This is a genomic window from Pseudomonas sp. B21-023, from assembly GCF_024749165.1.
Lineage (GTDB): Bacteria > Pseudomonadota > Gammaproteobacteria > Pseudomonadales > Pseudomonadaceae > Aquipseudomonas.
Window position 1 is genome coordinate 5,038,456 of record NZ_CP087190.1, and the last position, 230,686, is coordinate 5,269,141.

At 64.3% G+C, this 230,686-nt stretch carries 189 protein-coding genes, 2 tRNA genes, 3 rRNA genes and 2 pseudogenes (2 of these 196 running past the window's edge); 83 read left to right on the forward strand and 113 right to left on the reverse strand.

The genetic code is table 11. The annotated features are described in order from the left end of the window. The 3 genes in view from mksB to mksF are tightly spaced (each overlapping or abutting the next) and all read left to right on the forward strand, a layout consistent with a single transcriptional unit that may run on beyond the window. On the forward strand, positions 1–1,191 hold the 3' portion of the coding sequence (mksB, locus tag LOY42_RS22755) for an Mks condensin complex protein MksB (protein WP_046857179.1). The gene continues 96 nt to the left of window position 1, outside the view; only the last 1,191 of its 1,287 coding nucleotides appear in the window; the start codon falls outside the window, past its left edge; it ends in the stop codon at positions 1,189–1,191. Then, a complete protein-coding gene (mksE, locus tag LOY42_RS22760) occupies positions 1,181–1,888 on the forward strand; it encodes an Mks condensin complex protein MksE (RefSeq protein ID WP_046857180.1) in 708 nt (235 codons plus the stop codon). The genes mksB and mksE overlap by 11 nt, the downstream gene beginning before the upstream one ends. Beyond that, complete coding sequence (gene mksF, locus LOY42_RS22765; protein ID WP_258599405.1) at positions 1,885–4,716, forward strand: Mks condensin complex protein MksF; 2,832 nt, start codon at positions 1,885–1,887, stop codon at positions 4,714–4,716. The genes mksE and mksF overlap by 4 nt, the downstream gene beginning before the upstream one ends. 86 nt (positions 4,717–4,802) lie before the next feature. Here the strand turns inward: mksF and LOY42_RS22770 are convergent, their stop codons facing one another. The 5 genes from LOY42_RS22770 to rplU all read right to left on the reverse strand — a co-directional run bounded on the left by LOY42_RS22770 (position 4,803) and on the right by rplU (position 8,500). Then, positions 4,803–5,267: a CreA family protein gene (locus tag LOY42_RS22770; RefSeq protein ID WP_139668539.1), complete on the reverse strand. Its 465-nt coding sequence runs from the start codon at positions 5,265–5,267 to the stop codon at positions 4,803–4,805. Between the two features lie 5 nt (positions 5,268–5,272). Next, on the reverse strand, positions 5,273–6,391 hold the full coding sequence (proB, locus tag LOY42_RS22775) for a glutamate 5-kinase (protein ID WP_139668537.1): 1,119 nt from the start codon (positions 6,389–6,391) through the stop codon (positions 5,273–5,275). 87 nt (positions 6,392–6,478) lie between these two features. Continuing rightward, entirely contained in the window at positions 6,479–7,702 is a 1,224-nt protein-coding gene (gene cgtA / locus LOY42_RS22780; protein ID WP_023631407.1) for an Obg family GTPase CgtA, read from the reverse strand. Positions 7,703–7,890: 188 nt separating this feature from the next. Next, positions 7,891–8,148 carry a 50S ribosomal protein L27 gene (rpmA, locus tag LOY42_RS22785; RefSeq protein WP_003247464.1) on the reverse strand — a complete coding sequence of 86 codons (258 nt, stop codon included), beginning with the start codon at positions 8,146–8,148 and terminating at the stop codon, positions 7,891–7,893. A 37-nt stretch (positions 8,149–8,185) separates the two neighbouring features. Then, a complete protein-coding gene (gene rplU / locus LOY42_RS22790; RefSeq protein WP_003247466.1) occupies positions 8,186–8,500 on the reverse strand; it encodes a 50S ribosomal protein L21 in 315 nt (104 codons plus the stop codon). Positions 8,501–8,744: 244 nt separating this feature from the next. On the opposite strand from rplU, the gene LOY42_RS22795 reads away from it, so the two are divergent. From LOY42_RS22795 to LOY42_RS22805, 3 genes are all read left to right on the forward strand, one after another. Further along, on the forward strand, positions 8,745–9,713 hold the full coding sequence (locus tag LOY42_RS22795) for a polyprenyl synthetase family protein (RefSeq protein WP_102683861.1): 969 nt from the start codon (positions 8,745–8,747) through the stop codon (positions 9,711–9,713). A 153-nt stretch (positions 9,714–9,866) separates the two neighbouring features. Further along, complete coding sequence (locus LOY42_RS22800) at positions 9,867–10,208, forward strand: zinc ribbon domain-containing protein YjdM (protein WP_046857186.1); 342 nt, start codon at positions 9,867–9,869, stop codon at positions 10,206–10,208. A 151-nt stretch (positions 10,209–10,359) separates the two neighbouring features. Next, positions 10,360–10,605 (forward strand): hypothetical protein, encoded by a 246-nt coding sequence (locus LOY42_RS22805; protein WP_038707330.1) that lies wholly within the window; start codon positions 10,360–10,362, stop codon positions 10,603–10,605. Positions 10,606–10,732: 127 nt separating this feature from the next. On the opposite strand, the gene LOY42_RS22810 is transcribed toward LOY42_RS22805, so the two are convergent. From LOY42_RS22810 to LOY42_RS22830, 5 genes are all read right to left on the reverse strand, one after another. Then, positions 10,733–11,350: an FKBP-type peptidyl-prolyl cis-trans isomerase gene (locus tag LOY42_RS22810; RefSeq protein ID WP_139668536.1), complete on the reverse strand. Its 618-nt coding sequence runs from the start codon at positions 11,348–11,350 to the stop codon at positions 10,733–10,735. Between the two features lie 85 nt (positions 11,351–11,435). Continuing rightward, positions 11,436–11,741, reverse strand: a complete 306-nt coding sequence (locus LOY42_RS22815; RefSeq protein WP_046857188.1) for a DUF6482 family protein — start codon at positions 11,739–11,741, stop codon at positions 11,436–11,438. A gap of 127 nt (positions 11,742–11,868) precedes the next feature. Then, complete coding sequence (locus LOY42_RS22820) at positions 11,869–12,357, reverse strand: TIGR00645 family protein (RefSeq protein ID WP_023631146.1); 489 nt, start codon at positions 12,355–12,357, stop codon at positions 11,869–11,871. A 180-nt stretch (positions 12,358–12,537) separates the two neighbouring features. Next, positions 12,538–12,876, reverse strand: coding sequence for a hypothetical protein (locus LOY42_RS22825; RefSeq protein WP_023631147.1), 339 nt, complete (start codon positions 12,874–12,876; stop codon positions 12,538–12,540). Between the two features lie 163 nt (positions 12,877–13,039). Beyond that, positions 13,040–15,478: a Lon protease family protein gene (locus LOY42_RS22830; RefSeq protein ID WP_102683864.1), complete on the reverse strand. Its 2,439-nt coding sequence runs from the start codon at positions 15,476–15,478 to the stop codon at positions 13,040–13,042. A gap of 254 nt (positions 15,479–15,732) precedes the next feature. On the opposite strand from LOY42_RS22830, the gene LOY42_RS22835 reads away from it, so the two are divergent. The 4 genes from LOY42_RS22835 (at position 15,733) to LOY42_RS22850 (ending at position 19,184) form a co-directional block, all read left to right on the forward strand. Next, complete coding sequence (locus LOY42_RS22835; protein ID WP_023630569.1) at positions 15,733–16,221, forward strand: DUF3015 domain-containing protein; 489 nt, start codon at positions 15,733–15,735, stop codon at positions 16,219–16,221. A 77-nt stretch (positions 16,222–16,298) separates the two neighbouring features. Continuing rightward, positions 16,299–18,152, forward strand: a complete 1,854-nt coding sequence (locus tag LOY42_RS22840) for a DUF4105 domain-containing protein (RefSeq protein WP_139668534.1) — start codon at positions 16,299–16,301, stop codon at positions 18,150–18,152. A gap of 115 nt (positions 18,153–18,267) precedes the next feature. Continuing rightward, positions 18,268–18,621 carry a hypothetical protein gene (locus tag LOY42_RS22845; protein ID WP_102683867.1) on the forward strand — a complete coding sequence of 118 codons (354 nt, stop codon included), beginning with the start codon at positions 18,268–18,270 and terminating at the stop codon, positions 18,619–18,621. Between the two features lie 68 nt (positions 18,622–18,689). Next, positions 18,690–19,184 (forward strand): GreA/GreB family elongation factor, encoded by a 495-nt coding sequence (locus LOY42_RS22850; protein ID WP_198755549.1) that lies wholly within the window; start codon positions 18,690–18,692, stop codon positions 19,182–19,184. Positions 19,185–19,240: 56 nt separating this feature from the next. Here the strand turns inward: LOY42_RS22850 and gdhA are convergent, their stop codons facing one another. The 3 genes from gdhA to LOY42_RS22865 all read right to left on the reverse strand — a co-directional run bounded on the left by gdhA (position 19,241) and on the right by LOY42_RS22865 (position 23,135). Continuing rightward, positions 19,241–20,581: an NADP-specific glutamate dehydrogenase gene (gene gdhA / locus LOY42_RS22855; protein ID WP_139668531.1), complete on the reverse strand. Its 1,341-nt coding sequence runs from the start codon at positions 20,579–20,581 to the stop codon at positions 19,241–19,243. 290 nt (positions 20,582–20,871) lie between these two features. Then, on the reverse strand, positions 20,872–22,539 hold the full coding sequence (ettA, locus tag LOY42_RS22860) for an energy-dependent translational throttle protein EttA (protein WP_038707327.1): 1,668 nt from the start codon (positions 22,537–22,539) through the stop codon (positions 20,872–20,874). Positions 22,540–22,742: 203 nt separating this feature from the next. Then, positions 22,743–23,135, reverse strand: a complete 393-nt coding sequence (locus LOY42_RS22865; RefSeq protein ID WP_139668529.1) for a hypothetical protein — start codon at positions 23,133–23,135, stop codon at positions 22,743–22,745. Between the two features lie 251 nt (positions 23,136–23,386). Between LOY42_RS22865 and LOY42_RS22870 the strand changes: the two genes are divergently transcribed. Next, positions 23,387–27,217, forward strand: a complete 3,831-nt coding sequence (locus LOY42_RS22870) for a GGDEF and EAL domain-containing protein (protein WP_198755632.1) — start codon at positions 23,387–23,389, stop codon at positions 27,215–27,217. 201 nt (positions 27,218–27,418) lie between these two features. Then, positions 27,419–28,672 (forward strand): serine hydroxymethyltransferase, encoded by a 1,254-nt coding sequence (glyA, locus tag LOY42_RS22875; RefSeq protein ID WP_094010328.1) that lies wholly within the window; start codon positions 27,419–27,421, stop codon positions 28,670–28,672. Between the two features lie 60 nt (positions 28,673–28,732). On the opposite strand, the gene LOY42_RS22880 is transcribed toward glyA, so the two are convergent. The 3 genes and pseudogenes from LOY42_RS22880 to LOY42_RS22890 form a co-directional block, all read right to left on the reverse strand. Continuing rightward, positions 28,733–29,032, reverse strand: a complete 300-nt coding sequence (locus tag LOY42_RS22880) for a helix-turn-helix transcriptional regulator (RefSeq protein WP_094010329.1) — start codon at positions 29,030–29,032, stop codon at positions 28,733–28,735. Next, positions 29,029–29,364 carry a type II toxin-antitoxin system RelE/ParE family toxin gene (locus LOY42_RS22885; RefSeq protein ID WP_371918150.1) on the reverse strand — a complete coding sequence of 112 codons (336 nt, stop codon included), beginning with the start codon at positions 29,362–29,364 and terminating at the stop codon, positions 29,029–29,031. Before LOY42_RS22885 ends, LOY42_RS22880 begins: the two co-directional genes overlap by 4 nt. 231 nt (positions 29,365–29,595) lie before the next feature. Then, a pseudogene (locus LOY42_RS22890) lies at positions 29,596–29,790 on the reverse strand (GTP-binding protein); the annotation flags it as partial. 225 nt (positions 29,791–30,015) lie between these two features. On the opposite strand from LOY42_RS22890, the gene LOY42_RS22895 reads away from it, so the two are divergent. Continuing rightward, on the forward strand, positions 30,016–31,251 hold the full coding sequence (locus tag LOY42_RS22895) for an MFS transporter (RefSeq protein WP_258599411.1): 1,236 nt from the start codon (positions 30,016–30,018) through the stop codon (positions 31,249–31,251). Between the two features lie 120 nt (positions 31,252–31,371). Here LOY42_RS22895 and yjiA read toward each other — a convergent pair whose 3' ends face one another. The 3 genes from yjiA to LOY42_RS22910 all read right to left on the reverse strand — a co-directional run bounded on the left by yjiA (position 31,372) and on the right by LOY42_RS22910 (position 34,699). After that, the gene (yjiA, locus tag LOY42_RS22900; protein ID WP_258599413.1) at positions 31,372–32,343 is read right to left on the reverse strand and encodes a GTPase; all 972 of its coding nucleotides are present in this window, start codon (positions 32,341–32,343) and stop codon (positions 31,372–31,374) included. Between the two features lie 78 nt (positions 32,344–32,421). Continuing rightward, complete coding sequence (locus tag LOY42_RS22905) at positions 32,422–32,619, reverse strand: YbdD/YjiX family protein (RefSeq protein ID WP_008094130.1); 198 nt, start codon at positions 32,617–32,619, stop codon at positions 32,422–32,424. A gap of 13 nt (positions 32,620–32,632) precedes the next feature. Then, on the reverse strand, positions 32,633–34,699 hold the full coding sequence (locus LOY42_RS22910) for a carbon starvation CstA family protein (protein WP_139668524.1): 2,067 nt from the start codon (positions 34,697–34,699) through the stop codon (positions 32,633–32,635). Positions 34,700–34,863: 164 nt separating this feature from the next. Between LOY42_RS22910 and LOY42_RS22915 the strand changes: the two genes are divergently transcribed. Then, a complete protein-coding gene (locus tag LOY42_RS22915; RefSeq protein ID WP_139668522.1) occupies positions 34,864–35,232 on the forward strand; it encodes a PilZ domain-containing protein in 369 nt (122 codons plus the stop codon). A gap of 261 nt (positions 35,233–35,493) precedes the next feature. Then, positions 35,494–37,011 (forward strand): nucleobase:cation symporter-2 family protein, encoded by a 1,518-nt coding sequence (locus LOY42_RS22920; RefSeq protein ID WP_139668520.1) that lies wholly within the window; start codon positions 35,494–35,496, stop codon positions 37,009–37,011. Positions 37,012–37,110: 99 nt separating this feature from the next. Here LOY42_RS22920 and LOY42_RS22925 read toward each other — a convergent pair whose 3' ends face one another. The 8 genes from LOY42_RS22925 to radA all read right to left on the reverse strand — a co-directional run bounded on the left by LOY42_RS22925 (position 37,111) and on the right by radA (position 48,285). Next, positions 37,111–38,448 (reverse strand): TolC family outer membrane protein, encoded by a 1,338-nt coding sequence (locus tag LOY42_RS22925; RefSeq protein ID WP_258599418.1) that lies wholly within the window; start codon positions 38,446–38,448, stop codon positions 37,111–37,113. Between the two features lie 5 nt (positions 38,449–38,453). After that, a complete protein-coding gene (locus tag LOY42_RS22930; RefSeq protein ID WP_198755627.1) occupies positions 38,454–39,785 on the reverse strand; it encodes an HlyD family type I secretion periplasmic adaptor subunit in 1,332 nt (443 codons plus the stop codon). Between the two features lie 4 nt (positions 39,786–39,789). Further along, positions 39,790–41,550, reverse strand: coding sequence for a type I secretion system permease/ATPase (locus tag LOY42_RS22935; protein ID WP_258599421.1), 1,761 nt, complete (start codon positions 41,548–41,550; stop codon positions 39,790–39,792). 169 nt (positions 41,551–41,719) lie between these two features. After that, the gene (locus LOY42_RS22940; RefSeq protein WP_102684544.1) at positions 41,720–42,337 is read right to left on the reverse strand and encodes a heme acquisition protein HasA; all 618 of its coding nucleotides are present in this window, start codon (positions 42,335–42,337) and stop codon (positions 41,720–41,722) included. Positions 42,338–42,418: 81 nt separating this feature from the next. After that, positions 42,419–45,088 carry a TonB-dependent receptor gene (locus LOY42_RS22945; protein WP_139668835.1) on the reverse strand — a complete coding sequence of 890 codons (2,670 nt, stop codon included), beginning with the start codon at positions 45,086–45,088 and terminating at the stop codon, positions 42,419–42,421. A 195-nt stretch (positions 45,089–45,283) separates the two neighbouring features. Further along, positions 45,284–46,273 carry a FecR domain-containing protein gene (locus tag LOY42_RS22950; protein ID WP_139668511.1) on the reverse strand — a complete coding sequence of 330 codons (990 nt, stop codon included), beginning with the start codon at positions 46,271–46,273 and terminating at the stop codon, positions 45,284–45,286. Positions 46,274–46,341: 68 nt separating this feature from the next. After that, complete coding sequence (locus tag LOY42_RS22955; protein WP_139668509.1) at positions 46,342–46,845, reverse strand: RNA polymerase sigma factor; 504 nt, start codon at positions 46,843–46,845, stop codon at positions 46,342–46,344. Between the two features lie 72 nt (positions 46,846–46,917). Next, on the reverse strand, positions 46,918–48,285 hold the full coding sequence (radA, locus tag LOY42_RS22960; protein ID WP_046857208.1) for a DNA repair protein RadA: 1,368 nt from the start codon (positions 48,283–48,285) through the stop codon (positions 46,918–46,920). Between the two features lie 178 nt (positions 48,286–48,463). On the opposite strand from radA, the gene mscL reads away from it, so the two are divergent. Continuing rightward, positions 48,464–48,877 (forward strand): large-conductance mechanosensitive channel protein MscL, encoded by a 414-nt coding sequence (gene mscL / locus LOY42_RS22965; protein WP_046857209.1) that lies wholly within the window; start codon positions 48,464–48,466, stop codon positions 48,875–48,877. A 68-nt stretch (positions 48,878–48,945) separates the two neighbouring features. Here mscL and LOY42_RS22970 read toward each other — a convergent pair whose 3' ends face one another. Further along, positions 48,946–49,722 (reverse strand): ferredoxin--NADP reductase, encoded by a 777-nt coding sequence (locus LOY42_RS22970; protein WP_102684548.1) that lies wholly within the window; start codon positions 49,720–49,722, stop codon positions 48,946–48,948. 215 nt (positions 49,723–49,937) lie between these two features. Here LOY42_RS22970 and LOY42_RS22975 point away from each other — a divergent pair, with 215 nt between their 5' ends. Continuing rightward, positions 49,938–50,642 (forward strand): autoinducer binding domain-containing protein, encoded by a 705-nt coding sequence (locus tag LOY42_RS22975; protein ID WP_139668507.1) that lies wholly within the window; start codon positions 49,938–49,940, stop codon positions 50,640–50,642. Positions 50,643–50,739: 97 nt separating this feature from the next. Beyond that, positions 50,740–51,864, forward strand: coding sequence for a methyltransferase (locus LOY42_RS22980; protein ID WP_139668506.1), 1,125 nt, complete (start codon positions 50,740–50,742; stop codon positions 51,862–51,864). Between the two features lie 63 nt (positions 51,865–51,927). Here LOY42_RS22980 and LOY42_RS22985 read toward each other — a convergent pair whose 3' ends face one another. From LOY42_RS22985 to LOY42_RS22995, 3 genes are read right to left on the reverse strand one after another with little or no spacing between them, the layout of a single operon-like run. Next, positions 51,928–52,068 carry a DUF2474 domain-containing protein gene (locus tag LOY42_RS22985; RefSeq protein WP_102684551.1) on the reverse strand — a complete coding sequence of 47 codons (141 nt, stop codon included), beginning with the start codon at positions 52,066–52,068 and terminating at the stop codon, positions 51,928–51,930. A 12-nt stretch (positions 52,069–52,080) separates the two neighbouring features. After that, entirely contained in the window at positions 52,081–53,088 is a 1,008-nt protein-coding gene (gene cydB, locus LOY42_RS22990) for a cytochrome d ubiquinol oxidase subunit II (RefSeq protein WP_258599426.1), read from the reverse strand. Position 53,089: 1 nt separating this feature from the next. Further along, a complete protein-coding gene (locus LOY42_RS22995) occupies positions 53,090–54,526 on the reverse strand; it encodes a cytochrome ubiquinol oxidase subunit I (RefSeq protein WP_139668502.1) in 1,437 nt (478 codons plus the stop codon). Positions 54,527–54,867: 341 nt separating this feature from the next. On the opposite strand from LOY42_RS22995, the gene LOY42_RS23000 reads away from it, so the two are divergent. From LOY42_RS23000 to LOY42_RS23020, 5 genes are all read left to right on the forward strand, one after another. Next, positions 54,868–56,088, forward strand: a complete 1,221-nt coding sequence (locus tag LOY42_RS23000) for an MFS transporter (protein WP_046857215.1) — start codon at positions 54,868–54,870, stop codon at positions 56,086–56,088. A 341-nt stretch (positions 56,089–56,429) separates the two neighbouring features. Continuing rightward, positions 56,430–57,725, forward strand: coding sequence for an NCS2 family permease (locus LOY42_RS23005; protein WP_258599429.1), 1,296 nt, complete (start codon positions 56,430–56,432; stop codon positions 57,723–57,725). Further along, positions 57,722–58,807 carry a tRNA (uridine(54)-C5)-methyltransferase TrmA gene (gene trmA / locus LOY42_RS23010; protein WP_258599431.1) on the forward strand — a complete coding sequence of 362 codons (1,086 nt, stop codon included), beginning with the start codon at positions 57,722–57,724 and terminating at the stop codon, positions 58,805–58,807. The genes LOY42_RS23005 and trmA overlap by 4 nt, the downstream gene beginning before the upstream one ends. A gap of 58 nt (positions 58,808–58,865) precedes the next feature. After that, complete coding sequence (locus LOY42_RS23015; RefSeq protein ID WP_139668498.1) at positions 58,866–59,771, forward strand: LysR family transcriptional regulator; 906 nt, start codon at positions 58,866–58,868, stop codon at positions 59,769–59,771. A 103-nt stretch (positions 59,772–59,874) separates the two neighbouring features. Further along, the gene (locus LOY42_RS23020) at positions 59,875–60,312 is read left to right on the forward strand and encodes a cupin domain-containing protein (protein WP_139668496.1); all 438 of its coding nucleotides are present in this window, start codon (positions 59,875–59,877) and stop codon (positions 60,310–60,312) included. Positions 60,313–60,327: 15 nt separating this feature from the next. Here LOY42_RS23020 and pbpC read toward each other — a convergent pair whose 3' ends face one another. Beyond that, a complete protein-coding gene (gene pbpC / locus LOY42_RS23025) occupies positions 60,328–62,676 on the reverse strand; it encodes a peptidoglycan glycosyltransferase PbpC (RefSeq protein WP_258599434.1) in 2,349 nt (782 codons plus the stop codon). 68 nt (positions 62,677–62,744) lie between these two features. On the opposite strand from pbpC, the gene LOY42_RS23030 reads away from it, so the two are divergent. Then, positions 62,745–63,038, forward strand: coding sequence for a hypothetical protein (locus LOY42_RS23030; protein WP_023631497.1), 294 nt, complete (start codon positions 62,745–62,747; stop codon positions 63,036–63,038). 92 nt (positions 63,039–63,130) lie between these two features. Here LOY42_RS23030 and LOY42_RS23035 read toward each other — a convergent pair whose 3' ends face one another. Beyond that, entirely contained in the window at positions 63,131–68,035 is a 4,905-nt protein-coding gene (locus LOY42_RS23035) for an alpha-2-macroglobulin (protein ID WP_258599437.1), read from the reverse strand. A gap of 264 nt (positions 68,036–68,299) precedes the next feature. Between LOY42_RS23035 and LOY42_RS23040 the strand changes: the two genes are divergently transcribed. From LOY42_RS23040 to LOY42_RS23075, 8 genes are all read left to right on the forward strand, one after another. Next, positions 68,300–69,637, forward strand: coding sequence for an MATE family efflux transporter (locus tag LOY42_RS23040; protein ID WP_139668490.1), 1,338 nt, complete (start codon positions 68,300–68,302; stop codon positions 69,635–69,637). A 124-nt stretch (positions 69,638–69,761) separates the two neighbouring features. Continuing rightward, positions 69,762–70,367, forward strand: a complete 606-nt coding sequence (locus LOY42_RS23045; RefSeq protein ID WP_139668488.1) for a CDP-alcohol phosphatidyltransferase family protein — start codon at positions 69,762–69,764, stop codon at positions 70,365–70,367. A gap of 30 nt (positions 70,368–70,397) precedes the next feature. Further along, positions 70,398–72,152 carry a bifunctional alpha/beta hydrolase/class I SAM-dependent methyltransferase gene (locus LOY42_RS23050; RefSeq protein ID WP_139668486.1) on the forward strand — a complete coding sequence of 585 codons (1,755 nt, stop codon included), beginning with the start codon at positions 70,398–70,400 and terminating at the stop codon, positions 72,150–72,152. Continuing rightward, positions 72,152–73,501, forward strand: a complete 1,350-nt coding sequence (locus LOY42_RS23055; protein ID WP_258599440.1) for a phosphatase PAP2/dual specificity phosphatase family protein — start codon at positions 72,152–72,154, stop codon at positions 73,499–73,501. The genes LOY42_RS23050 and LOY42_RS23055 overlap by 1 nt, the downstream gene beginning before the upstream one ends. Next, on the forward strand, positions 73,498–73,917 hold the full coding sequence (locus LOY42_RS23060; protein WP_198755506.1) for a hypothetical protein: 420 nt from the start codon (positions 73,498–73,500) through the stop codon (positions 73,915–73,917). Before LOY42_RS23055 ends, LOY42_RS23060 begins: the two co-directional genes overlap by 4 nt. A 7-nt stretch (positions 73,918–73,924) precedes the next feature. Continuing rightward, positions 73,925–74,545: a 1-acyl-sn-glycerol-3-phosphate acyltransferase gene (locus tag LOY42_RS23065; protein WP_139668481.1), complete on the forward strand. Its 621-nt coding sequence runs from the start codon at positions 73,925–73,927 to the stop codon at positions 74,543–74,545. A gap of 1 nt (position 74,546) precedes the next feature. Then, the gene (locus LOY42_RS23070; protein ID WP_139668479.1) at positions 74,547–75,479 is read left to right on the forward strand and encodes a phosphatidate cytidylyltransferase; all 933 of its coding nucleotides are present in this window, start codon (positions 74,547–74,549) and stop codon (positions 75,477–75,479) included. A 130-nt stretch (positions 75,480–75,609) separates the two neighbouring features. After that, on the forward strand, positions 75,610–75,954 hold the full coding sequence (locus LOY42_RS23075; protein WP_023631693.1) for a cupin domain-containing protein: 345 nt from the start codon (positions 75,610–75,612) through the stop codon (positions 75,952–75,954). Positions 75,955–76,165: 211 nt separating this feature from the next. Here the strand turns inward: LOY42_RS23075 and mmsB are convergent, their stop codons facing one another. Next, positions 76,166–77,056 (reverse strand): 3-hydroxyisobutyrate dehydrogenase, encoded by an 891-nt coding sequence (gene mmsB / locus LOY42_RS23080; protein WP_028691313.1) that lies wholly within the window; start codon positions 77,054–77,056, stop codon positions 76,166–76,168. 10 nt (positions 77,057–77,066) lie between these two features. Further along, on the reverse strand, positions 77,067–78,593 hold the full coding sequence (locus LOY42_RS23085; RefSeq protein WP_139668478.1) for a CoA-acylating methylmalonate-semialdehyde dehydrogenase: 1,527 nt from the start codon (positions 78,591–78,593) through the stop codon (positions 77,067–77,069). Between the two features lie 133 nt (positions 78,594–78,726). Between LOY42_RS23085 and LOY42_RS23090 the strand changes: the two genes are divergently transcribed. Then, positions 78,727–79,677, forward strand: coding sequence for a LysR family transcriptional regulator (locus LOY42_RS23090; RefSeq protein ID WP_102684573.1), 951 nt, complete (start codon positions 78,727–78,729; stop codon positions 79,675–79,677). Between the two features lie 40 nt (positions 79,678–79,717). Here LOY42_RS23090 and LOY42_RS23095 read toward each other — a convergent pair whose 3' ends face one another. From LOY42_RS23095 to LOY42_RS23150, 12 genes are all read right to left on the reverse strand, one after another. After that, positions 79,718–80,218 carry an OmpA family protein gene (locus tag LOY42_RS23095; RefSeq protein WP_256659234.1) on the reverse strand — a complete coding sequence of 167 codons (501 nt, stop codon included), beginning with the start codon at positions 80,216–80,218 and terminating at the stop codon, positions 79,718–79,720. Positions 80,219–80,221: 3 nt separating this feature from the next. Beyond that, positions 80,222–81,493 (reverse strand): diguanylate cyclase domain-containing protein, encoded by a 1,272-nt coding sequence (locus tag LOY42_RS23100; RefSeq protein ID WP_139668476.1) that lies wholly within the window; start codon positions 81,491–81,493, stop codon positions 80,222–80,224. Continuing rightward, entirely contained in the window at positions 81,490–82,065 is a 576-nt protein-coding gene (locus tag LOY42_RS23105) for a YfiR family protein (RefSeq protein WP_139668474.1), read from the reverse strand. The genes LOY42_RS23100 and LOY42_RS23105 overlap by 4 nt, the downstream gene beginning before the upstream one ends. Positions 82,066–82,134: 69 nt before the next feature. Continuing rightward, positions 82,135–84,210 (reverse strand): exodeoxyribonuclease V subunit alpha, encoded by a 2,076-nt coding sequence (recD, locus tag LOY42_RS23110; RefSeq protein WP_139668473.1) that lies wholly within the window; start codon positions 84,208–84,210, stop codon positions 82,135–82,137. Then, positions 84,207–87,878, reverse strand: coding sequence for an exodeoxyribonuclease V subunit beta (gene recB, locus LOY42_RS23115; RefSeq protein ID WP_258599447.1), 3,672 nt, complete (start codon positions 87,876–87,878; stop codon positions 84,207–84,209). Before recB ends, recD begins: the two co-directional genes overlap by 4 nt. Beyond that, positions 87,875–91,357 carry an exodeoxyribonuclease V subunit gamma gene (recC, locus tag LOY42_RS23120; protein WP_258599449.1) on the reverse strand — a complete coding sequence of 1,161 codons (3,483 nt, stop codon included), beginning with the start codon at positions 91,355–91,357 and terminating at the stop codon, positions 87,875–87,877. Before recC ends, recB begins: the two co-directional genes overlap by 4 nt. 154 nt (positions 91,358–91,511) lie before the next feature. Then, positions 91,512–91,627: ribosomal RNA gene (gene rrf, locus LOY42_RS23125) — 5S ribosomal RNA — on the reverse strand. Positions 91,628–91,761: 134 nt separating this feature from the next. Beyond that, positions 91,762–94,655 (reverse strand): 23S ribosomal RNA (locus LOY42_RS23130). A 245-nt stretch (positions 94,656–94,900) separates the two neighbouring features. Then, positions 94,901–94,976: transfer RNA gene (locus LOY42_RS23135), tRNA-Ala, on the reverse strand. A 24-nt stretch (positions 94,977–95,000) separates the two neighbouring features. Then, positions 95,001–95,077 (reverse strand) — tRNA-Ile (locus LOY42_RS23140). Between the two features lie 86 nt (positions 95,078–95,163). Next, positions 95,164–96,700, reverse strand: a 16S ribosomal RNA gene (locus tag LOY42_RS23145). The 16S, 23S and 5S rRNA genes sit together here with 2 tRNA genes alongside, the layout of an rRNA operon. Positions 96,701–97,188: 488 nt before the next feature. Beyond that, positions 97,189–98,745, reverse strand: coding sequence for an MFS transporter (locus LOY42_RS23150; protein ID WP_258599451.1), 1,557 nt, complete (start codon positions 98,743–98,745; stop codon positions 97,189–97,191). A gap of 151 nt (positions 98,746–98,896) precedes the next feature. Between LOY42_RS23150 and LOY42_RS23155 the strand changes: the two genes are divergently transcribed. Further along, positions 98,897–99,769 (forward strand): LysR family transcriptional regulator, encoded by an 873-nt coding sequence (locus LOY42_RS23155; RefSeq protein WP_139668375.1) that lies wholly within the window; start codon positions 98,897–98,899, stop codon positions 99,767–99,769. Between the two features lie 87 nt (positions 99,770–99,856). Next, a complete protein-coding gene (gene cysC, locus LOY42_RS23160) occupies positions 99,857–100,432 on the forward strand; it encodes an adenylyl-sulfate kinase (protein WP_139668373.1) in 576 nt (191 codons plus the stop codon). Positions 100,433–100,463: 31 nt separating this feature from the next. Here cysC and LOY42_RS23165 read toward each other — a convergent pair whose 3' ends face one another. The 12 genes from LOY42_RS23165 to LOY42_RS23220 form a co-directional block, all read right to left on the reverse strand. Further along, the gene (locus tag LOY42_RS23165; RefSeq protein ID WP_102684138.1) at positions 100,464–101,960 is read right to left on the reverse strand and encodes a TolC family protein; all 1,497 of its coding nucleotides are present in this window, start codon (positions 101,958–101,960) and stop codon (positions 100,464–100,466) included. A 63-nt stretch (positions 101,961–102,023) separates the two neighbouring features. Continuing rightward, positions 102,024–109,418: an Ig-like domain-containing protein gene (locus LOY42_RS23170; RefSeq protein WP_258599455.1), complete on the reverse strand. Its 7,395-nt coding sequence runs from the start codon at positions 109,416–109,418 to the stop codon at positions 102,024–102,026. Positions 109,419–109,556: 138 nt separating this feature from the next. Beyond that, positions 109,557–110,147, reverse strand: coding sequence for a phage tail protein (locus LOY42_RS23175; RefSeq protein ID WP_102684140.1), 591 nt, complete (start codon positions 110,145–110,147; stop codon positions 109,557–109,559). A 75-nt stretch (positions 110,148–110,222) separates the two neighbouring features. After that, the gene (locus LOY42_RS23180) at positions 110,223–110,783 is read right to left on the reverse strand and encodes a GNAT family N-acetyltransferase (RefSeq protein WP_139668369.1); all 561 of its coding nucleotides are present in this window, start codon (positions 110,781–110,783) and stop codon (positions 110,223–110,225) included. A 175-nt stretch (positions 110,784–110,958) separates the two neighbouring features. Continuing rightward, entirely contained in the window at positions 110,959–111,936 is a 978-nt protein-coding gene (locus LOY42_RS23185) for a sulfotransferase family protein (RefSeq protein ID WP_258599458.1), read from the reverse strand. Then, a complete protein-coding gene (locus LOY42_RS23190; protein ID WP_139668365.1) occupies positions 111,924–112,724 on the reverse strand; it encodes an aspartyl/asparaginyl beta-hydroxylase domain-containing protein in 801 nt (266 codons plus the stop codon). Before LOY42_RS23190 ends, LOY42_RS23185 begins: the two co-directional genes overlap by 13 nt. An 87-nt stretch (positions 112,725–112,811) precedes the next feature. Continuing rightward, positions 112,812–114,908: an HlyD family efflux transporter periplasmic adaptor subunit gene (locus LOY42_RS23195; RefSeq protein ID WP_258599460.1), complete on the reverse strand. Its 2,097-nt coding sequence runs from the start codon at positions 114,906–114,908 to the stop codon at positions 112,812–112,814. Beyond that, entirely contained in the window at positions 114,905–116,224 is a 1,320-nt protein-coding gene (locus LOY42_RS23200; protein ID WP_139668362.1) for an efflux RND transporter periplasmic adaptor subunit, read from the reverse strand. The genes LOY42_RS23195 and LOY42_RS23200 overlap by 4 nt, the downstream gene beginning before the upstream one ends. After that, positions 116,221–116,997: an efflux RND transporter periplasmic adaptor subunit gene (locus tag LOY42_RS23205; RefSeq protein WP_046857240.1), complete on the reverse strand. Its 777-nt coding sequence runs from the start codon at positions 116,995–116,997 to the stop codon at positions 116,221–116,223. Before LOY42_RS23205 ends, LOY42_RS23200 begins: the two co-directional genes overlap by 4 nt. A gap of 173 nt (positions 116,998–117,170) precedes the next feature. After that, a complete protein-coding gene (gabP, locus tag LOY42_RS23210; RefSeq protein WP_258599463.1) occupies positions 117,171–118,565 on the reverse strand; it encodes a GABA permease in 1,395 nt (464 codons plus the stop codon). 355 nt (positions 118,566–118,920) lie between these two features. Continuing rightward, positions 118,921–119,937 carry a magnesium transporter CorA family protein gene (locus LOY42_RS23215; protein ID WP_139668358.1) on the reverse strand — a complete coding sequence of 339 codons (1,017 nt, stop codon included), beginning with the start codon at positions 119,935–119,937 and terminating at the stop codon, positions 118,921–118,923. 12 nt (positions 119,938–119,949) lie between these two features. After that, positions 119,950–121,536, reverse strand: a complete 1,587-nt coding sequence (locus LOY42_RS23220) for a RimK family protein (RefSeq protein WP_258599465.1) — start codon at positions 121,534–121,536, stop codon at positions 119,950–119,952. Between the two features lie 92 nt (positions 121,537–121,628). Between LOY42_RS23220 and LOY42_RS23225 the strand changes: the two genes are divergently transcribed. The 4 genes from LOY42_RS23225 (at position 121,629) to LOY42_RS23240 (ending at position 125,761) form a co-directional block, all read left to right on the forward strand. After that, complete coding sequence (locus LOY42_RS23225; RefSeq protein ID WP_139668356.1) at positions 121,629–122,741, forward strand: peptidase C39 family protein; 1,113 nt, start codon at positions 121,629–121,631, stop codon at positions 122,739–122,741. 126 nt (positions 122,742–122,867) lie between these two features. Further along, positions 122,868–123,860, forward strand: coding sequence for an RHS repeat-associated core domain-containing protein (locus LOY42_RS23230; RefSeq protein ID WP_139668354.1), 993 nt, complete (start codon positions 122,868–122,870; stop codon positions 123,858–123,860). 100 nt (positions 123,861–123,960) lie between these two features. Continuing rightward, positions 123,961–124,728 carry an RHS repeat-associated core domain-containing protein gene (locus LOY42_RS23235; RefSeq protein ID WP_139668352.1) on the forward strand — a complete coding sequence of 256 codons (768 nt, stop codon included), beginning with the start codon at positions 123,961–123,963 and terminating at the stop codon, positions 124,726–124,728. Positions 124,729–124,867: 139 nt separating this feature from the next. Then, complete coding sequence (locus LOY42_RS23240) at positions 124,868–125,761, forward strand: GNAT family N-acetyltransferase (RefSeq protein WP_258599466.1); 894 nt, start codon at positions 124,868–124,870, stop codon at positions 125,759–125,761. A gap of 55 nt (positions 125,762–125,816) precedes the next feature. Here the strand turns inward: LOY42_RS23240 and LOY42_RS23245 are convergent, their stop codons facing one another. From LOY42_RS23245 to LOY42_RS23260, 4 genes are all read right to left on the reverse strand, one after another. Further along, positions 125,817–126,827: an NAD(P)-dependent alcohol dehydrogenase gene (locus LOY42_RS23245; RefSeq protein WP_139668347.1), complete on the reverse strand. Its 1,011-nt coding sequence runs from the start codon at positions 126,825–126,827 to the stop codon at positions 125,817–125,819. A 122-nt stretch (positions 126,828–126,949) separates the two neighbouring features. Then, positions 126,950–127,540 (reverse strand): HAD family hydrolase, encoded by a 591-nt coding sequence (locus LOY42_RS23250; protein ID WP_258599468.1) that lies wholly within the window; start codon positions 127,538–127,540, stop codon positions 126,950–126,952. Further along, positions 127,537–128,406, reverse strand: coding sequence for an acyl-CoA thioesterase II (gene tesB / locus LOY42_RS23255; RefSeq protein ID WP_110703148.1), 870 nt, complete (start codon positions 128,404–128,406; stop codon positions 127,537–127,539). The genes LOY42_RS23250 and tesB overlap by 4 nt, the downstream gene beginning before the upstream one ends. A gap of 91 nt (positions 128,407–128,497) precedes the next feature. Next, complete coding sequence (locus LOY42_RS23260) at positions 128,498–129,067, reverse strand: GNAT family N-acetyltransferase (protein ID WP_139668342.1); 570 nt, start codon at positions 129,065–129,067, stop codon at positions 128,498–128,500. Positions 129,068–129,234: 167 nt separating this feature from the next. On the opposite strand from LOY42_RS23260, the gene LOY42_RS23265 reads away from it, so the two are divergent. The 3 genes from LOY42_RS23265 to LOY42_RS23275 all read left to right on the forward strand — a co-directional run bounded on the left by LOY42_RS23265 (position 129,235) and on the right by LOY42_RS23275 (position 132,331). After that, the gene (locus LOY42_RS23265; RefSeq protein WP_139668340.1) at positions 129,235–129,921 is read left to right on the forward strand and encodes a histidine phosphatase family protein; all 687 of its coding nucleotides are present in this window, start codon (positions 129,235–129,237) and stop codon (positions 129,919–129,921) included. Between the two features lie 105 nt (positions 129,922–130,026). Continuing rightward, positions 130,027–130,941, forward strand: coding sequence for a histone deacetylase (locus LOY42_RS23270; protein WP_139668338.1), 915 nt, complete (start codon positions 130,027–130,029; stop codon positions 130,939–130,941). Positions 130,942–131,089: 148 nt separating this feature from the next. Then, positions 131,090–132,331: a TIGR03862 family flavoprotein gene (locus LOY42_RS23275; RefSeq protein WP_258599469.1), complete on the forward strand. Its 1,242-nt coding sequence runs from the start codon at positions 131,090–131,092 to the stop codon at positions 132,329–132,331. Between the two features lie 34 nt (positions 132,332–132,365). Here LOY42_RS23275 and LOY42_RS23280 read toward each other — a convergent pair whose 3' ends face one another. Beyond that, positions 132,366–133,697 (reverse strand): DEAD/DEAH box helicase, encoded by a 1,332-nt coding sequence (locus LOY42_RS23280; RefSeq protein WP_102684159.1) that lies wholly within the window; start codon positions 133,695–133,697, stop codon positions 132,366–132,368. 54 nt (positions 133,698–133,751) lie between these two features. Next, a complete protein-coding gene (gene yedA, locus LOY42_RS23285) occupies positions 133,752–134,672 on the reverse strand; it encodes a drug/metabolite exporter YedA (RefSeq protein ID WP_102684160.1) in 921 nt (306 codons plus the stop codon). A gap of 152 nt (positions 134,673–134,824) precedes the next feature. Here yedA and LOY42_RS23290 point away from each other — a divergent pair, with 152 nt between their 5' ends. Next, positions 134,825–135,283 carry an Lrp/AsnC family transcriptional regulator gene (locus LOY42_RS23290; protein ID WP_023631363.1) on the forward strand — a complete coding sequence of 153 codons (459 nt, stop codon included), beginning with the start codon at positions 134,825–134,827 and terminating at the stop codon, positions 135,281–135,283. 8 nt (positions 135,284–135,291) lie between these two features. Here LOY42_RS23290 and LOY42_RS23295 read toward each other — a convergent pair whose 3' ends face one another. Further along, positions 135,292–135,771 carry an NYN domain-containing protein gene (locus LOY42_RS23295; RefSeq protein ID WP_139668332.1) on the reverse strand — a complete coding sequence of 160 codons (480 nt, stop codon included), beginning with the start codon at positions 135,769–135,771 and terminating at the stop codon, positions 135,292–135,294. 108 nt (positions 135,772–135,879) lie between these two features. Further along, positions 135,880–136,614: a DUF2076 domain-containing protein gene (locus tag LOY42_RS23300; protein WP_258599472.1), complete on the reverse strand. Its 735-nt coding sequence runs from the start codon at positions 136,612–136,614 to the stop codon at positions 135,880–135,882. 157 nt (positions 136,615–136,771) lie between these two features. Here LOY42_RS23300 and LOY42_RS23305 point away from each other — a divergent pair, with 157 nt between their 5' ends. Then, positions 136,772–137,434, forward strand: a complete 663-nt coding sequence (locus tag LOY42_RS23305) for a YciC family protein (protein WP_110703165.1) — start codon at positions 136,772–136,774, stop codon at positions 137,432–137,434. 10 nt (positions 137,435–137,444) lie between these two features. Here the strand turns inward: LOY42_RS23305 and hrpB are convergent, their stop codons facing one another. Beyond that, positions 137,445–139,973: an ATP-dependent helicase HrpB gene (gene hrpB / locus LOY42_RS23310; protein ID WP_139668328.1), complete on the reverse strand. Its 2,529-nt coding sequence runs from the start codon at positions 139,971–139,973 to the stop codon at positions 137,445–137,447. Between the two features lie 119 nt (positions 139,974–140,092). Here hrpB and LOY42_RS23315 point away from each other — a divergent pair, with 119 nt between their 5' ends. After that, complete coding sequence (locus LOY42_RS23315) at positions 140,093–140,512, forward strand: polyribonucleotide nucleotidyltransferase (RefSeq protein ID WP_102684164.1); 420 nt, start codon at positions 140,093–140,095, stop codon at positions 140,510–140,512. 25 nt (positions 140,513–140,537) lie between these two features. Further along, on the forward strand, positions 140,538–141,407 hold the full coding sequence (locus tag LOY42_RS23320; RefSeq protein WP_139668326.1) for a cation diffusion facilitator family transporter: 870 nt from the start codon (positions 140,538–140,540) through the stop codon (positions 141,405–141,407). A gap of 21 nt (positions 141,408–141,428) precedes the next feature. On the opposite strand, the gene LOY42_RS23325 is transcribed toward LOY42_RS23320, so the two are convergent. After that, a complete protein-coding gene (locus tag LOY42_RS23325) occupies positions 141,429–142,262 on the reverse strand; it encodes a DUF6515 family protein (protein ID WP_139668324.1) in 834 nt (277 codons plus the stop codon). 85 nt (positions 142,263–142,347) lie between these two features. Continuing rightward, positions 142,348–142,932, reverse strand: coding sequence for a TetR/AcrR family transcriptional regulator (locus LOY42_RS23330; RefSeq protein WP_139668322.1), 585 nt, complete (start codon positions 142,930–142,932; stop codon positions 142,348–142,350). 133 nt (positions 142,933–143,065) lie between these two features. Between LOY42_RS23330 and LOY42_RS23335 the strand changes: the two genes are divergently transcribed. The 3 genes from LOY42_RS23335 to LOY42_RS23345 all read left to right on the forward strand — a co-directional run bounded on the left by LOY42_RS23335 (position 143,066) and on the right by LOY42_RS23345 (position 145,317). Further along, positions 143,066–144,271, forward strand: a complete 1,206-nt coding sequence (locus tag LOY42_RS23335) for an MFS transporter (RefSeq protein ID WP_139668320.1) — start codon at positions 143,066–143,068, stop codon at positions 144,269–144,271. A gap of 312 nt (positions 144,272–144,583) precedes the next feature. After that, on the forward strand, positions 144,584–145,060 hold the full coding sequence (locus LOY42_RS23340) for an Lrp/AsnC family transcriptional regulator (RefSeq protein WP_011535815.1): 477 nt from the start codon (positions 144,584–144,586) through the stop codon (positions 145,058–145,060). 53 nt (positions 145,061–145,113) lie between these two features. Beyond that, complete coding sequence (locus LOY42_RS23345; RefSeq protein ID WP_023631482.1) at positions 145,114–145,317, forward strand: DUF2788 domain-containing protein; 204 nt, start codon at positions 145,114–145,116, stop codon at positions 145,315–145,317. 23 nt (positions 145,318–145,340) lie between these two features. Here the strand turns inward: LOY42_RS23345 and LOY42_RS23350 are convergent, their stop codons facing one another. The 4 genes from LOY42_RS23350 to ycaC all read right to left on the reverse strand — a co-directional run bounded on the left by LOY42_RS23350 (position 145,341) and on the right by ycaC (position 150,109). Then, positions 145,341–145,970 carry a pseudouridine synthase gene (locus tag LOY42_RS23350; protein ID WP_139668318.1) on the reverse strand — a complete coding sequence of 210 codons (630 nt, stop codon included), beginning with the start codon at positions 145,968–145,970 and terminating at the stop codon, positions 145,341–145,343. Between the two features lie 6 nt (positions 145,971–145,976). Beyond that, entirely contained in the window at positions 145,977–147,440 is a 1,464-nt protein-coding gene (gene amn, locus LOY42_RS23355) for an AMP nucleosidase (protein ID WP_023632409.1), read from the reverse strand. Between the two features lie 77 nt (positions 147,441–147,517). Next, complete coding sequence (locus tag LOY42_RS23360) at positions 147,518–149,170, reverse strand: acyl-CoA dehydrogenase family protein (protein WP_258599475.1); 1,653 nt, start codon at positions 149,168–149,170, stop codon at positions 147,518–147,520. 309 nt (positions 149,171–149,479) lie between these two features. Further along, complete coding sequence (gene ycaC / locus LOY42_RS23365) at positions 149,480–150,109, reverse strand: isochorismate family cysteine hydrolase YcaC (RefSeq protein ID WP_111533157.1); 630 nt, start codon at positions 150,107–150,109, stop codon at positions 149,480–149,482. Between the two features lie 290 nt (positions 150,110–150,399). Between ycaC and LOY42_RS23370 the strand changes: the two genes are divergently transcribed. Continuing rightward, complete coding sequence (locus LOY42_RS23370) at positions 150,400–151,806, forward strand: PAAR domain-containing protein (protein ID WP_258599477.1); 1,407 nt, start codon at positions 150,400–150,402, stop codon at positions 151,804–151,806. A 462-nt stretch (positions 151,807–152,268) separates the two neighbouring features. Here LOY42_RS23370 and LOY42_RS23375 read toward each other — a convergent pair whose 3' ends face one another. After that, positions 152,269–154,260, reverse strand: a complete 1,992-nt coding sequence (locus LOY42_RS23375) for a hybrid sensor histidine kinase/response regulator (RefSeq protein ID WP_139668312.1) — start codon at positions 154,258–154,260, stop codon at positions 152,269–152,271. Positions 154,261–154,525: 265 nt separating this feature from the next. On the opposite strand from LOY42_RS23375, the gene LOY42_RS23380 reads away from it, so the two are divergent. The 8 genes from LOY42_RS23380 to lnt all read left to right on the forward strand — a co-directional run bounded on the left by LOY42_RS23380 (position 154,526) and on the right by lnt (position 162,044). Beyond that, positions 154,526–155,323: a hydroxymethylpyrimidine/phosphomethylpyrimidine kinase gene (locus LOY42_RS23380; protein WP_102684169.1), complete on the forward strand. Its 798-nt coding sequence runs from the start codon at positions 154,526–154,528 to the stop codon at positions 155,321–155,323. A 14-nt stretch (positions 155,324–155,337) separates the two neighbouring features. Further along, on the forward strand, positions 155,338–155,961 hold the full coding sequence (thiE, locus tag LOY42_RS23385) for a thiamine phosphate synthase (RefSeq protein ID WP_139668310.1): 624 nt from the start codon (positions 155,338–155,340) through the stop codon (positions 155,959–155,961). 17 nt (positions 155,962–155,978) lie between these two features. After that, positions 155,979–157,262, forward strand: coding sequence for a glutamate-1-semialdehyde 2,1-aminomutase (gene hemL, locus LOY42_RS23390; RefSeq protein ID WP_139668308.1), 1,284 nt, complete (start codon positions 155,979–155,981; stop codon positions 157,260–157,262). A gap of 199 nt (positions 157,263–157,461) precedes the next feature. Further along, positions 157,462–158,007, forward strand: coding sequence for a tetratricopeptide repeat protein (locus LOY42_RS23395; protein ID WP_139668306.1), 546 nt, complete (start codon positions 157,462–157,464; stop codon positions 158,005–158,007). A 180-nt stretch (positions 158,008–158,187) separates the two neighbouring features. After that, positions 158,188–159,186, forward strand: a complete 999-nt coding sequence (locus LOY42_RS23400; RefSeq protein ID WP_139668302.1) for a PhoH family protein — start codon at positions 158,188–158,190, stop codon at positions 159,184–159,186. Then, positions 159,179–159,652 (forward strand): rRNA maturation RNase YbeY, encoded by a 474-nt coding sequence (ybeY, locus tag LOY42_RS23405; RefSeq protein ID WP_023630353.1) that lies wholly within the window; start codon positions 159,179–159,181, stop codon positions 159,650–159,652. Before LOY42_RS23400 ends, ybeY begins: the two co-directional genes overlap by 8 nt. A 26-nt stretch (positions 159,653–159,678) precedes the next feature. Then, complete coding sequence (locus LOY42_RS23410; protein ID WP_023630352.1) at positions 159,679–160,518, forward strand: HlyC/CorC family transporter; 840 nt, start codon at positions 159,679–159,681, stop codon at positions 160,516–160,518. A gap of 8 nt (positions 160,519–160,526) precedes the next feature. Continuing rightward, positions 160,527–162,044, forward strand: a complete 1,518-nt coding sequence (lnt, locus tag LOY42_RS23415; RefSeq protein ID WP_139668300.1) for an apolipoprotein N-acyltransferase — start codon at positions 160,527–160,529, stop codon at positions 162,042–162,044. Positions 162,045–162,076: 32 nt separating this feature from the next. Here the strand turns inward: lnt and LOY42_RS23420 are convergent, their stop codons facing one another. Both LOY42_RS23420 and LOY42_RS23425 read right to left on the reverse strand, forming a co-directional pair. Beyond that, positions 162,077–162,838: a YdcF family protein gene (locus LOY42_RS23420; protein ID WP_258599481.1), complete on the reverse strand. Its 762-nt coding sequence runs from the start codon at positions 162,836–162,838 to the stop codon at positions 162,077–162,079. A gap of 123 nt (positions 162,839–162,961) precedes the next feature. After that, on the reverse strand, positions 162,962–163,276 hold the full coding sequence (locus LOY42_RS23425) for a hypothetical protein (RefSeq protein WP_139668296.1): 315 nt from the start codon (positions 163,274–163,276) through the stop codon (positions 162,962–162,964). 237 nt (positions 163,277–163,513) lie between these two features. On the opposite strand from LOY42_RS23425, the gene leuS reads away from it, so the two are divergent. The 5 genes from leuS (at position 163,514) to LOY42_RS23450 (ending at position 169,495) form a co-directional block, all read left to right on the forward strand. After that, entirely contained in the window at positions 163,514–166,120 is a 2,607-nt protein-coding gene (leuS, locus tag LOY42_RS23430; protein ID WP_258599484.1) for a leucine--tRNA ligase, read from the forward strand. 62 nt (positions 166,121–166,182) lie between these two features. Then, positions 166,183–166,788 carry an LPS assembly lipoprotein LptE gene (gene lptE / locus LOY42_RS23435; RefSeq protein ID WP_258599486.1) on the forward strand — a complete coding sequence of 202 codons (606 nt, stop codon included), beginning with the start codon at positions 166,183–166,185 and terminating at the stop codon, positions 166,786–166,788. 37 nt (positions 166,789–166,825) lie between these two features. Then, positions 166,826–167,863: a DNA polymerase III subunit delta gene (gene holA / locus LOY42_RS23440; RefSeq protein ID WP_139668291.1), complete on the forward strand. Its 1,038-nt coding sequence runs from the start codon at positions 166,826–166,828 to the stop codon at positions 167,861–167,863. 91 nt (positions 167,864–167,954) lie between these two features. Then, entirely contained in the window at positions 167,955–168,119 is a 165-nt protein-coding gene (arfA, locus tag LOY42_RS23445) for an alternative ribosome rescue factor ArfA (RefSeq protein WP_023630277.1), read from the forward strand. 62 nt (positions 168,120–168,181) lie between these two features. Beyond that, positions 168,182–169,495 (forward strand): lytic murein transglycosylase, encoded by a 1,314-nt coding sequence (locus LOY42_RS23450; protein WP_258599489.1) that lies wholly within the window; start codon positions 168,182–168,184, stop codon positions 169,493–169,495. Positions 169,496–169,529: 34 nt separating this feature from the next. On the opposite strand, the gene LOY42_RS23455 is transcribed toward LOY42_RS23450, so the two are convergent. From LOY42_RS23455 to LOY42_RS23515, 13 genes are all read right to left on the reverse strand, one after another. After that, on the reverse strand, positions 169,530–170,468 hold the full coding sequence (locus LOY42_RS23455; RefSeq protein ID WP_258599491.1) for an LD-carboxypeptidase: 939 nt from the start codon (positions 170,466–170,468) through the stop codon (positions 169,530–169,532). 98 nt (positions 170,469–170,566) lie between these two features. Continuing rightward, positions 170,567–171,583: a lipoyl synthase gene (gene lipA, locus LOY42_RS23460; RefSeq protein WP_046857277.1), complete on the reverse strand. Its 1,017-nt coding sequence runs from the start codon at positions 171,581–171,583 to the stop codon at positions 170,567–170,569. A gap of 2 nt (positions 171,584–171,585) precedes the next feature. Beyond that, positions 171,586–172,233 carry a lipoyl(octanoyl) transferase LipB gene (lipB, locus tag LOY42_RS23465; RefSeq protein ID WP_102683781.1) on the reverse strand — a complete coding sequence of 216 codons (648 nt, stop codon included), beginning with the start codon at positions 172,231–172,233 and terminating at the stop codon, positions 171,586–171,588. Beyond that, entirely contained in the window at positions 172,233–172,508 is a 276-nt protein-coding gene (locus LOY42_RS23470) for a DUF493 domain-containing protein (RefSeq protein WP_023630272.1), read from the reverse strand. The genes lipB and LOY42_RS23470 overlap by 1 nt, the downstream gene beginning before the upstream one ends. A 70-nt stretch (positions 172,509–172,578) precedes the next feature. Further along, positions 172,579–173,739 (reverse strand): D-alanyl-D-alanine carboxypeptidase family protein, encoded by a 1,161-nt coding sequence (locus LOY42_RS23475; RefSeq protein ID WP_046857279.1) that lies wholly within the window; start codon positions 173,737–173,739, stop codon positions 172,579–172,581. Between the two features lie 278 nt (positions 173,740–174,017). Then, positions 174,018–175,016, reverse strand: coding sequence for a septal ring lytic transglycosylase RlpA family protein (locus tag LOY42_RS23480; RefSeq protein ID WP_258599495.1), 999 nt, complete (start codon positions 175,014–175,016; stop codon positions 174,018–174,020). Next, positions 175,017–176,027 (reverse strand): lytic murein transglycosylase B, encoded by a 1,011-nt coding sequence (mltB, locus tag LOY42_RS23485; RefSeq protein WP_139668281.1) that lies wholly within the window; start codon positions 176,025–176,027, stop codon positions 175,017–175,019. A gap of 17 nt (positions 176,028–176,044) precedes the next feature. Further along, positions 176,045–177,148, reverse strand: coding sequence for a rod shape-determining protein RodA (rodA, locus tag LOY42_RS23490; protein WP_177485983.1), 1,104 nt, complete (start codon positions 177,146–177,148; stop codon positions 176,045–176,047). Positions 177,149–177,186: 38 nt separating this feature from the next. After that, entirely contained in the window at positions 177,187–179,085 is a 1,899-nt protein-coding gene (gene mrdA, locus LOY42_RS23495; RefSeq protein ID WP_110703229.1) for a penicillin-binding protein 2, read from the reverse strand. A gap of 17 nt (positions 179,086–179,102) precedes the next feature. Continuing rightward, entirely contained in the window at positions 179,103–179,570 is a 468-nt protein-coding gene (rlmH, locus tag LOY42_RS23500; protein ID WP_023631106.1) for a 23S rRNA (pseudouridine(1915)-N(3))-methyltransferase RlmH, read from the reverse strand. Positions 179,571–179,579: 9 nt separating this feature from the next. Continuing rightward, a complete protein-coding gene (gene rsfS, locus LOY42_RS23505) occupies positions 179,580–180,011 on the reverse strand; it encodes a ribosome silencing factor (protein ID WP_102683784.1) in 432 nt (143 codons plus the stop codon). 44 nt (positions 180,012–180,055) lie between these two features. Beyond that, positions 180,056–180,748 (reverse strand): nicotinate-nucleotide adenylyltransferase, encoded by a 693-nt coding sequence (gene nadD / locus LOY42_RS23510; RefSeq protein ID WP_102683785.1) that lies wholly within the window; start codon positions 180,746–180,748, stop codon positions 180,056–180,058. Continuing rightward, on the reverse strand, positions 180,717–181,988 hold the full coding sequence (locus tag LOY42_RS23515) for a glutamate-5-semialdehyde dehydrogenase (RefSeq protein ID WP_139668277.1): 1,272 nt from the start codon (positions 181,986–181,988) through the stop codon (positions 180,717–180,719). Before LOY42_RS23515 ends, nadD begins: the two co-directional genes overlap by 32 nt. Positions 181,989–182,285: 297 nt before the next feature. On the opposite strand from LOY42_RS23515, the gene LOY42_RS23520 reads away from it, so the two are divergent. After that, positions 182,286–182,978 (forward strand): DNA-3-methyladenine glycosylase, encoded by a 693-nt coding sequence (locus LOY42_RS23520; protein ID WP_139668275.1) that lies wholly within the window; start codon positions 182,286–182,288, stop codon positions 182,976–182,978. Between the two features lie 3 nt (positions 182,979–182,981). Next, on the forward strand, positions 182,982–184,298 hold the full coding sequence (locus LOY42_RS23525) for a bifunctional DedA family/phosphatase PAP2 family protein (protein ID WP_094012291.1): 1,317 nt from the start codon (positions 182,982–182,984) through the stop codon (positions 184,296–184,298). Between the two features lie 54 nt (positions 184,299–184,352). On the opposite strand, the gene LOY42_RS23530 is transcribed toward LOY42_RS23525, so the two are convergent. From LOY42_RS23530 to LOY42_RS23540, 3 genes are read right to left on the reverse strand one after another with little or no spacing between them, the layout of a single operon-like run. Continuing rightward, complete coding sequence (locus tag LOY42_RS23530; protein WP_134692708.1) at positions 184,353–184,943, reverse strand: LON peptidase substrate-binding domain-containing protein; 591 nt, start codon at positions 184,941–184,943, stop codon at positions 184,353–184,355. A 9-nt stretch (positions 184,944–184,952) separates the two neighbouring features. Then, positions 184,953–185,669, reverse strand: coding sequence for an LrgB family protein (locus tag LOY42_RS23535; RefSeq protein ID WP_258599500.1), 717 nt, complete (start codon positions 185,667–185,669; stop codon positions 184,953–184,955). Continuing rightward, complete coding sequence (locus LOY42_RS23540) at positions 185,666–186,028, reverse strand: CidA/LrgA family protein (protein ID WP_258599502.1); 363 nt, start codon at positions 186,026–186,028, stop codon at positions 185,666–185,668. Before LOY42_RS23540 ends, LOY42_RS23535 begins: the two co-directional genes overlap by 4 nt. 151 nt (positions 186,029–186,179) lie before the next feature. Between LOY42_RS23540 and LOY42_RS23545 the strand changes: the two genes are divergently transcribed. The 3 genes from LOY42_RS23545 to LOY42_RS23555 all read left to right on the forward strand — a co-directional run bounded on the left by LOY42_RS23545 (position 186,180) and on the right by LOY42_RS23555 (position 189,147). Next, a complete protein-coding gene (locus LOY42_RS23545; RefSeq protein ID WP_023631661.1) occupies positions 186,180–186,635 on the forward strand; it encodes a MaoC family dehydratase in 456 nt (151 codons plus the stop codon). 106 nt (positions 186,636–186,741) lie between these two features. Beyond that, complete coding sequence (locus tag LOY42_RS23550; protein ID WP_258599504.1) at positions 186,742–188,475, forward strand: C13 family peptidase; 1,734 nt, start codon at positions 186,742–186,744, stop codon at positions 188,473–188,475. Positions 188,476–188,502: 27 nt separating this feature from the next. Continuing rightward, positions 188,503–189,147: an oxidoreductase gene (locus LOY42_RS23555; protein ID WP_102683793.1), complete on the forward strand. Its 645-nt coding sequence runs from the start codon at positions 188,503–188,505 to the stop codon at positions 189,145–189,147. Positions 189,148–189,255: 108 nt separating this feature from the next. Here LOY42_RS23555 and LOY42_RS23560 read toward each other — a convergent pair whose 3' ends face one another. From LOY42_RS23560 to LOY42_RS23575, 4 genes are all read right to left on the reverse strand, one after another. Continuing rightward, on the reverse strand, positions 189,256–189,516 hold the full coding sequence (locus tag LOY42_RS23560; RefSeq protein ID WP_372241201.1) for a YceK/YidQ family lipoprotein: 261 nt from the start codon (positions 189,514–189,516) through the stop codon (positions 189,256–189,258). A 23-nt stretch (positions 189,517–189,539) separates the two neighbouring features. Further along, positions 189,540–190,169, reverse strand: a complete 630-nt coding sequence (ubiX, locus tag LOY42_RS23565) for a flavin prenyltransferase UbiX (RefSeq protein WP_011532009.1) — start codon at positions 190,167–190,169, stop codon at positions 189,540–189,542. Then, the gene (mpl, locus tag LOY42_RS23570) at positions 190,166–191,515 is read right to left on the reverse strand and encodes a UDP-N-acetylmuramate:L-alanyl-gamma-D-glutamyl-meso-diaminopimelate ligase (protein ID WP_198754422.1); all 1,350 of its coding nucleotides are present in this window, start codon (positions 191,513–191,515) and stop codon (positions 190,166–190,168) included. Before mpl ends, ubiX begins: the two co-directional genes overlap by 4 nt. A 66-nt stretch (positions 191,516–191,581) precedes the next feature. Continuing rightward, positions 191,582–193,543: a sigma-54-dependent Fis family transcriptional regulator gene (locus LOY42_RS23575; RefSeq protein WP_139668265.1), complete on the reverse strand. Its 1,962-nt coding sequence runs from the start codon at positions 193,541–193,543 to the stop codon at positions 191,582–191,584. A gap of 267 nt (positions 193,544–193,810) precedes the next feature. Between LOY42_RS23575 and LOY42_RS23580 the strand changes: the two genes are divergently transcribed. The 9 genes from LOY42_RS23580 to LOY42_RS23620 all read left to right on the forward strand — a co-directional run bounded on the left by LOY42_RS23580 (position 193,811) and on the right by LOY42_RS23620 (position 203,130). Next, positions 193,811–195,331, forward strand: a complete 1,521-nt coding sequence (locus LOY42_RS23580; RefSeq protein WP_139668263.1) for an aldehyde dehydrogenase family protein — start codon at positions 193,811–193,813, stop codon at positions 195,329–195,331. A 237-nt stretch (positions 195,332–195,568) separates the two neighbouring features. After that, a complete protein-coding gene (eat, locus tag LOY42_RS23585) occupies positions 195,569–197,017 on the forward strand; it encodes an ethanolamine permease (protein WP_110703262.1) in 1,449 nt (482 codons plus the stop codon). 49 nt (positions 197,018–197,066) lie between these two features. Then, positions 197,067–198,461 carry an ethanolamine ammonia-lyase subunit EutB gene (locus tag LOY42_RS23590; RefSeq protein ID WP_258599510.1) on the forward strand — a complete coding sequence of 465 codons (1,395 nt, stop codon included), beginning with the start codon at positions 197,067–197,069 and terminating at the stop codon, positions 198,459–198,461. An 8-nt stretch (positions 198,462–198,469) separates the two neighbouring features. Continuing rightward, positions 198,470–199,288: an ethanolamine ammonia-lyase subunit EutC gene (gene eutC / locus LOY42_RS23595; RefSeq protein ID WP_046857298.1), complete on the forward strand. Its 819-nt coding sequence runs from the start codon at positions 198,470–198,472 to the stop codon at positions 199,286–199,288. Between the two features lie 107 nt (positions 199,289–199,395). Then, complete coding sequence (locus tag LOY42_RS23600; protein ID WP_139668258.1) at positions 199,396–199,854, forward strand: N-acetyltransferase; 459 nt, start codon at positions 199,396–199,398, stop codon at positions 199,852–199,854. Between the two features lie 266 nt (positions 199,855–200,120). Beyond that, on the forward strand, positions 200,121–200,768 hold the full coding sequence (locus LOY42_RS23605) for a DedA family protein (RefSeq protein ID WP_139668256.1): 648 nt from the start codon (positions 200,121–200,123) through the stop codon (positions 200,766–200,768). Between the two features lie 7 nt (positions 200,769–200,775). Beyond that, complete coding sequence (locus LOY42_RS23610) at positions 200,776–201,591, forward strand: zinc-dependent peptidase (protein WP_258599514.1); 816 nt, start codon at positions 200,776–200,778, stop codon at positions 201,589–201,591. 91 nt (positions 201,592–201,682) lie between these two features. Beyond that, positions 201,683–202,210 carry an inorganic diphosphatase gene (gene ppa / locus LOY42_RS23615; protein ID WP_016484715.1) on the forward strand — a complete coding sequence of 176 codons (528 nt, stop codon included), beginning with the start codon at positions 201,683–201,685 and terminating at the stop codon, positions 202,208–202,210. A gap of 221 nt (positions 202,211–202,431) precedes the next feature. Beyond that, positions 202,432–203,130, forward strand: coding sequence for an XRE family transcriptional regulator (locus tag LOY42_RS23620; protein WP_258599516.1), 699 nt, complete (start codon positions 202,432–202,434; stop codon positions 203,128–203,130). Positions 203,131–203,531: 401 nt separating this feature from the next. On the opposite strand, the pseudogene LOY42_RS23625 reads toward LOY42_RS23620, so the two are convergent. The 16 genes and pseudogenes from LOY42_RS23625 to LOY42_RS23700 all read right to left on the reverse strand — a co-directional run. Further along, positions 203,532–204,149 (reverse strand): annotated as a pseudogene (locus tag LOY42_RS23625) (TetR/AcrR family transcriptional regulator); the annotation flags it as partial. A 184-nt stretch (positions 204,150–204,333) separates the two neighbouring features. Continuing rightward, positions 204,334–205,026, reverse strand: coding sequence for a glutathione S-transferase family protein (locus LOY42_RS23630; RefSeq protein WP_139668248.1), 693 nt, complete (start codon positions 205,024–205,026; stop codon positions 204,334–204,336). Positions 205,027–205,059: 33 nt separating this feature from the next. Next, positions 205,060–207,351 carry an RND family transporter gene (locus LOY42_RS23635; RefSeq protein WP_177485980.1) on the reverse strand — a complete coding sequence of 764 codons (2,292 nt, stop codon included), beginning with the start codon at positions 207,349–207,351 and terminating at the stop codon, positions 205,060–205,062. Between the two features lie 51 nt (positions 207,352–207,402). Continuing rightward, positions 207,403–207,837 (reverse strand): MAPEG family protein, encoded by a 435-nt coding sequence (locus LOY42_RS23640; protein WP_028690310.1) that lies wholly within the window; start codon positions 207,835–207,837, stop codon positions 207,403–207,405. 102 nt (positions 207,838–207,939) lie between these two features. Continuing rightward, positions 207,940–209,082: a cupin-like domain-containing protein gene (locus tag LOY42_RS23645; RefSeq protein ID WP_139668245.1), complete on the reverse strand. Its 1,143-nt coding sequence runs from the start codon at positions 209,080–209,082 to the stop codon at positions 207,940–207,942. 22 nt (positions 209,083–209,104) lie between these two features. Next, the gene (locus tag LOY42_RS23650) at positions 209,105–210,235 is read right to left on the reverse strand and encodes an N-acyl amino acid synthase FeeM domain-containing protein (protein ID WP_258599520.1); all 1,131 of its coding nucleotides are present in this window, start codon (positions 210,233–210,235) and stop codon (positions 209,105–209,107) included. A gap of 113 nt (positions 210,236–210,348) precedes the next feature. Next, a complete protein-coding gene (locus LOY42_RS23655) occupies positions 210,349–211,632 on the reverse strand; it encodes a cation:proton antiporter (RefSeq protein WP_198754415.1) in 1,284 nt (427 codons plus the stop codon). A 6-nt stretch (positions 211,633–211,638) separates the two neighbouring features. Then, positions 211,639–212,595: a bile acid:sodium symporter family protein gene (locus LOY42_RS23660; protein WP_139668238.1), complete on the reverse strand. Its 957-nt coding sequence runs from the start codon at positions 212,593–212,595 to the stop codon at positions 211,639–211,641. Further along, positions 212,583–213,422: a dienelactone hydrolase family protein gene (locus LOY42_RS23665; protein WP_139668236.1), complete on the reverse strand. Its 840-nt coding sequence runs from the start codon at positions 213,420–213,422 to the stop codon at positions 212,583–212,585. The genes LOY42_RS23660 and LOY42_RS23665 overlap by 13 nt, the downstream gene beginning before the upstream one ends. Before the next feature lie 115 nt (positions 213,423–213,537). Further along, a complete protein-coding gene (locus LOY42_RS23670; RefSeq protein WP_177485979.1) occupies positions 213,538–214,647 on the reverse strand; it encodes a hypothetical protein in 1,110 nt (369 codons plus the stop codon). A gap of 53 nt (positions 214,648–214,700) precedes the next feature. After that, positions 214,701–215,477: a hypothetical protein gene (locus LOY42_RS23675; RefSeq protein WP_139668234.1), complete on the reverse strand. Its 777-nt coding sequence runs from the start codon at positions 215,475–215,477 to the stop codon at positions 214,701–214,703. Positions 215,478–215,635: 158 nt separating this feature from the next. Continuing rightward, positions 215,636–216,907 (reverse strand): DUF1302 family protein, encoded by a 1,272-nt coding sequence (locus LOY42_RS23680; protein ID WP_139668197.1) that lies wholly within the window; start codon positions 216,905–216,907, stop codon positions 215,636–215,638. Between the two features lie 56 nt (positions 216,908–216,963). Beyond that, the gene (locus tag LOY42_RS23685; protein ID WP_139668195.1) at positions 216,964–217,803 is read right to left on the reverse strand and encodes an outer membrane lipoprotein-sorting protein; all 840 of its coding nucleotides are present in this window, start codon (positions 217,801–217,803) and stop codon (positions 216,964–216,966) included. Beyond that, complete coding sequence (locus LOY42_RS23690; RefSeq protein WP_139668192.1) at positions 217,800–219,053, reverse strand: beta-eliminating lyase-related protein; 1,254 nt, start codon at positions 219,051–219,053, stop codon at positions 217,800–217,802. Before LOY42_RS23690 ends, LOY42_RS23685 begins: the two co-directional genes overlap by 4 nt. Further along, the gene (locus LOY42_RS23695; RefSeq protein ID WP_139668190.1) at positions 219,050–219,946 is read right to left on the reverse strand and encodes a ThiF family adenylyltransferase; all 897 of its coding nucleotides are present in this window, start codon (positions 219,944–219,946) and stop codon (positions 219,050–219,052) included. Before LOY42_RS23695 ends, LOY42_RS23690 begins: the two co-directional genes overlap by 4 nt. 903 nt (positions 219,947–220,849) lie before the next feature. Continuing rightward, entirely contained in the window at positions 220,850–223,777 is a 2,928-nt protein-coding gene (locus tag LOY42_RS23700) for a TonB-dependent receptor (protein WP_258599527.1), read from the reverse strand. A gap of 169 nt (positions 223,778–223,946) precedes the next feature. On the opposite strand from LOY42_RS23700, the gene LOY42_RS23705 reads away from it, so the two are divergent. From LOY42_RS23705 to LOY42_RS23730, 6 genes are all read left to right on the forward strand, one after another. Continuing rightward, positions 223,947–224,486 carry a sigma-70 family RNA polymerase sigma factor gene (locus tag LOY42_RS23705; RefSeq protein ID WP_139668187.1) on the forward strand — a complete coding sequence of 180 codons (540 nt, stop codon included), beginning with the start codon at positions 223,947–223,949 and terminating at the stop codon, positions 224,484–224,486. Next, positions 224,479–225,408, forward strand: a complete 930-nt coding sequence (locus LOY42_RS23710) for a FecR domain-containing protein (protein ID WP_139668185.1) — start codon at positions 224,479–224,481, stop codon at positions 225,406–225,408. The genes LOY42_RS23705 and LOY42_RS23710 overlap by 8 nt, the downstream gene beginning before the upstream one ends. Before the next feature lie 124 nt (positions 225,409–225,532). Then, on the forward strand, positions 225,533–226,225 hold the full coding sequence (locus tag LOY42_RS23715; RefSeq protein ID WP_139668183.1) for a response regulator transcription factor: 693 nt from the start codon (positions 225,533–225,535) through the stop codon (positions 226,223–226,225). After that, complete coding sequence (locus tag LOY42_RS23720; RefSeq protein ID WP_258599530.1) at positions 226,225–227,562, forward strand: sensor histidine kinase; 1,338 nt, start codon at positions 226,225–226,227, stop codon at positions 227,560–227,562. Before LOY42_RS23715 ends, LOY42_RS23720 begins: the two co-directional genes overlap by 1 nt. Before the next feature lie 83 nt (positions 227,563–227,645). Further along, positions 227,646–229,874 carry a TonB-dependent siderophore receptor gene (locus LOY42_RS23725; RefSeq protein ID WP_258599532.1) on the forward strand — a complete coding sequence of 743 codons (2,229 nt, stop codon included), beginning with the start codon at positions 227,646–227,648 and terminating at the stop codon, positions 229,872–229,874. A 73-nt stretch (positions 229,875–229,947) separates the two neighbouring features. After that, positions 229,948–230,686: the 5' portion of an alpha/beta hydrolase gene (locus LOY42_RS23730; protein WP_258599534.1), read on the forward strand. 152 nt of this gene lie beyond the right edge of the window; 739 of the gene's 891 nt are visible here — the first part of the coding sequence; its start codon is at positions 229,948–229,950; the stop codon falls past the right edge of the window.

Below are 230,686 nucleotides of genomic sequence, written 5' to 3' on the forward strand. Positions count from 1 at the left end.
GTCGAGCTGCGCCAGCAACTGGCCCGCCAGCAGGTGGAAAGCACCCCGCAGGACATCACCCAGCTGCTTGACGTGTGGATCCGCCTGGACATCCTGGTCCCGGTGGCCAAAAGCCCCAACCGTTTCGAGCTCAACGCGCAGATCCACGACTTCCTCGCCTACCTGCGCCGCGAGCACCGGCTGGGCCTGTGCCTGGAGATCGAGGCCTACCTGCGCCACCTGGAGCGCCTGGCCGGGCATATCCAGGACGCCTTCGACAACCGCGACAGCGACGACCTGGCGCGCCAGCTGCGCCTGCTCGACATGCGCGTGCGCGATGTACTGAAGAAGCTCGACAACGACGAGCAGGCGCTGGTGGCAGTGGCCGAGCGGGCCAAAACCAGCAACCGCCAGATCCCTCTGCGCCAGCGCTACGCCGAAGTGCTGGCGACCTGGGACGAGTACGTCGAGCCGATGATCCAGCTGGTCAACGCCGATGGCGCCTTCGAGCAGGGCGTGCGCAAGGTCGAGACCGTGCTGCTGCGCCTGCTGGGCGAGCAGGCGCGCCTGGGCCACCTGGTCGACGACGACATGCTGCTGCGCACCCACGCGCGCATCCTCGAGATGCAGACCAGCGCCCAGCTGACCCTGCGCCACGCCCGCGAGCTGCTGCTGCCGCTGCGTGAGGAGGCGCGCCGGCACAACGCCGTGACCCGAGGCGCCGCCCTGGCCCTGTCGGTGATCCGCAAGAAGGGCATCGACGCCGTGCCGCAGGCGGCCATGCCGATGTTCACCCGCCCGCAGAGCACCTTCCTCGGCAGCGCCAGCCAGGTCGAGGCCTACGTTTACGCCCTGGCCCGCTTCGAGCCCAAGCCCGCGCGCTTCCCCAAGGCGCACAAGACGCAAAAGGGCCCGCTGCCCCGCGCCCCGCGCACGGTCAAGGAAATGCTCGAACGTTGCGAAGACGCCCTGCCGCTACCGGACCTGATGGTCTGGCTGCTGGAACAGGAGCCTGAAGGCGCCACCGACGAACTGCTGTACTGGTTCTCGCGCCTGTCGCGCGAGAAACGCTTCAGCCGCGAGCGCCTCGATCGCCAGCAATACCTCACCCGCGAACACCTGGTCAGCCTGCGTTCCTTCGCCCTGACCTCCAGCCGCGACAAGCCGGCGACCACGACCGAATCCACCGCGAGCCCCACCCATGCATCTTGATCTTTCCGAACTGTCCCAGCTCGCGCCGATCTTCCGCGAGCTGTTCAAGGGCTTCCACGTCAGCCGCCGCGACCCGGAGCTGTACGCCCAGCTGTCGAACTTCCAGGACCAGTACCGCACCCTGTTCAAGGCCCTGGGCTTCGAGCTGGTGTGCGATACCCGCGGCTTCTACTACTTCGTCCCCGAGCAGGCCGCCGCGCAGGTCAACAAGACCGCCCAGCGCCTGTCGCTGTTCACTTTCATCCTGGTCGAGCACCTCGCCGACCAGGGACGTGACCCGATGGCCGTGCTCGACGGTGGCAGCATCGGCCGCGACGAACTGCCGTCGCTGCTGGACAAGTACCGCGACCTGTTCCTGCAGGCCGAGGTGCAGACCGTCGACGAGCTCGAAGAAAAGATCATGCGCCGCATGAGCCAGCTCGGCTTTGCCCACGAGGAAGGCGGCATCTACCGCTTCCTGCCGCCGATGCACCGTTTCCTCGACGTATGCCTGTCGGTCCAGCAGGACCGCGACCTGGCCGCCACCCTGCACAGCGACCTGCCGCTGCCGGTACCCGTGCTGGTGGTGGAAGAGACGCCCGAAGAACTCAACCGCACCGACGACCCGCTCGACCTCACCCCGTTCGACGGCGAGGAAAGCGAAGAGGATGCCCTGGCCCGGGCGATCCGCGAAGAGCAACAGGAGATTGACGCATGAGCCAGGAACGCTACGGCATCCGCCGCTTCGCACTGCTCAACACCGCTGGCTACAGCCTCGGCCTGTTCCCCCTGGAACACCCGCTGTCGGTCTATGGCGCAAACAACCTGGGTAAATCGGCGTCGATCAACGCACTGCAGTTCCCGATCCTGGCGCGCATGTCCGACATGAGCTTTGGCAAGTACAGCCTGGAGCAGTCACGCCGCTTCTACTTCGCCACCGACACCAGCTACATCCTCTGCGAGCTGAACCTACCCCACGGCCCGCACGTGATCGGCGTGGTCGGCCGCGGGCCGGGTGGCGGCTTCGGCCACCAGTTCTTCGCCTACCAGGGCGAACTGGACCTGGCCCACTACCAGAAAGACGATACCTGCCTGCGCCAGAAAGAGCTGTTCACCAACCTCGAGCGCCATGGCCTGAAGGCCTACGAGCTCAAGCCGGACGAACTGCGCCGGCTGCTGGTCGGCGGCCACACCTCGGTGCCGCTGGACCTGACCTTGATCCCGCTGCGCTCGACCAGCGAACAGAGCCTGAAGACCTTCCGCGCGCTGTTCATCAACCTGCTGCACATGCGCGAAATCACCGCCGCCAAGCTCAAGCAGCTGTTCCTCGACGCCTTCGAACACAGCCTGCGTTCAGGTAGCGTCGACTACATCGCCGCCTGTGAAGAGGCGTTCCGCGACGTGCGCCGCATGGAGGGCGACTACAACGCCCTGGTGGCTGCCGGCCCGCTGGTCGAGGCCCTGGCCGGCGGCGTGGCCCAGCGCGACATCCTGCGCGGCAAGCTGCACCGCATCTCGCCGCTGCTCGACAACCTGCTGGGCACCTGGCAGGAATACGCCATGGCGCGCAAGGAAGAGCTGGTAATCCAATCCGAGCACTACCGCGGCGAGCAGGACCGCCTGCAGAACGACCAGCGCGGCGGCACCCAGGAGCTGATGCGCCTGGAGCGCGAGATCACCGGTATCCAGCGCTGGCTGGGCGAGCTGTCGGTGCTCAAGCACCGCTTCGCCCTGGTCACCGACGTCAAGGTACTGGAGCAGCAGCTGCTGGCCGCCAAGGACGCCCACGATGAACTGGCCGGCGCCCTGGCCCAGTCGCGGCAGTTCTCCGCCGAAGACCTCGACGAGCGCGTGCGCGACCTGGAAAAACGCGTCAAGGCGGTCAAGCAGCAGCTCGACCACGCCGACAACAACAGCTACGCCCGCCTGCGCGAAGAGTTCTCGCAGCAGGACGTGGACCGCCTGATGCGCCTGTTCAACGGCGCGCTGTTCAGCCTGCCGATGGGTGACCGCGGCATCGAGCTGGACGACAGCGACGTGTGGGTGAAAACCCTGGAAGGCGTGCTCGACCGCTTCAAGGGCGAGCGCTTCGAAGTGCCAGGCCTGTCCATCGACATCTCGCACATTGACCCACCCGCGTTGCAGGCCTTGGCCGACCGCGCCGCCCTGCGCGACCAGAAGGAACGCCTGGAGAAAGAGCTCAAGCAGCTCAAGACCCAGCAAGCCGTGGCCCTCGACCGCGCCGCCAGCAAGGCGCAGACCGAGGCGCTGTACCAACAGGTGCTGGACGCGCAGAAGGCCCTGGAGGACTTCCGCCGCACCGAAACCCTGGCCGCCGAAGAGCCAGAAAAAATGGAGCAGCTGGGCCAGCTGGAAGCGGCCCAGGACGAGCTCAAGCGCTCCAGCGACGCCTTCACCGAGCGCGTCCAGCAGCTGTCGGCCAAGTTGCAACTGGTGGGCCGACAGATCGCCGACCTGGAAGCCAAGCAGCGCACCCTGGAAGACGCCCTGCGCCGTCGCCAACTGCTGCCGGCCGACCTGCCGTTCGGCACGCCGTTCATGGAGGCGATCGACGACTCCATGGACAACCTGCTGCCGCTGCTCAACGACTACCAGGACAGCTGGCAGGCCCTGCAGCGCGTGGACAACCAGATCGAGGCGCTGTACGCCCAGGTGCGCCTGAAGGGCGTGGCCAAGTTCGACAGCGAAGACGACATGGAACGCCGCCTGCAGCTGCTGATCAACGCCTACTCGCACCGCACCGAGGAAGCGCTGACCCTGGCCAAGGCCCGCCGCGCCGCGGTCACCGACATTGCCCGGACCCTGCGCAACATCCGCAGCGACTACGACAGCCTCGAGCACCAGCTGGCGCTGTTCAATCGCGAGATCAACAAGCGCCAGGTGTCGAACCTGGAGAGCTTCCGCGTGGTGCTGGCACCGAACAAGGAAGCGCTCAAGCACATCGACCAGATCATCCACAGCGCCGGCCAGTACGAGGAAGGCGAGACCCTGTCGGTGTTCGACCTGACCCAGAGCGCCGAGCAGGATCACAAGAACGAAGAGGCCAAGGAGTACCTGGCGCGGCTGGTGGCGGCCAACCACAACCAGCTGGGCCTGAAAGACCTGTTCGAACTGGCCTTCGAGATCACCAAGATCAACAGCCAGCCGGTGATCCACGCCGACATCGATGGCGCCGCGTCCAACGGCACCACCATGACCATCAAGGCGCTGACCAACATGTATCTGTTGCTGCACCTGATGGACCGCGACCTGGCCGGGCGCATTCGCCTGCCGTACTACCTCGACGAAGCGGCGGACATCGACGAACGCAACCAGGCCGCGTTGCTGGAGACCAGCCAGCAGCTGGGCTTCGTGCCGATCCTGGCGAGCGTGAAGCCGCAGGTGTCGGCGCGGGTGGCGATCGACCTGGAAGGTGGTAGCGGGCCGAACGGCATCTACATCGACGAGGCGGACTGGAAGTACATCAGCCGTCGCGACGAGGTGAAGGCGATCGTGCGTGAGGATGAGGCCGAGGAGTTGGCCTGATTCAAACCGAAAAGCATCGCGGGGCAAGCCCGCTCCCACAGAGCCTTGTGGGAGCGGGCTTGCCCCGCGATCATTTCAACCGGCTGTTACTGTTGAGCCCAAGGCACGATCGGAATCGCCGTCACCGCATTCTGCGGGCTGCCTTCGATCACGCGGTCGCTGTACACGAGGTACACCAACGTATTGCGCTTCTTGTCGAGAAAACGCACCACCTGCATGGTCTTGAACACCAGCGAGGTGCGTTCCTTGAACACCTCCTCGCCATCCTTGAGCTCACCCTTGAAGTGGATCGGCCCGACCTGACGGCAGGCAATCGACGCTTCGGCACGGTCCTCGGCCAGACCCAACCCACCTTTCAGGCCGCCGGTCTTGGCCCGCGACAGGTAGCAAGTCACGCCATCGACCTTCGGGTCGTCGAACGCCTCGACGACGATGCGGTCATTCGGCCCGACGAACTTGAACACAGTGGACACCTGGCCGATTTCCTCGGCCTCGGCCAGCATCGGCAGCGCCAGCGCGGCGGCGGCAATCAATCCTTTAAGCACTTGCATCTCCTTCAGACCAACACCAGGTTGTCGCGGTGCACCAGCTCAGGCTCGGCGCTGTAGCCCAACAGGCTCTCGATGGCATCGGACGGCTGGCCGATTATCTTCTGCGCTTCCAGGGCGCTGTAGTTGGCCAGGCCACGGGCCACTTCCAGGCCGTCGGGGCCGACGCAGACCACCATCTCGCCACGGCGGAAGCTGCCTTGCACGGTCTTCACGCCGACCGGCAGCAGGCTCTTGCTCGATTCGCGCAGGGCCTTTACGGCGCCAGCGTCGAGCACCAGGGTGCCGCGGGTCTGCAGATGGCCGGCCAGCCACTGCTTGCGCGCGGCGAGCATGCCACGCTCGGGCGACAGCAGGGTGCCCAGGCGCTCGCCGGCCTTCAGACGGTCGAGCACGCGCTCGATACGACCACCGATGATGATGGTGTGCGCACCGGAACGGGCGGCCAGGCGCGCGGCGCGCAGCTTGGTCTGCATGCCGCCACGGCCCAGGGCGCCGCCGGTGCCGCCGGCCACGGCGTCCAGCGACGGGTCGTCGGCGCGGGCTTCGTAGATCAGCTGGGCTTCGGGGTTGTTACGCGGATCGGCGTCGAACATGCCGTCACGGTCAGTGAGGATCACCAGCAGGTCGGCTTCAACCAGGTTGGCCACCAGCGCCGCCAGGGTGTCGTTGTCGCCAAAGCGGATTTCGTCGGTGACCACGGTATCGTTCTCGTTGATCACCGGCACCACGCCCAGGTCGACCAGGGTACGCAGGGTGCTACGGGCGTTGAGGTAACGCTTGCGGTCGGAAAGGTCGTCGTGGGTCAGCAGGATCTGCGCGGTGTGCTTGCCGTGCTCGCCGAAGCTCGACTCCCAGGCCTGCACCAGGCGCATCTGGCCGAGCGAGGCGGCGGCCTGCAGCTCGTTCATCGCGCTCGGTCGCGTGGTCCAGCCCAGCTGGCTCATGCCCGCCGCCACGGCCCCGGAGGAGACCAGCACCAGTTCCACGCCCGCTTCACGCAGGGCCACCATCTGCTCGACCCAAACCGCCATGGCGCCCCGGTCGAGGCCCTTGCCGTCGGCGGTCAGCAGCGCGCTGCCGATCTTCACGACCCAGCGCTTGGCGCCAGTCACCTTGCTTCGCATCTTCTCTTCCAACCTATGTCGAATCTGTAGATACCTTGGATACAAAAACGCCGCTCCAGAGAGCGGCGTTTAGTGTACTGCAACCGATCAGTCGCGCACGTAAATGATTTCCGGGCCGTCTTCGTCGTCCTCGAAATCATCCCAGTCGTCATCGTCGCCGATGTCGTGCACGCTCTTGACGCCGGTGCGACGCAGGGTGCGGGCGTCGTCCAGGGCCTGCAGCTGGGCACGGGCTTCGTCTTCGATACGCTGGTCGAGCTCGGCCAGCTCTGCGGCGTAGGCCGGGTCGTTGGCCAGGCGGTCGGCGCGGTCTTCGAGATAGCGCATCAGGTCATGGCTGAGCTTCTCGGTGCCCTGCTTGGCGATAGCCGAGATCACGTACACCGGGCCATCCCAGTTCAGGCGCTCGACCACTTCCTTGACGCGCTCGTCACGCTCGTCGTCCATGATCATGTCGGCCTTGTTCAGCACCAGCCAGCGCTCACGGTCGACCAGCGCCGGGCTGAACTGCGCCAGCTCGTTGATGATCACCTCGGCGGCGTCGGCCGGGCTGCTGCCATCCAGCGGCGCCAGGTCGACCAGGTGCAGCAGCACGCGGGTACGGGCCAGGTGCTTGAGGAAGCGGATACCCAGGCCCGCGCCTTCGGAGGCGCCTTCGATCAGGCCGGGGATGTCGGCGATAACGAAGCTCTTCCAACGATCGACGCTGACCACGCCCAGGTTCGGCACCAAGGTGGTGAACGGGTAGTCGGCGACCTTCGGCTTGGCAGCCGAGACCGAGCGGATGAAGGTGCTCTTGCCGGCGTTCGGCAGGCCCAGCAGACCGACGTCGGCCAGGACTTTCATTTCCATCTTCAGGTCGCGCTGGTCGCCCGGCTTGCCTGGAGTGGTCTGGCGCGGCGCACGGTTGGTGCTCGACTTGAAACGGGTGTTGCCCAGGCCGTGCCAGCCGCCTTGGGCGACCATCAGCTTCTGGCCAGGAGTGACCAGGTCACCGATCACTTCCTGGGTGGAGGCGTCGATCACGGTGGTGCCGACCGGCACGCGCAGGAACAGGTCCTCGCCTTTCTTGCCGGTGCAATCGGTGCTGCCGCCGTTCTGGCCGCGCTGGGCCTCGTGGTGGCGGGTATAGCGGTAGTCGACGAGGGTGTTGAGGTTCTCGTCGGCCACCATGTACACCGAGCCGCCGTCACCGCCGTCGCCGCCGTTGGGGCCACCGTTCTCGATGAATTTCTCGCGGCGGAAGCTCATGCAACCGTTGCCGCCGTCACCGGCTTTTACCCGGATCGATACTTCGTCTACAAACTTCATTCAAAACCGCCTCTCGTCGGACGACGAGTCGAAAACCAGAAAACCATGAGGCTCTTGCAAAAATGAGCGCGGCGGCCCCGCACGAACCAGAAACCAACGCCGGCAGCCCAGACAAACAGCTTTGCAAGAGGCTCACCACAAACGAAAAAGCCCCGTCGCATGACGGGGCTTCTGGAGCGACGTCGCGATTAAGCGGCGACGATGCTCACGTAACGGCGCATGAACTCGCCTTTCTTCTCGAACTTGATCACGCCTTCGATCTTGGCGAACAGGGTGTGATCCTTGCCCATGCCAACGCCGTAGCCAGCGTGGAATTCGGTGCCGCGCTGACGGACGATGATGTTGCCAGGCTTGATGACCTGACCGCCATACATCTTCACGCCAAGGCGTTTCGATTCTGAGTCGCGACCGTTACGAGTACTACCACCAGCCTTCTTGTGAGCCATGGTTCAATTCTCCAATAAATTCAGGGGATCGGGGCGATTAAGCCTGGATACCGGTGATTTTGATTTCGGTGAACCACTGGCGGTGGCCCATGCGCTTCATGTGGTGCTTACGACGACGGAACTTGATGATGCGAACCTTGTCGTGGCGGCCTTGCGAAACGACTTCGGCCACTACTTTAGCACCAGCAACAACTGGAGCACCGATGGTGACTTCTTCACCGTTGGCGACCAGCAGAACGCGATCGAAGGTCACGGATTCGCCAGTGGCGACTTCCAGTTTCTCGATCTTGAGGAATTCACCTTCAGCGACTTTGTACTGCTTGCCGCCGGTAACGATTACTGCGTAAGACATGGTATTTCTCCGATAATCCTGCTCACCCAGCGCTTTATATGATGAGTATTGGCTGGCATGGCTGCACAGGGCTGGAACGGCCCGGTGCAATTGCGTAAGGCAGGTGCTGCCCAGGAAGTTAGGGTGCGCGATTGTACGCAACCCCATAAATGCTTGCAAGTACCGGCCCGGGGCCACGGCCACCGCGCCTTGACACACCGGTACCTGCGACCTAGCATGCCGCGCAACCTCAATGGAGCAGCCGATGCAACCCCAAACCTTCTACCGCGCGGTAGCTGATGACTTCAGCGCCGTCGACGAGATCATCAAGAAGCAGCTGACCTCGCGCGTGCCGCTGGTATCGAAGATCGGCGACTATATTACGTCCGCCGGCGGCAAACGCCTGCGCCCACTGCTGGTGCTGCTGTGCGGCAAGGCCCTGGGGCGCGAGGGCGACGACCTGCGCCTGCTGGCGGCGACCATCGAGTTCCTGCACACCGCCACCCTGCTGCACGACGACGTGGTCGACATGTCCGGCATGCGCCGTGGCCGCTCCACCGCCAATGCCCTGTGGGGCAACGCGCCGAGCGTGCTGGTGGGCGACTTCCTCTATTCGCGCTCGTTCGAAATGATGGTCGAGCTGGGCTCGATGCCGGTCATGCAGATCCTCTCCAAGGCCACCCGGGTGATCGCCGAAGGTGAAGTGCTGCAGCTGTCGCGCGTGCGTGATGCCAGCACCACCGAGGAAATCTACATGGACGTCATCCGCGGCAAGACCGCGATGCTGTTCGAAGCCTCGACCCACAGTGCCGCGGCCCTGGCCGGCGCCACGGACGCGCAGCGCGAAGCCCTGCGCACCTTCGGCGACCACCTGGGGGTGGCCTTCCAGCTGGTCGACGACCTGCTCGACTACAAGGGCGACTCCGAGACCCTGGGCAAGAACGTCGGTGACGACCTGGCCGAAGGCAAGCCGACCCTGCCGCTGATCTACACCATGCGCGAAGGTACCGCGGAGCAAGCCGCGCTGGTGCGCCAGGCGATCCAGAAGGGTGGCCTGGAGGACCTGGAGCAGATCCGCATCGCCGTCGAGGCGTCCGGCGCCCTGGACTACACCGCGCAGATGGCCCGCGACTACGTCGCCCGCGCCATTGCCTGCCTGGAAGTGCTGCCGGCCAGCGAGTACCGGGATGCACTGGTAGAGCTGAGCGAGTTTGCAGTAGCGCGTACGCACTGATACATCGCATCACCCCTATCGCGGGGCAAGCCCGCTCCCACGCCAGCACATCATGGCGTGGGAGCGGGCTTGCCCCGCGATGCTTTTGTGCAGGAAATCACTAAACCCTATACAATGTGCGCCTTTACCCGCCTGTACTTGAAAGGAAAAGCCGTGAGCACTCTGCCACCCTGCCCCCAATGCAACTCCGAATACACCTATGAGGATGGCACCCAACTGATCTGCCCCGAATGCGCCCACGAGTGGTCGGCCAACGGCGAAGCCGAAGCCGCCAGCGACGACGTGGTGAAAAAGGATTCGGTCGGCAACGTCCTGCAGGACGGCGACACCGTTACCGTGATCAAGGATCTCAAGGTCAAGGGTTCGTCCCTGGTGGTCAAGGTCGGCACCAAGGTCAAGAACATCCGTCTGTGCGACGGCGACCACGACATCGACTGCAAGATCGACGGTATCGGCGCGATGAAACTCAAGTCCGAGTTCGTGCGCAAGGTCTGATCGCCTGCCCTTCGGGGCTGCCCAACGGGCGGCCCTGACAGATCCTGCAACAGGATCGCCGGGACCATTCGGAAGAATTCTTCCAATAGTCTCTTGCTATTTTGATAACAAGAATTATTCTCATTGGAACCGCTATCCAAGGAGAGTAGCCATGACCTATCTGATCGACGCCTGGCTCGACCGCCCCCACCCTTACCTGCGTATCCTGCATCGCGAGACTGGCGAAGTCTGCGCCGTGCTCGAGGAAGACGCGCTCGATGAACTGCGCGACCAGGGCGACCTGGACCTCATGGGGCTGAATTCGAGTGAGCCAGGAGTGCTCAAGGAACTGGTGAGGAACCTGTTCCTGTTTTGCTATGCGCGGGCATTGCGCCCGGGGGGAACGGATTGGAACTGAATTTAGCAGGCCTGCCCCCATCGCCGGCAAGCCGGCTCCCACACTGATCGCAACGACCTAAGGTCTTGTGCTGTTCCTGTGGAAGCGGGCTTGCCCGCGAATGGGCCGCAAAGCGGCCCCGAAGGTATTACAGAACGTCGAGCAGCTCGACGTCGAACACCAGGGTGCTGTGCGGCGGGATGCTGCCGACGCCCTGGGCGCCGTAGGCCAGTTCGCTCGGCACGTACAGGCGCCATTTGCTGCCGGCGTTCATCAGTTGCAGGGCCTCGGTCCAGCCGGCAATCACGCCGCCAACCGGGAATTCGGCAGGCTGGCCACGATCGTAGGAGCTGTCGAACACGGTGCCGTCGATCAGGGTGCCGTGGTAGTGAGTACGCACGTTGTCTTCGCGGGACGGCTTGGCGCCGTCGCCTGCGGTCAGCACTTCGTACTGCAGGCCCGAGGCCAGGGTCACGATGCCTTCACGCTTGGCGTTGTCAGCCAGGAATTCCTTGCCGGCGGCAGCGGCGGCTTCGGCCTTGGCAGCAGCTTCGGCCTGCATCACTTCACGGATGACCTTGAAGGCCGCCGACAGGTCTTCTTCGCTGACACGGCTGTCGGTGCCGTTGAAGGCGTCGGTCAGGCCGGCGACGATGGCGTCCAGGTTGACGCCCGGTGGCGGGTTGTCGCGCAGCTGGCCACCCAGCTGACGGCCGATGCCGTAGCTGACGCGGGATTCGTCGGTGGACAGGATGAGTTCGGACATTGGCGTGCTCCGCTTGAGGGCGCACTGCATCCGCGCCCTGATGAAAAGGGCGAGCAGCCTAGCACACTGGCGCCGCGCGAAGCAGCTACCAGGCCGAACGCTGGGAAATCGGGACTTTGAGGTCTTCTTCCGGGTGCGTGCCCATGCCGCACATCTCGTCCTGCACGGACCAGTGCACCAGGTTCAGCGACAGCAGGGGGATCGATTGCAGAAGCAGGCGCGCATCCTCGACCGAATGCACGCGCAAGCGTTGACCACGCGGGTCGTCGAGTGGGTGGGCGCGGCCCTTGACCCGGGCCTCGAGCAGGTAATCACCGCCTTCGATGGCGATCAGGTTGAGTTCGTCGACATGGCCAGCCCTGGCCTCGGTATTGAGCTGATGCAGGTTCATGGGCGCACCTCGCTGCGGGAACCACGCATGAGTGCTCATTTTTTGTACAGACCTGCTAAAAGTACAAGCCACCATCCGTCAGGAGCTGAAAAGCATCGCGGGACTAGCCCGCGATGAGAGCAGACGATCAGTGCTTGGTGATGCGATCCAGGTAACCCATGACGAATGCCGAAATGACGAAGGTCATGTGGATGATCACATACCACATCAGGTAGTCGGTGGAGATGTTCTGCGCATCCATGAACACCCGCAGCAGGTGGATCGAGGAAATGGCGACAATCGACGCGGCGACCTTCATCTTCAACGACGAGGAATCCATCTTGCCCAGCCAGTTGAGCTTTTCCTTGCTCTCGTCAATGTCCAGCTGCGAGACGAAGTTCTCGTAGCCGGAGATCATCACCATTACCAGCAGGCCGCCAACCAGCGACATGTCGATCAGTGACAGGATCACCAGGATCAGGTCGGCTTCGGCGAGGGTGAAGACATTGGGCAGGACATGGATGATTTCCTGGAAGAACTTCAAGGCCAGTGCCAGCAGGCCCAGCGAGAGGCCGAAGTAGATCGGGGCGAGCAGCCAACGCGAGGCATACATCGCGTTTTCGAGGATACGTTCCATGGACAGTAGGGGACTCGTGAGGTGACTGGAAAAGCGAGCGCGAGTATATCCAGCCACCTGTGACAGCAAAAGCCTGCGGTCAGTTGCCGCAGGCCCGATACATCCTCGATACCCTATCGCCGGCAAGCCGGCTCACACAGGTCAAGTGTGTGGCAGCTTGCGGGCAATGAGATCATTGGATCAGGTTTCGGGATGGAACTGATAATCCCCAAGGTTCCGGCAACGTTCACCATTGATCCGACGCAACTGCGCCTGCAGGTGCAGGCACCAGATCTGCGGATCTTCAGCGACCTGATAGCCATGAAGGGTAAGGCTGTCGACGATGGCGTTCATCACCGATTCGGCCACCATCGGCCCATGGAATGGGCCTTGGGCCTTGATCGCCGAGGGTTGTTCACCGGCCATGCCGGCGGCGAACAGCAAGGTCCACATGCCATTGTCCCCGGCCAGCGGACGGATGCTGCATTCGATGCGGGTCACCAGGCCCAGGCACTGGCGGGTGAGGCTGAGGTTGCGCATGGCGGCGTCCCCTCTGTAAAGCCCTGTTCAGCCTGAAACCATCAGGCTGTTTCCATCCTGAACCCTGACAACGTCCTTAAGTTCCACTGTAGCCGAGCCGAGGCGAAAGTTGGAAAACTGGCGCTGAACGGTAGCACTTAGCCTCCAGCGCCAGTTTATTGACTTAAGCGGGCTTGGCCTGGGCGATGACCTCCTCCAGGCGCTCTTTCTCGGCTTCCTTGATTTCTTCTTCGCTGATCATTTCGGCAATCACCCGCAAGCGCTCGACCACTCGGGCGTTGACACTGCCCTCGGCGAACTCGCCCTTGTCATCCATCTCACCAGCCTCCTCGCCAACCAGCAGGCTCAAGGCTTCGTCGGCCTGGCTTACGGCATAGACATGGAAGCGACCGGCCTCGACCGCCTGCACCACCCGCTCATCGAGCATCAGCGTAGCGACGTTGGCACGCGGGATGATCACCCCTTGCTCACCGGTCAGGCCACGGGCTTCGCAAAGACGGAAGAAGCCTTCGATCTTCTCGTTGACCCCACCGACCGCCTGCACCTCGCCAAACTGGTTGATCGAACCGGTAATGGCGAAACACTGCTTGAGCGGGGTGCGCGACAACGCCGAGATCAGCGTGCACGCCTCCCCCAGCGAGGCGCTGTCACCATCGACGTAGCCGTAGGACTGCTCCAACGCGATGCTCGCCGAGATCGCCAAGGGGAATTCCTGGGCATAGCGGCTGCCCAGGTAGCCGGTGAGGATCATCACACCCTTGGAGTGGATCGGCTGCCCCAGGTTGACCTCGCGCTCGATGTCGACGATGCCGCTGCCGCCCGGGTAGACGGTGGCAGAGATGCGCGCCGGCATGCCGAACGCCGAATCTCCGACCTCGAGCACGGTCAAGCCGTTGCACTTGCCGATTGCCGCGCCTTCGGTGTCGATCAGGATGATCCCGGCGAGCATGTCGTCGAGCACCCGCTGCGACACCCGTCCGGTGCGCTGGGCCTTGGCCTTGAGGGCCCGCTCGATGTGGCCGGCGTCGGTCATGCTCTCGCTGGCCAGCTGGCGGATGAAGTCGGCCTCGCTGACCAGCTGGAACAGGTCGCCGATACGCGCCGACAAGCGCGACTGGTTCTCGGCCAGGCGAGCGCTGTAGGTGGCCAGGCGTGCCACCGCATCGCTGGTCAGCGGCGCCATGCCTTCCTCGTTGGTGCGGGTGCGCAGCAACTGGGCGAACTGCTCCAGGTTCTCGTCGACCATGGGCATGTCTTCATCGAAGTCCACCAGCACCCGGAACATCTCCTGGAAATCCGGGTCATGGTCCTGCAGCGCGTAGTACAGCTGGCGCGAGCCGATGATCACCAGCTTGACGCTGAGCGGGATCACCTGCGGCGTCAGGCTCACGGTGGCGACACGGCCCAGTTCACCCAGCGGCGACTCCATCTTCAGTTTGCGCGACTGCAAGGCACGCTTGAGCGCGTCCCAGACAAAGGGCTCGCCGAGCATCTTCTCGGCTTCAAGAATCAGGAAGCCGCCATTGGCGCGGTGCAACGCACCGGCGCGAAGCTGGCGATAGGAGGTGTACAGCGCCCCCTGGTCGGTGCTGTATTCGATGCGACCGAACAGGTTGTCGTAGGTCGGATGCGGCTCGAACACCACCGGAGCTCCACCTTTGCCCGGGTGGCCGACCACCAGGTTGGGCGCGTACTGCTCCTCGAGCATCTTGCGCGCCACCGCGTCGGTCTTGCTGTCATCGACCAGTTGCTCGACCACGGTGCGCAGCAGGTTCAATTGCAGCGATTGCAGGTAGGCGCACACCGCGGCGTTTTCCGCGTACTTTTCCGACAGCGGCGCCAGCAGCGGCTGCAGGGCGAGGGTGATGGTCTCCTCGTTGAGCTGGCGCAACTGGTTGTTCGATTCACGTTTCCATTGCGGCAGGCTGGAGAGTTCTTCGTTCAGGCGCTCCTCGAGCTCGGCAATGTCTTCGTGGAAGCGCTCGCGCAACTCCTCAGGCAGTTGGGCAAATTCGGCTTCGTCCAGCGCCTTGCCATCGGCCATGGGGGTAAAGGCGACATTGCTGCTGTCGCGGTACAGCGCCACGTCCTTCTCCAGCGAGGCACGCTCGATCACGTCCAGCGCCCGGTCATAGCGCTGGTTGAAGGCGCGGTCGATGGCGCTCTTCTTCTGCTGGTAGGAAGGGTGCTCGAACACCGCCGGGAACGTGGCCAACAGGTTGTCGATCAGGCCGTTCATGTCGGCGAGGAACGCCTGGGCGCTGCCAGCCGGAAGTTCCAGCGCGCGTGGCTCGCGGGAGTCCTCGAAGTTGTTGACGTACAGCCAGTCGGCCGGGGTGTGCTGGCGCTTGCCCTCGGCCTTGAGGTAACGCTTGACGAAGGAGAACCGGCCCGTGCCGGGCTCGCCCATCACATACACGTTGTAACCGGGGCGCGGCATCGCCACGCCGAACTGCAGGGCCTCGACGGCACGCTCCTGGCCCAGCACACCACGAAACGGCTCCAGATCGTCGGTATTGGAAAAAGCAAACTGTTCAGCGGAGAAACGCCGGGTCAGGGCTTCTGGCGCGAGACGCAGGCGCGAGGCGACAGGATCGGGCATTGGGTTTCCTTACTTCGGCGGGGCGGATGAAAGGCATTCTGGCGCTGCCAGCGCGCAGCGGCAAGGCTCCGTGGGACTTTATGTCACAGCCCAAGCCAGGCAATCACGCAAGCAATTTTTCGCAATAAACAACGCAACCTTTGGATCGTGCCTAAACTCCAAGCTGCGCAGGGGGATGGAAATCCTCCCGCCCTGGCAACCGCGTTGCCAGAACCCTGACCATTGGTACGTCACTTGAGAAAGAGAACAACGCTATGAAACGGATTCTTCTGGGTACTCTGTTCGCCGCTGTCTCGATCAACGCCATGGCCGAAGCGCCAGGCGGCCCGAACTGCGGCTGGGGCAACCTGCTGTTCGAGGGCCAGCGCGGCACACCGGCCCACTTCCTGGCCTCCACCACCAACGGCACCTCCGGCAACGCAACCTTCGGCATGACCTCGGGCACCAACGGCTGCTCGACCAAGGCCGCACTCACCTATGGCGGCAAATCCTGGTTCGCCATGAACGGCATGATGAACGAGCTCTCCGAAGACATGGCCCAGGGCCAGGGCGAAGCCCTGACTACCTACGCCGTGGTCCTCGGTGTGGCGCCTGAAGACCGCGCGCATTTTGCCGCCGTCACCCACGAGCACTTCCAGCAGATCTTCAGCAGCGCCGACGTGACTGCCGAGACTGTCCACTCCAACACCCTGGCGGTGCTCAAGAGCGATCCGCAACTGGCCAAGTACGCCACCGAGGCCTGAGTACCACGCCTCCCGCCCCGGTACCGGGGCGGGTTTGGCGCTTCACCTTCGGCATCATCAGGATGTAGTTGCCCGACATGCTCAAACGCCTCGCTTCCCTGGCGCTGATTGTCAGCGCACCGCTTCATGCCACCCCACAGCTTGACCCGGCCCGCGTCCAGCAGTTGGCGGCCACGCCATACTGGATCGCCATCGGACACTACGAGACTGCCAAGCTTGGTGGTTGGCGCAGCTATGTGGACGACCCGCGCTTCTTTCTCGCCGAGGATGGCGCGCACCACCCGGATCAGGAGCTGCAGGCCACGGTCGCCGCGCTGTATGCCCCGGCCAGCCTGGGCGACAAGCACGCCCAGTGCGTGTTCCCCGCGCGGACCCGCTGGCTGCGCGAACAACTGGCCCTCACCGATCTGCCGAGCCCGGCCTGCCAGGAATTCGATACCTGGTACAAGTCGATCGACCCGCACAGCGCGGCGCTGATCTTCCCGGCGGCCTATCTCAACAGCCCGTCGTCGATGTTCGGCCATACGCTGCTGCGCATCGACCAGTCCAATACCCAGCGTGACGACACCACGCTGCTGAGCTACGCGATCAACTTCGGCGCCTACATCGAGGGCAGCGACAACAGCATCCTCTATGCCTGGAAAGGCCTGATGGGCGGCTATCCCGGGCTGTTCGCGATGATGCCCTACCAGGAAAAGCTGTCCGAGTACCGCAGCCTGGAAAACCGCGACCTGTGGGAGTACCAGCTGGACCTGACGCCCGAAGAGACCGGGCGCATGGTCGAGCATGTGTGGGAACTCAAGCAGATCAAGTTCGACTATTTCTTCTTCGACGAGAACTGCTCCTATCGTCTGCTGGAGCTGTTGCAGGTGGCACGCCCCAGCCTGGACCTGACCTCGCAGTTCCCGCTGACCGCCATCCCTACCGACACCGTGAAGGCGGTGAAACAGTCCGGGCTGGTGGCGGACGTGCGCTACCGCCCGTCCCGCGAGCGTGAACTGCTGGCCCGTGCCGAGCCGCTGGACCATGAAGAAAAGCAGCAGGTGCTGGCCATCAGCGCCGACACCGCGCAGTTGCAAAGCCCCTCTTTCACCGCCCTGCCCCGCGACCGCCAGGCGCTGGTGCAGGATGCCGCCTATCGCCTGGAACGCTACCGCGCCAATGGCCAGGAACGTGATCCGGCCCAGGCCGGCCGCAGCTATGAACTGCTCAGGGCGATCAACCGCAACCCGCCGCCGCCATTGCAGATCGAGCGGCCCGGCCTGCCGGAGGACGGCCACCAGTCGCGCACCTGGCAACTGGGGGTGGGGACCCGCGAGGACCGCGCCTACGCCGAGTATGGCCTGCGCATGGCGTACCACGACCTCAACGACAACATGGACAGTTTCCCCCTCGGCGCGCAGATCGAGATCCTGCAACTCAAGCTGCGCCAATACGAGGGCAACGACTGGCAGGTACAACGCCTGGACCTGGCCACCATCCGCTCGCTGACACCGCGCAACGAACTGCTCAAGCCCTGGTCGTGGCAGGTCGCCGGTGGCCTGGAACGCGTGCCGGGCAAGCATGACGACGAGGTGCTGGTCAGCCATGTCAACGGCGGCGCCGGCGGCACCTGGCAACTGGGTGACGACCTGCTGGGCTTCGCCTTGGGCACGGTGCGGGTCGAGCATCACAACGACTTCGCCGAATTCATCTCGCCCGCCGCCGGGTTCAATAGCGGACTGTTGTGGCGCAACCCGCTGGGCAACCTGACGCTTGAGGCAAAGGGTGATTTTTTCACCAACGGCGAAGTGCGGCGCAGCGTGAGCCTGAACCAGCAGTGGGAGATCAGCCGCGACCTGGGCTTGCGGTTGAGTGCCTCGCGACAGTTCAGCCACCTGGCCACGGCGCAGAACGAGGTGATGCTGGAGTTGAAGTGGTATCAGTACTGAGCACCTGGGCCGCTTTGCGGTCCCAGTCCCGGTGCAATCCTTCGACAGCGTTTTGACATCGTGCCAACAATTCCCGACCTAGACTTTGCGGTATCAATCCGAGGGTCCTGTGGTCATGTCGCGGTACTGGTTAGGCTTGTGCTTCTTGCTGCTGGCGGGTTGCGAAACCACCCATGAACAGATGGTCAACCAGGGCTACCCGCCCGCCTACGCCGACGGCTTTCAGGACGGTTGCAGCAGCGGTCGCCAGGCCGCCGGGCTGATGGCCGGGGACTTTCGCAAGGATGTCCCCCGCTACCTGCACAACCGCCAGTACGAAAGCGGCTGGGACGACGGCTTTCGCCAGTGCCACGCCATGCAGTCCAACGAAGACCTGCGCGAGTATCGCGAACGCTATTGGGACGAGCGTGACCGCGACTGGCAGCAAGAGAAGGATCAAGGCGCCGCACGCGCCTATCGCCGCAATTGACGTCGCAAACGGACAACTATTGAAACCCGCAGCCTGCCACCATGGTCTCCAGCACAAGGAGGCCAACCATGAGCCGAGCATTCGTCAATGAAGACCAGGCCGCCGCCCAGGCCAGCCAGCCGGTCGAGCGCCTGGTCAGCGATCAGCCCAACTACGTCACCGCCAACGGCCTGGCACAGTTGCAGCAGCGAGTGGCCGTGCTCAATGCATTGCGCGCCGAGCTGCAGGCCGAGGGCGATGCCGACAAGCAGCGGCTGGCCGATACCGAGCGCGACCTGCGCTATTTCACCGCCCGGGTACAGAGCGCGCAGGTGGTACCTGCTGCAACGTCCACGGAGAAGGTGCAGATCGGCAGCCTGGTGCGGTTCATCGATGAGCATGACCAGGAGCATCAGGTGCAACTGGTGGGCGAGGATCAGGCCGATGCCGCCCAAGGGTTGGTCAACTGGGGCTCGCCGCTGGGGCGGGCGCTTCTGGGGGCCGGGCCAGGCGATGAAGTGTTGTGGCGAAGGCCGGCGGGGGACCAGATGATCGAAGTGCTGGCCATTCTGGGTGAGTGCTGAAATCACCGGGGCCGCTTCGCGCCCCTTTCGGCGCGAAGCGGCCCCAAGTTCTCGAATCAGACCACGCCCTGGGCCAGCATCGCGTCAGCTACCTTGACGAAGCCGGCGATGTTGGCGCCCTTGACGTAGTTGATGCTGCCATCGGCCTCTTCGCCATAGTGCACGCACGCATGGTGGATCGACTGCATGATGTGGTGCAGCTTGCTGTCCACCTCCCCGGCCGTCCACAGCAGGCGCATGGCGTTCTGCGACATCTCCAGGCCAGACACGGCCACGCCGCCGGCATTGGACGCCTTGCCCGGCGCGTACAGGATGCCGGCTTCGATGAAGATATCCACAGCCTCCAGGGTGGTCGGCATGTTGGCCCCTTCGGCCACGCAGATGCAGCCATTGCGCAACAGGGTACGTGCGTCTTCGGCGCCCAGTTCGTTCTGCGTCGCACACGGCAGCGCGATATCGCACGCCAGGTTCCAGGGCGCCTGGCCTTTGCGGAACTCCAGGCCGAACTGCTCGGCCAGCTCGCTGATGCGGCCGCGCTTGACGTTCTTCAGCTCCATCACGGCCTCCCACTGGGCGTCGGTCAGGCCGGCTTCGGCGTACAGCGTGCCTTCGGAATCGGACAGCGAGATCACCTTGCCGCCCAGGTCCATGACCTTGCGCGCCGCGTACTGGGCGACGTTACCGGAACCTGAGATCGCCACGCGGCGACCGTCGATGCGCTGGTCGCGGCGCTTGAGCATCTCTTCGGCGAAGTACACGCAGCCGTAGCCGGTGGCCTCCGGGCGGATCAGGCTGCCGCCATAGGTCATGCCCTTGCCGGTCAGCACCGAAGTGAACTGGTTGGCCAGGCGCTTGTACTGGCCGAACAGGAAGCCGATCTCGCGGGCACCGACGCCGATGTCACCCGCCGGCACATCCAGATCGGCGCCAATGTGGCGGTACAGCTCGCTCATGAACGCCTGACAGAAGCGCATCACTTCGGCGTCGCTCTTGCCCTTCGGGTCGAAGTCCGAGCCGCCTTTGCCGCCCCCCATGGGCAGCGAGGTCAGCGAGTTCTTGAACACCTGCTCGAAGGCCAGGAACTTGAGCACGCCCAGGTTGACCGACGGGTGGAAGCGCAGGCCGCCCTTGTATGGGCCGATGGCGCTGCTCATCTGGATGCGGTAGCCGCGGTTGACCTGGACCTTGCCCTGGTCGTCGACCCACGACACACGAAACAGCACGGCGCGCTCGGGTTCGACCATGCGTTCGAGAATGCCTGCCTGCAGGTAGTGAGGGTTGGCTTCGAGGAAAGGCCACAGGCTGCGCAGCACCTCCTCAACGGCCTGGTGGAATTCGGGCTGGGCCGGGTCGCGTTGTTGCAGTCGGGCCAGGAAATCGTCGACAGATTCGATCATGGTAGACATCTCACCAAGAGAGGGATTGTTTTTGGTTTTTTCGGGAATGTACCAAGAACCAATCGCACTGGAACAGGGCGCAATGTCGTTTTTATGAAATTAATTGGTGCGTTTTCTATAACTGTATACAAGTTTTCCGCTGTACTCGTGAAAGCGCACTTGCTCCCTGCTTTCCTGTAACGCAGCAACCGCGGGGCAAGCCCGCTCCCACGCCAGCCATCCCAGTGCCTGTACGCCGGGCACAAAAATGGGGCCCCTGAGGGCCCCATCGTTGTGCAGCGAAAACCGGCTTACTGGGCCAGTTTCTTGTGACGCACACGGTGCGGCTGGGCAGCAGCATCGCCCAGGCGCTTCTTGCGATCGGCTTCGTACTCGGTGTAGTTGCCTTCGAAGAACACCACGCTGGAGTCGTCTTCGTACGCCAGGATGTGAGTGGCCACACGGTCCAGGAACCAACGGTCGTGGGAAATCACGATGGCGGCGCCCGGGAAGTCCAGCAGGGCTTCCTCCAGCGAACGCAGGGTTTCGACGTCAAGGTCGTTGGACGGTTCGTCGAGCAGCAGGACGTTGCCGCCCTCCTTCAAGGTCAGGGCCAGGTGCAGGCGGCCACGCTCACCACCGGAGAGGTCCTTGACGAACTTCTGCTGGTCGCCGCCCTTGAAGTTGAAGCGGCCGACGTAGGTGCGAGACGGGATCTCGTAGCTGCCGATGCGGATCTGGTCGGAGCCGTCGGAGATCTGCTGGAACACGGTCTTGCTGCCGTCCAGGTCCTCGCGGCTCTGGTCGACGCAGGCCAGCTGCACGGTTTCACCGATCTCGATGCTGCCCGAGTCCGGCTGCTCCTTGCCCATCAGCATGCGGAACAGGGTCGATTTACCGGCACCGTTACCACCGATCACGCCAACGATGGCGCCCTTGGGCATGGCGAACGACAGGTTGTCGATCAGCACGCGATCACCGTAGCCCTTGGTGACGTTCTTGAACTCGATGACCTTGTCGCCCAGGCGCGGACCTGCCGGGATGTAGATCTCGTTGGTCTCGCTGCGCTTCTGGAATTCCTGCGACTGCATCTCTTCGAAGCGCTGCAGACGGGCCTTTGACTTGGACTGACGGGCCTTGGCGCCTTTGCGCACCCACTCCAGTTCCTCTTTCATGGCCTTCTCGTGGGCGCTCTGCTGCTTGGATTCCTGCGCCAGACGGTCCGACTTGGCTTCCAGCCAGCCCGAATAGTTGCCTTCGTACGGGATGCCGGCGCCGCGGTCCAGCTCGAGGATCCAGCCGGCGACGTTGTCGAGGAAGTAACGGTCGTGGGTGATCGCCACCACGGTGCCGGGGAAGTCGTGCAGGAAGCGCTCCAGCCAGGCTACCGAGTCGGCATCCAGGTGGTTGGTCGGTTCGTCCAGCAGCAGCATGTCGGGGGCCGACAATAGCAGGCGGCACAGGGCCACGCGGCGCTTCTCGCCACCGGACAGGTGCTCGATCTTCGCCTCCCAGGCTGGCAGGCGCAGGGCATCGGCGGCGACGTCCAGCTGGCGCTCGAGGTTGTGGCCGTCGGCGGCCTGCAGGATGGCCTCGAGCTTGGCCTGTTCGGCGGCCAGCTTGTCGAAGTCGGCATCCGGGTCGGCGTAGGCGGCGTAGACCTCATCCAGGCGAGCCTGGGCGTCCTTGATCACGCTGACCGCTTCCTCGACCACTTCACGCACGGTCTTGCTCGGGTCCAGCTGCGGCTCCTGGGGCAGGTAGCCGACGTTGATGTCGGGCATCGGACGGGCTTCGCCGTCGAATTCCTTGTCGACGCCCGCCATGATCCGCAGCAGGGTCGATTTACCCGCGCCGTTCAGGCCCAGCACGCCGATCTTGGCGCCCGGGAAGAACGACAGGGAAATGTTCTTGAGAATTTCCCGCTTCGGCGGCACGACCTTGCTCAGCCGATGCATGGTGTAGACGTATTGAGCCAAAACCAAGCCCTCTATCAGATAGGTAAAGACACGCGCCCCGGTATTGGCCAGGGGATGTGATTACGGGGTCATTGAACAAAGTGGGCCATTCTACGCCAAGTCGCGGCATTGCACAGATGAGGTAGATGGCGGGACCGCTCGGCGGCCTTCGCGGGGCAAGCCCGCGCCCACGCCGGCACGGGTGGGGCGGGCTTGGCGCGGGCTCAGACGTGTGACTGCCTGGCCTTGCCACGTGGCAGGCGGCAACGGTCCGATTGCCCGGCCAGGCGCGCGGCCCAGGCGGACTTGACGCTGAAGCCGCCACTGCGGGCAGGTTTGCCAGCCGGCTTGCTCACGGCCTTGGCAGGCGCGGCAGTGGGCTTGGCGGTGGGTTGAGCGGCAACCTGTGCGACCGGCTCGGCGGCAGCCTTGGCCGATTTGCGCAACTCGGCCAGCGACGGCGTCTTGTTGGCACTGGCGGCAGCCGCGTCCGGCTTGGCCAGCGAGCGCTGGCAGGTCTTGCAGGATACGTCCTCGGCCACGGCAGTGCTGACCAGCGTCTCACTGCTACGCCCGCAGGCGGAATCGAGGCCATTGGTGGAATAGTGGGTAACCAAAACCGTACATCTCCGATGCGTTGACTATGAAGCGGGCGGCATTCTCGCACAGGTTGCAGGGACTTGCCGAACCGGCATGACCAACTGCCGCCCGGCATCGGACATGCGGACTGGCACTTTGCCATATTTGAAGGCATGCTAGTCGGCTTCCCGCATGCGTCTTATAGTGCGCCCAGCAACCACGGCACGGGCCGTGCATGCCGCGAGAACGCAACCCCTGCCATCGTCAGCCCAATCGCAGGACCCAACGCTTGACCAATCTCACGCAACCGTCATCCCTGCGTCCTGCCGATTCCACGGCCGGCACACACCTGCGTGGCTCGCTCAAGGGGGCTTTGGCCCTGCTCGCCCTGGTTCTGCTGGGTCTGCTGCTATGGCAACTGTTCGCCCAGTTCCGCCATACCCAGGACGACCTGCGCCAGCAAAGCCTGGCCACCAGCGCCGAACTGGCCGACCACCTGAGCCTGAACATGGCGCTGAAGGCCCAGCAATCGTTGAACCTGGTCCAGCCCTACGTCAAACCTCCGGCGCCTGCCGCCCTGCCAAGCCTGCTCGCCACCTTGCAGGCCCGCCTGCCGGCCCTGCGCGACCTGGCCTGGCTTGACGCCACCGGGCAGGTGCGCAGTGACACCCTCGCTGGCTCACCCGACCGTCAGCTGATTGACGACCTGCTGCAACTGAACCAGGGCCGTGCATTTTTCTATGGCAACGATGCCGACAATCAGCGGGTCTACCTGCTGCTGCGCCAGCCGACCGAGCAAGACCGCGGCTACTGGTTGCTGCGCCTGAGCCCCGACTACTACCAGGAGCTGACCCGTCATCTTGACGGCCCCACCCATCCCTTGTGGCTGCTGGAAAACAGCCGCAGCGGCGCGGTCATCGAGCGCCATGGGGACCGGCAGACCAGCGAAGAGCCTCTGCAAAGCGTGATGCTTGCCTTCATCGACAACAGCACCTGGCAACTGCGTGGCCTGTTCGATGCCGGCCTGGCCCGCGACAGGCTGCTGCCGGCGCTGCTCGGCAAATGCGTGCTGGTGCTGTTCTGCGCACTGCTGCCGGTGCTGGCGCTGATCAACATGCGCCGCCGCCAACGCGCCTTGCAGGAAGACCGCCGGCGTTACCAGGAAATTTTCGAGGGCACCGGCGTGGCCCTGTGCGTGCTCGATCTTTCGAGCCTGCCGGGGCAGCTCGACCGCTACCACCTGCGCAACCGCGCCGCGCTCAAGCAGAGCCTGGCCCTGGACACCAAGCTGCGCCGCTCGCTGCTCACGGAGCTGAAGATCACCGAGATCAACCAGGTGGCCCGCCAACTGCTCAACGTCGACTGCCACGAAGGCGCCTGGCAGCGCCTGATCGATGGCAGTGGCGACGGCCGCGACAGTGTCGGCATGCAGTTGATCGACGCGTTGATCGAAGAGCGCCCGCAGCTCGAGCTGGAGGTGCGCCTGCCGGCCCCGCTGGGCGGCGAACTGCACTTGTGGCTGATGGCCCGCCTGCCACAGCAGCGTCGCGACTACCAGGCAGTGATCCTGAGTATCAGCGACATCACCAGCCGCAAGCAGGTGGAGCTGTCGCTGCTCGAACGCGAGGGCTTCTGGTCGGACGTGGTACGCACCGTGCCCGACCAACTCTACGTGCAGGACGTTGACAGCCAGCGGATGATCTTCAGCAACCGCCACCTTGGCCAGACCCTGGGTTACGACCGCGCGGAACTGGCGCAGATGGGCGACCGCTTCTGGGAGATGCTCCTGCATCCCGGCGACGCCGAGCACTACCGCGACCTGCGCCAGCAGCAGCGTGACACCGGCTACGGCCAGTCACTGCACTGCCAGCTGCGCTTCCGCCACCGCGATGGCGGCTGGCGTTGCTACGACATCCGCGAGCAGGTGCTGACCCGCGACAGTGAAGGCCTGGTCACGCGCATCATCGGCGTGGGCAAGGATGTCACCGTGCAGATCGAGGCCAGCGAGTCCCTGCGCGACAGCGAACAGCGCTACCGCATGCTCGCCGAGAGCATCAGCGACGTGATCTTCTCCACCGACAGCCAGCTGCAGCTCAACTATGTCAGCCCTTCGGTGCAGGCGGTGCTTGGCTACCAGGCCGACTGGATCTTCGCCAACGGCTGGCAGTCGATCATTGCCAACCCGGCCCAGCTCAGCGGTGTCTACAACCTGCTCGAGCGCGTCAGCCAGGTGCTGGACGACAGCACGCAATTGGCCCAGTTACGCAGCACCCTGCCCACGCAGTTGTTCCTGTTCGACTGCCTGCGCGCCGACGGCCGCAAGATCCCCATCGAGCTGCGCCTGGTGCTGGTGTGGGACGAACACGAGCGCTTCGAGGGGGTGCTCGGCGTGGGCCGCGACATCAGCCAGCAACGCCGGGCCGAAAAAGACCTGCGCATGGCCGCGACCGTGTTCGAGCACTCCACCTCGGCGATCCTCATCACCGACCCGGCCGGCTATATCGTCCAGGCTAACGAAGCGTTCACCCGCGTCAGCGGCTATGCCGTGGCCGAGGTGCTCGACCAGCTCCCCGGCATGCTCACCGTCGAGCAGCAACAGAACGCCCAGCAAGGCTACGTGCTCAAGCAACTGAGCCAGCGCGGCAGCTGGGAAGGTGAGGTCTGGCTGAAGCGGCGCAACGGCGAGCACTATCCGGCGTGGGTAGGCATCACTGCGGTGCTCGACGATGAAGGCGACCTGGCCAGCTATGTGTGCTTCTTCACCGACATCAGCGAACGCAAGGCCAGCGAGCAGCGCATCCACCGTCTGGCCTACTACGACGCCCTCACCCACCTGCCCAACCGCACGTTGTTCCAGGACCGCCTGTACACGGCCCTGCAACAGGCCGAGCGGCAGAAGGCCTGGGTAGTGCTGATGTTCCTCGACCTCGACCGCTTCAAGCCGATCAACGACTCCCTTGGCCATGCGGCGGGCGATCGCATGCTCAAGGACATGGCCGAGCGCCTGCTGGCCTGCGTCGACGACGACGACACCGTGGCGCGCATGGGCGGCGACGAATTCACCCTGCTGCTGCAGCCCAAGGCCAGCCGCGAGCAGGCGCTCAACCGCGCCATCCATGTCGCCGAGCACATCCTCGACGGGCTGGTCACTCCCTTCGTCCTGGAAAACCGCGAATTCTTCGTCACCGCCAGTATCGGCATCGCCCTGAGCCCCCAGGATGGCAGCGAGCTCAGCCAGCTGATGAAGAACGCCGACACGGCCATGTACCACGCCAAGGAGCGCGGCAAGAACAACTTCCAGTTCTACCAGGCGGACATGAACGCCAGCGCCCTGGAGCGCCTGGAGCTGGAGAGCGACCTGCGCCATGCCCTGGAGCAGAACGAGTTCATCCTCTATTACCAGCCGCAGTTCAGCGGCGACGGCAAACGCCTGACCGGTGCCGAGGCGCTGCTGCGCTGGCGTCACCCAACCCGCGGCCTGGTGCCGCCGGGCGACTTCATCCCGGTGATCGAGGAACTGGGCCTGGTGGTCGACGTCGGTGACTGGGTGCTGCGCGAGGCCTCCCGCCAGCTCAAGGCCTGGCACCAGCAGAAAGTGCGGGTACCCAAGGTGTCGGTGAACATTTCCGCCCGGCAGTTCTCCGACGGCCAGCTGGGCACCCGCATCGCCACCATCCTCGATGAAACCGGGCTGCCGCCGGCGTGCCTGGAGCTGGAACTGACCGAAAGCATCCTGATGCGCGAGGTCAACGAGGCCATGCAGATCCTCGACAGCCTGAAGAACCTGGGCCTGAGCATCGCGGTCGACGACTTCGGCACCGGCTACTCGTCGCTCAACTACCTCAAGCAGTTCCCCATCGACGTACTGAAGATCGACCGTACCTTCGTCGATGGCCTGCCCGAAGGCGAGCAGGACGCGCAGATCGCCCGGGCGATCATTGCCATGGCCCACAGCCTCAATCTCGCGGTAATCGCCGAAGGGGTTGAGACCCACGAGCAGCTGGAGTTTCTGCGCGAGCACGGTTGCGACGAGGTGCAGGGCTACCTGTTCGGCCGGCCGATGCCGGCCAACCAGTTCGAGGCACAGTTCAGCAACGAGACGTTGTTCATGTTCCAGTAGTCGCTGCGCGGGCCCTTCGCCCCCACGCAGACCTCTTAAGAGCCTGGAAAAAACCGGACCTAGAAGTCAACTCCAGCCCAGTCGCCACGCGGCCTGCAACATGAAGCCCATTGGTCCGCGACTTGATGCCACTTCATATGCCAGCGGCGAATCAATCGGTTAGAATGCTCCCCCAATTCTGCCCGATCCTTGAGGACCGCCATGTTCAGCCGTGATTTGACCATTGCCAAGTACGACGCCGAGCTCTTCGAAGCCATGCAGCAAGAAGCCCTGCGCCAGGAAGAGCATATCGAGCTGATCGCTTCGGAAAACTACACCAGCCCGGCGGTCATGGAGGCCCAGGGTTCGGTTCTGACCAACAAGTACGCCGAAGGCTACCCAGGCAAGCGCTACTACGGTGGTTGCGAGTACGTCGACGTCGTCGAGCAGCTGGCCATCGACCGCGCCAAGGAGCTGTTCGGCGCCGACTACGCCAACGTCCAGCCGCACGCCGGTTCCCAGGCCAATGCCGCCGTCTACCTGGCCCTGCTGTCGGCCGGTGACACCATCCTGGGCATGAGCCTGGCCCACGGCGGCCACCTGACCCACGGTGCCAGCGTTTCCTCCTCGGGCAAGCTGTACAACGCCATCCAGTACGGCATCGACGCCAACGGCCTGATCGACTACGACGAAGTCGAGCGCCTGGCTGTCGAGCACAAGCCGAAGATGATCGTTGCCGGCTTCTCCGCCTACTCGCAAGTGCTGGATTTCCCACGCTTCCGCGAAATCGCCGACAAGGTCGGCGCCTACCTGTTCGTCGACATGGCCCACGTGGCCGGCCTGGTCGCCGCTGGCGTATACCCGAACCCTGTGCCGTTCGCCGACGTGGTCACCACCACCACCCACAAGACCCTGCGCGGTCCACGTGGCGGCCTGATCCTGGCCCGTGCCAACGCCGACATCGAGAAGAAGCTGAACTCCGCCGTCTTCCCGGGCGCCCAAGGCGGCCCGCTGGAGCACGTAATCGCCGCCAAGGCGATCTGCTTCAAGGAAGCCCTGCAGCCTGAGTTCAAGGCCTACCAGCAGCAGGTCGTGAAAAACGCCCAGGCCATGGCCAGCGTGTTCATCGAGCGTGGCTTCGACGTCGTCTCCGGCGGCACCGAGAACCACCTGTTCCTGCTGTCGCTGATCAAGCAGGAAATCTCCGGTAAGGACGCCGACGCCGCCCTGGGCAAGGCCTTCATCACCGTCAACAAGAACTCGGTGCCGAACGACCCACGTTCGCCGTTCGTCACTTCGGGCCTGCGTTTCGGCACCCCAGCCGTCACCACCCGTGGCTTCAAGGAAGCCGAGTGCCGCGAACTGGCCGGCTGGATCTGCGACATCCTGGCCGACCTGAACAACGAAGCGGTGATCGACGCCGTGCGTGAAAAGGTCAAGGCCATCTGCAAGAAGCTGCCGGTGTACGGCAACTGATTGGCAGACGCCTGAAATGAAGAAGCCCGGCCTTGTGCCGGGCTTTTTCATGTTTGTGCTTCATCGGGCTGGTGCGACATCCGGCACGAGACGTATTTCCACGCGCTGCCCCAAGGCCCTGGCTGCGCTGGCCAGTGTTGCCAAGGTCATGCCAGCGTCAGTCTGATCCAAGGCTCGATCGACCGCCGCCCGGCTGGTGTGCATACGCTCGGCCAAGGCCTTCTTGCTGATCTTTTGCTGCTTCATCGCCTGCGTCAGTTGCCAGGCGATCACCCGTTTCAGCGCAGCCGCCGTGACCTCTTCGAGGATGCCCTCTTCGGCGAGAAAATCATCGAAGTTCGAACCGATATGCGGGTTCATGTAGTTGACCTCCGTAAGCTGGCCTTGCGTTGCCTGGCCAGAGCCAGATCTGCTGAAGGCGTTTTCTGGCTTTTCTTGATGAATCCATGGAGCATGAACATCACGCCATCCATGATCGTGAACAGTACACGGGCAACGACATGCCCCATGTCGATACGGATTTCCCAAAGCCCGTGCTCCAGCTTTCTGACCAAGGGCATGCCAAGTGGCCATCCCAACTGAACGGTCTTGATTTCCATGCCAATCAGATAGCGTTCTTCACGTGCCAAGCCCTTTAGCCACTCCCTCACGGGCTCATTACCCGACGCACTACGGAAGAACTGCACCTTTATTTTTAGATCCGACGCGGCCAAGTGTACCAAAAAAAGTACCTCCTGCAAGCGGCCACCTCGACTGGCCTGATCGCTGAAACGAGGCCAAAAAAATGCCGCCTTACGGCGGCATCGAACAGTCGGCTGTATCTCAATCAGGCGTGGCTCAAAGCTTCGAAACCAGACCGAATCCTTTCTTCCGGCCGCTCATCGGCATTGAACACCATCACGCTTTCCCGCAGCTCACCTTCCTTCCACTAGGTGTCCCAGTCGAGCCGGCTCGACTAGATCGGTCTTGCTTAGCAGCAGGCGGTCGGCGAAGTCGACCTGGACTTGGGCAATGCCCAGGGTTCAGGTGCAGCTCGGCACGGGCGGCGTCGACCAAGCTGATATGCCATCGAGGATCTAGCGCTCGCGCAGCTCTTCGTCGATGAAGAAGGTCTGCGCCTACAAACCTTGAACGTAAGTGTTTAACCCTCCGCGATACACCAAGGTATCTCTGACATTCTCCTCGGAAAACTACCTCGACCAAAACACCCGACTTCGGACATACCTAAGTTTCCCTCCAATGCACACTGCTTGCTCCAAACCATTACGGGAAGTGTTTGACATGGCAGTCGCTCGAAATCGATACACCAATTACAGGAGCATGATTCAGCGGTCCGAGACGGATTGGCAGACATCGTATGCCAAGCATCTTTCCGGCTTACAGGTTCAGGTTACTGCCAGGAATCCACTTCAATTACTAAATACTCAACCATGACCAAACGGCGAATTCTCTACTTCAGTTGCTTAGCCGTACTGTTGTGCCAGTCAGGTATAACCTTCTACCTACCCATGCTCCCAACTATTGCTGATGACCTGAATGCAACAGATGAATTCGCCGCACTCAGCCTGAGCCTGTTTCTTGTGGGAATGGGGACATGCGTAATGCTGTGGGGTCGGTTGGGAGCCACTCTCGGTTCAAGCCGTATGCTGACCTGGACGCTACTCCTCTACGGCTGCTGCACATTACTGCTCGCAGTATCACCAGGTGACTGGGCATTCCTTGTCCTACGCCTGCTTCAGGGAGCGTTGGCGGGCGGTATATCAGTTGCAGCTCGCGCGTTAATGGTCGAGCAGTATGATGGCAAGGATCTGACACGAGCCTACAGCAGCCTTTCACTTTGCTTCGTACTCTCCCTCGGAGCCTCCCAGTTTATCGGGGCTATGATTGCCACACTCACGAACTGGCGGGTGGCCATGCTTGTCGTCGCGATACCTTGCGTACTAATGGCCACAGTGAAGGGGCTGAATGTAACGGCTCACCACAGGGGGCTTCCGTATCGAGCAGGTGAGAGCACCAGCCTCCATAAGCTCATTGTGCAACCGCGCTTCATTCTACCTGTGCTGGCTGGAGGCTTGGGGTACTCCATCATCGTCGTATTTAGCAGTACAGCGCCCTTGCTTCTTCAGCAGTCTTTCAATTGGTCGATGTGGGAATATGGTCTGTTGGGATGGCCAATCAGCATTGCCTATCTGCTCGGCACCCGTCTGGCCAGTAACCTTGCAACCGGTGATAATGAAATACGGATGCTTCGATATTCGAGTGCCTTGCTGTTATTTGGTGCACTCATCATGCTTATTGCATCATCACTGTTGAAGGGTGCGGCGTACGCGATCTGGCTTCCTTATTGCCTGATGCTTGTAGCTCAGGGAATTGCATACCCAGTGAGCCTGTCATTGGCTAGCAGGCAGTCAACGGGAGCTGCGTCCCCCGCCATGGCACTTATTGCTCTTGTTCATCAACTGCTGGCGGCTTTGGCGAACTTGATATCCAGCACCTTGGACACCAGTGCCGTTATGCTGGTTATGTTATGCGTTGGATTGGCATCACTCGCCTGGTTGGCGACTCGCGCCAGCCCCTGAACGCCATCGTTTCTTGCAGGCTGAATATTCTTGATAAATTGCATCAATAGCCAAATTAGGCACTGCTTGAAAAAAATGCCGCCATCAGGCGGCATGAGCAAATCAGATACTTCTGCCCCTTTAACTCAAGGCCTCAAACCCTGCCCGAATCTTTTCCTCCGGCAGTTCATCGCCGATGAACACCATGACACTTTCCCGCAGCTCGCCTTCCTTCCACTCGGCGTCCCAGTCGAAGCCGTACAGCTTCAGCACTCCCTGGAACACCAAACGGCGATCTTCACCCGCGATATTCAACACGCCCTTGTAGCGCAACAGCTGTTTGCCGTGCTCCTCCAGCAGCTCGTTCATGAAGTCGCTGAGCCGATCGATATCCAACGGCGTTTCGGTGCGCAGCACCAGCGTCGAAATGCGATCCGGGGTGGCGGGTTTGAGGACCGGGCGCAAGCTGGGCCCGGGGCTGATGCCCAGGTCCGGGTTGAGGTTGAACCCCCGCACATCGAGCAGCTCGGCCAAGTCGATACGCCCATGCTCGACCACGCGGATCGCCGCCCGGCCATTGATGCGCGCCAGGCGCTCGCGCAGGGCATCGACCACCTGCGGCTCGACCAGATCGGTCTTGCTCAGCAGCAGGCGGTCGGCAAAGCCGACCTGGGCCTGGGCGATGGCCTGGGTCAGGTGCAGTTCGGCGTGGGCGGTGTCGACCAGGGTGATGATGCCATCGAGGATATAGCGCTCGCGCAGCTCTTCGTCGATGAAGAAGGTCTGTGCCACGGGTGCAGGGTCGGCGAGACCCGTGCACTCGATCACCAGGCGATCGAAGGCGATCTCGCCGGCGTCCAGGCGTTCGAGCAGCAGGTACAGGGCACGGGTCAGGTCGCCATGGATGCTGCAGCACACACAGCCGTTGGCCAGGGTCATCACCTGCACCGGTTCATCGCCCAGCAGTTGGCTGTCGATGCCTGCCTCGCTGAACTCGTTCTCGATCACGGCGAGCCTCAGGCCGTGCTCGGCCTTGAGCATATGTTTGAGCAGGGTGGTCTTGCCGGCGCCGAGAAAGCCGGTCAGCACGGTAACGGGAATCGGCGTTTGCACGCGGTTGTCTCCTGCAGCTGAAAATGAAAGTGGGAGCCCGGTTGCCCGGGCTCCCACTGGTTCATGCGTGTCGCGGGTTCAACAGCACTTGGGCCCGGACTTGCCACCATAACGCGCTTCCTGGCGCTCGCGGAAGAACGCCTCGTAGCTCATCACCGGCTTGTCCGGGTGCTTGGTCTGCATGTGCTCGACATAGTTGTCGTAATCGGGCATGCCGACCATCAGGCGGGCGGCCTGCCCCAGATACTTGCCCAGTCGACCCAGGTCGTTGAACATCGCGGCATTCCTCTCAAGCGTCAGGCAAAGCCTGGAACGGGGTTTCCTTGTCGCTGCGCTCCTTGCGGCCCCAGGCGGCATAGCCGACCTTGAGGGCGAAGAACAGGATGCTGAACACCACCACCAGGAACAGGATCGTCAGGCCGGCGTTGGTGTAGGCGTTGAAGATCACATGCTGCATCTGGCCGATGTCCTTGGCAGGCGCCAGCACCTGGCCGGCGTCCAGCGCGGTGCTGTACTTCTTGGCCAGGGCCAGGAAGCCCACAGCCGGGTTCGGGTCGAACAGCTTGATCAGGCCCGCGGCGGTGGTGCAGATCAGCAGCCATACCGCAGGTACCAGGGTGACCCAGATGTAGCGTTGACGCTTCATCTTGATCAGTACCACGGTGCCAAGCATCAGGGCGATACCGGCCAGCATCTGGTTGGAGATACCGAACAGCGGCCACAAGGTGTTGATCCCCCCCAGCGGATCGATCACGCCTTGGTACAGCAGGTAGCCCCACATCGCCACGCAACCGGCGGTCGCGAGCAGGTTGGCCCCCCACGACTCGGTGCGCTTGAGCGCCGGGACGAAGCTGCCCAGCAGGTCCTGTAGCATGAAGCGCCCGGCACGGGTACCGGCGTCCACGGCGGTGAGGATGAACAGTGCCTCGAACAGAATGGCGAAGTGGTACCAGAACGCCATGGTGTTCTCACCCGGCAGCACCTGGTGAAGGATTTGCGCGATACCAACCGCCAGTGTTGGCGCACCACCGGCACGAGCCAGGATGGTGTGCTCCCCGATGTCACGGGCGACCGCCTCCAGTTGCTCGGGGGTAATCAGGAAGCCCCAGCTGCTGACGGTCTGCGCCACCGAGGCGACGTCGGCACCGACCACTGCGGCCGGGCTGTTCATGGCGAAGTACACGCCAGGCTCGATCACCGAGGCGGCAACCATGGCCATGATGGCGACGAACGACTCCATCAGCATGCCGCCGTAGCCGATGTAACGGGCGTTGGTTTCGTTGTCCAGCAGCTTGGGCGTGGTCCCCGAGGAGATCAGCGCGTGGAAGCCGGACACCGCGCCGCAGGCGATGGTGATGAACAGGAACGGGAACAGGGTGCCCTTCCAGACCGGGCCGGTACCGTCGGTGAACTGGGTCAGCGCCGGCATCTTCAGCTCGGGCGCGATGATCAGGATACCGATGGCCAGGCCGACGATCGTGCCGATCTTGAGGAAGGTCGACAGGTAGTCGCGCGGCGCCAGTACCAGCCACACCGGCAGCACCGCGGCGACGAAACCGTAGCCCACGAGCATCCAGGTGATCTGCACGCCAGTGAAGGTGAATGCCGGGCCCCACACCGGATCCGCGGCGATCTGGCCCCCCAGCCAGATCGACAGCAGCAGCAGGACCACGCCGACGATGGAGATTTCACCAATGCGGCCCGGGCGGATGTAGCGCATGTAGATGCCCATGAACATCGCGATCGGGATGGTCGCGATCACCGTGAACATGCCCCACGGGCTCTCGGCCAGGGCCTTGACCACGATCAGCGCCAGCACCGCGAGGATGATGATCATGATCAGGAAACAACCGAACAGGGCGATGGTGCCGGGAATGCGGCCCATCTCCTCACGGACCATGTCGCCCAGCGAGCGGCCGTTGCGACGGGTGGAGAGGAACAGGACCATGAAATCCTGCACCGCGCCGGCCAGCACCACGCCGGCGATCAGCCACAGCGTGCCGGGCAGGTAGCCCATCTGCGCGGCGAGCACCGGGCCCACGAGCGGGCCCGCGCCGGCGATGGCGGCGAAGTGGTGGCCGAAGAGGATGTGCTTGTTGGTCGGGACGTAGTCCAGGCCATCGTTGTTGAGTACCGCGGGCGTGGCCCGGCGGGGGTCGAGCTGCATCACCTTGGTGGCGATGAACAGGCTGTAGTAACGGTAGGCAACCAGGTAGATGGCCACTGCCGCGACCACGATCCACAAGGCGTTGATCGCCTCACCGCGACGCAGGGCAACCACACCCAGCGCGCAGGCCCCTATGACTGCCAGCGCCAGCCACGGAATGTGGCGTAGCAGGCTATTATTGTTGTTCATGGTTTACTTCCAGCTGGTGGATTGGAAAGACCGCCCATCGAGTCTAGGGCCAGTCAAGACGCATTGCCACACTTGCTTTGGTCTAGAGCCTCTGCGGCCAGATTGCCGTACCTGATGCACATACCAAACTCACTATAGTCAGGATGTCACCCGGAGAAACCACCATGAACGCCCACGACGAACGCCGCCGCTTCCAGCGCATCGCCTTCGATGCCCCTACCGAACTGCGCCAGGGCGAACGTCGCTGGCTGGTGAAACTGCTGGACCTGTCGCTTAAGGGCTTGCTGGTAGAGCGCCCAAGCCCCTGGGATGCCGACCCCACCCAGGACTTCGACGCGATCATCCACCTCGACGACAAGAAAACCCAGGTCAGGATGCAGGTCGAACTGCGCCACGACGAGTCCGCCCGGCTGGGTTTTATCTGCCTGTTCATAGATGTCGATTCGATGACTCATCTGCACCGTCTTGTGGAATTGAACCTGGCAGACAGCACCGAAATGATGCGTGAGCTGCGCGAACTCATCGAAGATTGATATCTCTTAGCTTGCTAATGATCTGGCTGTGACAGCTTTCTTGTCCAGCCAGACAGCTTTCCTGCCTTTACCAGCCTCTTTGTACACACCCCTCTGGAACAGTCTCTCGCAGGTTGGAACGTAATGTGCATCCAGGTTTCAGGCACCTTGGACGCACCCGTTACGGCGCTACAATCAAAACTTTGTATACAATTTTAGTGGCAATTATTTGCACTAGTTGTCTACAGTAGCGACACAACAATAAACAGAGAGCCTGCTCCAATGACCACGTCCCCCAGCACGTCTCCCGCCCCGCGCCCCGAGGACGAAAACCTCGGCCTCGGCGCCAACCTGGCCTACGGGCTGCAGCATGTCCTGACCATGTATGGAGGGATCGTCGCCGTACCCCTGATCCTTGGCCAGGCCGCCGGCCTGGCCCCGGCGGAGATCGGCCTGCTGATCGCTGCCTCGTTGTTCGCCGGTGGCCTTGCGACATTGCTGCAGACCCTTGGGCTGCCGTTCTTCGGCTGCCAGCTGCCATTGGTCCAGGGCGTATCGTTCGCGGGTGTGGCGACCATGGGCGCGATTCTCGGCAGCCAGGGCGGCGGTGGCCTGCCGGCGGTGCTGGGCGCGGTAATGGCAGCCTCGTTGATCGGGTTCCTGATTACCCCGGTGTTCTCGCGTATCACCAAGTTCTTCCCGCCCCTGGTGACCGGCATCGTCATCACCACCATCGGCCTCACCCTGATGCCCGTCGCGGCCCGCTGGGTGATGGGCGGCAACAGCGCATCGCCAGAGTTCGGCAGCATGGCCAACATCGGCCTGGCGGCACTGACCTTCGCCATCGTCCTGCTGCTGAGCAAGCTGGGCAGCGCGAGCATTTCGCGCCTGTCGATCCTGCTGGCGATGGTCGCCGGCACATTGATCGCCTGGTCGCTGGGCATGGCTGATTTCAGCAAGGTCACCGAAGGCCCGATCTTCGCCTTCCCCACCCCGTTCCACTTTGGCATGCCGACCTTCCACATCGCCGCGATCCTGTCGATGTGCATCGTGATCATGGTGACCCTGGTGGAAACCTCGGCGGACATCCTGGCGGTCGGTGAGATCATCGACACCAAGGTCGACTCCAAGCGCCTGGGCAACGGCCTGCGCGCCGACATGGCATCGAGTATCCTGGCGCCGATCTTCGGTTCGTTCACCCAGAGCGCCTTCGCCCAGAACGTGGGCCTGGTGGCAGTGACCGGCGTGAAGAGCCGCTATGTGGTGGCCACCGGCGGCGTGATCCTGGTGGTGCTCGGCCTGCTGCCGATCATGGGCCGGGTGATTGCGGCAGTGCCTACCCCGGTACTCGGCGGCGCCGGTATCGTGCTGTTTGGCACCGTGGCCGCCAGCGGCATCCGCACCCTGTCGAAAGTCAGCTACAAGAACAACGTCAACCTGATCATCGTCGCCGCCTCGCTGGGCTTCGGCATGATCCCGATCGCGGCGCCGAACTTCTACCACAGCTTCCCCAACTGGTTCGAAACCATCTTCCACTCCGGCATCAGCTCGGCGGCGATCATGGCGATTCTGCTGAACCTGATGTTCAACCACTTCACCACCGGCAACTCGGAAAACCAGTCGGTATTTGCCGCGGCCTACGAGCGCACCATCCAGTACTCCGACATCTCGGCCCTGCGCGATGGCGACTACTTCAAGGATGGCAAGTTGTTCGACGCCGAGGGCAACGAGGTACCGGTGCTGGAACTGGACGAGCACGGCAACGAGACGCCCAGGCGCAAGGCGGTTGCCGAACACTGATCGCTGACCAGGACGGTCATCGAGGGGAGCCGACGCGCATCGTCGGCTCCTTTTTTGTCTGAACAGATGCGTGAAAGCGAGCGCGCTACCACGATCGCCCTAGCCGTGCGCCACGAAGTACCGATTCAACACATTCAGATCACCGGCCTCCAGCACCCCCGCCAGATAGCGCAGCTGCAACCAGGCCCGCAGGTACTCATGCCGCGCCTGGGCCAGGTCGCGCCTGGCGCCGAACAGCTGTTGCTCGGCATCCAGCACATCAAGGTTAACCCGCTCACCGCCCTGCACGCTCTTGCGCGTGGCCTGCACCAAGGCGGTGGCCGCCTTGACCGCCAGGTCGTAGGCGCGAATCTTCGCCGTGCCACTGGCGCACAGGTTGAACTGTCGACGCAACTGGTTGACCGTGTCGCGCAGTTGCGCATCCAGCTCGAAGCCCGCGGCATCCCGCTGGGCCCGGGCCTGGCGCACCGACGCCGACACGCCGCCACCGGCGAACAGCGGCACGTTCAACTGCACGCCGATGCTGTCGGTGTCATAGCGCTGGTTATAGCTGCTCTCGGCGCTGGAGCTGGATATACCCTTGCTGGCATAGGCACTCAACGAGGGCAGATGACCGGCCCGCTGACGCTCGATGTTCTGCTCGGCGACCTCCAGCCCATGGCGCTGGCTGGCCAGCTCGGCGTTGCGGGCAACAGCCAGGTCGCGCCAGGGCTCGAAACGCGCGGGCTTCAGTGGCTGGACGCGAAAATCACCGGTCATCGGCGCCAGGTCATCGACCTCTACCGGCTCGCCGATGATCGCCTGTAACGCCCGCAACGCCGCATCGAGATTGTCCCCTGCCTCGATCTCCTGGGCCTGGGCCAACTCGTAGCGGGCCTGGGTCTCGAGCACATCGGTGCGGGTACCCTCGCCACCTTTGACCAGTTGTTCGTTGAGCGTCAGTTGTTCGGCAAAGGTACGCCGCTGGGCCTGGGCCAGGGCGATCTGTTCATTGGCGAACAGCGCTTCGCTGTAGGCGCCGAACAGCCGCACCATCAGTTCCTGGCCACGACCACGGTAGCGTTCGTCGGCCAGCGCGGCCTGGGCCACGCCACGGCGGTAGTCACTCCAGGCGGCATAGTCGAACAGCGGCTGCTCGAGGGTCAGGGCCGAACTGTAGCTGCGGTAATCACGCTGGGTGGTCACGTTGCCAGACGGGTTGCGCTGGGTCACCTCCGAGTCGTTGCGGGCGCGGTTGTAGCGGTATGACAGTTTCGGCAACAGTCCAGCGCGGCCGATCAGACGGTTTTCGAGCCCGGCCTCACGCTCGGCGATCGAACCCTGCCAGGTCGGGTCGTTGCGCAGGGCCAGGGCATAGGCATCACCCAGGTCAAGGGCCTGCGCCGAGAGACTGGTGAGCAGCAGAAACAGGCCTGCGAAACGCAAAGATACCGGCATTACCCTTACTCCTCCGCCAGGGCAACGTGCACCCGGTCGGCCAAAGGCTTGAACAGGTAATTGAGCATCGAGCGTTCGCCGGTACGAACGAAGGCCTCCACTGGCATGCCAGGGCGAATATCCAGGCCCGCCAGTTGCCCAAGGCCCTGTTCGCTGACCTTAATACGTACCTGGTAGTAGGGCTGATGGGTCTTCTCGTCCACCAGGCGGTCGGCCGAGACCAGGGTCACCTCGCCGTCCACCCGCGGCGTGGTGCTCTGGTTGAACGCCACGAACATCAGCTCCACTGGCAGGCCAGGGCGCAGGCGGTCGATCATCTCCACCGAGGCCCGCGCATCGACCAGCAAAGGCGCATCGCGCGGCACGATCTCCATCAGTTGCTGGCCGCGGGCGATGACCCCGCCATTGGTGAACACACTGAGGCCGACCACCGTACCGGCCACCGGGGCCCGCACCTGGGCATGGGCCAGTTCGAATTCGGCGCTGCGCAGGCGGTTGCCCAGGTCCTCTGCGCTGGCCTGCAGCTCGGCGAGTTGCTGGCGCACCTCGTTCTGGTACTCCTGTTGGCGTTGGCCGATGCGCAGCTTCAGCTCCAGCACCTGGCGCCGGGTGCGGCCGATGTTGCCGAAGTCCTCGGCGATCGAGCCATTGACCTGGGCTAGCAGGCGCTCGCTGTCGAGCAAGCGATTGCGGGCGATATAGCCGTCCCGCGCCAGCTCGCGCAGGCCGCGCAACTGCTCGTCCAGTGCATCGCGCTGGGCCTGCTTGCTGGCCAGCGAACCCTGCAGCCCCTGCAGCGAGGCTTCGGCACCGGCAATGCTCTCACGCAGGCCGCCGAGCTCCATGTCCAGCGCCTGGGCCCGGCTGCCACGCAGCTGGCGCTGCCCTTCCAGCACCGTGGCGACCCAGGGGAGGTGTGCCTGGGCCTGCAGGTCTTCGGGATAGGCAAGCGTCGCCCGACCATCGCGCTCGGCCAACAGGCGCGCCTCCCCGGCGCGGGCGTTGACGTACTGCACCCGCAACGAGCCGACCTGGGCCTGGGCCTGGGTCGCGTCCATGCGCAGCAGCACCTGGCCGGCGTTCACCGTGTCACCGTCACGCACCAGCAACTGCTCGATCACCCCGCCCGTGGGGTGCTGCACTGCCTGGCGGCTACCGGCGACCATCACGCTGCCGCTGACCGGCACGCCCTTGTCCAAGGGCGCCAGCGCGGCCCACAGCAGAAAGCCGCCGAAACCTGCCAGCACCAGCCAGCGGCCGACACGGCCCGGCCGGTGTTCATCGAGGCTGAGCAGGCTTGCCTCGGTCTTTTGCGTGGAGAGGGCGTGTACGCTCATGAAGTCAGGCTCTTGGCTGGCCGAACGTGACGTTCAGGCCGATGGGGTTGCGGGCGGTGGAGGGGGCAACGGGGGCGGGCCGAGCGGCCCGTTGGGCGTCCTGCAGTACCCTGGCGGTGGGGCCGAAGGCCTGCAACTGGCCGCTCTTGAGCATCAACAGGTTGTCCAGGCCGGCCAGCAGCGAAGACTTGTGAGTAATCAGGATCAGCGTGCGCTTGTGCTCGCGCAGCCTGGCAATGGCCTCGACCAGCGCCCGCTCACCAGCGTCATCGAGGTTGGAGTTAGGTTCGTCGAGCACGATCAGCGCCGGCAGCCCGTACAGCGCGCGTGCCAGGCCGATGCGCTGGCGCTGACCACCGGAAAGCCCCATGCCGCCCTCCCCCAGCAGCGTGTCATAGCCATCCGGCAAGGCGAGGATCATGTCGTGCACGCCCGCCAGTTGCGCCGCGGCGACCACCTGCTGGGCGTCGACAAGCCCCAGTCGCGCAATGTTGTCGGCGATGCTGCCGGCGAACAGTTGCACATCCTGCGGCAGGTAGCCGATGTGCTGGCCCAGCGCGCCACGGTCCCAGGTCCGCAAGTCGGCGCCGTCCAGGCGCACCTTGCCAGCGATCGGCGCGCCAGCGCCGACCAGCAGCCGCGCCAGGGTCGACTTGCCCGACCCGGAAGGGCCGATGATCCCCAGCGACTCGCCCGCTGGCAGCGCGAAGCCCAGGTTGCTCAGGCACAGGCGACTGCTGCCCGGCTGCGTCGCGCCCACCTGCTCGACCGTGAGCTTGCCGAGCGGTGGCGGCAGCGGCATGCCCGCCGGCCGCGGCGGCTGGGCCTGCAGCAACTCGCTCAGGCGTTGATAGGCCAGGCGCGCACCGCTCCATTGGCGCCAGGCACCGATCAACTGGTCGATCGGCGCCAGCACGCGGGCCATGAGGATGGAGCCTGCGATCATCATCCCTGGGGTGATCAACTGTTCGATGGCCAGCCAGGCGCCCAGCCCGAGCACCAGCGACTGCAAGGCCAGGCGCACGGTCTTGGTCAGCGCGGTGACCGCCGCGGTGCGCTCGCTGCCCAGGTTCTGCTGGGCCAGAAACCCATGATGCAACCGTGCCCAGCGCTGGCGCACGGCGCCGAGCATGCCCATGGCCTCGATCACTTCGGCATTGCGCAGGTTGGCGCTGGCCTCCAGGCCCGCCTGCTGCGACAGTTGCCCGGCTTGTGCAAACGGCGCCTGGGTCATGCGCTCGTTGACCCACGCCAGCACCGTCAGCAACACCGCGCCCGCCAGCGCCATCAGGCCCAGCCACGGGCTGAACATGAACATCACCAACAGGTACACCGGGAACCACGGCGCATCGAAGAAGGCGAACAACGCCTGGCCGGTGGCGAACTGGCGCAGCGCGGTCAGATCGGCGAGCATCTGCCCCGCCGCACCCTTGTGCCCGGCCAGGCTGGCCTCGTAGGCCGCCTCGAACACCCGCGGGTTGAGGTCCATGTCCATGCGCGTGCCCAGGCGGATCACCACCTGGCTGCGCAGCCACTCCAGCAGCCCCATGAAGGCGAACACCCCAAGCACCATGAGGCTGAGCATCAACAGGGTCATCTCGTTGCGCGACGACAAAACCCGATCATAGACCTGCAGCATGTACAGCGCCGGCGCCAGCATCAGCACATTGATCACCGCGGTGAACAACGCGACGTTGCCAAGCCCGGCACGGCAGGCCTTGAGCGCCCGCAGCACTTCGTTGGCCGCGGCGGGAGCGGTTCGCATTTGTTGGAAACCTCGTAGAAGGCGCCGACAGGCGATTGCATTCGCGCCATCGTCGCCACAGAATTCGCACCGCCGCAGCCTGGGCCCGGCAAAGACACGGGCTGCGGGGTAAGTGCATCAGATCAGCGAATGGCAGGGTGACCTTCCATTCGCTTTTTCATGCCTGCGCTCAGGCCGCCAGGGCCAGGTCCTCAGGCAGCGCCTGCACGCCAACCGCTTCGGCGGAGGCCGCGTGAGCGGGGCCTGCGGCCAGGGCCGCGCCGATCTCGGCGAAGGTGCTGTTGGTGGACACGCCAAAACCGGCCAGCAGGTTGTCGAGCACGCCCTCCAGGGCCGAGGTGTTGCCCTGCATCAGGCCGTAGATCACGCTCTGCACTTCGTTGCCGGCACGACCTGCGCCCTGCGCGGCATCCAGGTCAAGGCCGTTGAAGCTGACCACGTAGTTGCCCAGGGTGAAGTCGCTGCCGCTGCCGCCGCCGAGCACTTCGCCCAGGGAAACGTTGTCGAGCGAACCCCACAGGTAGTGATTGAGGTTGTCGCCCGGTGCCTTCGATGGGTCGAACACGTAGTGCAGGCCGTTGGCGCTGTCGCTGTCGGCAATGAAGGCGTAATCCGAGCTGTTGCGACCGTGGGTGGCGTATTGGTCGCCGTCGAAAGTGCCGTTGCTGAAGCCGCCGGTGTTGCTGTAGCCGTGGCCGGCGGTGACGAAGCCGGCGCTCCAGAAGGCCAGGTAATCGTCGACGGTGGAGCTGGCGAAAGCGGCGTCGTAGTTAACGGAAAGGGTCATGACAGTTCCTCGTTGTTGCACAGTTATGACGAAGGCGTGTTCCGTGCCTTCGCGTCGCCCGAATGGGCAAACCCGGTTGAATCAGAAGCGGTACTCGAGCATGCCGCTCAAGGTGCGACCACGGGCCAGCGACAGGTTGTTGCCGTCGCCCATCGCCACGAAGTAGGCCTCATCTGTGGCATTTTCCAGGGAAAGGGCCAGGTTCAGGCTGGGAGTCATCCAGTAGCTTGCGTACAGGTCATAGACGGTGTACTGGGGCCACTGGGCCTGATCAATCTGGTTGTAGGTATGGCTCTTGAGGTTTTCGCCATTGCCTTCGCTGTAGCGCACACGCAGGCCTACATCCAGGGTGCGATCGAGCAGGCGCATGCCCAAGGTCAGCGCACCGCGGTCTGCAGGCATATAGGAAGCGTTGCCCATGATGTCGCCGCAGCTGACGATGTTGTTGGTGTCTGCGGCGCCCTCGGCGCGTGATACCCGCACCGGCAGCATGATGATGCGGCTGCCCACACGGACCGGGCGCATGACGGTGCCAGCGCTGACCAGCCGCTGTGCGCCGCCCATGTAGAACTGGTTGGAGCAGAACTCGTTGCTGCCGATCATGTGGGTGTAGCTGAGCTGCCCGTAGTAGGCGCCGGCGTCGTAATCCAGGCTGTATTCCACGCCGCGAAAGCGCGTGGTCTCCAGGTTGTTCTGGTAGGCCGAGCGACCCAGCGCGATACCCGCCACGCTGCTGCCGGGCAACGAGACATTGGTGTCGAGAAACGAGAAGTTGTCGATGCGCGTGTCGAAGTAGGCGACCTTGGCGCCGAACCGATCGCCGTCGCGCAGCAGCGACTCCTTGAAAATGTTCAGCCCCAACTCCCAGTTGTGCGATTCCTCGGCCTTGAGAAACGGGTTGGGATAGACCATCTCGGCACTGCCGCCGGCATGTGGGCGGCCGCTCATGAACACCTCGGTCACCGCCGGCGGACGCCAGCCACGGCCCCAGCGGGTGTAGACCTGCAACCAGTCCGGCCCTGGCTTGACCGCAATACCGAAGGTTGGCGAGAAACGGCCTTCCTCCGTCTGCTCGTCGAAGATCATATGGGTCTGCTGGCGCGAAAGGCTGACCTCGGTGACCCCCTCGGGGTACATCCAGGTGGTGACGCCGGTCTTGCCGCTCAGCCGGTAGCGGTCATAACGCAAACCGGCATCCAGACTGAGCCAGTCGTCATGCTCGTAGGTGAGATTGCCGAACAGGCTGGCCATGATCCGCTTACCTTTGGGATTGGCACCTTGCACATAGGGCAGCGATTCCACTTCGTTCTGGGCGGCGACACGGTCCGTGCTGGGACGGAAACTGTCCTGGAACAGCTCGGTGCCGTAGTTGAAACTCAAGGTGTCGACCTGCCCGAAGTGCCAGCGCGAGGTGTTCTGCACCTGCAGCCCCCAGGTGTCGGTCTGGAAGCGGTCGGTATAGGCCTCGACACGGTTGCCGGTACCCACGCTGGACATGTTGTCGGCGTTCCAGCGGTCCTGGCGGGTGGTTACGTAATAAAGCTTGGCCTTGAAATCGATCAGGTCGTTGTCGGGCGAGAAGCTGTAGTCGACTGCAGCGTTCTTCGCATTGATGTCATTGGTCCCGGTGACCCGGTAGTAATAGCGGTTACTGTTGCTGTCGTTGTAGGTCCAGGCATCCTTGCTGTCGGCATCGGTCTCGAAGTAGCTGAACTGCAGGCGCTGATGCTCAGGCAGGTTGATGCCGAACTTGAACAGTTGGGAGCGGGTGATGCTGTCCATCGCCCCGACTTCACCGTGCAGCCAGCTCTTCCAGGCCTCGCGATTCTCCAGCTTGCCGCGGATCTGCGTGCCCAGGTTGTCGGCATTCTGCGTGCCGCTGCGGTAGTCGCCGAAGTGCCGCTCGCTGTAGCCGACGAGGATGTCGCCTATCTCGTTGCCGGCAGCAAACAGCGCACTGCCGTTGAAGTACGTGCCATTGCCCAGCTCGCCGATTCCATGGCCGGCGCGCAGGCGACCGCCTACTTCCTTGCCGGCGCCCAGCAGGTCACGGGCCTCGACGGTATTGAAACTGGCGATGCCACCGATCACCCCGGCGCCCCCCATGCCGGCAGAGGTGCCCTTGTCGATTTCCACGCCCTGGATGAACTCCGGGTCGATGAACATCGTGCCGTTGCGCTGCTGGTGGCCGTTGACACTGAAGTTCTGGCGCATGCCATCGATGTTCATGTTGACTCGGCCATAATCCTGCACGCCGCGGATGTTCACCGACAGCCCGGGGTCGCGCTGGTTGACCGCTGTGTACACCCCGGCAGTCTGCTCGAGCAGGTCGGCAGCGTGGCGCGGCGGGCGTTTGTCGATCTGCTCGCGGGTGATCACGCTGACCGAGCGAGGCGTCTGGTAGACCCAGTCGCCGTCACGCATCGAGTCAATATGGGTGGCGCCCAGTTCCATGACCTGGCCACCCTCCGCCAGGCGCTCCAGGCCTACTTGGCCCGGAGCACTGAAGCGATAGCGTACGGGCATGCCGCGCAGTAACCGGTGCAACCCCTCTTCGACGCTGTAGCCGCCGTGCAGGCCTTCGCTTTGCAAGCCAGCCAGTGTTCGGCTGTCGAAGAACACCTGGACCCCGGACTGCTCGGCATAGGCCAGGACGGCACTGTCGAGGGCCTGGGCAGGGATATCGAACTGAATGACGGTGTGCCTGGCGCTGCTGGCGGCGGTAGCAGCCTGCACCATGCCGATCCCCATCGGCAGGGTGCAGGTGCCCAGGGCCAGGCTGCCGGCAAGGGCGATGCGGCCCAGAGGCCGGAGGGGTCGAGTTGATTGCGTGCTCACTGCGCGTCTCGTCTGTTGGCGTTTTCTAGTAATGAAAATCAATCTCAACAGTCAGACGAGCAACGCGGGAAAACTCAGTAACACCAGATGAAAGTTTTTGCGAAAGACTCAGTAGATCACGGTCAAACCCGGTAACTGCAGGCGCTTGGCCTTCAGCTCGCGGGTAAGGGTATCGGCGGCGACGGCCAGGTTGTCGAGGCGGAACACCCCGCTCACTTCCCGCTGCGCCAGCGTGCCATCGACCACCATCAGGCGGCCATCGCGATAACGGTTCAGGCGCTCGACCACCTCGGCCAGAGGCTGGCGCTCGAACACCAGCACACCTCGCTGCCAGTCGGTGGCGCGCTGCAGATCGTGGCCACTCCATGGTCGGATACCCTGGGCCAGGTCGTAGCGCACTGCCTGCCCCTCCTGCAGGATCTGATGGGCGGCACCCTGGGTCGGCGCCGTTTGCAGGCGCACGTCGACACTGTGCTCGAGCATGCCCACCCAGCCGCCATCACCCGCCTTGCCCACCACGAATCGGGTGCCCAGTGCCTGGCTGGTGGCACCGGCATATTCGACCACGAAGGGCCGCGGCTCATCCGCGCTGACCGGCGCCGCACTGAACACCGCCTCCCCCGCCAGCAGGCGCACCCGACGCTGCCGACCATCGAAGTCGAGCTGTACGGCACTACCGCTGTCCAGATCGACCTGGCTGCCATCGGGTAGGCTGACGCGGCGCACTTCGCCAGCCGCAGCGTAGTCGGCACGCCAGTCGAGCAGTAATCGAGGGCCTTGTTCGACACCCAGGATTGCCAACAGCAGCAACGCACTGCTGGCCACCGCCCAGCGCAGCCGCGTCGGCCGACGCCGGCCACGCGTACGCTCGGCCCGGGCTACTGGCGCCCGGTGCGGCGTTGTCGGTGCCAGGCTCGCCACCTGCCCGAGATCGGCCCAGGTCGCCTGGGCGAAGGCATAGGCCCGTGCATGGCGCGGATCGCTGCCGCACCATTGCGCCAACGCCAGCTGCTGCGCCGGGCTCAGGGGGCCGCCCCCTTCCAGCACCACCCACTCGGCGGCCTGCTCGCGGATGGCTTGCTCGTTCTGGCTGCTCACACGGTTCTCTCGCGATCTGGTTATGTCTGGGCTGACGTCTGAAGCGGCATTTGTCAGTAAACCGTTGGTCATTCGGTTTCCTGCAGGCACTGCATCACATAGGCCAGGGCCTTGGCCAGATGCTTTTGCACCGAGCTGTCGGAGATCCCCAGTTGCCGGGCAACCTCGGCATGGGTCATGCCTTCCAGGCGGTTGAGGCGGAAGATTTCCCGGGTGCGCTCGGGCAACTCGCCAAGGATCGTCTGCAGGCGACGCAGGTGCTGCTCGCGCACGGCTTGCTCCTCGAGCCCGGGGCCATCCTCGACGAGCGCCTCGAAAGCCTCGTGGGGCAGCGTGTCGGTCTTGCGCCTTTGCTGCTGACGCACGTGATCGATCATCAGGTTGTGCGCGGTGCGATAAAGGTACGCCTGGGCGTTGTCGATGGTCTCGGTACGCTGCTGCTCGGCCAGGCGCAGGAAACTGTCCTGCACAAGGTCAGCGGCCAGCTGTGGGTCGCGCACCTTGCGCGAGAGCAGGCCTTGAAGGTTTTTCGCGTGCTTGAGAAACAGCCGCTTGAGGTCTAACTCCGCCACACGCGCTCCATGAGGTGGTCGCAAGGTGGCGGTACGCTACTCGTTATTGAGAATCACTTACAAGAAAATGACCTACTCGAATAGTGCATCCAGCGCTTGTTCCAGACGGGTCACGGCAATCACCTGCAACCCGGCGGGAGCCTCTTTCGGTGCGTTGCCCTTGGGCACGATGGCACGCTTGAAGCCATGCTTGGCCGCCTCCTTCAGACGCTCCTGGCCACTGGGCACCGGGCGCACCTCGCCCGACAGGCCGATCTCGCCGAACACCAGCAGGCCATGGGCCAACGGCCGGTTGCGCAGGCTGGACATCACCGCCGCCAGCAACGCGAGGTCGGAGGCAGTCTCGAGCACCTTCACGCCACCCACGACGTTGAGGAACACGTCCTGGTCGTGGGTGGGGATGCCACCGTGCCGGTGCAGCACCGCCAGCAGCATGGCCAGGCGATTCTGGTCCAGGCCCAGGGTCACCCGCCGTGGGTTGGCCAGGTGGCTGTCGTCGACCAGCGCCTGGACTTCCACCAACATTGGCCGGGTGCCCTCCCAGGTAGCCATGACCACACTGCCGGGCACCTCTTCCTGGGTGCGGTTGAGGAAGATCGCCGACGGATTGGAGACTTCCTTGAGGCCGCGGTCGGTCATGCCGAACACGCCCAGTTCGTTGACCGCGCCAAAGCGGTTTTTCACTGCGCGCAGCAGGCGCAGGCGGCCATCGGACTCGCCCTCGAAATACAGCACGGTGTCGACCATGTGCTCGAGCACCCGTGGACCGGCCAACGAGCCCTCCTTGGTGACGTGGCCGACCAGGAAGATCGCCGTGCCGCTCTGCTTGGCGTAGCGCACTAGCAATGCCGTGCTCTCGCGCACCTGGGCCACGCCACCCGGCGCCGACTGCAGTTGTTCGGTGAAGATGGTCTGGATCGAGTCGATCACCATCACCCGCGGCTTTTCCTGGCGCGCGGTGGCGATGATGGTCTCGATGCAGGTTTCAGTCATGACCTTGAGCTGGTCCTGGGGCAGGCCCAGGCGCCGGGAACGCATGGCCACCTGCTGCTGCGACTCCTCGCCGGTGACATACAGCGCCGGCATCTGCACGGCGATGTTGCACAGGGTCTGCAGGAGGATGGTCGATTTGCCGATACCCGGATCGCCCCCGATCAGCACCACCGATCCATCCACCAGGCCGCCGCCCAGGACGCGGTCGAGTTCGGTGCTGCTGGTGGTGAAGCGCGGGATCTCCTCGACGCTCACTTCGGCCAGGGTCTTGATCTGCGCCTGCTGCCCGGTCCAGCCGGTGCGCCCGCTCGGTGCCGCGGCGCCACCGCTTTCGATCATGCTCTCGACCAGGGTGTTCCAGGCCCCGCACTCGCCACACTGCCCGGCCCACTTGGGGAAGGTCGCGCCGCACTCGGTGCAGCCATACAAACGCTTGGCCTTGGCCATGGGCTGGGTCTCCTGGAAAAAACCGCCATGATAGCCGAACTCGGACGTGCCCCGGAGGCCTCGGCGGGCGACAAAACTATTCGTTCTATAAACAGTCTGTAGCTGCGAACGTCACGCATGAAGCGTTTTAGTGGCTTACACTGCGTTTACCTCTCCATTCGTAACAAAGGAATACAGCATGGGCATGCTCAGTGAATTCAAGGCCTTCGCGGTCAAGGGAAATGTCGTCGACATGGCGGTGGGTATCATCATCGGCGCGGCGTTCGGCAAGATCGTTTCGTCCTTCGTCGGTGACGTGATCATGCCCCCCATCGGCCTGCTGATCGGCGGTGTCGACTTCAGCGACCTGGCCATCACGCTCAAGGCTGCCGAAGGCGATGTGCCGGCCGTAATGCTGGCCTACGGCAAATTCATCCAGACCGTGCTCGACTTCATCATCGTCGCCTTCGCCATCTTCATGGGTGTGAAAGTGATCAACCGCCTCAAGCGCGAAGAGGCAGTGGCACCGACCGCTCCGCCGGTGCCCAGCGCCGAGGAAACCCTGCTGACCGAGATTCGTGACCTGCTCAAGGCGCAGAATCGCCAGCCCTGAAGCACAAAACGACTGGGGCCGCTTTGCAGCGGCCCCAGTGACGGCGATCCAAAAGGCGCCATTGTTCCTTACCAGTAGTTCTCCACCGCCACCTGCCCCGGCCGCTTGCTCAGGCTCAGTTGCAAGTCCCGCGCCTTGAGCACCTTGCGCGTCTCGTCGATCATCTCCGGGTTGCCGCACAGCATGATCCGTGAATGCTCCGGCGAAAGCGCCAACCCCGCCGCCTTTTCCAGTTCACCGTTCTCGATCAACGTGGTGATCCGCGCATTCAACGCTCCCGGATGCTGCTCTCGGGTGACCACCGGAATGAACTGCAGCTTGCCCGCGTACTCCGCCAGGTAGTCGCGCTGTTCCAGCGCGGCGATTTCATCGACATACGCCAGCTCCTTCGCCTCGCGCACCGAATACACCAGCTTGATGTTGTCGAAGCGCTCCCAGGCCTCGAAGTCCTGCAGGATCGACATGAACGGTGCGATGCCGGTGCCAGTGGCCAGCAGCCACAGGTCACGACCGCCAACGAAGCGGTCAAGGGTCAGGTAACCGAAGGCCTGGCGGTCGATCAGCAGGGTGTCGCCTTCGCCGAAGCGGCTCAGCTCACTGGTGAACTCCCCACCGGGCACCACGATGGAAAAGAAGTCGAGATGTTCGTCATGGGGCGCGCTCACCATGGAATAGGCGCGCCAGACGACGCTGCCATCTGCCTTGCTCACGCCCAGCCGGGCGAACTGCCCCGCACGGAAGCGAAAGCCTGCATCGCGGGTGACGCGCAGGGAAAACAGGTTGGGGGTCAGGGGCTGGACGCCGAGCAGGGTCTGGCGGGTGAATTTGTCGGCGCTGGCGGTCATGACGGGCTCCACGAATCAAGTGCGCACAGTGTCGCGCAAAGTAGCGGAGATAAACACCGTCGATTTGTAGGGCATGCCATGGCACCAAGCGCAAACAACTAAGGATGCGTGGCAGCTATAACAAAAAAACCCAGCACACCGTTAGGAGATTTCCTACACTAGGGACCGTGCAATGCTGACTTTGGATCCACAGAGACGCAAAGGGAGCTTCATCGATGCCACATTGGAAGAGTGAGCAACTCCAGCAACTGCTGGAGGAGCAGGAACCGCAGCGGTTGTTCGGCCAGGCCGTGCAACTGGCCCAGGCACTGGACATGGAGTTCGTCGGCCTGACGCTGCACCTGCATGTGGCTGCTCGTGGCCCCCAGGTGATCCTCTACAACAACTACCCAAGCGCCTGGAACGCTCGCTACCAGGCTGAAGACTTCATCAAGATAGATCCATCAGTATCAAAATGCCACCACACGACGCTACCGCTGGTCTGGAACGACGAACTGTTCCACGAGGTGCCTCAGCTGCGGGAGGCCGCCACTGCCTACGGCATGACCCATGGCTGGAGCCAATCAGTGCACGACCAGCAGCACAACGAAAGCCAGTTGAGCGTCTCCAGGGCCAAAGGCGCAGTCTCTCGTGACGAACTGTTCGAGAAGAGCGCCCAGGTGATGTGGCTGTGCAACACCTTGCACGCCGCCCTCAGCACGCACCACCTGGCGAAGTACAGCCCACTGCCGCAATTGAGCGAACGCGAGCTTGAAGTGCTCAAGTGGTCCGCCGCCGGCAAGACCGCCGCCGACGTGGCGATGATTCTCTCGCTGTCGACCAGTACCGTGAATTTTCATATCCGCAGTGTGATAAGCAAGACCAACGCCTCCAACAAAGCCGGCGCCATCGCCATCGCCGCCCTGCGAGGCCTGCTCTGACAGCCCTCCCCCCGCACAGACGCAAAGCCCTGTAGAATCACACGCCGCAAGCCCGCGCACAGCGCGCCGGGCAGGATTCGCAGCAGAGCCCCACGCCATGCCCCTGTTCAACAGCCCCTTCGCCGACCTCGACCTGATCCGCCAGCCGGAGCAAACCAACGACCCGCTGCTGGCGTTCGATGCCGCCGACCAGTACCTGCTGGAACACATGGCCGCCCAGGCACCAGGCGCAGGCTGCAAGGTGCTGGTGCTCAACGACAGCTTCGGCGCCCTGGCCGCCAGCCTGGCCGGGCACCTGGACGTGACCAGCAGCGGCGACTCGCACCTGGCGCACCTGGCCCTGGAGAAAAACCTGGCAGGTAACGGCAAGCCGTTCGACAGCGTACCCTTCATCCCGGCCAGTGAGCCCTTCCAGGGCCCGTTCGACCGCGTGCTGGTGCGCGTGCCCAAGACCTTGGCCCTACTCGAGGAGCAACTGATCCGCCTGCAGGGCCAATTGGCGCCTGGCGCCCAGGTGATCGCCGGGGCGATGATCAAGCACCTGCCCAGAGCCGCCGGCGACCTTATGGAGAAGTACATCGGCCCGGTGCAGGCGTCGCTGGCGCAGAAGAAAGCGCGCCTGCTGATTGCCACTGTGACGCAACGGCCTCTCGCACATTCCCCCTACCCCAGTCGCTATCGTCTGGAGACGCCGCCCCTGGAGCTGGTCAACCACGCCAACGTGTTCTGCCGCGAAGGCCTGGACATCGGCACCCGTGCCTTCCTGCCGCATCTGCCGCGTGACCTGGGTCGCGCCCGCGTAGCCGATCTTGGCTGTGGCAATGGCGTGCTGGCGATTGCCAGCGCCCTGGCCAATCCGGATGCGCATTTCACCTTGGTCGACGAGTCGTACATGGCGGTGCAGTCGGCGCGGGAGAACTGGCGGGCGGCATTGGGCGAACGCGAAGTGACGATCAAGGCTGCGGACGGCCTGGCGGGGCAGGAGAAACAATCGCTGGACGTGGTGCTGTGCAACCCGCCGTTCCACCAGCAGCAGGTGGTCGGCGACTTCCTCGCCTGGCGCATGTTCCAGCAGGCCCGCGAGGCACTGGAAGTCGGTGGCGCGCTGTACATCGTCGGCAATCGCCACCTGGGCTACCACAGCAAGCTGGCGCGCTTGTTCCGGGGTGTCGAGCAGGTCGCGGCGACGCCGAAGTTCGTGGTGCTCAAGGCCCGGAAATAAAAGCATCGCGGGGCAAGTCGCAGCGGTGCACCGATGCGACTTGCCCCGCGATCACTCAATGGCTCAGTGAGTACTCAGGCCTGCCGCGCTCATGAACATGCGCATGCCATAAGCCACCACCCCAAGCGCTGCCACGCTCACCCCCCAGATCAGCACCAGCCAACCCAGGCGTTGCCACAGCGGTTTCTTCTCTTCGACATTCATCACCCGACGCTCCTAGTGATAGCCGTCTTCATGGGTCACCTTGCCGCGGAACACGTAGTAGCTCCAGTAGGTGTAACCCAGGATGAACGGCAGGATGAACAGCGTGCCCACCAGCATGAAGCCCTGGCTCTGTGGCGGCGCCGCGGCCTCCCAGATGCTGATCGACGGCGGGATGATGTTCGGCCACAAGCTGATGCCCAACCCACTGTAGCCAAGGAAGATCAGCACCAGCGTCAGCAGGAACGGGGTGTAGTGGGCGTTACGCGCCACCGCCCGCAGCAACCCGTAGAAGGTCACCAGCACCAGAATCGGCACCGGCATGAACCAGATCAGGTTGGGCATGCTGAACCAGCGCTCGGCGATTTGCGGGTAGGCGATCGGCGTCCACAGGCTGACGATACCGATGACCACCAGCAGCACCAGCGCCAGGGGGCGGGCCATGTCATGCATTTTCTGCTGCAAGGGCCCTTCGGTCTTCATGATCAACCAGGTGCAGCCCAGCAGCGTGTAGGCGACGATCAGGCCCAGGCCCGAAAACACGGTGAACGGGGTCAGCCAATCCAGGGTGCCGCCGGTGAATTTACGGTCGACCACCTTGAAGCCTTCGATGAACGCGCCCAGCGCCACCCCCTGGAAGAAAGTCGCCACCAGCGAGCCCCAGATGAAGGCCTTGTCCCAGATATGACGCCTGTGGGCCCTGGCCTTGAAGCGGAACTCGAAGGCCACGCCACGGAAGATCAGGCCCACCAGCATCAGGATCAATGGCAGGTACAGTGCCTCGAGCACCACCGAGTACGCCAGCGGGAAAGCCCCGAACAGCGCTGCCCCGCCCAGCACCAGCCAGGTCTCGTTGCCGTCCCATACCGGGGCGACCGTGTTCATCATCACATCGCGGTCACGCTCGTCCTGGACGAAGGGGAAGAGCATGCCGATGCCCAGGTCGAAACCATCCATTACCACATACATCATGACGCCGAAGATGATGATCACGGCCCAGATCAGCGGAAGATCGATACCCATCTCAGTTCCCCTTGCTCAGGCGGGTGGAGTCGGCCTCATGGCCTTCATCGGCGGCGGACAGCGGCCGCGCCGGCGTACGTTTCTGGCCAGGGCCACCCGGGGTGTGCTCCTCGCCTTCGCCGGTCTTCGGCCCTTTGCGCACCAGGCGCATCATGTAGCCCAGACCGGTGCCGAACAGCGCGAAGTAGACCACCACGAACATCACCAGGGTGAACCCCAACTGCGCATAGCTATGGTTGGACACCCCATCGGCGGTGCGCATCAACCCGTAGACCACCCACGGCTGGCGGCCGATCTCGGTGGTGAACCAGCCGGCGAGGATCGCAATCAACCCCGACGGCCCCATCCACAGGGTCAGGTAGAGGAACGGCCGCGAGCTGTACAGGGTGCCGCGCTTGCGCAGCCACAGGCTCCACAGGCCGACAAAAATCATCAACATGCCCAAACCGACCATGACTCGGAACGACCAGAACACGATGGTCGAGTTGGGTCGGTCCTCAGGCGGGAACTCCTTCATCGCCGGCACTTGCTTGTCCAGGCTATGGGTCAGGATCAGGCTGCCCAAGGCTGGGATCTCGACCTTAAAGCGCGTGGTTTCGGCCTGCATGTCGGGTATGCCGAACAGGATCAGCGGCGTCGGCTCGCCGGGTTTGTTCTCCCAGTGGCCCTCGATGGCGGCGATCTTCACCGGTTGATGCTTGAGCGTGTTCAAACCATGGAAGTCGCCGATCACGGCCTGGATCGGCGCCACCACCAGGGCCATCCACATGGCCATCGACAGCATCTTGCGCACTGCCGGATTGTCACGCCCGCGCAGCAGGTGCCAGGCGGCCGAGGCGCCGACGAAGAACGCGGTGGCGACGAAGGCCGCGGTGGCCATGTGCATCAGGCGATAGGGGAAGGACGGGTTGAAGATCACCGCGAACCAGTCCACCGGAATCACCTGGCCATTGACGATCTCGTAGCCCTGGGGGGTCTGCATCCAGCTGTTGGAGGCGAGGATCCAGAAGGTCGACACCAGCGTGCCGAGCGCCACCATGCAGGTGGCGAAGAAGTGCAACCCCCGGCCGACACGGTGCCAGCCGAACAGCATGACGCCGAGGAAACCGGCCTCGAGGAAGAATGCCGTGAGCACCTCGTAGGTCAGCAGGGGGCCGGTGATGGAACCGGCAAAATCGGAGAACTGGCTCCAGTTGGTACCGAACTGGTAGGCCATGACCAGGCCCGAGACCACCCCCATGCCGAAGTTCACGGCGAAGATCTTCGACCAGAAGTGATAGAGGTCACGGTAGGTGTTGTCGCCGGTCTTCAGCCAAAGGCCTTCGAGGACCGCCAGGTAGCTCGCCAGGCCAATGGTGATGGCCGGGAACAGGATGTGAAAGGACACGGTAAAGGCAAACTGGATTCGGGCGAGCTCTAGGGCTTCCAATCCGAACATGGTGCTTCCTCTTCAGGTAATCCGGCGACCGGGCTCATGGCCTGTCGCCCACTGCCCCCACGGGTATCGAGTGCGGCGCGTTGGAATTGTTCTGTTCGATCGCGGGGATTCCGGCCCAAGGGCCAAGATCGTTGCATCTGGAACGATTGATCCAGATCAACGACTGAATGGAAGCATAGTCCTGAATGACCCATCCGGATGTGTGGTTGATTGCCGCGTGACCCGTTGCCTCACCCTCTTTTGCGAAGTCGCGATGGTTGATCCACGCGACTTTCAGCAACTATTTGTTACAAACAGATGTTACCCTGCAGGCCCCTCTATCTCGAGGCTGCAGCCCCCCGATGTCCGATTCCGCCCCGCAATTGCTGCGTCATCACCGCCCGTTCCTGGCCTTCTGGCTGGCCCGCGTATTCACCGCCAGCGGCTTCCAGATGCTCACCGTGGCCATTGGCTGGCATCTCTACCAACTGACCGGAAATGTCCTCGACCTGGGCCTGGTCGGACTGGTCGAGTTCGCACCCCGGGTGCTGTTCATGCTGCATACCGGCCATGTCGCCGACCGCTACGACCGACGCAAGGTAGCCGCCCTGTGCCAGACCCTGCAGGCGCTGATCGCCCTGGCGCTGGCCCTGGGCAGCGTCACCGACAACGTCAGCCGCGAGCTGATCTTCATTCTGGCCTTCCTGCTCGGCGCCACCCGTTCGTTCGAGATGCCGGCGACCCAGGCGCTGCTACCCAACGTGGTACCGCCAGGGCTGTTCCCACGGGCCGTGGCGGCGTCGGCGTCGGCCACCCAGTCGGCGACCATCGTCGCCCCGGCGGTCGGCGGCTTTCTCTACGCCTTCGGCAGTACCTGGGTGTACGGCCCGACCGTGGCCCTCTACCTCATCGCCTGCCTGCTGACCCTGAGCCTCGACGCGCGCCAGCAACTGCCCCAGCGCGGTCGGGCCAACCTGGAATCGTTGCTGGCCGGGGTGCGCTTCATCCGCAGCCGCCCGGACATCTTCGGCGCCATCTCCCTGGACCTGTTCGCCGTGCTGCTGGGCGGCGCCACCGCGCTGCTGCCAGTGTTCGCCAAGGACATCCTGCTCACCGGCGCCTGGGGCCTGGGCCTGCTACGCTCGGCGCCGGCTGTGGGCGCGCTGCTGATGTCGCTGTGGCTGGCGCGCTTCCCGGTGGAGCGCAAGGTAGGCCTGATCATGTTCGCCTCGGTCGGCGTGTTCGGGGTGGCGACCATCGCCTTCGGCCTCTCGACCTCGTTCTGGTTCTCCCTGGCGGTGCTGGTGGTGCTCGGCGCGGCGGACATGATCAGCATGGTCATCCGCGGCGCCTTCGTGCAGTTGGAGACGCCAGACGAGATGCGCGGCCGGGTAAGCGCGGTGAACGGGCTGTTCATCGGTGCCTCGAACCAGCTCGGCGAGTTCGAGTCGGGGCTGACCGCGCACTGGTTTGGCACAGTCCCGGCGGTGGTGCTCGGCGGCGTGGGCACGCTGCTGGTGACCGGGGTATGGATGAAGCTGTTCCCGACGTTGACCCATCGCGACCGTATGCATAACGGTTGATCGACCTGCTGGCACCCAGAGATTAGGCAATCTCGCGCGGGGGCAGCATGCTGGTTTGTCCTGCACCGGCCTCTCGCCGGCAAGCCGGCTCCCACACCGACCGTGCCGCCTTCAAGCCAAGCGCCATCCCTGTGGGAGCTGGCTTGCCAGCGATGAGGCCAGTGCAGGAAGACGACACCGTTGCCCGATTGCCTTCCCCAATGGCCATAGGCCCCCGCCATCCTTGCTGGTATGATGCGCGGCTTTTTTCCACCCCGCACAAAACCACGGCACCCGGTACGGTCTGTGCTTTGCTGTTGGGGTCGATACATTCACGGCGCGAGGGCGCCCGGGGAGCAGGCATGCTGGAAAGGCTGTTTCAACTAAAAGCACACAACACCAACGTGCGCACCGAGATTCTCGCGGGCGTCACCACCTTCCTGGCCATGGCCTACATCCTGTTCGTCAACCCGAGCATCCTCGGCGAGACCGGCATGGACAAGGGCGCGATTTTCGTCGCCACCTGCCTGGCTGCGGCCATCGGCTCGGTGACCATGGGCATCATCGCCAACTACCCGATCGCCCTGGCACCGGGCATGGGCCTGAACGCCTTCTTCACCTACACCGTGGTCCTGCACATGGGCCATACCTGGCAAGTGGCGCTGGGGGCGGTGTTTCTCTCCGCGGTGCTGTTCTTCCTGCTGTCGATCTTCCGCATCCGCGAATGGATCGTGAACAGCATCCCGCTGCCGCTGCGCTCGGCCATTGCCGCCGGCATCGGCCTGTTTCTGGCGCTGATCGCCCTGCATAACGCCGGCATCGTCGTCGATAACCCAGCCACTCTGGTAGGCCTGGGCGATCTCAGCAAGCCCGCGCCGATTCTCGCCACCCTGGGCTTCTTCCTGATCGTCGCCCTCGAATCGCTGAAGGTTCGCGGCGCCGTGCTGATCGGTATCCTGGCGGTGACCGTGGCCGCGATCGCGCTGGGCGTCACGCCGTTCGGCGGGGTGGTCTCGATGCCGCCGTCGCTGGCCCCGACCTTCCTGCAACTGGACATCGCCGGCGCCCTGGACGTCGGCCTGATCAGCGTGATTTTCGCCTTCCTGTTCGTCGACCTGTTCGACAACTCCGGCACCCTGATCGGTGTGGCCAAGCGCGCCGGCCTGATGGGCAAGGACGGCCACATGCCGAAGATGGGCCGCGCCCTGATCGCCGACAGCACCGCCGCCATGGCCGGTTCACTGCTGGGCACCTCCACCACCACCAGCTACATCGAATCGGCGGCGGGCGTGAGTGCCGGCGGACGCACGGGCCTGACCGCCATCGTGGTCGCCATCCTGTTCCTGCTGGCGCTGTTCTTCGCCCCGCTGGCCGGCAGCGTGCCGGCCTTCGCCACCGCCCCGGCGCTGCTGTTTGTCGCCGTACTGATGGCTTCGGGCCTGGCCGAGATCAACTGGGACGACGTTACCGAAGCCGCGCCGGTGGTGGTGACCGCCCTGGCCATGCCGCTGACCTACTCGATCGCCAACGGCATCGCCTTCGGCTTCATCGCCTGGACCGCCATCAAGCTGATCTCCGGCCGTCGCCACGACCTGAACCCGGCGCTGGTGATCCTGTCCATCCTGTTCGTCATCAAGCTGGGTTGGTTCCCCGCATGAGTGCTGCCTACGATCCCGCGCAATACGACGCGCAACTGGCGGCCAAGGCCGCCCGCCTGCGCGACCTGCTGGCCCCGTTCGACACGCCGGAGCCGGCCGTGTTCGACTCGCCCCGCGGGCACTACCGCCTGCGCGCCGAGTTCCGCCTGTGGCGCGAAGGCGGCCAGCGCCACTATGCGATGTTCGCCCCGGGCGAGAAGCACAAGGCCATCCTGATCGACGACTTCCCGATCGCCAGCGAGCGCATCAATGCGTTGATGCCGCGCCTGAAAGTCGCCTGGCAGGCCAATGAAGACCTCGACAACCGGCTGTTCCAGGTGGAGTTCCTCACCACCCTGGCCGGTGACGCAATGATCACCCTGTGCTACCACCGCCCGCTGGACGAGGCCTGGGAGGCCGCCGCGCAGCAGTTGGCCGCCGACCTCGGTGTCAGCGTGGTCGGCCGCTCGAAAGGCAAGCGCGTGGTGATCGGCCGCGACTACGCGGTGGAGAAGCTCGACATCGCCGGGCGCACCTTCAGCTATCGCCAACCCGAAGGCGCCTTCACCCAGCCCAACGGCGCGGTGAACCAGAAGATGCTCGGCTGGGCCTTCGAGGCCATGGGCGAACGCCAGGACGACCTGCTCGAGTTGTATTGCGGCAACGGCAACTTCACCTTGCCGCTGGCCACCCGCGCCCGCCAGGTGCTGGCCACCGAGATCAGCAAGACCTCGGTCAACGCCGCCCTGCACAACCTCGACGAGAACGGCGTGGACAACGTGCGCCTGGTGCGCCTGTCGGCCGAAGAGCTGACCCAGGCCCTGAACGAGGTCCGCCCGTTCCGTCGCCTGGAAGGCATCGACCTGAAGAGCTACGACTTCGGCACGGTGTTCGTCGACCCGCCGCGCGCCGGCATGGACCCGGACACCTGCGAGCTGACCCGTCGCTTCGAACGCATCCTGTACATCTCCTGCAACCCGGAAACCCTGGCGCAGAACATCGCCCAGCTGCACGATACCCACCGTATCGAACGCTGCGCGCTGTTCGACCAGTTCCCCTACACCCACCATATGGAAAGCGGGGTGCTGCTGGTTCGGCGCTGACCCGCGACGACGCGGGGCCACCAGGGCCCCGCCGTTCGCTGCAAGGAGTGATGTGCCATTGGACCAGTTGAGCGCCATGCAGACCTTCCGCCGGGTCGTCGACCTCGGCAGCTTCAGCGCCGCCGCCCACCAGGCGGGCGTTTCCCACACCGTGCTGTCGCGCCAGGTGAAGCACCTCGAACGCCATCTCGGCACGCAACTGCTCAACCGTACCACCCGTCGCCTGCAAGTGACCGAAGCCGGCGCGCTGTTCTATCGCCACTGCACGCGGATTCTCGAGCAGATGCAGGCCATGAACCTTGAACTGTCCGAGCATCAACAACAGCCCAGCGGCACGCTGCGCCTGGGTGTGGCCACTGCCTTTGGCGAGCTGGAGCTGGGACACTGGCTGCCGGACTTCGTCGGACGTCACGAGCGATTGCAGGTGGAACTGCATTGCAGCGACCGCTTCATCGACCTGCTGGAAGAAGACATCGATGTCTGCCTGAGGGTCACCGACCACCTGCCCGACTCCAGCCTGGTGGCCCGCAGGCTGGCGGACAGCGAAGTGGTGCTGGTGGCCGCGCCCAATTACCTGGAGCGCCACGGCACGCCGACCACGCCCGACGCCCTGGCTGCCCACCCATTGCTCGGCTACAGCCGCTTGCCGCACCCGCAGCGCCTGCAACTGACCGGCCCCGCCGGCGAGCGCCGGGAACTGCTGATGCCCCAGCGCCTGAGCGCCAATTCGCCGATGGCCCTGCGCGCGGCAGCGATCGGCGGGTTGGGTATTGCCAGCTTCGACCGCTTCATTGCCCACGATGCCTTGCGCGACGGGCGCCTGGTGCCGGTGCTGGCGGACTGGTCGCTGCCCTCGCGCACCTTGTACGCGGTCTACCCGCAGAGCCGCTATGTGGCCCCCAAGGTACGGGCACTGCTCGACTACGTGCAGGGGTACTACGCAGAGCCGAGATTGCGGCATTGATTTGTGCTTATAACGCACAAGACATGGCAAATTTAAGATGTATTTGTGCGCATATTGATTGTTTAACCTTCGTCCATTGTCACTTGGCGAAGGAGCCTCCCCCATGAAAGCACTGCACACCCTGTTCGCCGGCCTTTCCCTGGCCGCGATTGCCATCACCGCCAGCGCCGCTGGCGACACCCTGAGCTCGGTCCCTGACAGCACCTCGCTGAAATGGCAGCAGGTGCCCGGCACCCAAGGCGCTGTCAGCTACGCCAATGTCGAAGGCGACCTCTTCGGCAAGGGGCCGTATTCGGCCTACGTGAAGTTCCGCAAAGGCACCGACAATGGACTGCATACTCACAGCCAGACCCTGCCGACCGTGGTGTTGAGCGGAACCTTCTATGCGGTGATCGATGGCAAGCGGGTGGAGTACCCGGCAGGCGCCTACTACAAGCTGCCCGCCAACCTCGTGCATGAAAGTGGTTGCACCGCGGCTGCGGATTGCCTGCTGTTCCAGTACCAGGCCAATGCCTTCGACCTGAACCCGGTCAAAGGCTGAGCCTGGGCAACGGGCTCACTCGCTGACCTGGAACTGCACCCGCGCCGTTTCACCGCTTTCATCCAAAGCACTCAACTCGATGCTCCCGGCCTGCTCGAACCTTACCGGCAAGCTGTCCTGCCCTTGGGTCTCGCCCATGGGCTGTCCATTGAGGAACCACCAGCGCCGCCCTGCCCCGCCCAATGCCGACACCAGCAACTGCAACGGCTCGTGGCTGGTGGCCGGGCGGCGCAGGTTGTCGCCACTGCGCACACCGACGATCGACAGCGGTGGCGCGCTGCTCACCACCTGCGGTGGACAGGCGGGGTCAACGGCCGGCAGCCGCGCCGCTCGACGTTCGACCCGGGGCAACCACGGCTCGAGCGGGGCCGGCCACAAGGCAATGTCTTGGGCCTTGGCTCCAGGACACGATGCATCGACACGCAGTCCTTGCTCGTTGAGCCACACCGTCTCGCGCAAGCCCAGGCCCAAAGGCTGGTCGGCGGCCTGCAAGGTCGGTGGCGTGGTGGCCTCGAGGGTCCAGGCGAAGCGCTGGCGACGGCAGTTGGGGTCCTGGCGGTTCATCGGCTGGCCCAACGGCCAGCAGATCGCCGCCACACCGACCGACGCCGGCACCGGCTCGACCGGCACTTCGATACCGCGTTGGCTATCGCGGTTGCTCAACAGGTCATGCACCTGCAGCATCAAAGGGGCCGCCGAGGCCAGGCCGAACTGGCCCGGCACCGGGGTGCCGTCGGGGCGGCCGATCCACACACCGATCAGGTAGCGCGGGCCGACGCCCACCGACCAGGCATCGCGAAAGCCGTAGCTGGTGCCGGTTTTCCAGGCCAATTGCGGGCGCTGCACCAGCTCGGCGTGGGGGTCACGGTCCGGCCGGGCCAGACCGCTGAGAATGCGCCGGGTGATCCAGGCCGAACCCGACGACAGCAAGCGGCGCTCCACCAGCGGGTCCTGGGGTTGCAGGCGTACCTGCGCGCTCAGCCCACCACGGGCCAGCGCGGCATAGCCACCGACCAGGTCCTCCAGCCGGCTGCCTGCGCCACCGAGGATCAATGACAGGTTCGGCTCGGCCAGCGGCGGCAGCACCAGCGGCATCCCCCCCATGCGCATCTGCGCGGCGAAACGTTTCGGGCCATAGGCCTCGAGCAGTTGCACCGCCGGCAGGTTCAGCGACAGTGCCAGCGCCGAGCTGGCCGACACCGGGCCGCTGAAGCCCATGGAGAAGTTGCCGGGGCGGTAGTCACCGTAGCGCCGCGGCACATCCTGCAACAGCGATTCGGAGTGGATCAGGCCATCATCCATGGCCATGGCGTAGAGGAACGGCTTAAGGGTCGAACCGGGCGAACGCAGGGCGTGGACCATATCCACGTGACCGAAACGGCGCTCATCGTTCAAGTCGATGGAGCCGAGATACGCGCGCACGGCCATGCTCTGTGTCTCGACCACCAGCAACGCCGCCGAGGTGCGCTCGGGCAGGCGGGCACGCCAGCCCATCAGCAAGTCTTCGAGGCGGCGCTGCAAGGCGGCATCCAGGGTGGTACGGATCAGTGGCGGGCTGTTCGGCGTATTCAGGCGCCGGGCCAGCAGCGGCGCCAGCGCCGGCTCCTGGCGTGGCGCCAGCAACAGCGGCTCTTCACGCGCCTCATCGATGCGCTGGGCTGGCCATACCTGGTACTCGGCCAGGCGCTGCAGCACCTTGTCCCGGGCGCGTTGGGCGCGTTCAGGGTGGCGGTCCGGACGCAGCCGGCTCGGCGCCTGGGGCAGCACGGCGAGCAACGCGGCTTCGGCCGGAGTCAGGTGTTTCGGCGACTTGCCCAGGTACGCCCAACTGGCCGCTGCCACGCCCTGCAAGGTGCCGCCGAACGGTGCCCGGTTGAGGTACAGCTGCAAGATCTCGTCCTTGGACAGGTGCCACTCCAGCTGCGCCGTGCGCCACAGCTGGCGCAGCTTGCCGGGCAAGGTGCGGTCGTGCGGGTCGAGCAGGCGCGCCACCTGCATCGACAAGGTGCTGCCGCCGGACACCACCCGCCCGCCACGCAGGTTGAGCCAGGCAGCCCGGGCCAGGGCCATGGGGTTGACGCCGGGGTGATGATAGAACCAGCGGTCCTCGTAGGCGAGCAGGGCTTCAAGGTACAGCGGCGAGACTTCCTGCGGGCTGACCGGATAGCGCCACACGCCGTCGGCGTCGGCGAAGCGCCACAGCGGTGTGCCGTCCTCGGCCAACACCACCCGCGCCAGGTCGTCGCCTGGCATGGGCAATGGCCAGATACGGTCGGCCAACCACAGCAGGGCCATGCCCAGCAGCACGCTGACGGTAACACGCCGCAGCAGCCTGGTCAGGCGCGGGCGCGCTAAGCTTGGCATCGGGAACCGACCGGGCCAGGTGATGGCCAAAGGCTGGGAATCGCCGATTCGTTGATCAGGAAGCGACTATGCATGTAGAAGGTTTTTTCGAATGGCTGGGCCAGGCACTGGGTTCGGTGATCCGGTTCATCGTCGACGGCTTGAGCGGGTTGTTCAACCTGCTGGCCAACGCCGGTGGCAATTTCATCGATGGCCTGGCGCGCACGCTGGGAATGGACACCTCGCTGGTGAGCATCCTGGCGCTTATCGTCGGCCTGATGTTGCTGTACTCGGCGGTCCGCGCATTCATGCGCGCATCGATCATCCTAGGGATCATCTGGGCGTTGCTGGGGCTGTGGGTGTTGAGCTGGGTGGTGCATTGAAAGCAGCTGCAAGCTTGGAGCTACAAGCGACAAATTGAAAGCAGCCTGCGTCGACTGCTTTCTCTTGTAGCTTGCAGCTCACAGCTTGAGGGTCAGCGAGCTCTTACAATCATCTCGCCCTGGCTATCACCTACCGCCTGCAAGTTGGGCCGGTACATCGACTCCACCTGCGGTGGCGGAATGCGGTAGCTGCCCGGCGTCACCGCACGGGCCAGGTACAGCAGGTGGGTGGTGCCGTAGCTGTCGAGCTTGAGCGCGGCCACATAGCGGTCGTCGCGGTACTCCTGGTGCACCACGCTGGCGTTCTGCATCGACTCGCGCCATTGCTTCACCGCGCTGCTGGCGTTGTCCAGGCTGGCGGCGCTCTGCGCCAGGTTCTGGTTCTCCAGCTCCAGGCCTGCCGGCAACAAATCGACCACCAGGGCGTCGGGCACCTGGTCCTGCGCCTTGAGCGCCAGGTGCACCAGCACCAGGTCACCGCTGCGCAGGTTGCGCACATCCAGCGTCTGGCCATTCATGCCCAGGTATTCGCGACGGATTTCCAGGCCATTGCCGCTGGCGGCCGGCGCCTGGCGCGGGTAGCCGGACAGGGTCAGCTGCTGGTACAGGGTCTCGCCACCCTGGTTCTGCACGGTCAATGGCGAGGCCAGCAGCGGGCCCTCGAGCTTCATCCCCGAGTCATTGTTGTCGAACTCGCGGACCTCACCGGCGCTGTCCAGGCGGGCCTTCCAGTTGCCTTCCGGCTTGCCCAGCAGGCCACGCCCGGCGAGGAACAGCGCGTTGCGCTCCTGGGTGGAGAGCCAACGGTTGGCGGCCAGCTCGTCGGACAGGCCGAACAGGCGCTGATCGACCTGATTGGCGGCCAGGTTGTTCTCCTGCAGCAGGGCCAGGATCAACGCCTGGTCACGCAGGGCGCTGCCGTAGTCGGCCAGCCAGCCTTTGCCGCGGGTGACCGCCAGGCCCGCCTGCAGCGCCTGCTGCGAACGCTGCTTGTCGCCCATCTTGTCCAGCGCCACCGCCAGTTGCACCAATGGCAAACCGGAGCGGGCGTCAGCGCGGCGCTCGAACAGGCTGCGCAAGGCGCCCAGCGGCGCTTGCTGGCTGCGCGCCAGCACCAGGCCAGCGTAGGCCTGCACGGCGAAGCGGGTGTGGTCGGCGTTCTGGCTGTAGTCGACTTCGATCAGGTTGCGCTCCTGCACATAGCGCAGCAGGCGCTCGCTGGCTTTCTTCAGCGCCTCGGCCGGTACGCCGTAGCCTTGCTCGCGGGCGCGCAGCAGGAAGTCGGTGACGTAGGCGGTCAGCCAGTACTCCTCCTCGCTGTCCGAGCTCCACAGGCCGAAGCTGCCGTTGTAGCGCTGCATGCCCAGCAGGTGCTCGATGCCCATCTCGATCTTGCGCTTGCGCACATCAGCCGGCTCACCCTTGATGCCCAGGCGCTTGAGGCTGTCGGCATCGGCATACAGCGACGGGTACAGGCCACTGGTGGTCTGCTCCAGGCAGCCATACGGGTAGGCTTCCAGGGCGCGGATCTGCTCGGCAAGGTTCAGCGGTGGGCGGCTCGACAGCGCCAGGCTGGCCTCCAGGCCCGCAGGCTCGAACTCGGCCAGGTCGCTGTCGGGCAGGCTCCAGGGCTGGTCCTTGAGGGCTACGCGGTAGTGCTTGAGCATCGCCGGGTAGGCCGGGCGGATACCCAGGGTCCACTCACGCTCGAAGGTATTGGCCGGCTCACCCGGCAGCTGCAGGCCGTTGACCTGCACGCGGACTTTGCCCTGGCCCAGGCCGCCCCGGGCCTGCACCGGGATCATCAGGGTGGTGCGCTGGCCTTCGGCGAGGGTGAAGTTCTGCTGCGCGCCACCGACCAGGCTCAGTTGGCCTTCGCTGGACACCTGCACGCTCAGTTGCTGGTCACGGCCGGAGAGGTTGGCCAGATCCAGCGCCAGGCGGGTCTGGTCGCCACCAGCGAGGAAGCGCGGCGCGGACAGCTCGGCGATCAGCGGCGCGGCGACCACGGTCTTGCCTTCAGCCATGCCGAAGTGTTCCTCGGTCCAGGCCTGGGCCATCAGGCGCAGCTCACCGTTGAAATCGGGAATATCGACGCTGGCCTGGCCCTCGCCTTTTTCATCGAGGGTGACCGGCAGGCTCTGCTGGGCAACGATGGTCACCGTGGTGTTCGGGCGCTTGCCGCCCTTGGCCATGGCGGCGTCACCGCCGAAGGCCAGGCTGGCCAGACGGCCCTGGCCGGCTTCGATCAACTGGCCATAAATGTCCAGCTGGTCGGCGCCGTAGGCCTTGCGGCCGAACAGGCTGGCGAACGGATCGGGGGTCTTGAAGTCGGTGATGTTGAGGATGCCCACGTCCACCGCCGACAACAATACATGCACCTGCTTGGGCACGCTGCCATCGGCGTTGACCGCCTTGACCTTGACGGTCAGCGGTTGCTTGGGCCGCATTTTCTCCGGTGCCTGCAGCGATACGGCCAGCTTGCGCTCGGCGCGGTCCAGCGGCAGGTGCAGCACGCCCACGGCGCGTTTCGGCGTGGCATTGGCCTTGCGCTCACCCGGGCGGATCACCAGGGCGCTGATGTACAGGTCGTGGCGCGCCCACTTCTTGTCCAGTTCGACCTCGAAGGTCTTGCCCTCGGCCGGCACCTCGATTTCCTGCCACCACAGCGGGCCGTCGGCGGACTCGATCATCAGGTAGCCGCTGCCGGCGGCCGGCGGGGTGACGGTGACCTTGGCGGTGCCGCCTTCCTTGTAGGCAGGCTTGTCCAGGGCGATCTTCACCTGGTCGGGACGCACGGCACCGCCCTCGGCGTTGTCCTGGGCGCGGTAGCCGGCCCAGAAGCGGGCGCTGGAGACCAGGCCGGTCTGCGGGTCTTCCACCTCGACGCGGTACGGGCCCCACTCCACCTGGAAGTTCAGCTTGGCGGTGGAGCCTGCCTTCACGCTGACGGTTTCTTCAGCCTGGGTAAGGAATTTCTCGTTGTAGTTGTAGCTCCAGCCATCGCTCTGCGAGTAGCTCCAGTAGTAGTCGCGGCGCTCGCGGATCAGTCGTACCTTCAGGTTGTCGGCGGCCAGCTTCTTGCCGTTGCGGTCAGCCACCAGGAACTCGAATTCTACCGGGCCATCGCCGTCGGTTTCTTCGCCGTCGAACAGGCCGCGCAGGCCCGGCAGGCGCTCGGCAGGCCAGATCGGCTGCTCCAGGCGCCGGGTGATCGGCCGACCACCGGACTCCTGCAGGCTGGCCTGCACGGTCAGTTGCAGCGGTGAGCGGGCTTCAGCCCAGCGGCTTTCGATGTCGATGCGGGCCTTGCCGTTCTGGTCGAGGGTGACTTCGTCCAGTTCCAGGTCCTGGTTCAGGTCGGTCTCGGTGACCGCGCCGAACTGGTAGCCCGGCAGCGCCTTCACCGCTTCACGCAGCGGGCGCACGTACGCCTGGCCACTGAGGCGGTTGCCGGCGGCAGGCGCACCATAAAGGTAACGGCCATTGACCTGGATCGTGGCGTTTTGGTCCGGCGCCAGCGGCGCGGCACTGCCTTTGAGCTCCAGCGCCAGGCGCTCGGGGAGGAAGTCCTCAACAAGGAATTCGTAGACCTGCTTGCGTCCACCGCCCATGTCGAGCAGCAACTGCCAGCGGCCGGTCGGCGCTTCGCTGGCCAGTTGCAGCTGGTACTGGAACAGACCGTTCTGGTCGGCCTCCCAGACGAACTTGCGGCTGACCTGCTCATCGGGGCGGCGTACTTCCACGTTCACCGGCTGGGCCTTGACCGGCTTGCCGTCCTGGTCGCGCAGCAGGCCGTTGAGCAGCACGGTCTCGCCTGGTCGGTACAGGTCGCGCGGGCCAAAGATGAAGAACTGCAGCGGGTTGGCCTGGGGGCCGGCGATGTCGAACTCGGCCAAGTCCAGCGCCGCGGTGTTAAGGCGCAGCAGGGTGGTGTGCATCCCTTGGGTGGCGATCAGCGTATCGGCCTTGGCGGTGATCGGCAGCTGGGCATGGCCGTCGCCGTCGGTCTTGGCCTGGGCCAGCAGCTTGCCCTTGTCGTCGTGCAGCTCGAGGGTGACGTCCTTGAGCGCCTTGCCGCCCTCCAGGGCCTGGGTGAACACGTCCAGGCGGTCGCGATAGCGGTGCGCCGAGACACCGATGTCACTAAGAGTGAACAGAGTCGCTGGCTGCGAGTAGTCATAGGTGCCCGAGGCACGCATGACTGCCAGGTACACGCCAGGCTCCTGCAGCGGCTTGATCCCGGCGATCGGCAAAAGCACGGTTTCGCGGGTATTGCGCGCCGGGTTGAGGTCGAAACGGCCGCTGTAGACCAGCTCGGCCATCTCCAGGGTTTCCTTGGACTGGTAGTAGTAAAGGCTGCTGTTGCGCCCCCAGTTGACCAGGAAGCTCGAGAGCATGTCCGGCTTGATGCGGAAGAACTCGACATCGACCTTGTCGACGTTCAGGGCAATCACCGGCAGGCCTTCGGCCAGGCGCGTGGGCAGCAGCGAACCGCGGCTGGCGAAGCCCACCGTGGCCTGCATGTCGCGGGTCTCGAAGCGGCTGACCGATTCGGCCTGCAACTGATTGCCATTGACCGAGAGCAAGCCCTTGTCGATGGTCAGGACCATCTTGCGCTGCGGCTCCAGGTGGCGCAGGCGCAGTTCCATCTGGTTGTCCGAGAGTTCCCAGGCGCCGTCGACCTTGCCCTTGACGGTATCGACCAGGTGCAACTTGCCGGCAAAGTCCTGGTTGGCGTCCAGTGGCGCGGAGACGCTGACCGACAGGGTACTGGCGCCGTCGAGCTGCACTTCCGAGACGTCCAGCACGGTCAGCTCGCGGCCGGCGTAGCGCTTGGCGAGCACCGCCGGATCTTCGCGCTTGGCCGTCCTGGTTTCGACGGGCGCGACGGCAGTGGCGGCATCGGCAGGCGCCGAAGGCTTGTCCGGGGTGGAGGAATCACAGGCACTGAGCAGGGCCAGCGCGCAGGCCAGCAACAATCCTTTGTTGAGCATTTGAGAGAGAACTCTTCGGCAGCGTGTACATGAGGGGGGCAACTATAGCGCAACGGCTCGAAGCTTACCTGGCGATGCGCGGCAAGTGAGACCGTGTTCGCGCCAACAGGTTGCCAGGCCGGTACAATGAGCGCATTTGATCTTGCAAGGGGCCGCTTCGCGCCCCATCGCCGGCAAGCCGGCTCCCACAGGGACCGAGGCCGCCTTGTGGGAACCGGCTTCCCGGCGATGGGGCGCGAAGCGGCCCTGATATGAAGGATGTGCATGTCTTCACTGTCCACCGCCTGGCGCAACCGCCCCACCCACCAAAAGGTCTGGGCCCTGGCCGCGCCGATGATCCTGTCCAACATCTCGGTGCCGCTGGTGGCGCTGGTTGACAGCACGGTGATCGGCCATCTGCCCCATGCCCATCAGTTGGGCGCGGTGGCCGTCGGTGCCACGCTATTCACCTTCATGGTCGGCCTGCTGGGCTTCCTGCGCATGGGCTCCACCGGCTTCGCCGCCCAGGCCGCCGGCCGCGCCGATGGCGCCGCGCTGCGCCAGGTGCTGGTGCAGGGGTTGCTGCTGGCGCTGGCTTTCGCCGTGCTGATCGGCCTGCTGGCCCTGCCCTTCAGCCAACTGGCGCTGCAGGCGATGCAGCCCAGCGAGGCGCTGCATGCCTCGACCGAAGCCTTCTTCCACACCCGCCTGCTCGGCCTGCCGGCAGCACTGGCCAGCTATGCCCTGGTCGGCTGGTTCCTCGGCACCCAGAACGCCCGGGCGCCGCTGGCGATCCTGCTGACCACCAACCTGCTCAACATCGCCTTGAACCTGTGGTTCGTGCTTGGCCTTGACTGGGGGGTGGTCGGCTCGGCGCGGGCCTCGGTGATCGCCGAATGGAGCGCTGCCCTGCTCGGCCTGGCCCTCACCCGCCCGGCCTTGCGCGCCTACCCCGGGCAGGTCGTCTGGGCCGCGTTGAAACGCTGGCAGAGCTGGCGGCCGCTGCTGGCGGTCAACCGCGACATCTTCCTGCGCAGCCTGGCGCTGCAACTGGTGTTCCTGCTGCTCACCGTGCAGGGTGCGCGCCTGGGCGAGGCGACGGTGGCGGCCAATGCCCTGCTGCTCAATGGCCTGATGCTCACCGCCTATGCCCTCGATGGCCTGGCCCATGCGGTCGAGGCCCTGTGCGGCCATGCCATCGGCGCCCGTGACCGCAGTGCCCTGAAGCAGGCACTGGTGGTGGCCTGCGGCTGGTCACTGATCGTCAGTCTGGTGTTCGCCGTGCTGTTTTTGCTGGGCGGGCACCTGTTCATCGACCTGCAAACCGACATCGCCAGCGTGCGCGACGCGGCATATCCCTACCTGCCTTACCTGGCGGTGCTGCCATTGGTAGCTGTGTGGAGCTACCTGCTCGACGGCCTGTTCATCGGCGCGACGCGAGCCCGCGAGATGCGCAATGCGATGCTGCTGTCGGTGGCAGTTGCGCTGCCCCTGGCGCTTGCCATGCGCGGGTTCGGCAACCATGGGCTGTGGTGGGCGTTCCTCGGCTTCATGGTGCTGCGGGCGGTAACGCTGGGGTGGCTGGGGTGGCGTTTGCAGCAGCGCGACCGCTGGATTCCCTGAGAACGGCGCCGCTTTGCAGCGCTGCGTCACGAAACCAGGAGAAAGCCCTCACCTGCCCCCTTGCCTGCGCCCGGCCTGATTCCCCACAATCGCGGCCATGCCGCACCATGACAGGGAATTCGCCGTGCCATCCATCTACCAGCTCAAACCCCGCTTCCAGGCGCTGCTGCGCCCTTCGGTGCAACGCCTGTACGACCGTGGCGTCACCGCCAACCAGGTGACCGTCGCCGCGGCGGCGGTCTCCATCCTCCTTGGCCTGCTGCTCGCCTGGCAGCACCAGGTCACCTGGCTGTTCATCCTGATACCGCTGTGGATGCTGCTACGCATGGCGCTGAACGCGGTCGACGGCATGCTCGCCCGCGAGTTCGGCCAGCAGTCCAGGCTCGGCGCCTACCTCAATGAACTGTGCGACGTGATCGCCGACACCGCGCTGTACCTGCCGTTTGCCCTGTTGCCGGGCGTTTCGCCGACACTGGTGGTGCTGGTGGTGGTGTTCGCCGTGATCAGCGAATACGCCGGGGTAATGGGCCCGCTGGCCGGCGCGTCACGCCGCTACGACGGGCCGATGGGCAAGAGCGACCGGGCCTTCGCCTTCGGCGTGCTGGGCACCGGCGTGGCGTTCGGACTGTTGGCCGCGAGCTGGATCAATGGCCTGCTGCTGGTGATCCTGCTGCTCTCGCTCTATACCCTGTACAACCGGGTTCGCCACGGCCTGGCCGAAACCCGCTGAGCCCCTCGCTGCCGGACAAGGATATTCGCCATGCGCCAAGCGCAATCGCTGCATTTCTGCACCCATGACGGCGTCGAGCTGCACTATCGTCACTGGCCCGCCACGCGCAACGAGCATCAACCACGCCGCGCCGTGGTGATGTTCCACCGCGGCCACGAGCACGGCGGGCGCATGGCCCACCTGGCCGACGAACTGAACATGCCCGGTTATGATTTCTTCGCCTGGGACGCCCGTGGTCATGGCCAATCGCCGGGCGCTCGCGGCGACAGTCCGGGCTTCGCCACCAGCGTGCGCGACGTGCAGACCTTCATTGAGCATCTTCAGGCCCGGCACGGCATCGCCGAGGCGGACATGGTAGTGCTGGCGCAAAGCGTCGGCGCGGTGCTGATCGCCACCTGGGCCCACGACTATGCGCCCAGGGTGCGCTGCCTGGTGCTCGCCTCGCCGGCGTTCAAGGTCAAGCTCTACGTCCCCTTCGCCCGCCCTGGCCTGAAGCTGCTCAAGGCCCTGCGCGGCAACTTCTTCGTCAACAGCTACGTCAAGCCGCGCCTGCTGACCCATGACCCGGAGCGGGTCATGTCGTATGTCGCCGACCCGCTGATCAGCCGGCCCATTTCGGTCACCATGCTGCTGGGCCTGTATGACGCCGCCGACCGCGTGGTGGCCGACGCCCAGGCGATCCAGGTGCCGACGCAACTGCTGATCTCCGGCGCGGACCTGGTGGTCGAGCGCAAGCCGCAGGAGCAGTTCTTCGATCGCCTGGGCAGCGCACGCAAGGAAAAGCACATCCTGCCCGGCTTCTTCCACGATACCCTCGGCGAGCGCGACCGCGCCCACGCCCTGGCGCGGATCGAGCGCTTCATAGCGCACTGCTTCGACGCGCCGCCGCTGCGGCCGGCGTTGCTCGACGCCGACCGCAGCGGCGCCAGCTGCGCCGAGGCCGAGAGCCTGGCTGCGCCGTTGCCACGCCATTCGCCACGCGACCTCTACTGGCGCGCCACCCGTGCCGGCCTGCGGCTGGGCAAGGGCCTGTCCGAGGGGGTGAAACTGGGCTTCGACACCGGCTTCGACTCCGGCTCCACCCTCGACTACGTCTACCGCAATACGCCGACCGGCAAAGGCCGGTTGGGCGAGCTGGTCGACCGGAACTACCTGGACGCCATCGGCTGGCGCGGTATCCGCCAGCGCAAGCTGAACGTCGAGGAGCTGTTGCGCCTGGCCATCGCCCAGCTGCGCGAGCAACAGCGCCCGGTCCACATCGTCGATATCGCCGCCGGCCATGGCCGCTATATCCTCGAGGCCTTGCAAGGCCTGCAGCAACTGCCCGACTCGATCCTGCTGCGCGACTACAGCGAACTGAACGTGCAACAGGGCAACGCACTGATCACCGAAAAAGGCCTCGCCGAGATCGCCCGCTTCGTCCAGGGTGATGCCTTCGATCGGCAAAGCATGGCCAGCCTCACGCCACGCCCCACCCTCGCGGTGGTCTCGGGCCTCTACGAGCTGTTCGCCAGCAACGAGCTGGTCGGCAATTCGCTGGCGGGCCTGGCCGATGCCGTCGAGGACGGCGGCTACCTGGTCTACACCGGCCAGCCCTGGCATCCGCAGCTGGAGATGATCGCCCGCGCCCTGACCAGCCACCGCGGCGGCCAGGCCTGGGTGATGCGCCGACGCAGCCAGGCAGAAATGGATCAGTTGGTCGAGGCCGCAGGGTTCCGCAAGATCACCCAGCGCATCGATGAATGGGGCATCTTCAGCGTCAGCCTGGCGCAGCGGGTGCGTTGATGGCCCGTGAAGCCGGGCTGATCCGCCGCAGCGTGCTCTGGCTGCTGTTGCTCGGGCCGTTGTTTTTCCTCAGCTACGGCCTGGCCAACACCTACACGGCCGGACGCGACGATATCGGCAGCCTGGTGTTCGCCTGGGAACGGCACATGCCGCTGTGGCCGTGGACGATCATCCCGTACTGGTCGATCGACCTGCTGTACGGGTTGTCGTTCCTGCTGCCGCGTACACGTCGCGAGATGGACCGACATGCCCTGGCATTGCTCACGGCACAGGTGATCTGCGTGGCCTGCTTCCTGCTCTGGCCGCTGCGCTTCACCTTCGAGCGCCCCGAGCTGTCGGGGTTGTTCGGCTGGCTGTTCGATGTGCTGATGGGCTTCGACAAGCCCTACAACCAGGCGCCTTCGCTGCATATCGCGCTGTTGGTGATCATCTGGACGATGTTTGCCCGCCATACACGGCATCCAGCCAGGCGCTGGCTGGTGCACGGCTGGATGGGGCTGATCGGGCTGTCGGTCCTTAGCACCTGGCAGCATCACTTTATCGATGTACCGACCGGGGCGTTGGCCGGGTTCGTCTGCCTGTGGCTGTGGCCGCAACAAGGGCCGCTGCCCTGGCAGCAGGCGCGCCTGGCACGCGACCCCAAACGCTGGCGTCTGGCATTGCGTTATGGACTGGGCGCGCTGGTGCTGGCCGTGCTCGGGTTCAAGCTGGGACACACCGCCTTGTGGCTGCTCTGGCCTGGGTTTTCACTGCTGTTGGTAGCGTTGAACTATGCGCTGTTCGGGGCGCAAGGTTTCCAGAAAGGCAACGATGGCCGGCTGTCGGTCGCGGCGACGGCATTGCTGGCGCCTTACCTGATTGGGGCCTGGATCAATTCAAGACTGTGGACCTGGCGCCACCCGCAGGCGGATGAGGTGTGCGAGGGGGTGTACCTCGGGCGTGTGCCGGGCGCGGGTGACGCGGGGCGGTTCCCGGCGGTGATCGACCTCAGCGCAGAGCTGGCCTGCAGGGTCCTCCTCATCGCGGGGCAAGCCCGCTCCCACGAGCAGACGCCACAGGCTTCGCAGTCCTACCTGAATCTGCCGTCACTGGACCTGGTCGCCCCTGACACGCAGACCTTGCAGCAAGCTGCCGAGGCTATCGAACACTTGCGCCGGCACGGCCCGGTACTGGTCTGCTGTGCGCTCGGCTACTCGCGCAGCGCCAGCGCGGTCGCCGCCTGGCTGGTGGTCAGCGGCCGCTGCAAGGCAGTCTCGCATGCCGAAACACTGATCCGCCAGGCCCGCCCCGGCGTAGTCCTGCATCCCGCCCATCGCCAGTCCCTGCGGCCGCTGGAGACCCGGCCATGAACCTGTTCGTCGTTGCCAGCCTGCTCGCCCGTGGTCGCCAACTGGAGCGCTGGTCGGACGGCATCACCTTGCTGGCCCTGGCCTGCAGCCTGGCGCCCATGCTGGGCGTGCCGTTGCCAGCGCTGCCCCGGGTGTTCTGCGCAGCGCTGCTGGCGCTTGGCCTGGCACACAAGTACTGGGCCATACGCGTTGCCCTGGATGCCGAGCTGTTCGCCCGGCTCGCCACCCGCGACGACCTGCCCGCCGATACCCTGGCCCTGGACCGCGCCCTGTTCGAACTGCGCCTGAAACCGACCGTCGACGATCCACGCCGCTGGCCTGCACGCAGCGAGGCCGCCCTGGCCCTGCTGCGCCGTCAGGCCTTGTGCCTCGCCGTGCAGGTGCTGCTCGCCGTCACCCTCCCCTTCACCGGATAACCCCCCGATGCTCGCCAGCCTGACTGCCTTCGTCATCACCTCCGCCGCCCGCCTGATCACCGGTGCCCGCGCCCTGTGGCTGGGCTGCACGCCGCAACCGGTACAGCGCCTGTACTTCGCCAACCACAGCAGCCACGGCGACTTCGTGTTGCTCTGGGCCGCGCTGCCCGAGCCGCTACGCCGCCGCACCCGGCCAGTGGCCGGCGCCGACTACTGGTGCAAGCCTGGCATCCGCGATTTCCTGATCCGCAAGGTGTTCAACGGCGTGCTGATCGATCGCCAGCAGGCCAGCGAGGGCAACCCGCTGCAACCGGTGCTCGACGCCTTCGCCCAGGGTGACTCGCTGATCTTCTTCCCGGAGGGCACGCGCAACCTCACCGACGACCCGCTGCTGCCGTTCAAGAGCGGCCTGTTCCACCTGGCCTCGGCCAACCCGCAGGTGGAGCTGGTGCCGGTGTGGATCGCCAACCTCAACCGGGTCATGCCCAAAGGACGGGCCCTACCCCTGCCGCTGCTGTGCACCCTGAGTTTCGGCGAGCCGCTGCACCTGCAGCCGGACGAAGCCAAGCACGCCTTTCTCGAGCGGGCCCGCCAGGCCCTGCTGAACCTGGCCCCGAAGGAAGCCTGAGATGGATCACAACACCCTGTCGCTGTTCGCCGGTATCGGCGCCCTGCTGCTGCTCGCCAGCCTCGTCGGCCGACTGCTCAAGTGGCGTGCCGGCCCCGCGCCACATGCGGTGATCGACAACCTCAACGCGCGCATCAATGCCTGGTGGGTGATGGTGTTGGTGATCGGCATCGCCTTCCTGTTCGGCAAGTACGGCGTCATCGTGCTGTTCTACGGCGTCTCGTTCTACGCCCTGCGCGAGTTCATGACCCTCACCCCGACCCGGCGCAGCGACTACCCCGCCCTGGTGGCGGCGTTCTACGTGGCGTTGCCGGTGCAGTACCTGCTGATCGCCATGGACTGGTACGGCCTGTTCAGCATCTTCATCCCGGTGTACCTGTTCCTGCTGCTGCCGATCCTCGCCAGTTTCGGCGGCGACACCACGCGCTTCCTCGAGCGCGCCTCGAAGGTGCAGTGGGGCCTGATGATCGCGGTGTACTGCGTGTCCTCGGTGCCGGCGCTGATGACCCTGGACATCCCCGGCTACGAAGACCGCAACCTGCTGCTGATCGCCTGGCTGATCCTGGTAGTGCAGATCAGCGACGTGCTGCAGTACGTCTGCGGCAAGCTGTTCGGCAAACGCAAGGTGGCGCCCAACCTGTCGCCGTCGAAGACCGTCGAAGGCCTGGCCGGCGGCGTGGCCTTGGCAACGCTGGTCGGCGCCCTGCTGTGCTGGATCACCCCGTTTACCTTCTGGCAGGCGGCGCTGATGGCGCTGACGGTCAACGCCATGGGCTTCTTCGGCGGGCTGGTGATGTCGGCGATCAAGCGCGACCGCGGGGTGAAGGACTGGGGCCACATGATCGAAGGCCACGGCGGCATGCTCGACCGCATGGACTCGGTGTGCTTCGCCGCGCCGGTGTTCTTCCACTTCGTGCGGTACTGGTGGGCGTGAGGCCTGGCCGATCGGCAGGCTTGGGTTGAGATAGCGCGCTCTGACAGCTGGACGTCGAGCCCAGGCAACTGCCCGTACGTCGATGGCCCTATGGTGACGCGTCATCTCACCTGCTATCTGGAGCCACGCCATGTCCGATTTCATCACCGTCCTGCGCGAAACCTGTCCGACCCCGGTGGTCGACGCGACCAAGTGGAAGCGCATCGGCGGCGACCCGCACACCGTCAACCTCAATGCCTACCTGTCCGCCGACGGCAGCAAGATCATGGGCACCTGGATCTGCACGCCGGGCAAATTCGAGGTCAACTACGAAAAGTGGGAGTACTGCCATTTCCTCGATGGCTACTGCATCGTCACCCCGGAAGGCGAGGAGCCGAAGCATCTGAAGGCGGGGGATGTGTTCGTGATCGAGCCGGGGATGAAAGGGACCTGGGAAGTGGTGGAGACGGTGCGCAAGTATTTCGTGTTTGCCTGAAGCGGTAATCGTCGGAGCGGGCTTGCCCCGCGATGACGTCAGGCGGGACAACGCCGTCGCCTGATTTGAAGTCATCGCGGGGCAAGCCCGCTCCCACGATTCAAACGCCCGTTCTGCCGGGCAAAAAAAACGCGGAGCGCATGCCCCTCCCCCAAGGTGCGCAGTTACAAGGGGGAAGACCATACGGTCCGCGATCAAGTCCACTCGCGGGTCAATCCTTCTTGCGGTACCCCTCGACGATCGCCGAGAAATCCTTGCCACCCTCGCCGCGCAGGCTCATGGCCTGGTACAGCTGCTGGGCCACGGCACCCAGGATCACCGGCTGGTGCGCCTGGCGCGCGGCCTCGGTGGCCAGCCCCAGGTCCTTGAGCATCAGCTCGGCGCCGAAGCCGCCGGTGTAGCCCCGTGAAGCCGGGGCAGTCTCGATGATGCCGGGCCACGGGTTGTAGGTGTCCGAACTCCAGCAACGTCCGGTCGAGCTGTTGATGATCCCGGCCAGCACCTTGGTGTCGATGCCCAGCGCATTGCCCAGGGCCATGGCCTCGGACACGCCGATCATCGAGATACCCAGCAGCAGGTTGTTGCAGATCTTGGCGATCTGCCCGGTGCCGACTTCGCCGCAATGCACGATATTGCGGCCCATCTGCTCCAGCACCGGCTTGAGCGTGGCGAACAGCTCGGCGCTGGCGCCGACCATGAAGGTCAGGGTGCCGGCGGCCGCGCCACCGGTGCCGCCGGAGACCGGCGCATCACCCATGTCGATGCCCTTGGCCGCCGCGGCCTTGGAGACCTCACGGGCGGTCTGCGGGTCGATGGTGCTGCAATCCACGGTCGGGGTGCCGGGGCGAATGCCGGCCAGCACGCCGGTTTCTTCGTCCAGGTACACGCCACGCACATGAGCGGCGGCCGGCAGCATGGTGATCACCAGCTCGCTGTTGGCGGCGGCGTCCTTGGGCGAGGTGCTGACCTGCCCGCCCAGCTCGGCGAGTTCGGCCAGCACGGTCTTGTTGAGGTCGAACAGGTTGAGCTGGTGCCCGGCCTTGATCAGGTTGCGGGCCATGGGCGCGCCCATGTTGCCCAGGCCAATGAATGCGATACGCATGACGAGCTCCTTAGCGCAGGCTGATGGTGGTGTTCACACCGTCATTGACGCTGTCATCGTCGAACCAGCGGGCGGTGACGGTCTTGGTCTGAGTGTAGAACTGCACCACCTGCTTGCCGTACGGGCCGAGGTCACCGAGCTTGGAACCGCGGGAACCTGTGAAGCTGAAGAACGGCACCGGTACCGGGATCGGGATGTTGATGCCGACCTGGCCGATGTCGATCTCGCTCTGGAACTTGCGCGCCGCCGCGCCGCTCTGGGTGAACAGACCGGTGCCGTTGCCGAACGGGTTGGCGTTGACCAGGGCGATGGCCTCGTCGAGGGTGTCGACCTCCAGGGTCACCAGCACCGGGCCGAAGATTTCCTGGGTGTAGACCTGCATGTCGGTCTTCACCCCGGAGAACAGGGTCGGGCCGACGAAGTTGCCTTGCTCGTAGCCCGGCACCTTGACGTCACGACCGTCGAGCTCGAGCTTGGCGCCTTCCTTGATGCCGCTCTCGATCAGGCCCAGCACGCGCTCCTTGGCGCGCTTGGAGACCACCGGGCCGACATCGGTGCCCGGCTCGTTGCCGGCGTTGACCTTGAGCTTGCTGGCCGCGTCCTTGATATCCGGCAGCCATTCGCGGGCCTTGCCCACCAGCACCGCCACCGAGGTGGCCATGCAGCGCTGGCCGGCCGCGCCGAAGGCGGCGCCGACCAGGGCGTTGATGGTCTGGGTGCGGTTGGCGTCGGGCAGCACCACGGCGTGGTTCTTGGCGCCCATCATCGACTGCACGCGCTTGCCGTGCTGGCTGCCCAGGTTATAGACGTGGGTGCCGACCTCGGTGGAACCTACGAACGAGATCGCCTTGATGTCCGGGTGGGTGCAGATGCCATCGACCACTTGCTTGCCGCCATGCACCACGTTGAGCACACCGGCGGGGATGCCAGCCTCCAGCGCCAGCTCGACCAGCATCATGGTCGACAGCGGGTCCTGCTCGGATGGCTTGAGCACGAAGGTGTTGCCGCAGACGATGGCCATCGGGAACATCCACAGCGGGATCATCGCCGGGAAGTTGAACGGGGTGATGCCGGCGCACACGCCGATCGGCTGGCGCAGGGTATAGGTGTCGACGCCGCCGGCGACGTTTTCGGCGAACTCACCCATCTGCAGGGTGCCGATGGAGGCGGCGTGCTCGACCACTTCCAGGCCGCGGAAGATATCGCCCTCGGCGTCGGCGATGGTCTTGCCCTGTTCGGCGCTGAGGGTCACGGCGATGCGCTTGCTGTGTTCGCGGATCAGCGCCTGCAGCTTGAGCATGATGCGCATGCGCGCGCCGATGGGAGTGTCGCGCCAGGTCTTGAAGGCACGCTCGGCAGCGGCTACCGCGGCGTTCACTTCCTCGACGGTGGCGAACGGCACCCGCGCCAGCACTTGCTGGGTCGCCGGGTTGACGATGTCACGCCATTCGGTGGTCTTCGACTCGACCCATTGGCCGTCGATCAGCAGCTTGACCTGCTCGACCTTGGTCTGGTCGGGCGTCTGGGGTGCGTTCATCTGCGCTCTCCTTGGAATTATTGTCGGAACGAGGACGCCTACGCCGGAGCGAACACGGGGTGGCGCTTAGGGGCTGAGTTCGAGTATAGATGTGCAAACATCCAACAAGAATGCACAAAAAAACCGGATCATCATGCAAAAAGACCTCACCTCCCTGAGCGCGCTGAACTGGGACGACCTCAAGTTCTTTCTTGAGGTAGCGCGCACCCGCAAGGCCAGCAGTGCGGCCAAGCGCCTGGCCGTGGACTACACCACGGTGTCGCGGCGCATCGGTTCACTGGAAGGGGCGCTGGGCACTTTGCTGTTCGAAAAATCGCGGACCAACGGCTTCGTCCTCACCGCCGAAGGCCAGCGCCTACTGGGCTATGCCGAGTCGATCGAGAGCACCCTGCACATGGCTTGCGAGCAAGTCTCGGGCTCGGGCGTGGCATTGTCGGGGCATGTACGCATGGGCTGCACCGAAGGCTTCGGCAGCTTCTTCGTCACCCCGCAGTTGAGCCACTTCGTCGATGCCTGGCCGGCGATCTCGGTGGACATCCTGCCGTTGCCGCACTTCATCAGCCTGTCCAAGCGCGAAGCCGATATCGTCATCGCCCTGGAGCGCCCGGAACACGGCCCCTATGTGTGCTGCAAGCTGTGCGATTACCGCCTGCGCCTGTATGCCACCCAGGACTACCTGGATCGCCACGAGCCGATTCGCGAGATCGCCGACCTGGGGCGCCACCCGTTCATCAGCTACGTGGACGACCTGGCCTTCAGCTCGGAGTTGCTGTACCTGGCCAACTTGATCCCCAACGCCAACGCGCACCTGCGCAGCACCAGCGTGATCGCCCAGTACACAGCAGCGTTGCAGGGGCGTGGGCTGGCGATCCTGCCGTGCTTCCTGGCGGCGCAGGATCCACGCCTGGTGACGGTGCTGCCGGAGCAGATCGAGGTGACGCGGCAGTTCTGGATGTACTGCCGGGAGGACCTGCGCAAGTTGAAGCGGATCACCCTGCTGTGGGATTACATCCGTGAGGTGACCGAGGCCAATGCGCCGTTGTTGATGGGGGAGACGCGGGAGATGAAGTTCGCTCGGGATTGAGGGTAGGCATCATCGCGGGGCTTGCCCCGCGATGTCGGTATCACTCCGACCCCACCACGATCGACACACGGCGATTCTCCATGCGCCCTGCGGCGGTACGGTTGTCCGCCACCGGCTGGCTGCTGCCCATACCGCGGGTCTGGATGTTCTGCGGCTGCATGCCGATGCCGGCCAAGGCCTTGGCCACGCTCTGCGCGCGGCGCTCGGACAACTGCTGGTTGTAGGCGGCCTTGCCCGAGGCGTCGGCGTGGCCGTCGATGCGCACGCGCTGGATATCCACCGACAGCAACGCCTTGCCGATGCGCTCGACGATCGACTCGCTCTGGCTGTTGAGGCTGTCCAGGTCGCTGCCGAACAGCACCTTGCCGGACAGGTCGAACGCCCAGCCGTCATCGGTCGGGGCGAAGCCCTCGCGCTTGAGCACGGCGACCTGCTCGGGTGTCAGCCCCTTGGGCGGCACGCTCTGGCAGCCGGCCAGGGCCAACAGCGCCAGCAGCAGGGTGAGCAACGGGAAACGCAGTAGGGAAAAACGCTTGGTCACGGTTCAGCTCCTGTTCTTTGCATCGTTGGCACAGCGTTCCGTCTGTGCCACTTGCCAATGGCCGCGGCGATTGCGCTTGGCCTGGTACATCGCCGCATCGGCGGCATTGAGCAGACTGGCCGGGTCGCGGCCGTCGTCCGGATAATAGGCGATACCGACGCTCAGCGAGGTGGTCAGACTGGTACCATCCTCCAGCTGCACCGGCAGCTTCATGCTGGCGACGATTTTCTCGGCGATGCGCTTGGCATCCTCACGCGAGTGCAGCGGCGTCAGCAGCACGGCGAACTCGTCACCGCCCAGACGCGCTACCAAATCATGTTCGCGTAACTGTGCGCGTACGCGGCTGGCCACGCTGATCAGCACTTGGTCCCCCACCGCATGGCCGAGACTGTCGTTGATCTGCTTGAAATGGTCGCTGTCGAGGAACAACAGGGCCAGGTGATCTTCCGTGCGCGCGGCGTTGCGCAGGCTGCGACTCAGCCGCCCTTCGAAGAAAGCGCGGTTGGGCAGGCCGGTCAGGCTGTCGTGGCTGGCCTGATGGGCAAGGGTTTCGTTCTCGCTTTGCAGGTGGCTCTGCCAGACCTCCAGCTCATCGAGCAGGGCATTGAAGTCGTTGCCTAGCTCGTTGAGCTCGGCGATCTGGGTTTCCGGCACGCGGCGGTCGAAACTGCGCTCGCGCCGCGCCGCATGGGCAACGCTGGCCAGGTTGCGCAGGGGCCGGATGATGTCGCCGAACAGGCGCCGAGACAGGTACAGCGCCAGCACCGCACTGAGCACCGTGCACACCAGGATCCCGACCAGGCCGCTGAGCAGGAAGCGCACCAGGCTACCGCCCTGCCCGGTCAACTCGATATGCCCGACGCGCTGGCCCATGTGTTGCACCGGCATGTTGATCGGCTCTTCCAGCAGGCTGCGCGCCACCAGGGTCTGCAACTGCGCCATCACGCCGGGCGTATCACGCTGCCAATGGGCGAGCAGTTCGCCATCGTTGTCGTAGACCTTGGCGTCGGCGACTTCCTCGGTGGAGGCGATCAATGCCAGTGCTTCATTGGCCGCGGCACTGTCGTCGAACACCACCGCAGCTTCGACGGTGTAGTTGATGGAGCGGGCGATCAGGTGCAGGTTGTGATTGGCATAGACGCGCAACGCCGCCACGCCGAGCAGGGTCACCAGCACACCGGCCAGGCCCGCGGCGAGCAGCGCCACGCTCAGGTGACGACGGCCGAGCACGGCACGCAGGGTCGGCCGGCTGAAGCGCTTGGCTGAACGCTTCATGGCTGCCCTGCCCGCCGTCGCGACAGCTGCAGCACGCTGGGGTGGATGCGCACACCGCTGCGCGCCACCGAGTCGAGGTTGACGTCGAACGCCACTTGCTGGTCGCTGACCCGCAGGCAGAACAGGCTACCCACCGTGCACGGGTCATCGGCCTCGCTGATGCTCAGCAGCGGATGACCGTTGACCCGCTGGAACAGCCGCTCGCGCTCCAGCTTGTCGAGCTTGCCCAGGTAGATGGCATCGCAGGCGCTGGCCACGCTCGGGTCGTCGGCCAGCAGACGACGCACCTGCAGGGGTTGCCCGGAGTTCTGCACGTTGCCCTTGATCAGGTCGTCGGCGTACTCGGTAGGGCCGACCAGGCACAGGCGCAAGGGGTTGGGGTCGGCAGGCCAGCGTGCGTAGCTGAGGATCCCCAGTACCACCTGGGTCACGGCCTTGGCCCGTTGCTGCGCCTGCGCGTCCGACGCGGCAGTGCCCGCCCAGGCGGGAGCGCCGGTCGACAACAGCGTGGCCATCAGCAGCGAGAGCGCACAACCCGTCACTCGTCTCAAGACCGAGACAGCCACAGTCATGGGGGAAAATCTCACAAAATGTTTGCGGATAATGCCGCAACGATAGCATATCGGCGGCGAACTCCAGAGTCAGACTTGCTCCAGCATCAGCCCCGAGACACGCCTGACCTTGCGCTCCACCGCTTCCTCGAACACCCCGGCGCGCGGCTCGATCAGGCTGAAGCATTGCTTGGCGCGGGTGATGCCGGTGTACACCAGTTCCTTGGTCAGCACCGGGTTCAAGGCATCGGGCAGCACCAGCGCGGTATGGCTGAATTCCGAGCCCTGGGACTTGTGCACGGTCATGGCGAACACGGTTTCCACTTCGCTGAGCCGGCTGGGCAGGACGAAGCGCACCCCACCGCTGCCATCGTTGCGCGGGAAGGCCACGCGCAGCAGCGCCTCGCCCTGCTCGTCCGGCAGGCGCAGGGCAATGCCGATATCACCGTTCATCAGCCCAAGACCGTAGTCATTGCGGGTGACCAGTACCGGGCGGCCCTCGTACCAGGGTTGCTGGCTATCGATCAGCCCGGCATTGTGCAGCACCCGGGCCACGCGTTCGTTCAGGCCTTCGACGCCCCAGGCGCCCTTGCGCACGGCGCAAAGCAGCTGGAAGGCTTCGAAGCTCTGCAGTACCTCGGCCGCCCAGCGCTCCCAGCGCGGATCGTCGCCCGGCGTGCCAGGCGGCGGGCGCAAGCGGCCGATGGTGCGCAGGTAGCCACGGTAACCCTGCGGCCCTTCGCCGCCCTGGCCAAGGCCGTCTAGCAACAGGCGATCGAAGCGCTTGTCGTGTTCGCCGCCCAGGGTCAGGCAATGAACGTCCGCAGGCCGGGTCGCCAGCAGCGCTCGCGCCTCCAGCGCCTGCTGGCGATTGACCAGGCGCGCCAGCTGGCCGATGCCGCTGCCTTCGCCGAAACGCCGCGAATGACGTAGCATCACGATCTGCTGGGCCAGCGGATTGCGCTGGCCATCGCCCGGTTTCAGGCCGATGCCCGCCAGCGACTGCCCGCCCACCTGCTCCAGCCAGGCCAGGGTCTGCGGCCAGTAGCAGCCTTCCTCGGCGTCGCGACACAGGTCGCCCAGCACCGCCCCGGCTTCCACCGAGGCCAGCTGGTCCTTGTCGCCCAGCAGCACCAGCCGTGCGGTGGACGGCAGGGCATCGAGCAGGTTGGCCATCATCTCCAGGTCGATCATCGAGGCTTCGTCGATCACCAGCACGTCCAGCGGCAACGGGTTGCCGGCATGATGGCGGAAATGCCGCGAGCCTGGGCGGCTGCCCAGCAGGCGGTGCACGGTGCTGACCTCGGTGGGGATCTGCGCCCGTACCTCAACGTCCACCTGCAGGCGCTCGACCTGCTGGCCGATGGACTCGGTCAGGCGCGCCGCGGCCTTGCCGGTCGGTGCCGCCAGGCGGATACGCAGCGGCCGGCCTTGCTCGACCGCCGGCCCCTGCAACAATGCCAGCAGGCGTACCACGGTGGTGGTCTTGCCGGTGCCGGGGCCGCCGGTGATCACACTGAAACCCGCTCGGGTGGCCAGCGCGCAGGCCAGTTTCTGCCAGTCCACCTCGCCGGCCGCCGAGCCGCCGTCGAACAGTTGCGCCAGGCGCTGGGCCAGATCGGCGGGCTGAGGCTGACGGCGCGCCAGGCGCTCATGCAGGGCGTCGTCGATCCGCCGCTCGTAGGCCCAGTAGCGGCGCAGGTACAGGCGCTCGGCGCTGAGCACCAGTGGCCGGGCGCGCTGTTCGACGCTATCGCCCGCCGCGACCAGCGGGCTCTCGGCAATCCGTTGCAGCCAGGTACCCAGGTCAAGGCTGGCCAGCAGTTGCGAAGGCAGCAGCAGCGGCCCGGCCAGGACATCGCCTTCCGGTGGCAGCGACAGGGCGAAGTCTGGTTCAGCGAGGGTCTGGCGCAGATCCAGGCACACATGCCCATGCCCCAGCTGGTGGCTGGCCAGCGCCGCAGCGAGCAGGACCAGAGGATCACTGCCTGGCGCCCGCTCCTCGAGAAAGCTCACGAAGGCCCGGTCCAGGGCACGCAACCAACCGCGCTCGACCCAACGATCGAGCAACGCCAGCAGGTCCTGGCTGGCGCTCAGCGGCGCCAGGGCGCTCAGATGCTCCGCCTGCAACGGCGTGGGCAGCAGGTCATCGAGGTTGCGGCTCATGGCGCGGCTCCGGCAAACAGGTCCTGTTGTTCAGGTTCTTGCTCACCCCGGAACATCGCGTCGAGCTGCTCGATCAGCGCCCGGGGTGGCCGCGCATGATACAGCCCGTGGCCCGCCGACGTGACGCCGCGCAGGAAGATGAACACGGCGCCACCGACATGCCGATCGTAGTCGTAGTCAGGCAGGCGGGCGCGCAACTGGCGATGCAGGGCCAGCAGGTAGAGCACGTACTGCAGGTCGTAGCGGTGCTCGAGGATCGCCTGCTCCATCGCCAGGTCGCCATAGGCTTCGGCGTCGGGGCCAAGCCAGTTGGACTTGTAGTCGGCCACGTAGTAGCGCCCGTCGAGCTCGAACGCCAGGTCGATGAAGCCCTTGAACATGCCATTGAGCAAGGTCGGCTGCGCGGCCGGGCGCGCCGCGCCGCCATGGGTATGGCGCGCCACCTGGTAGTCGAGGCGCAGGGCGTCGACCTGGTGGCTGGCGAACCAGAACTCCATTTCGATCTGGTAATGGTTCAGTTGCGCCAGGGTCAGGGTGGCACCCTGCAGCGGCATGGGTTGCAGCAGCAATTGCTGCAGCCACTGCGTCAGCGTGGGGATCCAGCCGGTCCAGTCGCGTCGATTGCAGCGCCGCCCCACGGTGCGTTCGATCACCTCGGCCTGGCTGCTGATCTCGGCGAAGCCTTCGCGGCCCGCCCATTCGAGCAGGCCATGGAGGAAGGTCCCCGGGTTCGGCCCACGGGGGAAGCGGTGGATATCGCCCGCCTCGGCCGGGACCTCGCGCAGCAGCTGGCTGTCCAGCAGCTCGTCGTCCAGCAGTTGCTGGGCCTGGGAGCTGTCGGCGATCAGCGTCTGGTCGCCCACCCGCAGGGCACTGTAGGAGGCAATCCACCAGTGTTCCGTGGCGGCGCGCCGTGGCTTGCGCGGCGGCAGGAGTTCGCGCTGGCTGTCCGGCGTGCGATAGCTCTGTGTCTGCACTTCGGGCAGCGCCTCCCGGCTGATGGCCGGGTTGCTCGCCGCCAGTGCCTGGAGCCACTCGCCCAGCTGGCTGGAGGCGGGCAACGGCAGCCCGCCGCCGAGCAGGTAACCCAGTGCCGAACGGTGCAGTTGCGAGCTGCGCTGGGTGCCGCGCTTGAGGTCGGCGACGCCCAGCCAGCAGGCGTATTGGGCACGGGTCAGGGCGACGTAGAGCAGGCGCAGGTCCTCGGCCAGGCGCTCGTCGTCGGCGCGCTCGATCTGCTCGGCATTCGGCGTCAGGGTCAGGTGCGCCACGCCCTGGTCATCGTGCCAGCCCAAGGGCAGGCGCTGGCCATCCACCGGTTTGCTGGTGCAGATGAACGGCAGGTACACCAGCGGGTATTCCAGGCCCTTGGATTTGTGGATGGTCACCACCTTGACCAGTTGTTCGTCACTTTCCAGGCGCAGGATCTGCTCCTCGCCCGCCTGCCCTGCGTTGGCCAGGTGCTCGGTGAGGTGGCGAATCAGCGCTTGCTCGCCATCCAGTTCGCCCGCCGCCTGCTGCAACAGCTCGGCCAGGTGCAGCAGGTTGGTCAGCACGCGTTCGCCGTCACTGCGGCCCATCAACGCGCGGGGCAGCTGGAAGTCATGCAGCAGGCGGCGCAGCATCGGCAGCACGCCCTGGCGTTGCCAGATGTCGCGGTAGCGACGAAAACGCATCACCCAGCCCTCCCAGACCCGCTCGTCCTGGTTCAGGCGCTCCAGTTCGACCAGCGGCAGATCGAGGGTCAGGCTGGCCAGGGCGGCCTTGAGCAGGCGCTCCGAGTCCGGTTCGGCGCAGGCCTTGAGCCAGGCCAGCAGGTCGTGGGCCTCCTGGGCGGCGAACACCGAGTCTTTGTCTGACAGGTACACACTGCGCACATCGCGGGCGGCCAGCTCGGCGCGGATCAGCTGGGCCTCGCGGCCGTCGCGCACCAGGATGGCGATATCGGAGGGCAGGCAGGGGCGCAACTTGCCAGCGGCGTCGGCGAAACCACTGACGCCTTGCTGCCCGCCATTGAGCAGCTCGACGATATGGCTCGCGCAACTGGCCGCCAGCTGCTGGCGATACAAGGTACTGGATACCGGTTCATCGCTGTCCAGCTGCCAGCAACAAAGGGCCGCGCTCGGCTGACCGGCCACCAGCAATTGCTCGCCACGGCCCTTGGCGCGTACTTCGACGAAAGGCAGCGGGTTGTCGCCATGGGCCCGGAACAGGAATGCCCCACGGCCCTCGGCACGCTCCTCGGCCTGGAGGAATACCCGGTTCACCGCTGCGACCATGGCCTGGCTGGAGCGGTAGTTGGTGTCCAGGCTGTGCAGGCGCCCGGCGGTGGCGCGGCGCGCGGCCAGGTAGGTGAAGATGTCGGCGCCGCGGAAGGCGTAGATCGCCTGCTTGGGGTCGCCGATCATGAACAGGCCGGTGTCCGGGTTGTTCTCGCTGATACGGTAGATGCGCTCGAAGATGCCGTACTGGACGGGGTCGGTGTCCTGGAACTCGTCGATCAACGCGACCGGGAACTGCTCGCGGATCAACGCTGCCAGGCGCTCGCCGGCATCGCTGCCCAGGGCATGCTCAAGGCGCAAAAGCATGTCGTCGAAGCCCATTTCGGCGCGTCGACGCTTCTCCACCTCGAAGCGCGCCGAAACCCAGGCGGCGGCATGCTCCAGCAGGCGCGCATCGGGACTGGCCAGCCCCTGCAACTGTTCACGCAGGGCCGCCATGGCGTGCAACGCCGGGTGCTGCGGTGGCTCGCCGGCCTTCCACGCCTCGGCCATGCCCGCCGGGGTCAGTCGGGTAAAGCCGGTGCCCAGGTCCAGCTCCATGGCCTGCCCATCACCGGCCCAGGCGCGCAGTTTGTCGAACCAGGGCTCGAAGTAGCGTGCCTGCAACTTGCGCCCGTCCGCCTGCTTCGCGGCCACGGCATCGCGGCAGATCTGCTGCAGCTCATCGGCCCAGGCGGCCCAAGGGGCCTTGAGCTGGGCCAACTGCTCGGTGCGCTGGCGCAGGGTCGCCTCGATCAAGGCTTGCGGCTCCTGGTCGTCCACCTGGCCACGGACGCGGCCGAACAATGGCCTGATCCTTGGCAACAAGGCATCGGGGCTGCCCCAGTTGCCGCGCACCCAGGCCAGCGACTCGCCACGCATGCCGTAGCAGAAGCGCCGCCAGTAGTCGCGCATGACCTGGCCCAGCAACTCGCTGTGATCGGTTTCCAGGCTCTGGGTGAACAGGCTGCCACTGTCGAACGCATGCTCGCGCAACATGCGCTGGCACCAGCCGTGGATGGTCGACACCGCCGCTTCGTCCATCCATTGCACGGCGATTTCCAGACGGTTGGCACAGCGTGGCCAGTGCGCCGGTGGATAATCCTCGCGCAGCAGGTGCAGCAAGGGGTCGGCGTCCTCGAGCTCGCCGCGGAAAAAGCGCGCCGCTTCAGCCAGGCGCGCACGGATACGCTCGCGCAGTTCCTTGGTTGCCGCATCGGTGAAGGTCACCACCAGGATCTGCGGCGGCAGCAGCTCGCGGGCAAAGCCCTGCTCGCCGCCATGCCCGAGGATCAGGCGCAGGTACAGGGCCGAGATGGTGAAGGTCTTGCCGGTGCCGGCGCTGGCCTCGATCAGTTGGCTGCCGTGCAAAGGAAAGCTCAGCGCCAGGGGGCGGGCTTGGGTCATTGGGCGCTCTCCGGGTTACCCAGGGTTTGCCAGGGCGCCGCGAACAAGGGGCGATACAGGGTTTCGCACCAACCCTCGAAGGTTTCCTCGAGGGCCAGTGCGGCGAAGTCACGGTATTGACGGGCCAGGGCCAGGCTCTCGCTGCGCTCGCCGAAGCTGTTCTGGCCGTCACCTTCGTAGGCCCGGGCTGCGGCAGCCAGGGCCTTGTCCGGGTCCTCCTGGGCCAGCCAGGCGAAGGCGGTCTTGGCCGCGACGGGCAAGGGCGCGTTCATTCCCGCCTGACGTGCCACCAGCAACTCGCCCAGGCGCTGCGTCGCATCGGCCTGCGGCAGTGGTGCCAACAACAAGGTCAGGTCGCTGGCCACCAACGCGCTGTGCAGCGGATAGCCCGAGGCGCAGGCGGCAAGGTGCATGACCCAGGCCGGGATCAGGCGATGCCATTTCAGGCTGTTGCGCCCGGCACTGAGGGTATTGGGCACGGTGGCGATGCTCAGCAGGCTTTGGTCTTCGCCTTGGTACACACGGCCGAGCCAGCCTTCCAGGCGCTGCGCGCCCTGTTCGAAGTGAATCGGCAGGGCACCCTCGACCAGCGTCGGCCAGCGCTGCAGCAACTGTCGATGGCGTTGCAGCAAGTCCGGCAGCGGCTGGATCAGTTCCGCCTGCAAGGCCTCACCGAACCCGGCCAACGGTAGCAGCCCGCAGGCCTGCAGCCTCCGGGCCTGGGCTTGCAGGGCTCGCTCGGCGTTGTCGGGGTCGGCCAGCGCGGCGCCGAGCAGGCTTTCACTCAAGCCATAGCGTTGCAGGGCATCCAGGACGAAGGGTTCTTCGTCCGGAGTCGGCGCCTCCAACGTTTCGAAGAACACTTTCAGGCGCTGGCTGAAAAAATGCCGTACCGGGTGGCGCAGGAAGTCCTGAAGCTGCACCAGGTTCAGCGGTTCATCGCTGACGTAGGGCGACAGCCCGATAGCGGCGGTCGCTGCGCCGTCCTCGGCCTGATGCAAGGCCAGCCACTCATGGGCAAAGCTGAACAGCGGGCTGCCTTTCTGGAAATAGCGCTGGCTGAACGGCTGCAGCGGATGCTCCTGGGTCAACGCATGCAGCAACTGCTGTCCAGCGTCATCGCGCAACCCGGCCTTGGCACCGGCGAGCTGCCAGCCGGCGGCCAGGTGATCGCGCAGTTGCCCGATCAGCACCGAGGCCGGACGCTCGCTGTTGTCGCGGATACTGCGTCCGACCCAGCTGACATAGAGCTGGTCACGTGCCGAAAGCAGGGCTTCGAGCAACAGGTAACGGTCATCCTCTCGCCGGGAGCGGTCGCCCGGGCGATAGTCGCTGGCCATCAGGTCGAAGTCCAGGGGCGGCTGGGCGCGTGGATAGTCACCATCGTTCATGCCCAGCAGGCAGACCACCCGGAACGGAATGGCACGCATGGGCATCAGCGTGCAGAAGTTCACGGAACCGGCAAGGAAGCGTTGCGACAACTTGCCCTGGTCCAACCCCGACAGCCAGGCTTCGCGCACCACCGTGAGCGGCAGCAAGTCTTGCAGGCCCACCGTTTCGCAAGTTTCCAGCCAGGTGTCGCGCAAATCCTGCAGTTGCACCAGGAGCAGCTCGTCGTGTTCGTTCTCGGCCAGGAAGAAGATCTGCAGCAGGGCGTGCAGCCGTGCGCCCCAGTCTGGCGCAGAGGCCGGCTGGGTCAGAGCCTGGCAAGCGACCTCCAGGGCATCGAGCAACGCGACCAGCGGCCCGATCAGCGCGGCATCGAGGCCGCCGATCTCGTCATAAGGCTCGATGCCGTCACAGCCTTCGCCCACCCCGACCGCGTACCCCAGCAACATCCGGCGCAGGCCGAATCGCCAGCTGTTCTGCTCCAGCCCTTCCGGCAGCCCCAGGCTGGCGCGCTGTTCGGCACTCAGCCCCCAGCGGATACCCGCCCCTTCGATCCAGCGATGCAGCGTCGGCAGGTCGCCTTCCTGGATGGCGAAACGGGCGCGCACGGCCGGTACGTCCAGCAGGTCGAGCACTTCACTGACGGCAAAGCGGCTGTCGGGCAGCTTGAGCAGGTGCTCCAGCGCAATCAGCAATGGGTCGCGACCACGCTGGCCCTGGTCGGTCAGGGTGAAGGGGATGTAGCGCGGGTCGCTGCGGTCGAGCTGGCCGAACACGGCACGGATATGCGGTGCGTAGGTGTCGATGGCCGGCAGCATGACGATGACGTCGCGCGGGCGCAGGGTCGGGTCGGCGCTGAAGCGGGCGAGTAACTGGTCGTGGAGGATCTCGACTTCGCGCTGCGGGCTATGGGCCAGGTGGAAGCGCACGGAGCGGTCCTTGGCCGGATCGACTGCTGGCCATTGCGTACGCGTCTCGGCCAAAGGCCGCAGCTCGAGGATATCGTCCTGCAGCTGGTTGAGCAGGGTCTCGGGTTGTGCATCACTGAACAGGTCGATACGGCCTTCGCTGAAGACATTCTGGTAGCTGCCTGGGTCGTCGTAGCTGTCGAGCAGGTTGATGTAGTCGCGCCCCTGCTTGCCCCAGGCCGCCAACAGCGGATGGGCATGCTGATGCAGCAGTTCGTCGTCCAGCTGCAAAGGCATGCCCTGCTTGCGTTGCTGGCGTTTGTACTGGTGCCGCAGCAGGTCCTTGTCGGCGACGATATCGCCCCAGTGGTGACGACAGGGGTTGTGCACGCACAGCAGCACCTGGCTGAAACGGGCAAGACCTGCCAGGGCTTCCAGGATCTGTGCCGGCAGCGACGAAATGCCGAACACGATCAATCGCGCCGGCAGCCCTGGGGGCGCCTGCTCCAGGCTGTTGATACGTTCGATGAAGCGCTGGTGCACACCGGCTCGGCTCTGGGCCATGCCCTCCTCGCCCACGTCCTCGAGCAGGAGCCGCCACAACTCGGCCTGCCAGCGATTGCCAGCAGCCAAGGGCTTGCGCTCGCCACGGGCGGTATTGAGTACATGGGCACCATCTGCCCAGTCCTTCAACCAGTCGGCGCGGTAGACCTGGTACTGGTCGAACAGGTCGGCAAGGCGCTCAGCTAGCTGGTAACGCTTGCGCAGGTCGCTATCGTCGGTGAGGAAGCGGCGCAGAGGTTCGAAGTGCGGACGCTCGATCACTTCCGGGAGCAGACGCATCAGGCGCCAGGTCAGGGGGGCCTTGTCGAGCAGCGAAACCTCGGGGATTTCATCACGGCCCAACACACGGCGATACAGCTGCCACATGAAGCTGCCCGGGAGCTGCACATCGATGGCAGCGGCGATCCCGCAACCGCCCTGATCGTCGTCTTGCGGGTCCTCGGCCAGAGCCAGTTTCAGCCATTGGGCGATACCGTTGCTCTGTACCAGCGCAATCTCGTTTTCCAGTGGCGCCAGGGGGTAGCGGCGCATCACGCTCACCACCAGATTACGCAGTTCGTCCAAGCGATTGCCCTGGACGATCATGAAACCTGGGTGGAGTGAGGTGGTCTGCGGCATAGGAGCTCTCGGGAATGCGGTTGATGCTGACGGGAAACCTTATCACGGAGACAGCAGACAAGGTCTCGCGATGCTGCCCGGCAGGCCATGGGTTTTCCAGGCACAAAGACAAAACCCCTACCTGCTCGCGCAGATAGGGGTTTTGCGAAATGAATCTTGACGATGACCTACTCTCACATGGGGAAACCCCACACTACCATCGGCGATGCATCGTTTCACTGCTGAGTTCGGGATGGGATCAGGTGGTTCCAATGCTCTATGGTCGTCAAGAAATTCGGTTGCCAGTACGTCTTTGCAGACATGCCAGCCAATTCGGATATGCGATATTTGTGGTTCGTCGCGAACTTTCGGTTCGTTTCGTCTTCACCACCGCAATCTGCGTTAGCAAATTGCTTGGGTGTTATATGGTCAAGCCTCACGGGCAATTAGTATTGGTTAGCTCAACGCCTCACAGCGCTTACACACCCAACCTATCAACGTCGTAGTCTTCGACGGCCCTTCAGGGAGCTCAAGGCTCCAGTGAGATCTCATCTTGAGGCAAGTTTCCCGCTTAGATGCTTTCAGCGGTTATCTCTTCCGAACATAGCTACCCGGCAATGCCACTGGCGTGACAACCGGAACACCAGAGGTTCGTCCACTCCGGTCCTCTCGTACTAGGAGCAGCCCCTCTCAAATCTCAAACGTCCACGGCAGATAGGGACCGAACTGTCTCACGACGTTCTAAACCCAGCTCGCGTACCACTTTAAATGGCGAACAGCCATACCCTTGGGACCGGCTTCAGCCCCAGGATGTGATGAGCCGACATCGAGGTGCCAAACACCGCCGTCGATATGAACTCTTGGGCGGTATCAGCCTGTTATCCCCGGAGTACCTTTTATCCGTTGAGCGATGGCCCTTCCATACAGAACCACCGGATCACTAAGACCTACTTTCGTACCTGCTCGACGTGTGTGTCTCGCAGTCAAGCGCGCTTTTGCCTTTATACTCTACGACCGATTTCCGACCGGTCTGAGCGCACCTTCGTACTCCTCCGTTACTCTTTGGGAGGAGACCGCCCCAGTCAAACTACCCACCATACACTGTCCTCGATCCGGATAACGGACCTGAGTTAGAACCTCAAGGTTGCCAGGGTGGTATTTCAAGGATGGCTCCATGAGAACTGGCGTCCCCACTTCAAAGCCTCCCACCTATCCTACACAAGCAAGCTCAAAGTCCAGTGCAAAGCTATAGTAAAGGTTCACGGGGTCTTTCCGTCTAGCCGCGGATACACTGCATCTTCACAGCGATTTCAATTTCACTGAGTCTCGGGTGGAGACAGCGCCGCCATCGTTACGCCATTCGTGCAGGTCGGAACTTACCCGACAAGGAATTTCGCTACCTTAGGACCGTTATAGTTACGGCCGCCGTTTACCGGGGCTTCGATCAAGAGCTTCGCTTGCGCTAACCCCATCAATTAACCTTCCGGCACCGGGCAGGCGTCACACCCTATACGTCCACTTTCGTGTTTGCAGAGTGCTGTGTTTTTAATAAACAGTCGCAGCGGCCTGGTATCTTCGACCGGCGTGGGCTTACGCAGCAAGTGCTTCACCCTCACCGGCGCACCTTCTCCCGAAGTTACGGTGCCATTTTGCCTAGTTCCTTCACCCGAGTTCTCTCAAGCGCCTTGGTATTCTCTACCTAACCACCTGTGTCGGTTTGGGGTACGGTTCCCAGTTATCTGAAGCTTAGGAGCTTTTCTTGGAAGCATGGCATCAACCACTTCGCGCTCTAATGAGCACTCGTCATCAGCTCTCGGCCTTGAGATCCCGGATTTGCCTAAGATCTCAGCCTACCACCTTAAACTTGGACAACCAACGCCAAGCTGGCCTAGCCTTCTCCGTCCCTCCATCGCAATAACTGGAAGTACAGGAATATTAACCTGTTTTCCATCGACTACGCTTTTCAGCCTCGCCTTAGGGACCGACTAACCCTGCGTCGATTAACGTTGCGCAGGAAACCTTGGTCTTTCGGCGTGCGAGTTTTTCACTCGCATTGTCGTTACTCATGTCAGCATTCGCACTTCTGATACCTCCAGCAAGCTTCTCAACTCACCTTCACAGGCTTACAGAACGCTCCTCTACCGCATCACCAAAAGGTGATACCCGTAGCTTCGGTGCATGGTTTGAGCCCCGTTACATCTTCCGCGCAGGCCGACTCGACTAGTGAGCTATTACGCTTTCTTTAAAGGGTGGCTGCTTCTAAGCCAACCTCCTAGCTGTCTAAGCCTTCCCACATCGTTTCCCACTTAACCATGACTTTGGGACCTTAGCTGACGGTCTGGGTTGTTTCCCTTTTCACGACGGACGTTAGCACCCGCCGTGTGTCTCCCATGCTCGGCACTTGTAGGTATTCGGAGTTTGCATCGGTTTGGTAAGTCGGGATGACCCCCTAGCCGAAACAGTGCTCTACCCCCTACAGTGATACATGAGGCGCTACCTAAATAGCTTTCGAGGAGAACCAGCTATCTCCGAGCTTGATTAGCCTTTCACTCCGATCCACAGGTCATCCGCTAACTTTTCAACGGTAGTCGGTTCGGTCCTCCAGTCAGTGTTACCTAACCTTCAACCTGCCCATGGATAGATCGCCCGGTTTCGGGTCTATACCCAGCGACTAAAGCGCCCTATTAAGACTCGCTTTCGCTACGCCTCCCCTATTCGGTTAAGCTCGCCACTGAATATAAGTCGCTGACCCATTATACAAAAGGTACGCAGTCACCTAACAAAGTAGGCTCCCACTGCTTGTACGCATACGGTTTCAGGTTCTATTTCACTCCCCTCTCCGGGGTTCTTTTCGCCTTTCCCTCACGGTACTGGTTCACTATCGGTCAGTCAGTAGTATTTAGCCTTGGAGGATGGTCCCCCCATGTTCAGACAAAGTTTCTCGTGCTCCGTCCTACTCGATTTCACTGGCAAGAGATTTTCGTGTACGGGGCTATCACCCACTATGGCCGCACTTTCCAGAGCGTTCCACTAATCTCAAACCAGCTTAAGGGCTGGTCCCCGTTCGCTCGCCACTACTAAGGGAATCTCGGTTGATTTCTTTTCCTCAGGGTACTTAGATGTTTCAGTTCCCCTGGTTCGCCTCTTGCACCTATGTATTCAGTACAAGATAACCAGCTTATGCTGGCTGGGTTCCCCCATTCAGAGATCTCTGGATCACAGTCTGTTTGCCGACTCCCCAAAGCTTATCGCAGGCTACCACGTCTTTCATCGCCTCTGACTGCCAAGGCATCCACCGTATGCGCTTCTTCACTTGACCATATAACCCCAAGCAATCTGGTTATACTGTGAAGACGACATTCGCCGAAAATTCGCACGTCGCTCTTTCGAGCAGAACTCACAAATTTTACCTTAGCCTGATCCACCCGCAGTGAAACGGGTGTTCAGTCTATTTCTATCACATATCCGAATTTTTAAAGAACGATCTGACAAAAGTCAGAAATCAACATTCATCGCCGAATGTTCATTTCTAAGTTCTGAGCAGTGCTGCGAAACCTGAAAGAGTGGTGGAGCCAAGCGGGATCGAACCGCTGACCTCCTGCGTGCAAGGCAGGCGCTCTCCCAGCTGAGCTATGGCCCCGTATTCTAGGCCGCACCAAGTAATTGGTAGGTCTGGGCAGATTTGAACTGCCGACCTCACCCTTATCAGGGGTGCGCTCTAACCAACTGAGCTACAGACCTATAACAGGGTCGCGTTACAGCATCGTCTTTACACAATGAATCAAGCAATTCGTGTGGGAGCTCATCAGCAGGCTGATGTCTTCGATTAAGGAGGTGATCCAGCCGCAGGTTCCCCTACGGCTACCTTGTTACGACTTCACCCCAGTCATGAATCACACCGTGGTAACCGTCCTCCCGAAGGTTAGACTAGCTACTTCTGGTGCAACCCACTCCCATGGTGTGACGGGCGGTGTGTACAAGGCCCGGGAACGTATTCACCGCAACATTCTGATTTGCGATTACTAGCGATTCCGACTTCACGCAGTCGAGTTGCAGACTGCGATCCGGACTACGATCGGTTTTGTGAGATTAGCTCCACCTCGCGGCTTGGCAACCCTCTGTACCGACCATTGTAGCACGTGTGTAGCCCAGGCCGTAAGGGCCATGATGACTTGACGTCATCCCCACCTTCCTCCGGTTTGTCACCGGCAGTCTCCTTAGAGTGCCCACCATAACGTGCTGGTAACTAAGGACAAGGGTTGCGCTCGTTACGGGACTTAACCCAACATCTCACGACACGAGCTGACGACAGCCATGCAGCACCTGTGTCAGAGTTCCCGAAGGCACCAATCCATCTCTGGAAAGTTCTCTGCATGTCAAGGCCTGGTAAGGTTCTTCGCGTTGCTTCGAATTAAACCACATGCTCCACCGCTTGTGCGGGCCCCCGTCAATTCATTTGAGTTTTAACCTTGCGGCCGTACTCCCCAGGCGGTCAACTTAATGCGTTAGCTGCGCCACTAAAATCTCAAGGATTCCAACGGCTAGTTGACATCGTTTACGGCGTGGACTACCAGGGTATCTAATCCTGTTTGCTCCCCACGCTTTCGCACCTCAGTGTCAGTATCAGTCCAGGTGGTCGCCTTCGCCACTGGTGTTCCTTCCTATATCTACGCATTTCACCGCTACACAGGAAATTCCACCACCCTCTACCATACTCTAGCTCGCCAGTTTTGGATGCAGTTCCCAGGTTGAGCCCGGGGCTTTCACATCCAACTTAACGAACCACCTACGCGCGCTTTACGCCCAGTAATTCCGATTAACGCTTGCACCCTCTGTATTACCGCGGCTGCTGGCACAGAGTTAGCCGGTGCTTATTCTGTCGGTAACGTCAAAACAGCAAGGTATTAACTTACTGCCCTTCCTCCCAACTTAAAGTGCTTTACAATCCGAAGACCTTCTTCACACACGCGGCATGGCTGGATCAGGCTTTCGCCCATTGTCCAATATTCCCCACTGCTGCCTCCCGTAGGAGTCTGGACCGTGTCTCAGTTCCAGTGTGACTGATCATCCTCTCAGACCAGTTACGGATCGTCGCCTAGGTGAGCCATTACCTCACCTACTAGCTAATCCGACCTAGGCTCATCTGATAGCGCAAGGCCCGAAGGTCCCCTGCTTTCTCCCGTAGGACGTATGCGGTATTAGCGTTCCTTTCGAAACGTTGTCCCCCACTACCAGGCAGATTCCTAGGCATTACTCACCCGTCCGCCGCTGAATCAAGGAGCAAGCTCCCGTCATCCGCTCGACTTGCATGTGTTAGGCCTGCCGCCAGCGTTCAATCTGAGCCATGATCAAACTCTTCAGTTCAATACTGCTTGGGTTTTTAAGAAACCCTAAACTTGGCTCAGCAATCTCAAATGACTATGTGATTTCTCGCATGGCCACTTGTGATGCTGATAATCTTGGCGACTATCAGTCCGTACTCACAAGCACCCACACGAATTGCTTGATTCAATTTGTTAAAGAGCGTTTGGCCAAGAGCTTTTCATCTCAACCGAGGCGCGCATTCTACGCTTTCCTCATTTGCTGTCAAGCGTTTATTTTGAAGTATTTTGCGATAAACCCGTTCAACTTCAAACACTTGACTCGCTGCGATCTCTCGTAGCGGGAGGCGAATCATACAGCGTTACAACCTGCTGTCAACTGCCTTTTCACCGCTGCCGACCTGACGATCGAAGCACTTCCGCAACCCTCCTTATCGATCAAATCATTGATATTCAAGGAGTTTTTCGTTCCGATGTCGCTGGAAGTGGGGCGCATTATAAGGGGATATGAAACTCCGTCAACCGTTAATTTCATATATTTGCAATGTCCGGTGCTGCCTGCTGAAGAGCCTCCCCGGTCGGCAAGGGCTTGTTCAGCAATATTCCCACCAGCACCGCAAAGATCAGCGCCGCGACACCGGCACTGCACAGCACCGCCTCGAACCCACCGATGAGCGCCTGGCGCGCCAGTGGTGCCACCACCTCTCTCAGCCTTGGATCGAGCAACGCCAACGCGGCCTGCAGATCCCCCGCCGCCACCCGCGTAGCCATCTCCCCCGCCACACCCAACGCCTCGGGTGCCTGGATCGCCAGGGCATCGCGCAGCAGTTGTCTACTGCGCGCCGCAAGGATGCCGCCGAGAATACCTATGGCGAGGACGATGGCCCCAAAGCGCGTGGTGGTGCTCAGCCCCGAAGCCATACCGGTGCGCTCACGCGGTACGCAGGCCATGATGTTCTTCTGCGTATCGCCATTGAGCAGCCCGGCTCCGGCGCCCAGCACGACACTGGCCAGGGCGAACGCGGCATAGCCACCTTGGCCGGTGGCCCAGGCGCAGGCCAGGTTGCCCACCCCGACCAGGGCCAACCCCAATGCGAATACCTGGGCCGACGACAGGCGCGCAGCCATGCGCATGCCCAGCCGAGGCGTGAGCAGCATGGCCACGGCGAACGGCAGCATGCCCGCGCCCGCGGCCAGGGCCGAGAGCTGCAAACCGCCCTGCAGGTACAACGGCAGCAAAGTCATCATCACCTGCGCACAGGCGGCATAGGCAAACATCCCCAGCAAGGCACCGATGAAGCGCCCGCTGCGCATCAGGCCGGGGTCGACCATCGGCCGCGCCTGGCTGCGCTCGACCATCACGAACAGGCCAAGCAGGAACGCGGCGATCAGCAGACGCCCCAGTGTGGGAGCACTGTCCCAACCGACCCGATTGGCATCGATCAAGGCCCAGATCAGGTAGCCCAGGCCACCGGCGAAAGTCAGGCTGCCCAGTGGATCGAACCGCGCCGCCGAACCGTCGCGGGACTCCTCGATACTGCGTACGACCATGACCGCCAGCACGATCACCAGCGGCAGGTTGATATAGAAGATCCAGCGCCAGCCCAAGGTACTGGCGATCAGCCCACCGAGCAGCGGCGCGAAGGTGATGGTCGCGCCCATGCAGGCGCCCCAGAAGGCCCAGGCCCGCATGCGTTCCTGCGGCGCATGGAAACGGTTGCCGATGGCGGCCAGTGCGGCAGTCAGCAACAACGCGGCACCGATGCCCTTGGCTGCGCGGGCCAGATCAAGGAACAACAGGCTCGGCGCGGCGCCGCACGCCAGCGAGGCCGCGCCGAACAGCGCCAGGCCGAGCAGCAGCATGCGCCGCCTGCCGAAACGGTCGGCCAGGCTGCCAGCGGGTAGCAGGCAGGCAGCGAACGCCAGCAAATACGCACTGACCACCCATTCGATGTCGCTGAACGAGCCGGACAGATCGCGGGCAATGCTGGGCAGGCTGACCGCAACGATGTTGGTGTCGAGGATGATCACGGCGCACACCGCCGAGGCGGTGAACAGGGTGAAGCGTGGTGAGGCGGCTGCAGGCATGGCAAGGCTCCGTCATAGAGAGCAGGCAGGTCGTCGCCGCTTTACCGCCACGACGCCAGCCTTGTAGTGTTGCCTCAACCATAACGCCGCAGGGCGCCCGGCTTGTTAGCCAGCACGTCCCGCGTCATTAGCGCCTGGCTAACGAGGCCCCATGGAGATACGTCACTTCCGCTACTTCCTTGCCGTCGCCCGCCACGGCCACTTCACCCGCGCCGCCGAGCAACTGGGCATCGCCCCGCCGACCCTGAGCCGGCAGATCCAGGACATGGAGCGTGAGCTGGGCGTGCGACTGTTCGAACGCAGCCAGCGCGAGGTGAGCCTCACCGCCGCAGGCCAGGCATTGCTCACCGAGGCTGAACAGGCCGTACAGCAGTTCGACGCAGCGCAATTGGGTGCACAGCGTGCAGGCCGCGGCGACAGTGGTTGGATAGAGCTGGGCTACGTCGCATCGGCAGCCTACTCGGGCACCCTGCAGCAACAAGTGAGCCGATTTGTCGAAGACTACCCCGGGGTGCGCCTGAACATTCGCGAGGTGCCCATGCTCGAGCTCCCCGCCTTGGTCCACGATGGCCAGCTCGACCTCGCCTACCTGCGCTCGCCCATGGAGCTGCCGCAGACCCTGACGGCTATCGCCCTGCATCAGGAGGGCTTCGTCCTGGCGCTGCCGGCCAGCTCGCGCCTCAATGAGCTGAAGACAATCCCCGCCGCGCGGCTAGCCGACGAAACGTTCATCTTGCCTGAGCAGATCTCCGGCACCCTGGCAATCGCCGGCCAGGGCGGCTTCACGCCGCGCCTGGGGCCGCAGCCGGGTAGCCTGGTGGCAGTGCTCACCCTGGTTTCACTAGGCCAGGGCGTGGCCGTGGTACCCGCGTCGGTGGTCCAGCGCATCAGCCTCCCGCAGGTCAACTACCGGCCCATCGCCGACAGCCAGGCGAGCTCATGGCTGAGCCTGGTGCACCGCCGCTTCGAGAAGTCACCTGCGGTGCTGCGCTATATAGAAGGCGTACGCAGAGGAATCGACTGAACACCCACCGTGGCCGTTTCCAGGCCACTGACATCCCGCCACGCGGCGCAGTACACTCGGGCACTCCCCCTTTCGGAGACGCCCAAGGTGCATCACGCAGGAAGCGATGAACGTCCACCGGCACGTGCCCGCCCTGGCGCGGTAATCTGGCTCACCGGCCTGTCGGGCGCGGGCAAGTCGACATTGGCCCAGGCCCTGGCCCGGCAGCTCGATGAGCTGGGGCATGGCTGCTACGTGCTCGACGGTGATGTACTGCGCACAGGGCTGAATGCCGACCTGGGTTTCTCACCCCAGGATCGCCACGAAAACATCCGCCGTACGGGTGAGGTGGCGGCGCTGTTCGCCGATGCCGGGCTGATCTGCATTGCCGCGTTGATCTCGCCCTATCACGCGGGGCGCGCCGCCGCGCGCCAGGCCTGCAAGGCGGGCTTCCACGAAGTGTACGTCAAGGCCGACCTGGCCACCTGCGAGGCCCGCGACCCCAAGGGCCTGTATCGCCGCGCCCGGGCGGGAGAGCTGCCTGCCTTCACCGGGATCAATGCGCCGTACGAGGTGCCGGAGCGCCCGGAGCTGGTGGTGGAGACGGCACAAGTGCCGCTGCCGATAGCAACGGCGCAACTGCTGGCGTACGTACAGCAGCGGGTACTGCACCAAACGCAGTAGGCGCGGGCTGACCCCGCGCTGCTGGTTGCACTCAACTGCCCGGGGCGATATCGCCACGCTGCCAGCGTGCCTCGTTATTACCCAGGGCCTGGGCAATGTCGGCGAGTTCGCCGGACGGCAGGGTCTGTGGCAACGGGTCGAGCCCGGCGCTGGCGAACACCTGGCCATAGCTATTGCGCAGCTCGGCATAGGCCAGGTCGCGGCGCAGGTCGGCCTGCAGCGCATTCAGTTCCCCCTGGATCAGCTCCAGCTCGCCAATACCCTGCGCCTGGTGGCGATTGCGCAGTTGCTCGACGATCTGCTGGTCAAGGGCGACCAGTTGCTGACTGGTGGCGAACTGGCGGCGAGCTTCGTTGTAGTTGGCATTGGCCACGTAGAGCTGGGCCAGGATGGCCATCGACATCGCCTGGCGACGCGCCTCGACCACCTGCTCGCCAGCCTTGGCGACGTCGATGGACGCCGGCCCCGACAGCACGTTGAACAGGTTCCAGGTGACCTTGACGCCATAATCGGCCCAGTGCTGGTTGGTCAGGAAGCTGTTGCTGTCGTAGTGCCCGCCCGCCGAAAACTCCAACCCCGGCAACATGCGCAGCATCGACTTGCGCACCTCGGCGGCGCTGATGCGGGCCTGGTAGTCCTGCTCGCGCAATTCGGGGCGCGTGGCCAGGGCCTGCTGCTCCAGCGCTTCGAGGCCCACCTTGAGCTCCGGCACGCTGTAGTCGTCAGTGGCGGCGAGGGTCAGCTCGCTACCCGGCGGCAGGTTGATCAGCGCACCCAGTTCGGTCTTGGCCAGCGACAGCGCACGGCGCTGTTCCTCCAACTGGCGGGTGGCCTCGATCAATGAGCGCTGGTAGTTGAGCGCCTGGATCGGGTCGCCGATGCGCTGGTCCCCCATGCGCTGGCTGTTGTCCCGGGCCTGCTCGACCCGCACCATCAGCGCGTCGATCTGCTTGAGCAAGCGCTCGGCGGCGACCGCCCGCCAGTAGGCCGAGCGTACGTCCTGGATGATGGTCTGCACCACCTTGCGCCGGCGCTCCTGGACGATCAGGCGCTGATCGCCCTGTTGCTTGGCGCTGACATAGCTGACACCGAAGTCGAGCACGTTCCACACCATGGTCAGGTCGGCCACGTCGCGGTCGCGGTCCTGGGAGGTCGATGGCTCCAGGGATTGGGTATTGGTCAGCACGCTTTGGCTGCTTGATGCGCTGACGTTGCTGCGCCCGGCGTAACCGGCCGACAGGGCCATGCGCGGCAGCATGTCGAAGGTGGCCAGGTCGACCTGGCGTTGGGCCAGGGCTTCTTCCATGATCTTGAGGCGTGCCTCCAGGTTGTACTTGACCGCACGAGCCATGGCCTGGTGCAGGGTCAGCGGCCCATGCAAGGCCTCCTGGCCCTTGAACATGCTGGCAAGGTCCGCCCGCGCCCGCTGCTCGCTGACACTGCGGTCGATGGGTTGGGTCTTGACCGCGCACCCTGTTACCGCCAGTGCCAGTACGCTTACCGCAAAAATCCTCGATGTTCTGCTCATCCCTGTCCGCCCCCTTGGTACGGCACTGCTTTTCTTCTAATTGGATTGCTCGCGTGCGCCGGCTCAGGCCTGCGGCACGGGTACCTCGACCTGCCCCAACACCTGCGCCAGTTGCCTGGCCTGGCGTTGCTCCCCCTCCTGGAAGGCCTGCAACTGCTGCCCGAGGGTCGGCGCCCCGGTCAGGCCCTTGCCCGCCCCTGCCTCTGCCCCCTGGCGGAATGGCTTGCCACCGCTCAGTTCATACTGGCCACCGTCATCCGGCAGCGTCTTGTCGAAGATGTTGGCCAGGCTGCTGGCCCCGAACACGTTGGCGTCACCACCACCAAAGCCGAGGAAACCGGCCCCCGAACCATTGCCGATACCGCTGTCAGAGTGCTGGCCGGCGAACACCTGGGCCAGGTAGCTCGGCGCCAGCGCACCGTTCTGGATGAACAGATTGCCCAAGGTCGGCAGCCCGCCGCCCGTTGTCGGCACCTCGAACAGCGGCTGTGGCAGCAGCGGCGACTGGAACGGCGCCGTTACCGGCAACGGTGCGATCACCACCGGCGTGCCTGGGCTGGCCTGGCCCGGGCGCGCCGGTGGGTATGCGCGGAATTCCGGATCACCGTCGGTAGACTGCAATGTCACGCTTTGCCCGGCGAAGCCGCCGACCACGTCGTTGCCTGCGCCATCGCGAATGCCGGTGCCACTGGCCTTGACCCCAAGGGCCAGGCCACCACTACCCGCCACGCCTGCGACATTGACCTGCCAGGTATGGCCGTCGAGGCGTACCAGCGACTGCAGCGTGCCACTGGCGTTGCCACTGGCCAGCAGTTCGAAGTCGCCCAGGTCGACCCCGCTGACGTCTTCGCTGAAGGTAACGGTGAAGGACTGGCTGCCCGGCGTCGGCGACGGATTCGCCACGATCGAGACCACGCCGGGTGGCGTGCTGTCGACAATGACCCCGTGGCTGTCGCCAATATTGTTCAGCGCCGGTGTCAGTTGATTGCCGGCCGCATCGTGCAGGCTCGCGCCATTGGCCGACAGGCCAAGCACCTGGATGCCATCGGCATCGTTGTCGCCGGCCTGGATCTGGTACTGAAACACCAGCGTCGGCGTGCCTGAACCGGCCACAAAATCGGCGTAAACCGTGCGCCCGCCGACATCCAGGGCAAGCCGCGGCACGCCGTCGACCATCACCGCCTCGCTGGTGTTGATCACGAAGGTGAGCACATCGCCCGTGTTATAGGGGACGCCGACCGGCACGCCGACACTGCCCACCGTGGGGGCGTCGCGGTCGATGTTGTATGTGGCGCCGGTCAGGCCACCGACCAGTGCGTTACCGGCCACATCAGTGATACCCGTGGCACTGCCATTGAGGTTCAGGCCCAGGGTGCCGGTGCCGTGCACACCACTGACGGTGATGACATAGACGCCACCGCCCAGCGCTTGCAGGCCGCTGAGCGTGCCGCTGGCCGAGCCGGTGCCAACCAGGCTGAAATCGCTGAGATCGACGCCATTGACCTGCTCGTTGAAGGTCACGGTGAAGCGCACGCTCTGGGCGTTGCTCGGCGACGGGTCGAGGGTGACGATGCCGACCGCGCTCGGCGCCTGGGTGTCGACCAGCACCTGGTGGGTGTCAGCCACGCCATTGAGGGTCAGGTCCATGGCATTGCCCGCGGCGTCGACAAGGGTCGCACCATTGGCGACAAGGCCGGTCACGGTGATGCCGTCAGCGTCGTTGTCACCGGCCTGGACGATGTACTGGAACACCAGGGTCGAGGTGCCGGCGCCCGCCACCAGTTCGGCAAACACCGTGTGCCCACCGATGTCCAGAGCCAGGCGCGGCGCCCCGGTGACCTGGACCGCTTCGCTGGCGTTGACCACGAACACCAGCGCGTCGCCAGCATTGTAGGAAACCCCCGCTGGGCCACCGACGCTGGTCACGCTGGGAACGCGGGTATCGATGGCATAGTTGTTGGAATCGGTACTGCCCACGCCGGTGTTACCGGAAGACGCCGCGACCACGCCGCTGTTGTCCAGGGTGATCAGGTTGCTGGTGTCCTCGACCCCGTTGCCAGGTGTCAGGGTCGCGGTCCAGGTGATGCCGCCATCGCTGCTGCTCAACCCGCTCAAGGTGCCATTGGCCACTGTCAGGTCGGCCAGGGTGAAGCCGCTCACCGCCTCGCTGAAAGTGATGGTCACCAGGCTCGACTCGCCAACGCGCAGGGCCGTATCGGCAACCACGACGGTGGCGGTGGGGACGACGGTGTTGACCGTGTAGTTAGCCGATGAAGTCGTGCCGGTTCCGCTGTTGCCGGCCAGGTCGGTGTAGCCCGTGTTGTTCAGTACGATCAGGTTAGTAGCGTCCTGCACGCCGTTGCTCGGCGTGAAGACGGCGGTCCAGGTGATACCGCCGTCGACGCTGGACAGCGTGCCCAGGGTGCCATTGGGCAAGTTCAGGTCAGCGTTGGTGAAGCCCGATACCGCCTCGCTGAACGTGATGGTCACCAACGAGGTTTCACCGACGCGCAGATCGCTGTCGGCCATGACGATGGTGGCGGTTGGCCGCTGACTGTCGACGGCGTAGTTGTTCGAGTCGGTGGTGCCGGAACCGGCGTTGCCGGCGGTGTCCGTCACCCCGCTGTTGTCCAGGGTGATCACGTTGGAGGTGTCGGTGATGCCGGCGGTCGGCGTCAGGGTCGCGGTCCAGGTGATACCGCCATCGCTGCTGCTCAGCCCGCTCAGGGTGCCGTTGGCCACGGCCAGGTCGGCGGTGGTGAAACCGCTTACCGCCTCGCTGAAGGTGATGGTCACCAGCGACGTCTCGCCAATCGCGAGGCTGCTGTCGGCCACCACGATGGTTGCGGTCGGGCGTTGGGTGTCGATGGCGTAGTTGTTCGAATCGGTGGTGCCGGACCCGGCGTTACCGCTGCTGACCCCGACCACGCCACTGTTGTCCAGGGTGATCAGGTTGGTCGCATCCTGGATATTGTTCGTTGGCGTGAAGGTGGCGGTCCAGGTGATGCCGCCGTCGGCACTGGACACCGCGCTCAGGGTGCCATTGGCCACTGTCAGGTCGGCGTTGGTAAAGCCACTGACCGCTTCGCTGAAGGTAATGGTCACCAGCGAGGTCCCGCCGATGTTCAGCGCCGCGTTGTTCACCACTACCGTGGCCGTGGGTTGCAGGGTGCTGACGCCGTAGTTGTTGGAATTGGTGCTACCGCTGCCCGCGTTACCGGCCAGGTCGGCCACCCCGGTGTTGCTCAAGGTTATGACGTTGGTGGCGTCCTGCACGTTCACCGAAGGCGTGAAGGTCGCCGTCCAGGTGATGCCACCGTCACTGCTGGAAAGCCCGCTCAAGTTGCCGTTCGGCGCGGTCAGATCGGCCAGGGTGAAGCCGGTTACAGCCTCGCTGAAGGTAATGGTCACCGTGGTGGTCTCGCCGACGGTGAGATTGTTGTCGGCGACCACGATGGTGGCCGTCGGGCGCTGGGTGTCGACGGCGTAGTTGTTCGAGTCGGTCGTGCCGCTACCGGCGTTGCCGGCCAGATCGGCCACCCCGCTGTTGTCCAGGGTGATGAGGTTGGTGGTGTCGGTGATGTTGCTTGACGGGGTGAAGGTGGCCGTCCAGGTGATCCCGCCGTCGCTGCTGGACACCGCGCTCAAGTTGCCGTTGGCCACCGTCACGTCGGCATTGCTGAAACCGCTCACGGCCTCGCTGAAGGTGAACGTCACCAGCGACGTCTGGCCGATGACCAGGGTGGGGTTGGCCACCACGATGGTCGCGGTCGGGCGCACGGTGTCGATGGCGTAGTTGTTCGAGTTGGTGGTGCCGCTGCCGGCGTTGCCAGCGCCATCGCTCACCCCGGTGTTGTCCAGGTTGATGAGGTTGGTCGCGTCGGTGATAGCGTTGGTCGGGGTGAACGTCGCGGTCCAGGTGATCCCGCCATCGCTGCTGGACACCGCGCTCAGGGTGCCGTTGGCCACCGTCAGGTCGGCATTGGTGAAGCCGGTCACGGCCTCGCTGAAGGTGAACGTCACCAGCGACGTCTGGCCGATGGCCAGGGTGGGGCTGGCCACCACGATGGTCGCCGTCGGGCGCTGGGTGTCGATGGCGTAGTTGTTCGAGTTGGTGGTGCCGCTGCCGGCGTTGCCAGCGGCATCGCTCACCCCGGTGTTGTCCAGATTGATGAGGTTGGTCGCGTCGCTGATGGCGTTGGTCGGGGTGAACGTCGCGGTCCAGGTGATCCCGCCATCGCTGCTGGACACCGTGCTCAAGGTGCCGTTGGCCACCGTCAGGTCGGCATTGGTGAAGCCGGTCACGGCCTCGCTGAACGTGATGGTCACCTGGGACGTCTCACCGATGCTCAGGTTGCTGTCGGCCACCACGATGGTCGCCGTCGGGCGCTGTGTGTCGATGCTGTAGTTGGCCGAACTGGTGATGCCTGCGCCGGCGTTGCCGGCCAGGTCGGTAACACCGGCGTTGTTCAGGGTGATGACGTTGCTGGCGTTGGTGATGCTGTTGGTCGGGGTGAAGGTGGCGGTCCAGGTTTTGCCGCCATCGCTGCTGGCCACCGCGCTCAGGGTGCCGTTGGCCACCGTCAGGTCGGCATTGGAGAAACCGCTCACCACCTCGCTGAAGGTGATGGTCACCGTCGCGGTCTCGCCCACTTTCAGGGCCGTGTCGCTGAGGGTGATGGTGGCGGTGGGCGGAACCGTCTCATGAATGGCCACCGTGACCGAAGCCGCGCTGGAGGTGGCGCCATCGCCATCGTTGACGGTGACCGACAGGGTGCGGGTGGCCTGGCCGATGCTGTTGGCGGCATTGCTGTTGTCGTAGGTGAGGTTGCGCACCACCGCCTGGACTGCTGCGGCCGTGGCATTGCCGTTGAACGTCAGCACCAGGTTGGCGCCGCCCGTGCCGCCGGTATAGGTGCCGATGGCCACTCCGCCGTAGCTCACCGTGCTGCCGCTGACGCCGATCTGCCCGGCGCCATTGCCCTGGTGGCGGATGCCCAGCACATCTTCGCTGGCGACGCCGTTGGCGCTGACCGCCACGGTCAGGTTACCCCCGGCAAAGTCGGCCGAGTCGCTGTCGGTGACCGTGGCGTTGCTGCCGCTGTCGAGCAGCACGGCGCCACTGCCTTGGGTGAAGGTCTGGCTGTCGCCGTTGAGGTTGGCAATCACCGGCGCGGCATTGAGTGGCTGGACCACCACCGAAGCGGTGCGGGTAGTACTGCCCATGTCGTCATTGATACTGACGGTCACACTACGGGTGCCGCTGGTGTAGGCCCCTGCGGCGTTGCCATAGGTCACTGTGGCAAGTACCGCACGATACTGGGCCAGGGTGGCCACACCACTGAGCGACAGCACCGCGCTGCCCGAGCCGCTGATGGTGATGCCGTAACTGGCCGCCGTGGCGATCTGCCCGGCGCTGAGCGACAGGGTCTCGCTGCCGCCATCAAGCACGCCGCCCAAGGTCAGGGTAGCCCCACTGACCTGGGTATCGCCGTCGGATTGGCTGATGTTGATGTTCGGCACGATCACCACCGGGGAGCCGGCGAAATTGACGGTGCTGTCGTTACCACCGGTGCTGGTGTCCAGGTCGACCAGCGGCGGCGCCGAGTACAGCACCTCGTAGGCACCGATATCGACACCGCCGCCACGGGGCCGGTCGAAGCCGCGCAGGTCGGTGGCCGGCGCGCCCGCCTGGGTGCCCTGGTCGATGGCGTTGCTGGCAGTGCTGGCCAGGCGGTAATCGCCGCCGGCGGCATTGACGAAGTTGACCGGGGTGCCGATCAGGTTGGTGGTGCTGGTGTAGCCACCGCCACTGCCGCTGTTGGTGGCGGCATCAAGGGCAGCGCCGTTGACCGTGTTGCCACTGATGATGCTGTTGAGCACCGTCACCGTGCCGGCGCCGCCAGTGGCCCAACCCAGGCCGGCGGAGTTGATGGTGCCACTGCTGGTGTTGAGGTAGGTGTTGTTGGCGATGGTGCTGTTGACGATGCTGACCGAGCCACCGGTATTGCTCAGCACGATGACCGAGGCGCCCGCGACCGTGGCAGTGGCAGCGTAGGTCCCACTGTTGTTGTAGATCGCCACGTTTTCCAGGACGTGGTTGTTGGGGCCGCCCAGGCGTACCAGCGACGACATGCCGGTGGCGCCGATGATGCTCGCATTGTTGTCATGGATCGTGGTGTTGCGTACCACCACCGTGGAGCCTAGGGTGGTCGCCGAGTTGATCACGGTGCCGGCGTTGTCCTGGAAGTTGGAATCCTCGATGGTGATCGAACCGCCATTGGCGCGGATGGCCCCACCGGTGATGTTGCCGGAGAAATGCCGCATGTCCAGGTTGCGCACCGTCAGCACACCGCCGCCGTTGCTTTGCAGGCCCGAGGCCTCGCCAGCATCGCGGATGTTGTTGCTGTTGACGTCGCCACTGAGGATGATGTCGCCCTTGCCGTCGCCGTCGACATCACCGTTGATGGTGATGTTGCTGGTCACCGCCAGCGCCGTGGCCGACGACCAGCGAATGGTCCCGCCTTTCAGGTTCTGGTGGAACACGATGATGTCGTTGCCGCTGCCCGCGGCGGAGCCATCTACCGAAGTGTCGCTGTTCGCGGCCTGGATGGCTTCGGCCAGGGATACCTGGCCATCGTTGGCGATGAGTGACGCATTGCTGCTGGTGACGGTGATGGTCGCCAGCGAGGTATTGAATGCCGACAGGTCGCCGCGCTGCACCCCCACGCCAGTGGCCACCGCGCCGGAAATGGTCTCCAGTTCCCAGTCCTCGCCAGCGCGGTTGCCAGTCGAGTCGGCCGATGCGCCCACGTCGGCACCGCTGAGCCGCGCCACCTCGTTGACGAACATCTGGCCATCGCTGCCGGCGCCGGTGTTGCAAGCAAAGAAGCGGATATCGCCGCCCGGGGCCAGGCTGGCGCCGATGCGCGCCAGGTCGGTTCCATGGCTGGCCAGTTGGTTGGCCCAGATGGCATTGCCGGCCAGGTACACATAGCCGCTGTCGCCGTGGCTGATGATATCGACCGAAGTCACGTCGCTACGGCCATTGAGATAGTCGGCGATCTGCTTGAAGCCATCCTTGCCGTTGTCCAGCACCACCACCTCGACCCCGGCAGGCAGGCCGGCGATGAGTTTCTGGTAATCACTTACCGCAGAGTCGACGAATACCACTTCATGATTGCCCGGAGCCTGGGAGATCGGCGCGGTGGCCGGTGCCGCCTGATGGGCCGGTTCGTGGGCGGTGTTATCGCGGGTACTGGCCGCATCACTGGCGGCGCTGGTGTCCTTGCCTCCGGTGGCGGCTGCGGCGGCTTCGACCGCCTGAGCCCCCTGATCGGCGACCACGCCCACCGAGGCGTCGAACATCATGCGCGGTTCCAGGGCCTGGATAAGGCTGGGCCGGCTTGCGGAAACGTTGGGTGTGTGGGTGTCTTTACCGCGTTTCCAGAATGCCATGATGCCCTCGCTCAGCCCTGCGGCTGCTTATGCTTGCCGTCCCTGCAGATGAGGGCGGCCTGTCATTGTCTGGTAATCCTGAACGGACGACGGGGCGCCAATGCGCGCCCCGCAGCCCTGCCTGCCGAAATCCTGGCCTCAGTTACGGGATGGGAAGATCCCTTCGGTCGCGATGATGAAGTTGATGCCCAGGTAAGGGCTCTGGTTCGAGAACGGCTGGTTGCCTGCCGCGGTCACCCCTGTCGTGGCAGGGATGGTGAGGTTGAAGGGTTTGAGCGTGGTATTGCTGGCGGTGGAGGCGTAGATGTCGATCGACACCCCCGAACCGGACGAATCCTTTGGCTTGGCCAGCACGCCAGTGGTCGAGGGTGCAGGCAGGTCGGCGTCACCTTCTGCGGCAGGGATGGCGACCGATACGGTCTGCGCGGGGATGTTCACGGCCTGCGACGCCATGTTCAGCGATGTCAGCGTGGTAGTCGGCGTGCCGGCTGCCTCGCCCAGCACGACACTCGGCAAGCCTGGCCCCTGCCCCTGCTGGACAGGTGCGCGACCACGCAGGTCAGGCAGGGCGAATGTAGTCTGGCCATTGCCACCGTAGGTCGTACCCAGAATCGAGAACAACGCGGTGTTCTGGGCGATGCTTAGCAGCTGCCCTTGGCAAAACATCCAGCCCCGTGGCGCGAAGTTTCCCGCGAACAATGTGATCTGACCGATGAATGGCTCACTCATTTACTGCACTCCTTTGACAACGCGGCAAGGACGGGCCTCAAGGCCCGCAGGTAATCACGTTCGTGACAGGCACGCTCAGAACTGCCGATCGGCGTGGAAAATCGTCTGGAGCTCCGGCCCCCTTGGGTATCGGGGCTCACCGGTTGCATCAATCGCGGCAATGGACGCTGGCCGGCTCATCTTCAGCGACAGGCCGTTCTCGCCGACCACCTGGAACCCACAGCGCTGATAGAGCCGCAAGGCCGGGTTGTCGGCGGTCACATGCAGGCCGGCGCTGAGCCCCCGTTCATCGGCACGTGCCAGCCACTGGCCGAGCAGCCGGCTGCCGATGCCACGGCCGCGCCAGGCGGGCAGCAGGGCCATGTCGATGAATTGCACGTGGCTGTCGGTCCACTGCAGGCAGGCACGGCCGATGCGCTCGCCCGCCGCTTCGATGACAAAGAAGCCGGCGTCGGCGAACTGGGCCTGGTAGTAGTCGTGCTGGGCCTGGAACTGCTGGTCGAGGAAGGCATCGATAGCGGCCTGCGGCCACGGCAGCAGGGCCATTTCGGCGGCACGCGTGGTGCCATAGAGCTCGCGCAGGAACGCCCGGTCGGCGTCCACCATGGGACGGAGGTTCACCTCGGGGATGGACATCGGGTCTGGCTTCCCTGCGTAAGGTTACCCCATGGTGAGGGGCGCACATCCAAGTGAATTGTCCTACACGATCACCCGCAGCGTAGCCGAACAACAAGGCATATAGCCACTACTCTAGCGTGGTCTTTGCAACGATTTTCTCAAACACCCGTTCGAGGTATTTTGACGCCGGTTTCTAGGCATTTCGCAACCGTATGGATTCCAAAGCGTTGTAAGGCTGCAGGGCCCAACGGGCGATCGCCGCGCGCACCTCGTCGCTGGCTTCGTCACGCTTGCGCTGGCCATCGGCGCTGAAGTTCAGGGCCGGCTGCTTGGCGTCGAAGGCCGCGACCGCCTGCAAATCCGCTACTTCGCCTGGCAGGATGCCGAACAGTGGCCCCAGGCGCCCCCAGACAGCATCGGGCAACTCGCTGTAGTTCACCGCGATGGCGCCCTCGCGTTCGCACAACGCTAGGCCAGCCGCAAGGATTTCGCCAATCATCCGGCAGGTGTATTGCACCGCGCCCATGTCCTGGGCCAGCACACTGTCGAGCCCAGAGGCACCAAGCAGGCCCGGTACCCGGTGCATGCCCGGCTGGCGCAATTGGGAAACCACGATCTCCAGCGGGTCACGGTAGAGGAATACCCGTGGCACCTGGGGATACAGCGCCGTCAGCAGTGGCGCGTCGAAGATGCTCCAGGCGTCGAGCTTGATCAACAGGTGGCGCTCGTCGCCCCGACGACGCTGACCGTAGGCCGAGCACAGCGCCCGCAATGCATCGGCCTGCCAGGCGGCGGCGGACGGGTCCTGGCGCGCGGCACGCAACAGGTTGTCCAACGGCGGCGGCTCCGACAGCACGATGTTGCGGGCCTGACTGGCGAGCAATTGGGCGATCAGCGTCGAGCCACAGCGCGAGGCATGGAACACCAGCACCGAGGGCGCCAGGCCCGGGCTGTGCAGTTGCCAGTCGAGCAAAGCCTGGACATCGGTGTCGCGGCGCATGGCCTGGTTGAAGGGCAAGCGCAGTGCCTGGTCGACGTCGTCGCGGAAAAACGGCCGGGCCAGGCGCCTCTCGCCGAACCAGCACCAGTCCACCCGCCATCCGGCGTCGCCTCGCCAGAGGCGGATGGGCAACCAGCCGTGAAAATCCATCGGGGTATTCACACTCGCCATTGATCGCTCCATGCCTGCTTGCCCCGGCGCATGGCGCCCAGGACCTCTGCCTCGGAAAACGCCAGCCCTAGCTCGGCACCAAGGCGCACCGCCTCGGCCACGAAGGCCTGGGGATCCTCCAACGCCTGTAGTTGCGCGGCCAATGCCGGCGCCTCACTCACCTGCTGGCGAAACCGTTCGAATGCCTGCCCAGCCCTCCCGGGCTGCAGTGCCGGCGTCTGCGCCAGGCCTTCGTCGATCAGCGCCAGTAGCCAAGGGGCGACCGCGCAGTCGAGTACCAGGTGGATGCGCTCACCGGGCCCGGGGTTGTTGACCCGGTGGGGGCGCGACAAGTCGATGAACCAGCACTCGCCCGGGCGCATCGGCACTTGCAGGCCATCCACAAGAAACTCCACGCCCGGAGGGCTCAGCAGCGGTATGTGCAAGCGCAGGCAGCCGCCTGGGCGCCCGAGGTCGGGGTCACGGTGCTCGTGTATCCGCGCCCCCGCGCCCAGGCGAAGCAGGCGGGCGGCGCGCAGCGATGCCTGGAAGGGTGCGAGTGCTTGCTGCCAGGCCGGCTCGCCCTGCCACCAGGCCAGGCTATTCGGCGCGCCTGTGCCTGGGGCCAGAGGCAACGGCGCGTCCTCGGCGGCGACCAGCGCCACACCGCTCCAGTCACCCTCGTGGTAGCCCCGGTTGAAGTGCGCCTGCCAGGCGTGAGTGTCCAGCCGGGTCAGGGCCTGCAGCAACGCGGGCAGGTTGGTGGGCAAGGTAAGGCGGGAACACAGTGGCAGAGCGGTCTCGGTCATGCGGGCTCCTTGCGTTGGCATTGTCTTGAACGGTGTTCCTGGCGATGGATCGCGTAATTACGACGGGAGCCTGGCGGGAAAGGCCGCCTAAAACCCACTCTCACGAACCCCCAACGCCGCCAAACGTCGCCAGGCGACCCCCAGCAACGACTCGCGCGCGCCCTCCAGCACCACCACCCCACGCAACGGCTGCGCCACATCGGGCACTTCGCCCAGCGGGCTCAGGCGCACGCCGTACTGGGCCTGCACCGGCTCCGCACGCTGCTGGCCATCCCGCCGCACGGCTACCGGGCCATGGCGGTCGGAGGCCAGCGCTTCGAGCTCCAGCACAGCCACGCCAGTGGCATCCACCTGCTCCACGCGCACCGGCAACGCCGGGCGCGCCGGGTCATCGGCGATAAAGCGCCCTTCGCTGCCAGCCGCCACCCGCCACAGGTCGGCCTCGGCCAGGTAGCCGCGCAAACGCAGCCCCGGCTCGACCAATCGCCCCAAGGTCAGTGCCGGGCTGACCCATTGCCCCGGCGCCAGGCCGGCCGGCAGGTCGCGCAGCACTCCGTCGCGGGGCGCGCGCAGTTGCAGGCGCTCACGCTGGGCGGCCAGGCCGCGGTACTCGGCCACGGCTTCGGCCAGTTGCTGCTCAAGCACACCGGCATCCGCCGCGGTCTCGCTGCGCCCAGCCTGGCGGCGCAACAGCAGCTGCAGGATGTCGATCTCGCGGCGCACGATGGACTGGCGCGACATCAGGTCGGGCGACTCCAGTTCCACCAGCAGCTCGCCCTGGCGAACCTCTTGCCCTTCGACCACCGGCAAGCTTTTCACCCGTGCCGCCACCGGTGCATGCAGGGCGCTGACGCGGGATGCCTCGAGCATCGCCGGCACGTCCACCGCGCCACGCCAGGGCAGCACCAGCACGGCCAGCAGCAAACCCAGCCCGGCCGCCACCCGCAGCGTCTTGCCCGGCGCCGCCTGGCCACGGTGCAGCCACCATTGCCGCAACTCCTTGTACACCGGCAAACCGATGAACCAGGCCAGCTCCACCAGCATCAGGAAGATGCCCAGCACCTTGAAGAACAGGTGATACACCGCCAGGGCGATACCGAAGAACAACACCGCGCGCCACAGCCAGGCGCCATAGCCCCACACCAGCAAACGGCGGCGCATGGTCGGCGACCAGGCTTCCGGGGCTGGCTCGCCATAGCCGAACAGCGCCTCGCGCAATCGCCAGCGACACAGGGCAAAGGCGCGGTTCTGCAGGTTCTCGACCCGCCACAAGTCACTGATCAGGAAGTAGCCATCAAAACGCATGAAGGGGTTGAGATTGACCAGCAAGGTGGTGATCCAGGTGGCGCTGGCCAGCATGAACGCTGCCGTGCGTGCCGGGCCGTCAGGCAGCAGCGACCAGGCCAGCAGCGCCAGCACCGCCAGCAGCAGCTCGGCGAACACTCCACCGGCATCGATCAGCAACCGCGCACGGCGGTCGCTGACGCGCCAGGCATCGCTGACATCGGTGTAGAACATCGGCAACAGCACCATGAACGCCAAGCCCATACTCTGCACCCGGCACCCGGCGCGCTTGGCCATGAAGGCGTGGCCGAACTCATGGCAGAGCTTGGCGAACCCCAGCGCCACGCCAAAGGCGAGGATGCCGCCGAGGCTGAACAGGTGCGGGAACGTGGCAATGAAGCGCGACCAGTCGCGGATCACCAGGAACACACCCAACGCCAGCACCAACGGCAGGGCGTAGCGCAAGATCCAGCCTCCATGGCGTTCGAGCACCGGCCATGCGCGGTTGAGGAAGGCATCCGGGCGCCACAGCGGAATCCTGAAGAACAGGTACTGGTGCAGCACACGGGTCCACAGGCTCTGCCGGGTGGCGGCGGCCTTGGTCGCATAGCTTTCGCGCTGGCGGGCATCTTCGGCGCCGATCAGGTCGTGCTGGCCGAGAAACAGCAACAGTTCTTCCAATGCCTGCTCGTCGACTGCCAGGCCAGGCTCGGCATTGGCGGCAGCCAGCACACGCTGCGGGTCGCCCAGGCGCCAGTGCTGCAATAGCCGCACGGCGCCACCGCCCAGCTTGAAGTAACGCCCGCGCAGCGGGTCGGCCAGGGTCCACTGCGGCGCGCCGTCATGCCCGGCCGCCGCTGGCGACAGCTGCAGGTCGACGCGCAACGCCGGCAGGGTCACAGCCCCAGCCCCTGACGCAACGCAGCCAGCGGGCGGCGCAGCAGGTAATAGACCAGCGGGGCGCGCTCGCCGTACACCTTGGCGGTACCACGCAAGCCGATGCGCGGCGGTGCCTCGTCGAAACCGGCGTCCAGCCGGTAGGCCAGTTGCCCGGCTGCGGTGGCCTGGGCCTCGTAGGCCGCGCGCTCCAAGCGGGCGCCATGGCGATGCAGCGGGTCGCTGTCGAGGAATAACGCCACTTCGGCCCCGGGTTGCAAGGCGATGGCATCGCCCACCGGCAGCTCCAGGCGCAGTTCGGCCTGCTGCGGATCGGCCAGTTGCATCAGGCGCTCGCCGGTCTGCACGGGCTTGCCGGTCCAGCGCTCGGCGTCGGCGAACACCGCGATTCCCGCACGCTCGGCGCGAATTTCGCTGCGGCCGAGGAGCTGGCGGGCGTAGTCGAGTTCGGCGCGTTTCTGTTCCACGCGGGCGGCCAGCAGGTCGAGGCGGGCATTGGATTCGGCATCGCTGAAGGCGCGCTGGGTGCTGGCCTTGAGCTCAGCCTCGGCGACCCCGAGGGCGCGCTCGGCGACATCGACCTGGGCCTTGAGGGTGGTGGCGTCGAAGCGCACCAGCAGGTCACCGACGGCGACCGTCTGGTTGGGCTTGACCAGGAACTCAGCGATCACCCCGTCCAGCGGCGCGGCAACCACCCGCCCTGCCCGCGGCACGACCTCGGCCGGGGCCAGCACCGACTGGCGCACCGGCACCAACAGCACCAGCAACGACAACCCCAAGGCCGCCAGCAGGCGCCGCCGTGGCCAACGCAATCGCCAGGGTTTGGCCGGGCCCAAAGCCAGCCAGGCATGGGCGTAAGTCTCCCCCAACTGATTGAGCAGGGCTTGCTCGGCGGGGTTGAACGCCTGGTCGCGGGCCAGCCACAGCCCGCCGAACGCTTCGCCCTGGCGATCGAGCAAGGGCAACCAAAATGCGTGGGCGGCCGACAACAACTGCCAGTCTGCCTGGGCCTGGGTATCCAGCGTCGCCGGATCCACGGCCCCCGTCCGGGCCGCCACACCGCCGGCCTGGAGCGTGTGAGCGGCGCGTTCGACAAACGCCACGAACGGCGCATGGGCCTCGACCACACTGATGCCGGTCAGTGCTCGAACCTTGCCCGCGATCAGCAGGGCGGCATGGCGAAAACCAAACAGTGTCTGGCCATCGTTGACCATGTTGTAGGCGAGCTGCTCGGGACCAGCCGCCTGGCGGGCCTGACGCTGCAGGCCGAGAAACAGCGCGAAGGCATGCTCAGCCACCCCCGTGGCGGCGGCTGTCATGGTTGTGCGGCGAAGTGGGCGGTGCCGCTCATGCCGGCCAGCAGCCCCTGGCTGTCACGGGGCAGCTCGCCGATCAGCAGCAACGTCTGGCTGCCCTCGTCGATCCGTGCGCCGACGCGCTTGACCTGTGCCTGCAGCGGCTTGCCGGTTTCATCGGGAACGAACTCGAACGGCTGGCCTTGCTTGAGCTGCCCCAGCCAACGCGAGGGCACCAGCAGGTGGATCTCCAGCGAGCGGTTGTCCACCACCTCAAGCAGCGGTGACCCACTGGCGACGCTTTCATGGGGCTGGGCCCGGCGCTGAACCACCCGGCCATCGAACGGCGCGCTGACCACGCAGCGCCGGACCTGTACCTGGTACACCTGGGCCTCGGCCTGGGCCTGGGCCTGCTTGGCCTCGGCCAACGACACCTCGAACTGGCCGACCGACTTCAGCGCGGCCAGTTGGCGGTTGTGGTTGAGTTCCTCGCGGGCAGCGCGCACGGCGGCCTGGGCGGCGTTGAGCTGGGCCTGGTAGGCGCTGCAATCGAAGCGCGCCAGGGTGCTGCCCTGCTTGAAGTCCTGGCCATCGGCATAGGGCATCTCGACGATGCGCCCGGCCAGCTCACTGGACAGCACGGCCTGGTCACGGGCACGCAGCACACCACGGGGATTCTGCCCGGCGCTGGACGCAGCGGGGGTATCGAGCAAGGGGTCGGCGGGTGGGTCGCCGGCCTGCGCCAGCGGCAGGTGCAACAGACCCAGGGTCAAAGCCAGACGGAAACCGCGAAGCATGTTGCGCACTCCCTTGCGAGCTGATGGCCGGAGTGTAAGACAAAAAATGATGGCACGGATATATCACGCCAATGAAGATTCGGGGCTTTGCCAAAACCCGTAAATACTCCGGGAAACGTCATGGCAACGCGTAGGCTCGGGCTTGCCACGTTGCGGGCAAGCCCGGTTTCACCTCAACGCGCAGAGCCTGCTGCTGCGGCGCCCCGCGCATGCCCCCGGGTGGTGATGATGCCGAGGAACGAGATCACGATCGCCAGGCTCAAGGTGGCGGTGACCTCGGCGCGGTGTTCCTCGGTGAACATCATCACGGCCAGTGCGCCGCCGATGAACAGGATCACCGCCCAGGTCAGCCAGGGGAACAGCCACATGCGGAACTTGAGGTTGGCGCTCTCGCGCTCCAGCCGTGCACGCATGCGCAACTGCGAAATGGCGATCACCAGGTACACCAGCAAGGCAATGGCGCCGGAGCTGGCCAGCAGGAACTCGAACACGCCCTTGGGCGCGAAGTAGTTGAGAATGGCGATGGCCGCGCCGATCAGGGTGCTGCCGAACACCGCCGCACGCGGCACGCCAACCCGTGAAGTGTTCTTCAGCAGCGCTGGCGCATCGCCGCGCTTGGCCAGCGAGTACATCATCCGCGAGGCGATGTAGATCGACGAGTTCATGCAACTGGTCACCGCTACCAGCACCACAAAGTCGACCATCAGCGCGGCGTTGGGGATGTTCATGATCTCCAGCGCGCGCTGGTAGGAGCCCACCACAGCCAACTGCGGGTCATTCCAGGGCACCACCGAGATGATCACGAAGATCGACAGGATATAGAACGTACTGATGCGCCAGATCACCGAACGGGTGGCCTTGGCGATGTTGCGCGCCGGATCGCTGGACTCGGAGGCAGCGATGGTCACCGCCTCGGTGCCGATGAAACTGAACATCACGGTGATAAAGGCACCGACCACCGCCGACCAGCCCTTGGGGGCGAAGCCGCCATGCTCGTCGACCAGTGTGCTCAATCCACTGACCTCGCGCTCCGGCAACCAGCCTGCCAGTGCGGCAAAACCCAGGCCGATGAAGCCGAGAATCGCGGTGACCTTGAGAATGGCGAACCAGAATTCGAACTCGCCGTACTTGGCCACGCTGAACAGGTTGGTGCAGGCCAGCAACAGCACCGAGGCCAGGGCGAAGATCCAGCTGTCCACTTGGGGGAACCAGGCGTTGAGCACATGCCCAGCGGCCAGCGCCTCGATGGGGATCACCAGCACCCAGAACCACCAGTACAGCCAGCCGATGGTATAGCCGGCCCAGCGCCCGATGGCCTGGTCGGCATAGGTGGAGAACGAGCCGGTATCAGGATGGGCCACGGCCATTTCACCGAGCATGCGCATGACCAGTACCACCAGGGTGCCGGCGACGAAATAGGAAAGAATGGTGGCGGGCCCGGCTGCCGCGATGGCATGTCCGGAGCCGACGAAAAGTCCCGCGCCGATGATGCCGGCGATGGACAGCATCGTTACGTGACGTGGCTTGAAACCTTGAGCAAGGTTGCCATCAGTTCCCACGGTGTTCATTGGTCTTGTTCTCTTTTTGCTGACACAAGGAAGGGACGGGCAGGCGTAGGCGAAAACAGTCTCCTCGAGGTAGGGCGGAGTACGTTGCGCACGCTCTGTTATCGGCCTTCTCACGCGCCTGGGGCAACGCACCATGGGGATGCGGGCTTCACTTTAAGCCGGGCGCGGCGCGAGCAAAATGCTCGAAAACGTCAGACAACGGTTCGATCACGACACCGCGTGCCCGTGCACGTCAGTCAAGCCCCCGAACATGCCTGTTTGCGTCAGTCGCGGTCACGCAGGTAGTCCCAGTAGAAGTTCACCACCGCGAACACCACGATCACCGTGACGATCATCAGGCCGATCTGCAGATTGCTCATGGCGCTCTCCAATTGGCGATACCAGGGAATGAGGGGGCCGGCCGCGCAACGGGGCGCTCGGTTTGCGCAAGGGGCACCACGGGCCGACGCCCCCTGGCCAGGCGCTTGAGCGCCAGCACCATGAGCACGCCCAGCAGCAGCATCGCCAGCACCAGCACGGCATAGGCCAGCCACCAGGGCACGCCTGCCGTCATCATGCTGAACTCGGACATACCGCCAATGCTGGCGATCAGGTTCAGCGGCAGGAACACAACGTTGATCAGGGTGAGCTTGCGCAGGGTCTCGTTCATCGCGTTGTTGGCAAGGTTGCCGCGAGCGTCCATCAAGCCGGCTAACACCGTCGAGTAGATTTCGGCCTGCTTGTGGCACTGGTTGTTCTCGATGACCAGATCGTCGATCAGGGCCAGCACCTCGGGGTTGAAATGGCGCTTCTCGCCATGGGCGCGCAAGCGCGAGAGCACCGCGCCATTGCTGTGGATGGCGTTGATGTAGTGGATCAGGCTCTCGCTAAGGTTGAACATCTGCATCAGGTGGTGGTTTTCCAGCGACTGCTCGAAGCGCTGCTGCAGTTCGCGGGCGACCATCTTGATCACCTTCAGGTGCCCCAGGTAGTGGTGCAGGTTGTCCAGCAGGATGGCCAGCAGCACATCCATCGGATCGTGCAGCGCATGGCGCTGCCCCAGGCCGTCGAGCAGAGAGGCGTCCGGGGCGATCAGCACCAGGTGACCATCGACCATCAGCATGCCGAACGAGGACACTTGGAAGACGAAGCTGTCGCCCCCGGTGTAGCTCTCCGGGCGTTTCCAGATCAGGAACAGGCCATCGCGGTGAAGTTCGATGCGTGACACCTCGTCCGGGTCGAGTGCCGACGCCAGGGCATGGGCATCCAGGTGGAACCAAGCCTGCAACAGCTCACGCTCGGCGCTGTCCGGTTCTACGAACAGCAGCACCTCGCAATCGAGTCCTTCACGCTTGCGCAACTGGCCATGGGCCAGGCTATAGCTTTCGATCATGCCAGCACCTCGTTACCAGGCTTGCCCCCGGCGCTTCTGCTCCAGGCGACGGATGAATTCCTCCAGCACCAGGGTGTAGAGGTCGTCGTGCAGGTAGGCATCCTCGATGCCTGCGTCGAGGTTGGGGTTGTCGTTGACCTCTATTACCACCACCCGCTCGCCGACCTGCTTGAGGTCGACGCCGTACAGGCCATCGCCGATCAGGTTGGCGGCCTTGACCGCCAGCTCCACCACCGCCCGCGGCGCCTCGTGCACGGCCAGGGTGCGGCACTCGCCGTTGACTTCGTCGCGCTGGGCCTGGTGGTTGAAGATCTGCCAGTGGCCCTTGGACATGAAGTACTGGCAGGCAAAAATCGGCTTGCGGTTGAGCACGCCGATACGCCAGTCGTACTCGGTGTAGAGGTATTCCTGGGCGAGAAGCAGTACCGAATGCTCGAACAGTTCGGCGGTGGCGGCCTGGAGTTCGCTGGGGTCCTTGACCTTGATCACGCCCCGGGAGAAACAGCCGTCGGGAATCTTCAGCACCAGCGGAAAGCCCAACCGCTCGCCGATGCCTTCCAGGGCCTGAGGATTGTCGCGGTAGAGGATCTCGCTGGCCGGCATGGCCAGGCGATGGCTGCGCAGCAGGTCGGTCAGGTACACCTTGTTGGTGCAGCGCAGAATCGATGCCGGGTCGTCCATTACCACCAGCCCTTCGCTCTCGGCCTTCTTGGCAAAGCGGTAGGTGTGGTTGTCGACGCTGGTGGTCTCGCGGATCAGCAACGCGTCGTACTCGGCCAGGCGGGCATAGTCTTTCTTGCCGATCAGCTCGACATCGACCCCCAACTGGCGCCCGGCGCGGATGAAGTGTTCCAGTGCCTTGGGGTTGGAAGGCGGCAGCGCTTCGTCAGGGTCGTGGAGGATCGCCAGGTCGTATCGCGCCACCCGGCGCGAGCGTGGCTGGCGCCAGATCCTGCGACTGAAGCCATCGAGGGCGTTGGCGAACGGGTCCTGCTGGTCTTCACGCAACTTGTGCAGCGCACCGGCCTTGACCCCGGCGATATGCCAGGTGCTGGTCTTGCGGAACTCCACCAGCAGGATCGGGCACGGGAAACTTTCGAACAGCTGGCGGGCGATGTCCTGCAGCGGTTCCAGATCGGTACGGCCGAAATACAGGGTCAGGGTGAACCCTTCGGTTTCTCCATAGGGGTGATTGGCCAAGGCACTCTCGAGGCTGCGCGCCATGTCGTCGAGGGCCAATCCGTATAACGACTTACGGGTCAACTCACTGATACTTCTGACCGAGGGAATGACTTTATGCCCTCGCGCCTCGGCCAACAACGAACAATAATAACCGTGACCTAGATACTTGTAATTACGACATAGGTTTATTACCTGGACACGCTTGCCATTATCGGCTTCGCGTGGCTCCTCCAGGTACTCCTGGGCCGTCACGACGTCCTCGCTGGGCAGGTACGAAGCCCAGTCCTCACGCCGTTCAACGATGATAACCAGCTGACTTGACTTATTATCCAGCGTCAGTGGATAAATAATACCAGCTGTACTTGAGTGTGAACTTTCCCCGGGCCAGCCAGGTAAAGGTTCCTGAAACGAAGACATGATTGAAGCCCTGTGTTGGGTAGACACGGTTTCTATTAAGCATGAAGTTTTTCGAATGTCCCGTTTCATTACGCAACTTTTACGGCGGCCCTATGCACATCGAATTTCGCCTGGCAACTGTTGACGACCTGCCGGCCCTGCTGGCGCTGGAGAACCAGTGCTTCGCCATCGACCGGCTGACCCCGCGCAGCTTTCGCTGGATGCTGTCCCACGCCAACGCCAGCCTGCTGGTGGCGCAACGCGACGGACAACTGATGGGTTATGCACTGTTACTCTTCCACCGTGGCACCTCGCTGGCCCGGCTGTATTCCATCGCCATTGCCGAACAGGCGCGTGGCCATGGCCTTGGCGCCCGCTTGCTGGAACAGGCCGAACACTGCGCTCTGGAGCACGAACGCGCCTACCTGCGTCTTGAGGTACGCACCGACAATCCCAAGGCCATTGCCCTGTACGAACGCCATGGCTACCGCCGCTTCGCCCAGGTCGACGACTACTACGAAGACCACACCAGCGCCCTGCGCTACGAAAAGCGCATCCTCCAGCACCCGGCGGGCGAGACGCGACCGGTTCCCTACTACGCCCAGACCACCGATTTCACCTGCGGCCCGGCCTGCCTGCTGATGGCGATGGCCGCGCTGCGATCGCAGCGCCCGCCAAGCCGCCGCGAGGAACTGCGCCTGTGGCGCGAGGCAACCACCGTGTTCATGACCTCAGGCCACGGCGGCTGCAGCCCCCACGGGCTGGCGCTGGCCGCATGGCGTCGGGGCTTTCGCGTGCGGCTGCTGCTCAATACCGAAGGGCCGTTGTTTCTCGACGGCGTGCGCCAGCCCGGCAAGAAGGAGGTCATGCGCCTGGTTCATGAGGACTTCTGCGCCGAATTGCAGGACAGCGACGTGGAGGTCGCCCGGCAGGCCCCCGACCTGCCCCGGGTATTGGCCGAAGGCGGCCTGGCGCTGGTGCTGATCAGCAACTATCGGCTGACCGGTAGCAAGGCGCCGCACTGGGTGCTGGTCACCGCCTGCGACGACGACTACGTCTACCTGCACGACCCCGACACCGACCACGCTCGCCACCGACATGCCCTGGACTGCCAGCACTTGCCGGTCAGCCACCAGGAGTTCCAGCGCATGAGCCTGTTCGGTGGGCGCAAGTTGCGGGCGGCGGTGGTGCTGTTCGAGCGCGAATGCGCCTTGGGCCAGAGATGATGCACGCCGGGGTGACTTGCCATGCGCACCCGATGGACCTGACATTTTTGCCAGTTACCCGGGCATCGTCCTGATGCTAGCTTGATTTCACGCGGCGGTAAAAATAGTGGGAAGGTGCCTGGCTCGATGGATCAACTTCCTGAACTTATGTTGGCAATTGGACAAGAGGTCACCATGACGACCACAAAGATGCTCGCGTCCGACTGGATGCAGACGCCACAAGTTGCGCAAAGCGGAGCGCTGCGCTTGCCTTGCAGCCATGCACCTTACGGTCACCGCAGCGCACCGACTGGCGCTCCGGATACAGGACTCACCGGACAACGGCGCGAGACCGGACTGGGCTGGTACCTGCTGGGCAACGGCCACAGGTGCTATAGCCCTGTGCTGATGCGCTTCCACTCTCCTGATTTGACCAACAGTCCTTGGAGCGGAGGGGGCGTCAACAGTTATATCTACTGCCAGGGGGATCCAATCAACTTCCATGATCGAAGTGGCCGAATCAAAAGCTTGGCGAATTCCACGGTAAGCACGTCCCCGTATCAGAATTTCAGCACAGCGACGAATACCACGGCAGGCATCATGCCTGGCGTCACTGCACTCTCATTCCACGCTATCAGTAAGATGAACTCAGCGAATATTTCTGGTACCGACGCAGCTATTTTGGCTGCTGGAGGTGTCGGTGCAGCTATTTATGCCGCAGGAAAAGTGGCGAGATACACATATGACGAGAATGTAGCCACTATATTGGAAGATGTAGGTACCACGGTTGTGAACGTATCAGGCATCGCCTCAGTTGCCGCATTCTACAAATCCACAAAAGATGCACAATTTCAAAACCTTGCAGATCAACATATTTGCTCGTCACCGTTAATGTCACCTACGGGCACTGACCATGTCGACTCGCTTTTCTCTTCGAGGCCCTCAACCCCAGCCAGAGTTAATGTGATAGGAGGCAGAGCCTTGTATGTTTCATCCTCCTCGACACCCAGCAACAGTGCTCATTCATCCAGGGCCACTCTGTCCACGCCCGGATTCATAGGAAACATTAAGAATATATTCAACTTTATCACTGGAAATAAAGTACGCTCATCAGAGACCATCAACCTTGACGACCTTTGACAACCTCGGATACTCGAGCATGATAAATCACAGTACCGACCCTTGAACAAATCCACATAGCAGCCATACAAGTGTCAGCCCAACTATAGTTTTCAGCCTCATGAAAAAGTATAATCACCCGACTAGTTTCTCCGGCAGCAAGCTGCTGACCATTGACCGCAGTGGTTCCGTACTGGATCTGCTGATAAAGCCATTTTCATATTCCTGCTTCGGTTACCTACCCGCCGATCATGGGCTATCCGTAATGCTGGCTTTCAATGCACTGCCGCTAGAGCCTTCTATTGGCTGCTATCTGCTGGGCAACGGTCGACGGGCCTACAACCCTATGTTGATGCGCTTCCAATCCCCGGATGCACTAAGCCCATTCGAAGCCGGGGGGCTCAACGCGTATGGTTACTGTGAGGGTGACCCGATGAACTGGCAGGACAAATCAGGGCAGGCTCGCAGTTTCATCGAAAAGATTATGAGCTTTGTAGGAAACGACCATGTGGAACATGTGGAATTTGTACAGCCCACTCCGCCCACTCCCCCCAACACACCAGAGCCAAGCAGAGCGGACAGAACACCTGGACATGCGGCGTCAAGAAAAGAAGTAAAATTCTCTGAAAAAGCCAGCATTGCAGCCTATGGACTTATAGACGCGCCCGACGTAGAAAAAAAATACCAACACACCGCCAAGGCCAAATTCGAACTTGAAGAAGCAGAGTCCGAATATAAAGCCAACCCAACAAATAAAAACAAAATAAGGCTTGGCAAAGCAGTTGACAAACAGCGAAGCGCGACCGTCCAGTTCAAAATTTCCAGAAAAACCACACCACCATTTTATACACCCCCAGTCACTTACCAGGAAAATATAAGAACCGAATAAGCATTTGACACAACTGACACAACTTTACTTTAAAACACAACACGTCACTTATCACCCGCCCCACTGACTACAACTTATTACAGTTCAACATCCCCACCACTGCTAATCTACAGTTCCTTTTCGCTGAAAATTCGACACCATGGCAATCTTCCTCAATGATCCCTCCTTTGAGCGGATGGAGCACTACCACGACAACCCGCATCTGCGCGCCGAACTCAACGCCCTCACCCGCCAGACCTATGGCTTCGACTTCGAAGCCTGGTACCAGGCCGGTTTCTGGCAAGCCGACAACCAGCCGTGCTCACTGGTTCGCGACGGAAAGATGCTAGCCAACGCCTCGGCCAACCTGCTCGACTTCACCCTCGGTGGCCAACATATGCGCTGCGTTCAGATCGGCACGGTGATGACTGCGCCCGAAGCACGAGGCCGTGGCTACAGCCGTTATCTGATGGAAGTGCTGGTCGAGCGCTGGGCAGGCCACTGCGACCTGCTGTACCTGTTCGCCAACAGCACCGTACTCGATCTCTATCCCAAGTTTGGTTTTCGCCGAGTGGTCGAACACGAGTACTTCCAACCCTGGTCGGCGCAGCCACGAGCCACGACCTTCCACCCGGTGAATCTGGATGATGGCGAACAACGTCAACGCTTCATCGATGCGCTGGAAAAGAGTTGTTCACAGGCACGACTGAGCCTGGTGCCGAATGTGTCGCTGACGATGTTCTATTGCGATGGGACATACCGGGAGGCGGTGTTCCATTCCGCAGAGCACGAGGCCTATGTGGTGATCGAACATGATGGCGAGCGGATGGTGCTGGTGGACGTGTTCTGCGAACGCGAACTGGTGCTCGCCGATGTGGTGGCTGAACTGGTCACGGCTACGACCCGGGAGGTAGTGCTGGGGTTTGCGCCGCTACATAGCGATGGCTTCGCGACGCGAGTTGTGGATAGCGATGATGCGCTGTTCGTCTGGGGCGCGGCACCCACCAGTGTCGATGGACAGGCGCTGATGTTTCCATTGCTGTCCCATACCTGAACTGGGTCCCACGCCAAACAGCGCACCGTCTCTTCACAGGGCCTTGCACAGACCTTCACCAGGTCAGGCAGATCTTGCCGAAATGCCGGTTGCTCTCCTGATACCTGAACGCCTCGACCATCTGCTCCAGTTCGAAATGCTTGTCCACCACCGGCCGCAGGCCATTGGCGTCGATGGCGCGGACCATCGCCTGCTGCTGGGCGCGGCTGCCCACCAGCACGCCCTGCAGGCGGATCTGCCGTACCAGCGCCTGCACCAACGGCAACTGCCCGGCCACGCCGGTGAGAATGCCGATCAACGACACGTGGCCACCGATGCGCGCCGCGATCATCGACTGCTCCAGGGTGGCCGGGCCGCCGACTTCGATCACATGGTCCACGCCACGGCCGCCGGTGAGTTCACGGACCTTTTCGCCCCAGGCAGGCGTGGCCTTGTAGTTGATCAGGTGATCCGCGCCCAGTGCCTTGAGGCGCTCGAGCTTGGCATCGCTGGACGAGGTGGCGATCACCGTGGCGCCGGCCAGCTTGGCGAACTGCAGGGCAAAGATCGACACGCCACCGGTGCCCTGCACCAGCACGCTGTCACCGGGCTTGAGGTGATCGTCGCTCATCAAGGCGCGCCAGGCGGTGAGGCCGGCGGTGGTCAGCGTCGCCGACTCGGCATGGCTGTAACCTCTGGGTGCGAGGGTGAAGGCGGTGGCCCGGGCGGTTACCTGTTCACGGGCATAGCCGTCGATGCCGTCACCGGGCACGCTGGCGAAACCCTCGACCTGGGGCTGACCATCGAGCCAGTCAGGGAAGAAGGTGCTGACTACCGCATCGCCGACCTGGAACTCACTGACCCCTGCCCCTACCGCGACCACGTCACCGGCGCCGTCGGCCATCGGGATGCGCCGCTCGCTCGGCCCCCACATGCCACTGACCACGGCGAAGTCGTGGTAGTTGAGGGAGCTGGCGTGCAGGCGCACGGTGATCTCACCGGCCTTGGGCGCGGCGGTTTCGCAGGTGCCGACCTGGACCTTGTCGTAGCCGCCGCCGGGCAGAACGTAGAGGGCCTTGGTGCTCATGGGATGGGTCTCCATCGTGGGAAAAGGTGCAGTGCAGCTTAGACAGGTCTGGATGATCGCGGGGCAAGCCCGCTCCCACGATGTTAGGCACGTGGGAACGGGCTTGCCCCGCGACAGGGCCGTCAGCCGAGCAACGCCCTCAACGCCCGGCAATCGGCCGCGTGCCAGTCAGCCAGCTGCGGCCAGGGATTGTCCGGCAAGTTGACCAGCACGGTGCGGGTGCCCGCGGCCCGCCCGCAGTCGAGGTCGAAGCGGTAGTCACCGACCATCACCATTTCACCGGGGCTCACACCCCAAGCCTGGGCGATCTGCAACAACCCGTCCGGGCTGGGCTTGGGGGCCGCTTCGTCGCGACCGAGGATATGTGCAACCGGGAAGCAGTCAGCCAGGCCGATGGCCTCGAGGGTCACGTGGGCAAGCTCGCGGGCATTGCGCGTGAGAATGGCCAGCCGGCAGTCGCGTCGGGCCAGTTCGCGCACCAGCTCCACGGCGCCGTCGGCGGCCTGGGAGGCGATCGCCAGGTCGCGCTCATGCTCCAGCAGCCAGGCATGCTTGGCTGCCGCCTCCGGTGCCGGCAAGGCTGCCAGGTGGGTGAGGATGTCGTGCTCGGACGGGATATCGAGCGCTTCGCGGATGGCCGCGAAGTCATGCACGGCAACCGTCAGGGTGCCGTCCATGTCGAACACCCAGTGGCGAATGTCGCCCAGGCTCATGCCCAGTCCTTGCGATGGCGGATCAGGCCTTCCTGGGTCGAAGAGGCCACCAGTTGCCCGGCGCGGTTGAAGATGCTGCCCCGGCAGAAGCCACGGGCATTGCCGGCCCAGGGGCTGTCGGTGGCGTACAGCAGCCAGTCATCGGCACGCAGGTCACGGTGGAACCACAGCGAATGGTCGAGGCTGGCGATCTGCATGTCCTTCTGCCACACCGACTTGCCATGGGGCAGCAAGGATGTGGTGAGCAGGCCGAAGTCCGAGGCGTACGCCAGCAGGTACTTGTGCAGCGCCGGAATATCCGGGAGGTTGCCATCGGCACGGAACCAGGCGTACTTGACCGGGTCGCCAGGCTTGGGATTGAACGGGTCGCGCTCGGTGACCGGACGGATCTCGATGGGCTTGGCGCACAGCACCTTCTCGCGGATGCGCTCGGGCAGCTTGTCAGCCATGGCGCTGGCCAGCTCGACCTCGCTAGGCAGGTTCTCCGGGCCGACCACGTCGGGCATCGACGCCTGGTGCTCGAAGCCTTCTTCGTCGTACTGGAACGAGGCGCTGCAGGTGAAGATCGGCTGGCCCTTCTGGATCGCCGTGACCCGCCGGGTGCTGAAACTGCCGCCGTCACGTACACGATCCACTGAGTAGACCACCGGCATGCTGGCATCACCCGGGCGCAGGAAGTAGCCATGCAGCGAATGCACATGGCGGGCGTCCTCGACCGTCTGGCTGGCCGCCGACAACGACTGGCCAAGCACCTGGCCACCGTACAGCTGGCGGAAGCCCAGGTCCTGGCTGCGTCCGCGGAACAGGTTCTCCTCGATGGACTCGAGGCTCAGCAAGTCGACCAGATCGTCGAGTACGTGGCTCATGGGGTTCTCCTGGCAAGGCAATACGGCGCGTTTATGCCAGCGAATGATACAGGGTTTTGCCGTTCGTCCCGTCGTACGAATGGCGAGCTATTCAGCCGCGCAGGTTCTGTTGCCAGCGGGCGCGGTCGATGCGGTACAGCACATGAGGGCGCAGCGGATCGTTCGGCGGCAGGCGCGGGTGCTCGAAGCTGCCCTCGAGGTCCTGAACCATGCCGATGGCCTGCATCACCTTCTGCGACGGCAAATTGCCCTCGGTGGTGAACGACACCACCTCGTCCAGATGCAACTGGGCGAAGGCACAGCGCAGGCAAGCCCAGGCCGCCTCGCTGGCGAAACCCAGCCCCCAGTGCCGGCGGGCCAGGCGCCAGCCGATCTCTACCGCCGGGGCGAAGGGCGCGTCGAAGTTGACGTTGAGCAGCCCGGTCATGCCGATGAAAGCACCGCTGTCCTTGCGCTCCAATGCCCACAGGCCGAAGCCGTACTCGTTGAAATGACCGCGCACCCGGCCGATCAGCGCGGCCGCCTCGACCCGGGTCATCGGTGCGGGGAAGTAACGCATCACCTGTGGGTCGGCGCACAAGGCGGCGAACTCGCGCAGGTCATCGTCCTGCCATTGGCGCAGCACCAGGCGCGGGCTTTCCAGTTCGAGGATGGGGGTCATCGGCGCGGCTCCAGAATCTCGGTCTGGCAGTTTACAGCGTAGGCCGCGTCCATCGTCCAGCCGATGCATTTTTCACATCGGCTTCACCGCTCCCCGACAGGCGCCTTCGCACAATGCCGGCACCCACCGCGGCCTTGGTCGACGCCGCACTGCCATCGGAGTGACGCATGCCCCCCAGCAACACCCTGCACAACCCGGCCCTGCTGGCCCGCCCCGAACGCCGCCGCTCACGTACCGCGCTCGGCGCCGCCATCGGCCTGCTCCTGGTACTGGCTGGGACCAGCACCTGGCTAGCGACGAGGACGCACATCGTGAACCTTGGCAACGAGCAACAACTGAGTGACAGCGGCCTGCTGCAGGACTGGAAGGAAGGCGCGGTGATCGTGATGATCCGCCATGCCGAGCGCTGTGACAGCGCCCCAGGCCCCTGCCTGGACGATGCGACCGGCATAACCGTGGCCGGCAGCCAGGCGGCGCAGCGGGTCGGCCACGGCTTGCGGCAGCTGGGGCTGACCGGAGCCGATGTGCTCAGCAGCCCGAAGCTGCGTACCCGCCAGACCGCGCATTTCATCCTTGGCCAGGCCGTATCCAGCGAAGACTGGGTGGAGCGCTGCGACCGTCCGTTCCCCGCCGAGGCCATGGCCCACAAGCGGCCCGGGCACAACCTGGTACTGGTGACCCACAATGGCTGCATTGATCACTTCGCCCGCCAGCAGCATGTGCCGGGCGGCGAGCGTGAGAGCGGCTACGCCAGTGCGCTGTTCGTGTCGGTGGATGGCAATGGCAAGGCGCGGATTCTGGGGCGGATGAACGAGCCAGACTGGCAAAGGGTGCTGGCATCGGCAGGCCAATGAGCGCCACAAGATCACCGCAGCTCCGTGGGCTTGCCCCGCGATTGCGTTGGCGCCAGCGCCACCAATACTGGCAAGATCGGTGTTCGCCCCCAACGCGCCGACACCATGCCCCTGCCGCTGATCTACCACGACGACTACAGCCCCGAATTCCCGCCGGACCATCGCTTCCCGATGGACAAGTTCCGCCTGCTGCGCGATCACCTGGTAGACAGCGGCCTGACCACCGACGCCGCCCTGCTGCGCCCTGAAATCTGCCCCAACGACATCCTCGCCCTGGCCCATGACCGTGCCTATATCGAGCGCTACATGAACGGCGAACTGTCCCGCGAGGACCAGCGCCGCCTGGGCCTGCCCTGGAGCGAAGCCTTGGCCAGGCGCACCGTGCGCGCCGTGGGCGGTTCGCTGTTGGCCGCCGAGCAAGCGCTGCAACATGGCATCGCCTGCCACTTGGCCGGCGGCACCCATCACGCCCACTACGACCACCCGGCCGGCTTCTGCATCTTCAACGACCTGGCGGTGATCAGCCGCTACCTGCTGGAGGCCGGACGCGTACACCGGGTGCTGATATTCGACTGCGATGTGCACCAGGGCGACGGCACCGCGCGCATTCTCCACGACACGCCTGAGGCGATCACCGTGTCGCTGCACTGCGAGCAGAACTTCCCGGCGCGCAAGGCCCAGAGCGACTGGGACATCCCCCTGCCCCGCGGCATGCATGACAGCGCCTACCTCAAGGTGGTCGAGGATGCGCTGAACTACCTGCTGCCGTTGTACCAGCCAGACCTTGTGCTGTACGACGCTGGCGTCGATGTGCACAAGGACGACGCCCTGGGCTACCTGCAACTGACCGACGCAGGCCTCGCTGCCCGCGACGAGCATGTGCTGCGCCAGTGCCTGGGCCGCGACATCCCGGTGGTAGGGGTGATCGGTGGCGGCTACAGCAAGGACCGCCAAGCCCTGGCACGGCGCCATGGCATCCTCCACCACAGCGCGGCGCGGGTGCTCGGTTGTTCACAATGACTGTGGAACCGCCTGTGGATAACCTGCGAGAAAGGTGCTCCAGCCCTTTAACCGCCTGAGCTGCAAAGAGCTGATCATTTTTTGAGCAGTGTCGTGACAAGTCCGCTGAGGTAGAATATGCGGCCTTTTCCACAGCCCGTCGCCCGCCATGAACGATCCTCGCCCTGCCTCTCGCCCCCTTGTCGCCGTGATCGGTGGCGGCCCCGCCGGCCTGATGGCCGCCGAGACCCTGGCACGACGCGGGATGGCGGTGGAAGTCTTCGACGCGATGCCTTCGGTGGGGCGCAAGTTCCTGTTGGCCGGTGTCGGCGGCATGAACATCACCCATTCCGAGCCCTACCCGGCCTTCGTCGGCCGCTACGGTGAACGCCACGGCGAGATCGACACGCTGCTGCGCGACTTCGACGCCGATGCCCTGCGTCAGTGGATTCACGGCCTGGGCATCGAAACCTTCGTCGGCACCTCGGGCCGCGTATTTCCCCGCGACATGAAGGCCGCGCCGCTGCTGCGGGCCTGGCTCAAGCGCCTGCGCGAGGCCGGGGTGGTTATCCACACCCGCCACCGTTGGCTGGGCTGGACCGACGCTGGTGCCTTGCGGATCAGTTATCCACAGGGCGAACGACAAGTGCAGGCAGACGCCGTGGTACTGGCGCTGGGTGGCGGTAGTTGGGCGCGCCTGGGTTCGGACGGCGCCTGGGTGTCGCTGCTGGCTGAACGGGGTGTGGATATCTCAGCGCTGCAACCGAGCAACTGCGGCTTCGAAGTCGAAGGCTGGAGCACGCTGCTCAAGGACAAGTTCGCCGGTGCCCCGCTGAAGAACATTGCCTTGAGCGTCCCCGGCGCCGCGCCGCGCAAGGGCGAGTTCATCCTCACCGCTCAGGGAGTGGAAGGCAGCCTGGTGTATGCCTGGTCGGCGGCGCTGCGCGAGGCGATCAACCGCGACGGGCAGGCGACCCTGCTGCTGGACCTGCTGCCGGACCGGCCTGTGGACAAGATTGCCCAGGCCCTGGCCAGGCCGCGTGGATCGCGCTCGATGGCCAAGCATCTGCAAGGTCAGCTGGGCATCGACGGGGTGAAAGCGGCGTTGCTGCGCGAACTGACCGACCAGGCGACCTTTGCCGACCCTGCGTGCCTGGCAGCGGCGATCAAGGCGCTGCCGATCGTGCTGGTGCGGACCCGGCCGCTGGACGAGGCGATCAGCAGTGCCGGCGGGGTGCAGTTCGAAGGGTTGGACGACGGACTGATGGTGCGCAACTTGCCCGGGGTGTTCTGCGCGGGGGAGATGCTGGATTGGGAAGCGCCGACGGGTGGGTACCTGCTAACGGCGTGCTTCGCTAGTGGGTTGCGGGCGGGAAATGCGGCAGCTGATTGGCTGACGCGCCTGACCTGAAGAATGCCGGGGCTGCTAGGCAGCCCCGAGGATCTCAAGGCTTGGGCTTGCGCGGCTTGCCACCGAACGCCGGTACCTTGCGCACCGCCTTGACCGCCGGCGCAGCAGCCCCCGCTCCCTCGCTGTCCATCCAGCGCCCCAGGCCTCGCTTGGCGCTGTTCTCCTTGGGCTTCTTGGGCTTCTTCGGTTTCTTCAGCACCTGGCCACTGGCATCGGTCACCGGCACCCGGTGATCGGGGATGAAATCCGGCTCCTCGTGCCGTGGCAACACCTGGCGGATCAGGGTCTCGATCGCGGCCAGCAATTGCACCTCGTCGGCACACACCAGCGAAATCGCCTCGCCCTTGTTCCCTGCGCGGCCGGTACGGCCGATGCGGTGCACGTAGTCTTCGGCGACGATTGGCAGGTCGAGGTTGACCACCAGCGGCAAGTCGTCGATGTCCAGGCCGCGAGCGGCCACATCGGTGGCCACCAATACCTGGATCTCACGGGCCTTGAAGCTGTCCAGGGCGCGCTGGCGAGTGGCCTGCGGACGGTCGCCGTGGATGCCGTCGGCATTCACCCCCTCGGCCAACAGGCGCTCGACCAGTTGATCGACACCGTTGCGAGTCTTGGCGAATACCAGCACCTGCTTCCAGCGCTGCTTGCGCATCAGGTGGATGAACAGGTCGGCCTTGCGCTTTTTATCCACAGGCACCAGCCACTGCTTGACCGTGCTCGCGGCGGCGTTGCGCGGGCTCACTTCGATGCTCAGCGGATCGTTCAGCGCCAGGCCCGCGAGCAGACGGATCTGCTCGGAGAAGGTGGCGGAGAACAGCAGCGTCTGGCGCTTGCGCGGCAACGCCGCGTACACCGACTGCAGTTCTTCGGCAAAACCCAGGTCGAGCATGCGGTCGGCTTCGTCGAGCACCAGGGTCTGCACCTGGTTGAACTTCACCGCGTTTTGGCGGAAGAGGTCGAGCAAGCGGCCTGGGGTCGCCACCAACAGGTCGACACCACGACGCAGGCGCATCATCTGCGGGTTGATGCTGACCCCGCCATACACCGCGTAGGTGCTCAGCGGCAGGTTCTCGGCGTACTCGCGCACGTTGTTGTGCACCTGCTCGGCCAGCTCGCGGGTCGGCACCAGCACCAGCGCACGGATCGAGTTGCTGGCGACCTTCTCCCCTTCCAGGGCCAGGCGCTGCAGCACCGGCAGGGCGAAGCCGGCGGTCTTGCCGGTGCCGGTCTGGGCGGCGGCCATCAGGTCGCGACCGGCAAGCACGGCGGGGATGGCCTTGGCCTGGACCGGGGTGGGCGTGGTGTAGTCCAGCGTCTGCAAGGTGCGCAGCAGCGGTTCGATCAGGCCGAGTTGGGCGAAATTCATGGCAATACCGTCAGGGGTTCAGCGAAGGCGGCAAGTTTACCGCAACGCCCTGCCCTACTTGCACATTTCGCCTTTCAGCGGCACCGGCTGCTGCGGCGCCTTGCGCCATTGCGGCAGGCCGATCAGCACCACGGCGCCAATGATCACCGCCATGGCCACGCACTCCTCGGCGCCGATCTGCTCGCCGGCGAAAACGATCCCCAACAGCACCGCCACCGCCGGGTTGACGTAGGCGTAGCTGGTGGCCGCTGCCGGGCGCACGTGCTTGAGCAGGTACATGTAGGAACTGAACGCCAGGATCGAGCCGAAGAACACCAGATAGGCCAGCGCCCCCCAACCGGCGGCCGTGGGCATCTGGGTCAGCCGCTCGCCGCTCACGGCGCTGCCGATCAGCAAGGCGGCGCCGCCCACGAGCATTTCCGCGGCGCTGGCCATGGCGCCCTGGGGCAGCGGCAGGCTCTTGCTCCACACCGAACCGAAGGCCCAGGCCGCTGCGGCGAAAAGGATCAGCGCCGCGCCCATGGGGCTGGCCTGCAGGTTCGAGCCCAGGTTGAGCATGCCGATGCCGACGAGTCCAAGGGCGATCCCCGCCCATTCCAGGCGCGAGTTGCGATGGCCGAAGAACAGCCCGAACACCAGGGTGAACAGCGGCACCGTGGCTACCGCCAGCGCCGCCACGCCCGAGGCGACTCCGGCATGCTCGGCCAGGGTCACACCACCGTTGCCGCAACTGAGCAGGAGAAAGCCGATGGCGCCGGCCGCGCGCCACTGCGGCCAGGTCGGCGCTGGCGCGCCGCGCCAGCGCAGGAAGCCATACAGCAGGCTGCCGGCAATCACGAAACGCACGCCGGCCATCAGCATCGGCGGCCAAGACTCCACGCCGATTCGAATGAACAGGTAGGTCGAGCCCCACACCAGGTACAAGGCAAGGAAGGCTCCGATGAGCAACAGCGGGAAGCGGCGGGCGGTGGACATGGCAGGGCTCGAAATCCGTTTACGGGTGGATTAGTTTAGAAAGGCCCTCGCGCAAACTTAAGTTACAAAACACGTTTAAAATACCGAAACACTTTGCAATGCACGGTTATGCAGACGCTTCACCGTCGATTGCAAGGTCACCTGGAATCGCCATGGACAAGTACGATCGCATGCTTCTCGCCGCGCTGCTGGAAAACGGCCGGGCCACCTACGCGCAGCTGGCGCGCCAGGTCAATCTCTCCGCCCCGGCGGTGGCCGAGCGGGTGGCCAAGCTGGAGGCCAGCGGTGTTATCAGCGGCTACACGGCCAAGGTCGACCTGGAAAAGATCGGCCTGCCGATCCAGTGCGTGATGGAACTGCGCCTGGCCAGCCATGGCAACCAGCAGGCCTACGAGGCCTTGGAGAAGATCCCTGAACTTACCGAGTGCCACCGGGTGACCGGTGACCCGTGCGTGATCATGCAAGCGGCCGTCACGTCCATGGGCGAGTTGGAGGCGCTGATCAACCGCGTGTCGCAGCTAGGCTTCACCAAGACCTCGATCATCCTGTCCAGCGCGGTGGCGCGAAGGGTGCCGCTGGGGCATCTGGGGGGCAATGGCAAAAAAACCTGAGCGCGGGTTCAGTGACGCAGCAACAGCCTGCCCTCGATCGGCACGTAGCGGCTTGCGGCGCGGATTACCGACAACGCCGTCAACCCCGGCACGCCGTACACGACGGTTTCCACGCCATGGCGTTGCATCGCCCGCTCCAGCAGCAGGTCGAAATCACCGTCGCCGGAGGCCAGCACTACCTGGTCAACTCGTGCCGCCGCCTCGATCACATCGAGGGTGATGCCCACGTCCCAGTCACCCTTGGCCGAACCGTCGGCACGTTGGATGAACGGCTTTAGGCGCACCTCGAAACCGAGGTTGCGCAGGATCTGCTGGAACTGTTGCTGCTTGCTGTCACCGCGGTCGATGGCATAGGCCACCGCCTCGACGATCTGCCCCTCGCGGCTGACCTCGGCCCACAGCGCGGCGTAGTTGAAATGGCAGCCATGGCCTTGGCGAACCGTGTAGTAGAGGTTCTGTACATCGGCGAACAGCGCGATTTTCTTCACCGGGAGCCTCTCTCTGGCAGTGGCAGGCAATCGCGGGGCATTCCCGCTCCCACGCTTCGACAGGAGCGGGATTGCCCCGCGATCAGACGCTGCAGTATGCCAGAGCCCTCAGACGTAGTCGTCGTCCGAGAAGAAGCCGCCATCATCGCCGCCGCTGTAGTCGGTATCGGCGAACCCGCCCTGGTCATTGCCCCAGCCACCGTTGTCGGCCACCTGGCGCTGACTGTCCTGATCGTTCCAGCCGCCAGCGTCGCTGGCCGGCGCCGGCTCTTCCTTGATCACCTCGACGATTTCTTCAGGCTGCGAGTTGTGGTTGAACAGGCTGCTGATACCTTGAGCCAGCAGCACACCACCAGCCACCCCCGCAGCAGTCTGCATTGCCCCGCCGAGGAAGCTGCTGGCACCGCTGCGCGCCGGAGTAGGCGCCGCACCGAAACCCTGTTGTGGTGGTGGCGGGGAATAAGCCTGCGGCGCCGGCTCACGCCAGCCCCCTGTGGAAGTCGAAGCCGGAGCAACCGGCCGCTGCGGCTCCGGGTTGCGCGCTCCCGCACCGAAGATGCTGGAAAGAAAACCGCTGCCGCTGCCACTGGGGCGGCTTGCCTCCAGTTGCGCCCGCGCTTGCTTGAGCTCGGCCTCGAGCTGCTTGTTCTGCTCGTCCAGGCGCTTGATCGCCGCTTCCTGCACCAGGATCGCCTGAGCCATGTAGTAAGGCGCCGCCGGCTGCTGGCGCAGGTGCTCCTCGATGCGTGCCTGGGCCTGGGCATCGCGCGGCTGGGCCGGGTCTTCGGCTTGCTTGAGACGGCCGAACAGGCCATCGATCAGGGTTTGTTCTTCAGTGTTCATCGGGGCAACCTCGTGCGCTGAACAGGGCATCGGACAGCGTCAAAGATGGGGGGCCGGGCGCGGCGATTCAATTGCGCTGGCCATGAAACTTTTTTCAGCAAGCGGGCGGTCTGGGCTAAAGTTACGCCCTGCTTTTTCCGCCATGCGATGTTGACCGATGAATCCGTTGAGCGTTCTGCGCGACTCCCTGTACTTCTTCCGCCGTCACCTGACGGGCATCCTCCAGCTGTGCCTGCCGTTAGTGGTACTCGAGGCCCTCGGCACCCAGCTGCTCTACAACCAGCTGGGCGAACAGGCCTCGCCGGCCTACGGCATGCTGGTCAGCCTGCTGTTCTATCCGCTGTACAGCGCCGCGCTGATCCTCTACCTCGACACCCGCAGCAATGGCCAGGCCATCGCCAAGCGCGACCTGTTCGCCCGCGCCCTGCAGCTGTGGCCGATGTTGGCCCTGCTGATCGTGATCAGCTCGCTGCTGATCATGGCGGGCCTGGCGCTGTTCATCTTCCCCGGCGTGTGGATCATGGTGAACCTGGTGTTCGCCGAGTACCTGCTGGTGCTGCGCGGCCTGCCGGTGATCGAGGCGATGCGCACCAGCGCGCGCATGACCACCGGGCACTTCCTGCGCATCATGGTGTGCATGCTCTCGGTGCTGGCGCCGCTGTGGCTGATCGACGGCCTGCTGCTGCAGCTGTTCCCCGAGCCGCAGGCCGGCGTGCAACTGGCGCTGGACAGCCTCAGCGGCTTCCTGCAGCTGTTCAGCACCGTGGTGCTGTACAGGTTGTTCATGCTACTGGAGAGTGAGGCGGGCGCAGCCACCTGATCGCGCGCGCTCAGGCTTTCCTCGGCTTGGCCCGCGCCGTAGCCTCGGCCACCAGCGGGTCTTCCGGCCAGTAGTGCTTGGGATAGCGCCCTTTCAGGTCCTTCTTCACCTCGGCATAGGTGGTGCGCCAGAAGTTGGCCAGGTCCTGGGTCACTTGCACAGGCCGACGTGCTGGCGACAACAGGTGCAGCTTGACCTGCTGCCGCCCATTGGCGATGCGTGGAGTGTCGGCCAGGCCAAACAGCTCCTGCAGGCGCACGGCCAGGATCGGTGGTTGCTCGCTGTAGTCCAGGCGGATGCTTGAGCCCGAAGGCACGGCCAGGTGCGACGGTGCGAGCTCGTCCAGGCGCTGGGGCAGCGGCCAGGGCAGCAGGTTGCGCAGGATCGAGGCCAGATCCAGGTTGGAAAAATGGCTCAGCCGCGACACCTTGCCGAGGTAGGGTTGCAACCAGTCTTCCAGGCTGGCCAGCAAGGCATCGTCACCCAGGTCTGGCCATTCGCTCTGATTGCCCTTTTCCAGGTCGAGCTGGCGCAGCAGCGCGACACGGGCCTGCCACTGGCGCAGTTCCGGGGTCCAGGTCAGCAGGTTCAAGCCTTTGCGCCGTACCAGGCCGAGCAACGCCTTGGCCCGCGCCTCGTCGTCCAGCCCAGGCAACGGTTCACGGCTGAGCACCAGCTCGCCGACCTTGCGCTGGCGCTCGGCGCGCAACACCTGCTCGCGTTCGTCCCAGTCGAGCAGGTCGAGCTGCTCCACCTGCTCGGCCAACACTCCGTCGAACAGCGACGGGTCGAACTCGGCAGCCAGGTAGATGCGCTCCTCGCGTTGCCCCTGACGGCTGCCCAGGTCGGCGATCACCAGCCACGGGCTTTTCATCAGCACATCGGCTTCGGCGAACAATGCCGCGCGGCCATTGGCCAGGCGATACTCGGCGCCGCCGTCGCGACGTTGTTGCGCCACCCGGTCAGGGTAGGCCAGCGCCAGCACCGCGCCCAACCAGCGAGGATGATCGGGGTCGGAGACCGGGCTGCGCGGTTTGCCACGTAGCTGACCACGATACTGACGAGCCAGTTGCCGGGCGCGCTGCACGCCGCCCTGCCCGCCCCGGGAGGCGCGGCTTTCACCGCTGAGCAAAGCCAACCGGCTATGCAGGTCGGCACCGCCGCCGCGCATGATGTCGCGCTCGCCCAACAACGCGGCGACATCGCACGCCAGGTCGGCCAACCCAAGATCCTGGCCGCGCAGCAGCAGGTGGGCGATACGCGGATGCGCAGGCAGCTCGGCCATGGCCTGACCATGGGCGCTCAGGTTGTCGCGACAACCCGGCTTGAAGGCGCCGAGCCGGGCCAGCAGGTCCTGAGCTTGCGCGAAGGCGGCCGCTGGCGGTTGGTCAAGCCAGCTAAGCTGCTCCGGCGGCACACCCCAGCGCGCCAACTGCAGGGCCAGCCCGGCCAGGTCGGCCTGGAGGATTTCGGCGCTGCCGTGGGCCGCCAGTTGGTCATGTTGCGCCTCGGACCACAGCCGATAGCACACGCCAGGCTCGAGGCGCCCGGCACGCCCGGCGCGCTGGGTAGCGCTGGCGCGGGAGATGCGCTGGGTGTCCAGGCGGGTCATGCCGCTGCCGGGGTCGAAGCGCGGCACCCGCGCCAGCCCGGCGTCGATCACCACGCGCACACCGTCGATGGTCAGGCTGGTCTCCGCGATATTGGTGGCCAGCACCACCTTGCGCTGGCCCTTGGGCGCCGGCTCGATGGCGGCGCGCTGGGCACTCAGCTCAAGCTCACCGTGCAGCGGGCAGAGCAGGATCTCCGGACGCTCGCCCACAGCCTCCTGCAGAGCCTGGTGCACGCGGCGGATCTCGGCCTGTCCGGGGAGGAACACCAACAGGCTGCCGGATTCATCGGCCAGGGCCTGGAGCACGCAGTCGACCACGCGCGGCTCGACGAACTCGCCAGGCTGGAACGGCCGGCCCCAGCGGATATCCACCGGGTGCATGCGCCCCTGGCTGCTGATGATCGGTGCATCGTCGAGCAGGCGCGACAGGCGCTCGCCCTCCAAGGTTGCCGACATCAGCAGGACCTTCAGCGGCGGCTGGTCACGCAGCAACGCCCGGCCGTTGAGGCTCAGGGCCAGGGCCAGGTCGGCATCCAGGCTGCGCTCGTGGAACTCGTCGAAGATCACCAGGCCCACGCCTTCAAGCGCAGGATCGCTTTGCAGGCGGCGGGTGAGGATGCCTTCAGTGACCACTTCGATACGCGTGTTCGGGCCGACCTTGCTGTCCAGGCGGATGCGATAGCCCACGGTCTCGCCGACCTTCTCGCCCAGTTCACTGGCCAGGCGTTCGGCGGCGGCGCGGGCGGCCAGGCGCCGCGGCTCGAGCATGAGGATGGTCTGCCCGGCCAGCCAGTGCTCGTCGAGCAGCGCCAGCGGTACGCGGGTGGTCTTGCCGGCGCCGGGGGGCGCCTCGAGCACCGCTTCGTCACGTTTGGCCAGGGCTTGGCGCAGGTCGGACAATACGGCATCGATCGGTAATGAAATCATGGTGGTCCTCGAACAATCGTCCGAGTATAACGGCGAACCGAGGCTGCCCTATCATGGTCTTAACCTCAGGCGCCGGCGATTGCCGCGCCCTTGATCGTCGTTACCTTCCGGAGATTCACATGCGCATCCCTTCCCGCGTCATCGGTGGCGCCCTCATCGCCACCCTGCTGACCCAGCTGACGGCCTGCGGCACCCTGTTCTACCCTGACCGTCGCGGCCAGATCGAAGGCAAGATCGACCCTGTGGTCGCGGCCATGGACGCCATTGGTATTCTCTTCTACGTGCTCCCCGGCCTGATCGCCTTCGGCATCGACTTCGCCACTGGCGCCATCTACTACCCCGGCGGCAAGAGCGCGCAGATCGACCCGGCCAAGCTCAAGCCGGCGGTCAATGCCGATGGCCAGGTCGACAGGACCAAGCTGCAGGCTATCCTGGAGAGCGAACTGGGCCAGCGCCTGCCATTGAACGACCCACGGCTGATCCAGCACCGTGGCAGTGTCGAGCAACTGGCCAGCTACGGCCTGGTGCCTGCCGCCTGATCTGACCACGGACGATCCTCTGCGCATGACCGCCACCGCCGAACACCAACGCTTGCTGCGCCTGGCCACCCGCGCCTCGCTGAGCGTCGCCTGCATCCTGGTGCTGAGCAAGGCCGTGGCCTGGTGGCTGAGCGGCTCGGTCAGCCTGCTGGCCGGGCTGACCGACTCGGCGCTGGATGCCGCCGCCTCCTTTCTCAACCTGCTGGCCGTTCACTACGCCTTGCGCCCCGCCGACGACGACCACCGTTTCGGCCATGGCAAGGCCGAAGCCCTGGCCGGCATGGCCCAAGCACTGTTCATCGGGGTCAGCGCGGTGCTGATCGGGGTGCAGGCGGTTGATCGGCTGAAGTCGCCGGAGCCTTTGGGCGACACTGCCGCCGGCATCGTGGTGATGCTGCTGTCGCTGGTACTGACCCTCGCATTGCTGGCATTCCAGCGCAAAGTCATCCGCGCGACCGGCTCCACGGCCGTGCGCGCCGACTCGCTGCACTACCGATCCGACCTGCTGCTCAACGCCAGCATCCTGCTGGCGCTGCTGCTGGCCCGCTTCGGCTGGCCACAGCTCGATGCCCTGTTTGGCTTGGGTATCGCCCTGTACATCCTGTGGAGTGCGCTGCAGATCGCCCGCGAGAGCACGGCGATCCTGATGGACAAGGAACTGCCGACCGATATCGGCGAGCGCATGCTCGAAGTGGTGCTGGCGATTCCCGGGGTGAAGGGGGTGCATGACCTGCGCACACGGGTGTCCGGCAGCCAGTGGTTCGTACAACTGCATCTGGAACTGCCCGGCGAAATGCCGCTGCATGCCGCCCATGAGCTGTGCGTGCAGGCTTCGCAGGTCATTCGCCAGCGCTATCCGCGGGCTGATGTGATGGTTCACGCCGACCCGGTGTAGCCCGCGCTCGCAATTGCCTTGTCAATTGACGCTGTAGCCGCGCCCACTCAGGCACGCCCCCAATGCCCGCCTATAGTTGTCCGCCACATTGGCCGGAGGCGCATAGGTCGCCGTCGCCGGATCGAACCCCGACTGACTCACCGCCCAGCGGTGGCACTGGTAGCGGTCCTGCTCCTGCTGCTCCGGCCCCTGGCCGTACATCGGGTAGGCGATCACATCATAGCCACTGCCCTGCTGCTGCGGTGCAGGCGCAACGCTGGGCGGGTTGACCACCACGTACTCGCGGCTGTCGGCGAGGTACTGGTAGTAGGTGTCGGCCACCAGGAAGAACAACGCACCGCTCAACCACACCTCGCGGGCATAGGGCGGCAGATAGCCGACCCGCACACCGTAAGGCGGCGTGACCACCACGTAGCCGCCGCCATGCGGCCGATACCAATAACCGCCGGAGTAGAAGTAGTCCTGTCCACGATAAGGCACCTTCCAGTAGCGGTCCGGGAAGCGATCGACAGTGTGCCCGGGGTGATACTGTGGCCCTGGCCCCCAGCCATTGCCATGACCATCAGGCCGTCCCGACCAATTGCCGCCCGGGCGCTGACCCGGACCGCCCGCCTCCCAGTGACGGTTGTCACCGTAACGACGGGGAATATCCTGGTAGTAGCCCTGACGTGGCGGTTGCGTCTGGCGCACTTCGTCACGTGAGTTGAGCGGCGATCCACGCCGTTCGCCACCGCCCTGCTCCTGCTGGCCGCCATGACCGTCATGCCCTTCTCCAGGCTCTTCGGCCAAGGCGCCCAGGCTGATGCCCAGGCCCAGCAAACCAACACCTGCCAACCGCCAGATGCGCGAACTCATGTTGTTCCTCTCGATGATAACGCCCGCCTTTACCGTTCGCAGTCTACTGCGCAGACCGCGACCGGCAGATGAAATAGCCGACAGCCTAGCGCGCCAGCAAGCCACGCAGCAGCAACTCCAGGGCGACCAAGGCCTGGCCGAGGCGGATATCGCCGTCCTCTGCCTGGGCGATCCAGACCGCCGCCTCCGACAAACTGCCATGTACCAGCGCCGCCAACGCCCAGGGATCGGCCTCGGCAACCACACCCTGCTGGACCAGCCCACTCAACATCCGCTGTAGCGATGCAATGCAATGCTGCTGCGCCTCGGGGGTCACCGCACCCAGCACGGCGCGCGCGTCACGCAGGACAATGCGCTGGATCTCCGGCTCGCGGGCCATGCGCAGGTAGGCCTCGCAACGCTGGCAGAAGCCTTGCCAGGGGTCATCGCAGGATGCGGAGATGGCCAGAAGACGTGCATCCACCTCACCATCGATCTGTGCCACCACGGCCGCCAGCAGGCCCTGCTTGTCGCCGAAATGGTGGTAGAGCGCGCCTCGGGTAAGCCCGGCGCGAGCGGTCAGGTCATCCATGGACGCCTGTGCGTAGCCTTGTTCGCTGAAGACCTGGCGGGCCATTGCCAGCAAGGCGGCGCGGGTTTCTTCCATCTCGGCGCGGGTGCGACGAACCATGGCCTCTCCTTTACGTACAATTCGTATGAATATTTACATTCAGCTCGTATGAATATTTAATCATACGCACTGTACGTATTATCCACGCCCTGCCTTGCCGCCAGCAAGCGGGCCGCCTCACGGAGCAAGCGCCATGCCCAACCCTTATGCACACTTGTTCGTCCCGACCGGCACCCTCGGGTTCACCTTGGCCGGCCTGCTGGCCCGCCTGCCGTTGCCCATGACCGGTATCGGCATCATCACGCTGGTGGCGCAATGGCGCGGCAGCTATGCCTTGGCCGGAGCGGTGTCGGCCTGCTTCGTGCTCACCTATGCCCTGTTGTCGCCACAGGTATCACGCCTGGTGGATCGCCTGGGCCAGCGCCGCGTGCTGCCGCCGGCCAGCCTGCTGAGCGTGCTCGGGCTGCTGCTGATGGCTGCCTGCGCCTGGTGGCGCAGTGCCGACTGGCTGCTGTTCATCGCCGCCCTGCTGGCCGGCTGCATGCCGAGCATGTCGGCTATGGTCCGGGCGCGCTGGACCCAGCTGTACCGCGGCCAGCCGCAACTGCAGACTGCCTACTCGCTGGAAACCGTACTCGATGAAGCCAGCTTCATTGCCGGCCCACCGCTGGCCGTCGGGCTCAGCGTGGCGCTGTGGCCCCAGACCGGGTTGCTGGCCGCTGCCGCGTTACTGCTGCTGGGTACCCTGGCGTTGACCCTGCAGACCGGCAGCGAACCATCGGTGGTCCGTGCCGAAACCTCGTCCAGACGTGACCTGCCGGCATGGCGATGCGCAGGGGTGCCTCAGCTGACGCTGCTGATGGTGGCAATGGGCATGATCGTCGGCACCGTGGACATCGTCAGCGTCGCCTTCGCCGGCGAGCAAGGGCAACCGGCTGCCGCCAGCCTGGTGTTGTCGGCCTATGCCGTGGGCTCCTGCGTTTCCGGGCTGCTGTTCGGCACCCTGCGCTGGCGGATGTCGCTGCCCCGCCAGTTGCTGGTCGGCGCACTGGCCACCACCCTCAGCACCCTGCCGCTGCTCCTGGTCGGCAATATCGCCCTGCTCGCGGCGGCAGTGTTACTGGCCGGGGTGTTCTTCGCCCCGACCATGATCGTGGCCATGGCCCTGGTCGAGCGCAGCGTGCCGGAGCGCCAGCTGACCGAGGGCCTGACCTGGCTGCTCGCCGGGCTGAATGTCGGCGTGGCTATCGGCGCGGCCGGCGCCGGTCAATGGGTGGACGCCACGACAGCACGTAGCGGCTTCATGATTGCCGTGATCGGCGGCTTGCTGGTGCTGCTGGCGGCGCTCGCCATGGCGGGTCGTCGCCAGGCCAGGCCTGTGCAATCTTCAGCACAATAAAAAAGGGAGGCCTTACGGCCTCCCTTCGGGAATTGTCGTCCGTGCTCGGCACTTGTGGCACCGGCTCACCTCGCGCCGTCTTCTGGACAGTGCGTAGCCCGGGGGCCTGGCGGATCCTGTTGGATGGCTGGCCGCGACCGCCCGCCTAGGGCGCGTCGCCGTGGACTGATGTCCGGGCAGTGATTCTGGTGATAAAGATAGGGGAGACGCTGGGGCAGAGGATTGCGAAGATTGCTCTTATAAATACCGCTTGCGCAATTTTTCACTCAGGATCGATAATTCGCCGCAATCTGAACAGAAAAGGTCCTTTCCATGAGCAAGCTCGACCGCTACGACCTGAGCATCCTCGCCGAATTGCAGCGCGATGCGCGCATCTCCAACCAGGAACTGGCCGAACGCATCGGCTTGTCGCCGTCCCCCTGCTCGCGCCGGGTCAAGCAGCTCGAGGACGACGGCTACATCTCGCGCCAGGTGGCCCTGCTGGATCGCAAGAAACTCGGCCTGAGCCTTACAGCCTATGTGCTGATCGGCATGGACCGGCACACCCCTGAACGCTTCGAAACCTTCGAGGCGGCGATCCGCAGCCTGCCCCAGGTCCTCGAATGCAGCCTGGTCACCGGGATGGACGCCGACTACCAGCTCAAGGTGGTGGTGCCGGACATGGACCATTACCAGAAACTGCTGCTGGGCAGCCTGACCCGTATCGAAGGAGTCACCAGCGTGCGCTCGAGCTTCGTGCTCAACCAGGTGCTGGCCAGCACCGAGCTGCCATTGACCCACCTGCGTTGAATCCCTGCGCGCCCGGCGTATGATCGGGCTTTGCGCTTGCCTGGAGTGAACCGATGGATCCCGCCGTATTCGAAGAGTGGATGATGATCATCCTCGTCACCGTGCTGATCGCCTTCATGGGCTTCATCGTCTGGGACCTGGCGAAGAAGTCCAAGGCGGGGCGCTTTGGCACGCTGATCCTGTTCTTTGTGCTGGGCCTTGGCGTGCTGGCGTTCATTATCAAGAGCGTGGTCGTGGGGTTTCTGGAAGGGGTCTGACGACCCCAACGCCGGGGCGGCGACTACAGCTTCGCCGCCACTTCCCGCCATCGCCCCTGCTCCAACCCTTCGATCGTCCAGTCACCGATACGCACCCGCACCAGACGCAAGGTCGGCAGCCCCACCGCCGCCGTCATCCGCCGCACCTGGCGATTACGGCCTTCACGGATCACCAGCTCCAGCCAGGCAGTCGGCACGCTCTTGCGAAAACGTACCGGCGGATTGCGCGGCCACAACTTGGGCTCCTCGAGCAGACGTGCCTGCGCCGGCAGCGTGGGCCCGTCGTTGAGTTCGACGCCCTCGCGCAGGCGCTGTAGCTGCTCCTCGCTCGGCTCGCCCTCCACCTGCACCCAGTAGGTCTTGGCCAGCTTGTGCCTGGGGTCGGCGATCCGCGCCTGCAGGCGCCCGTCGTTGGTCAGCAGCAGCAGGCCTTCGCTGTCGCGGTCCAGACGCCCGGCCGGGTAGATGCCGGGGATGTCGATGAAATCCTTGAGCGTGGCGCGCCCCTCGCCATCGCTGAACTGGGTGAGCACATCGAACGGTTTGTTGAACAGGATCAGGCGCGGCTCGGCCGGCGGCGCCTTGGGCTGGCGACGCGGGCCGGTGGTTCGCGCCGCAGGGCGGCGAGGGGTGCTACGGGGTGGCAGGGGCATGGATCCTCAGCGGAACGGCGGCTCATCGAAGCTGCGCAGTTTACGCGAGTGCAGCGAGTTGAGCTCGGTGCGCAGCAGGTCGAGGGCGGCGATGCCGATCTTCAGGTGCTGGCTGACCGCGCGGTTGTAGAAGGCGTTGGCCGACCCCGGCAGCTTGATCTCGCTGTGCAGCGGCTTGTCGGAAACGCACAGCAAGGTGCCGTAGGGGACACGCAGGCGGTAACCCTGGGCCGCGATGGTGCCACTTTCCATGTCCACCGCCACGGCACGGGACAGGTTGATCAACGGGCGCTCCTGTGCCCAGCGCAGCTCCCAGTTGCGGTCGTCGTAGGTGAGCACGGTGCCGGTGCGCAGGCGCTTCTTGAGCTGCTCGCCACGTTCGCCGGTGACCTGCGCGGCCGCTTCCTGCAACGCCAGCTGCACCTCGGCCAGGGCCGGGATCGGGATGTTCGGCGGCACTACCCGGTCGAGGATGCCGTCGCGGCGCATGTAGGCATGCGCCAGCACGTAGTCGCCGATAGTCTGCGACTGGCGCAGGCCGCCGCAGTGGCCGATCATCAGCCAACAGTGCGGACGCAGCACCGCCAGGTGGTCGGTGATGTTCTTGGCGTTGGACGGGCCGACGCCGATGTTGACCAGGGTCACGCCATCGCCGTCGGCGGCGATCAGGTGGTAGGCCGGCATCTGGTAGCGGTGCCAGACCACGCTGGCGACCAGGGCCTGGGCCTCGCCATTGTCCATGCCCTTCTCGATGACCACGTTGCCCGGCAGGACCATGCGCACGAAGCGTGGGTCCTCGCGCAGTTGCTCAAGGCCATGGGCGATGAACTGGTCGACGTAGCGATGGTAGTTGGTCAGCAGGATCCATGGCTGCATGTGCCGCCAGTCGCTGCCGGTGTAGTGCACCAGGCGGCGCAGGGAGAAGTCCACGCGGGCGGCGTCGAACAGCGCCAGCGGCAGGGTTTCGGCGCTTTCCCAGTCGTACAGGCCATCGGCGGTGTTGTCGGTGGCCGCCGACAGGTCGGTGCTGGGGAACACCCGCGCCAGTTGCGCCGCGGTGATGCCGCTGCCCGCCAGCTCATCGCCCTGGTCAACCACGTAAGGGTAAGGAATGTTCTGTTCGCTGACACCGACTTCCACCGTCACGGTGTAGTCGTGCATCAACGGGCGCAGCTGTTCGAGCAGATAACCACGGAACGCCGCAGGTTGGGTGACAGTTACGCTGTAAGTGCCATCCACCTGGACCTTGGCGTAGGCACGCGTGGTCGCGGCGACTTCACCCTGGCTGGAATAGATGAGGCGCAGGGCCGGGTAGCGAAACAGCGCGCGTTCTTCGTCACCGGGCTCGGTGCGGTCTTTCAGGTAGCGCTTGAGGGCCTGGCTCAGGGCACCGGTGGCCTGTTCATGCAAGGCCGCCAGACGGTCGACGGCCTGTTCGGGGGTATCAACGACTACAAACGCTTGGCTCACGCTGGGCTTCCTGTCTTATGGAATGCATGACAACCATCTTGCCTGCGTTGCAGGGTAAAAACACCCCCGCGATGGCGTTACCCGGCCCACACCGGCGTGGCCCTGGCTACCAGTGCCGCAGCATCAACCCCGCGCGGCAATACGCCGTACACGCGACCGCCGCCGCTCAGCCGACTGCCGATGAACGCGTCGCTCACCGTGGCGTTGCCCGCCTCCAGCAACAGCTTGGCCTGCAACGCCACGGCAATGTCCTCGGTCAGTTGCCGGGCGCGATACTGGATATCGCCGGTATCGGCGAACGCGCCCTTGAGGTTGCCGATGAACGCCGCCAGGCGTGGGTCGCCATGCCCGTCCCCCAGCTCGGTAAACAGCGCCTCCAGCACACCCGGTTCCTTCGACAAGGCGCGCAGCACGTCCAGGCACTGCACATTGCCCGAGCCCTCCCAGGTCGAGTTGACCGGCGCCTCTCGGTACAGCCGCGGCAGGATGCTGTCCTCGACGTAGCCGGCACCGCCCAGGCACTCGGCGGCCTCGTTGATCATCCCGGGGGCGCGCTTGCAGATCCAGTACTTGCCCACGGCCGTCACCAGGCGGGCGAAATGTGCCTGCTGCGGGTCGTCGAGCCGATCAAGCGCCTGGCCCATGCGCAGGCTCAGGGCCAATGCGGCCTCGCTTTCCAGGGCCAGGTCGGCAAGCACGTTCTGCATCAAGGGCTGCTCGGCCAGCACGCGCCCACCGACCTTGCGGTGGGCACAGTGATGCGCGGCCTGGGTCAGGGCCTGGCGCATCAATGCGCTGGAGCCGACCATGCAGTCGAAGCGGGTCATGGCCACCATTTCGATGATGGTCGGCACGCCGCGCCCCTCCTCGCCCACCATCCACGCCAGGGCGCCACGGAACTCCACTTCGCTGGAGGCGTTGGAACAGTTGCCCAGTTTGTTTTTCAGACGCTGGATATAGAACTGGTTGCGATTGTCGTCAGGGCGGTGGCGCGGCAACAGGAAGCAGCTCAGGCCCTTGTCGGTCTGCGCCAGGGTAAGGAAGGCATCGCACATGGGGGCCGAGCAGAACCATTTGTGCCCCACCAGTTCATAGGGCTGGCCCGGCCCGGGCGCGCCGACCGGGTAAGCGCGGGTGGTGTTGGCGCGCACGTCGGTACCGCCCTGCTTCTCGGTCATGGCCATGCCGATCGTGACGCCGGCCTTGTGCCGGTCGCCGACATTGCGCGGGTCGTATTCGCGGGCAAGGACCTTGGGCAGCCAGTAGCCAGCCAGCTCAGGTTGCAGGCGCAAGGCTGGCACGGCGGCGAAGGTCATGGTCAGCGGGCAGCCGGTACCGGCTTCGGCCTGGCTGTGCAGGTAGGTCATCGAGGCCCGGGCCACGTGGGCACCGTCCCGTGGCTCAGCCCACGGCAACGAGGGCAGGCCATGCTCGACGGCGGTGCGCATCAACTGGTGATACGCGGGATGGAATTCCACCAGATCGATGCGGTGGCCATAGCGGTCATGGCTTCTGAACTCGGGCTTGTGGGCATTGGCCAGGAAACCCGCCGCCATCAGCGGGCCACCGGCCAGGGCGCCGTAGGCGTCGATCCGCGACTGGGCCCAGCCGGCACCGAAGCGCCGCGACCACTCCTGCAAGGGCTGGTCGAGGCGGTAGAGGTTGGCACCGTCGAGGGACGGCGGCTGGTTGGTGACTTCGTGGGTTTCAGCGTACTGGTGCAGGTTCATCGGGAGCTCCTGAATCCGGGCATGCCTGAAAGGCCCAGTGAAGCACTCCCAGCGGGTCAGTCAAAGTGACAATAATGACTAAACATGTGGCCCAGGACCGCCAAGGGTTCACCACAACAGGTTCAGCGCCTGTGAGACCGAGCGTCGCCCGCGCGGCGCTCGGTCTCACAGACAGCACAACCATCAAGGCATGCACCTGTCTGCCCTGACACGACCTCAAGACGGGCACATCGCAGCCATTACACAGCCAAACGAAAAAGGCCGACCCCGCCATCGGGGTCGGCCTTTTGAACCAAAAATCTGCTGCTATTACTTACCTGCAGTCAACGCGTTATAGCTGGTCATCAGGTTGCGATAATCCGGAATATGGTTGGAGCACAGCGCTGCAAGGCCTTCGATGTCGTTGCGCCAGTCGCGGTGCAGCTCACAGGCCACGCCGAACCAGGTCATCAGCTGGGCACCGGCACGGCTCATGCGGTCATGGGCAGCATCACGGGTCATTTCGTTGAAGGTGCCGGAAGCATCGGTCACCACGAACACTTCAAACTCTTCTTCCAGGGCGGCCAGCGCCGGGAAGGCTACGCAAACTTCAGTCACCACGCCGGCAATGATCAGTTGCTTCTTGCCAGTGGCCTTCACCGCCTTGACGAAGTCTTCGTTGTCCCAGGCATTGATCTGGCCTGGGCGGGCGATGTACGGCGCATCCGGGAACAGTTCCTTCAGCTCAGGTACCAGCGGGCCGTTTGGGCCTTGCTCGAAGCTGGTGGTGAGGATGGTCGGCAGGTTGAAGAACTTGGCCAGGTCGGCCAGGGCCAGCACGTTGTTCTTGAAACGGTCCGGCTCGATGTCGCGGACCAGGGACAGCAGGCCAGCCTGGTGGTCGACCAGCAGGACAGCGGCGTCGTCTTTGTTCAGGCGGTTGTATTTGAAGTTGGTCATGGCGGTAGCTCCTAAGGGTTTTGATTTTCAGTAAGTTGGGTGTTTCGCGTTGATGGGAGAAGGTTAAAACCACCACTTTTGGAGCGGTAGATAGTGGTTTTTGGCTTTAGCGTTCCGTTTTATGAACGATGCTTGAGCAGGCAATTCGATCGCCCACACCCACGCCGTAGAGGTGAATGACATCCAAATCTTTATTGCTTGTAGGGCATTTCCCAAACCGCCCTCGCCCTGAAAATGCGCGCCTCAAGACTGCTAGGTTCCAGGCTTCCATGTTCAACATGAGGTGAGCCATGGGCTTGCGCATCAGCATCTTCGGCCGGGGTCAGGGCCTGGACGGAGACGAAACCACCACAGGTGCCATCTGCATCGCCAACCAGTCCATGGGCTTTTCGAGCGGCGTCGCCTGGCTATTTGAAGGGGACAAGACCACTGCTTGCCCGCGCTGTGGTGAGGCCGGAACCATCATCGAAGGAGAGCCTTGCTGGACGCAGAACGGCGTATCCACAGCGGTGGATGGCACGCTGGTCAAATGTGGCTGCCCCTTGGGCGACAATCGCGTGGTTGCACCGTTGGATCGACTCCCAGCCCCGCGCCTTGCACCTGCAGCGGCGGCTGCTAGAGAGGCGCCAGTACAGGCTTACGCAAACACGCCGAAAAGGACTGGCTACCAGCCTCAGACAGTCCAGCCATCGATGACACAGCAAAGCCAGGAACATGGCTTCTACATCGTGCCGCGATGCATGACGTATCAGGAGGTGCTGACTGAACTAGGTGCACCGCAAGCCAACCTCCCCAGATCTATCCTGGAGCGCCTGAACCCGACCTATCAGCAGGGGTTCAAGGCGGGGGAGATCTTCGTCATCGGTGACGGCCTGAGCCGGCCGGTCTGCACCCGTGAAGAGCTGATCGCAATGAGCGCGGCGCAACAGGCTCGGGAAGCATTGGCAGATCTGACGGAGGAAGAAGCCGACTTCATGATGCGCCATCAAGCTGAGATCGCCGGGTTGCTCAGTGATGTGAGCCTGGCGATGGGTGTGAGCCAGGCGATGATGGCAAAATCACTGGATGAGCTGGGTTCAATACTGCGAAAGATCGAAGATTTGCATCAAACGCAATTTGCCAAGTATATGCATCTGCGCAGCCCTGAGTTTTTTGCTGAACGAAAAAAATTGTTCAAGCAACTGGATACACATTTGAAAGCGACTTTCCTCAACAAGCGGATGAACTTGGGCAATTATGAAAAGCTACGGCGTGACTTGGGCATATCCTCGAAAAGCCTAATGCACCACTGGAGTAAGGCGGGAGCGCCAGGTCAAATACCCGGTTACTCGACACATTTGAATAAGCTTGCACGACTCTCCAAATTCCTTAAGGCTGGCGGCAATGTCGGAATTGCCGTTGGTGGCACTGGTTCAGCGCTTAAAATCTACGAAGCCTGCCAAGCGGGCAGCAGTGGCACTTGCAGAAAAACGCAGTTTACTGAAATAGGAAATTTTTCGGTGGGGTTCGCCGGGGGGATAGCTGGAGCGAAAGCGGGTGGCGCAATCGCTGTTACAGCCTGCTGGGTAACCGGACCAGGTACCCCTGTATGCTCATTGGTTGTAACAGGTATCGGTGCGCTGGCTGGCAGCGTTGGGGGAATGAAGCTCGGGGAGATAATAGGGGAAGCGATTTACGATGTATTCGACAATGAATGAAAAACTAGCGCCAATCGTTACACTGACCCTACTGACCCCACCCATAATTTTAATTGCAACTGGGCTTGCATTAGACCTCTACCTAACGAAATCGCGAAATTTTCACGAAATAACATCATCACTACAAAGAAGCCAGTGCCTTGACACTGTTAGAAATACATGGAGCGGGCACAGTAGAACAACCAAACTATTAATTATCTTTCAGCTATGCGGGGCCATGGCGATCTCAAAGAGATCTATAAGGAAAGGATTACTCAATGAGAAAGACGTAGCCGAATTCCCGAAAAACATAAGACAAATTATGGTCTTATCTGCATGGCTGGGCTGGATATCCTTCGCCTGGTTGATAATAGGTGCACTAGCGTTTTGAGGAGCACACAGAAACTACAGTACAGCCCCTCACAAGGACTGCACTAACCATCATTCAGTCGGCCCGCGAACTTGTCAGCAGGCGAGTGCAAATCAGACTCGCGTCGCACCAGAAACCGCGCGCCCAGGCGGCATCTGCACCTGGGCAACCGCCACATTCAAGGTCAGCTCGAAGCGGCTCCCCAACCCAAGCGTCGACTCATGGGACAACGTGGCCCCGATCAACTCGCTCAACTGGCGGCAGATGGACAGGCCAATCCCCAATCCGCCATAGCGCCGGGTCATCGAACCGTCCACCTGGAAGAAGCGCTGGTACAGCACCGCCTGATCCAGGTCGTCGAAGCCGATGCCGCTGTCACTGACCGTGAGGCTCAGGGCCAGGCTGTCAGGTCCGGTTCGCCGGCCACGGGCCTGCACGGTGACACCGCCCTGGTGGGTGAATTTCAGCCCGTTGTCCACCAGGCACGCCAGGCAGCGGGCGAGCTTCTGTGCATCGCCGACCAGGCTGTCGGGCAGGTCGGCGGGGATGTCCAGGCTCAGGTACAGGCCCTTGGCCAGCGCCTGGCTGGCATAACCGGCCCGCAGTTCCTGAAGCAGCCGCCGCAGGCTGAACGCCATGCCATGCTTACGCAGGCGCCCGGCCTGCAGCTCGGTGAGGATGAGGATATCGTCGACCATCGCCATCATGTCCTGGGCTGACCCCCTGGCGGTGCGATGATACTGGGCCTGCTCGGCGCTCATGGGCAGGGTGTGCAGCAGTTCCAGCGAACCGATCACGCCGTTCATCGGCGTGCGCAACTCGTGGGTCACGGTGGCGAGGAACTCGTCCTTGAGCCGGTTGCTGCGGGCCAGTTGCAGGTTCAGTTGCTCCAGGGTGCGTCCGGTGTCACGCAGGGTCTGCGCCTGCTGCTCGCGCAAGCTGTTGATGCGGTCGGCCAGGGCCAGCGACAACAGCGCCACCTCCAGCGCCGCGCCAAGCTGGCTGGCGTACATGGTGATGAACAGGTTTGGCAGGTACCCAAGCACCATCAAGGTATTGACCAGCCCGCCGACGAGGAAGGCCGTCCAGGCGATGATGAACCAGCGCGCAACGCGCAAGCCACGCCACCAGGCATACAACCCCGCACTGAAGATGCTCACGGTGAACAACAGTGCCAGCAGCGTGGCCATGCGCAGCGCCACGCCGTAACGCAGGGTCACCGCCAGCACCATCACCAGCGCACCACCTGCCATCAACCCCTTCAGCAGGCGGTCGAGGCCACGGCTGAGGTTGCCCAGTTGCAGGAAATGGCGGGCGAACTGGCAGCCGAACAACCCGGCGGCGCCGATGAACAATGGCGTGGCGGCATTTGCCCACCAGGGGTTGTCCGGCCAGAAGTAGGCGATGCCGGCACCGTTGACCGAGACCTGGTACAGGCCGAACGAGGCGATGTAGAGGATGTAGTACAGGTAGCTGACATCACGCACGCTGAGGTACAGGAACAAGTTGTAAACCAGCATTACCAGCAGCACGCCGTAGATCATGCCCAGCACGTAAAGACGCGTGGGCTGGTCTTCCAGATAAGCCTGGGCCGACCACAATGTCAGCGGCGCCTGGATCGAACCCTGGCTGTGCAGGCGCAGGTAGACGGTCGTCGCCTGGCCGGGGTGCAGCGGCAGCTCGAACAGATAGTTGTTCTGGCGGATCTGCCGGCTGGCATAGGGCAAGGCATCACCCGTGCGCTGGGCCAGGCGATAGGTGCCCTGCGCGTCCGGCAGATAGAGTTCCAGATGATCCAGCGGCGGGTAGGCAAGCTCCAGCAACCACTGGCGTGGTGCTGGCGAAGATGTAGCTGAATAGGCGAGATCGACACGGAGCCAGAAAACGGAGGTCGAATAGCCGGCGTTGAGCACCTCGTCGTGATGGGCATGGAAGCGTCCGGCGAATGCGGCGGTACTGACCTGAGCGATGCTGGCGCTGCCATCGTGGTCTTCATAGACCTGCATGTAGCGGCCCAGCGGCAAGCGCCCGGTGGAGTCGTCGAATTCGACCGCTCCGGCAAGCAGGGGCAAGCAGCCCAGAAGCACAATCAGCAAATAGCGCATACAGCCCCAGCATGGCCTGTCCGGTCGCGTCGCGGTTGCCTCCCTTCCCTTTGAGACGACGTGATCCGGCAGAACCCGTTCATCGAGTTATCCGAGCACTCTAGCATAGCCTCCAGCACTGCTCAGCAGCTACTTTGAATTTCAATACAGAGGCTCTAGGACGCACGTTTCAGAACACCAAACAAACCCAACCTGACCACTTGATCAGCAATTCTCTCGCCGCGACCGAACCGCACAAAAAGGTTTGGTGATAAGCTCGCCGACCATGAATACCTACAGCTCCCGCCCCGTTGTCCTCTGTCTCTCCGGCCACGACCCCAGTGGTGGCGCCGGGCTGCAGGCAGATATCGAAGCCCTGATCGCCCAGGGTTGTCACGCCGCACCCGCCGTGACCGCCCTGACCGTGCAGGATACCGTCAACGTTTCCGACTTCCGCGTGCTTGACCGCGAGTGGGTGCTGGCCCAGGCCAACGCCGTGCTGGCCGACTCCCCGGTAGCCGCGGTGAAGCTGGGCATGCTCGGCTCGATCGAGATGGTCGACACCGTCGCCGAACTGCTGTCCGCCCACCCGCACCTGCCTCTGGTCTGCGACCCCGTTCTGCGCGCCGGTGGCGGTGGCCGCCTGGGCAAGGACGAGGTCGGCTACGCGCTGCGCGAACGCCTGCTGCCGCTGGCCACCATCGCCACGCCGAACCTGCCGGAAGCACGCATTCTGGCGGAACTGCCCGAAGGCACCGCGGACGAGTGCGCCGAGAAATTGCTGCCGTTCTGTAGGCACCTTTTGATTACCGGCGGTCACGGCGACGAGGTGGAAATCCACAACCGCCTGTATAGCCGCGACGGTCAGCAGCACACCTGGACCTGCCAACGCCTGCCGGGGAGCTACCACGGCTCGGGCTGCACCCTGGCCAGCGCCCTTGCCGGCCGCCTGGCTCTGGGCGAAGCATTGACCAGCGCCGTGCGCAGCGCCTTGGACTACACCTGGCGCACCCTGCGCGACGCAGAACAGCTGGGCAAGGGCCAGTACGTGCCGCGCCGCCTGCCCCTGGATTTCTGTTCCTGACACGAGGCCATCCGATGAAGCTCCGCGGTCTGTACGCGATCACCGACAGCCAGCTGCTGGCCGGCCGTTTCCTCTCCCACGTTGAAGCGGCGCTGGAAGGTGGCGTTCGCCTGTTGCAATACCGCGACAAGAGCGACGATACCGCCCACAGACTGCGCGAGGCAGAAGCGCTGAAGACGCTGTGTGAGCGTTACGGCACCGAGCTGATCATCAACGACGACGCCGAACTGGCGGCCCGCCTGGGCGTTGGCGTGCACCTCGGCCAGACCGATGGCCCGCTCACACCGGCCCGCGCCTTGCTCGGCCGCAAGGCGATCATCGGTTCGACCTGCCACGCCAGCCTGGACCTCGCGCGGCAGGCCGCCAGCGAAGGCGCCAGCTATGTCGCCTTCGGCCGCTTCTTCAATTCCGTCACCAAACCGGGCGCGCCCGCCGCCAGCGTCGAACTGCTGGAGCAGGCCCGCGCCCAGGTCAAGCTGCCGATCGCGGTGATCGGCGGCATCACCCTCGACAACGCCGCCCCGCTGGTCGCCCATGGCGCCGACTTGCTGGCGGTTATCCACGGCCTGTTCGGTGCCGACAGCGCGCAGGAAGTCACCCGCCGCGCCCGCGCCTTCAACGCCCTGTTCGCTTGCTGATTTCGAGAGAAGATCCCATGTCCCGTTCCGAAGCCCTGTTCGCCCAAGCCCAGAAACACATCCCCGGTGGCGTCAACTCGCCGGTTCGCGCTTTCAAGAGCGTCGGTGGCACTCCGCTGTTCTTCAAGCACGCCGAAGGCGCCTACGTCATCGATGAAGACGACAAGCGCTACGTCGACTATGTCGGTTCCTGGGGCCCGATGATCCTCGGCCACGCCCACCCAGAGGTCCTGGATTCGGTGCGCAAGCAGTTGGAACACGGTTTGTCCTATGGCGCGCCGACTGCCATGGAAACCCAGATGGCCGACCTGGTGTGCTCGATCGTGCCGTCGATGGAAATGGTGCGCATGGTCAGCTCCGGCACCGAAGCAACCATGAGCGCCATCCGCCTGGCCCGTGGCTACACCGGCCGTGACGCCATCATCAAGTTCGAAGGCTGCTACCACGGTCACTCCGACAGCCTGCTGGTCAAGGCCGGCTCCGGCCTGCTGACCCAGGGCGTGCCAAGCTCGGCTGGGGTACCGGCGGACTTCGCCAAGCACACCCTGACCCTGCCGTTCAACGACATCGCCGCCGTCGAGAAGACCCTGGCCGACGTCGGCCAGAGCGTGGCCTGCATCATCGTCGAGCCGGTGGCCGGCAACATGAACTGCGTGCCGCCGGCGCCGGGCTTCCTCGAAGGCCTGCGCGCATTGTGCGACCAGCACGGCGTGGTACTGATCTTCGACGAGGTGATGACCGGCTTCCGCGTTTCTCTCGGCGGTGCCCAAGGCCACTACGGCATCACCCCCGACCTGTCGACCTTCGGCAAGATCGTCGGCGGTGGCATGCCGGTCGGCTGCTTCGGCGGCAAGCGCGAAATCATGGGTTGCATCGCCCCGCTGGGCCCGGTCTACCAGGCCGGCACCCTGTCGGGCAATCCGCTGGCCATGGCCGCCGGCCTGACCACCCTGAAGCTGATCAGCCGCCCGGGCTTCCATGACGAACTGAGTGCCTTCACCAGCCGCATGCTCGATGGCCTGCAACAGCGTGCCGATGCGGCGGGTATCCCGTTCGTCACCACTCAGGCGGGCGCCATGTTCGGCCTGTACTTCAGCGGCGCCGACGATATCGTCACTTTCGACGACGTGATGGCCAGCGATGCCGAACGCTTCAAGCGTTTCTTCCACCTGATGCTCGAAGGCGGCGTGTACCTGGCGCCAAGCGCCTTCGAAGCGGGTTTCACCTCCATCGCCCATGGCGACAAGGAACTGCAGATCACCCTGGATGCGGCCGAGCGGGCGTTTGCCAAACTGAAGTAAGGGTGTTCCTGTCTCGGCCTGATCGCGGGCTTGCCCCACGATCAGGCCGGACCAAGCAAGCCTGTGAACCCCATCACAGCCCGCCACGTCCAATCCGTCTGTAGAAATTCGCGTAAATCTTTGTAAGGTAGGCGCTGCTTATCCCATAATGTGCCACCAGAGACATTGGCCGTAGCTTTGCAGAGGTAAGTCGATCCCCATGAACCGCACCGGCCGCGCCCTTACCCTGGGCTGCCTGTTGCTTCTTCAGCCCCTGCTGGCCTTGGCGGAGGGCGGTAATTCGTTGCTGATTCCAGCGACGGGCCGCTGCGCCCTCGATACCGCGCCCGAAGACCTGCAGAATGCCCTGAAGGCGTGCGAGCAGACCGCGCAGTCAGGGGATGCCGAAGCGCAGTACGAGCTGGGCGAGTTCTACTACAGCGGCACGCCGCGCCAACTCGACAACGCGCTCAAGTGGTTCGAGAAAGCCTCGCTGCAAGGCCAGGCGCAGGCACAATATCGTCTCGGCTCGATGTTCTTCCACGGTGAAGGGGTCAAGGCCAACAACGTGCAAGCCTACATCCTGCTCAAGATCGCCGCGGTCAACGGTGCCGAAGACGCCCTGGACATGGCCGACGAAGTCACCGAGCAGATGCCCCGCGACGAGCTCGAGCACGCTACCCAGGTACTCGGCCAGATCTTCCGCAAATACCTGCTGGAACTGCAGAACGCCGAAGGGCGCACACCTTTCTCTCCTCTTCCCTGAACCGTTGCCCGGCCCGGCGCTGGCCCCGGCATCATCGATTCGTCAACTTGCCCTGCCATGCTTTGACGCACGGATCGGACGCTGCCCAGCGACCCTTGATCGTTTCAGTGCTTTCGCCACTGCCACTCAAGGGTTATTCTTGAGTTCACATTCATTGCCGTCGAGCGGCTAAAAACGACCTTGAACGCACCCATACAACCCCATCGCTTTATCCTCGAGCCCTTCGAGGCCCATCGCTTCGCCAACCTGTGCGGCCAGTTCGACGAGCACCTGCGCCTGATCGAACAACGCCTGGCCATCGAGATCCGCAACCGCGGCAATCAGTTCGAACTGATCGGCGAGCCCAAGACCACCTCCGCCGCCGAGCAACTGCTGCGCCGCCTCTATCGCGAAGCCAAGGCGAACGAGCTGTCACCGGAAACGGTGCACCTCTATCTCCAGGAGTCGACGATCGAGAACATCGAGAATCCGGCCGTCAACGAAGTCAGCGTCTCGCTGCGCACGCGCAAGGGCAATATCCGCCCGCGCGGCGTCAACCAGCAGCGCTACGTCAAGGAAATCCTGGCCAACGACATCAACTTCGGCATCGGCCCGGCCGGTACCGGCAAGACGTACCTGGCCGTGGCCTGCGCGGTCGATGCGCTGGAGCGTGAACAGGTGCGCCGCATCCTGCTGGTGCGCCCGGCGGTCGAGGCCGGCGAAAAGCTCGGCTTCCTGCCCGGCGACCTGGCCCAGAAGATCGACCCGTACCTGCGCCCGCTCTACGACGCGCTCTACGAGATGCTTGGCTTCGAGCACGTGGCCAAGCTGATCGAGCGCCAGGTGATCGAGATCGCGCCGCTGGCCTACATGCGCGGCCGCACCCTGAACAACAGCTTCATCATCCTCGACGAGAGTCAGAACACCACGCTCGAACAGATGAAGATGTTCCTCACCCGCATCGGCTTCGGCTCGACCGCGGTGATCACCGGTGACATCACCCAGGTCGACCTGCCCCGCGGCACCAAGTCGGGCCTGGCCCATGTGATCGAGGTGCTCAAGGACGTGCCAGGCATCAGCTTCACCCATTTCCAGCCCAAGGACGTGGTACGCCACCCGTTGGTGCAGCGTATCGTCGAAGCCTACGACCGCTTCGAAGCCCGTCAGTCCAAGCCCGAGGCACCCGGCAAAGATGCTTGAACTCGACCTGCAACGGGCCACGGACGCCGCTGCCCCCGATGACGCCGCCTTCCGCCGTTGGTGCGAACTTGCCCTGCGCCAGCGCAGCGCCGACTCGGAAATGACCATCCGCCTGGTCGACGCCGCCGAAGGTCGCGAGCTGAACCACACCTACCGGCACAAGGACTACGCCACCAACGTGCTGTCCTTCCCCGCCGACGTCCCCGACGAGCTGCTCGACATCCCGCTGCTGGGCGACCTGGTGATCTGCGTGCCGGTGGTCGAGCGCGAGGCCGCCGAACAGGGCAAGTCCCTGGAGGCGCACTGGGCGCACCTGGTCATCCACGGCTGCCTGCACCTGCTCGGCTACGACCACATCGAAGACGATGAAGCCGAGGAAATGGAAGCGCTGGAACGGCAATTGCTGGCGGAACTGGGTCACCCGGACCCTTACGCCGACGACGAAACCGAAACAATCACACACTGATACTGCAAGGATCACGAGTAACCGCCATGAGCGAAGACCGATCGAGCAACGGGCAGAAGTCCTGGTTGGGTAAGCTGACCCAGGCTTTTGCCCATGAGCCGAAAAACCGCCAGGAGCTCCTTGAGCTGCTGCGCGAAGCCCATCAGAACAAACTGCTCGACAGCGAAGCGCTGACCATCGTCGAAGGCGCCATCCAGGTCGCCGACCTGCAGGTACGCGACATCATGGTGCCGCGTTCGCAGATGATCAGCATCAAGGCCAACCAGTCGCCCCGCGAGTTCCTGCCGGCAGTGATCGATGCCGCGCACTCGCGCTACCCGGTGATCGGCGAGAGCCACGACGATGTGCTCGGCATTCTGCTCGCCAAGGACCTGCTGCCGCTGATCCTCAAGGAGAATGGCGACAGCTTCAACATCAAGGACCTGCTGCGCCCGGCCACCTTCGTGCCCGAGTCCAAGCGCCTGAACGTGCTGCTGCGCGAGTTCCGCGCCAACCACAACCACATGGCCATCGTCATCGACGAATACGGCGGCGTGGCGGGGCTGGTGACCATCGAGGACGTGCTCGAGCAGATCGTCGGCGATATCGAGGACGAGCATGACGTCGAGGAAGACAGCTACATCAAGCCGCTGCCCAGCGGCGACTTCCTGGTCAAGGCACTGACCCCGATCGAGAACTTCAACGAGTTCTTCGACAGCGAATTCTCCGATGACGAGTTCGACACGGTCGGCGGCCTGGTGATGAGTGCGTTCGGCCATTTGCCCAAACGTAACGAAACCACCGAGATCGGCGGCTACCGCTTCCGCATTCTCAATGCCGACAGCCGCCGGATACACTTGCTACGCCTGACACCGATCAACCGTTAAGGACGAACATGCGCTGGATCACCCGCCCCGGCTGGCCCGGTAACCTGCTGGCCATGGCGGCCGGCGCCTCCACCCTGCTGGCCCTGGCCCCCTTCGACATCTGGCCGCTGGCCCTGCTGTCCCTCGCGCTGTTCTATGCCGGGCTGCGCGAGCTGAGCCCGCGACAAGCCCTGGGCCGGGGCTGGTGCTTCGGCTTCGGCCTCTACGGCGCCGGCACCTGGTGGATCTACGTCAGCATGAACACCTACGGCGGCGCCTCGCCGCTGCTGGCGATCCTGCTGCTGCTGGCATTCTTCGCCTGTCTGGCCTTCTTCTTCGCCCTGCCCGCCTGGCTTTGGGCACGCTGGTTGCGCCGCGACGAGGCGCCGCTGGCAGACGCCTTGTGCTTTGCCGCTCTGTGGTTGCTGCAGGAGGCCTTCCGGGGCTGGTTCCTCACCGGTTTCCCTTGGCTCTATGCAGGTTACAGCCAGCTCGATGGCCCACTGGCGGGCCTGGCGCCGTTGGGCGGCGTGTGGCTGATCTCGTTCGCCCTGGCGTTGACTGCCGCCTTGCTGTGCAACCTCCATCGCCTGCGCGAGCGCCGTTCGTTCCTGGCTGTTGGTGCGGTGTTGCTGGCGGCGCCGTGGATCATCGGCCTGGCCTTGAAGGATCACGCCTGGACCAAGCCGGCAGGTGATCCGCTGAAGGTGGCAGCCCTGCAAGGCAACGTCGAGCAGGACCTGAAGTGGGACCCTGCGCACGTCAATGCCCAACTGGCGCTGTACCGCGACATGAGCTTCAGCTCGAAACCCGTCGACCTGCTGATCTGGCCGGAAACCGCCGTGCCGGTGCTCAAGGACCAGGCCCAGGGCTACATCGACATGATGGGTACCTTCGCCGCCGAACGGCATTCGGCGCTGATCACCGGGGTCCCAGTGCGGCAGATGGTCCACCACCAGCGCCGCTACTTCAACGGCATCACCGTGACCGGCGAGGGCGACGGCACCTACCTCAAGCAGAAGCTGGTGCCCTTCGGTGAATACGTTCCATTGCAGGACATGCTGCGCGGCCTGATCGAGTTCTTCAATTTGCCGATGTCGGATTTCGCCCGTGGTCCCGAGGACCAGCCATTGCTGCAGGCCAAGGGTTACCAGATCGCTCCGTACATTTGCTACGAAGTGGTCTATCCCGAATTCGCCGCAAGCCTGGCCGCACGCAGCGACCTGCTGCTGACCATCAGCAACGACACCTGGTTCGGCACCTCGATCGGCCCCTTGCAACACCTGCAGATGGCCCAGATGCGTGCGCTGGAGGCGGGCCGCTGGATGATCCGCGCCACCAACAACGGCGTGACCGCACTGATAGACCCGTTCGGCAGGATCACCGCGCAGGTCCCGCAGTTCCAGCGGGCCGTGCTGTACGGCGAGGTGGTGCCGATGCAGCAACTGACGCCGTACCTGCAATGGCGCTCGTGGCCGCTGGCGATCGTCTGCGTGCTGCTGCTGGGCTGGGCCTTGCTGGCCGGGCGCATTGCGCGAACCGTCTGAAGCATCCCTTGGGCCGCGTAGCGGCCCAAGTCTTAGTAGAACAGGCGATACCCCACTAACCCTGCCGCCTCGTTCAGCAACTGTCCGCTCTGCCACATTGCCCGGTTTTCCGGCAGCAATCCCGCGAACGGCCGCGCATGATTCCGCCCCAGGAATCCCACCGGCGCCGGCACCACTTCGAACCCGGCCCGCTCGAAACTCCAGCGCGAGCGCTGCATGTGCCAGGCCTGCGTCACCACCACCACCCGCTTGATACCCAGAGGCTGCAATACCTTGGCACTGAACTCGGCGTTTTCCCAGGTGGTGCGGCTGGCTTCCTCCTTCCAGGAAACCTTTACGCCAAAGTCCGCCTCCAGGCGGTCAGCCATCAGTTGGGCCTCACTGGGCGGCGTGCCATAGTGCAAGCCACCGCTGGTCAGCACCGGCAGCCCTGAGGCCTTGGCCAGTTGCGCGGCGTAGCGCATGCGCTCGAGGGCAACGTAGGTTGGCTGATCAAGGCCACCCCAGGCCGGATCGCCGCGCTCCCGTCCGGCGCCCAGGACCACGATGGCGTCGGCCCTGGATGCCAGGCCTGCCCACCCCTCGAGGGCCAACGCAGGTTCTGTTTCAAGGGTTCGGGCAACTTGCTCGACCGTCAGTGGCAAGCTCATCAGCCACAAGCCACCCAGCCCCAGGGTGAAACAGGCCGCGGCCAGGCGCGGACGGCGCCGGCGCCACCACCAGGCGGCCAGCAGCAACAGGAACAGGACGCCAGGCGGCATCAACCATTGTTTGATGAAAAAGCGGATCGGCATCACACACCTCCATGGAAGGCGTGCAGCCTAAGAGGATCGGCACCGGGCCTCAAGGGCAACCGGCGCCGATCGATGCGTGCATTGCGAAAACCGGCGCGTCGCCGCGCCTGCAACCCTGAACGGCTATCGGGACGGAAATGTCCTGGAGCTGGCTGGGGCGCCGGGGCGCCTGCGGTCCTTGAGCCAGACAATCCTGGCCGAGGACGGCTCCGGTTGCGGGTAGGCACCGGCACTGGCAAATCGGCCCTCCGGGAGGGATTCCAGGTAGGCTTTGATCACCTCGAACTCGGCATGGCTCAGGCCACGCAACTCCAGTTCGGCAGGCATCTCGTCGCGCAATCGCACGGAGGTTCTGGCCACTTCCAGTGCCAGGCCCAAACGGTCGATCAGGCGCTCGTAAAGCTCCGGTTTGCTTGCGGTTAGTTGCGACTCTCCCATCCGTTCACCTCATTGAAGGTAAGAATATCTCCCCCCACAGATGAGCTTAGCGTCACTCGTAAAAGCGGCCGGGCGCCGCGACCAACGGCCCGCGCGGCGGGCGATGCAATCAGGGTTTCCCACGATGCGCGGCGCTCATGTATGCTACGGCGTTCACTCTTGCAGATCCCGGAGTGCCGGACGCAGCGAGGTCGAGCTGCCTGGAACATGTCTCTTATCTCTCAATACAAAGTAGCCATGCACGAACAATACACGCCCCGTGATGTAGAAGCCGCCGCCCAGAATGCCTGGGACGAGCAACAATCGTTTGCTGTCACCGAACAGCCAGGCAAAGACACCTACTATTGCCTATCGATGTTCCCGTACCCGAGCGGCAAGCTACACATGGGCCACGTGCGCAACTACACCATCGGTGACGTGATCGCCCGCTACCAGCGCATGCTGGGCAAGAACGTCCTGCAACCGATGGGCTGGGACGCCTTCGGCATGCCGGCGGAAAACGCCGCGATGAAGAACAACGTCGCCCCGGCCAAGTGGACCTACGAGAACATCGACTACATGAAGACCCAGCTCAAGAGCCTGGGTCTGGCCATCGACTGGTCGCGTGAAGTCACCACCTGCAAGCCGGACTACTACCGCTGGGAACAGTGGCTGTTCACCCGCCTGTTCGAGAAAGGCATCATCTACCGCAAGAACGGCACCGTGAACTGGGACCCGGCGGACCAGACCGTCCTGGCCAACGAGCAGGTCATCGATGGCCGTGGCTGGCGCTCGGGCGCGCTTATCGAAAAGCGCGAAATCCCGATGTACTACTTCCGCATCACCGACTACGCCGACGAGCTGCTGGAAAGCCTCGACGAGCTGCCGGGCTGGCCCGAGCAGGTCAAGACCATGCAGCGCAACTGGATCGGCAAGTCCCGCGGCATGGAAGTGCAGTTCCCCTATGACCAGGCGAGCATCGGTCATGAGGGCACCCTGAAAGTCTTCACCACCCGTCCGGACACCCTGATGGGCGCCACCTACGTTGCCGTCGCCGCCGAACACCCGCTGGCCACCCAGGCCGCCCAGGGCAACCCGGCGCTGCAGGCGTTCATCGACGAGTGCAAGAGCGGCAGCGTCGCCGAGGCCGACATGGCCACGCAGGAGAAGAAGGGCATGGCCACTTCCCTGTTCGTCGAGCACCCGCTGACCGGCGAGAAGCTGCCGGTATGGGTCGCCAACTACGTGCTGATGCACTATGGCGATGGCGCTGTCATGGCCGTGCCGGCGCACGACGAGCGCGACTTCGAGTTCGCCCACAAGTACAACCTGCCGGTCAAGGCGGTGGTGCGCACCAGCGTCGGCGACGAGGTCGGCAGCGAGTGGCTGGCCGCCTACGGCGAACATGGCCAGCTGATCAACTCCGGCGAGTTCGACGGCCTGGACTTCCAGGGCGCCTTCGATGCCATCGAGGCCGCGCTGATCCGCAAGGACCTCGGCAAGTCGCGCACCCAGTTCCGCCTGCGCGACTGGGGCATCAGCCGCCAGCGCTACTGGGGTTGCCCGATCCCGATCATCCACTGCCCGTCCTGCGGCGACGTGCCGGTGCCGGAAGACCAGCTGCCCGTCACCCTGCCGGAAAACGTGGTACCGGACGGGGCCGGTTCGCCCCTGGCGCGCATGCCCGAGTTCTACGAGTGCACCTGCCCGAAATGCGGCACCGCGGCCAAGCGCGAAACCGACACCATGGACACCTTCGTCGAGTCGTCCTGGTACTTCGCCCGCTACGCCTCGCCGAACTACGATAAAGGCCTGGTCGACCCTAAAGCCGCCAACCACTGGCTGCCTGTCGACCAGTACATCGGCGGCATCGAGCACGCCATCCTGCACCTGCTATATGCGCGCTTCTTCCACAAGCTGATGCGTGACGAAGGCCTGGTCACCTCCAACGAGCCGTTCAAGAACCTGCTGACCCAGGGCATGGTCGTCGCCGAAACCTACTACCGCGTCGCCAGCAACGGCGGCAAGGACTGGTTCAACCCGGCCGACGTCGAGATCGAGCGTGACGCCAAGGCCAAGATCATCGGCGCGCGCCTGAAGACCGATGGCCTGCCGGTGGAAATCGGCGGCACCGAGAAGATGTCGAAGTCGAAGAACAACGGCGTCGACCCGCAGTCGATGATCGAGCAGTACGGCGCCGACACCTGCCGCCTGTTCATGATGTTCGCCTCGCCACCCGACATGAGCCTGGAATGGTCCGACTCCGGCGTCGAAGGCGCCAGCCGCTTCCTGCGCCGCGTCTGGCGCCTGGCCCAGGCCCACGTGACCCAAGGCCTGCCGGGCACGCTGGACATCGCCGCCCTGAGCGACGAGCAGAAGGTCATCCGTCGCGCCATCCATGCCGCGATCAAGCAGGCCAGCACCGACGTGGGCCAGTACCACAAGTTCAACACCGCCATCGCCCAGGTGATGACCGTGATGAACGTACTGGAGAAGGCGCCACAGGCGACCGCCCAGGACCGCGCCCTGCTGCAGGAGGGCCTCGAGGCCGTGACCCTGCTGCTGGCACCGATCACCCCGCACATCTCCCATGAGCTGTGGAAGCAGCTGGGCCACGACCAGGCGGTGATCGATGCGAACTGGCCGATTGTCGATGAAGGCGCCCTGGTACAGGACACCGTGACCCTGGTGGTACAGGTCAACGGCAAGCTGCGTGGCCAGGTCGAGATGCCGGCCGCCGCCAGCCGCGAGGAAGTCGAGGCCGCCGCTCGCAACAACGAGAACGTCCTGCGCTTCACCGACGGCCTGACCATCCGCAAGGTCATCGTCGTTCCGGGCAAACTGGTCAACATCGTCGCCAACTGATGGCAACGCCCGCCTGCACACCCTGCAGGCGGGCGTAATCGGTCCACGAGGGAGCAACACACATGATCAAACGCAATCTGCTGGTAATGGGCCTGGCTGTGCTGCTCAGCGCCTGCGGTTTCCAGCTGCGCGGCACCGGCACTACCGAACTGACCATCAAGGAGCTGGACCTCAGCGCCCGCAACGCCTATGGCGAGACCGTCACCCAACTGCGCCGCACACTGCAGAACAGCGGCGTCAAAGTGTATAGCGGAGCTCCCTACAAGCTCGTGCTCACCAATGAGCAAGAGAGCCAGCGCGCCGCGACCTATACGGGCGGCAACCGCTCGGCTGAGTATGAGCTGACCACTGTGCTGAATTACGCTGTCGAGGGCCAGAACGACACAGTGTTGCTGGAAGACAAGCTGCAAGTGCAGAAGTACTACGTCTACGATGGCAATAACATCAACGGCTCGGGCCAGGAAGCGGTCCAGGTCCGTCAGGAAATGCGCCGTGACCTGGTTCAGGGCATGATGGTCCGCCTGCAGCAACTGACCCCGGCACGCCTGCAAGACCTGCAGCACAAGGCTGACGAGCGCGCCAAGGCTGAAGCCCGTGCCCTCCAGGAAGCCCAGCGCATCCAGGACGAGACGCCCCAGCAGTCGCCGCTGGAAGTCCCGGCTCCCTGAGCCTGAACGGGGCACCTGAGGTGCCCCGCCCTTCGCCATGAAGCTCTCCCCCGCCCAACTCAACAAGCACCTGCAAGGCCAGCTGGCGCCCGTCTACATCGTCAGCGGTGACGACCCGCTGCTGTGCCAGGAGGCCGCCGACGCCATCCGCGGCGCCGCGCGCCAGCAGGGCTACGACGAACGCCAGGTGTTCAGCGCCGATGCCAACTTCGACTGGGGCAACCTGCTGCTGGCCGGTGCCAGCCTGTCGTTGTTCGCCCAGCGCCGGCTGCTGGAGCTGCGCCTGCCCTCGGGCAAGCCCGGCGACAAAGGCGCTGCCGCGCTGATGGAATACTGCGCCAACCCGGCCGAGGACACGCTGCTACTGATCAGCCTGCCCAAGCTCGATGGCAGCGCGCAGAAAACCAAGTGGGGCAAGGCCTTGATCGAAGGCGCGCACTGCCAGTTCATCCAGATCTGGCCGGTGGACGCCCAGCAACTACCGCAATGGATCAACCAGCGCCTGTCCCAGGCCGGCCTGTCGGCCCAGCGTGACGCCATCGACTTGATCGCCGCCCGGGTCGAGGGCAACCTGCTGGCCGCCGCCCAGGAGATCGAGAAGCTGAAGCTGCTGGCCGAGGGCAACCAGATCACCGTCGAGACTGTCCAGGCAGCCGTTGCCGACAGCGCCCGCTTCGATGTGTTCGGGCTGGTCGATGCCATTCTCAATGGCGAAGCAGCCCATGCCCTGCGCATGCTCGAAGGACTGCGCGGTGAAGGTGTCGAGCCGCCGGTCATTCTCTGGGCCCTTGCCCGCGAACTGCGCTTGCTGGCCGGGCTCGCACAGCAGTTCAGCCAGGGCGTGCCGCTGGACAAGGCCTTCAGCCAGGCGCGCCCACCGGTGTGGGACAAGCGCCGACCGCTGGTGAGCAAGGCCCTGCAGCGCCTCTCTGCGCAGCGCTGGGCCATGCTTCTGCAGGATGCCCAGCGTATCGATGCGCAGATCAAGGGCCAGGCCGAGGGCTCGCCGTGGACCAGTCTGGCGCGCCTGTCGCTGCTCATGGCCGGACAACGCCTGCCGCTGCCCGCCGAATAAAGCGCCGCGCCGCCATAAACACAATCAATTGGCTCACATAGCGCTACAGGCCTACAGTGCGCCCGCAATCCAACTAGACCGGGAACCCGCCATGAGCAAGAAGCCGAAAAAGCACGGCCCCAACAAGGCCAAGTCGATCATCGCCCAACCGCTGTTCCGCTGCCGCCAGGAACAGGCAGGAAAAGGCAAAGGCAGCTACCGCCGCGAAGCCTTCCAATCGAGAGATTGGGAGGCTTCCTGCTTTATGGCCGCCTGAAAAGGCATGAAATGCGCAGGCATGGTATGGTCGGCACCTGACCTGCAATTCTGGATCTGTGCATGCCCTCTCGTCTCACTCTCCGCTGGCAACCCCGCCAGCTGATCGCGGCCACAAGCTTCATCCTGCTCGTCGCCTGCGCCGAGAAACCCACCGCCGCCGATGCCCTGCCGCTGGCACCCGCCCAGCCCGCCCCCGTCGTAACGCTACCTGGCGCCACGCTCGATAGCAGCAACGAAATCCAGCCCCTGCAGACCTTCGCCCAATGGCAGGCCGGTTTCCGCGAGCAAGCCCTGCAAGCCGGGATCAGCGCCAACCTGTTCGACCGCGCCTTCCTCGGCGTCACCCCGGACATGGACGTGATCAAGGCTGACCGCAGCCAACCTGAGTTCACCCGCCCGGTCTGGGAGTACCTGGACGGCGCCCTGTCGCCACTGCGCGTACGCAACGGCAAGAAACTGCTCGAACAGAATAACGAGCTACTGGCACGCATCGAGCAACGCTACGGCGTCGACCGCCAGGTGCTGGTCTCGGTTTGGGGTATGGAGAGCAACTTCGGGCAGTTCCAGGGCAGCAAGTCAGTGATCCGTTCGCTGGCTACCCTGGCTTATGAAGGCCGTCGCCCCCAGTTCGCCCAGGACCAGTTGATCGCCGCCCTGCAGATCCTGCAAAACGGCGACATCCAGCCTGACGCGATGCGCGGCTCCTGGGCCGGCGCCATGGGCCAGACCCAGTTCATCCCGACTACCTACCTCACCCACGCGGTGGATTTCGACGGTGACGGTCGCCGCGACATCTGGAACAGCACCGCCGACGCCCTGGCGTCTACCGCCCACTACCTGCAGGCGTCCGGCTGGAAGCGCGGCCAGCCCTGGGGCTTCGAGGTACAGGTACCCGCCGGCTTCGACTACTGGCTCGCCGATGGCAGCCAGCGCAAGAGCGTCAGCGAATGGTTGCAACTAGGTGTGAAACTGCCCGCTGGTACCGCATTGCCCACCGGCAGCAACCAGCTGTCCGCCGCCCTGCTGCTGCCCGCCGGGGCCCGTGGGCCGGCGTTCCTGGTACTGGACAACTTCCGCGCGATCCTCAAGTACAACAACTCGTCTTCCTATGCGCTGGCGGTGAGCCTGCTGGGGGATCGCTTCTACGGTTGGGGGTTCATTGCCGGCAGCTGGCCGAAAGAAGACCTGCCGCTGAGCCGCAGTGAACGTATCGAACTGCAGACCTTGCTCAACGCCAGTGGCCATGAGGCAGGCAATCCTGACGGGATCATCGGCGCCAATACCCGCAAGGCCATTCGCAATGCGCAGCAGGCGCAGGGCTGGCCGGCAGATGGTTATCCGACGCACAAGCTGCTCGACAGCCTGCGTCGCTAGAAAGTACTGGGGCCGCAAAGCGGCCCCAACTGTTTCAGGCCTTGAACAAGGCCTGCTCGAGCACCAGCCGTTTCGCTCCCGCCTCGAGCCTGACCTGCGCGCCCAATGGCAGGCACACATTCGGATCACAATGCCCGCTGCGCCACCCCGCCAGCACCGGCACCCCGAGCGGGCCGAAGATATCCAGCAGCAAGGGCGTCATGGCCGCGACCGTGATCCCGGCAAAATCCCCCACCAGTACACCACGCACACCCTCCAGCTTGCCGGCCAGGCGCAATTGGGTCAGCAGGCGGTCGACACGATAGAGCGGCTCGTTGACGTCCTCGATGAACAGGATGCTGTCCCGGGTGTCGACTTCAGCCAACGTCCCCAGCGTGGTGCCGAGCAGCGACAGGTTGCCACCGACCAGACGCCCGCTGGCAACACCGGACACCACGCTGGTGAGCGCAAAAGCCGCTGGATGGTCGATCGCATCACCCGCCCCCAGCCGCCCCCTCAACTGCCCGAACAGAGAGCTGACGGTGGGCTCGAGCTTGCCCCCCAGCAGGTCGGCATTGAGCATTGCGCCATGGAAGGCCAGCATCCCGGTATGTCGATTGAGCGCCGAATGCAGGGCGGTGATGTCGCTGTAACCCACCAAAGGCTTGGGATGGCGGCGGATCAGCTCGAAGTCGATGCGGTCCAGCAGGCGCATGCTGCCGTAACCGCCGCGCATGCACAGGATAGCGTCGATGTCCGGGGCGCTGAACGCATCGTGCAAGTCGCGCAGGCGCTGTTCGTCGCTACCGGCAAGGTAACCGTCCGCCTGCAGCACCCCAGGATAGATGCGGCATTGCTGGCCACGGTCTTCGAACCACCGGCGGGCCTTGTCGGTATCCAGCCGTGCCGGACCGGCCGGGGCGACGATGGCGAAACGGGCGTTGTCAGGCAGGGCCTTGGGCAACAGGTACTCGGCAGTTTCCAGGCAATTCATCGCGCCACTCCTTGCAGCTTGTCGCTTGAAACTTGTAGCTCAAAAAAAAGCCGATGCCGCCTTCCGGCGCGCATCGGCATGTCCCGCTCAAGCCCGTCTCAGAGCTTGATCTTGGCTTCGTGGGCCTGCTGGTCGGCGTGGTACGACGAGCGTACCAGAGGACCGGAGGCGACGTTCTTGAAGCCCATCTTGTAACCTTCCTCGGCGAACCAGGCGAAGGTGTCCGGGTGCACGAAGCGCTGTACCGGCAAGTGGTTGCGCGACGGCTGCAGGTACTGGCCGAGGGTGAGCATGTCGATATCGTGCTCGCGCATGCGGTGCATCACCTCGATGACCTCCTCGTCAGTCTCGCCCAGGCCCAGCATCAGGCCGGACTTGGTCGGTACGTGCGGGACCATCTGCTTGAACTTCTGCAGCAGGTCCAACGACCAGTCGTAGTCCGAACCTGGGCGTGCGGCCTTGTACAGGCGCGGCACTGTCTCGAGGTTGTGGTTGAACACGTCCGGCGGGGTTTGCGCGGTGATTTCCAGCGCCACGTCCATGCGGCCGCGGTAGTCCGGTACCAGGGTTTCCAGTTGCACGCCCGGCGACAACGCGCGGATCTCGCGAATGCAGTCGGCGAAATGCTGGGCACCGCCGTCACGCAGGTCATCGCGGTCCACCGAGGTGATCACCACGTACTTCAGGCGCAGATCGGCGATGGCCACGGCCAGGTTCTTCGGCTCGTCGACATCCAGCGGCTTCGGCCGGCCGTGACCGACGTCACAGAACGGGCAGCGGCGGGTGCAGATGTCGCCCATGATCATGAAGGTGGCGGTACCGCCAGAGAAGCACTCACCCAGGTTCGGGCAGGAGGCTTCTTCGCATACGCTGTGCAGCTTGTGCTTGCGCAGCAGTTGCTTGATGCGGTCGACTTCCGGGGAAACCGGAATGCGCACGCGGATCCAGTCGGGCTTTTTCGGCAGCTCTTCGGTGGGAATGATCTTCACCGGGATACGTGCCACTTTGTCGGCGCCACGCAGCTTCACGCCGGCTTCCACTTTTTTAGGAGCAGGGCGTGGGGTGACGTCTTGCGTCGGGATCAGGTTCGGCACGGCTTCTTGCACAGTTGTCATAATCAGTCGATTCCGCCCGTCAGGGTCGTCTGCTCAGCATAGTCGAGGTGCTTGACCAGCTGTCCGCGCAGCCTTGTCCTGACCTCAATGAGTTCGATCGGACCTGCCAGGTCGCGCAGCTGGGTCATGGCCAGCCCCGCATACCCACAGGGGTTGATTCGGCGGAATGGCGCAAGGTCCATGTCCACGTTCAGGGCAAGGCCGTGGAACGAACGGCCATTGCGGATTCGAAGGCCTAGGGACGCGATCTTCGCGCCATCGACATAGACGCCCGGGGCGTCGGGTTTGGCCAGCGCCTGCACGCCATAGCTGGCGAGCAGGTCGATGAGGGTCTGCTCGATGCGGCTGACCAGCTCGCGCACGCCGATACTCAGGCGGCGCACGTCCAGCAGCAGGTAGGCCACCAGCTGGCCGGGGCCATGGTAGGTGACCTGGCCGCCGCGGTCGGTCTGCACCACTGGTATCTCGCCGGGGATCAGCAGGTGCTCGGCCTTGCCGGCCTGGCCCTGGGTGAACACCGGAGGATGCTCGACCAGCCAGACTTCGTCCAGGCTGTCCGGGCCACGCTGCTCGGTAAAGCGACGCATGGCCTCCAGCACCGGTTCATAGGGCTGCAGGCCAAGATCGCGAAAACCGAGGCAAGCGGGCATCACAGCACCATTTTCACGATGCCGGTAGCGCGCAAGGCGCTGTTGATGTCATGCAACTGGTCCTCACCGGTGGCAACGATATGCAGCTGCACCGTGGTGTACTTGCCTTCCTTGCTCTGGCGTTCGGCCAACGTCGAGAGGTCGACCTTGGCGTACTTGCTGAGAATTTCGATTACCGTGTCCTTGAAACCGACAACGGTGTCACCGATCACCTTGATCGGGTAATCCTCGCAGGGGAACTCGATCTTGTGCGACTTGACGTCTTCTTCGCTCATGGCGGAAACGGCCTCGTAAGCCGTGGCAGCAGCGCCCCCGCCTGGTTCACGGGGGCGTGCAAGTCACGTATCAGTTGAACAAACCGTAGAAGAACAGGCGGATGCTGTCCCACATACGGCCGAAGAAACCTGCTTCCTCGACACCGTCAAGGGCGATGAGGTCGGCACTGTGAACCACTTTCTCGTCCAGTTTGACTTCCACTTTGCCGATCACGTCACCTTTGGCGATAGGCGCGGTCAGTTGCGGGTTCATGGTCATCGAAGCCTGGAGGCGTTTCAATTGGCCTTTAGGCATGGTCATGGTCAGGTCGTTGGCCAGGCCGGCTTTCACCTGGTTGGTCGCGCCTTTCCATACCGGGGCTTGAGTCAGCTCGGTGCCTTTCTGGTAGAAGGTCTGGGTTTCGAAGAAGCGGAAACCGTAAGTCAGCAGCTTCTGGGTCTCGGCGGCCCGCGATTGCTCGCTGTTGGTACCGAACACCACGGCGATCAGACGCTGGCCGTCACGCACGGCCGAGGCGACCATGCAGTAGCCGGCTTCGTCGGTGTGGCCGGTCTTCAGGCCGTCGACGGTCTTGTCGCGCCACAGCAGCAGGTTGCGGTTCGGCTGCTTGATGTTGTTCCAGAAGAACTCTTTCTGCGAATAGATGGCGTAGTGTGCCGGATCCTCGTTGATGATCGCACGTGCCAGCAGGGCCATGTCATGGGCCGAAGAGTAGTGCTCCGGGTTCGGCAGGCCGGTGGGGTTCATGAAGTGGCTGTTGGCCATGCCCAGGTCGGTGGCGGTCTTGTTCATCATGTCGGCGAAGGCATCTTCGCTGCCGGCGATGTGCTCGGACAGGGCGACCGATGCATCGTTGCCGGACTGGATGATGATGCCGTGCAGCAGGTCGCTGACGGTCACCTGGCTGCCGACCTTGATGAACATGCGCGAACCGCCGGTGCGCCAGGCGTTCTCGCTGACGGTCACCGGGTCGTTCTCGCCAATCTGGCCACGACGGATGTCCAGGGTGGCGATGTAGGCGGTCATCAGCTTGGTCAGGCTGGCTGGCGGCAGGCGCTCGTCACCGTTGTTCTCGACCAGCACGTTGCCGCTGGACGCGTCCATGAGTACATAGGACTTGGCGGCCAGTTGCGGTGGTGCCGGCATCATCTGCTCCGCTGCGAAGGCAGCAGGGGTGATCAGCAGCAGAACAGGCAGGCAAAGTCGTTTGGCAAGGTTGGTGATGTTCATCCGTCTCTCGTAAATCGCTAATGGTCTGATGTTCCGTGGGCAACTTCATTTGCCCAGCGCCCCGTCAGTCTAGTTTTATGGCCTGTGGCCTGGCCCAAAAAGTGCGGCGTAATGCCGCTGCGGGCAAAAACGGGCATTGTACATATCATTGCCCGGCAATTCATGAACAAACCGACAGGTCGGCGTATCGGTTCATCGCGGGGCAAGCCCGCTCCCACGCCGTTCGGAGCACCTGACGTGGGAGCGGGCTTGTCCCGCGATGAAGCTGAAGCGACCGATCAGTCAGTGACCACCTTGGCCTGGCCGAGATTGGCCAGGCGAATGCTGTCCTGAGCTTGCTGGATCTCGCCCTGGCTGCTGATCGGTCCCAGGCGCACACGGTGCAGGGTCTGCTGGTTGCGCACGACGGAGCTGATGAATACCGGCGCGCTGACCATGGTGCTCAGCTTCGAGCGCAGCAATTCGGCGGCGTCCGGGTTGGCGAACGCGCCCACTTGCAGGATGCTGCCGCCGCTGGCGTTCGGCACATTGTTGCCGCCCACCTGCACCGGCACCACCGGCGCCGCGTGCTGCTGCGGCGGCGGGGTCCACTGCTCGACGCGCCCGGTGCTGGCGGCGATCGGCTGGGCCTGGGCCACCTGCGGCTCCTTGAGCACCATCGGCGGCTGCTGGCCACGCTGGGCCCACCATTGCTGCGGGTCGATGCCTTCGACGCGCACGTGCGCGGTGCCGCTTTCGGCATAGCCCAGCTTCTTCGCAGCAGCGTAGGACAGATCGATGATACGGTCGGAATAGAACGGGCCACGGTCGTTGACCCTCAGGATCACGCTGCGCCCGTTGGCCAGATTGGTCACCCGCACGTAAGCAGGCAGCGGCAGGGTCTTGTGCGCCGCGCTCATGCCGTAGAGGTCATAGAGCTCGCCGTTGGCAGTGTTCTGACCATGGAACTTGGTGCCATACCACGAAGCGGTACCCTCGGCGCGGTAGTTGCGCGAATCCTGCATCGGGTAGTAGGTCTTGCCCAGCACCGTGTACGGGTTGGCCTTGTAGTTGCCGGTGTGCACGGTCGGGGTGGCGTCGGGGATCTTGTTGACGTCCACGTCCCACCAAGGCGCGCCGTCCTTGTGGGCACGGTTGATGTCCAGGCCCGGTTGCGCACGCACGGTGTTGCCGCTCTGCGGGGTGGAGGGCCGACTGGACGAGCAACTGGCCAGCACCAGGCCGACGGCGACGCAGGTGAGCAGTTTTACGGTATTTGCAGTGAAGAGTTCGCGCATTTACTTGACGCCCCGTGCCAGAACCAGCTGTTGCGAAAGCTGATGCACCGCCATGGCATACATCACGCTGCGGTTGTAGCGAGTGATCGCGTAGAAATTCTTCAGGCCCATCCAGTACTCAGGGCCGTATTCACCTTCCAGGCGGAAGGCGGTGACCGGCAGATCATCGCGCAGCGCATCATGACTCGACCAGCCCAGCGCCCGCAACTGCGCGACCGTCTTCACCGGCTCGATACCGCTGGTCAGGCCTTCGTCGGCGCGCTCGCCACGCACGGTGGCACGGCTGACCACAGGCTCCCCGGCCACCCAGCCGTGGCGCTTGAAGTAGCTGGCGACGCTGCCGATGGCATCGTCCGGGTTGTTCCAGATGTTGATGTGCCCGTCGCCATCGAAGTCCACGGCATAGGCGCGGAAGCTGCTCGGCATGAACTGCGGCAGGCCCATGGCACCAGCGTAGGAGCCCTTGAGCGTGAGCGGGTCGAGTTGCTCTTCGCGGGCCAGCAGGAGGAATTCGCGCAGCTCCTTGCGGAAGAATTCGGCGCGCGGCGGGTAATCGAAGCCCAGCGTGGACAGCGCGTCGATCACACGGTAATTGCCGGTATTGCGGCCGAAGAAGGTTTCCACCCCGATGATCGAGACAATCACCTGCGCCGGCACGCCGTATTCCTGCTCGGCGCGAGCCAGCACGGCCTCGTGCTGGCGCCAGAAGTCCACGCCACGAGCGATGCGTGCATCGGTGATGAACATCGGGCGATATTCCTTCCACGGCTTGACCCGTTCGGCCGGACGCGAAATCGCGTCGAGGATCGCCTGCTTGCGCTGCACCTCGCGGAACACACCCATCAGTTGCTCGCCGGCAAAGCCGTAGTCGCGAGTCATCTCGCCAACGAACTCGACCACTTGCGGCGAGCCGTCATAGTCACCGGCATTAGCCTGCTGGACTGCGCCAAGCAAACCCAACACGCCGAACCACGGCGCCAGGCGGGCAGCCCAGCCACGCACTGCTTGCATGAAATTCTTCACCTTTTTCAAACCTGTGCGATCCATTTGCGGTGCGTATGGATCGACATCAGAACGCCAAACGCTGACAGCAGCGTCACCAACGAAGTTCCGCCATAGCTGATAAAGGGCAGCGGCACGCCCACCACGGGCAAAAGGCCGCTGACCATACCGATATTGACGAACACATAAACAAAGAAGGTCATGGTCAGGCTGCCCGCGAGCAGCTTGCCGAACAGGGTCTGGGCCTGGGCGGTGATCATCAGCCCGCGACCGATCAACAGGATGTAGATCAGCAGCAGCAGGCAGATGCCGACCAGGCCGAACTCCTCGCCGAGCACGGCGATGATGAAGTCGGTGTGGCTCTCGGGCAGGAAGTCCAGGTGCGACTGGGTGCCCAGCAGCCAGCCCTTGCCGAACACACCGCCCGAACCGATCGCCGCCTTCGACTGGATGATGTTCCAGCCGGTACCCAGCGGGTCGCTTTCCGGGTCGAGGAAGGTCAGCACGCGCTGCTTCTGGTAGTCGTGCATGACGAAGAACCACATCGCCACCGCCACCGGCACCGCCGCCGCGATCACACTGACGATCCAGCGCCAGCGCAGCCCCCCCATGAACAGCACGAACGCTCCCGAGGCCAGGATCAGCAATGCCGTACCCAGGTCAGGTTGGCGCACGATGAGGATGAACGGCATGCCGATCAGGATCAGGCTGATCGCCACATGCTTGAGGTGTGGCGGCAAGGTGCGCTTGGACAGGTACCAGGCGATGGTCGCCGGCATGATGATCTTCATGAACTCCGAGGGCTGGAAGCGGATCACCCCTGGAATATTGATCCATCGCGTCGCGCCCATGGCGTTGTGGCCCATCACGTCCACCACGATCAACAGGAACACCCCTGCCAGGTAGGCCAGTGGCACCCAACGCGCCATGAAGCGTGGCTCGAGCTGGGCGATGATGAACATTGACACCAGCCCGATGCCGAACGAGCTGGCCTGCTTCATCAGCAGATCCCAGTTCTTGCCGCTGGCCGAATACAGTACGAACAGGCTGCCGGCGGCGAGCGTCAGCAGGATAAGCAGCAAGGGGCCGTCGATATGGATGCGCTGCAGGAAGCTGGCGCGCCTGCGCATCACGTCCTCGCTGGAGAGCATGCGGTCGAAGTTGTTCTTCACGGGGCCGATTCCTGGGCGACTGTAGCAGGGGCGAACTCGGGCTTGAGCCGGCCATTCTCGTCAAGCAGCCAGGCATCCATGACCTGGCGTACCACGGGGGCGGCGACGCCGGAGCCGGACTCGCCGTTCTCGACCATGACCGAGACCACGATCCTCGGGTCGTCGGCCGGGGCGAAGGCGACAAACAGGGCATGGTCGCGGTGTCGTTCCTGGAGTTTGTTGCGGTCGTACTTCTCGCCCTGCTTGATCGCCACTACCTGTGCGGTACCGCTCTTGCCGGCGATGCGGTACTGCGAGCCTATGGCGGCCTTGCGGGCGGTCCCGCGGGCGCCGTGCATCACCTGCTCCATGCCGTGGGTGACCCGGGCCCAGTCGGACTTGTCGCGCAGAACAATGTTTTCCATGGGGTTCTCGTCCACCGGTGGCTGGCCTTCTATGGTCTTGGCCAGGTGCGGGCGGTTCCACACGCCTTTGTTGGCGATCAGCGCGGTGGCCTGGGCCAGTTGCAGCGGCGTGGTCTGCATGTAGCCCTGGCCAATGCCGAGAATCAGGGTTTCGCCGGGGAACCAGGCCTGGCGGCGGGTGGCGCGCTTCCATTCGCGGGACGGCATCAAGCCGGGCGACTCCTCGAACATGTCCAGGGCGACTTTCTGCCCGATACCGAACTTGTTCATGTAGCTGGACAGCCGGTCGATGCCCATCTTGTGCGCGAGATCGTAGAAGTACGTATCGTTTGACCGCATGATCGCCACATCCAGATCAACCCAGCCATCGCCGCTGCGGTTCCAGTTGCGATATTTGTGATCGTAGTTGGGCAGTTGGTAGTAACCCGGGTCGAACACCCGGCTGCCCGCCGTCACCACGCCACTGTCGAGCCCGGCGATCGCCACCGCAGGCTTGATGGTCGAGCCCGGCGGGTAGAGGCCGCGCAGCACGCGGTTGAACAGCGGTCGGTCGATCGAGTCGCGCAGTTCGGCGTAAGCCTTGAAGCCGATACCGGTGACGAATAGATTGGGGTCGAAACTCGGCTGGCTGACCATCGCCAGCACTTCGCCGGTGCGTGGATCGAGGGCGACGATGGCGCCACGGCGCCCCCCCAACGCCTGCTCGGCGGCTTCCTGCAGCTTGATGTCGAGGCTCAGGACAATATCCTTGCCCGGCTTCGGATCGGTACGCTTGAGCACCCGCAGTACGCGCCCCCGAGCGTTGGTCTCGACTTCCTCATAGCCCACTTGGCCATGCAGTTCGTCTTCGTAGAAGCGCTCGATGCCGGTCTTGCCGATATGGTGGGTGCCGCTGTAGTTCACCGGGTCGAGTGTCTTGAGCTCCTTCTCGTTGATCCGCCCGACATAGCCCACCGAATGGGCGAAGTGCGCGCCCTGGGGATAGTGGCGGACCAGCTGCGCGGCCACTTCCACACCAGGCAGACGGAACTGGTTGACCGCGATGCGGGCAATCTGTTCTTCGTTGAGCTCGAACAGGATCGGCACCGGCTCGAATGGCCTGCGCCCCTGCTTCATGCGTTTCTCGAACAGGGCACGGTCGTCAGGGGTAAGCTCGAGCACCTCGACGATCACGTCCAGCACTTCCTGCCATTTGCCAGCATTGCCGGCGCGCTCGCGGGTCATCACCAGGCTGAAGCTGGGGCGGTTGTCGGCCACCACCACACCGTTGCGGTCGAAGATCAGCCCGCGGGTCGGCGGGATCGGCTGCACATGCACCCGGTTGTTCTCCGACAGCGTCGAGTGATAGTCGTACTGGATGACCTGCAGGTAATACAGCCGGGCGATCAATACGCAGACGAGCAGCACCACCGCCACGGCGCCCACGACGACGCGGTTGCGCACCAGGCGGGCGTCTTTCTCGTGGTCCTTGAGGCGGATCTGCTGCGGCATCGGACAGGCTTACAGGTTCATTTGTGGTAGGGATGCCCGGACAACACGGTCCAGGCGCGGTAGATCTGCTCGCCGATGAGTATCCTTACCAACGGGTGCGGCAACGTCAGCGGCGACAGCGACCAGCGCTGTTCGCTGCGCGCGCAGACTTCCGGCGCCAGCCCTTCCGGGCCGCCCACCATCAGGTTGACCGTGCGCGCATCCAGGCGCCAACGGTCCAGCTCGCCCGCCAGTTGCTCGGTACTCCAGGGCTTGCCATGGACCTCGAGGGTGACGATGCGTTCCCCAGGCTGCACCTTGCTCAGCATCGCCTCGCCCTCCTGACGGATCAGGCGGGCGACATCGGCGTTCTTGCCGCGGGTGTTCAGCGGGATTTCCACCAGCTCCAGCGCAAGCTCGGGGGGCAGGCGCTTGGCATATTCATGCCAGCCTTCCTCGACCCACTTGGGCATGCGCGAGCCGACCGCGATCAGACGCAGACGCACGGCGCTTCCTTATTCCCGGTCTTTGAGCTTGTCGGTGAAGTAGTCGCTGGCGTTTTCCGGGCTGTGGTGCTTGGCATCGGCGGCACGGCTCTGCTCGGCGCCCAACCACAGGCGCTCCAGGTCGTAGAACTGGCGGGCAGCGGCAGTCATCATGTGCACGATGACGTCGTTCAGGTCCAGCAGCACCCAGTCGCTGTCGCCCTTGCCTTCTTCACCCAGCGGCTGTGCGCCTTGTTTCTTGACCGCTTCACGGACCTTTTCCAGCATCGCGTTGATCTGGCGGTTGGAGGTACCGGTGGCAATGATCATGTAGTCGGTCAGGCTGTGCTTTTCACGCACGTCGATGACCTGGATGTCCTGGGCCTTGACGTCCTCCAGAGCCGTGATGGTCAGTTTGACCAGCTCTTCGCCACTGATGCCATTGATTTTCTGCTTGCTCATATAAAACTCGTTCAACTCGTTGGATGAGGCGCCCACTGGCGCCGTCAGTTGGACACACGATACAGGTCGTGTGCCTCGATATAGGCCAGTACTGCGTCCGGCACCAGGAACCGCACCGACTTGCCGCTGGCCAGCAGCTGTCGGATTTGCGTGGCGGACACCGCAAGCGGAGTCTGCCAGACGAACGAAATGTGCCCCGCCGGGCCGGACATGGCGGTGGGATCGCTCTCCGAGCGCGCCGCCAGCAGGTTGCGCAGCTCGTCAGGGGGTTCGACATCGGCATCCGGGCGTTGCAGCACCAGGATGTGACAGTGTTGCAGCAGTTCTTCCCAGCGATGCCAGCTGGGCAGGCCGCAGAATGCGTCCCAGCCCAGCACCAGGAACAACTGGTCGTGCGCGCTCAGTTCGCCGCGGATCGACTCCAGTGTGTCGATGGTGTACGACGGCTTGTCGCGGGCCAGCTCGCGGGCGTCCACGCTCAGGCGCTCGACACCCTGCACGGCGCCGCGCACCATGGCCAGGCGATCCTGCGCGGCCACCTGCGGGGTGTCGCGGTGAGGCGGCCGGGCGTTGGGCAGCAGGCGCAGTTCGTCCAGGCACATGAATTCGGCCACTTCCAGCGCACTGCGCAGGTGACCGATATGCACCGGGTCGAAGGTGCCGCCGAGAATGCCGACGCGCCGGACTGCGACAGGGTTGCTCAACTCAGCACGGCTCCTGGCCGCGCAGCTGGCCATCGCCGATCACCACGTACTTCTCGCAGGTCAGGCCTTCCAGGCCGACTGGGCCGCGGGCATGCAACTTGTCGGTGGAGATACCGATTTCCGCGCCCAGGCCGTATTCGAAGCCGTCGGCGAAGCAGGTCGGGGTGTTGAGCATGACCGATGCCGAGTCGACCTCGGCCATGAAGCGCCGGGCCTGGCCCTGGTGCTCGGTGATGATCGAATCGGTGTGGTGCGAGCCGTAATGGTTGATGTGCTCGATGGCCTGCTCCAGGCCGTCGACAACGCGGATCGACAGGATCGCGTCGAGGTATTCAGTGTGCCAGTCGTCTTCGCTGGCTGGCTTGACGGCGATGAACGCCCGGGTGCGCTCGCAACCGCGCAGCTCGACGCCCTTGTCCTGGAAACGGCGGGCCATTTCCGGCAGGAAGCGCTCGGCCACCGACTGATCCACCAGCAGCGTCTCCATGGCGCCGCAGATACCGTAACGGTAGGTCTTGGCGTTGAAGGCAACGCGCCAGGCCTTGTCCAGATCGGCGTGGGCATCGACGAAGATGTGGCAGATACCGTCCAGGTGCTTGATCACCGGTACCCGGGCATCGCGGCTGATGCGTTCGATCAGGCCGCGGCCGCCACGGGGCACGATGACATCGACGAATTCCGGCATGCTGATCAGCGCGCCCACGGCTTCGCGGTCGGTGGTCTCGACCACCTGCACCACTGCCGGCGGCAGGCCGGCCTCGGCCAGGCCCCGCTGGATGCAGGTGGCGATGGCACGGTTGGAATGGATGGCTTCGGAGCCGCCGCGCAGGATGGTGGCGTTGCCCGACTTCAGGCACAGGCTGGCGGCATCGATGGTCACGTTGGGGCGCGACTCGTAGATGATACCGATCACCCCCAGCGGCACGCGCATCTTGCCGACCTGGATCCCCGACGGGCGGTGGCTCATGTCGCGGATGGCGCCGACCGGGTCCGGCAGGCTGGCCACCTGGCGCAGGCCGGTGATCATGCCGTCGATGCGCGCCGGGGTCAGCGCCAGGCGCTCGAGCAGCGCGGGTTCCAGGCCGTTCTTGCGGCCATTGGCCAGGTCCTGTTCGTTGGCTGCGGTGAGCGCGTCGCGGGCCGCGTCGAGAGCGTCGGCGGCGGCCTGCAGGGCGCGGTTCTTCTGCGCGGTGCTGGCACGGCCGATCACCCGCGAGGCCTCACGGGCGGCGCGACCCAGGCGGGTCATGTAGTCAAGAACGGACTCGGTCATGGGTTCGGTGTCTTGGCAAAGGGGAAATCGGCTGATTATAACTGGAGCGCTCGGGTACGCCCAGCGGCGGGTGGCGGATGGTAGAAAATGGCTGCCGCCAATACGTAGGAAAGATGTAACCACCCGTATCGAAACACACCTCAGCGTCATCGCGGGGCAAGCCCGCTCCCACGCCCTACGGGGCATGCAGCCATTTGCGTGGGAGCGGGCTTGCCCCGCGATAGCGTCAACTTGATTCAGCCTCGATTAAGCCATTCATTGCTATCATCCCCGCCTTCACAGCCACGAACCGCCCGTATGTCCGCCCCAGCCCCCTGCCCGGCCCGCGCCCTGCCCGACAGTTTCTTCGATCGCGATGCGCAGACCCTCGCCCGCGACCTGCTGGGCAAGGTCATCCGTCACCGCCAGGGCGACCTCTGGCTGGCGGCGCGCATCATCGAAACCGAGGCCTACTACCTCACCGACAAGGGCAGCCATGCGTCCCTGGGCTTCACCGAGAAGCGCAAGGCGCTGTTCCTCGATGGCGGGCATATCTACATGTACTACGCCCGCGGCGGCGATTCGCTGAATTTCAGCGCCCAGGGCCCGGGCAACGCGGTGCTGATCAAGTCCGCCTACCCCTGGATCGACGCCATCTCCGACGCCAACAGCCTGGCCCGGATGCAACTGAACAACCCCGACACCAGCGGCAACCTGCGCCCGCCCGAGCGCCTGTGCAACGGCCAGACCCTGCTGTGCCGCGCCATGGGCCTGAAGGTACCGCACTGGGATGCCCGGCGCTTCGACCCTGAGCGCCTGTACGTCGAGGACTGCGGCATCGAGGTACCCCGGGTGATCAAGACCACGCGCCTGGGCATTCCCCATGGCCGCGACGAACACCTGCCCTATCGCTTCGTAGACGCCGAATTCGCGCGTTTCTGCACCCGAAACCCGCTGCGGCGCGGCCAGGTCGAAGGGCAAGATTTCTTCATGCTTGAACAAGGAAACTGAACCATGGGCCAATGGCTGGACAGCCTGACCACCTGGCTTGGCGCCAACCCTCAGTGGCTGGGCCTGGCAATCTTCCTCGTGGCCTGCGTCGAATGCCTGGCCATCGCCGGCATCATCGTGCCTGGCACCGTGCTGCTGTTCGCCGTCGCCGTGCTGGCCGGCAGCGGCACCTTCAGCCTGGGCGAAACGCTATTGCTGGGTTTCCTCGGTGGCATGCTCGGCGACGCGATCTCTTATGCCATCGGCAAGTACTTCCACCAGAACATCCGCCGCCTGCCGTTGCTGCGCAGCCACCCGGAGTGGATTGGCAGCGCCGAGGCGTACTTCCAGCGCTATGGTATCGCCAGCCTGCTGGTCGGCCGCTTCATCGGCCCGCTGCGGCCGATGCTGCCGATGGTCGCCGGCATGTTCGATATGCCCCTGCCGCGCTTCATCGCGGTCAGCCTGGTGGCTGGCGCCGGTTGGTCGGTGGCCTACCTGCTGCCCGGCTGGGCCACCGGCGCGGCGATGCGCCTGCCACTGCCGGAAGGCTTCTGGCTGGACGCGGGGATTGTCATGGGCACCCTGGCGGTGCTGATCGGCCTGAGCCTGAGCACCAGCATCCGCGATCAACGCCACGGCACCCGCCTGATCGCCGCCCTCAGCGGCCTGGCGGTAGCAGCGCTGTTCATCGGCTGGCGCTATTTGAGCGAATTCGACCAGGGCGTGATGACCCTGGTGCAGGAGCACCGCAGCCAGGCCATCGACGGCGCCGTGGTGGTGATCACCCGCCTGGGCGACTTCCGTACCCAGTTCTTCCTCGGTGGCTTGCTCACGGGCCTGTTGCTGCTGGCCCGGCAATGGCGCCACGCGCTGTTCGCCGGCGCGACACTGATCGGTACAGCCCTGGCCAACGGCACGCTGAAATGGCTGTTCGCCCGCGCCCGCCCCGAGGTGTTGACCGACCCGCTGACCAGCTACAGCATGCCCAGCGGGCATAGCTCGGCATCGTTCGCCTTCTTCCTGGTGCTGGCAGTGCTGGCCGGGCGCGGCCAGCCGCCGCGCATGCGCCTGACCTGGGTGCTGCTGGGATGCATTCCGGCCCTGGCCATCGCACTGTCGCGGGTATACCTGGGCGCGCACTGGCCAACCGATATCCTCGCCGGCGCGCTGCTGGCATGCTGCGTGTGCGCGCTGAGCCTGACCCTGGTGCAATATCGCCAGCCGCTCACGGCGCTGCCGCAGCGGGTATGGTGGCTGGTATTGCCAGCGTGCATCGCGTTGCTGACGTTCTTTGCCCTGCACGCGCTGCCCAAGGCGTTGCTGCGCTACCAATACTGACGGCCATCCCCGGGCAGCCCGCTCCTACCGAACATCGGAGCGGGCCTGGATGGTTCAGGCGAACAACTCGCCCTGGATCCGTTCCAGCAATGCCTGGATCGCCTCCAGCCTCAACTGCGGCGAGTCGATGGCCAGCAGGTCGAGCTTGTCCTCTTCCACGAACGGCAACAGGTAGGCCAACTGGTTGGCCAACGCCTGTCGCCCGTCGACATCCCGCGGCATGTCCAGCGCCTCGACCATCGGGTGTTCGCCCAGGGCCAGCAGCAGCGCCAGCAGGTCATCGTCCTGCTCCTGCAGCGGCCCATCCGCCAGTTCCGACAGCCACTGCACCTGGCCGACCATCAACTGGTCCTTCTGCACCTCGGTGCGCTCGACACGAAAACGCCGCACGCCCTCTACGCGGATGCCCAGCAGGCCGTTGTCCTGCTGCACGAAGTCGCGGATCAGCGCCTCGCAGCCGACCGACGCCACCACCGGCGCCGCCTTGCCCACCTGCTCGCCTTCCAGGATGCATACCACGCCAAAGCCTTCACCCTGCTTCATGCAACGGCCGATCATGTCCAGGTAGCGCGCCTCGAAGATCTGCAGATCGAGCAGGCAACCGGGGAACAGCACGGTATTGAGGGGAAACAGCGGTAATGTCATGTCGATTCCTCAAGCCACCAGGCTGACCGCCAACGGCAGGAACACCGCCGTGGCCACCCCCATCAGGCTCATCGCCAGCGCGGCGAAGGCGCCGCATTCGTCACTTTCCTGCAAAGCCACCGATGTGCCCACCGCGTGAGCGGTGACGCCCAGCGCCATGCCCCGGGCCGCGGGGCTGAGCACGCCGAAGCGGCTTAGCAGCGCCGGGCCGAAGATCGCACCGATCACCCCGGTGATCAGCACGAACACCGCGGCGAGGGCCGCCACACCACCAATCTGCTCGGCCACCAGCATGGCAATCGGCGAGGTAACCGACTTCGGCGCCATGGTCATCAGGATCATGTGCTCGGCGCCAAACCACCAGCCCAGCGCCAGACACGCCACGGTGGCGAACAGGCCTCCGATTACCAGCGTAGTAAATGTCGGCCAGAACAGCTGGCGGATCCGCCGCAGGTTCAGGTAGAGCGGCACCGCCAAGGCCACGGTGGCCGGGCCCAGGAGGATGTTCATGATCTCGGTGCTCTTGCGGTACTCGGCGTAGTCGATGCCGCAGACAAGCAGGATGCCGATCACCCCCAGCATCGACACCAGCACCGGTTGCAGGAAGATCCAGCGGGTCTTTTCATAACCTGCCAGCACCAGCTGGTAGGCGGCCAAGGTGATGCCGATGCCGAACAGCGGATGGTGGATGACCGCGTCGAGCGCGCCTTGCCAATCGAGGGTCATGGCTGCTCCTCGTGCTTGCCCTGGCGCTGGATGAGTTTCTGCATCAGCACGCCGACGAACACCAAGGTGGTCAGGCAGGAAATCAACAGCGCCCCGACGATGGCCCAGAAGTCCGCCGCGATGTCCCTGGCATAGACCATCACCCCCACCGCCGGCGGCACCAGCAGCAGCGGCAGGTAGCGCAGCAGGCTGCCAGCGGCCTCGTTGAGCGGCTGGCTGACTTCGCCACGAACCATCAGGAACACCAGCAGCAGCAACAGGCCGATGATGGGTCCGGGCAGGATGTGCAGGAACAAATGGTTGATCGCCGTTCCCAGCAACTGGAACAGCACCAGCCAGGTCAGACCACGCAACAGCATAGGGACCTCCGTCAGAACATGGCGGCCATTATAAGCACGCTAAGCAATTGCCTATAAGGCGATATTCGGCGAAAAACGGGCAACTTGACTGAAACGGTGCAGCGTGCTGATCTTGAACATTCGTACCAAATGACAATCTGGAGATGTCGCGATGCCCTATGTACCCGTTACAGAGCTTTCGCAGTACGTTGGCAAGGAGCTGGGCCGTTCCCAATGGCTGAAGATCGACCAAGAACGCATCAATCTGTTCGCCGAAGCCACCGGCGATTTCCAGTTCATCCATGTCGATCCGGTGAAAGCGGCCAAGACCCCGTTCGGCAGCACCATCGCCCATGGCTTCCTTACCCTGTCGCTGATCCCCAAGCTGATGGAAGACATTCTCGTGCTGCCCGAAGGGCTGAAGATGGTGGTCAACTACGGCTTGGACAGTGTGCGTTTCATCCAGCCGGTGAAGGTCGACAGCCAGGTACGACTCAAAGTCGACCTGACCGACGCTACCGAGAAGAAGCCCGGGCAATGGCTGCTCAAGGCCACGGTAACCCTTGAAATCGAAGGCGAAGAGAAGCCGGCCTACATCGCCGAACCACTGTCACTCTGCTTCGTCTGATCACCACACCGCGCCTGGTGCAGACGCACGGGGCGCGCAGCGCCCCAATTCACGGCCTGGCGTATTCTGCGGCATACTCGGCGCATCGTTTTCCCCGGAAGCCGCCATGCGCCCCCTGCTCCCTCTCACCCTGATCCTGCTGCTCGCCGCCTGTGGCGAAGGCGAATCCCTGTCTCCGCCGGACGCGCGCCTGCCCGATGGCGGTCGCTACCGTGGTCAGGTGGTGAACGGCCTGCTGCAGGGCGAGGGGCGTATCGACTACCCCAACGGCAGCTGGTACGCCGGCAACTTCAAGGATGGCCAGTGGCACGGCCAAGGTGAATGGCATGGCAGCAACGGCGAGGTCTACCGTGGACAGTTCAGTGAAGGCCTGTTCCAGGGCCTGGGCGACCTGACCACGCCCGGCAGCCACTACGCCGGCACCTTCAAGCATGGCCGCCGGGATGGCGAAGGCACCCTCAAGCAACACGACCAGACCTACCGCGGCCAGTTCAAGGACGACCAGTACGAAGGCGCGGGGCAGTTGGAGCTGGCTGACGGCAGCCGCTACCAGGGCCTGTTCGCCAAGGGCAAGCCGAACGGTGCCGGGGTACGCAGCGATGCCAGCGGCAACCAGTTCAGCGGCCACTTCATCGAGGGCCAACTACAGGGTGCCGGCACCTACGACAGCGCCGACGGCGAACAGTACATCGGCGAGTTCAAGGACAATCGCCTCGAGGGCCGTGGCCGCTACGAGAGCGCCGAAGGCGACGTCTGGATCGGCGACTTCAAGGACGGATCGCTGACCGGCCAGGGCGAACTGCTGGGCAGCGATGGCAGCCGCTACAAGGGTGGCTTCCGTGACTGGCGCTTCGCTGGCACCGGCACCTTGCAACTGGCCGACGGTAGCCAGTATGTCGGCGGTTTCGCCGACGATGCCTACCACGGGCGTGGCAAGCTGACCCACCCGGATGGTCGCAGCGAAGCCGGCACCTGGGTCAACGGCGTGCGCGTGCGCGACGCCCAGGGCAAGCTTTTGCCCGACCCGCTCGACCTTGCCCTGCTCAACCAGGGCAAGCTGCTGGCCGACGCCCTGGCCAAGGTGCCGGCGTCGATCCCGCCGGTGCAGCTGTACAGCCTGGTGGTGGCCGGCGACGGCCAGCAGAGCGTGTTCCTGCGCGAAGCCGACTATGTCAGCAACATGCTCAAGGTGCGTTTCGGCGCCCATGGCCAGGTCACCCTGGTCAACCACCGCGACCACCTGGCCGATCGGCCCATGGCCACCCGCGAGAACCTCACCCGCGCCGCCCGCACCCTGGCCGAGCGCAGCGGCCCCGAGGACCTGGTGTTCATCTACCTGACCAGCCATGGCAGCCACGATCACCAACTGGTGCTCGACCAGCCACGCCTGCAACTGGCCGATTTGTCCGCCGACGAGCTGGCCAGCGCCCTTGCCCCGCTGAAGGACCGCGACAAGGTGATCGTCATCTCCGCCTGCTATTCCGGTGGCTACATCGCCCCGCTCAAGGACGACCGCACCCTGGTCATGACCGCCGCCCGGCCTGACCGGGTGTCATTCGGCTGTTCGGAAGAGGCCGACTTCACCTACTTCGGCGACGCCCTGTTCGCCCAGGCGTTGAACCAGACCGACGATCTGAAACAGGCGTTTGAACTGGCGCGGCAAAGCGTTGCCGAACGAGAACGAAGGGAAGGTTTCGAAGCCTCTGAGCCGCAGCTCTGGGCGCCGCCGGCGGTGATCAGCCACTGGCAGCGTCTGCGCCGCCAACAAGCCGAGCACGCCCTGCGCAATGAAGCCCAGCCAGCTTCGGGGGATCAGGCAAAAAACCCTGGTGCCCACTAAGCTGTGTAGTAACGAGGGAGAGACACCATGTACCTGACGCCTCAGCATGTCCTGCTTGCCGGTGCCACGGGTCTGACAGGTGAACACCTGCTCGACCGCCTGCTCAACGAGCCCACCATCAGCCGCGTGCTGGCGCCCACGCGCCGCCCGCTGGCCGAGCACCCGCACCTGGAAAACCCGGTGGGTGACCCGGCCATGTTTCTCCCGCAACTGGCCGGCCGTGTCGACATCGCCTTCTGCTGCCTGGGCACCACGCTAAAGCAGGCCGGTTCCGAGACGGCCTTCCGCGCTGTGGACCTGGACATGGTCGTGGCCTTCAGCAAACGCGCCCGGGAGTTGGGCGCCCGCCATCTGCTGGTGATCAGCGCCCTGGGCGCCGATCCGAAGTCGTCGATCTTCTACAACCGGGTCAAGGGCGAGATGGAGGAAGCCCTAAAGCAGCAGGATTGGCCGCAATTGACCATCGTGCGGCCTTCACTGTTGCTGGGCGAGCGGATCGAGCCACGGCTGGGTGAGCGCATGGCCGCACCGTTCGCCCGCCTGATACCGGGCAAGTACCGCGGCATCGAGGCTTGCACCCTGGCCCGGGCGCTTTGGCGCCTGGCGTTGGAGGAGGAGGACGGGATTCGCGTGGTCGAGTCGGACGAGTTGCGCAAGCTGGGGAAGAAATAGTCAATCCTGAGCCGCCCCAATCGCCGGCAAGCCGGCTCCCACAAGTGATTGCGTAACCCTGTGGGAGCCGGCTTGCCGGCGATTGGGCTGCGCAGTAGCCCTTGGTTATCAAAGACCGCCCGTGGCGTTGAACCCCACCCCCGCCGCTGTCAGCAACGACAACGGCAGCAGCAGCGTATCGAGCAACGCGCTCCCAGGCAGGTCCAGCCCCGGATAGGCCGGCGCCTCGGCCCCGAACCGGTCCTCTGGGCAGCACCCGCCATTGATCACGTACAGGTCAAGCCGTGTCCCGGCATACACCACCGGCGCCCCGGGCTTGTTGGCATCCAGGGTGCGCACCGTGGCGCAGCCACCGAGCTGGGCCAGCATCAGCAGCCCCAGCACCAGCCGCCTCAATCATCGACCCCATGATGATGCTCGCCCCAGCGCGGCAGCATGTCCTGCGGGATATTCAGCAGGTTCAGGATGCGTGCCACGACGAAGTCGACCAGGTCGTCGATGGTCTGCGGCTGGTGGTAGAAGCCCGGCGCCGCCGGCAGGATCACCGCACCCATCTGCGACAGCTTGAGCATGTTCTCCAGGTGGATGGTCGAGAATGGTGCCTCGCGCGGAACCAGGATCAACTGACGACGTTCCTTGAGAGTCACGTCGGCCGCCCGCTCGATCAGGTTGTTGCAGGCACCGGTGGCAATCGCCGACAGGGTGCCGGTGGAACACGGCACCACCACCATCGCCGCCGGCGCGCCGGAGCCCGAAGCCACCGGCGACATCCAGTCCTCCTTGCCATACACGCGGATCTGCCCGTCGGCCGCGCCGGTGTACTCGGTCAGGAACGCCTGCATGGCCTGGGGCTTGGCTGGCAACACCACGTCGGTCTCTGTAGCCATCACTAGTTGCGCGGCCTTTGAGATGAGGAAATGCACCTCGCGGTCCTCGCGCACCAGGCAATCGAGCAGGCGCAGGCCATACTGCGCCCCGGAGGCGCCGGTCATGGCCAGGGTGATGCGTTCCGGTCCGCTCACTTCAGCGCCTCGGCCAGCTTGCCGTGCAGGCCGCCGAAGCCGCCGTTGCTCATGATCACCACATGGGTGCCCGGGCGGGCCTGGCCCTTGATGCGCTCGATGATCGCCTCGAGGCTGTCGGCCACTACGCTCGGCACCTTGCACTGCGCGGCGGTGCCGGCCAGGTCCCAGCCCAGGTTGGGCGGTGCGTACCAGATCACCTGGTCGGCGTCGTTGACGCTTTCCGGCAGGCCGTCGCGGTGCGCGCCCAGCTTCATGGAGTTGGAGCGCGGCTCGATCACCGCAATCACCGGAGCCTCGCCTACGCGCTTGCGCAGGCCATCGAGGGTAGTGGCGATGGCGGTCGGGTGGTGGGCGAAGTCGTCGTAGATGGTCACGCCGTTAACCTCGGCAACCAGCTCCATACGGCGCTTGACGCTCTTGAATGCGCTCAGGCCTTCGATACCCATGGCCGGTGCGACGCCGACATGGCGGGCAGCGGCCAGGGTGGCCAGGGCGTTGGCGACGTTGTGCTGGCCGGTCAGCGCCCAATCGACCACGCCCTGCGTCTGGCCTTCGAACAGCACTTCGAAGCGCGAGCCATCGGCGCTGAGCAGGCGCGCCTGCCACTGGCCACCCTCGCCCGTGGTCTGCACCGGGGTCCAGCAGCCCATGCCGATGACGCGCTCCAGCGCCTGCTCGGTGGTCGGGTGAATGACCAGGCCCTCACTGGGAATGGTGCGAACCAAGTGGTGAAACTGCCGCTCGATGGACGCCAAGTCGGGGAAGATGTCCGCGTGATCGAACTCGAGATTGTTGAGGATCGCGGTACGCGGATGGTAGTGCACGAACTTGGAGCGCTTGTCGAAGAAAGCGCTGTCGTATTCGTCGGCCTCGACCACGAAGAACGGCGTATCGCCCAGGCGCGCCGACACCGAGAAGTTCTGCGGCACGCCGCCGATCAGGAAGCCCGGGCTCATGCCGGCGTGTTCCAGCACCCAGGCCAGCATGCTGCTGGTGGTGGTCTTGCCATGGGTGCCGGCCACGGCCAGTACCCAGCGGCCCTGCAGCACATGGTCGGCCAGCCACTGCGGGCCCGATACGTACGGCAGGCCCTTGTTCAGCACGTACTCCACCGCCGGGTTGCCCCGCGACATGGCGTTGCCAACCACCACCAGGTCGGGTGCTGGCTCCAGCTGGGCCGGGTCGTAGCCTTGGGTCAGCTCGATGCCCTGGGCCTCGAGCTGGGTGCTCATCGGCGGATACACGTTGGCGTCGGAGCCGGTGACGCGGTGGCCAAGGTCCTTGGCCAGCACCGCCAGCGAACCCATGAAAGTGCCACAAATACCGAGAATATGAATATGCATTATCGACCTCGCAAAACGTCGAGGCAGGGTAGCCCAGGGCGAGGGAAATCGCACCCGCTGTTTCGCTCAGCAGGCCTTGGCTATGCCATGTTTGCGCAGTTTTCGATACAAGGTATTGCGGCTGATGCCCAGGTGCTCGGCGACGTGGGTCATGTGCCAGTGGTTTGCCTCCAGGGCGCTGAGCAAGGCCTGGCGCTCGGCACTTTCGAGGGCGTGGGAGCGGGCTTGCCCCGCGATGGCGTCGGCAGTGCCACCGGTGTTGTCTGGTCGTGCGCCGTCGCGGGGCAAGTCGCATCGGCGCACCGCCGCTCCCACGTTGCGCACCACCAGCGGGAGATCCCGATACTCGACTCGCCCCTCCTCGCACAACGCCACCACGGTTCGCAGCACATTCCTCATTTGCCGCACGTTCCCCGGCCAGGCAAAATCCAGCAGCGCCTGCCGTGCCTTCGGTTCGATTTCGATGACCTGCCCTTCGGCCTCCTGGGCCAGCAGGAAATCCAGCAACTGTACCTTGTCGCTACGCTCGCGCAACGCCGGCAAGGCTACTTCCAGGCCATTGAGCCGATAATAAAGGTCTTCGCGGAACCCGCCTTGCGCCACTCGCTCCAGCAGGTCACGGTGGGTGGCGCTGATGATCCGCACATCCACCGCCTGCGGCTCACCACCGATCGGCACTACCTGGCGCTCTTCCAGTACCCGCAGCAAGCGAGTCTGCAGCGCCAACGGCATGTCGCCGATCTCGTCCAGCAGCAAGGTGCCGCCATCGGCCTGCAGCAGCTTGCCGCGCATGCCTTCCTTGCGCGCACCGGTGAAACTGCCGCCGCGATAGCCGAACAGCTCGCTCTCGATCAGGCTCTCCGGAATCGATGCGCAGTTGATCGCCACGAACGGCTTGTCATGGCGTGCGCTGGCCTGGTGCACCGCCTGGGCAAAAGCTTCCTTGCCGCAACCGGTTTCGCCGCGCAACAGCAGCGGCACGTCACGTTCGAACACCCGCACGGCGCGGCGAAAGTCCTCGCGCAAGGCCGGATCGAGCAGGCAGATGCCCGGCGCAGCGGTCTGGGGCAAGGCCACCGGCACCGACCACACCGGTGCCCGCGCCTGGCCGCGCAGGCTGGCGAATACCTGGCGACCGTCGCGGGTATACAGCGGCCACGCGCTGCTGCCCTGGGGCGTGGCGCGGCTGAACAATTCGTCGTGGCTGCAGGCGAAGAACCTGTCCAATGGCTTGCCCAGCACTCCACCACGGATGGTCCCCAGCAGGTTCAACGCGCTCTGGTTGGCGGCGCAGATCCGCCCGTCGCCATCGAAGGCCAGCAGGCCCTCGCTGAACAGCCCGACCGACTCGGCCTGCAGGTGGAAACGCAGCAGCCATTGCTGCTCGAAGTGGCGCAGGAAGTAGCAGCTCTCGATCATCTTCGCCGACAGGTTGACCAGCGCCATGGTGTGGAACTGGCTCTGGCGCGAGACATCGGGCCGCGCCGACGACACATCGAGTACCGCCAGCAACTCGCCGTGTGGGTCGAATACCGGGCTGGCCGAGCAGGTCAGCCCTGTATGGCGGCCACGGAAGTGCTCGTCCTGGTGAATGGTCAGGGCTTGGCGCTCGACCAGGCAGGTACCGATACCGTTGGTGCCCTCGCGGGCCTCGCTCCAGTCGGCGCCGAGCCACAACCCGGCACGCTCGAAGATGCGCCGCTCGCTGGGCGCGGTGACGCAGTTGAGGATCACCCCACGAGCATCGGTCAGCAGCACCGCGTGCCCGGCACCGGACAACTGCTGGTGCAGGCTGTTCATCTCGTTGTCGGCGATCTGCAGCACCTGGCGCAGGCGCTCGCGGCTCTCCAGCAGGCGGCCGTGTTCGAGCACCACCGGTGCCTGGACCCGCGCGGGGTCGAGGTGGTAGTCCTCCAGGCAACGCAGCCAGGAGCGGGCGATGGACGGGTCGCTGCCCGGCCCGCTGGTCTGGCCTTGGGCGACCGTGAGCACTTGCTGGGCATGGCGGCTGAACGGATTGCTCTGCATTTCTTGTTGTTCTCCGCAGATAGAGCGTGCCGTCAGCATCCTCCAGGCGTGGACGCTTTGCAACGTTGCACCGACCCTGCGGTCACGACCTGTGTCGCAAAGGGTACAAAGTGTCACCCTGGCCGTGCCGAGGCTGGCACAGGTCATTTCGATAGCAGCGCCGCCCTTGACCCAAGTCATTGATACACAAGGGCCTCCAGGCGCTGGCCCGACCTTTGCTCTACGCTTGGTAACTCCGCAACAATCACAAAGACCAGGAGACACATCATGCGTTATGCACATCCCGGCACCGAAGGCGCGAAGGTCAACTTCAAGAGCCGCTACGGCAACTACATCGGTGGTGAGTTCGTGGCGCCGGTGAAGGGGCAGTATTTCGAGAACACCTCCCCGGTCAACGGCAAGCTGATCGCCGAGTTCCCCCGCTCCACCGCCGAAGACATCGAAAAGGCCCTCGACGCGGCCCACGCTGCCGCCGATGCCTGGGGCCGCACTTCGGTGCAGGACCGTTCCAACGTGCTGCTGCGCATCGCCGACCGCATCGAACAGAACCTCGAGCTGCTGGCCATCACCGAAACCTGGGACAACGGCAAGCCGATCCGCGAGACCCTCAACGCCGACATCCCACTGGCGGTCGATCACTTCCGCTACTTCGCCGGCTGCATCCGCGCCCAGGAAGGCGGCGCCGCCGAGATCAACGAAAACACCGTGGCCTATCACATCCATGAGCCGCTGGGCGTGGTCGGGCAGATCATCCCGTGGAACTTCCCGCTGCTGATGGCCGCCTGGAAGCTTGCCCCGGCCCTCGCTGCCGGCAACTGCGTGGTGCTCAAGCCCGCCGAGCAGACCCCGCTGGGTATCACCGTGCTGATGGAACTGATCGGCGACCTGCTGCCCAAGGGCGTGCTCAACGTAGTGCAAGGCTACGGCCGTGAAGCGGGCGAAGCCTTGGCCACCAGCAAGCGCATCGCCAAGATCGCCTTCACCGGCTCCACTCCGGTCGGCGCGCACATCATGAAATGCGCCGCCGAGAACATCATCCCCTCCACCGTCGAACTGGGCGGCAAGTCGCCGAACGTGTACTTCGAGGACATCATGCAGGCCGAGCCGAGCTTCATCGACAAGGCGGCCGAAGGCATGGTGCTGGCGTTCTTCAACCAGGGCGAGGTGTGCACCTGCCCTTCGCGTGCCCTGGTGCAGGAATCGATCTACCCGCAGTTCATGGAAGTGGTGATGAAGAAGGTGCTGCAGATCAAGCGCGGCGACCCGCTGGACACCGACACCATGGTCGGCGCCCAGGCCTCGCAGCAGCAGTTCGAGAAGATCCAGTCCTATCTCAAGATCGCCCAGGAAGAGGGCGCCGAGCTGCTGACCGGCGGCAAGGTGGAGCAACTCGAAGGCGCGCTGGCCAGCGGTTACTACATCCAGCCGACCCTGCTCAAAGGCAACAACAAGATGCGCGTGTTCCAGGAGGAGATCTTCGGCCCAGTGGTCAGCGTCACCACCTTCAAGGACGAGGCCGAGGCCCTGGCGATTGCCAACGACACCGAGTTCGGCCTGGGCGCCGGCGTTTGGACCCGCGACATCAACCGCGCCTATCGCATGGGTCGCGGCATCAAGGCCGGCCGCGTATGGACCAACTGCTACCACCTGTACCCGGCGCATGCCGCGTTCGGTGGCTACAAGAAGTCCGGTGTCGGCCGTGAAACCCACAAGATGATGCTCGACCACTACCAGCAGACCAAGAACCTGCTGGTGAGCTACGACATCAACCCGCTGGGCTTCTTCTAGATCGTGGATTAGGGCTGCTTTGCAGCCCTTTCGCCGCGGTTCGTCGCCACGACAAGCCGGCTCCCACAGGGACTGCGCATTGCTCTGTGGGAGCTGGCTTTGCCAGCGATGAAGCAACCACCGTTATCAGGCCATTTGCGGTTGCCGTGCAGCACCTGCTCTGGCTCGCTTCCTGCAGTACCTATCACCATCGGCCCGGAACCCTTCCGGCCACCAAGAAGAAAAACAGGTGAATCCATGCCAAGCGATCATTCCGCCGGCGCGCCGGCAAGCTCCTCCGTCGACTTCGAAAAGGTCGGCTCGGACTATTTCCAGCAACGTGAACTGAAGAAAGGCGCCGCCGGCTGGGTCCTGCTGGTGGGCCTGGGCGTGGCCTATGTGATCTCCGGCGACTACGCCGGCTGGAACTTCGGCCTGGCACAAGGCGGCTGGGGCGGCATGTTCCTCGCCACCCTGCTGATGGCCACCATGTACCTGTGCATGTGCTTTTCTCTGGCGGAACTGTCGTCGATGATCCCCACCGCCGGCGGCGGCTACGGCTTCGCCCGCAGCGCCTTCGGCCCCTGGGGCGGCTTCCTCACCGGCACGGCGATCCTCATCGAGTACGCCATCGCGCCCGCAGCCATCGCCGTGTTCATCGGTGCCTACTGCCAGTCGCTGTTCGGTATCGGCGGCTGGATGATCTACCTGGCCTTCTACATCGTGTTCATCGGCATCCACATCTTCGGGGTCGGCGAGGCGCTGAAGCTGATGTTCATCATCACCGCAGTCGCCGCCATCGCCCTGGCCGTATTCCTGATCGGCATGGTGCCGCATTTCGATGCAGCGAACCTGTTCGACATCGCCAAGACCGACGCCGTCGGTGCCAGCAGCTTCCTGCCGTTCGGCTATGTCGGGGTCTGGGCGGCGATCCCCTATGCGATCTGGTTCTTCCTCGCGGTCGAAGGCGTGCCACTGGCCGCCGAAGAGACCAAGAACCCTAAGCGTGACCTGCCCCGTGGCCTGATCGGCGCGATGCTGGTGCTGCTGGCCTTCGCCTTGCTGATCCTGGTGGTCGGCCCCGGTGGCGCCGGTTCCGAAGCCCTCAAGGCCTCGGGCAACCCGCTGGTCGAGGCGCTGTCGAAGGCCTACGGCGGTTCGACCTGGATGGGCGGCTTCGTCAACCTGGTGGGCCTGGCCGGCCTGATCGCCAGTTTCTTCTCGATCATCTATGCCTATTCGCGGCAGATCTTCGCCCTTTCCCGCGCGGGCTACCTGCCACGCAAGCTGTCCGAAACCAACAAGAGCAAGGCCCCAGTGCTGGCCCTGGTGATCCCCGGGATCATCGGCTTCGCCCTGTCGCTGACCGGCCAGGGCGACCTGCTGATCCTGGTGGCGGTGTTCGGCGCCACGCTGTCCTACGTGCTGATGATGGCCGCGCACATTACCCTGCGTATCCGTCGCCCTAAAATGGAGCGTCCGTACCGCACCCCCGGCGGCATCTTCACTTCGAGCGTGGCCCTGGTGCTGGCCTGCATCGCCGTGGTCGCCGGTTTCCTGGTCGACCCCCGGGTGGTGATTGGCGCCGCGGTGATCTATGCAGTATTAATTGCCTACTTTGCGTTCTACAGCCGCCACCACCTGGTGGCCGGTACACCGGAAGAGGAATTCGCCGCGATCCAGAAGGCCGAAGAGGCCCTGCACTGATTGCCGACTTGCGCCGCAGGCCAGTCCTGCGGCGCCCTGGAGATTCTGTATGGCAAGTTTCACGCATACCGTGGGCCACCAGGTCTACCGCTTCGACAGCCTCAAGGACGTGATGGCCAAGGCCAGCCCGGCACGCTCGGGCGACTACCTGGCCGGCGTCGCCGCCAGTAACGACGGCGAGCGGGTGGCCGCGCAGATGGCCCTGGCCAACATCCCGCTCAAGCATTTTCTCAGCGAAGCGCTGATCCCCTACGAACAGGACGAAGTCACCCGCCTGATCATCGACACCCACGACACCGCAGCCTTCGCCACGGTCAGCCACCTGACCGTCGGCGGCTTGCGCGACTGGCTGCTCAGCGACCAGGCCGACGAACACAGCCTCAGGGCCCTGGCCCCTGGCTTGACGCCGGAAATGGCCGCCGCGGTGTCGAAGATCATGCGCGTGCAGGACCTGGTGCTGGTGGCGCAGAAGATCCGCGTGGTCACCGCGTTCCGCGGCACCATGGGGCTGCGCGGGCGGCTGTCGACCCGCCTGCAGCCCAACCACCCCACCGACGAGCCGGCCGGTATCGCCGCGAGCATTCTCGACGGCCTGCTGTACGGCAACGGCGATGCGATGATCGGCATCAACCCGGCCACCGACAGCATCGCCTCGATCTGCGCGCTGCTGGAAATGCTCGACGCCATCATCCAACGTTACGACATCCCCACCCAGTCGTGCGTGCTGACCCACGTCACCACCTCGATCGAGGCGATCAACCGCGGTGTGCCGCTGGACCTGGTGTTCCAGTCCATCGCCGGCACCGAGGCGGCCAACGCCGGCTTCGGCATCAATCTCAACGTGCTGCAGGAAGGCTACGAGGCCGGCCTGTCACTCAAGCGCGGCACGGTCGGGCAGAACCTGATGTACTTCGAGACCGGCCAAGGCAGCGCCCTGTCGGCCAACGCCCACCACGGTGTCGACCAGCAGACCTGCGAAACCCGCGCCTACGCCGTGGCCCGCCACTTCAAGCCGTTCCTGGTCAACACCGTGGTTGGCTTCATCGGCCCTGAGTACCTGTACAACGGCAAGCAGATCATCCGCGCCGGCCTCGAGGACCACTTCTGCGGCAAGCTGCTGGGCGTGCCGATGGGCTGCGACATCTGCTACACCAACCACGCCGAAGCCGACCAGGACGACATGGACACCCTGCTGACCCTGCTGGGCGTGGCCGGGATCAATTTCATCATGGGCATCCCCGGCTCCGACGACGTCATGCTCAACTACCAGACCACCTCGTTCCACGACGCGCTCTATGCCCGCCAGACCCTGGGCCTCAAGCCCGGGCCGGAATTCGAGGCGTGGCTGGAACGTACCGGTATCTTCACCCAGGCCGATGGCCGCATCCGCTTCGGCGACAACCTGCCGGCGGCCTTCCGCCAGGCCCTGGCGCAGCTGGCCTAGAGGTGAGCATGGAACGACACACCCCCACCCCCGACAACCCCTGGCTGGCCCTGCGTAACCTGACACCGGCACGCATCGCCCTGGGCCGCACCGGCATCAGCCTGCCGACCGGCGCCCAGCTGGACTTCCAGTTCGCCCATGCCCAGGCCCGTGACGCCGTGCACCTGCCCTTCGACCATGTCGGCCTGCGCCAGCAACTCAGCGACCGCGGGCGCGACAGCCTGCTGCTGCACAGCGCCGCCAGCGACCGCCACCAGTACCTGCAACGCCCGGACCTGGGCCGGCGCCTGCACGAGGACTCGGCCCAGTGCCTGCGCGAGCACGCCCAAGCCAACCCCGGCGGCGTCGACCTGGCGATCGTCGTGGCCGATGGCCTGTCGGCGCTGGCCGTGCACCGCCACACCCTGCCCTTCCTGAGCCGCTTCGAGGAACAGGCCGCCGCCGATGGCTGGAGCAGCGCCCCGGTGATCCTGGTGGAGCAAGGCCGGGTCGCAGTGGCCGACGAAGTGGGTGAGCTGCTCGGCGCGCGCATGACGGTGATGCTGATCGGCGAACGCCCAGGCCTGAGTTCACCCGACAGCCTGGGCCTGTACTTCACCTACGCGCCGAAGGTCGGCCTGACCGACGCCTACCGCAACTGCATCTCCAATGTGCGCCTCGAAGGCCTGAGCTACGGCATGGCCGCTCATCGCCTGCTGTACCTGATGCGCGAGGCCTGCAGGCGCCAGCTGTCGGGGGTGAATCTGAAGGACGAAGCCGAGGTCCATAGTATCGACAGCGAAGATTCTGCCGGGAAAAGCGGAAACTTCCTGCTCGGTGAAGGGTAAAAAACATGTCACCGAAGGCGGATTGCGCTTCTAGCCTGCTTTAGGCAGCATGCCAGTGGACGCTGCTGGCAATCCGCCGTATTCCCAATGGACTCAGAGGCCCGCCCATGCGCATCATCCAGGCAACCTTGGAACACCTCGACCTGCTCACCCCGCTGTTCGTGAAATACCGCGAGTTCTATGGGCAACTGCCTTACCCGGACAGTTCGCGGGCCTTCCTTGAGAAGCGCCTCAAGCGCAAGGAGTCGATCATCTACCTGGCCCTGCCGGATGATGGCGATGACCGCCTGATGGGCTTCTGCCAGCTCTACCCGAGCTTCTCGTCGCTGTCGCTCAAGCGCGTGTGGATCCTCAACGATATCTACGTCGCCGAAGACTCGCGGCGCATGCTGGTGGCAGACAACCTGATGCGCGAGGCCAAGAAGATGGCCAAGAAATCCAACGCCGTGCGCATGCGCGTGTCCACCAGCAGCGACAACGAAGTGGCTCAGAAGACCTACGAATCCATGGGCTTTCGCAAAGACACCGAGTTCGAGAACTACATCCTGCCGATCAGCCAGGATTGAGCAAGCCACGTACCCGGGAGCGGGCCTGTAGCGCGGTTGCCGCGATGGCCCCAGCGCGGGGCAAGCCCGCTCCCATGGACACGAACGCGATCCCACAGTCGTAACCCCTCGCTACAAACTCTCCGGGCACGATCTGGACTTCGCCGTATAATCCCCCTCCTGTCATGTGCGAAAAGTTACCGGCACAACCGGTAAACCCTCCCCAACCATGGCGCTGTCCGTCATCGCGTGCCCGTGGAAGCGGGTCAAGAACACAGGTGCTGTACATGGATTTCAACCCGCTGGACCTCATCCTGCATCTCGATGCCTACCTCGATCTGCTGGTCAACAACTACGGTCCCTGGATCTACGCCATCCTTTTCGCCGTGATCTTCTGCGAGACCGGCCTGGTGGTCATGCCGTTCCTGCCGGGTGACTCGCTGCTGTTCATCGCCGGCGCCGTGGCCGCCGGTGGGGGGATGGACCCGGCGCTGCTGGCCGGCCTGCTGATGGCCGCGGCGATTCTCGGCGACAGCACCAACTACGTGATCGGGCGCACGGCGGGCGAACGCCTGTTCCGCAACCCCAACTCGAAGATCTTCCGCAAGGACTACCTGCAGCGCACCCACGTCTTCTACGAGCGCCATGGCGGCAAGACCGTCACCCTGGCGCGCTTCCTGCCGATCCTGCGTACCTTCGCGCCGTTCGTCGCCGGTATCGCCCACATGCACTACCCGCGCTTCCTGGCCTTCAGCGTCGCTGGCTCGCTGCTGTGGGTGGGCGGCCTGGTGACCCTGGGCTACTTCTTCGGCAACGTGCCGTTCATCAAGCAGCACCTGTCGCTGATGGTGGTGGCGATCATCCTGCTGTCGCTGGTGCCGATGATCCTCGGCCTGCTGCGCGGCCGCTTCGGCCGCACGGCCAAGGCCCACTGACCTGGGCATGTGGTCGTTCAGCGCCTGGCGGCGCCGGCGCACCCTGGCCCGCTATCCGGTCGACCCACAGCTGTGGCAGGTGATCCGCGATCGCCTGCCTCTGCTCGACGGCATCAGCGACGAAGAAGACCGCTGGTTGCGTGACGCCTGCGTGCTGTTCCTGCACGACAAGCACCTGACCACCCTGCCCGGCGTCGAGCTGGACGACGAGCAGCGCCTGTTCCTCGCCGCCCAGGCCCAGTTACCGCTGCTGCACCTGGGCGAACTGAACTGGTACCAGGGCTTCCACGAGATCATCCTCTACCCGGACGACTTCAAGAGCCCCCAGCGCCACCGCGACAGCAGCGGGGTCGAGCATGTCTGGGACGCCGAGCACAGCGGCGAAGCCTGGCAGCAGGGGCCGGTGATCCTCGCCTGGCCCGGCGTCCTGAGCAGCGGCGGCTGGGAGGCCTACAACCTGGTCATCCACGAACTGGCGCACAAGCTGGACATGCTCAATGGCGATGCCAACGGCCTGCCACCCTTGCACAACGGCATGCGCGTGGAGGACTGGGCCCAAGCCATGCAGCAGGCCTACGACGAGCTGAACCGCCAGCTCGACGCCAACCCCGACGCCGAAACGGCCATCGACCCCTACGCCGCGGAAAACCCGGCCGAGTTCTTCGCCGTCACCAGCGAATACTTCTTCAGCGCGCCCGACCTGCTGCATGAGGCCTACCCGAGGGTCTACCAGCAGCTGTCGCTGTTCTACCGCCAGGATCCGCTGAGCCGCCTGGCACGTCTGCAGGCCGAGCACCCGGACTATCGCGCCAGCCACGGCTGAAAGCCGCACATCAGGCCGGGCGTGGCACCCACTGTGGGAATGTGCCTATAATCGCCGCCACTTTTTTGATCAAACACGGGGGCATTGCCCAATGAGCTACAGCAAGATTCCAGCCGGCAAAGACCTGCCGAACGACATCTACGTCGCCATCGAGATCCCGGCCAACCACGCGCCGATCAAGTACGAGATCGACAAGGACAGCGACACCCTGTTCGTCGACCGTTTCATGGCCACCCCGATGTTCTACCCGGCCAACTACGGCTTCATCCCCAACACCCTGGCCGACGACGGTGATCCGCTGGACGTGCTGGTCGTGACCCCGTACCCGGTCGCCCCAGGCTCGGTGATCCGCGCCCGTCCGGTTGGCGTGCTGAACATGACCGACGACGGCGGCGGCGACGCCAAGGTCATCGCCGTTCCTCACGACAAGCTGTCGCAGCTGTATGTCGACGTGAAGGAATACACCGACCTGCCTGCCCTGCTGATCCAGCAGATCGAGCACTTCTTCGCGAACTACAAGGATCTCGAGAAGGGCAAGTGGGTCAAGATCGAAGGCTGGGACGGCGCCGACGCCGCCCGCGCCGCGATCACCAAGTCGGTCGCAGCCTACAAGGGCTGAACCTGACACGAAGAAAACCCTGCTCCGGCAGGGTTTTTTTATGGCCGCCGTCAGCCACCCGGCAGCGGGCCTGAGGCAGCGTGTTGGCCCTGCAATTGGGCACCATATCGAATCTTCCTACCCGATCCTCAGCCCCTGCCTACAAACCGCCACATTTCCTACAAATGCCCTCGACATCGGGTTGATTTCCACACCGTTCGACCGGAGATAGACTCGCCGTCATGAAAACATCCGGTGACCGTCTCAAAGCCCTCCTGCTGGAGTGCAACCTGACCCCTTCCGACTTTGCCGCGCAACGCAAGGTCACGCCGCAGCACGTCAACAACTGGTTCAAACGCGGCGTGCCCCAGGCCAGGCTCGACGAACTCGCCGACCTGTTCTGCGTGCGCAGGCGCTGGCTGCGCAGTGGCGAGGGCCCGAAGCATCCGACACCGCTCGCACCCGCCCGCTGCGTGCCCCGGGGCATTGCACCGCCACCGCCGCTGCAGGGCCTGGACACAGGCATGGCGCACCTGCCCCTGCATCACCTGCAGCAGGGCAGCCTGCAGGCGCTGCCGGGGCATTACCAGCCGGTTCCCCGCCGAGCCCTGGACGCCTTGCAGGTGTCGACGGAAAAAGCCATCTGCCTCGGTATGCCCGGCAACAACATGCTGCCCCTGCTGCCGGAGGGCACCCTGCTAGCCGTCGACCGCAGCTTCACCCGGGTGGTCGAAGGCGAATGCTACGCACTGCTGCACAATGGCCGCCTGCGGGTACACCATCTCACCCTGGGCCAGAACGGCACGCTGTGCCTGCACAGCCATGACCGCCTCAACCACCCCTGCGAACGCTACACGGCCTATCAACGCCGCGTGCAGAAGGTGGAAATCCTCGGCTGGGTGTTCTGGTGGTCGTGCCTGCGCCCTGCGCGCCCAGGCTGAAACACCTCGCACCACTTTTTGCTGGGCAGGGGCCACACACACGGGTATGCTACGCGGCACATCATGCCCCCTGATGGTGCAAGCCGCATTCCAGAGGGCCTGGCGACGCCTCACACAGACGTCCGCCATCTTTTTCAGGCCATGTTGCCAACCGTTTAAGGCGGTTGCGGCTTATCAAAAATGAGCCAAGACCGTCCCCGAGAAGCCGGCCACAAGCCGGCTTTTTAATTCCTGTCGATTTCTCCAAGGTGGCTCGCCCCGACGTCGCTCCTTCCGACGCCGGCTATCTGCTGCGGCAGGCTGCTCAACACCGGCCGGAACAGCATGTGCGACCGGTACCCGCCCCCCAGACTGCGCTCGGCCATGCCTTCGGCACTCGGTACCGCGCCGCCATGCAAAGCCATGAACATCGACACGACCTCACGCACATGCGCTTCGGCGTGCTCTCCCTGCAGCGGTGCACACAGGCCAATCAATACACGAAAATAGTCATCACCCTTGAGCAGGCAGAAGAAGCGTTTCGCCGACGTCTGCGCATCCTCGACGCGCAGACGGCCTGCAAGCGAAGCACGCATCAGCAACTTGGTCATCTCCTTGAGCATGTGCTGTGCACCCGCCTCGTAGAACATGCAGGCCAGCTTCGGCTCCTGGCGGGCCATCGCCACGATGATGCGTTGCAGCGCGACCGCCTCGCTGCTGCAGATCAGGTCCAGGTACTTGCCACCGATCTTGAGCAGAACCGACTCGATGCTGGCATGCGGCGAAAACTCGAACAGCCGCTCTGGCAGCTGTTCGTCGCACTTGGCCGTGATGGCTGCCGAGAACAACGTCGCCTTGTCACTGTAATGGTTGTACACAGTCAGCTTCGAGACCCCCGCCTCGGCGGCGATCGCATCCATGCTGCTCCCCTCGTAGCCTTTGCTCAGAAAGAGGCTCTTCGCCGCCTCAAGGACAGCCTTGCGCTTCGCTTGATCCTTGGGACGACCCGATCTACTCACCATCACCGTTTGTTTAGACATCTGATTTCCATACCATTCTTGTTTGATTTTTAGATGACTGGCCCCTCCAGCCCGCATTGCTGCGAGCCGGCCAGTCAAGTGTTGCAGAGGCTATGACGGCCCGGTCGGCGACCCAGGCAGCCGGCAAGGCTCAGGCTCTGTACGAAATCTATCTGCACTCGCCCATACCGCGTTCGCACAGCCCCTAGGGTACGAACAATCGCTGCCCTTGCTGTGCATAGGTTTCGCCAGCCACGGCCGTGCGGCCGGCACCGAAGACATCACTGATATCGAACGGCACCTTCACGCCACGTTGCGCTGCGGGACGCTGCTCGATCGCCGCCAGCCAGCGCCGCAGGTTCGGCAGGTCCTGCACATCGACACCCGACCACTCGTGGCCGCGGGCCCAGCACCAGTTGGCGATGTCGGCGATGCTGTAGTCCCCGGCCAGGAACTCGTGCTCGGCCAGACGCCTGTCGAGCACAGCCAACAGGCGCTTGCTCTCGGCCTGATAGCGAGCGATCACACTTGGAATGCGTTCTGGAAAGTAACGGTTGAAGACGTTGGCCTGGCCCATCATCGGGCCGACTCCGCCCATCTGGAACATCAGCCACTGCATCACTGTTGAACGCGCCTTGGTCTCCTCGGGCAGCAGGGTGCCGTGCTTCTGGGCCAGATAGACCAGGATGGCGCCGGACTCGAAGACGCAAAAGTCCTCTGCTTCACGATCGACGATCACTGGAATGCGGCCGTTGGGGTTCAACGCCCTGAACGCTTCGCTCTCCTGCTCCCGCGCGGGAAGGTCCACCAGAATGGCCCGGTAGGGCGTGGCGAGCTCTTCCAGCATCACCGAGACCTTCCAACCGTTTGGCGTAGCGTAGGTATACAAGTCAATCATCGGTTAATTCCTCGAACAGATCGTCTGGCCGAATCAGCGTTCGGAAAGCGCAATGCCGGGCGCATCGGCGCTGGGTTCGGTGCGCCTGGCGAAATGGTGGATGAGGTAGGGTATGCCCACGGCGTTGCAGAACAGCGAGACGAAGATCGCCAAGGCGCAGAACAACCCGAACAGGCGGGTGAAATAGGACTCGCCCAGTCCGAGCACGAGGAACCCCGCACACAGCACCAGCGCGCCGGTCCATAGCGCTTCGCCGATGTCCTCGAAGATCACCACCACCAGTTGCTGGGCCGACAGATGCGCCGGGGCGTGCCGCGCGTGGTAGAAGCAATGCAGGGTTGCATCCACCACCAGGCCGAACATGATGCAGCCGATCATCGAGGTACCCACATTGATCGACAGGCCCAAGGCCCCCATCACACCAAACACTGCCACCAGCGGCATGATGTTGACGAGCACTGCGACGGCGGCGATCTTCCACGAACGAATGAGCAGGTAAAACGCGACCAGCATGCAGGCGACCGCGAACAGGATGCTCCACAGCATGCCGTCGAGCAGCAGCCTGACCATCGCCGACTGCATCACCGAGTACGATGTCAGGCTGTGCTCGAACACGCTCGGCTGCCGGTCGAGGTAATCGTTCACCTGGTCAAGCACCTGCTGCAGCTGGGCGTGAGGCATCTGCTGCAGGCGCACGCGCACCCGTGTGGACTGGTTGTCGTAGTCGATGAAACGCGTCAGTTCGTGGTCCGGCCCCGCCAGCGAGTAGGTGAAGACGTATTGCTCGGCCGCCTCCCGACTGTCGGGCAATACCTGGAAGCGCGGGTCGCCTCCATTCATCTCGCGATGGATATCGCGCAGGAAGTCGACCACCGACAAGGTCTTGTCCACCCCAGGGATTCGCCCGAGGTAATCCTGCAGCGCGGCGATCTCGCGCAACGCACCGGGTTCGAGTACCCCGCCCTTGTCCTGGGTCCGCAGGCTGACCTCGAGATTGGACACGCCACCGAGCTCACGCTCGACGAAGTCAGTGGACACCTTCACCGGTGCTGACCGATCGATGAAGTTGAGGAACGAGGCTTCCACATGCAGGCGACCGATCGGCAGCAGTGCCAAGGCCACCACCGCGACCGTCAGCAACGGCAGCGTGCGCGGCGAACGATACAACGGCGCAAGGCGCTCCACCCACCTGGCATGGTGCTTGTGCTCGGACCGCCGCACGCGCCTGGCCGGCGCGCACTCGAGCAGGAACGGCATGACCAGGTAGGACAGCACATAGGCAAGGATTGCCGCCAGCGCGGCGATCACGCCGAACGAGCGTATGGGCGCCACCTCGCTGACCGCCAGGGTGAGAAAGCCGATGGCCGTGGTGAAGGAGGTAAGGAAACACGGCACGAAGTTCTGCCGCAGCGAGCGACGTGCGGCCTCGAGCACCGGCAGGCCGTCGTTGAGGCCCTGCCGGTGGGTATCCAGCAGGTGCAGGCAATCCAGCACGGCGACGCACATCATGATCGACGGCAGGCCGACCGTGACCGCGTTCATCGGCAACCCCAGGCGTCCCATGCTGCCCAGCAGCAGCACCGTGCACAGGGTCACGACGGCCATCACCACCCAGACATCGCCCAGGTTGCGCAGGAACGCCAGCAGCAACACCAGCAGCACCAGCGAAGTCAGAGGGATGAAGATCTTGAGATCCTTCCACATGTCGCTGGTCACCTGTTGCTCGACCACCGGCTCGCCGGCGACGTGGTACAGCGTGAAGCCGCTGCCTTGCATGATTGGCGCCACGCTCTCCAGGACACGCTCGAACTTGCCTTCGCCAGCCGCCGAGCGGACCTCGATGAGGATCGCCGCCACCTGCCCGTCCGGCGAGATCAGGTCGCGCTGGTACAAGGGGCTGGCGCGCAGCTTGTCGAGCACCCGTTGGCGATCGTACTGCGTCGGCTGGGCCAGCGCCTCGGCCACCGGCAGGATATCCAGCACCTGCTCCTGGCCATGAATGATGTTGACCGAGGCGATGCTGGTCGCCTTGGCCACGTCGGGTAACTGCTTGAAGCGCTCGGTGACCGCCTCGAGCCTGGCCATCGCCTGGTCGCTGAACAACGCCTGGGGTGGCAGGGCAATCACCACCATGCGGTCTTCACCGAAGCGCTGCTTGAACGCATCGTACTGCTGGCGCTCGGTGTTGCCTTCAGGCAGGAAGGAGTCAATTGACGCATCGAACCGCAGTCCCAGCGCACCGGGTGCGATTGCCAGCACGGCAATCAACACCCACAGCGCATTCAACCTGCGCCAGTTGATCAGAAATCGAATGATTGCATCCATGCCCATGGGTGTACCTCGCGCGATGGCGATCCTTTCATTGTCGTCGGTGCATCAGCCGGCCCTGGCGGCCAGCTGAGCGATGATTAACCCGGCAATACCAAACAGGCAGACGACACCCACGGCATAGGCCAGGGTCCGCCATGGCTGCCAGCGCGCCAGGTAGGTCACGGTGTGCACGATGCGTGCAGCGGTGAACAGCGAGAACAGCCATACCGCAGGCCCTGCCGGTCCTTCGAGCAGCACGTAGATGCCACCGAGCACGAAGAACAATGGAATGTTTTCCAGGTCGTTCATCCACGCCTGGGAGGCGCGGGAGACCTGCGGCAACTCCTCGGCACTGGCGGGGCGGCCGACGAACCCGGCATCTTCGGCGTTCTTGAAGGTCAGACGGCCAATCCTGTATGCGCCCTGGTAGAGCGAGATCGCGAACATCTTGGCGAACAGCACCAGGACACACAGGGTGTAGCTGTACAGAACAACGCTCATATCTACTCCTTTAGATAACTTCCGGTGTTTTGGTCGATGCCCCGGCGGTTCAGGCCTCCGGGGCAACTCCAGTGTAACAGCCGGGCTCTTTTCAACTGGAGCTTAAAGCGATACGCGCCGCACGAACTCCTCGGTGTCGAACTCGAACGCAAGCTTTGCGCCGGTCGCCTTGTCCGAGCCCCAGCCTTCCTTGAGCACGGTCATCACGGTCTGGCGGAAGCGTGGCGAGGTGACCCACATCAGCGAGAACATCTTGTTGCCCATGATCATCTTGTTGATCGCCCGCGAGGCAATGGCCAGCGAAGGCACCGGGGTCTCGACGCAGTGCCACCACCAGTGCGGCGAGAACAGCACGTCACCCGCCTCCAGGGTGGTGGTGTACTTGGGAATGTAGCGATACAGCGGATAGCCGTCGGCCTCGATCTCGTCGTGACTCTTGCGCCAGTCGAGCATGGTTGCGGCGTAGAACATGTCCTTGCGGGTAATCGGGTGCATCCACATCGAGTGCTTGGGATGCACGAAGGTCCACTTCTTGACGCCGCTGATCATGGTGAAAAGGTTTGGTCCCCCGGTGCAGTGCCAGCCCGAAATCACCCCTCCGGCAGACAGGAACATCTGCGTCGACATGATCCGCTTGTCGCGGGTGCTCAGGTAGCGCCCCAGGGTCGGCAGGTCGAGCTCCTGACGCAGCTCGGGGTGCTTGTTGAACAGGTCCTCGGTGTGGCCCGGGTAGTAGGTACCTCCGCCAAGGATGTTCTCCACCACTTCGGAGATCGGCAGGTCGATGTACTGAAGCGCTTTCTCGTTCAGCTCGTTACCCCGCACGCGGGTTGCCACCTTGACATCGCCGTAGTGCTCGGCAAGGTATTGCGGGGTCCATTTGCGCACCGACTCCCAGTCCTTGGCGGCGCCGCGGAACACCACCGGGGTATTAGGTTCCAGGTAGATCTTGTGGAAGTTCTCCGGCGACAGGTCCTTGAGCTCGACCTCCGGCACCGGCAGCGTCGGAGCGTCGCCGTAGGCCCTGGACTGCTCCTGGATGCGCGCCTCGATGCGCCGGGTGCGCTCGATGCACGCCTGCGAGCCATAGGGGCCGTGTTCCTTGCGCCCGACGAAATAGTAGCGGCGAAGGAAATCCGCCCAGTACTGGCTACGGGTCAGCCAGTCGATCTTCGGGTCGTGGGTCAGGTCGATGGTCGGGAAATCCACGTGGGCGAAACTGCCGGAATTCATCACTTTGTCCATTGCTATCACTCTCCCTGTTGTCTTATTGGGTTTCACTGTTGAAATGCGCTGCGACGTCCTGCGGCGCACCTTGCACCGCACCGCTGCCGAACAGCCGTGCCAGGGCCTGGACGGACCACTCGGTCAACCCGATATCCTTGAGCTGCGCCATGGGGTTGCCGAACAGGAACTGCCGCACATGCGGGCGCAGTTCGAGCGACAGCAGGTCGATCCGAATCGCCACGGCCGGGGTGTTGTAGTTGCTGTAGTAGCGCACCTCGGAGATCGCGCTCACCCCCATGAAGCGGTACAAGGCCTGGTGCTTGGGCGGTACGGCGAATACCACGTCGGTACAGCCGCGAGTGAACTTGGCGTGTTGCAGGGCGATGCGGAACAGCGAGTACACGCACAGCATGCGCTCGGGGTCATGGATGCTGTAGTTCATCGCCCCGAAGTGCTCGGTGCTCACCGCCAGCATGCCGAACTCGACCAGACGGCGCCCTTGCTTGCGCAAGGGCGCCAGGCAATCCTCGAACACCGCGTCCATCGGCAGGGCTGCCACCGAGTCGGGGATCGAGGTCAGGGTCATTGCCACCTCCCCCTCCACCTTGCCGACGAAGGTCACGGTCTGCGGGTTGAGCAGGAAGCTGTTGGTGTACAGCCCATTCTGCGCGGGCGCTGCCAGGCCCTTGCGGAAGTAGGCGCCATAGACCAGGCGATAGGCAGCCTCGCGGTCGTCGATCGATTTGGCCTGCCCCAGCAACACCGGTGCGCTGGGGTGCAGCTCGCTGGCCGGACAATGTGGTTGGTGACCGGCCTGTTCGCCAGCCTCGGCGATTGCCTGGTCGACCCGCAGGCGCTGGCACAGGTGCTTCACCTCGCGCGGCCATTGCCCGCCATTGCAGGTATCGCAAGGCTGGCAATGCAAACGTGCCACCGCGCCGGTGGCCTCCTCCTGCACGACCCGTGCCTCGAAGGCCAGGTCGCGCCGGGCGATGTCGTCGCGACCCTGCAGTGTCAGCACCTGGCCCACGCGTACTGCCAGGGTCGTCTCCAGCACAAGTGCCGACTCGCTCAGCGAACATAACCGCGCCGTGCCCCGGACATCGTCGACGCTCAGGATCCAGGTCCCCCCGGCCTCGTCAACACATCGTTTTTCTACGTCTGTACTCAACAAAGGTCTCATCAGCTTCACTTCCTATCGATTGAACGAGAACATCCCTATCGCTACCTTTCGAAGCCCAGATCCGTGCGTGTCGCGCTCCTCCCTGCCTGTTGCGTCATTGCTCAAGGGTTTTCCAGCACTGGCCGCTCTCGGCCTTCGCGCGTTGCGACGACCCGTGCGCTCGAGGCCCCGGGCGCTGGCACGCGCGGCGGCACCAGCCGGACGATCGGCAGGGTGATGACCGTCGCCGCGAGCGCGACAACCATCAGGATCGCGTAGAGGTCGGCCGTGATGACGCCGATCTCCAGCCCGACCGTCAGCAGGATGATTTCCATCACCCCCTTGGTGTGCATCAGGGTCGCAACGACGAATGCGTCGGGACGGCAAAGCCCCGTGCAGCGCGCCACCAGGTACGAGACCCCGGCCTTGCCCAGCGCGCCGACCAGCAGGAACAAACCGCCCCATGCCAGCAGGCCCGACCAGCTACCTGCCTCGATGTTCACGTTCATCGCCGCCGTGCCGAAGAACAGGGGTGCGAAGAACAGGTTGACCAAGGCCTGCGGTCCCTTTTCCCAGAACTCGCGAAGGCCCTGGTGACGGCGGAAGGCGATCCCGGCGATGAAGGCGCCGATGGTCACGTGGGCGTTGGCCAGGTCGGTGATGACACAGAAGGTGAACAGCACGATCAGCGCCGCGACCAGTGGCCGTGACGGATCACTGCCGGCGGTCGAGGACGAAGGCGCGACCAGGCGGCGGCTGACCACGAACTCGGCCACCGCCACCAGCACGATCAGGGTGATGCCGGAATACAGAATGCTCGCCGAGCCCGTGCTCGATAGCAGCACCAGTACCAGGGACAGGGCGAACCAGGCGAGGATGTCGGTGATCACCGCTGCGTTCATCACCAGCGGCGCCAGCCGGTGATGGAGAAAACGCGGATCGTCGAGGATGCCGGCCAGCACTGGGACAGCAGTGGCCGCCATCGCGACACCGAAGAACAGCATGTAGGGCAGCCGCTCGACATGGCCGGAGAACACGCCATGGCTGGCATAGCCAAGCAGCACCCCCGCCAGCCCCGCGCCGATGAAGCCGAACACCGCGATCGGCAACGCCCCGCCAGTCTTGGCCTGCGATCCGCCATGGCGCCCCGAGCCGGTTTCCAGCCCCAGGCCGAACATGATGAAGATCAGGCCGATCTTGCCCAGAGCCATCAGGCCGGTGACGTTGGCGAACAACACGCCGGTGAGGCCGGGATCGATCGCGCCCAGGACCATCGGCCCGACGATCACTCCGGTCAGCAGATACCCGATGACTACGGGCTGACCCAGCCAGAAACTGACGCGGCCCAGACAGTGGGAGACCCCGAGGATCACCAGCAATTGCATGAAGATGTTTGCCGAGTTCATGGTCGATCAATCCTTGCGCGCCGCGGCGCCTGAGTGCTGTCCAATGAGCCGTCCATCGCCGAAGGGTTCGACCGGCCGCTGCCCGGGGTTGGTCGGGTGCTCGCGCCAGCGAGCAGCAACGGCGTGCAACGTGACCACCAGCAACGCGGCCAGACAGACAAGGACGCTGTAGAGAATCGCCGGGATCGCCATGTCGACACTGCCCAGCAGGCTGGCGATGACCAGCGCCAGGGCACTGTTCTGGATGCCGATCTCGACGGTGATCGAACGGGTCTGGGCACTGCCGAGCCCCGCCATCCGCGCTGCCAGCCAGGCAAGGCCCATGGTGCTGCCGAACAGCGCCACCAGGCTGAAGCCCAGGCGCGCGGCATAGGCCTGCAGCAGCGGGAACTCCTTTACCACCACCACCAGGATCATCAGCATGAGGAACGCGAAGCCGAGTATGCGCAGCAGCGGTTCCAGACGTTTGCAAGCGGTCGGCCAGAGCCGCGCCAGCCCCATGCCCAAGGCCAAGGGCAGCAAGGTGAGCAGGAACAGGCGCACGACAGTGTCGGCCATCGGCAGTTGCACGGTCTGGCCGAGAACGCCGTAGTGGGCCAGCGCCAGCGCTACCAGCAGCGGCACGCTGATGAAGGCGATGCAGCTGGAAATCACGGTCAGCGAGATCGACAGCGCCACGTCGCCCTTGAGCAGGTAGGTGATGGTGTTTGAGGCCACCCCGCCCGGACACAGGCACAGCACGATCACCCCCAGGGCCAGGGTGCCGTCGAGGGCAAACACCCAGCTCACCCAAAGCCCCATCAATGGCAGCAGCAGCACCTGCCCCAAGGTGCCGATGGCGATCCCGGTCGGCGCCTGCAGCAGGTTGACGAAGTCCTTGCGACGCAGGCCGAGCCCCATGCCGATCATCATCACGAACAACAGCACCGGGGCGATCAGCCTGGCCAGTTCTATGGTTTGCATGTGTGCTCTCCTGGCTGGCCCAGGCCCAACTGGGCCTGAAGAAATGCCACCACCGCCTCTTGGGCCAGGTAAGTGGGGTGGTCCCGTTCGTCGACATAACTCACGCCCAGCACCGAATGGGCCCAACGCCCGATGCCATGGGGGTTGTCCGCCGACGAGTCGATTTCGCAAGCGACGAAACGCTCGCCGAAAGCCCGCTTCAGGCTTTCGAAACGGGCGTCAGGGACCGCCGGATCACCGGTGAAGCGCAGGCCGAACACGGGAATGGCCTGTTCGGTCGAGCGCCGTACGACAGCGTCCAGCGTGTCCTGCTCGATACCCAATGCACCGGCCTTGGCAGCAGACAGGGCGAAGGGCAGCGAGGGGTTTGCCAACACAGGGGCGATGACTGCAGGGTCCGCCATCATGGCCAAGCCGAAGCCACCGGTCAGGCACATGCCGATCACCCCCACTCCTGGGCCTGGGCTGGCCGCGTGCGCCGCCCGGGCCAAGGCTCGCAGCCAGTCGGTAATCGGGCTGCTGCGCCGACTGGCCAGGACCCGGAACTCCCGCGAGATGCAGACCTGCCCCATACAACCGGCCACCGATAACGCCGAGACCCTCACCCCTGGCTTGCCGAACAACACCGGCATCCACACGCCAAGTCCCGCATCGGCAAGCCGCCGGGCCAAGCGCACCACGCCATCGTGCAGACCGGGGACTTCGTGCATCAGCACCACCGCGGGCCCCTCGCCCAGGCGAAAGACCTGGCGAGCCACGCCCTCGTGGGAAAACTGGAAATCCGAGCAACCTGCGAAAAGGTCGCCCGCGAGCGCTAGATCGTTCATTCATCCATCCGTGGTAAGCCATCCGCGGCAGGTGCTCGGCCAACAGCCGGCCACCCGCTCGTGCATGCCACCCGCGCCTTGGTGACCAAGGCGCGTGGCGGCGTCGGTCAAGCCGTCAAGCGCAGTCTCGTGCCTGGTCAGCAACGCGCCTCACCGCCCTGGGCGGGGGCGGCGCTTCGAGCGGCGACATCTTCAGATCTTCCAGACGCAGGTCGAGGTCCCGCAACGAGCGGTCGATGTGCCGCCCCATGAAGATCCGCCGACGGACCATGAAATCCATGAGCGCGAAGATCAGCAGCCACTTGCGACGCCCCGCCTTGCCTTCGCGAACCAGCTTGGCGAACTCGGGCTTGTACGGGTTGTAGCCAAGCAGCCTGAGATCCGAATACATCAGCAGCCAGTTCAGGGTGAAGTTGCTCAGCACCGGGTTGGCATGCACTTTGTTCTGCACCAGGCCCAGTTCGATGACTGTGTTGGTGACGCGCGCCTGGTCGTAGTCCCAGGCATGGAACGGCGCCAGGATGCGCGGCAGCTTGATGCCCTCGCCATGACGTTGCGGATTCCAGAACAGCGCCCGCTCGTGCTCCTTGAACACGCCGTTGGCAAACAGTTCATGGGGCGTCCAATCTTGGGCGATACGCTCCGCCGGCATCTCGTAGAGCATGCGCTCGGGCTCCGGCTGGCCGGGTGAGTAGCCGGTGAAGATCAACGGAATGTCCTTCTCCACGGCAAAGCGCAGCAGGTCCCCTTCACGAATGTCCAGCCAGAAGTAGCAAACCGTGTGCACTGCCCCTTTCGGGCCTTGATTCATCAGCAGGTGGCGGATGAAACGCCGGTAGACACTCTGGACCGGACGGTGCACGTGATGGTCCACCCCGAGTGCCTTGACCGTCCGCCGGATGTTGTCCCAGGTTCTGGCCGGTATGTCGAAATCGCTGGTATACGCCAGCACCTTCAGGCCGTAGTCCACCACCAGCCGGTGCAGCAGGTAGCAACTGTCCTTGCCACCACTGAACGAGACAATGCAGTCGTACTTCCTGCCACTACCCTTGGCGGCGCGCAAAGTCGCCTCCAGGTCCTGCTGGAAGCGCATGCGCTGCGCGTCCTGGCGCAACCGCCCCCCCGCCTGCGAGATGCGGCACAGGTTGCAGGTGCCATCCGAATCCAGCGCCACGCCTTCGACGTCGTCGGTCAGCAGGCAGCTGACACATACTTTCTTGAACATACCGACCAGCTCCTTTCTATCCTTGTCGTGCTCCGATAACGGTCCTTGTCAAGTCACGCGTCCACGGCGACCTGGGCGTGCGGCAGGCGGGCGTATGCTTGCCGGGCCAGTTGCAGGGCCTCCCCAAGGAAATCGCCATAAGCGGTCAGGGCCTGCTCGCCGATCGTGACCAGGTGCTGGGCGTATTCAGGCTTGGCTTCGAGTAACTCGGCGACCACGCGGAAGTTGGTATCGGTATGGCCAAAGTCGAATCTCACATGCTCGGCCAGGAAGGAGATACTTTGCTGGCCTTCTTCACACAACGCCGCGGCACAGGCCTTCAACAGGGCAGGGCCGTATTGGGTGGTAATAAGTTCAATCTCCACATCAATGGCAAGTTCGGCCCACGGTGCATCTCCGGCCACCACGTCCTTATGCAACTGGTGATAACGGCGCACCGAGGGCGTCAGATTGGAAACCAGCAAGTCGTCGGTATTGATCGGCATAACCGGATACTTTGCATTCCACAGGTTCACCAACTTGCGGACATCCGCCGCCGCCCATTCGTGGTGACCGTCTTCTTCTTCGGTGTGTTCCTTGAAGAACTCGGCCAGTCTGTTCAGGCCCAGGGCCTCGCAGCGCATGCCGGCCGTGGCCAGGTACTCCGGAATAGGCGTCGTCAGTGCCGCGCTCATGGCGCTCCAGTAGATCATGAAGAGGTTCACCAACGGCGCGTCCATCGGCGCGTTGAACAACGCCTGGACATCCTCACGGGCGGCAAACTTCTCACGTGCCGCCGTGATACGAATCTGGTACTCGTTCATCATGATCGGATCATTGCCAACATTCATTTTTCACGCTCCTTTGTAGGATGAATAAAACCTTTAAAGTCCATGAAACAGGCAATCGCGGCCAAGGGACGGACGGTTATTTCCTCCCGTTTCAAACGATCGCATTTACTGCAAATGGCCCGCATGATCATGCGCGCGCAACTACATTGCCCTGTCAATCAGAAGTAATAGTGAACCCCTGCGTACAATTGATCGTTATCCCTGAACTGGCCGAAGATACCTTCGTCATGCCCGGCAAAATGCATTCCGCCAGTTCGCAGTTCCCAGTCGTCGGTGACCCGCCAGCGCAATTGCAGGCGCCAGAAGCGGTCGGTCATGTTCATGAACTCGCGCCCCTGCAACTCCAGCCAAAGGTCCTCGCCCTTGAGCGGCACATTCACTCGCCATGTCACGCTTGGCCGGTACTTGTCCGGCTGCATGTTGCCGTTGTGGTTACGGATGTAGTCGAGGGTGTACTGCAGGTTGATGTAAGTCCGCGAGGCAAAGGTGTAGTCCATGCCGGCCACCCCCCTGAGCGTGTCACGGCGCTCGACCAGTCCCGGCACAGCCATGTCGTAGCTGACATAGCCAGCATCGGTGACGTAAGCCAGTTCTCCACGCACACCAATCCCGTCACGCCCCGACTCGAACGCCATCGAGGTGGTGTGCTGGCGTGCGTGGTAGGGCTGCACGGTACCGACTGCCCTGCCGCTGGCGTCGAAGCCCTGGATGTCGGCTCGAAATGCCGCCATCTGCTCGAACTGGTAGGCATAGTTGAACGACAGGTCGTAGTTGTCGCGCCGCAGCACTCGCCGCGCGGCAAACACGCTGTCGCCCAGCGGGCCACCTTCAACCTTGGTCGAGCGCTCGCTCAAGCCCAGTCCGCGCACGTAGTTGTTCTCCACGAACAGGCTCCATTCCTCGCCAGGCTGGGCCAGCAGGTCCTGACGGAACTGCGGCTGCCAAAGCACCTCGAAAAAATCGCCGCCATCAAGAAAGTAGCGACCGCTCACCGCGGTCACCGGCCACTTGCGTTCGAAGCGGGTGTGGATCAGGAAGCTGCGAAAATCCTGGGGTGTGAAGCTGTCGATCACACTGACCTCGTCCGCCACCCCCCACTGGATCACCTGCCGCCCGATGCGCCAGCTGGTCGTCTCGCCTTCCCATTCGACGTACCCTTCCCACACCCTGGCAGTGCTTTCGTTTTCGTCGGCTGCCGAACGCATGCGCTTGTGCTCCAGCTCCAGGTCCGCCGAAACCAGCGTGCGCAGGCCGTCGGCCTGGTGATCCAGCTCGACCCGGCCACGACCTCGCAGGCCATTGTCCAGACTAGATTTCAAGGCGCTAGAGCCCACCTCGCCTCCGCTGCCCAGGCCAACCGCCGAGCGCAGGTCGAGAAACCCCGTCACCGTGTTCTGTCCACCCAGGGCCGCCAGCGCCTGAGCGCTCACGCAAGACGCGCCAGCCAGCGACAAGACGGCTGCAAGTGTTCGAACAATCCCGGCCATCACTCCACCATCCTGCTGGTTTCGTCACTGACCAGGCGTTGCACGTCCGCAGGTTCGGCAAAGTGCTCGATGCCTTTCTCCATCTGCCGCACCGTCACCAGCGACGCAGGCAGCCCGGTATCGACGCGAACCCAACGTCGCTCCATCAGCGTCTGATGGCCGTTGCGCAGATCATTCACCTGCACGAAACGCTCGTACAGGGCAGAGCCATATGCCTGAACTTCGGTGCGCCGAACCTGCTTGATCAACTGGCCGGCAGCATCGAAAAAGTCGATCCGACTGGGGAAGTAACTGCCGTCGGCACGGATGTAGTAGCGCCGTTTGGCATACGCCGAGTTCGACGACGGCTTGGCCTGGCAATCCACCACGTGCACTGCGAAACCTTCCTCGCTGGCCTGCTCCACATAGCTGAATGTCCAGTCCTCGAGGTTGATCTTCTGCAGGTCCTCGTAGATCAAGTCGGACCCGACCCAGGTCTGGTGCTTGGAAGATACCCGCCGAACCCGGCTGGCGGCCGGCAAGTAGAGGTATTGCAGGTCCTCCGCGCCACGCACCTCCTCGTTGAAAGTGGCGATGTTGCGAATGCTGCGGGGATAGAAGAACTTCTGCAGGTCGAGGTCCCCCTGTTCGCCTGCCAGGTGATACCAAAGCAACCCGCGCTGACGCTTGGTTCCAGCCTTGTCGGTCAGGGTGACCAACAACATCGAGACCGAGTCCTTGCCGGTTGGGCGCTCCTCGGAACGCTCGATGATATCCCTTGGCACCAGGTTGCCCGCCGGCATGCCGGCGAAAGCCAGCAGCGGACAGAGCACGCCGATGATCATCAGCAAACGCTTCATGGCTGCACGCTCCCGGCCTGGCGATAAGTGGCGAGCATGCCGCCGGCGAGACCTGCGGGGCGGTGGACCTCTTCCAGGGCGATGTGCTGGTCGGTTTCGCGCAGCGCCTCGCGGATACAGATCGCAGCCGTGTCCAGGACATGCTCGTCCTTGCCGGGAACGCCAAGGGCGAAGCGCACCAGGGCATCGCCAGGGCCTGCCGAGCCCCCTGGGTTGAGCGAGCCACGCACACCGTAGCCGACATACAGATGATTGAGGAAGGCGCGTGCATGCATGGCCGTGAACAGTGCGCCAGCCATGAGGAACACGCCATGGGCACCCACCTGCGCCTCGTCGCCCAACGGCAACAGACCGTGGAAACGGCGTACCTGGTCAATGCGCGAACGTACCCGCTTCACCAAACCGTGCGGCTCGTGCATTGCCGCCAGCAAACGACGCTTGCTCAGCAGGTCCAGGCCCGTGCCGAAGATCAGTGCCTGGTCGCGGCAACGCTCGAACAGGGTGCGGTCCCGTAGCGCGAGGAAGCCACCGATGGTCGTCGGCATCTCCTTCGTCGCGCTCAGCAGCACACCGTCGGTTAATGCGCACAGGGCCTGAACAATGCTCAATTCGTCATGGCCAAGCCATTCGCAGGAGTACTCGCGGATCAGGCAGGCATTACTGAGGATCCGCGTCGCGTCGAGTAGCAGCGGGATGCCGTAGCGGTCAGCCACCGCCTTGACCGCGCGCAGGTTGTCCAGCGAAACGGGCACGCCGCCAATGGCATTGGTGCAGGCTTCGACCAGCAGGAAAGGTATGCGCTGGCGGCCCACACGCTTGATCGCCTGCTCCAGGGCCACGCAGTCCAGGTCAGCGCGAAATTGGCCGCCGGCATCTGCCGTAGACACCGTGCAGTATGTGGCGCCCCTGAGCTGAAGGTGCGCCTGCAGCGTGGGAAATGGCGCGCTGCCAAGCACGCAGTCGCCTGCTGTGACAAGGGCGTTGACCAGCAACGCCTCCGCCAGCCGCCCCTGGGCCAACGCCAGCACCTGGGGCAGGCCGAACAAGGCCTGGAACGCCGCAGCCAGTCGCTCGTCCAGCTCACCGTCGCCGTCCTGCCGCAATAGAGGAACGCTCGGGTAGTCGCGGTGCATCAGGCTGTCGGTCTGGTAGTCATCCCGGACCAGGCGCGACGGTATCAGGTCAAGGTTGAACCCATGTTGAGCCAGGACCCGCGCGCGGGCCTCGACGGTGTCGGCCAGCAACGTCATGCCAAGGCTCCCTCGGACACGTCGATGATCCTGTGGTTCATGCGATTGAGGTCGAAGAACATCACCTTTGGCAGCACGATCGGTTCACGGAAACCCGGCACCAGGTCATGCAGCAAGTGGTTCACACACTCAGTGGCTAACAGCGATGTCGCGATCAGAGGCCCCACAGCTACCGTTGGCACCTTGCCAACCTCGAGGCTGCGGACAATCGCCTGCATGTGCTGGGGCACGAAGATTTCGTCGAAGATCCGCGGCAAGGTGCCCTGCTCCTTGGCCATCTTGAGCGTCTGCGTCCAGTACTCCATTCCCAACCCTTGCGGTGAGGAGCACAGGGCAAAGCAGCCGAAACCCATGATCGGCCCGACAACGCTGAACACCCCACGCTCGCGCGCCTTGCGGTGGATGGACTCACGCAGCGAGTGGGGCACGTTGGCATCCAGGCAGTCGACCAAGATGTCAGCGCCCGACAGAAACTCGTCCTGGTTGTGCTCGGTGATGCCTTCGACAAAGATCTCGACCTTGGCCCGGGGATTGAGGTCGAGAATCAGCTCGCGATACACCAAGGCCTTGTTTCGGCCCAGCGAAGCGCCCGTCGCGGCCCATTGGCGGTTCATGTCGGGCGGATCGAAAGCGCCCGGATCAGCCAGCTTGAATGACTGTACGCCCATCCGGCACAGGGTAAGTGCCATGGCGCCACCCACGCCGCCACAACCGGCGATCACCACCCGGCTGGACGCAAGCTTGTCGATGCCCGCCTCGGTCAACAGAGGTAGCGAGCGGTTCAGCATATCGTCGTTGCTCATCCTGAAACTCCTTTTCTCACGAGTGTGGATCCTTGCCTTGGCAATGCTGCCAGAGGCCGTCATGCCTCCCGCGAGGCGCAGGAGGGACACACTGCCAACACTTCCTTCGGCAAAATGTCACAAACAATTTCGAGCCTGCCCTATAGCACCGGCCAGCCAATTAAACCGACGAGTAAATAAATAACGGTAAATCGCAGGCACAACGGGACACCACACAGTATGTGTGCAACACCGCTAATTAATAAAACCCTCAGTACACTATTGGAACTTTTAAACTGCAAAGTTTAATTTGTCAGTCGCTGGCACGAACAAACTAAACTCGTAAGTTTAATTGCCACGCAACCGAGCGCAGCAAGCCAAAGCAACCTTGAAAGCAGCACCAAGAATCCCGCCTCAAGACAAATAGAAAAAACACTTAAAATCAATGACTTGAAAATACCAGACCCAGCTGGATAGACACTGCAGCGCACAACTACACCCGAGAATTGCAGCCGCGATCACACCACTCGCCAACCGTTTGAGCGTGGCCAACCCGGACGAACGTCAACAGAAGAAATAGTTATTAACTTAGAATATTCGCGGATACTAAACGGAGCGCCAAGACAATACAAGCCACTCTTTAGCCATTATCGATAGCCCTGCGCAACGAGGCGACTTTCGCACGCAGCAGATGCGCGAGATAAAGCACAATCTATTATCCGGCACGCCTGTATTCAGCAGGCCCAGCGAAACACATGGCAAACGCTTGGGCAGCGCTGCTCGATATCAGGGGGGATCAACGCTCGCACCTTGGCCATTGCCCGAGCAGCAGTCGAGACCTGCTCGGCATTGCAGTTGGCCACCGGCGATGCGGGGTATCAGGGGTTAGCGTTGCAGCGCACTTGAGATCGAACGCCGCGCGGGCGGCGCTTGATCTGATAGACGCTGCAAGGGTTGCGGCGGGCTCCAGTCACCCCGATGATCGGGTCAAGGCGCTGGACAAGGCAGGCGCTCTCAGAAGCGCGCCACCATCCCCACCCGCCAGGTACGTCCCGGCGCCGGCATGAAGCTCTGCGCCAGCGGATCCAGGTAGTAGCGGTCCGTCAGGTTCTGCACCGACACGTTCAGCTCGGTGTGCTCCAGCACCTTGTACTTGAGGAACAGGTCGAACAGCGCCACCGAGCGGTAGTCGATCTGCGGCGTGGTCGCGCCGGTCTGCCAGGGCTTGTCCATCTGCGCGGTGGGCCCCGAGGTATAGGTCATGCGCCCGCCCACGGTTAGCGCCTCGTCGAAGAAGCGCAGGCCGGTCAACAGGTTGGCCGAGAAGCGTGGCGGGTTCTGCGTGTTGGTGTAAGAGCCCATGTAGCTGCCTGGCGTGCAGTCCGGGGTGTCGTGAGTGCGCTGGTACTGATTGGCGCTGGCGCGCAGCTTGCCGGCAAAGGCTGCGTCGCAGGTCTCGGTCATCAGGTAGTAGGTGGCCGACAGGTCGGCAAACACCCGCCCCGCATCGTAGTGCGACTGCAACTCCAGGCCGCGGGTGTGGAAGCTGTCGGTATTGCTGAAGGTCATCTGCCCCCACAGCCCCGGGCTTGGGTCGTAGTAGCGGGTGATGTAGTGCTTGATGTCGTTGTCGAAGTACGCCAGCTTGGCCGATGCCTCATCCCCGGCGGTCAGCAGGCTGCTGCGCAAGGCACTGACCCCCACCTCCCAGCTGCGCGAGCGCTCAGGCTTGAGGTGCTTGCCCGGGGTGACCTGCTGGGTGCCCTGGCTGGTCTCGAACAGCGAAGGCAGGCGCAGGCCTTGGGTATAGGAGGCATACACGAAGGTGTCGGGGAGGAACTCGACGTTGATGCCGAAAGCCGGCGAGAAGCCTCCGCCGCTGCTCTTGCCCTGCGGGGTGTAGTTGTAGCCGGTGGTCACATTGCTGACGCTTTCCGGGTGGACGACCACATTGGTCGCGCCGGACTCGTTGAACGGCACGCCATTGAACGGCTCGTTGCTGTTCTCGAAGACGATGCCATTGTTCAGGCGCGGGTCGGTGGCGTCGGTGTACTGGCCGTTCTGGTCAGGGAACCACATCATGCTGCCCCAGTGCCCCGGGCTGCTGGCGGTAATCCAGCGCATTTCGCGCTCCTCGCGCCGTGCCTCGGCGAGCACGGTGTTGTCCTTGGTGCGGTAGTGGGCATAGCGGCCGCCACCCCACAGCGTCACCGCCTCGATGGGCTTGTACTCCAGGTTGCCGTTGAAGCTGAACTCCTGGCGCGACGCATCGCGCAACATGCGGTTGGCATTGATGTCGTGCTGGGTGGCCACCACGTTCTTCTGCGGCTGCAGGTCCTCGAGCTGGAACGCACCGCCCAGGTCGAGCTTGAAATCGCCATGGTCGGTGCTGAACCGCGACACGTTGCTCAGGTCGCCACCGATGCGACGGTTGTCCTGGCGCGACCAGGCACGGTCGGTCCGGAACAGCTGCGACTTGGGCGCCATCCAGGCCGCGCTCAAGGTGCTGGTCTTCGAGTCGGTCATCCACAGGTTGGTGGTGAGGTCCACCCACGGATTGCCTTCGGGCAGGTAGTGATAGCGTGCGGTGTAGGTGTCGATCTCGATTTCGCTGGTGGGGTACTGGTAGATGCCGGCGGTGCCATAGCGGAAGATATCCGACGGCATGATCTCGCCCATGTGCCCGTCGAAGCGCCGGTAGCCGAAGTCCAGGGTGTGGTCGTCGGCCAGCCGCCAGGTGGTCTTGAGCAGGTAGGAGTCGGTCTCGGCCGACGAGTTGAGCACTTCCTCGCCGGCATTGTAGGTGTTGGCGACACTGGCCTGCTCCTCGCCCCAGCGATCGTAGAGGCGGTAACGGTCCTGGCCCTTCTTGCCAGAGAAGTAGTTGCCTTGGTTGCGGTGCGCATAGGCCGCCACCAGGTCGAATCGCTCGTGGGAATAGGCAAAGGCGGCGCTGCCGGATTCGGCCTTGGAGCCGAACAGGCTGCCGCGCTCATCACGCGGCGCTGCACTCAGGTCCTCGTCCCTGGAGTTGCGGTTGCGGTGTTCAGGCTCCACGCCGTTGTTCCACAGGTTGCCGGTCAGGCGCACGCCGACATCCTTGCCATCGACCAGGATGTCATCGACGCCAATGGTCTTCATCTCCACCGAACCGCCAATCGCCCCCGAGCGGGTGCTCGGCCCTTTGTTCACGGTAACGCTGCTGATCAGGTCCGGGTCGATATAGCTGCGCTGCTGGGTACCGCCGTAGCCGCGGTACACATCCAGCGCCTGCTCCGCGCCATCGACCCTGACCGCGACCCGGCTCTGCCCCTGAATGCCGCGAATATTGACGTCCAGCGCGCCGCCGTTGCGGCTGTCGCCCACCTGCACGCCGGCCACGCCCTTGAGCATGTCGCCCACCGACACGGTGCTGAAGCGGTCGAGGTCTTCACGGGACAGGTGCACCGTCGAACGCGGTGCGCGGTAGGTGTCACGCTGCGGGTCGACCATTTCGCTGGAGGCGACCACGGTAGGTGTCAGCTCCGTTGCCGCCGCCGATGCCTGGGCCTGCGGGATGAGGATGTATGCCCCCCGTGAGTTCGGCAGCAGTTGCAGGCCGGTATGGGCCAGCAGGCGCCGGGTGCCCTCCTGCACCGTAAAGCGCCCCTTGAGCGCCGGCGCGGTGCGGCCGCGGGTCAGGTCGGGGTCGTAAGACAGCAACAGCCCCGCTTGCTTGGCGAACACGCCCAGCGAGGTGCCCAGCGGCCCCTGGGCGATATCGTAGTCGCGGCGCGTGGCGTCGTCGGGCCGGCTGTTCTCGGTTGCCGCCGGGGCGGCCTGGGCCAGGCTTGCGCCAGAGCCCAGCAAACAGCCGAGCACCGCGCACCGTACGGCGAAGCTGATCGGGGACAAGCGTTGCAATGGGCGCGAAACAGGGGGAAGCCGATAACTGGCGGGCATGCTTTTCTCGCTCGTGAGGTCAGTGCCCGGCACTCGATGCGGGCTTGCACCCCTTCTGTCGCACGACAGCGAAAAAGGTATATGCGTGCGATTCGCATTTTCACTTGATCTTGTGATTTAGCCAAATCTAGTGATAATTGTTTGCATTTACGCCCTGATCCCGCTGCCCATGACCCTCTTCAAGAACCCGCCACGGCACATCGAGCACTGCGCCGTGACCACGCTGTATGTCGAACACCACGCCTGGTTGCGCGGCTGGCTGGCGTACCGCTTGCGTTCCTGGGGGCATGGCGTGGCCGATGACCTGGCCCAGGACATTTTCGTGCGCGTGCTGGCCAGCCGGGACACCACCCAGCCTGATACCTTGCGTCAGCCACGTGCCTACCTGGCCCGTATCGCCAATTGCGTGCTGGTCAGCTGGCGTCGACGGCATTCCCTTGAGCAGGCCTGGCTCGAGGCCCTGGCGTTGGTGCCCGAAGCCGAACATCCGTCGCCCGAGCAGCAGAGCGTGATTCTCGAGACCCTGCACGAGATCGACGCCGTGCTCGACAGCCTGCGGCCACGGGTCAGGCAAGCCTTCCTGATGGCAACGCTGGACGGCATGAAGCAGAAAGACATCGCCCAGGCACTGAACATCGCCTTGCCGACAGTGAAGAAGTACATCCACGAAGGCTACGTCGCCTGCCTGAGCCAGATGCGCGATGAATGACCAGCCCCCCATCGCCCAAGCCATTCTCGCCCAAGCCGCCGCCTGGCTGCTGCTGATGCAGGAAGGGCCACTGACGCCGGCACAACAGCTCGAACTGGAGCACTGGCGATACCGCGACGCCGAGCACGAACGCGCCTGGAACCGGGCGCAGCGCCTGCTCTCCCGCCTCGGCACCTTGCCTCCCACCCTGGCCCGACAAACGCTGGTGCGCCCGGACAGCAGCCGGCGCACCGTGCTGCGCAGCTTGCTGGTGTTGCTGGGCGCGGCCCCCCTGGGTTGGTGGGCATGGCGGCGCAGCGAGGGTGGCCTCGACTATCTCACCGCCCTGGGCGAACGCCGGGACGTGCTGCTGGCCGATGGCACCCAGGTTTCCCTCAACAGCCACAGCGAGCTGAGCGTGCGCTTCACGGCCGAGCAGCGCCTGCTGCACTTGCGCCGGGGCGAGATATACATCGTCACCGCGGCGGACCCGTCGCGGCCTTTGCGGGTGCGCACCGGGCAAGGCGTCATGCAGGCGTTGGGCACCCGTTTCAGCGTGCGCCAGTTCCCCCAGGAGACCCTGCTCGCGGTCTACGAAGGCGCCGTCCAGGTCCAGCCCGAAGCCGTCGGCGGTGTCATCGTCCAGGCAGGCTCGCAGCTGCGCTTCAGCCGTGATCGATTCGATCCACTGGAGGATGCACGCGACGCCCAGCTGGCCTGGCGCAATGGCCTGCTGGTAATCGACGAGATGCCGTTGTTGCAATGGACCCAGGAGCTGATGCGCTACAGCGAGCAGCGCCTGGTCTGCGACCCGGCGTTGGCCGAGTTGCAGATTTCGGGCAGTTTCCCGATCGATGACCTGCCCCTGGCTCTGGCCATGTTGGCGCAGAGCCATAAGCTGCGTATCCGCAGCGAGGCCGGGGGGACATTCATCAGCCGCTGACATCACACAGCCGCTCCCGCATGTGCCGTGTAACGCGACGAAATGCCAGCACCTGGCCATTGCCCCCGCACCGCCGTCAATGGGATGATTCGTATTTGCAATATATTCTCATCAAGGCAATCCCGTGTCCCCCAAGCTCCTCCTCGCCGAAGACGATCCCCGCCTGCGCCAGGACCTGGAACACCACTTCCTGCGCCGTGGCTTCAGTGTTCAAGCCTGCGAGAACGGCACCCAGGCCTTGAATGCGATACACCAGACACACTTCGACCTGCTGCTGCTGGACATCATGCTCCCGGGTGTCGACGGCCTCAGCCTGCTCGACGAACTGCGCCGGCACCAGGCCGTGCCGGTGATGCTGATGTCGGCCCTGGGTGCCGAGCAGGACCGCATCAGCGGTTTCACCCGTGGCGCCGACGACTACCTGCCCAAACCCTTCAGCCTGGCCGAGCTCGATGCCCGGGTCGACGCCCTGCTGCGCCGGGTGGCGCTGGACCGGCGCCCGCCCGCTCCGCGCAATGCCTGCGCACTGGACTTCGACACGGCCAACCATGATGTCGCGCACCATGGCCAGAACGCCGGCCTGACCGGTTCCGAGTACCGCCTGCTGATGACCTTGCAGGCCCACCCCGGCGAGGCGCTGAGCAAGGCTTTCCTATATCAAAGCGTCCTGCACCGGGCCTACACCCGCCTCGACCGCGGCCTGGATGTGCATGTCTGCAACCTACGCCGCAAGCTCGCCGCCATCGGTGCGGGGCACCTGGAGATCCAGGCCGTGCGTGGCCAGGGCTATATCCTGGTCGACCCGGGTAGCGCCTGATGCGCCGACATCCGCTGCTGTGGAAACTGGCGCTGCTGCAGGTGTGCTTCTGCCTGCTGCTGACCTGGCTGATCTGGACCTGGGGCCTGTCGGTGGAGCGCAGTACCTACTTCCTCGCCCCCGCCGACCGGATGTTCCTGGCCGGCTTCGCCGAACAGGCCGAGCAGGCCTGGCGCACGGACGGCGCCGTCGGCGTTGAGCGCCTGCGCCGCGAACTGGAAGTCCGGGAAGACACCTGGGTCGCCATCATCGGCCCGCACCTGCAGAGCCTCGGTACCACGTCGTTGAGCGCCGAAGAGGCCAGCCGCCTGACCTTCATGCGCAAGCTCGACTGGCCCATGAGCCGGCGCCTGCAGGACGAGTTGCCCTATGTGAGCATCGAGTTCCCCAGCCGCCCCCAGGAGGGTCGCCTGGTCATTCAGCTCCCCGAGCACCTGCTGCCGACCGGGTTGACCCCCTGGACCCACGTGATCACCCACGGCGTGGCCCCTGCCCTGCTCGCCTTGTTGCTGGGCCTGGCGTTGTACCGCCACCTGGTCGTGCCCCTCAACCGCCTGCGCGACCGCGCCGACGCATTGCGTGCAGACGACCTGGACGGCCCCGGCCTGCCCCTGCAGGAGCGTCGCGACGAACTGGGCGAGCTGGCCCAGGCCTTCGAGCACATGGCTGTGCGCCTGCGCAGGAGCCTCGACCAGCAACGCCTGCTGCTGCGCACCCTGTCCCACGAACTGCGCACGCCACTGGCGCGCCTGCGCATCGCCCATGACAGCGGCCTGCCCCCGGAGCAGTTGCGCCAGCGCCTGGACCGGGAAGTGGACGACATGCAGAAACTGCTGGAGGACACCCTCGACCTGGCGTGGCTGGACACCGAGCAGCCGCAACTGGCGACCGAGCCGGTGCTGGTGCTCTCGGTGTGGGAAGCGCTGGTGCAGGACAGCTGCTTCGAGAGCGGCTGGGCGATGGCGCGACTGCCCTGCTCGCTCGGCCTCGACTGCGTGGTGCAGGCCCACCTGGACAGCCTGGCCCAGGCCTTGGAAAACCTGCTGCGCAACGCCATCCGTCATTCGCCCGCCGGTGGCCAGGTCAGCCTGGAGGGCTGGCGCGAGGGCACGCACTGGCACCTGTGCCTGCGCGACCACGGGCCTGGGGTGCCGGAGGCGGAGCTCGAACCGATCTTCCAGGCCTATCGCCGCCTACCCGGCAGCGGCGCCGGTTTCGGCCTGGGCCTGGCCATCGCCCGGCGCGCCATCGAGCTGCAGGGCGGACGGCGCTGGGCGAGCAATGGCTACCCTGGGTTGTGCCTGCACCTGCTGCTGCCCGCGGCCGAAAGTGTTTAGAAAGTTAATGCGCTTTACTCTCAAATAAGAGCCATTACCATCTGTGATCTCTTGAAATCAGCCCGCCGCGCCGGAGATCACACATGTCGCCCCGCCCGCTTTGCCTATCACCCTTCCTGCTGCTGTCCAGCTGCCTGCTGAGCAGCGCCGTACACGCCGCCAACCAGCCCGCACCGATCGAGCTGGAAAGCCAGAACGTGGTGGCCACCGCGCTGGAAGAGACCAAGCAGGCGCCCGGTGTGTCGATCATCACCGCCGAAGACATCAAGAAGCGCCCGCCGGCCAACGACCTGTCGCAGATCATCCGCACCATGCCGGGAGTCAACCTGACCGGCAACTCCACCAGCGGTCAACGCGGCAACAACCGTCAGATCGACATTCGTGGCATGGGGCCGGAGAACACCCTGATCCTGGTCGACGGCAAGCCGGTCAGCAGCCGTAGCTCGGTACGCTACGGCTGGCGTGGCGAGCGGGATTCGCGCGGCGACACCAACTGGGTGCCGGCCGACCAGGTCGAGCGCATCGAAGTGATCCGCGGCCCGGCGGCGGCACGCTATGGTTCCGGGGCCATGGGTGGGGTGATCAATATCATCACCAAGCAACCGGCGGGCGAGACCCACGGCAACATGACCGTGTACCAGAACTTCCCGCAGCACGGTGACGAAGGCGCCACCAAGCGCGTGAGCTTCGGCCTCAACGGCCCACTCACCGACACCCTCAGCTATCGGGTGTACGGCAACGTGGCCAAGACCGACGCGGACGACTGGGACATCAACGCCGGCCACGAGTCCGCACGCTCCGGCACCCAGGCCGGCACCCTGCCCGCCGGCCGCGAAGGCGTGCGCAACAAGGACCTCAACGGCCTGCTGAGCTGGCGCCTGACCCCGGAGCAGACCCTGGAACTCGAAGCCGGCTTCAGCCGCCAAGGCAACCTGTACGCGGGCGATACGCAGAACACCAACTCCAATGCCAACGTCAAAAGCATGCTGGGCAAGGAGACCAACATTCTCTACCGCGAGAATTTCGCCATCACTCACCGTGGCGATTGGGACTTCGGCAGCAGCATGGCCTTCCTGCAATACGAGAAGACCCGCAACCAGCGCATCAACGAAGGCCTGGCCGGTGGCACCGAAGGTATCTTCAGCAACACCGACTTCTACACCTCGACCCTGCGCGACCTGACCGCCCACGGCGAGCTCAACCTGCCACTGCACGCCTGGCGCGACCAGACTCTGACCATGGGCAGCGAGTGGAGCCAGCAGAAGCTCGACGACCCCAGCGCCAATACCCAGACCACCAGCGAAGGCGGCAGCGTGCCCGGCCTGACCAGCAGCGGCCGCAGCACCAGCAGCCAGGCGCAGATCTTCTCGCTGTTTGCCGAGGACAACATCGAACTGCTGCCCGGCACCATGCTCACTCCGGCGCTGCGCTTCGATCACCACAGCATCGTCGGCGACAACTGGAGCCCGTCGCTCAACCTGGCCCACGCGCTGAGCGACACCCTGACGCTGAAGGCCGGCATCGCCCGCGCCTACAAGGCGCCGAACCTGTACCAGCTCAACCCCGACTACCTGCTCTACAGCCGTGGCCAGGGCTGCTACGGGCAGAGCACCAGCTGCTACCTGCAGGGCAACGCGCACCTGGAGGCCGAGACCAGCGTCAACAAGGAACTGGGCATCGAGTTCCAGGACAACGGCTGGGTCGCCGGCCTGACGTACTTTCGCAACGACTACAAGAACAAGATCGACTCGGGCCTGAGCGGCATCGGCCAGGCAGCCGGTGGCACCGGCGCCAACGCCAACGCCACCCTCTACCAGTGGGAGAACATCCCCAAAGCGCTGGTCGAGGGCCTCGAGGGCACCCTGACCATCCCGCTGAGCGAACAGCTGAAGTGGAGCAACAACTTCACCTACATGCTGCAATCGAAGAACAAGACCACTGGCGAGACCCTGTCGGTGACCCCGGCCTACACCCTCAATTCGATGCTCGACTGGCAAGCCTCCGACGACCTGTCGCTGCAGCTGAGCGTGGCCTGGTATGGCAAGCAGACGCCGAAGAAGTACGACTACCAGGGCAAGCGCGTGACCGGCAGCGCCAATGACCAGGTGGCGCCTTACGCCTTGGTCGGCGCCAGCGGCACCTACGCCCTGACAAAGAACCTGAGCCTGACTGCCGGCATCGACAACCTGTTCGACAAACGCCTGTACCGCGCCGGCAACGCCCAGGCGGTCAACGGCATCGAAGGCGCAGGCGCGGCGACCTACAACGAACCGGGCCGCACCCTCTACACCAGCCTGACCGCCTCCTTCTGAACCCAACCCGCCCCGCCGTTGCCTCGCACGATGCGACGGCGGTGTGTCATGGACGACACCACGAGAACGCCTGATGAAGATCCCGACCCTTGTCCTGGCATTGCTGCTGGCCGGTACGGCTTTGGCGCAGCCGCACCCCGAAAAGAAGATGGACACTACCCTGCTGCAGCGCCAGGACATGGCCTATCGCTTCAGCCACCTCGACCTGGACTCACGGGATGGCCAGCGCCATTACCGCCTGTGGATCGGCAAGCCCCAGCGCCCGGCACCCGCCAGCGGCTACCCGGTGCTGTGGATGCTCGATGGCAACGCCGCGATCAGCGCATTGGCATCGCAGCAGTTGCAGGCGCTCGCCAACGGCCAGGCACCGCTGCTGGTCGCCATCGGCTACCAGACCGACCAACGCATCGAGCGCTCCGCCCGTACCTATGACTACACACCAGTCGTACCTGGGCTGGCCGAGCAGCGCGATCCGCTGACAGGCCAGGCCAGTGGCGGCGTCGATGCGTTCCTCGACCTGCTGGAGCAGCGCATGCGCCCGATGGTCGCCGCTGTGGCGCCCATCGACCCGCGACGACAGATGCTCTGGGGCCACTCCTATGGCGGGCTGGCGGTGCTGCACACACTGTTCACCCGCCCATGGCTGTTCAGCGACTATGCGGCGGCCAGCCCATCGTTGTGGTGGAACGACGGCGCCATCGTGGCCGAGATGCAAGGGTTGCAGGGGCGGCTGGGCAGCCACCGGCCAGGCCTGCTGCTGATGCGCGGCACGCGGGAGCCGGCCAATCCCCGGGGGCCGCTGCAGGGCGATG

What these genes read in the sequence shown, in the direction of transcription:
- mksE (WP_046857180.1), top strand. Translation starts at nt 1,181, where the DNA reads ATGCATCTTGATCTTTCCGAACTGTCCCAGCTCGCGCCGATCTTCCGC.
- mksF (WP_258599405.1), top strand. Translation starts at nt 1,885, where the DNA reads ATGAGCCAGGAACGCTACGGCATCCGCCGCTTCGCACTGCTCAACACC.
- LOY42_RS22770 (WP_139668539.1), bottom strand. Translation starts at nt 5,267, where the DNA reads ATGCAAGTGCTTAAAGGATTGATTGCCGCCGCCGCGCTGGCGCTGCCG.
- proB (WP_139668537.1), bottom strand. Translation starts at nt 6,391, where the DNA reads ATGCGAAGCAAGGTGACTGGCGCCAAGCGCTGGGTCGTGAAGATCGGC.
- cgtA (WP_023631407.1), bottom strand. Translation starts at nt 7,702, where the DNA reads ATGAAGTTTGTAGACGAAGTATCGATCCGGGTAAAAGCCGGTGACGGC.
- rpmA (WP_003247464.1), bottom strand. Translation starts at nt 8,148, where the DNA reads ATGGCTCACAAGAAGGCTGGTGGTAGTACTCGTAACGGTCGCGACTCA.
- rplU (WP_003247466.1), bottom strand. Translation starts at nt 8,500, where the DNA reads ATGTCTTACGCAGTAATCGTTACCGGCGGCAAGCAGTACAAAGTCGCT.
- LOY42_RS22795 (WP_102683861.1), top strand. Translation starts at nt 8,745, where the DNA reads ATGCAACCCCAAACCTTCTACCGCGCGGTAGCTGATGACTTCAGCGCC.
- LOY42_RS22805 (WP_038707330.1), top strand. Translation starts at nt 10,360, where the DNA reads ATGACCTATCTGATCGACGCCTGGCTCGACCGCCCCCACCCTTACCTG.
- LOY42_RS22810 (WP_139668536.1), bottom strand. Translation starts at nt 11,350, where the DNA reads ATGTCCGAACTCATCCTGTCCACCGACGAATCCCGCGTCAGCTACGGC.
- LOY42_RS22815 (WP_046857188.1), bottom strand. Translation starts at nt 11,741, where the DNA reads ATGAACCTGCATCAGCTCAATACCGAGGCCAGGGCTGGCCATGTCGAC.
- LOY42_RS22820 (WP_023631146.1), bottom strand. Translation starts at nt 12,357, where the DNA reads ATGGAACGTATCCTCGAAAACGCGATGTATGCCTCGCGTTGGCTGCTC.
- LOY42_RS22825 (WP_023631147.1), bottom strand. Translation starts at nt 12,876, where the DNA reads ATGCGCAACCTCAGCCTCACCCGCCAGTGCCTGGGCCTGGTGACCCGC.
- LOY42_RS22830 (WP_102683864.1), bottom strand. Translation starts at nt 15,478, where the DNA reads ATGCCCGATCCTGTCGCCTCGCGCCTGCGTCTCGCGCCAGAAGCCCTG.
- LOY42_RS22835 (WP_023630569.1), top strand. Translation starts at nt 15,733, where the DNA reads ATGAAACGGATTCTTCTGGGTACTCTGTTCGCCGCTGTCTCGATCAAC.
- LOY42_RS22840 (WP_139668534.1), top strand. Translation starts at nt 16,299, where the DNA reads ATGCTCAAACGCCTCGCTTCCCTGGCGCTGATTGTCAGCGCACCGCTT.
- LOY42_RS22845 (WP_102683867.1), top strand. Translation starts at nt 18,268, where the DNA reads ATGTCGCGGTACTGGTTAGGCTTGTGCTTCTTGCTGCTGGCGGGTTGC.
- LOY42_RS22850 (WP_198755549.1), top strand. Translation starts at nt 18,690, where the DNA reads ATGAGCCGAGCATTCGTCAATGAAGACCAGGCCGCCGCCCAGGCCAGC.
- gdhA (WP_139668531.1), bottom strand. Translation starts at nt 20,581, where the DNA reads ATGATCGAATCTGTCGACGATTTCCTGGCCCGACTGCAACAACGCGAC.
- glyA (WP_094010328.1), top strand. Translation starts at nt 27,419, where the DNA reads ATGTTCAGCCGTGATTTGACCATTGCCAAGTACGACGCCGAGCTCTTC.
- LOY42_RS22880 (WP_094010329.1), bottom strand. Translation starts at nt 29,032, where the DNA reads ATGAACCCGCATATCGGTTCGAACTTCGATGATTTTCTCGCCGAAGAG.
- LOY42_RS22905 (WP_008094130.1), bottom strand. Translation starts at nt 32,619, where the DNA reads ATGTTCAACGACCTGGGTCGACTGGGCAAGTATCTGGGGCAGGCCGCC.
- LOY42_RS22910 (WP_139668524.1), bottom strand. Translation starts at nt 34,699, where the DNA reads ATGAACAACAATAATAGCCTGCTACGCCACATTCCGTGGCTGGCGCTG.
- LOY42_RS22915 (WP_139668522.1), top strand. Translation starts at nt 34,864, where the DNA reads ATGAACGCCCACGACGAACGCCGCCGCTTCCAGCGCATCGCCTTCGAT.
- LOY42_RS22920 (WP_139668520.1), top strand. Translation starts at nt 35,494, where the DNA reads ATGACCACGTCCCCCAGCACGTCTCCCGCCCCGCGCCCCGAGGACGAA.
- LOY42_RS22925 (WP_258599418.1), bottom strand. Translation starts at nt 38,448, where the DNA reads ATGCCGGTATCTTTGCGTTTCGCAGGCCTGTTTCTGCTGCTCACCAGT.
- LOY42_RS22930 (WP_198755627.1), bottom strand. Translation starts at nt 39,785, where the DNA reads ATGAGCGTACACGCCCTCTCCACGCAAAAGACCGAGGCAAGCCTGCTC.
- LOY42_RS22935 (WP_258599421.1), bottom strand. Translation starts at nt 41,550, where the DNA reads ATGCGAACCGCTCCCGCCGCGGCCAACGAAGTGCTGCGGGCGCTCAAG.
- LOY42_RS22940 (WP_102684544.1), bottom strand. Translation starts at nt 42,337, where the DNA reads ATGACCCTTTCCGTTAACTACGACGCCGCTTTCGCCAGCTCCACCGTC.
- LOY42_RS22945 (WP_139668835.1), bottom strand. Translation starts at nt 45,088, where the DNA reads ATGGGGATCGGCATGGTGCAGGCTGCTACCGCCGCCAGCAGCGCCAGG.
- radA (WP_046857208.1), bottom strand. Translation starts at nt 48,285, where the DNA reads ATGGCCAAGGCCAAGCGTTTGTATGGCTGCACCGAGTGCGGCGCGACC.
- mscL (WP_046857209.1), top strand. Translation starts at nt 48,464, where the DNA reads ATGGGCATGCTCAGTGAATTCAAGGCCTTCGCGGTCAAGGGAAATGTC.
- LOY42_RS22970 (WP_102684548.1), bottom strand. Translation starts at nt 49,722, where the DNA reads ATGACCGCCAGCGCCGACAAATTCACCCGCCAGACCCTGCTCGGCGTC.
- LOY42_RS22975 (WP_139668507.1), top strand. Translation starts at nt 49,938, where the DNA reads ATGCCACATTGGAAGAGTGAGCAACTCCAGCAACTGCTGGAGGAGCAG.
- LOY42_RS22980 (WP_139668506.1), top strand. Translation starts at nt 50,740, where the DNA reads ATGCCCCTGTTCAACAGCCCCTTCGCCGACCTCGACCTGATCCGCCAG.
- LOY42_RS22985 (WP_102684551.1), bottom strand. Translation starts at nt 52,068, where the DNA reads ATGAATGTCGAAGAGAAGAAACCGCTGTGGCAACGCCTGGGTTGGCTG.
- cydB (WP_258599426.1), bottom strand. Translation starts at nt 53,088, where the DNA reads ATGGGTATCGATCTTCCGCTGATCTGGGCCGTGATCATCATCTTCGGC.
- LOY42_RS22995 (WP_139668502.1), bottom strand. Translation starts at nt 54,526, where the DNA reads ATGTTCGGATTGGAAGCCCTAGAGCTCGCCCGAATCCAGTTTGCCTTT.
- LOY42_RS23000 (WP_046857215.1), top strand. Translation starts at nt 54,868, where the DNA reads ATGTCCGATTCCGCCCCGCAATTGCTGCGTCATCACCGCCCGTTCCTG.
- LOY42_RS23005 (WP_258599429.1), top strand. Translation starts at nt 56,430, where the DNA reads ATGCTGGAAAGGCTGTTTCAACTAAAAGCACACAACACCAACGTGCGC.
- trmA (WP_258599431.1), top strand. Translation starts at nt 57,722, where the DNA reads ATGAGTGCTGCCTACGATCCCGCGCAATACGACGCGCAACTGGCGGCC.
- LOY42_RS23020 (WP_139668496.1), top strand. Translation starts at nt 59,875, where the DNA reads ATGAAAGCACTGCACACCCTGTTCGCCGGCCTTTCCCTGGCCGCGATT.
- pbpC (WP_258599434.1), bottom strand. Translation starts at nt 62,676, where the DNA reads ATGCCAAGCTTAGCGCGCCCGCGCCTGACCAGGCTGCTGCGGCGTGTT.
- LOY42_RS23030 (WP_023631497.1), top strand. Translation starts at nt 62,745, where the DNA reads ATGCATGTAGAAGGTTTTTTCGAATGGCTGGGCCAGGCACTGGGTTCG.
- LOY42_RS23035 (WP_258599437.1), bottom strand. Translation starts at nt 68,035, where the DNA reads ATGCTCAACAAAGGATTGTTGCTGGCCTGCGCGCTGGCCCTGCTCAGT.
- LOY42_RS23040 (WP_139668490.1), top strand. Translation starts at nt 68,300, where the DNA reads ATGTCTTCACTGTCCACCGCCTGGCGCAACCGCCCCACCCACCAAAAG.
- LOY42_RS23050 (WP_139668486.1), top strand. Translation starts at nt 70,398, where the DNA reads ATGCGCCAAGCGCAATCGCTGCATTTCTGCACCCATGACGGCGTCGAG.
- LOY42_RS23055 (WP_258599440.1), top strand. Translation starts at nt 72,152, where the DNA reads ATGGCCCGTGAAGCCGGGCTGATCCGCCGCAGCGTGCTCTGGCTGCTG.
- LOY42_RS23060 (WP_198755506.1), top strand. Translation starts at nt 73,498, where the DNA reads ATGAACCTGTTCGTCGTTGCCAGCCTGCTCGCCCGTGGTCGCCAACTG.
- LOY42_RS23065 (WP_139668481.1), top strand. Translation starts at nt 73,925, where the DNA reads ATGCTCGCCAGCCTGACTGCCTTCGTCATCACCTCCGCCGCCCGCCTG.
- LOY42_RS23070 (WP_139668479.1), top strand. Translation starts at nt 74,547, where the DNA reads ATGGATCACAACACCCTGTCGCTGTTCGCCGGTATCGGCGCCCTGCTG.
- LOY42_RS23075 (WP_023631693.1), top strand. Translation starts at nt 75,610, where the DNA reads ATGTCCGATTTCATCACCGTCCTGCGCGAAACCTGTCCGACCCCGGTG.
- mmsB (WP_028691313.1), bottom strand. Translation starts at nt 77,056, where the DNA reads ATGCGTATCGCATTCATTGGCCTGGGCAACATGGGCGCGCCCATGGCC.
- LOY42_RS23085 (WP_139668478.1), bottom strand. Translation starts at nt 78,593, where the DNA reads ATGAACGCACCCCAGACGCCCGACCAGACCAAGGTCGAGCAGGTCAAG.
- LOY42_RS23090 (WP_102684573.1), top strand. Translation starts at nt 78,727, where the DNA reads ATGCAAAAAGACCTCACCTCCCTGAGCGCGCTGAACTGGGACGACCTC.
- LOY42_RS23100 (WP_139668476.1), bottom strand. Translation starts at nt 81,493, where the DNA reads ATGAAGCGTTCAGCCAAGCGCTTCAGCCGGCCGACCCTGCGTGCCGTG.
- LOY42_RS23105 (WP_139668474.1), bottom strand. Translation starts at nt 82,065, where the DNA reads ATGACTGTGGCTGTCTCGGTCTTGAGACGAGTGACGGGTTGTGCGCTC.
- recD (WP_139668473.1), bottom strand. Translation starts at nt 84,210, where the DNA reads ATGAGCCGCAACCTCGATGACCTGCTGCCCACGCCGTTGCAGGCGGAG.
- recB (WP_258599447.1), bottom strand. Translation starts at nt 87,878, where the DNA reads ATGACCCAAGCCCGCCCCCTGGCGCTGAGCTTTCCTTTGCACGGCAGC.
- recC (WP_258599449.1), bottom strand. Translation starts at nt 91,357, where the DNA reads ATGCCGCAGACCACCTCACTCCACCCAGGTTTCATGATCGTCCAGGGC.
- LOY42_RS23150 (WP_258599451.1), bottom strand. Translation starts at nt 98,745, where the DNA reads ATGCCTGCAGCCGCCTCACCACGCTTCACCCTGTTCACCGCCTCGGCG.
- LOY42_RS23155 (WP_139668375.1), top strand. Translation starts at nt 98,897, where the DNA reads ATGGAGATACGTCACTTCCGCTACTTCCTTGCCGTCGCCCGCCACGGC.
- LOY42_RS23165 (WP_102684138.1), bottom strand. Translation starts at nt 101,960, where the DNA reads ATGAGCAGAACATCGAGGATTTTTGCGGTAAGCGTACTGGCACTGGCG.
- LOY42_RS23170 (WP_258599455.1), bottom strand. Translation starts at nt 109,418, where the DNA reads ATGGCATTCTGGAAACGCGGTAAAGACACCCACACACCCAACGTTTCC.
- LOY42_RS23175 (WP_102684140.1), bottom strand. Translation starts at nt 110,147, where the DNA reads ATGAGTGAGCCATTCATCGGTCAGATCACATTGTTCGCGGGAAACTTC.
- LOY42_RS23180 (WP_139668369.1), bottom strand. Translation starts at nt 110,783, where the DNA reads ATGTCCATCCCCGAGGTGAACCTCCGTCCCATGGTGGACGCCGACCGG.
- LOY42_RS23185 (WP_258599458.1), bottom strand. Translation starts at nt 111,936, where the DNA reads ATGGCGAGTGTGAATACCCCGATGGATTTTCACGGCTGGTTGCCCATC.
- LOY42_RS23190 (WP_139668365.1), bottom strand. Translation starts at nt 112,724, where the DNA reads ATGACCGAGACCGCTCTGCCACTGTGTTCCCGCCTTACCTTGCCCACC.
- LOY42_RS23200 (WP_139668362.1), bottom strand. Translation starts at nt 116,224, where the DNA reads ATGACAGCCGCCGCCACGGGGGTGGCTGAGCATGCCTTCGCGCTGTTT.
- LOY42_RS23205 (WP_046857240.1), bottom strand. Translation starts at nt 116,997, where the DNA reads ATGCTTCGCGGTTTCCGTCTGGCTTTGACCCTGGGTCTGTTGCACCTG.
- gabP (WP_258599463.1), bottom strand. Translation starts at nt 118,565, where the DNA reads ATGAACACCGTGGGAACTGATGGCAACCTTGCTCAAGGTTTCAAGCCA.
- LOY42_RS23215 (WP_139668358.1), bottom strand. Translation starts at nt 119,937, where the DNA reads ATGATCGAAAGCTATAGCCTGGCCCATGGCCAGTTGCGCAAGCGTGAA.
- LOY42_RS23220 (WP_258599465.1), bottom strand. Translation starts at nt 121,536, where the DNA reads ATGTCTTCGTTTCAGGAACCTTTACCTGGCTGGCCCGGGGAAAGTTCA.
- LOY42_RS23225 (WP_139668356.1), top strand. Translation starts at nt 121,629, where the DNA reads ATGCACATCGAATTTCGCCTGGCAACTGTTGACGACCTGCCGGCCCTG.
- LOY42_RS23230 (WP_139668354.1), top strand. Translation starts at nt 122,868, where the DNA reads ATGGATCAACTTCCTGAACTTATGTTGGCAATTGGACAAGAGGTCACC.
- LOY42_RS23235 (WP_139668352.1), top strand. Translation starts at nt 123,961, where the DNA reads ATGAAAAAGTATAATCACCCGACTAGTTTCTCCGGCAGCAAGCTGCTG.
- LOY42_RS23240 (WP_258599466.1), top strand. Translation starts at nt 124,868, where the DNA reads ATGGCAATCTTCCTCAATGATCCCTCCTTTGAGCGGATGGAGCACTAC.
- LOY42_RS23245 (WP_139668347.1), bottom strand. Translation starts at nt 126,827, where the DNA reads ATGAGCACCAAGGCCCTCTACGTTCTGCCCGGCGGCGGCTACGACAAG.
- LOY42_RS23250 (WP_258599468.1), bottom strand. Translation starts at nt 127,540, where the DNA reads ATGAGCCTGGGCGACATTCGCCACTGGGTGTTCGACATGGACGGCACC.
- tesB (WP_110703148.1), bottom strand. Translation starts at nt 128,406, where the DNA reads ATGAGCCACGTACTCGACGATCTGGTCGACTTGCTGAGCCTCGAGTCC.
- LOY42_RS23260 (WP_139668342.1), bottom strand. Translation starts at nt 129,067, where the DNA reads ATGACCCCCATCCTCGAACTGGAAAGCCCGCGCCTGGTGCTGCGCCAA.
- LOY42_RS23265 (WP_139668340.1), top strand. Translation starts at nt 129,235, where the DNA reads ATGCCCCCCAGCAACACCCTGCACAACCCGGCCCTGCTGGCCCGCCCC.
- LOY42_RS23270 (WP_139668338.1), top strand. Translation starts at nt 130,027, where the DNA reads ATGCCCCTGCCGCTGATCTACCACGACGACTACAGCCCCGAATTCCCG.
- LOY42_RS23275 (WP_258599469.1), top strand. Translation starts at nt 131,090, where the DNA reads ATGAACGATCCTCGCCCTGCCTCTCGCCCCCTTGTCGCCGTGATCGGT.
- LOY42_RS23280 (WP_102684159.1), bottom strand. Translation starts at nt 133,697, where the DNA reads ATGAATTTCGCCCAACTCGGCCTGATCGAACCGCTGCTGCGCACCTTG.
- yedA (WP_102684160.1), bottom strand. Translation starts at nt 134,672, where the DNA reads ATGTCCACCGCCCGCCGCTTCCCGCTGTTGCTCATCGGAGCCTTCCTT.
- LOY42_RS23290 (WP_023631363.1), top strand. Translation starts at nt 134,825, where the DNA reads ATGGACAAGTACGATCGCATGCTTCTCGCCGCGCTGCTGGAAAACGGC.
- LOY42_RS23300 (WP_258599472.1), bottom strand. Translation starts at nt 136,614, where the DNA reads ATGAACACTGAAGAACAAACCCTGATCGATGGCCTGTTCGGCCGTCTC.
- LOY42_RS23305 (WP_110703165.1), top strand. Translation starts at nt 136,772, where the DNA reads ATGAATCCGTTGAGCGTTCTGCGCGACTCCCTGTACTTCTTCCGCCGT.
- hrpB (WP_139668328.1), bottom strand. Translation starts at nt 139,973, where the DNA reads ATGATTTCATTACCGATCGATGCCGTATTGTCCGACCTGCGCCAAGCC.
- LOY42_RS23315 (WP_102684164.1), top strand. Translation starts at nt 140,093, where the DNA reads ATGCGCATCCCTTCCCGCGTCATCGGTGGCGCCCTCATCGCCACCCTG.
- LOY42_RS23320 (WP_139668326.1), top strand. Translation starts at nt 140,538, where the DNA reads ATGACCGCCACCGCCGAACACCAACGCTTGCTGCGCCTGGCCACCCGC.
- LOY42_RS23325 (WP_139668324.1), bottom strand. Translation starts at nt 142,262, where the DNA reads ATGAGTTCGCGCATCTGGCGGTTGGCAGGTGTTGGTTTGCTGGGCCTG.
- LOY42_RS23330 (WP_139668322.1), bottom strand. Translation starts at nt 142,932, where the DNA reads ATGGTTCGTCGCACCCGCGCCGAGATGGAAGAAACCCGCGCCGCCTTG.
- LOY42_RS23335 (WP_139668320.1), top strand. Translation starts at nt 143,066, where the DNA reads ATGCCCAACCCTTATGCACACTTGTTCGTCCCGACCGGCACCCTCGGG.
- LOY42_RS23340 (WP_011535815.1), top strand. Translation starts at nt 144,584, where the DNA reads ATGAGCAAGCTCGACCGCTACGACCTGAGCATCCTCGCCGAATTGCAG.
- LOY42_RS23345 (WP_023631482.1), top strand. Translation starts at nt 145,114, where the DNA reads ATGGATCCCGCCGTATTCGAAGAGTGGATGATGATCATCCTCGTCACC.
- LOY42_RS23350 (WP_139668318.1), bottom strand. Translation starts at nt 145,970, where the DNA reads ATGCCCCTGCCACCCCGTAGCACCCCTCGCCGCCCTGCGGCGCGAACC.
- LOY42_RS23360 (WP_258599475.1), bottom strand. Translation starts at nt 149,170, where the DNA reads ATGAACCTGCACCAGTACGCTGAAACCCACGAAGTCACCAACCAGCCG.
- ycaC (WP_111533157.1), bottom strand. Translation starts at nt 150,109, where the DNA reads ATGACCAACTTCAAATACAACCGCCTGAACAAAGACGACGCCGCTGTC.
- LOY42_RS23370 (WP_258599477.1), top strand. Translation starts at nt 150,400, where the DNA reads ATGGGCTTGCGCATCAGCATCTTCGGCCGGGGTCAGGGCCTGGACGGA.
- LOY42_RS23375 (WP_139668312.1), bottom strand. Translation starts at nt 154,260, where the DNA reads ATGCGCTATTTGCTGATTGTGCTTCTGGGCTGCTTGCCCCTGCTTGCC.
- LOY42_RS23380 (WP_102684169.1), top strand. Translation starts at nt 154,526, where the DNA reads ATGAATACCTACAGCTCCCGCCCCGTTGTCCTCTGTCTCTCCGGCCAC.
- thiE (WP_139668310.1), top strand. Translation starts at nt 155,338, where the DNA reads ATGAAGCTCCGCGGTCTGTACGCGATCACCGACAGCCAGCTGCTGGCC.
- hemL (WP_139668308.1), top strand. Translation starts at nt 155,979, where the DNA reads ATGTCCCGTTCCGAAGCCCTGTTCGCCCAAGCCCAGAAACACATCCCC.
- LOY42_RS23395 (WP_139668306.1), top strand. Translation starts at nt 157,462, where the DNA reads ATGAACCGCACCGGCCGCGCCCTTACCCTGGGCTGCCTGTTGCTTCTT.
- ybeY (WP_023630353.1), top strand. Translation starts at nt 159,179, where the DNA reads ATGCTTGAACTCGACCTGCAACGGGCCACGGACGCCGCTGCCCCCGAT.
- LOY42_RS23410 (WP_023630352.1), top strand. Translation starts at nt 159,679, where the DNA reads ATGAGCGAAGACCGATCGAGCAACGGGCAGAAGTCCTGGTTGGGTAAG.
- lnt (WP_139668300.1), top strand. Translation starts at nt 160,527, where the DNA reads ATGCGCTGGATCACCCGCCCCGGCTGGCCCGGTAACCTGCTGGCCATG.
- LOY42_RS23420 (WP_258599481.1), bottom strand. Translation starts at nt 162,838, where the DNA reads ATGCCGATCCGCTTTTTCATCAAACAATGGTTGATGCCGCCTGGCGTC.
- LOY42_RS23425 (WP_139668296.1), bottom strand. Translation starts at nt 163,276, where the DNA reads ATGGGAGAGTCGCAACTAACCGCAAGCAAACCGGAGCTTTACGAGCGC.
- leuS (WP_258599484.1), top strand. Translation starts at nt 163,514, where the DNA reads ATGCACGAACAATACACGCCCCGTGATGTAGAAGCCGCCGCCCAGAAT.
- lptE (WP_258599486.1), top strand. Translation starts at nt 166,183, where the DNA reads ATGATCAAACGCAATCTGCTGGTAATGGGCCTGGCTGTGCTGCTCAGC.
- holA (WP_139668291.1), top strand. Translation starts at nt 166,826, where the DNA reads ATGAAGCTCTCCCCCGCCCAACTCAACAAGCACCTGCAAGGCCAGCTG.
- arfA (WP_023630277.1), top strand. Translation starts at nt 167,955, where the DNA reads ATGAGCAAGAAGCCGAAAAAGCACGGCCCCAACAAGGCCAAGTCGATC.
- LOY42_RS23450 (WP_258599489.1), top strand. Translation starts at nt 168,182, where the DNA reads ATGCCCTCTCGTCTCACTCTCCGCTGGCAACCCCGCCAGCTGATCGCG.
- LOY42_RS23455 (WP_258599491.1), bottom strand. Translation starts at nt 170,468, where the DNA reads ATGAATTGCCTGGAAACTGCCGAGTACCTGTTGCCCAAGGCCCTGCCT.
- lipA (WP_046857277.1), bottom strand. Translation starts at nt 171,583, where the DNA reads ATGACAACTGTGCAAGAAGCCGTGCCGAACCTGATCCCGACGCAAGAC.
- lipB (WP_102683781.1), bottom strand. Translation starts at nt 172,233, where the DNA reads ATGCCCGCTTGCCTCGGTTTTCGCGATCTTGGCCTGCAGCCCTATGAA.
- LOY42_RS23470 (WP_023630272.1), bottom strand. Translation starts at nt 172,508, where the DNA reads ATGAGCGAAGAAGACGTCAAGTCGCACAAGATCGAGTTCCCCTGCGAG.
- LOY42_RS23475 (WP_046857279.1), bottom strand. Translation starts at nt 173,739, where the DNA reads ATGAACATCACCAACCTTGCCAAACGACTTTGCCTGCCTGTTCTGCTG.
- LOY42_RS23480 (WP_258599495.1), bottom strand. Translation starts at nt 175,016, where the DNA reads ATGCGCGAACTCTTCACTGCAAATACCGTAAAACTGCTCACCTGCGTC.
- mltB (WP_139668281.1), bottom strand. Translation starts at nt 176,027, where the DNA reads ATGCAAGCAGTGCGTGGCTGGGCTGCCCGCCTGGCGCCGTGGTTCGGC.
- rodA (WP_177485983.1), bottom strand. Translation starts at nt 177,148, where the DNA reads ATGCGCAGGCGCGCCAGCTTCCTGCAGCGCATCCATATCGACGGCCCC.
- mrdA (WP_110703229.1), bottom strand. Translation starts at nt 179,085, where the DNA reads ATGCCGCAGCAGATCCGCCTCAAGGACCACGAGAAAGACGCCCGCCTG.
- rsfS (WP_102683784.1), bottom strand. Translation starts at nt 180,011, where the DNA reads ATGAGCAAGCAGAAAATCAATGGCATCAGTGGCGAAGAGCTGGTCAAA.
- nadD (WP_102683785.1), bottom strand. Translation starts at nt 180,748, where the DNA reads ATGGCCAGCTGCGCGGCCAGGAGCCGTGCTGAGTTGAGCAACCCTGTC.
- LOY42_RS23515 (WP_139668277.1), bottom strand. Translation starts at nt 181,988, where the DNA reads ATGACCGAGTCCGTTCTTGACTACATGACCCGCCTGGGTCGCGCCGCC.
- LOY42_RS23520 (WP_139668275.1), top strand. Translation starts at nt 182,286, where the DNA reads ATGTCCGCCCCAGCCCCCTGCCCGGCCCGCGCCCTGCCCGACAGTTTC.
- LOY42_RS23525 (WP_094012291.1), top strand. Translation starts at nt 182,982, where the DNA reads ATGGGCCAATGGCTGGACAGCCTGACCACCTGGCTTGGCGCCAACCCT.
- LOY42_RS23530 (WP_134692708.1), bottom strand. Translation starts at nt 184,943, where the DNA reads ATGACATTACCGCTGTTTCCCCTCAATACCGTGCTGTTCCCCGGTTGC.
- LOY42_RS23535 (WP_258599500.1), bottom strand. Translation starts at nt 185,669, where the DNA reads ATGACCCTCGATTGGCAAGGCGCGCTCGACGCGGTCATCCACCATCCG.
- LOY42_RS23540 (WP_258599502.1), bottom strand. Translation starts at nt 186,028, where the DNA reads ATGCTGTTGCGTGGTCTGACCTGGCTGGTGCTGTTCCAGTTGCTGGGA.
- LOY42_RS23545 (WP_023631661.1), top strand. Translation starts at nt 186,180, where the DNA reads ATGCCCTATGTACCCGTTACAGAGCTTTCGCAGTACGTTGGCAAGGAG.
- LOY42_RS23550 (WP_258599504.1), top strand. Translation starts at nt 186,742, where the DNA reads ATGCGCCCCCTGCTCCCTCTCACCCTGATCCTGCTGCTCGCCGCCTGT.
- LOY42_RS23555 (WP_102683793.1), top strand. Translation starts at nt 188,503, where the DNA reads ATGTACCTGACGCCTCAGCATGTCCTGCTTGCCGGTGCCACGGGTCTG.
- LOY42_RS23560 (WP_372241201.1), bottom strand. Translation starts at nt 189,516, where the DNA reads ATGCTGGCCCAGCTCGGTGGCTGCGCCACGGTGCGCACCCTGGATGCC.
- mpl (WP_198754422.1), bottom strand. Translation starts at nt 191,515, where the DNA reads ATGCATATTCATATTCTCGGTATTTGTGGCACTTTCATGGGTTCGCTG.
- LOY42_RS23575 (WP_139668265.1), bottom strand. Translation starts at nt 193,543, where the DNA reads ATGCAGAGCAATCCGTTCAGCCGCCATGCCCAGCAAGTGCTCACGGTC.
- LOY42_RS23580 (WP_139668263.1), top strand. Translation starts at nt 193,811, where the DNA reads ATGCGTTATGCACATCCCGGCACCGAAGGCGCGAAGGTCAACTTCAAG.
- eat (WP_110703262.1), top strand. Translation starts at nt 195,569, where the DNA reads ATGCCAAGCGATCATTCCGCCGGCGCGCCGGCAAGCTCCTCCGTCGAC.
- LOY42_RS23590 (WP_258599510.1), top strand. Translation starts at nt 197,067, where the DNA reads ATGGCAAGTTTCACGCATACCGTGGGCCACCAGGTCTACCGCTTCGAC.
- eutC (WP_046857298.1), top strand. Translation starts at nt 198,470, where the DNA reads ATGGAACGACACACCCCCACCCCCGACAACCCCTGGCTGGCCCTGCGT.
- LOY42_RS23600 (WP_139668258.1), top strand. Translation starts at nt 199,396, where the DNA reads ATGCGCATCATCCAGGCAACCTTGGAACACCTCGACCTGCTCACCCCG.
- LOY42_RS23605 (WP_139668256.1), top strand. Translation starts at nt 200,121, where the DNA reads ATGGATTTCAACCCGCTGGACCTCATCCTGCATCTCGATGCCTACCTC.
- LOY42_RS23610 (WP_258599514.1), top strand. Translation starts at nt 200,776, where the DNA reads ATGTGGTCGTTCAGCGCCTGGCGGCGCCGGCGCACCCTGGCCCGCTAT.
- ppa (WP_016484715.1), top strand. Translation starts at nt 201,683, where the DNA reads ATGAGCTACAGCAAGATTCCAGCCGGCAAAGACCTGCCGAACGACATC.
- LOY42_RS23620 (WP_258599516.1), top strand. Translation starts at nt 202,432, where the DNA reads ATGAAAACATCCGGTGACCGTCTCAAAGCCCTCCTGCTGGAGTGCAAC.
- LOY42_RS23630 (WP_139668248.1), bottom strand. Translation starts at nt 205,026, where the DNA reads ATGATTGACTTGTATACCTACGCTACGCCAAACGGTTGGAAGGTCTCG.
- LOY42_RS23635 (WP_177485980.1), bottom strand. Translation starts at nt 207,351, where the DNA reads ATGGATGCAATCATTCGATTTCTGATCAACTGGCGCAGGTTGAATGCG.
- LOY42_RS23640 (WP_028690310.1), bottom strand. Translation starts at nt 207,837, where the DNA reads ATGAGCGTTGTTCTGTACAGCTACACCCTGTGTGTCCTGGTGCTGTTC.
- LOY42_RS23645 (WP_139668245.1), bottom strand. Translation starts at nt 209,082, where the DNA reads ATGGACAAAGTGATGAATTCCGGCAGTTTCGCCCACGTGGATTTCCCG.
- LOY42_RS23655 (WP_198754415.1), bottom strand. Translation starts at nt 211,632, where the DNA reads ATGAACTCGGCAAACATCTTCATGCAATTGCTGGTGATCCTCGGGGTC.
- LOY42_RS23660 (WP_139668238.1), bottom strand. Translation starts at nt 212,595, where the DNA reads ATGCAAACCATAGAACTGGCCAGGCTGATCGCCCCGGTGCTGTTGTTC.
- LOY42_RS23665 (WP_139668236.1), bottom strand. Translation starts at nt 213,422, where the DNA reads ATGAACGATCTAGCGCTCGCGGGCGACCTTTTCGCAGGTTGCTCGGAT.
- LOY42_RS23670 (WP_177485979.1), bottom strand. Translation starts at nt 214,647, where the DNA reads ATGTTCAAGAAAGTATGTGTCAGCTGCCTGCTGACCGACGACGTCGAA.
- LOY42_RS23675 (WP_139668234.1), bottom strand. Translation starts at nt 215,477, where the DNA reads ATGAATGTTGGCAATGATCCGATCATGATGAACGAGTACCAGATTCGT.
- LOY42_RS23685 (WP_139668195.1), bottom strand. Translation starts at nt 217,803, where the DNA reads ATGAAGCGTTTGCTGATGATCATCGGCGTGCTCTGTCCGCTGCTGGCT.
- LOY42_RS23690 (WP_139668192.1), bottom strand. Translation starts at nt 219,053, where the DNA reads ATGACGTTGCTGGCCGACACCGTCGAGGCCCGCGCGCGGGTCCTGGCT.
- LOY42_RS23700 (WP_258599527.1), bottom strand. Translation starts at nt 223,777, where the DNA reads ATGCCCGCCAGTTATCGGCTTCCCCCTGTTTCGCGCCCATTGCAACGC.
- LOY42_RS23705 (WP_139668187.1), top strand. Translation starts at nt 223,947, where the DNA reads ATGACCCTCTTCAAGAACCCGCCACGGCACATCGAGCACTGCGCCGTG.
- LOY42_RS23710 (WP_139668185.1), top strand. Translation starts at nt 224,479, where the DNA reads ATGAATGACCAGCCCCCCATCGCCCAAGCCATTCTCGCCCAAGCCGCC.
- LOY42_RS23720 (WP_258599530.1), top strand. Translation starts at nt 226,225, where the DNA reads ATGCGCCGACATCCGCTGCTGTGGAAACTGGCGCTGCTGCAGGTGTGC.
- LOY42_RS23725 (WP_258599532.1), top strand. Translation starts at nt 227,646, where the DNA reads ATGTCGCCCCGCCCGCTTTGCCTATCACCCTTCCTGCTGCTGTCCAGC.